212 protein-coding genes, 7 tRNA genes and 1 riboswitch (2 of these 220 only partly in view) are annotated in these 227,875 nt (G+C 70.2%); of the genes, 164 read left to right on the top strand and 55 right to left on the bottom strand.

All coding sequences use genetic code 11. The features are described 5' to 3' along the window. The 5 genes from OG246_RS23795 to OG246_RS23815 all read left to right on the top strand — a co-directional run. Nucleotides 1–123 carry the 3' portion of a glycine betaine/L-proline ABC transporter ATP-binding protein gene (locus tag OG246_RS23795; protein WP_266467127.1) on the top strand. Its footprint begins 954 nt before the window's first position, so 123 of the gene's 1,077 nt are visible here — the last part of the coding sequence; its start codon lies beyond the left edge, outside the window; its stop codon occupies nucleotides 121–123. Continuing rightward, on the top strand, nucleotides 116–2,725 hold the full coding sequence (locus OG246_RS23800) for an ABC transporter permease/substrate binding protein (protein WP_266467131.1): 2,610 nt from the start codon (nucleotides 116–118) through the stop codon (nucleotides 2,723–2,725). Before OG246_RS23795 ends, OG246_RS23800 begins: the two co-directional genes overlap by 8 nt. Nucleotides 2,726–2,879: 154 nt before the next feature. Continuing rightward, complete coding sequence (locus OG246_RS23805) at nucleotides 2,880–3,851, top strand: hypothetical protein (protein ID WP_266467134.1); 972 nt, start codon at nucleotides 2,880–2,882, stop codon at nucleotides 3,849–3,851. Nucleotides 3,852–4,004: 153 nt separating this feature from the next. Further along, complete coding sequence (locus OG246_RS23810; protein WP_266467137.1) at nucleotides 4,005–4,583, top strand: XRE family transcriptional regulator; 579 nt, start codon at nucleotides 4,005–4,007, stop codon at nucleotides 4,581–4,583. Further along, complete coding sequence (locus OG246_RS23815) at nucleotides 4,570–5,307, top strand: helical backbone metal receptor (RefSeq protein ID WP_266467139.1); 738 nt, start codon at nucleotides 4,570–4,572, stop codon at nucleotides 5,305–5,307. Before OG246_RS23810 ends, OG246_RS23815 begins: the two co-directional genes overlap by 14 nt. Here the strand turns inward: OG246_RS23815 and OG246_RS23820 are convergent. Then, on the bottom strand, nucleotides 5,234–6,394 hold the full coding sequence (locus OG246_RS23820; protein ID WP_266467143.1) for a TDT family transporter: 1,161 nt from the start codon (nucleotides 6,392–6,394) through the stop codon (nucleotides 5,234–5,236). The genes OG246_RS23815 and OG246_RS23820 overlap by 74 nt on opposite strands. A gap of 70 nt (nucleotides 6,395–6,464) precedes the next feature. Here OG246_RS23820 and OG246_RS23825 point away from each other — a divergent pair, with 70 nt between their 5' ends. Beyond that, entirely contained in the window at nucleotides 6,465–7,382 is a 918-nt protein-coding gene (locus OG246_RS23825) for a LysR family transcriptional regulator (RefSeq protein WP_266467145.1), read from the top strand. A 269-nt stretch (nucleotides 7,383–7,651) separates the two neighbouring features. Beyond that, nucleotides 7,652–8,614: a phosphotransferase family protein gene (locus OG246_RS23830; RefSeq protein WP_266467148.1), complete on the top strand. Its 963-nt coding sequence runs from the start codon at nucleotides 7,652–7,654 to the stop codon at nucleotides 8,612–8,614. Here OG246_RS23830 and OG246_RS23835 read toward each other — a convergent pair. Further along, the gene (locus tag OG246_RS23835; protein WP_266467150.1) at nucleotides 8,583–9,263 is read right to left on the bottom strand and encodes a gamma-glutamyl-gamma-aminobutyrate hydrolase family protein; all 681 of its coding nucleotides are present in this window, start codon (nucleotides 9,261–9,263) and stop codon (nucleotides 8,583–8,585) included. The two genes, OG246_RS23830 and OG246_RS23835, sit on opposite strands and share 32 nt — an antisense overlap. A 49-nt stretch (nucleotides 9,264–9,312) precedes the next feature. Then, a complete protein-coding gene (locus tag OG246_RS23840; RefSeq protein WP_266467153.1) occupies nucleotides 9,313–10,080 on the bottom strand; it encodes a FadR/GntR family transcriptional regulator in 768 nt (255 codons plus the stop codon). A gap of 77 nt (nucleotides 10,081–10,157) precedes the next feature. On the opposite strand from OG246_RS23840, the gene OG246_RS23845 reads away from it, so the two are divergent. The 4 genes from OG246_RS23845 to OG246_RS23860 are packed head-to-tail and all read left to right on the top strand — an operon-like array spanning nucleotide 10,158 to nucleotide 14,627. Continuing rightward, on the top strand, nucleotides 10,158–11,522 hold the full coding sequence (locus OG246_RS23845) for a glutamine synthetase family protein (protein WP_266467156.1): 1,365 nt from the start codon (nucleotides 10,158–10,160) through the stop codon (nucleotides 11,520–11,522). Nucleotides 11,523–11,530: 8 nt separating this feature from the next. Beyond that, nucleotides 11,531–12,910, top strand: a complete 1,380-nt coding sequence (locus tag OG246_RS23850; protein WP_266467160.1) for an aldehyde dehydrogenase — start codon at nucleotides 11,531–11,533, stop codon at nucleotides 12,908–12,910. Beyond that, the gene (locus OG246_RS23855) at nucleotides 12,907–13,698 is read left to right on the top strand and encodes a 3-oxoacyl-ACP reductase (RefSeq protein WP_266467163.1); all 792 of its coding nucleotides are present in this window, start codon (nucleotides 12,907–12,909) and stop codon (nucleotides 13,696–13,698) included. The genes OG246_RS23850 and OG246_RS23855 overlap by 4 nt, the downstream gene beginning before the upstream one ends. Nucleotides 13,699–13,718: 20 nt before the next feature. Then, nucleotides 13,719–14,627 (top strand): DUF2510 domain-containing protein, encoded by a 909-nt coding sequence (locus OG246_RS23860; protein WP_266467166.1) that lies wholly within the window; start codon nucleotides 13,719–13,721, stop codon nucleotides 14,625–14,627. Between the two features lie 12 nt (nucleotides 14,628–14,639). Here OG246_RS23860 and OG246_RS23865 read toward each other — a convergent pair whose 3' ends face one another. Next, nucleotides 14,640–15,842: an amino acid deaminase/aldolase gene (locus tag OG246_RS23865; RefSeq protein WP_266467169.1), complete on the bottom strand. Its 1,203-nt coding sequence runs from the start codon at nucleotides 15,840–15,842 to the stop codon at nucleotides 14,640–14,642. Between the two features lie 1,127 nt (nucleotides 15,843–16,969). On the opposite strand from OG246_RS23865, the gene OG246_RS23870 reads away from it, so the two are divergent. Together OG246_RS23870 and mycP are read left to right on the top strand one after the other, a co-directional pair. Beyond that, a complete protein-coding gene (locus OG246_RS23870; protein WP_266467172.1) occupies nucleotides 16,970–17,980 on the top strand; it encodes a hypothetical protein in 1,011 nt (336 codons plus the stop codon). Further along, entirely contained in the window at nucleotides 17,977–19,170 is a 1,194-nt protein-coding gene (gene mycP, locus OG246_RS23875) for a type VII secretion-associated serine protease mycosin (protein ID WP_266467177.1), read from the top strand. The genes OG246_RS23870 and mycP overlap by 4 nt, the downstream gene beginning before the upstream one ends. A 31-nt stretch (nucleotides 19,171–19,201) precedes the next feature. Here mycP and OG246_RS23880 read toward each other — a convergent pair whose 3' ends face one another. Continuing rightward, nucleotides 19,202–20,188, bottom strand: a complete 987-nt coding sequence (locus tag OG246_RS23880; RefSeq protein WP_266467182.1) for a serine hydrolase — start codon at nucleotides 20,186–20,188, stop codon at nucleotides 19,202–19,204. Between the two features lie 149 nt (nucleotides 20,189–20,337). Between OG246_RS23880 and OG246_RS23885 the strand changes: the two genes are divergently transcribed. Beyond that, nucleotides 20,338–21,069, top strand: a complete 732-nt coding sequence (locus OG246_RS23885; protein ID WP_266467186.1) for an SseB family protein — start codon at nucleotides 20,338–20,340, stop codon at nucleotides 21,067–21,069. A gap of 6 nt (nucleotides 21,070–21,075) precedes the next feature. On the opposite strand, the gene OG246_RS23890 is transcribed toward OG246_RS23885, so the two are convergent. Continuing rightward, nucleotides 21,076–21,432: a DUF1844 domain-containing protein gene (locus OG246_RS23890; RefSeq protein WP_266467197.1), complete on the bottom strand. Its 357-nt coding sequence runs from the start codon at nucleotides 21,430–21,432 to the stop codon at nucleotides 21,076–21,078. 369 nt (nucleotides 21,433–21,801) lie between these two features. Between OG246_RS23890 and infC the strand changes: the two genes are divergently transcribed. The 10 genes from infC to OG246_RS23940 all read left to right on the top strand — a co-directional run bounded on the left by infC (nucleotide 21,802) and on the right by OG246_RS23940 (nucleotide 33,212). Continuing rightward, nucleotides 21,802–22,503, top strand: a complete 702-nt coding sequence (infC, locus tag OG246_RS23895; RefSeq protein WP_266470847.1) for a translation initiation factor IF-3 — start codon at nucleotides 21,802–21,804, stop codon at nucleotides 22,501–22,503. Nucleotides 22,504–22,655: 152 nt separating this feature from the next. Next, on the top strand, nucleotides 22,656–22,850 hold the full coding sequence (rpmI, locus tag OG246_RS23900) for a 50S ribosomal protein L35 (RefSeq protein ID WP_019065473.1): 195 nt from the start codon (nucleotides 22,656–22,658) through the stop codon (nucleotides 22,848–22,850). A gap of 110 nt (nucleotides 22,851–22,960) precedes the next feature. Beyond that, on the top strand, nucleotides 22,961–23,347 hold the full coding sequence (gene rplT, locus OG246_RS23905) for a 50S ribosomal protein L20 (RefSeq protein WP_266467200.1): 387 nt from the start codon (nucleotides 22,961–22,963) through the stop codon (nucleotides 23,345–23,347). Between the two features lie 155 nt (nucleotides 23,348–23,502). Beyond that, nucleotides 23,503–24,360: an RNA methyltransferase gene (locus OG246_RS23910; RefSeq protein ID WP_266467203.1), complete on the top strand. Its 858-nt coding sequence runs from the start codon at nucleotides 23,503–23,505 to the stop codon at nucleotides 24,358–24,360. A gap of 50 nt (nucleotides 24,361–24,410) precedes the next feature. Next, on the top strand, nucleotides 24,411–25,634 hold the full coding sequence (locus OG246_RS23915) for an ATP-binding protein (RefSeq protein WP_266467207.1): 1,224 nt from the start codon (nucleotides 24,411–24,413) through the stop codon (nucleotides 25,632–25,634). A 146-nt stretch (nucleotides 25,635–25,780) separates the two neighbouring features. After that, complete coding sequence (gene pheS, locus OG246_RS23920; RefSeq protein ID WP_266467211.1) at nucleotides 25,781–26,905, top strand: phenylalanine--tRNA ligase subunit alpha; 1,125 nt, start codon at nucleotides 25,781–25,783, stop codon at nucleotides 26,903–26,905. Then, nucleotides 26,905–29,418 carry a phenylalanine--tRNA ligase subunit beta gene (pheT, locus tag OG246_RS23925; RefSeq protein ID WP_266467214.1) on the top strand — a complete coding sequence of 838 codons (2,514 nt, stop codon included), beginning with the start codon at nucleotides 26,905–26,907 and terminating at the stop codon, nucleotides 29,416–29,418. The genes pheS and pheT overlap by 1 nt, the downstream gene beginning before the upstream one ends. A gap of 473 nt (nucleotides 29,419–29,891) precedes the next feature. Continuing rightward, nucleotides 29,892–30,887 carry a PP2C family protein-serine/threonine phosphatase gene (locus tag OG246_RS23930; RefSeq protein ID WP_266470849.1) on the top strand — a complete coding sequence of 332 codons (996 nt, stop codon included), beginning with the start codon at nucleotides 29,892–29,894 and terminating at the stop codon, nucleotides 30,885–30,887. Nucleotides 30,888–31,227: 340 nt separating this feature from the next. After that, nucleotides 31,228–32,568, top strand: a complete 1,341-nt coding sequence (locus OG246_RS23935; protein WP_266467219.1) for a transcriptional regulator — start codon at nucleotides 31,228–31,230, stop codon at nucleotides 32,566–32,568. A gap of 98 nt (nucleotides 32,569–32,666) precedes the next feature. Further along, a complete protein-coding gene (locus tag OG246_RS23940; RefSeq protein ID WP_266467221.1) occupies nucleotides 32,667–33,212 on the top strand; it encodes an NUDIX hydrolase in 546 nt (181 codons plus the stop codon). Nucleotides 33,213–33,239: 27 nt separating this feature from the next. On the opposite strand, the gene OG246_RS23945 is transcribed toward OG246_RS23940, so the two are convergent. Next, nucleotides 33,240–33,497, bottom strand: a complete 258-nt coding sequence (locus tag OG246_RS23945) for a hypothetical protein (RefSeq protein WP_266467224.1) — start codon at nucleotides 33,495–33,497, stop codon at nucleotides 33,240–33,242. Between the two features lie 189 nt (nucleotides 33,498–33,686). Beyond that, nucleotides 33,687–34,547 carry a 3-hydroxybutyryl-CoA dehydrogenase gene (locus OG246_RS23950; RefSeq protein ID WP_266467228.1) on the bottom strand — a complete coding sequence of 287 codons (861 nt, stop codon included), beginning with the start codon at nucleotides 34,545–34,547 and terminating at the stop codon, nucleotides 33,687–33,689. 168 nt (nucleotides 34,548–34,715) lie between these two features. Here OG246_RS23950 and OG246_RS23955 point away from each other — a divergent pair, with 168 nt between their 5' ends. Then, a complete protein-coding gene (locus OG246_RS23955) occupies nucleotides 34,716–35,924 on the top strand; it encodes a glycoside hydrolase family 10 protein (RefSeq protein ID WP_266467232.1) in 1,209 nt (402 codons plus the stop codon). A gap of 16 nt (nucleotides 35,925–35,940) precedes the next feature. Beyond that, nucleotides 35,941–36,552 carry an SMI1/KNR4 family protein gene (locus tag OG246_RS23960; protein ID WP_266467236.1) on the top strand — a complete coding sequence of 204 codons (612 nt, stop codon included), beginning with the start codon at nucleotides 35,941–35,943 and terminating at the stop codon, nucleotides 36,550–36,552. A gap of 1 nt (nucleotide 36,553) precedes the next feature. Here OG246_RS23960 and OG246_RS23965 read toward each other — a convergent pair whose 3' ends face one another. Together OG246_RS23965 and OG246_RS23970 are read right to left on the bottom strand one after the other, a co-directional pair. Further along, nucleotides 36,554–36,748: a DUF1918 domain-containing protein gene (locus tag OG246_RS23965; RefSeq protein ID WP_266467240.1), complete on the bottom strand. Its 195-nt coding sequence runs from the start codon at nucleotides 36,746–36,748 to the stop codon at nucleotides 36,554–36,556. Between the two features lie 92 nt (nucleotides 36,749–36,840). Next, complete coding sequence (locus tag OG246_RS23970) at nucleotides 36,841–37,809, bottom strand: DMT family transporter (RefSeq protein ID WP_266467243.1); 969 nt, start codon at nucleotides 37,807–37,809, stop codon at nucleotides 36,841–36,843. Between OG246_RS23970 and OG246_RS23975 the strand changes: the two genes are divergently transcribed. From OG246_RS23975 to OG246_RS23985, 3 genes are all read left to right on the top strand, one after another. Further along, nucleotides 37,808–39,244, top strand: coding sequence for a PLP-dependent aminotransferase family protein (locus OG246_RS23975; protein WP_266467247.1), 1,437 nt, complete (start codon nucleotides 37,808–37,810; stop codon nucleotides 39,242–39,244). The genes OG246_RS23970 and OG246_RS23975 overlap by 2 nt on opposite strands. Before the next feature lie 214 nt (nucleotides 39,245–39,458). Then, nucleotides 39,459–39,896, top strand: coding sequence for a GNAT family N-acetyltransferase (locus OG246_RS23980; protein ID WP_266467251.1), 438 nt, complete (start codon nucleotides 39,459–39,461; stop codon nucleotides 39,894–39,896). A gap of 62 nt (nucleotides 39,897–39,958) precedes the next feature. Beyond that, nucleotides 39,959–40,552 carry a histidine phosphatase family protein gene (locus tag OG246_RS23985; protein ID WP_266467253.1) on the top strand — a complete coding sequence of 198 codons (594 nt, stop codon included), beginning with the start codon at nucleotides 39,959–39,961 and terminating at the stop codon, nucleotides 40,550–40,552. Here OG246_RS23985 and OG246_RS23990 read toward each other — a convergent pair. Then, complete coding sequence (locus OG246_RS23990; RefSeq protein WP_266467265.1) at nucleotides 40,528–40,986, bottom strand: DUF6314 family protein; 459 nt, start codon at nucleotides 40,984–40,986, stop codon at nucleotides 40,528–40,530. The two genes, OG246_RS23985 and OG246_RS23990, sit on opposite strands and share 25 nt — an antisense overlap. 137 nt (nucleotides 40,987–41,123) lie before the next feature. Here OG246_RS23990 and OG246_RS23995 point away from each other — a divergent pair, with 137 nt between their 5' ends. Then, nucleotides 41,124–43,598 (top strand): alpha-L-arabinofuranosidase C-terminal domain-containing protein, encoded by a 2,475-nt coding sequence (locus OG246_RS23995; protein WP_266467271.1) that lies wholly within the window; start codon nucleotides 41,124–41,126, stop codon nucleotides 43,596–43,598. Nucleotides 43,599–43,617: 19 nt separating this feature from the next. Here OG246_RS23995 and OG246_RS24000 read toward each other — a convergent pair whose 3' ends face one another. Beyond that, nucleotides 43,618–44,400: a LysR substrate-binding domain-containing protein gene (locus OG246_RS24000; protein WP_266467275.1), complete on the bottom strand. Its 783-nt coding sequence runs from the start codon at nucleotides 44,398–44,400 to the stop codon at nucleotides 43,618–43,620. A gap of 114 nt (nucleotides 44,401–44,514) precedes the next feature. On the opposite strand from OG246_RS24000, the gene OG246_RS24005 reads away from it, so the two are divergent. Then, the gene (locus OG246_RS24005; RefSeq protein ID WP_266467278.1) at nucleotides 44,515–44,907 is read left to right on the top strand and encodes a DUF5997 family protein; all 393 of its coding nucleotides are present in this window, start codon (nucleotides 44,515–44,517) and stop codon (nucleotides 44,905–44,907) included. Between the two features lie 6 nt (nucleotides 44,908–44,913). Here OG246_RS24005 and OG246_RS24010 read toward each other — a convergent pair whose 3' ends face one another. Both OG246_RS24010 and OG246_RS24015 read right to left on the bottom strand, forming a co-directional pair. Continuing rightward, nucleotides 44,914–45,552 carry a trans-aconitate 2-methyltransferase gene (locus OG246_RS24010; RefSeq protein ID WP_266467282.1) on the bottom strand — a complete coding sequence of 213 codons (639 nt, stop codon included), beginning with the start codon at nucleotides 45,550–45,552 and terminating at the stop codon, nucleotides 44,914–44,916. Between the two features lie 60 nt (nucleotides 45,553–45,612). Then, the gene (locus tag OG246_RS24015; protein ID WP_266467286.1) at nucleotides 45,613–46,353 is read right to left on the bottom strand and encodes a VOC family protein; all 741 of its coding nucleotides are present in this window, start codon (nucleotides 46,351–46,353) and stop codon (nucleotides 45,613–45,615) included. Between the two features lie 92 nt (nucleotides 46,354–46,445). Here OG246_RS24015 and argC point away from each other — a divergent pair, with 92 nt between their 5' ends. From argC to OG246_RS24040, 5 genes are all read left to right on the top strand, one after another. After that, nucleotides 46,446–47,474: an N-acetyl-gamma-glutamyl-phosphate reductase gene (argC, locus tag OG246_RS24020; protein WP_266467290.1), complete on the top strand. Its 1,029-nt coding sequence runs from the start codon at nucleotides 46,446–46,448 to the stop codon at nucleotides 47,472–47,474. Nucleotides 47,475–47,562: 88 nt separating this feature from the next. Beyond that, nucleotides 47,563–48,714 carry a bifunctional glutamate N-acetyltransferase/amino-acid acetyltransferase ArgJ gene (gene argJ, locus OG246_RS24025; protein ID WP_266467294.1) on the top strand — a complete coding sequence of 384 codons (1,152 nt, stop codon included), beginning with the start codon at nucleotides 47,563–47,565 and terminating at the stop codon, nucleotides 48,712–48,714. Continuing rightward, on the top strand, nucleotides 48,711–49,622 hold the full coding sequence (argB, locus tag OG246_RS24030) for an acetylglutamate kinase (protein WP_266467297.1): 912 nt from the start codon (nucleotides 48,711–48,713) through the stop codon (nucleotides 49,620–49,622). The genes argJ and argB overlap by 4 nt, the downstream gene beginning before the upstream one ends. Then, nucleotides 49,619–50,818 (top strand): acetylornithine transaminase, encoded by a 1,200-nt coding sequence (locus tag OG246_RS24035; protein WP_266467300.1) that lies wholly within the window; start codon nucleotides 49,619–49,621, stop codon nucleotides 50,816–50,818. The genes argB and OG246_RS24035 overlap by 4 nt, the downstream gene beginning before the upstream one ends. 7 nt (nucleotides 50,819–50,825) lie before the next feature. Continuing rightward, nucleotides 50,826–51,362 (top strand): arginine repressor, encoded by a 537-nt coding sequence (locus OG246_RS24040; protein ID WP_266467304.1) that lies wholly within the window; start codon nucleotides 50,826–50,828, stop codon nucleotides 51,360–51,362. A gap of 111 nt (nucleotides 51,363–51,473) precedes the next feature. Here the strand turns inward: OG246_RS24040 and OG246_RS24045 are convergent, their stop codons facing one another. The 7 genes from OG246_RS24045 to OG246_RS24075 form a co-directional block, all read right to left on the bottom strand. Continuing rightward, entirely contained in the window at nucleotides 51,474–52,211 is a 738-nt protein-coding gene (locus OG246_RS24045; protein ID WP_266470857.1) for an FAD:protein FMN transferase, read from the bottom strand. 43 nt (nucleotides 52,212–52,254) lie between these two features. Continuing rightward, nucleotides 52,255–53,064: an FMN-binding protein gene (locus OG246_RS24050; RefSeq protein WP_266467307.1), complete on the bottom strand. Its 810-nt coding sequence runs from the start codon at nucleotides 53,062–53,064 to the stop codon at nucleotides 52,255–52,257. Between the two features lie 19 nt (nucleotides 53,065–53,083). Continuing rightward, entirely contained in the window at nucleotides 53,084–54,421 is a 1,338-nt protein-coding gene (locus OG246_RS24055) for a ferredoxin reductase family protein (RefSeq protein WP_266470864.1), read from the bottom strand. Nucleotides 54,422–54,667: 246 nt separating this feature from the next. After that, nucleotides 54,668–55,366 (bottom strand): L,D-transpeptidase, encoded by a 699-nt coding sequence (locus OG246_RS24060; protein WP_266467311.1) that lies wholly within the window; start codon nucleotides 55,364–55,366, stop codon nucleotides 54,668–54,670. A 158-nt stretch (nucleotides 55,367–55,524) separates the two neighbouring features. After that, nucleotides 55,525–57,156 carry a heme peroxidase family protein gene (locus OG246_RS24065; RefSeq protein WP_266467314.1) on the bottom strand — a complete coding sequence of 544 codons (1,632 nt, stop codon included), beginning with the start codon at nucleotides 57,154–57,156 and terminating at the stop codon, nucleotides 55,525–55,527. Between the two features lie 247 nt (nucleotides 57,157–57,403). Continuing rightward, entirely contained in the window at nucleotides 57,404–57,991 is a 588-nt protein-coding gene (locus OG246_RS24070) for a pyridoxamine 5'-phosphate oxidase family protein (protein ID WP_266467317.1), read from the bottom strand. Between the two features lie 101 nt (nucleotides 57,992–58,092). Then, nucleotides 58,093–58,932: a hypothetical protein gene (locus OG246_RS24075; protein ID WP_266467320.1), complete on the bottom strand. Its 840-nt coding sequence runs from the start codon at nucleotides 58,930–58,932 to the stop codon at nucleotides 58,093–58,095. Between the two features lie 278 nt (nucleotides 58,933–59,210). On the opposite strand from OG246_RS24075, the gene OG246_RS24080 reads away from it, so the two are divergent. The 12 genes from OG246_RS24080 (at nucleotide 59,211) to OG246_RS24135 (ending at nucleotide 71,630) form a co-directional block, all read left to right on the top strand. Then, complete coding sequence (locus tag OG246_RS24080) at nucleotides 59,211–60,404, top strand: argininosuccinate synthase (RefSeq protein WP_266467323.1); 1,194 nt, start codon at nucleotides 59,211–59,213, stop codon at nucleotides 60,402–60,404. Nucleotides 60,405–60,515: 111 nt separating this feature from the next. Further along, entirely contained in the window at nucleotides 60,516–61,949 is a 1,434-nt protein-coding gene (gene argH, locus OG246_RS24085) for an argininosuccinate lyase (RefSeq protein ID WP_266467326.1), read from the top strand. A 152-nt stretch (nucleotides 61,950–62,101) separates the two neighbouring features. Continuing rightward, nucleotides 62,102–63,073: an aldo/keto reductase gene (locus OG246_RS24090; protein ID WP_266467329.1), complete on the top strand. Its 972-nt coding sequence runs from the start codon at nucleotides 62,102–62,104 to the stop codon at nucleotides 63,071–63,073. 80 nt (nucleotides 63,074–63,153) lie between these two features. Further along, complete coding sequence (locus OG246_RS24095) at nucleotides 63,154–63,705, top strand: TetR/AcrR family transcriptional regulator (RefSeq protein WP_266467332.1); 552 nt, start codon at nucleotides 63,154–63,156, stop codon at nucleotides 63,703–63,705. Further along, nucleotides 63,702–65,234 carry an MFS transporter gene (locus tag OG246_RS24100; protein ID WP_266467335.1) on the top strand — a complete coding sequence of 511 codons (1,533 nt, stop codon included), beginning with the start codon at nucleotides 63,702–63,704 and terminating at the stop codon, nucleotides 65,232–65,234. Before OG246_RS24095 ends, OG246_RS24100 begins: the two co-directional genes overlap by 4 nt. A gap of 166 nt (nucleotides 65,235–65,400) precedes the next feature. After that, complete coding sequence (locus OG246_RS24105) at nucleotides 65,401–65,631, top strand: hypothetical protein (protein ID WP_266467338.1); 231 nt, start codon at nucleotides 65,401–65,403, stop codon at nucleotides 65,629–65,631. Further along, on the top strand, nucleotides 65,628–66,629 hold the full coding sequence (locus OG246_RS24110) for a MoxR family ATPase (protein WP_266467341.1): 1,002 nt from the start codon (nucleotides 65,628–65,630) through the stop codon (nucleotides 66,627–66,629). Before OG246_RS24105 ends, OG246_RS24110 begins: the two co-directional genes overlap by 4 nt. Next, nucleotides 66,626–67,576, top strand: coding sequence for a DUF58 domain-containing protein (locus OG246_RS24115; protein WP_266467344.1), 951 nt, complete (start codon nucleotides 66,626–66,628; stop codon nucleotides 67,574–67,576). Before OG246_RS24110 ends, OG246_RS24115 begins: the two co-directional genes overlap by 4 nt. A gap of 28 nt (nucleotides 67,577–67,604) precedes the next feature. Next, on the top strand, nucleotides 67,605–68,555 hold the full coding sequence (locus OG246_RS24120; RefSeq protein WP_266467347.1) for a VWA domain-containing protein: 951 nt from the start codon (nucleotides 67,605–67,607) through the stop codon (nucleotides 68,553–68,555). Between the two features lie 317 nt (nucleotides 68,556–68,872). Continuing rightward, nucleotides 68,873–69,715, top strand: a complete 843-nt coding sequence (locus OG246_RS24125; RefSeq protein ID WP_266467350.1) for a S1C family serine protease — start codon at nucleotides 68,873–68,875, stop codon at nucleotides 69,713–69,715. Beyond that, on the top strand, nucleotides 69,712–70,380 hold the full coding sequence (locus OG246_RS24130) for a response regulator transcription factor (protein ID WP_266467353.1): 669 nt from the start codon (nucleotides 69,712–69,714) through the stop codon (nucleotides 70,378–70,380). The genes OG246_RS24125 and OG246_RS24130 overlap by 4 nt, the downstream gene beginning before the upstream one ends. Beyond that, the gene (locus OG246_RS24135) at nucleotides 70,377–71,630 is read left to right on the top strand and encodes a cell wall metabolism sensor histidine kinase WalK (RefSeq protein ID WP_266467356.1); all 1,254 of its coding nucleotides are present in this window, start codon (nucleotides 70,377–70,379) and stop codon (nucleotides 71,628–71,630) included. The genes OG246_RS24130 and OG246_RS24135 overlap by 4 nt, the downstream gene beginning before the upstream one ends. A gap of 103 nt (nucleotides 71,631–71,733) precedes the next feature. Here the strand turns inward: OG246_RS24135 and OG246_RS24140 are convergent, their stop codons facing one another. Beyond that, nucleotides 71,734–72,405: a 1-acyl-sn-glycerol-3-phosphate acyltransferase gene (locus OG246_RS24140; RefSeq protein ID WP_266467359.1), complete on the bottom strand. Its 672-nt coding sequence runs from the start codon at nucleotides 72,403–72,405 to the stop codon at nucleotides 71,734–71,736. A 388-nt stretch (nucleotides 72,406–72,793) separates the two neighbouring features. Between OG246_RS24140 and OG246_RS24145 the strand changes: the two genes are divergently transcribed. The 3 genes from OG246_RS24145 (at nucleotide 72,794) to OG246_RS24155 (ending at nucleotide 75,088) form a co-directional block, all read left to right on the top strand. Continuing rightward, the gene (locus OG246_RS24145) at nucleotides 72,794–73,957 is read left to right on the top strand and encodes a glycerophosphodiester phosphodiesterase (RefSeq protein WP_266467362.1); all 1,164 of its coding nucleotides are present in this window, start codon (nucleotides 72,794–72,796) and stop codon (nucleotides 73,955–73,957) included. A 74-nt stretch (nucleotides 73,958–74,031) separates the two neighbouring features. Continuing rightward, on the top strand, nucleotides 74,032–74,538 hold the full coding sequence (locus tag OG246_RS24150; protein WP_266467365.1) for a sigma-70 family RNA polymerase sigma factor: 507 nt from the start codon (nucleotides 74,032–74,034) through the stop codon (nucleotides 74,536–74,538). 46 nt (nucleotides 74,539–74,584) lie between these two features. Then, nucleotides 74,585–75,088 carry a GNAT family N-acetyltransferase gene (locus OG246_RS24155; protein WP_266467369.1) on the top strand — a complete coding sequence of 168 codons (504 nt, stop codon included), beginning with the start codon at nucleotides 74,585–74,587 and terminating at the stop codon, nucleotides 75,086–75,088. 127 nt (nucleotides 75,089–75,215) lie between these two features. Here OG246_RS24155 and OG246_RS24160 read toward each other — a convergent pair whose 3' ends face one another. Together OG246_RS24160 and OG246_RS24165 are read right to left on the bottom strand one after the other, a co-directional pair. Continuing rightward, complete coding sequence (locus OG246_RS24160; RefSeq protein WP_266467372.1) at nucleotides 75,216–75,659, bottom strand: hypothetical protein; 444 nt, start codon at nucleotides 75,657–75,659, stop codon at nucleotides 75,216–75,218. Between the two features lies 1 nt (nucleotide 75,660). Next, nucleotides 75,661–76,020, bottom strand: a complete 360-nt coding sequence (locus OG246_RS24165; protein ID WP_266467374.1) for a hypothetical protein — start codon at nucleotides 76,018–76,020, stop codon at nucleotides 75,661–75,663. A gap of 69 nt (nucleotides 76,021–76,089) precedes the next feature. Here OG246_RS24165 and OG246_RS24170 point away from each other — a divergent pair, with 69 nt between their 5' ends. The 11 genes from OG246_RS24170 to OG246_RS24220 all read left to right on the top strand — a co-directional run bounded on the left by OG246_RS24170 (nucleotide 76,090) and on the right by OG246_RS24220 (nucleotide 90,542). After that, nucleotides 76,090–76,737, top strand: a complete 648-nt coding sequence (locus OG246_RS24170; protein WP_266467378.1) for an HAD family hydrolase — start codon at nucleotides 76,090–76,092, stop codon at nucleotides 76,735–76,737. Nucleotides 76,738–77,108: 371 nt separating this feature from the next. Then, entirely contained in the window at nucleotides 77,109–78,143 is a 1,035-nt protein-coding gene (locus tag OG246_RS24175; RefSeq protein ID WP_266467382.1) for a methionine ABC transporter ATP-binding protein, read from the top strand. Continuing rightward, a complete protein-coding gene (locus OG246_RS24180) occupies nucleotides 78,140–78,877 on the top strand; it encodes a methionine ABC transporter permease (RefSeq protein ID WP_266467385.1) in 738 nt (245 codons plus the stop codon). Before OG246_RS24175 ends, OG246_RS24180 begins: the two co-directional genes overlap by 4 nt. Before the next feature lie 77 nt (nucleotides 78,878–78,954). Next, a complete protein-coding gene (locus OG246_RS24185; RefSeq protein WP_266467389.1) occupies nucleotides 78,955–79,782 on the top strand; it encodes a MetQ/NlpA family ABC transporter substrate-binding protein in 828 nt (275 codons plus the stop codon). Nucleotides 79,783–79,813: 31 nt separating this feature from the next. Further along, on the top strand, nucleotides 79,814–80,641 hold the full coding sequence (locus OG246_RS24190; RefSeq protein WP_266467393.1) for a MetQ/NlpA family ABC transporter substrate-binding protein: 828 nt from the start codon (nucleotides 79,814–79,816) through the stop codon (nucleotides 80,639–80,641). Between the two features lie 147 nt (nucleotides 80,642–80,788). Further along, entirely contained in the window at nucleotides 80,789–81,424 is a 636-nt protein-coding gene (locus OG246_RS24195; protein ID WP_266467397.1) for a GNAT family N-acetyltransferase, read from the top strand. A gap of 139 nt (nucleotides 81,425–81,563) precedes the next feature. Then, a complete protein-coding gene (cbiE, locus tag OG246_RS24200; RefSeq protein WP_266467400.1) occupies nucleotides 81,564–82,775 on the top strand; it encodes a precorrin-6y C5,15-methyltransferase (decarboxylating) subunit CbiE in 1,212 nt (403 codons plus the stop codon). A gap of 345 nt (nucleotides 82,776–83,120) precedes the next feature. Then, entirely contained in the window at nucleotides 83,121–87,032 is a 3,912-nt protein-coding gene (cobT, locus tag OG246_RS24205) for a nicotinate-nucleotide--dimethylbenzimidazole phosphoribosyltransferase (protein ID WP_266467403.1), read from the top strand. 232 nt (nucleotides 87,033–87,264) lie between these two features. Next, nucleotides 87,265–88,500: a uroporphyrinogen-III C-methyltransferase gene (cobA, locus tag OG246_RS24210; protein ID WP_266467406.1), complete on the top strand. Its 1,236-nt coding sequence runs from the start codon at nucleotides 87,265–87,267 to the stop codon at nucleotides 88,498–88,500. A gap of 87 nt (nucleotides 88,501–88,587) precedes the next feature. Continuing rightward, the gene (locus tag OG246_RS24215; RefSeq protein WP_266467409.1) at nucleotides 88,588–89,415 is read left to right on the top strand and encodes an RNA methyltransferase; all 828 of its coding nucleotides are present in this window, start codon (nucleotides 88,588–88,590) and stop codon (nucleotides 89,413–89,415) included. A 35-nt stretch (nucleotides 89,416–89,450) separates the two neighbouring features. After that, nucleotides 89,451–90,542 (top strand): IS630 family transposase, encoded by a 1,092-nt coding sequence (locus OG246_RS24220; RefSeq protein ID WP_266457682.1) that lies wholly within the window; start codon nucleotides 89,451–89,453, stop codon nucleotides 90,540–90,542. 14 nt (nucleotides 90,543–90,556) lie between these two features. On the opposite strand, the gene OG246_RS24225 is transcribed toward OG246_RS24220, so the two are convergent. Next, nucleotides 90,557–91,867, bottom strand: a complete 1,311-nt coding sequence (locus OG246_RS24225) for a serine/threonine-protein kinase (RefSeq protein ID WP_266470881.1) — start codon at nucleotides 91,865–91,867, stop codon at nucleotides 90,557–90,559. A gap of 196 nt (nucleotides 91,868–92,063) precedes the next feature. Between OG246_RS24225 and OG246_RS24230 the strand changes: the two genes are divergently transcribed. The 4 genes from OG246_RS24230 (at nucleotide 92,064) to OG246_RS24245 (ending at nucleotide 94,330) form a co-directional block, all read left to right on the top strand. Further along, on the top strand, nucleotides 92,064–92,303 hold the full coding sequence (locus OG246_RS24230) for a hypothetical protein (protein ID WP_266467412.1): 240 nt from the start codon (nucleotides 92,064–92,066) through the stop codon (nucleotides 92,301–92,303). Nucleotides 92,304–92,547: 244 nt separating this feature from the next. Then, complete coding sequence (locus OG246_RS24235) at nucleotides 92,548–92,757, top strand: hypothetical protein (RefSeq protein ID WP_266467415.1); 210 nt, start codon at nucleotides 92,548–92,550, stop codon at nucleotides 92,755–92,757. Nucleotides 92,758–93,027: 270 nt separating this feature from the next. Beyond that, complete coding sequence (locus OG246_RS24240; protein WP_266467418.1) at nucleotides 93,028–93,963, top strand: phosphotransferase family protein; 936 nt, start codon at nucleotides 93,028–93,030, stop codon at nucleotides 93,961–93,963. A 73-nt stretch (nucleotides 93,964–94,036) separates the two neighbouring features. After that, nucleotides 94,037–94,330 (top strand): zf-TFIIB domain-containing protein, encoded by a 294-nt coding sequence (locus OG246_RS24245; protein ID WP_266467420.1) that lies wholly within the window; start codon nucleotides 94,037–94,039, stop codon nucleotides 94,328–94,330. An 88-nt stretch (nucleotides 94,331–94,418) separates the two neighbouring features. Here the strand turns inward: OG246_RS24245 and OG246_RS24250 are convergent. From OG246_RS24250 to OG246_RS24270, 5 genes are all read right to left on the bottom strand, one after another. Then, a tRNA-Val gene (locus tag OG246_RS24250) sits at nucleotides 94,419–94,493 on the bottom strand. A gap of 40 nt (nucleotides 94,494–94,533) precedes the next feature. Next, nucleotides 94,534–94,605: transfer RNA gene (locus OG246_RS24255), tRNA-Val, on the bottom strand. Nucleotides 94,606–94,639: 34 nt separating this feature from the next. Continuing rightward, a tRNA-Val gene (locus OG246_RS24260) sits at nucleotides 94,640–94,711 on the bottom strand. Nucleotide 94,712: 1 nt separating this feature from the next. Beyond that, nucleotides 94,713–94,786: transfer RNA gene (locus OG246_RS24265), tRNA-Cys, on the bottom strand. Between the two features lie 39 nt (nucleotides 94,787–94,825). Continuing rightward, nucleotides 94,826–94,898: transfer RNA gene (locus OG246_RS24270), tRNA-Gly, on the bottom strand. A 157-nt stretch (nucleotides 94,899–95,055) separates the two neighbouring features. Here OG246_RS24270 and OG246_RS24275 point away from each other — a divergent pair. From OG246_RS24275 to OG246_RS24285, 3 genes are all read left to right on the top strand, one after another. Further along, nucleotides 95,056–96,093 carry a chorismate-binding protein gene (locus OG246_RS24275; protein WP_266467423.1) on the top strand — a complete coding sequence of 346 codons (1,038 nt, stop codon included), beginning with the start codon at nucleotides 95,056–95,058 and terminating at the stop codon, nucleotides 96,091–96,093. Between the two features lie 116 nt (nucleotides 96,094–96,209). Beyond that, complete coding sequence (locus OG246_RS24280; RefSeq protein ID WP_266467426.1) at nucleotides 96,210–97,031, top strand: aminotransferase class IV; 822 nt, start codon at nucleotides 96,210–96,212, stop codon at nucleotides 97,029–97,031. Between the two features lie 61 nt (nucleotides 97,032–97,092). After that, complete coding sequence (locus OG246_RS24285; RefSeq protein WP_266467429.1) at nucleotides 97,093–97,914, top strand: GNAT family N-acetyltransferase; 822 nt, start codon at nucleotides 97,093–97,095, stop codon at nucleotides 97,912–97,914. Nucleotides 97,915–97,954: 40 nt separating this feature from the next. Here OG246_RS24285 and OG246_RS24290 read toward each other — a convergent pair whose 3' ends face one another. Then, nucleotides 97,955–98,476 carry a DsbA family protein gene (locus tag OG246_RS24290; protein WP_266467433.1) on the bottom strand — a complete coding sequence of 174 codons (522 nt, stop codon included), beginning with the start codon at nucleotides 98,474–98,476 and terminating at the stop codon, nucleotides 97,955–97,957. Between the two features lie 208 nt (nucleotides 98,477–98,684). Here OG246_RS24290 and OG246_RS24295 point away from each other — a divergent pair, with 208 nt between their 5' ends. Together OG246_RS24295 and OG246_RS24300 are read left to right on the top strand one after the other, a co-directional pair. Next, complete coding sequence (locus tag OG246_RS24295; RefSeq protein ID WP_266467436.1) at nucleotides 98,685–99,128, top strand: hypothetical protein; 444 nt, start codon at nucleotides 98,685–98,687, stop codon at nucleotides 99,126–99,128. Nucleotides 99,129–99,284: 156 nt separating this feature from the next. Next, nucleotides 99,285–99,437 carry a hypothetical protein gene (locus OG246_RS24300; RefSeq protein WP_266467439.1) on the top strand — a complete coding sequence of 51 codons (153 nt, stop codon included), beginning with the start codon at nucleotides 99,285–99,287 and terminating at the stop codon, nucleotides 99,435–99,437. A gap of 136 nt (nucleotides 99,438–99,573) precedes the next feature. On the opposite strand, the gene OG246_RS24305 is transcribed toward OG246_RS24300, so the two are convergent. Together OG246_RS24305 and OG246_RS24310 are read right to left on the bottom strand one after the other, a co-directional pair. Continuing rightward, a complete protein-coding gene (locus OG246_RS24305; RefSeq protein WP_266467442.1) occupies nucleotides 99,574–100,134 on the bottom strand; it encodes a CGNR zinc finger domain-containing protein in 561 nt (186 codons plus the stop codon). Nucleotides 100,135–100,406: 272 nt separating this feature from the next. Further along, nucleotides 100,407–100,820: an SsgA family sporulation/cell division regulator gene (locus tag OG246_RS24310; protein ID WP_003959770.1), complete on the bottom strand. Its 414-nt coding sequence runs from the start codon at nucleotides 100,818–100,820 to the stop codon at nucleotides 100,407–100,409. Between the two features lie 191 nt (nucleotides 100,821–101,011). On the opposite strand from OG246_RS24310, the gene OG246_RS24315 reads away from it, so the two are divergent. The 7 genes from OG246_RS24315 (at nucleotide 101,012) to OG246_RS24345 (ending at nucleotide 108,882) form a co-directional block, all read left to right on the top strand. Continuing rightward, the gene (locus tag OG246_RS24315) at nucleotides 101,012–101,446 is read left to right on the top strand and encodes a TIGR02611 family protein (RefSeq protein ID WP_266467445.1); all 435 of its coding nucleotides are present in this window, start codon (nucleotides 101,012–101,014) and stop codon (nucleotides 101,444–101,446) included. Between the two features lie 81 nt (nucleotides 101,447–101,527). Then, nucleotides 101,528–101,602 (top strand) — tRNA-Val (locus OG246_RS24320). 709 nt (nucleotides 101,603–102,311) lie between these two features. Further along, nucleotides 102,312–103,598: an ABC transporter substrate-binding protein gene (locus tag OG246_RS24325; RefSeq protein ID WP_266467448.1), complete on the top strand. Its 1,287-nt coding sequence runs from the start codon at nucleotides 102,312–102,314 to the stop codon at nucleotides 103,596–103,598. 11 nt (nucleotides 103,599–103,609) lie between these two features. Next, nucleotides 103,610–104,566, top strand: a complete 957-nt coding sequence (locus OG246_RS24330) for a carbohydrate ABC transporter permease (protein WP_266467451.1) — start codon at nucleotides 103,610–103,612, stop codon at nucleotides 104,564–104,566. Then, the gene (locus OG246_RS24335; protein WP_266467454.1) at nucleotides 104,563–105,462 is read left to right on the top strand and encodes a carbohydrate ABC transporter permease; all 900 of its coding nucleotides are present in this window, start codon (nucleotides 104,563–104,565) and stop codon (nucleotides 105,460–105,462) included. The genes OG246_RS24330 and OG246_RS24335 overlap by 4 nt, the downstream gene beginning before the upstream one ends. Then, a complete protein-coding gene (locus OG246_RS24340) occupies nucleotides 105,462–106,067 on the top strand; it encodes a hypothetical protein (protein WP_266467457.1) in 606 nt (201 codons plus the stop codon). Before OG246_RS24335 ends, OG246_RS24340 begins: the two co-directional genes overlap by 1 nt. A 79-nt stretch (nucleotides 106,068–106,146) precedes the next feature. Then, nucleotides 106,147–108,882, top strand: coding sequence for a Tat pathway signal sequence domain protein (locus OG246_RS24345; protein ID WP_266467460.1), 2,736 nt, complete (start codon nucleotides 106,147–106,149; stop codon nucleotides 108,880–108,882). Nucleotides 108,883–108,930: 48 nt separating this feature from the next. Here the strand turns inward: OG246_RS24345 and OG246_RS24350 are convergent, their stop codons facing one another. Then, nucleotides 108,931–111,339 (bottom strand): SCO7613 C-terminal domain-containing membrane protein, encoded by a 2,409-nt coding sequence (locus OG246_RS24350; protein WP_266467463.1) that lies wholly within the window; start codon nucleotides 111,337–111,339, stop codon nucleotides 108,931–108,933. Nucleotides 111,340–111,426: 87 nt separating this feature from the next. Here OG246_RS24350 and OG246_RS24355 point away from each other — a divergent pair, with 87 nt between their 5' ends. After that, nucleotides 111,427–111,873, top strand: a complete 447-nt coding sequence (locus OG246_RS24355) for an SRPBCC family protein (RefSeq protein WP_266467466.1) — start codon at nucleotides 111,427–111,429, stop codon at nucleotides 111,871–111,873. A gap of 39 nt (nucleotides 111,874–111,912) precedes the next feature. Continuing rightward, nucleotides 111,913–111,984, top strand: a tRNA-Val gene (locus OG246_RS24360). Nucleotides 111,985–112,047: 63 nt separating this feature from the next. Here OG246_RS24360 and OG246_RS24365 read toward each other — a convergent pair. After that, on the bottom strand, nucleotides 112,048–112,773 hold the full coding sequence (locus OG246_RS24365; protein WP_266467469.1) for a 3'-5' exonuclease: 726 nt from the start codon (nucleotides 112,771–112,773) through the stop codon (nucleotides 112,048–112,050). Nucleotides 112,774–112,943: 170 nt separating this feature from the next. Here OG246_RS24365 and OG246_RS24370 point away from each other — a divergent pair, with 170 nt between their 5' ends. From OG246_RS24370 to thrS, 3 genes are all read left to right on the top strand, one after another. Further along, on the top strand, nucleotides 112,944–113,510 hold the full coding sequence (locus OG246_RS24370) for a DUF4365 domain-containing protein (protein ID WP_266467472.1): 567 nt from the start codon (nucleotides 112,944–112,946) through the stop codon (nucleotides 113,508–113,510). Next, on the top strand, nucleotides 113,507–114,724 hold the full coding sequence (locus OG246_RS24375; protein WP_266467475.1) for a hypothetical protein: 1,218 nt from the start codon (nucleotides 113,507–113,509) through the stop codon (nucleotides 114,722–114,724). Before OG246_RS24370 ends, OG246_RS24375 begins: the two co-directional genes overlap by 4 nt. A gap of 101 nt (nucleotides 114,725–114,825) precedes the next feature. Next, nucleotides 114,826–116,805 carry a threonine--tRNA ligase gene (gene thrS / locus OG246_RS24380; protein ID WP_266467477.1) on the top strand — a complete coding sequence of 660 codons (1,980 nt, stop codon included), beginning with the start codon at nucleotides 114,826–114,828 and terminating at the stop codon, nucleotides 116,803–116,805. 27 nt (nucleotides 116,806–116,832) lie between these two features. On the opposite strand, the gene OG246_RS24385 is transcribed toward thrS, so the two are convergent. Next, nucleotides 116,833–117,495, bottom strand: coding sequence for a potassium channel family protein (locus OG246_RS24385; RefSeq protein ID WP_266467480.1), 663 nt, complete (start codon nucleotides 117,493–117,495; stop codon nucleotides 116,833–116,835). 67 nt (nucleotides 117,496–117,562) lie between these two features. Between OG246_RS24385 and OG246_RS24390 the strand changes: the two genes are divergently transcribed. Next, the gene (locus tag OG246_RS24390; protein ID WP_266467483.1) at nucleotides 117,563–118,123 is read left to right on the top strand and encodes an HIT domain-containing protein; all 561 of its coding nucleotides are present in this window, start codon (nucleotides 117,563–117,565) and stop codon (nucleotides 118,121–118,123) included. A gap of 117 nt (nucleotides 118,124–118,240) precedes the next feature. Here the strand turns inward: OG246_RS24390 and OG246_RS24395 are convergent, their stop codons facing one another. Further along, entirely contained in the window at nucleotides 118,241–119,896 is a 1,656-nt protein-coding gene (locus OG246_RS24395) for a hypothetical protein (protein WP_266467487.1), read from the bottom strand. A 189-nt stretch (nucleotides 119,897–120,085) separates the two neighbouring features. Next, nucleotides 120,086–122,284: an elongation factor G-like protein EF-G2 gene (locus tag OG246_RS24400; protein ID WP_266470885.1), complete on the bottom strand. Its 2,199-nt coding sequence runs from the start codon at nucleotides 122,282–122,284 to the stop codon at nucleotides 120,086–120,088. 245 nt (nucleotides 122,285–122,529) lie between these two features. Here OG246_RS24400 and pgsA point away from each other — a divergent pair, with 245 nt between their 5' ends. From pgsA to OG246_RS24475, 15 genes are all read left to right on the top strand, one after another. Further along, complete coding sequence (pgsA, locus tag OG246_RS24405; protein WP_266470887.1) at nucleotides 122,530–123,264, top strand: phosphatidylinositol phosphate synthase; 735 nt, start codon at nucleotides 122,530–122,532, stop codon at nucleotides 123,262–123,264. Continuing rightward, a complete protein-coding gene (locus OG246_RS24410; protein ID WP_266467490.1) occupies nucleotides 123,261–124,220 on the top strand; it encodes a phosphatidylinositol mannoside acyltransferase in 960 nt (319 codons plus the stop codon). The genes pgsA and OG246_RS24410 overlap by 4 nt, the downstream gene beginning before the upstream one ends. After that, nucleotides 124,217–125,377 (top strand): glycosyltransferase family 4 protein, encoded by a 1,161-nt coding sequence (locus OG246_RS24415; RefSeq protein ID WP_266467493.1) that lies wholly within the window; start codon nucleotides 124,217–124,219, stop codon nucleotides 125,375–125,377. Before OG246_RS24410 ends, OG246_RS24415 begins: the two co-directional genes overlap by 4 nt. Nucleotides 125,378–125,525: 148 nt before the next feature. Next, on the top strand, nucleotides 125,526–126,071 hold the full coding sequence (locus OG246_RS24420) for a hypothetical protein (RefSeq protein ID WP_266467497.1): 546 nt from the start codon (nucleotides 125,526–125,528) through the stop codon (nucleotides 126,069–126,071). A 142-nt stretch (nucleotides 126,072–126,213) separates the two neighbouring features. Then, complete coding sequence (gene pdxS, locus OG246_RS24425) at nucleotides 126,214–127,128, top strand: pyridoxal 5'-phosphate synthase lyase subunit PdxS (protein ID WP_266467500.1); 915 nt, start codon at nucleotides 126,214–126,216, stop codon at nucleotides 127,126–127,128. A gap of 6 nt (nucleotides 127,129–127,134) precedes the next feature. Next, complete coding sequence (gene pdxT / locus OG246_RS24430; RefSeq protein ID WP_266467502.1) at nucleotides 127,135–127,740, top strand: pyridoxal 5'-phosphate synthase glutaminase subunit PdxT; 606 nt, start codon at nucleotides 127,135–127,137, stop codon at nucleotides 127,738–127,740. 48 nt (nucleotides 127,741–127,788) lie between these two features. Continuing rightward, a complete protein-coding gene (locus OG246_RS24435; RefSeq protein ID WP_266467504.1) occupies nucleotides 127,789–128,541 on the top strand; it encodes a YebC/PmpR family DNA-binding transcriptional regulator in 753 nt (250 codons plus the stop codon). A gap of 195 nt (nucleotides 128,542–128,736) precedes the next feature. Beyond that, a complete protein-coding gene (gene ruvC / locus OG246_RS24440; protein ID WP_266467507.1) occupies nucleotides 128,737–129,354 on the top strand; it encodes a crossover junction endodeoxyribonuclease RuvC in 618 nt (205 codons plus the stop codon). Further along, on the top strand, nucleotides 129,351–129,959 hold the full coding sequence (ruvA, locus tag OG246_RS24445) for a Holliday junction branch migration protein RuvA (protein WP_266467510.1): 609 nt from the start codon (nucleotides 129,351–129,353) through the stop codon (nucleotides 129,957–129,959). The genes ruvC and ruvA overlap by 4 nt, the downstream gene beginning before the upstream one ends. A 40-nt stretch (nucleotides 129,960–129,999) precedes the next feature. Continuing rightward, nucleotides 130,000–131,070 (top strand): Holliday junction branch migration DNA helicase RuvB, encoded by a 1,071-nt coding sequence (gene ruvB, locus OG246_RS24450; RefSeq protein WP_266467513.1) that lies wholly within the window; start codon nucleotides 130,000–130,002, stop codon nucleotides 131,068–131,070. A 163-nt stretch (nucleotides 131,071–131,233) separates the two neighbouring features. Then, complete coding sequence (gene yajC, locus OG246_RS24455; RefSeq protein ID WP_266467517.1) at nucleotides 131,234–131,782, top strand: preprotein translocase subunit YajC; 549 nt, start codon at nucleotides 131,234–131,236, stop codon at nucleotides 131,780–131,782. 141 nt (nucleotides 131,783–131,923) lie between these two features. Continuing rightward, nucleotides 131,924–133,690, top strand: a complete 1,767-nt coding sequence (gene secD, locus OG246_RS24460) for a protein translocase subunit SecD (protein WP_266467522.1) — start codon at nucleotides 131,924–131,926, stop codon at nucleotides 133,688–133,690. Between the two features lies 1 nt (nucleotide 133,691). After that, nucleotides 133,692–134,807, top strand: coding sequence for a protein translocase subunit SecF (secF, locus tag OG246_RS24465; RefSeq protein ID WP_266467525.1), 1,116 nt, complete (start codon nucleotides 133,692–133,694; stop codon nucleotides 134,805–134,807). Beyond that, nucleotides 134,804–135,343 (top strand): adenine phosphoribosyltransferase, encoded by a 540-nt coding sequence (locus OG246_RS24470; RefSeq protein WP_266467529.1) that lies wholly within the window; start codon nucleotides 134,804–134,806, stop codon nucleotides 135,341–135,343. Before secF ends, OG246_RS24470 begins: the two co-directional genes overlap by 4 nt. Nucleotides 135,344–135,563: 220 nt before the next feature. After that, on the top strand, nucleotides 135,564–138,095 hold the full coding sequence (locus OG246_RS24475; protein ID WP_266467532.1) for a bifunctional (p)ppGpp synthetase/guanosine-3',5'-bis(diphosphate) 3'-pyrophosphohydrolase: 2,532 nt from the start codon (nucleotides 135,564–135,566) through the stop codon (nucleotides 138,093–138,095). A gap of 100 nt (nucleotides 138,096–138,195) precedes the next feature. Here OG246_RS24475 and OG246_RS24480 read toward each other — a convergent pair whose 3' ends face one another. Both OG246_RS24480 and OG246_RS24485 read right to left on the bottom strand, forming a co-directional pair. Next, nucleotides 138,196–139,425: a DUF349 domain-containing protein gene (locus OG246_RS24480; protein WP_266467535.1), complete on the bottom strand. Its 1,230-nt coding sequence runs from the start codon at nucleotides 139,423–139,425 to the stop codon at nucleotides 138,196–138,198. Nucleotides 139,426–139,560: 135 nt separating this feature from the next. Further along, nucleotides 139,561–140,400 (bottom strand): peptidylprolyl isomerase, encoded by an 840-nt coding sequence (locus OG246_RS24485; RefSeq protein ID WP_266467538.1) that lies wholly within the window; start codon nucleotides 140,398–140,400, stop codon nucleotides 139,561–139,563. A gap of 187 nt (nucleotides 140,401–140,587) precedes the next feature. Here OG246_RS24485 and OG246_RS24490 point away from each other — a divergent pair, with 187 nt between their 5' ends. After that, entirely contained in the window at nucleotides 140,588–141,295 is a 708-nt protein-coding gene (locus OG246_RS24490; RefSeq protein ID WP_266467540.1) for an MBL fold metallo-hydrolase, read from the top strand. A gap of 13 nt (nucleotides 141,296–141,308) precedes the next feature. Beyond that, entirely contained in the window at nucleotides 141,309–142,571 is a 1,263-nt protein-coding gene (gene hisS / locus OG246_RS24495; protein ID WP_266467543.1) for a histidine--tRNA ligase, read from the top strand. Nucleotides 142,572–142,718: 147 nt separating this feature from the next. Here hisS and OG246_RS24500 read toward each other — a convergent pair whose 3' ends face one another. From OG246_RS24500 to OG246_RS24515, 4 genes are read right to left on the bottom strand one after another with little or no spacing between them, the layout of a single operon-like run. Further along, entirely contained in the window at nucleotides 142,719–143,342 is a 624-nt protein-coding gene (locus OG246_RS24500; protein ID WP_266467545.1) for a response regulator transcription factor, read from the bottom strand. Beyond that, nucleotides 143,339–144,625 (bottom strand): sensor histidine kinase, encoded by a 1,287-nt coding sequence (locus tag OG246_RS24505; RefSeq protein ID WP_266467548.1) that lies wholly within the window; start codon nucleotides 144,623–144,625, stop codon nucleotides 143,339–143,341. The genes OG246_RS24500 and OG246_RS24505 overlap by 4 nt, the downstream gene beginning before the upstream one ends. After that, nucleotides 144,622–145,467 (bottom strand): ABC transporter permease, encoded by an 846-nt coding sequence (locus OG246_RS24510; protein WP_266467551.1) that lies wholly within the window; start codon nucleotides 145,465–145,467, stop codon nucleotides 144,622–144,624. The genes OG246_RS24505 and OG246_RS24510 overlap by 4 nt, the downstream gene beginning before the upstream one ends. After that, complete coding sequence (locus tag OG246_RS24515) at nucleotides 145,464–146,330, bottom strand: ABC transporter ATP-binding protein (protein WP_266467554.1); 867 nt, start codon at nucleotides 146,328–146,330, stop codon at nucleotides 145,464–145,466. Before OG246_RS24515 ends, OG246_RS24510 begins: the two co-directional genes overlap by 4 nt. 139 nt (nucleotides 146,331–146,469) lie before the next feature. Here OG246_RS24515 and OG246_RS24520 point away from each other — a divergent pair, with 139 nt between their 5' ends. The 3 genes from OG246_RS24520 (at nucleotide 146,470) to rpsD (ending at nucleotide 149,439) form a co-directional block, all read left to right on the top strand. Next, nucleotides 146,470–147,111 (top strand): vitamin K epoxide reductase family protein, encoded by a 642-nt coding sequence (locus tag OG246_RS24520; protein ID WP_266467558.1) that lies wholly within the window; start codon nucleotides 146,470–146,472, stop codon nucleotides 147,109–147,111. Nucleotides 147,112–147,155: 44 nt separating this feature from the next. Further along, entirely contained in the window at nucleotides 147,156–148,511 is a 1,356-nt protein-coding gene (locus OG246_RS24525; RefSeq protein ID WP_266467561.1) for a replication-associated recombination protein A, read from the top strand. Between the two features lie 313 nt (nucleotides 148,512–148,824). Further along, entirely contained in the window at nucleotides 148,825–149,439 is a 615-nt protein-coding gene (rpsD, locus tag OG246_RS24530; RefSeq protein WP_043683972.1) for a 30S ribosomal protein S4, read from the top strand. A 33-nt stretch (nucleotides 149,440–149,472) separates the two neighbouring features. Here the strand turns inward: rpsD and OG246_RS24535 are convergent, their stop codons facing one another. Then, nucleotides 149,473–151,632: an AAA family ATPase gene (locus tag OG246_RS24535; RefSeq protein ID WP_266467572.1), complete on the bottom strand. Its 2,160-nt coding sequence runs from the start codon at nucleotides 151,630–151,632 to the stop codon at nucleotides 149,473–149,475. 161 nt (nucleotides 151,633–151,793) lie between these two features. On the opposite strand from OG246_RS24535, the gene OG246_RS24540 reads away from it, so the two are divergent. The 13 genes from OG246_RS24540 to nusB all read left to right on the top strand — a co-directional run bounded on the left by OG246_RS24540 (nucleotide 151,794) and on the right by nusB (nucleotide 164,874). Then, on the top strand, nucleotides 151,794–152,237 hold the full coding sequence (locus tag OG246_RS24540; protein ID WP_266467576.1) for a DUF948 domain-containing protein: 444 nt from the start codon (nucleotides 151,794–151,796) through the stop codon (nucleotides 152,235–152,237). A gap of 7 nt (nucleotides 152,238–152,244) precedes the next feature. Further along, nucleotides 152,245–152,583: a DUF6167 family protein gene (locus tag OG246_RS24545; RefSeq protein ID WP_266467579.1), complete on the top strand. Its 339-nt coding sequence runs from the start codon at nucleotides 152,245–152,247 to the stop codon at nucleotides 152,581–152,583. Then, nucleotides 152,583–155,255, top strand: coding sequence for an alanine--tRNA ligase (alaS, locus tag OG246_RS24550; RefSeq protein WP_266467582.1), 2,673 nt, complete (start codon nucleotides 152,583–152,585; stop codon nucleotides 155,253–155,255). Before OG246_RS24545 ends, alaS begins: the two co-directional genes overlap by 1 nt. An 11-nt stretch (nucleotides 155,256–155,266) precedes the next feature. Further along, nucleotides 155,267–155,731 carry a Holliday junction resolvase RuvX gene (ruvX, locus tag OG246_RS24555; RefSeq protein ID WP_266467585.1) on the top strand — a complete coding sequence of 155 codons (465 nt, stop codon included), beginning with the start codon at nucleotides 155,267–155,269 and terminating at the stop codon, nucleotides 155,729–155,731. A 125-nt stretch (nucleotides 155,732–155,856) separates the two neighbouring features. Next, nucleotides 155,857–157,719, top strand: coding sequence for an endolytic transglycosylase MltG (gene mltG, locus OG246_RS24560; protein WP_266467588.1), 1,863 nt, complete (start codon nucleotides 155,857–155,859; stop codon nucleotides 157,717–157,719). Then, nucleotides 157,716–158,552: a shikimate dehydrogenase gene (locus OG246_RS24565; RefSeq protein ID WP_266467593.1), complete on the top strand. Its 837-nt coding sequence runs from the start codon at nucleotides 157,716–157,718 to the stop codon at nucleotides 158,550–158,552. The genes mltG and OG246_RS24565 overlap by 4 nt, the downstream gene beginning before the upstream one ends. A gap of 175 nt (nucleotides 158,553–158,727) precedes the next feature. Further along, complete coding sequence (gene aroC, locus OG246_RS24570; protein WP_266467596.1) at nucleotides 158,728–159,912, top strand: chorismate synthase; 1,185 nt, start codon at nucleotides 158,728–158,730, stop codon at nucleotides 159,910–159,912. Nucleotides 159,913–159,941: 29 nt separating this feature from the next. Next, entirely contained in the window at nucleotides 159,942–160,424 is a 483-nt protein-coding gene (locus OG246_RS24575) for a shikimate kinase (protein WP_266470890.1), read from the top strand. Then, a complete protein-coding gene (aroB, locus tag OG246_RS24580; protein ID WP_266467600.1) occupies nucleotides 160,421–161,512 on the top strand; it encodes a 3-dehydroquinate synthase in 1,092 nt (363 codons plus the stop codon). The genes OG246_RS24575 and aroB overlap by 4 nt, the downstream gene beginning before the upstream one ends. A 253-nt stretch (nucleotides 161,513–161,765) precedes the next feature. Further along, entirely contained in the window at nucleotides 161,766–162,632 is an 867-nt protein-coding gene (locus OG246_RS24585) for a Pro-rich N-terminal domain-containing protein (protein WP_266467603.1), read from the top strand. Between the two features lie 72 nt (nucleotides 162,633–162,704). Continuing rightward, complete coding sequence (locus OG246_RS24590; RefSeq protein ID WP_266467605.1) at nucleotides 162,705–163,811, top strand: aminopeptidase P family protein; 1,107 nt, start codon at nucleotides 162,705–162,707, stop codon at nucleotides 163,809–163,811. Between the two features lie 59 nt (nucleotides 163,812–163,870). Then, on the top strand, nucleotides 163,871–164,437 hold the full coding sequence (gene efp / locus OG246_RS24595) for an elongation factor P (RefSeq protein ID WP_266467608.1): 567 nt from the start codon (nucleotides 163,871–163,873) through the stop codon (nucleotides 164,435–164,437). 2 nt (nucleotides 164,438–164,439) lie between these two features. Then, nucleotides 164,440–164,874: a transcription antitermination factor NusB gene (gene nusB / locus OG246_RS24600; RefSeq protein WP_266467610.1), complete on the top strand. Its 435-nt coding sequence runs from the start codon at nucleotides 164,440–164,442 to the stop codon at nucleotides 164,872–164,874. A gap of 195 nt (nucleotides 164,875–165,069) precedes the next feature. Here nusB and bldD read toward each other — a convergent pair whose 3' ends face one another. After that, complete coding sequence (gene bldD, locus OG246_RS24605) at nucleotides 165,070–165,570, bottom strand: transcriptional regulator BldD (protein ID WP_067366005.1); 501 nt, start codon at nucleotides 165,568–165,570, stop codon at nucleotides 165,070–165,072. 254 nt (nucleotides 165,571–165,824) lie between these two features. Between bldD and pyrR the strand changes: the two genes are divergently transcribed. The 14 genes from pyrR (at nucleotide 165,825) to OG246_RS24675 (ending at nucleotide 182,396) form a co-directional block, all read left to right on the top strand. Continuing rightward, nucleotides 165,825–166,415 carry a bifunctional pyr operon transcriptional regulator/uracil phosphoribosyltransferase PyrR gene (gene pyrR, locus OG246_RS24610; protein WP_266467615.1) on the top strand — a complete coding sequence of 197 codons (591 nt, stop codon included), beginning with the start codon at nucleotides 165,825–165,827 and terminating at the stop codon, nucleotides 166,413–166,415. Between the two features lie 86 nt (nucleotides 166,416–166,501). Beyond that, nucleotides 166,502–167,479, top strand: a complete 978-nt coding sequence (locus OG246_RS24615) for an aspartate carbamoyltransferase catalytic subunit (RefSeq protein WP_266467618.1) — start codon at nucleotides 166,502–166,504, stop codon at nucleotides 167,477–167,479. A gap of 5 nt (nucleotides 167,480–167,484) precedes the next feature. Then, complete coding sequence (locus tag OG246_RS24620) at nucleotides 167,485–168,771, top strand: dihydroorotase (protein ID WP_266467622.1); 1,287 nt, start codon at nucleotides 167,485–167,487, stop codon at nucleotides 168,769–168,771. Nucleotides 168,772–168,779: 8 nt separating this feature from the next. Beyond that, nucleotides 168,780–169,334: a hypothetical protein gene (locus tag OG246_RS24625; protein WP_266470892.1), complete on the top strand. Its 555-nt coding sequence runs from the start codon at nucleotides 168,780–168,782 to the stop codon at nucleotides 169,332–169,334. Beyond that, a complete protein-coding gene (gene carA / locus OG246_RS24630; RefSeq protein WP_266467625.1) occupies nucleotides 169,331–170,473 on the top strand; it encodes a glutamine-hydrolyzing carbamoyl-phosphate synthase small subunit in 1,143 nt (380 codons plus the stop codon). Before OG246_RS24625 ends, carA begins: the two co-directional genes overlap by 4 nt. Further along, on the top strand, nucleotides 170,466–173,774 hold the full coding sequence (gene carB, locus OG246_RS24635) for a carbamoyl-phosphate synthase large subunit (protein WP_266467628.1): 3,309 nt from the start codon (nucleotides 170,466–170,468) through the stop codon (nucleotides 173,772–173,774). The genes carA and carB overlap by 8 nt, the downstream gene beginning before the upstream one ends. A 67-nt stretch (nucleotides 173,775–173,841) precedes the next feature. After that, nucleotides 173,842–174,948, top strand: a complete 1,107-nt coding sequence (locus OG246_RS24640; RefSeq protein WP_266467631.1) for a quinone-dependent dihydroorotate dehydrogenase — start codon at nucleotides 173,842–173,844, stop codon at nucleotides 174,946–174,948. Next, on the top strand, nucleotides 174,945–175,787 hold the full coding sequence (gene pyrF / locus OG246_RS24645) for an orotidine-5'-phosphate decarboxylase (protein ID WP_266467634.1): 843 nt from the start codon (nucleotides 174,945–174,947) through the stop codon (nucleotides 175,785–175,787). The genes OG246_RS24640 and pyrF overlap by 4 nt, the downstream gene beginning before the upstream one ends. A gap of 322 nt (nucleotides 175,788–176,109) precedes the next feature. Next, nucleotides 176,110–176,433: an integration host factor gene (locus tag OG246_RS24650; protein WP_266467637.1), complete on the top strand. Its 324-nt coding sequence runs from the start codon at nucleotides 176,110–176,112 to the stop codon at nucleotides 176,431–176,433. A 37-nt stretch (nucleotides 176,434–176,470) separates the two neighbouring features. Then, nucleotides 176,471–177,028 (top strand): guanylate kinase, encoded by a 558-nt coding sequence (gene gmk / locus OG246_RS24655; protein ID WP_266467640.1) that lies wholly within the window; start codon nucleotides 176,471–176,473, stop codon nucleotides 177,026–177,028. Between the two features lie 36 nt (nucleotides 177,029–177,064). Continuing rightward, nucleotides 177,065–177,337 carry a DNA-directed RNA polymerase subunit omega gene (gene rpoZ, locus OG246_RS24660; protein ID WP_003982715.1) on the top strand — a complete coding sequence of 91 codons (273 nt, stop codon included), beginning with the start codon at nucleotides 177,065–177,067 and terminating at the stop codon, nucleotides 177,335–177,337. Nucleotides 177,338–177,436: 99 nt separating this feature from the next. Continuing rightward, nucleotides 177,437–178,639, top strand: a complete 1,203-nt coding sequence (gene coaBC / locus OG246_RS24665) for a bifunctional phosphopantothenoylcysteine decarboxylase/phosphopantothenate--cysteine ligase CoaBC (RefSeq protein WP_266467643.1) — start codon at nucleotides 177,437–177,439, stop codon at nucleotides 178,637–178,639. A 290-nt stretch (nucleotides 178,640–178,929) separates the two neighbouring features. Further along, complete coding sequence (gene metK / locus OG246_RS24670) at nucleotides 178,930–180,138, top strand: methionine adenosyltransferase (RefSeq protein ID WP_266467645.1); 1,209 nt, start codon at nucleotides 178,930–178,932, stop codon at nucleotides 180,136–180,138. A gap of 110 nt (nucleotides 180,139–180,248) precedes the next feature. Next, complete coding sequence (locus OG246_RS24675) at nucleotides 180,249–182,396, top strand: primosomal protein N' (protein ID WP_266467647.1); 2,148 nt, start codon at nucleotides 180,249–180,251, stop codon at nucleotides 182,394–182,396. A gap of 69 nt (nucleotides 182,397–182,465) precedes the next feature. On the opposite strand, the gene OG246_RS24680 is transcribed toward OG246_RS24675, so the two are convergent. Next, complete coding sequence (locus tag OG246_RS24680; RefSeq protein ID WP_266467650.1) at nucleotides 182,466–183,014, bottom strand: hypothetical protein; 549 nt, start codon at nucleotides 183,012–183,014, stop codon at nucleotides 182,466–182,468. A 315-nt stretch (nucleotides 183,015–183,329) separates the two neighbouring features. Between OG246_RS24680 and fmt the strand changes: the two genes are divergently transcribed. After that, nucleotides 183,330–184,262, top strand: a complete 933-nt coding sequence (gene fmt / locus OG246_RS24685; protein ID WP_266467653.1) for a methionyl-tRNA formyltransferase — start codon at nucleotides 183,330–183,332, stop codon at nucleotides 184,260–184,262. Nucleotides 184,263–184,420: 158 nt separating this feature from the next. Beyond that, nucleotides 184,421–185,845, top strand: a complete 1,425-nt coding sequence (locus OG246_RS24690) for an RsmB/NOP family class I SAM-dependent RNA methyltransferase (RefSeq protein ID WP_266467656.1) — start codon at nucleotides 184,421–184,423, stop codon at nucleotides 185,843–185,845. A 42-nt stretch (nucleotides 185,846–185,887) separates the two neighbouring features. On the opposite strand, the gene OG246_RS24695 is transcribed toward OG246_RS24690, so the two are convergent. Next, nucleotides 185,888–188,059 carry an MMPL family transporter gene (locus OG246_RS24695; RefSeq protein ID WP_266467659.1) on the bottom strand — a complete coding sequence of 724 codons (2,172 nt, stop codon included), beginning with the start codon at nucleotides 188,057–188,059 and terminating at the stop codon, nucleotides 185,888–185,890. A 134-nt stretch (nucleotides 188,060–188,193) separates the two neighbouring features. On the opposite strand from OG246_RS24695, the gene rpe reads away from it, so the two are divergent. The 8 genes from rpe (at nucleotide 188,194) to OG246_RS24735 (ending at nucleotide 195,343) form a co-directional block, all read left to right on the top strand. Next, nucleotides 188,194–188,880, top strand: a complete 687-nt coding sequence (gene rpe, locus OG246_RS24700) for a ribulose-phosphate 3-epimerase (RefSeq protein WP_266467661.1) — start codon at nucleotides 188,194–188,196, stop codon at nucleotides 188,878–188,880. 78 nt (nucleotides 188,881–188,958) lie between these two features. Beyond that, nucleotides 188,959–190,002, top strand: a complete 1,044-nt coding sequence (locus OG246_RS24705; RefSeq protein ID WP_266467664.1) for a sugar-binding transcriptional regulator — start codon at nucleotides 188,959–188,961, stop codon at nucleotides 190,000–190,002. A 115-nt stretch (nucleotides 190,003–190,117) separates the two neighbouring features. Beyond that, a complete protein-coding gene (locus OG246_RS24710; RefSeq protein ID WP_266467667.1) occupies nucleotides 190,118–190,546 on the top strand; it encodes a ribonuclease domain-containing protein in 429 nt (142 codons plus the stop codon). Then, nucleotides 190,543–190,968 (top strand): barstar family protein, encoded by a 426-nt coding sequence (locus tag OG246_RS24715; RefSeq protein WP_266467669.1) that lies wholly within the window; start codon nucleotides 190,543–190,545, stop codon nucleotides 190,966–190,968. Before OG246_RS24710 ends, OG246_RS24715 begins: the two co-directional genes overlap by 4 nt. Nucleotides 190,969–191,137: 169 nt before the next feature. Then, nucleotides 191,138–192,580: a GuaB1 family IMP dehydrogenase-related protein gene (locus tag OG246_RS24720; protein ID WP_266467672.1), complete on the top strand. Its 1,443-nt coding sequence runs from the start codon at nucleotides 191,138–191,140 to the stop codon at nucleotides 192,578–192,580. A 120-nt stretch (nucleotides 192,581–192,700) separates the two neighbouring features. Next, on the top strand, nucleotides 192,701–193,096 hold the full coding sequence (locus tag OG246_RS24725) for a hypothetical protein (protein ID WP_266467675.1): 396 nt from the start codon (nucleotides 192,701–192,703) through the stop codon (nucleotides 193,094–193,096). 317 nt (nucleotides 193,097–193,413) lie between these two features. Continuing rightward, nucleotides 193,414–194,880: an amino acid permease gene (locus OG246_RS24730; protein ID WP_266467683.1), complete on the top strand. Its 1,467-nt coding sequence runs from the start codon at nucleotides 193,414–193,416 to the stop codon at nucleotides 194,878–194,880. Nucleotides 194,881–194,890: 10 nt separating this feature from the next. Beyond that, nucleotides 194,891–195,343, top strand: a complete 453-nt coding sequence (locus OG246_RS24735) for an Lrp/AsnC family transcriptional regulator (RefSeq protein WP_266467686.1) — start codon at nucleotides 194,891–194,893, stop codon at nucleotides 195,341–195,343. Nucleotides 195,344–195,432: 89 nt separating this feature from the next. Here OG246_RS24735 and OG246_RS24740 read toward each other — a convergent pair whose 3' ends face one another. After that, nucleotides 195,433–196,173 (bottom strand): GntR family transcriptional regulator, encoded by a 741-nt coding sequence (locus OG246_RS24740; protein ID WP_266467689.1) that lies wholly within the window; start codon nucleotides 196,171–196,173, stop codon nucleotides 195,433–195,435. 211 nt (nucleotides 196,174–196,384) lie between these two features. Between OG246_RS24740 and OG246_RS24745 the strand changes: the two genes are divergently transcribed. The 7 genes from OG246_RS24745 to OG246_RS24775 all read left to right on the top strand — a co-directional run bounded on the left by OG246_RS24745 (nucleotide 196,385) and on the right by OG246_RS24775 (nucleotide 204,753). Beyond that, nucleotides 196,385–197,539 (top strand): ABC transporter substrate-binding protein, encoded by a 1,155-nt coding sequence (locus OG246_RS24745; protein ID WP_266467692.1) that lies wholly within the window; start codon nucleotides 196,385–196,387, stop codon nucleotides 197,537–197,539. After that, nucleotides 197,536–198,432, top strand: a complete 897-nt coding sequence (locus OG246_RS24750; protein WP_266467695.1) for an ABC transporter permease subunit — start codon at nucleotides 197,536–197,538, stop codon at nucleotides 198,430–198,432. Before OG246_RS24745 ends, OG246_RS24750 begins: the two co-directional genes overlap by 4 nt. Then, on the top strand, nucleotides 198,420–199,244 hold the full coding sequence (locus OG246_RS24755) for an ABC transporter permease (protein WP_266467698.1): 825 nt from the start codon (nucleotides 198,420–198,422) through the stop codon (nucleotides 199,242–199,244). The genes OG246_RS24750 and OG246_RS24755 overlap by 13 nt, the downstream gene beginning before the upstream one ends. A 4-nt stretch (nucleotides 199,245–199,248) precedes the next feature. After that, nucleotides 199,249–200,340: an ABC transporter ATP-binding protein gene (locus OG246_RS24760; RefSeq protein WP_266467701.1), complete on the top strand. Its 1,092-nt coding sequence runs from the start codon at nucleotides 199,249–199,251 to the stop codon at nucleotides 200,338–200,340. 51 nt (nucleotides 200,341–200,391) lie between these two features. After that, nucleotides 200,392–201,867, top strand: coding sequence for an HAD-IA family hydrolase (locus OG246_RS24765; RefSeq protein WP_266467704.1), 1,476 nt, complete (start codon nucleotides 200,392–200,394; stop codon nucleotides 201,865–201,867). Between the two features lie 352 nt (nucleotides 201,868–202,219). Continuing rightward, nucleotides 202,220–203,008, top strand: coding sequence for a carbon-nitrogen hydrolase family protein (locus OG246_RS24770; RefSeq protein ID WP_266467707.1), 789 nt, complete (start codon nucleotides 202,220–202,222; stop codon nucleotides 203,006–203,008). A gap of 50 nt (nucleotides 203,009–203,058) precedes the next feature. Further along, nucleotides 203,059–204,753 carry an NAD(P)/FAD-dependent oxidoreductase gene (locus OG246_RS24775; RefSeq protein ID WP_266467710.1) on the top strand — a complete coding sequence of 565 codons (1,695 nt, stop codon included), beginning with the start codon at nucleotides 203,059–203,061 and terminating at the stop codon, nucleotides 204,751–204,753. Between the two features lie 45 nt (nucleotides 204,754–204,798). Here OG246_RS24775 and OG246_RS24780 read toward each other — a convergent pair whose 3' ends face one another. After that, a complete protein-coding gene (locus OG246_RS24780) occupies nucleotides 204,799–205,473 on the bottom strand; it encodes a DUF5995 family protein (protein ID WP_266467713.1) in 675 nt (224 codons plus the stop codon). 173 nt (nucleotides 205,474–205,646) lie between these two features. Between OG246_RS24780 and OG246_RS24785 the strand changes: the two genes are divergently transcribed. Next, the gene (locus OG246_RS24785) at nucleotides 205,647–206,771 is read left to right on the top strand and encodes a glycoside hydrolase family 6 protein (RefSeq protein WP_266470894.1); all 1,125 of its coding nucleotides are present in this window, start codon (nucleotides 205,647–205,649) and stop codon (nucleotides 206,769–206,771) included. On the opposite strand, the gene OG246_RS24790 is transcribed toward OG246_RS24785, so the two are convergent. Beyond that, a complete protein-coding gene (locus OG246_RS24790; protein ID WP_266467715.1) occupies nucleotides 206,753–208,180 on the bottom strand; it encodes a uracil-xanthine permease family protein in 1,428 nt (475 codons plus the stop codon). The two genes, OG246_RS24785 and OG246_RS24790, sit on opposite strands and share 19 nt — an antisense overlap. A 121-nt stretch (nucleotides 208,181–208,301) precedes the next feature. On the opposite strand from OG246_RS24790, the gene OG246_RS24795 reads away from it, so the two are divergent. After that, nucleotides 208,302–209,567 carry an alginate lyase family protein gene (locus OG246_RS24795; protein ID WP_266467718.1) on the top strand — a complete coding sequence of 422 codons (1,266 nt, stop codon included), beginning with the start codon at nucleotides 208,302–208,304 and terminating at the stop codon, nucleotides 209,565–209,567. 117 nt (nucleotides 209,568–209,684) lie between these two features. Continuing rightward, a complete protein-coding gene (locus tag OG246_RS24800) occupies nucleotides 209,685–210,146 on the top strand; it encodes a thioesterase family protein (protein ID WP_266467720.1) in 462 nt (153 codons plus the stop codon). On the opposite strand, the gene OG246_RS24805 is transcribed toward OG246_RS24800, so the two are convergent. Then, on the bottom strand, nucleotides 210,106–211,320 hold the full coding sequence (locus OG246_RS24805) for an MFS transporter (protein WP_266467723.1): 1,215 nt from the start codon (nucleotides 211,318–211,320) through the stop codon (nucleotides 210,106–210,108). The two genes, OG246_RS24800 and OG246_RS24805, sit on opposite strands and share 41 nt — an antisense overlap. Before the next feature lie 139 nt (nucleotides 211,321–211,459). On the opposite strand from OG246_RS24805, the gene OG246_RS24810 reads away from it, so the two are divergent. The 10 genes from OG246_RS24810 (at nucleotide 211,460) to OG246_RS24855 (ending at nucleotide 220,659) form a co-directional block, all read left to right on the top strand. Next, nucleotides 211,460–212,650: an ROK family transcriptional regulator gene (locus OG246_RS24810; protein WP_266467726.1), complete on the top strand. Its 1,191-nt coding sequence runs from the start codon at nucleotides 211,460–211,462 to the stop codon at nucleotides 212,648–212,650. 341 nt (nucleotides 212,651–212,991) lie between these two features. Next, nucleotides 212,992–213,122, top strand: a riboswitch (FMN riboswitch). Nucleotides 213,123–213,274: 152 nt separating this feature from the next. Then, a complete protein-coding gene (locus OG246_RS24815; protein ID WP_266467729.1) occupies nucleotides 213,275–213,877 on the top strand; it encodes a riboflavin synthase in 603 nt (200 codons plus the stop codon). Continuing rightward, nucleotides 213,874–214,518, top strand: coding sequence for a nicotinamide mononucleotide transporter family protein (locus OG246_RS24820; protein ID WP_266467732.1), 645 nt, complete (start codon nucleotides 213,874–213,876; stop codon nucleotides 214,516–214,518). The genes OG246_RS24815 and OG246_RS24820 overlap by 4 nt, the downstream gene beginning before the upstream one ends. Next, the gene (locus tag OG246_RS24825) at nucleotides 214,515–215,813 is read left to right on the top strand and encodes a bifunctional 3,4-dihydroxy-2-butanone-4-phosphate synthase/GTP cyclohydrolase II (protein ID WP_266467735.1); all 1,299 of its coding nucleotides are present in this window, start codon (nucleotides 214,515–214,517) and stop codon (nucleotides 215,811–215,813) included. Before OG246_RS24820 ends, OG246_RS24825 begins: the two co-directional genes overlap by 4 nt. Nucleotides 215,814–215,868: 55 nt before the next feature. Continuing rightward, a complete protein-coding gene (ribH, locus tag OG246_RS24830; protein ID WP_266467742.1) occupies nucleotides 215,869–216,354 on the top strand; it encodes a 6,7-dimethyl-8-ribityllumazine synthase in 486 nt (161 codons plus the stop codon). 34 nt (nucleotides 216,355–216,388) lie between these two features. Next, a complete protein-coding gene (locus OG246_RS24835; RefSeq protein WP_018534786.1) occupies nucleotides 216,389–216,661 on the top strand; it encodes a phosphoribosyl-ATP diphosphatase in 273 nt (90 codons plus the stop codon). A 51-nt stretch (nucleotides 216,662–216,712) separates the two neighbouring features. After that, nucleotides 216,713–217,570, top strand: a complete 858-nt coding sequence (gene hisG / locus OG246_RS24840) for an ATP phosphoribosyltransferase (protein ID WP_266467747.1) — start codon at nucleotides 216,713–216,715, stop codon at nucleotides 217,568–217,570. 14 nt (nucleotides 217,571–217,584) lie between these two features. Continuing rightward, a complete protein-coding gene (locus tag OG246_RS24845; RefSeq protein WP_266467749.1) occupies nucleotides 217,585–218,040 on the top strand; it encodes a PH domain-containing protein in 456 nt (151 codons plus the stop codon). A 199-nt stretch (nucleotides 218,041–218,239) separates the two neighbouring features. Further along, a complete protein-coding gene (locus tag OG246_RS24850) occupies nucleotides 218,240–219,565 on the top strand; it encodes a hemolysin family protein (RefSeq protein ID WP_266467752.1) in 1,326 nt (441 codons plus the stop codon). Then, a complete protein-coding gene (locus tag OG246_RS24855) occupies nucleotides 219,562–220,659 on the top strand; it encodes a hemolysin family protein (RefSeq protein ID WP_266467755.1) in 1,098 nt (365 codons plus the stop codon). Before OG246_RS24850 ends, OG246_RS24855 begins: the two co-directional genes overlap by 4 nt. A 189-nt stretch (nucleotides 220,660–220,848) precedes the next feature. Here the strand turns inward: OG246_RS24855 and OG246_RS24860 are convergent, their stop codons facing one another. Beyond that, a complete protein-coding gene (locus tag OG246_RS24860) occupies nucleotides 220,849–222,711 on the bottom strand; it encodes an AAA family ATPase (protein WP_266467758.1) in 1,863 nt (620 codons plus the stop codon). A 434-nt stretch (nucleotides 222,712–223,145) separates the two neighbouring features. Then, nucleotides 223,146–223,766: a uridine kinase gene (locus OG246_RS24865; RefSeq protein WP_266470896.1), complete on the bottom strand. Its 621-nt coding sequence runs from the start codon at nucleotides 223,764–223,766 to the stop codon at nucleotides 223,146–223,148. A gap of 235 nt (nucleotides 223,767–224,001) precedes the next feature. Here OG246_RS24865 and OG246_RS24870 point away from each other — a divergent pair, with 235 nt between their 5' ends. Continuing rightward, on the top strand, nucleotides 224,002–225,381 hold the full coding sequence (locus OG246_RS24870) for a peptidase C39 family protein (RefSeq protein ID WP_266467761.1): 1,380 nt from the start codon (nucleotides 224,002–224,004) through the stop codon (nucleotides 225,379–225,381). Between the two features lie 45 nt (nucleotides 225,382–225,426). Here OG246_RS24870 and OG246_RS24875 read toward each other — a convergent pair whose 3' ends face one another. Beyond that, complete coding sequence (locus OG246_RS24875; RefSeq protein WP_266467764.1) at nucleotides 225,427–226,908, bottom strand: M1 family metallopeptidase; 1,482 nt, start codon at nucleotides 226,906–226,908, stop codon at nucleotides 225,427–225,429. Between the two features lie 211 nt (nucleotides 226,909–227,119). On the opposite strand from OG246_RS24875, the gene OG246_RS24880 reads away from it, so the two are divergent. Beyond that, a complete protein-coding gene (locus tag OG246_RS24880; RefSeq protein WP_266467766.1) occupies nucleotides 227,120–227,266 on the top strand; it encodes an SCO1431 family membrane protein in 147 nt (48 codons plus the stop codon). Between the two features lie 107 nt (nucleotides 227,267–227,373). Then, nucleotides 227,374–227,875 carry the 5' portion of a TetR/AcrR family transcriptional regulator gene (locus OG246_RS24885; protein ID WP_266467769.1) on the top strand. 164 nt of this gene lie beyond the right edge of the window, so the window shows 502 of its 666 coding nt (coding positions 1–502); it begins with the start codon at nucleotides 227,374–227,376; its stop codon lies beyond the right edge, outside the window.

The raw sequence follows: 227,875 nt of genomic DNA on the forward strand, positions 1-227,875 counted from the left end.
GACGAGGCCAACCGAGTCATCGGTGTCGTGCAGCGCCAGCGACTGCTCGGCTTCCTCGGCGACGAGGCAGCCGACCCCGCGCCCTGCGACAACCCGGACGGGAAGGTGGCCGTCCATGCCTAGGATTCCGTTCGGTGACTGGGTCAACGACACCGTCGACTGGCTCCTCAACCACATGGCGTGGTTCTTCGACTTCCTCAAGACCGTGTTCGACGGTGCCTACGACGGCGTCAACGCCGTCCTCCAGGCCCCGCAGCCGCTCCTCCTCGCGGGCATCTTCGCCGTGATCGCGTTCTGGCTGCGCGGTACGTCCGCCGGTGTCCTCACCTTCGTGGGATTCGCCTTCATCGACTCCCTCGAACTGTGGGAGGACGCGATGGTGACCCTCTCGCTCGTCCTCGTGGCGACACTGATCGCGCTCGTCATCTCGGTGCCCGTGGGCATCTGGGCGGCACGCTCCGACAGGGTCAGCAGCGTCGTGCGCCCCGTGCTCGACTTCATGCAGACACTGCCCGCGATGATCTATCTCATCCCGGCCATCCTGTTCTTCGGCACCGGCGCCCCCGCGGGCATGGTCGCCACCCTGATCTTCGCGCTGGCCCCCGGCGTCCGTATGACCGAGCTGGGCATCCGGCAGGTCGACAAGGACCTCGTCGAGGCCGCCGACGCGTTCGGCACCACCCCCCGCAACACACTGCTGCGCATCCAGCTGCCGCTGGCCCTGCCCAGCGTCATGGCGGGCGTCAACCAGGTCATCATGCTGGGCCTGTCCATGGCCGCCATCGCCGGCATGGTCGGCACCGGCGGCCTCGGCGGCGACGTGAACCAGGCCATCGGCCAGCTGAACGTCGGCCTCGGCTCCGAGGCGGGCGTCGCCATCGTCATCCTCGCGATCTACCTCGACCGGATGACCAGCGCCCTGGGCACCCAGGTCTCGCCGCTGGGCCGCCGCGCCGCCGCCAGGCTGCGCGCCGCGCAGGGCCTGAAGATCTGGACCTACCGCCCCCGCCCCGCCGTGGCCGTGGTCGGCGTCGTCGTGCTCGCGCTGGTCGCGGGCGGCATGGGCATCTTCGGCGGCACGGACTCGACGTCCACCGCCGCCGACGGCAAGAACGTCGGCCAGGGCAAGAAGATCAGCATCGGCTACATCCCGTGGGACGAGGGCGTCGCCTCCACCTTCCTGTGGCAGGAGATCCTGGAGCAGCGCGGCTACGAGGTCGAGACGAAGCAGCTCGACGCGGGCCCCCTCTACACCTCGCTCGCCCAGGGCGACATCGACTTCGAGACGGACTCCTGGCTGCCGACCACGCACGCGGAGTACTGGAAGAAGTACGGCAAGGACCTCGACGACCTGGGCTCCTGGTACGGCCCCACCTCGCTCGAGCTGAGCGTGCCCTCGTACATGAAGGACATCAACTCCCTGGCGGACCTCAAGGGCAAAGCCGACGAGTTCGGCGGCAAGATCACCGGCATCGAGTCCAGCGCCGGAATGATGAGCCTGCTCAAGACCAAGGTGCTCAAGGAGTACGGGCTCGACAAGGAATACAAGGTCGTCGACAGCTCCACGCCCGCCATGCTGGCCGAGCTGAAGCGCGCGTACGCCAAGAAGGAGCCCGTCGTCGTCACGCTCTGGTCGCCGCACTGGGCGTACAGCGACTACGACCTGAAGAAGCTGAAGGACCCGAAGGCCGCCTGGGGCTCCGGTGACGGCGTGCACACGCTCTCCCGGAAGGGCTTCGCCGAGGAGAACCCGGTCGTCGGCGAGTGGCTCAAGAACTTCAAGATGACCGAGCAGCAGCTCACCAGCCTCGAGTCGGAGATCAACAAGGCCGGCCAGGGCAAGCAGCAGGACGCCGTGCGCGCCTGGCTGAAGAAGAACCCCGGGGTCGTCGACAAGCTGGCCCCGGTGAAGACCGCCACGGCCAGTGCCGAGACCAAGCGCGCGCTGGACGTCGCCTGGTTCCCCTGGGACGAGGACGTCGCCGTCACCTACCTGTGGAAGAACGTCCTGGCCCGGCGCGGCTACACGATGAACATGAAGCAGATGGACGTCGGCCCCGTCTACACGGGCCTTGCCTCCGGTGACCTCGACCTCAACTTCGACGCCTGGCTGCCGTACGCCCAGTCCAACTACTGGGATCAGCACAAGAACGACCTGAGAGACCTCGGTACCTGGTACGAACCGACCTCACTGGAGATCGCCGTCCCGTCGTACGTGAAGGACGTCAAGTCCCTCGCGGATCTCAAGGGCAAGGGCGACACCTTCGGCGGGAAGATCATCGGCATCGAACCGGGCACCGGCGAGATGAACCTGCTCAAGACGAAGGTGCTGCCCGGCTACGGCCTGGACAAGGAGTACAAGGTCGTCGACGGCTCCACGCCCGCGATGCTGGCCGAGCTGAAGCGCGCGTACGCCAAGAAGGAGCCCGTCGCCGTCGTCCTGTGGTCCCCGCACTGGGCCTACAGCGAGTACGAGCTCACCAAGCTCGCGGACGACAAGAAGCTGTTCGGCGAGGGCAACACGATCCGGACCATCTCCAGCAAGGACTTCCCGGAGCAGTACCCGCAGCTCACCGAGTGGATCAAGAATTTCAAGATGAGCGAAGCCGAGCTCGGCAGCCTGGAGGCCGAGATCAAGGACCAGGGCCAGGGGCATGAGGAGGACGCCGTGGCCGCGTGGCTGAAGGAGCACCCGGACATGGTGGAGCGGATGACTCCGCAGTAGTCCGCAAGTTCGCAGGTGGTTCGGCGAGGGGTGGCCCTTCGTCGCACGGGTCCCGTGTCCCGTGTGGCGAAGGCCACCCCTCGCGGAGTTCCCCGGGCCCGCGACTCCTCCGTACGCTCGGCTCTCCCCTTCCCCGTGTTTCTGTGAGACCCCCGTGCGATCTCTCCTCCGCTCCGGCCATCTCGTCGCCCTCCTCGTGGTGCTGGTGACGGCCGTGCCGCCGGGCGCGAGCGCGGAGCCCGCGTCCGCCGCCACGGCGAGGCTCGCCTCGCTCGTCGGGGACGTACGGGAGGCCGACGGCTACGCGTACGACCTGCGGGACGACACCGGCCGCACCATGGACACCGCGCAGATCATCCGGACGCCGGACGGCACATATCTCGCCGTCTACCACTCGACCCTCGCCGACGGCCGCTTCCACTCGGCCGTCGCCACCTCCACGGACCTGCGCACCTGGACCCGCCGCCACGACTTCGGCGCGGGCACCAGCCAGCCCACGCTCGCCGCCGACGGCGCCGGTGGCTACGTACTGGCGTACGAGAAGGATCCGGACAACCACATAGCGGTACGCGGTTACGTCGATCTCGAAGCCCTGCTGGCCGGGAAGGCCGCCCGCGCCTACGACGCGCCGCGCACTCTCTCGCGCTGCGCCGAGGGCACGCCGGACATCACCTCCGTGCACGACGGCACGGTCGAACTCACCGGGCACTACCGGGCGCGGTGCGACACCGACCGTCAACTCCGGGCCACACTCAGGGACTTCACGACCTGGCACGCCGAGCCCGACCAGCGCCTCGACCGGGCGCTGGAGGCCTGGGGGACCAGCGGCAACATAGGCGACCGCTCGTCCCTCGAACTCGGTGGCGGCGAGCTGGTCTTGATAGAGGGGCAGCGGAGGCGCGAGGACTTCGGGAGCTGGCGGACGTACGCCTACGATCCGGCGACCGGACGGGCCGACCGGCTGACCCTGCGCACCCACGGCGCAAGCCAGGCCTTCGCCAATCCTTCCGCGACCCTGCTCACCGACCCGGAGGGGCATCCGGCCCTGCTGGTCAGCGTTTTCGTCCCGAGCGAGGGCGCGGCGCCCGGGGAAGCGGGCCAGCTCCTCTATTGGCGCGAACTGTAACCCTGACCCTCCTTCCATGTGTCGGCGATGTGACGGGTGCGTGAAACGGTTTGCCGAACATGCGTAGGGTGCAAACAACTCATCAGAAGTAGTGGCCCGAAGCAGTAGCCGTAGTAGCGGCGGACCGACGATTCAAGGGAGGGAGCCGGAGCGATGGGCGACCACAAAGAACAGCCCCTTCGGGTGGGCGCGGCAGTACGGCGGCGCCGCCGTGCACTGGATCTCACCCTCGCCGTCGTGGCCGAGCGCAGCGGCCTGTCGGTCCCCTTTCTCAGCCAGGTCGAGAACGAGCGGGCCCGGCCCAGCAAGAGCTCCCTGGAGAGGGTCGCCGACGCGCTCGGCACCACCGCCGTCGAGCTGCTCGCCGCGGCCGACCCGGCGTGCAGCGTCGACGTCGTGCGCGCCGACAGCGCCGAGTACGCCCCCGAGGCGCGAGTGCGCCCCCTGGTGCGCGGTCACCACCAGCTGCACGCCACCGAGTTCACCGGCGACCACGACGAGGGGCGCGAACTCCAGCTCCGCAACGACAAGTTGATGTACGTCGTCGACGGCGCCGTCGAGGTCGAGGCGGAGGGCCGCGCCCATCGCCTCGGGCGCGGCGACACGATGTATCTGACGGGCGGCGTGCGGCACCGGTGGCGGGCGACCGTGCCGGACACCCGGGTGATCGTGGTCGAGGTCGCCGACCACATCGACGCGGTGGAGGACCGCCACAACGTTGGCAGGCGCTGACGCCCCTCGCGTGGTGTCGCTGGTGCCCTCGCTCACCGAGGCCGTGGCCCTCTCCCTGCCCGGAGCCCTGGTCGGCGCCACGGACTGGTGCAGCCATCCGGCGGACCTCGACGTCGTCCGGATCGGCGGCACCAAGAACCCCGACGTCGAGGGCATCGTGCGGCTCGCCCCCGACCTGGTCGTCGCCAACGAGGAGGAGAACCGCGCCCCCGACCTGACCGCCCTGCGCGCGGCGGGCATCGAGGTCCTGGTCACCGAGGTACGGGACGTGCCGGGGGCCTTCCGCGAACTGGAGCGGGTGCTGCGGGCGTGCGGGGCTTCGGCCCGGCCGCGCTGGCTGGACGAGGCGGAGGAGGCGTGGGCGGAGCCGGTGGTTCCCGACCGTCGTACGACCGCGATCGTGCCCATCTGGCGGCGGCCCTGGATGGTGCTCGGCCGGGACACCTTCGCCGGGGACGTACTGGCCCGACTGGGCGTCGACAACCTGTACGCGCACCACGAGGACCGCTATCCGCGCATCCCGCTGCCCGAGCTCAGGGCAGCGGGCCCCGACCTCGTGGTCCTGCCCGACGAGCCGTACCGCTTCACCGCCGAGGACGGACCCGAGGCGTTCGAGGGAGTGCCCTGCGCGCTCGTCGACGGACGTCTGCTCACCTGGTACGGGCCCTCGTTGGCGCAGGCGCCGCGGCTGCTGGCCGAGGCGCTGCGAGCAGCTCGCCGCTGACCAGGCCGCGGGCGGTGCGGACGGCGGCCACCGACCAGGCGGCCACGAGCAGGACGTACAGCGCGATGGCGAGCCCGTCGAAGGCGACGAGGCCGGTGTGCCGGGCCAGCCCCTCCGCGCCGGTGACACAGGTCCCCACCGGGAAGGTGAACGCCCACCACGTCATCGAGAAGCCCATGCCCCGGCGGCGGGCGCGCAGCACCATCGCGGTGGCGAGGGCGAGCCAGAGCAGCGCGAAGCCCATAACGGGGACGCCGTAGAGGACGGCGAGAGTGCCGAAACCCTGGTCGTACGGTGCGGGCACCACGCCGGGCGCGAAGTCCGCGAACTTGCCGACCGCGGTCGTGGACTGCCCCAGCGGGCCCAGCAGGAGGAACAGGGCCGGAGTGAGGGCGAGCGGGAGCGGGCCGCCGGTGACGAGCCTGGCGAAGATCATCGGCAGCATCAGCGAGGTGGCCAGCAGGCTCAGCCCGAACATCGCGAAGCAGCCGAGGAGCAGCGTCTCCTGCGCCTGCCCTGCCGGGAGATGGGGGACGAGCAGGGGGCCGAGGGCCGCGGACACCATCGGGGCCACGACGGGGAGCAGCCATACCGGGCTCGCCTGACCGGGCTCGATACGGTGCCGGACCACCATGAGGTACGGGACGGCCACCGCGCAGGTGAGACCGACGACCGTACCGGCGCTGAACAGGACGGCGTCCAGCGCGACGGCCGCCTCCGTGCCGATCCAGTCCTGGCCCACGACCAGGGCGCCGCCGCCCACGGCAAGGAGGGCCATCGACAGGCAGCCGTAGAACGGGGCCGTCGCCGGGTCGAGGAGGCCGGCGCGGGCCTGGTCGCTGTGGTGCGTCCAGTGCAGGGTCCGGGCGGCGAGCAGGACCACGAGCATTGCGAGCGACAGCGCCCAGACGGCGGCGCACAGGGTCCGCAGGCCCGGCACGGCACCGGGGAGTCCGGCGCCCGCCGTGGCCACGATCGCGGTGCCCATCACCGAGGCGTACCAGTTCGGGCCGAGGTGCCGGAGGGTGGTGGCGCGTGGGGTTCCGGCCTTGGGGAACGGCGTGACGTGCTGGACTGCGGTGACCATGTGTCCACCGTCCCGCCGCTGTGCGATCCCCACCAGGGAGCACCGTTCTATGAGGGCATAAGCTGGGTTTATGAGTGGCAGTGCTGAGGAGCGGACGGGAATCGCGCACCGGGTGCCGGACCTGGGGGCGATGGAGTTGTTGCTCGGGGTGGCCCGGCTGGGGAGTCTCGGGCGGGCCGCGCGCGAACTGGGAATCACACAGCCCGCGGCCAGCGGCCGGATCCGCTCGATGGAACGCCAACTCGGCGTGGCCCTCGTCGACCGCTCACCGCGCGGGTCTCGCCTCACGGACGCGGGGGCGCTCGTCACGGACTGGGCGCGGCGGGTGGTGGAGGCGGCCGAGGCGTTCGATGCGGGGGCGCAGGCGCTGCGGGACCGTCGTGACTCGCGGCTGCGGGTCGCGGCGAGCATGACGATCGCCGAGTACCTCCTGCCGGGGTGGCTCATCGCGCTCCGCGCGCAGCGGCCGGACACGGCGGTGTCCCTTCTCGCCGGGAACTCGGCGGCCGTCGCCGAACGCCTTCTCGCCGGCGAGGCCGACGTCGGCTTCGTCGAGGGGCTGTCCGTGCCGGCCGGCCTCGACTCCGCGGTCATCGCCCATGACCGGCTGATCGTGGTGACGGCGCCGAGTCATCCGTGGGCGCGTCGTCGGTCGCCTCTGTCCGCAGCGGAGTTGGCGTCCACGCCGCTCATCCTCCGTGAGGAGGGGTCGGGCACCCGGCAGGTCCTCGACACGGCCCTCGGCGGCCTTGCCCGGCCGCTCATCGAGCTGTCCTCCACGACGGCGGTCAAGGCCTCGGTCGTCAGCGGTGCGGGGCCTGCGGTCCTCAGCGAACTGGCCCTCGGCGAGGAGCTCTCCGCTCACCGGCTGGTGAGCATTCCGCTGTCCGACGTCCAACTGCGGCGGTCCCTGCGGGCGGTGTGGCCTACGGGGCATCGGCCTACGGGGCCGGCGCGGGATCTGTTGTCGCTTACGCGGGGGGTGTGAGGGGGGTGGTTTTTCGCCCCCTCCGCCCCTACCCATTCCCGTCACTTGGGGGCTCCGCCCCCAAACCCCCGCTCCTCAAACGCCGGAGGGGCTGAATCTTTCCCCGGCCGGGGCTAGAGATCTTTTAGCCCGTCCGGCGTTTGAGGACGAGGCCGTTCAGGCCGATAGCGGGGGTCTGGGGGCGGCAGCCCCCAGGTACGGGACGGGTAGGGGCGGAGGGGCGAAAAACCGCTGGCGCAACCCGATTCGCCCCCCGCACCATGCGGGACATGACCCCGACCGCCCCGCCCGCCGCAGGCGTCCGCACCCCGTGGGGAGACCTACCCCACCCCGTCCGCGAGGCAGTCGCGCAGGTGCTCGGCGCCAAGGTGACCAAGGCCGTCACCCAGCACGGCGGCTTCTCACCCGGCGTAGCCGCCCGCGTCACCACGGCGAACGGCCACCGCGCGTTCGTGAAGGCGGTCAGCGCCGACACGAACCCCCACAGCCCCGCACTCCACCGCAGGGAGGCGAGAAACGCCGCCGCGCTGCCACCCGGCACCCCCGCCCCCCGCCTCCTCGGGAGCTACGACGACGGCACCTGGGTAGCCCTGGTCTTCGAGGACGTGGAGGGACGCCAGCCACACGTCCCTTGGCGTGAGCCCGAGTTGAGGCTGGTCCTCGACGCAGTGGGCGAGCTGAGCCGCAGCCTCACCCCGTCACCGGTGGACGCACCACCGGTGACGGAAGCGATGGCGGACTCCTTCCGCGGCTGGCAGCACATGACCGACGAGGGCGACACCGGCGAAGGCCTCGACCCGTGGACCGCGGGCCATCTGCGCGAGCTGGCCGAACTCTCCGCCCCCTGGGGCGACTTCGCCGCGGGCGACACCCTCGCGCACAGCGATCTCCGCGCGGACAACCTGCTCCTCACGGAAGACCGGCGCGTGGTCTTCGTCGACTGGCCGCACGCCATGAGGGCCGCGCCCTGGTTCGACCTGCTGGTGATGCTGCCGTGCGTCCGTGCCCAGGGCGGCCCGGACCCGGAGGAGTTGTTCACCGCCCACCCGCTGGGCAGGGACGCCGACCCGGCCGGCGTCACGGCCACCCTTGCGGGCCTCGCCGGCTTCTTCGTCCAGCACTCCCGGCAGCCGCCGCCCCCGGGCCTGCCGACCCTGCGCCCCTTCCAGCGCGCCCAGGGCGACGCGGCCCTGGAATGGCTCAGGAAGCGGCTTGGACCAACGCCCGCATGACCCGCAGGTCCTCACCCATCTCCGGATGCCACTGCACGCCCAACACCCAGGCGGGCCCGGGAAGTTCGATGGCCTCCACCGTGCCGTCCAGGGCGTGTGCCGAGGGCAGCAGGCCGGCGCCGAGACGGTCCACCGCCTGGTGGTGATAGGTCGGTACGGCGGTCGGTTCCGGCGCGACACCGGCGTACAGACTCCCGGGCACCGGGGTCACGTCATGGCGCCCGAACACCCCGATGTCCTTCACATGCCCGTCGAGGTGCTGGACGAGCGTGCCGCCGAGGGCGACGTTCAGGAGCTGCATGCCCCGGCAGATGCCGAGGAGCGGGGTGCCGGAGGCCAACGCGGCATGGATCAGGGCGAGTTCCCAGGCGTCGCGCTCCGGCGCGGGCGGCCCGGTGCGCGGGGAGCGCTCGGCGGCGTAGCGCGCGGGATCGACGTCCGGCCCGCCCGCGACGACCACCGCGTCGAGGCGGGCGACGGCCTCCGACGCGTACGCCGGATCGTCCGGCGGCAGCATCACGGCGAGCCCGCCGGCCTGCTGCACGAGCCGCGGATAGCCGACCGGCAGCAACGCCGCCTCCAGCTCCCAGACGCCCCAGCGCGCCTTGGACTCCAGATAGGTACTCACACCGATCAACGGCCTGTCCACGCCGCCTCCTTCGAGCTCAATGGAACGTCCCGATACCTTTCCCGCGGCCTCACGTCAGGAACCCCCGCAGCAGCGCCGCCGTCCCCGCGCAGTGCTCCCGCATCATCTCCCGCGCCCCGTCCGCGTCCCCGTCGAGCACCGCCTCGACCAGCGCGATGTGCTGCCGCTGGGAGTGCTCCAGGTTGCGTACGAGGAGCGGGATGCAGTCGAGGAGGTCGTTCACGGAGGCGCGTACGGCCGCGTACTGGGCGGTGAGCGAGGGGGAGCCGCACAGTTCGGCGAGGGTGAGGTGGAGCATGGTGTCCAGGCGGCGGTAGTCGGCCAGCGGAGCGTCGTGCGTGCGGGCGAGCGCCTCGCGCAGCCGGTCGGCCTGCTCGTCGTCGAGGCCGTGGGCCGCGCACAGGCCCGCCGCACCCACCTCGAGGACCTCACGGAAGCGCAGTACGTCCTCGATGTCGACCTCGGCGAACCGACGCCGCAGCTCGTGCTCGCCGGGCGCGTCGGCCCTCGGCAGCACGAACGTGCCGCCGTACCGGCCGCGCCGCGACTCCACCAGACCCTGGTCCTGCAGCACCTTCAACACCTCGCGCAGCGTCACCCGGCTGATCCCGAGCCGCTCCGCCAACTCCCGCTCGGCGGGCAGCCGTTCGCCGCCCGGCACCAGACCGAGCCGGACCACCTGGAGGATCTGCTCCAGCGCCTCCTCGAAACCGTTGCCCGCCCGCACCGGCCGCAGCACCGGCGTGAGCCGGTCGTCCAGGCCCGCCGGACCGCCGCCCACGCCGCCCGGAGCGCCCTCAGGACCCGCCTGCGTCATCTGGTCGTGCCCCCTTCCCAAGCAATGGTTCTCAGCAATACCTTATGACTCTCGGCTGACCCAAGGAGGCTTTTCCGGTGGCAGACCGCACACCCCCGCTCACCGTCGAGGAGTTGCACGCCCTCGTCGCGGGCGGCGAGATCGACACCGTCGTCCTGGCCTTCCCCGACATGCAGGGCCGGCTCCAGGGCAAGCGGTTCGCCGCGCGCTTCTTCCTCGACGAGGTCCTCGAACACGGTACGGAGGGCTGCAACTACCTCCTCGCCGTCGACACCGAGATGAACACGGTCGACGGGTACGAGATGTCCTCCTGGGAGCGGGGATACGGCGACTTCGCCATGCACCCCGACCTGAGCACGCTGCGCCGGGTGCCCTGGAACGAGGGTACGGCCCTGCTCATCGCCGACCTCGCCTGGAACGACGGCTCCCCGGTGGTGGCCGCGCCCCGCCAGATCCTGCGCCGCCAGCTCGACCGCCTCGCCGAGCTCGGCCTCACCGCACAGGTCGGCACGGAACTCGAGTTCATCGTCTTCAAGGACACCTACGAGCAGGCCTGGGACGCCCACTACCGGGACCTCACGCCAGCGAACCAGTACAACATCGACTACTCGGTACTGGGGACGGGACGGATCGAGCCGCTCCTGCGCCGCATCCGCAACGACATGCAGGCCGCGGGCCTCGTCGTCGAGTCCGCCAAGGGCGAGTGCAACCCCGGCCAGCACGAGATCGCCTTCAAGTACGACGAGGCCCTCGTGACCTGCGACCAGCACGCCATCTACAAGACCGGCGCCAAGGAGATTGCCTCCCAGGAGGGCGTCTCGCTCACCTTCATGGCGAAGTACAACGAGCGCGAGGGCAACTCCTGCCACATCCACCTCTCGCTCGCCGACAAGGACGGCAGCAACGTCATGGCCGGGGACGGCCCCGGGGGCATGTCGGAGATCATGCGGCACTTCCTCGCCGGGCAGCTCGCCGCGCTCCGCGACTTCTCGCTCCTCTACGCCCCGAACATCAACTCCTACAAGCGGTTCCAGCCGGGCTCCTTCGCCCCGACCGCCGTCGCCTGGGGCTATGACAACCGCACCTGCGCCCTCCGCGTCGTCGGCCACGGCCGCTCGATGCGCTTCGAGAACCGGCTCCCCGGCGGTGACGTCAACCCGCACCTGGCCGTCGCCGGACTCGTCGCGGCCGGTCTGTACGGGATCGAGCAGAAGCTGGAGCTGCCTGAGGCGTGCGCGGGCAACGCGTACACCGCCGGGTACGAGCACGTCCCGACCACCCTGCGCGAGGCCGCCGAGCTCTGGGAGAACAGCCCCGTCGCCCGGGCCGCCTTCGGCGACGAGGTGGTCGCGCACTACCGCAACATGGCGCGCGTCGAGCTGAACGCCTTCGACGCCGCGGTGACCGACTGGGAGCTGCGCCGCTCCTTCGAACGTCTGTGAGGCCGAAGTTGTCGCACCTGTACGAACTGGACGTCCTCAACCCGGCGACCGAGGAGGTCATCGCCACCGTCCCGGGCGCCGGCCCGGAGGACGTCGACGCCGCCGTCGTACGGGCGGGAAAGGCGCAGGCCAGGTGGGCCGCCCTCGCACCCGGGGAGCGCGCCCGGCTGCTGCGGCGCTTCGCCGTCGTTGTCGACGAACACCTGGAAGAACTCGCCCGGTTGGAGGTCCGCGAGGCCGGACACGTGATCGGCAACGCCCGCTGGGAAGTGGGCAACGTCCGTGATCTGCTCGACTACGCGGCCGGGGGAGTGGAGCGCCTCACCGGCCGCCAGATCCCCGTCCACGGCGGCCTGGACATCACGATCCTCGAACCGCTCGGCGTCGTCGGGATCATCGCCCCCTGGAACTTCCCCCTGCCGATCGCCGCGTGGGGCACCGCTCCGGCGCTCGCGGCCGGGAACGCGGTCATCCTCAAGCCGGCCGAGACGACACCACTCACCGCCCTGCGCCTGGCCGAACTCGCCCTGGAGGCCGGTCTTCCCGAGGACCTCTTCCAGGTGCTCCCGGGTGCGGGTCCCGTCGCGGGCAACGCGCTCGTCGAGCACCCCGGCGTCGCGAAGATCGTCTTCACCGGCTCGACGGCCGTCGGCAAACAGGTGTTGGCGAAGGGCTCGGCCCTCCTCAAGCGCGTCACCCTCGAACTCGGCGGCAAGAGCCCGAACATCGTCTTCGCCGACGCCGACATCGAGGCCGCCGCCGCTGCGGCTCCCATGGCCTTCCTCGACAACTCCGGCCAGGACTGCTGCGCCCGCACCCGCATCCTCGTCCAGCGCTCCGCGTACGACCGCTTCCTCGAACTCCTCGCCCCCGCCGTCGAGTCCGTCGTCGTCGGCGACCCTTCCGACGAGCGGACCCAGATGGGCCCGCTGATCTCCAGGGTCCAGCTGGAACGCGTGCGTTCGTACGTCGCCGCCGACGCGCCAGGTATCCACGGCAAGGCCCCCGAGGGCCCGGGCTTCTGGTTCCCGCCCACCGTCCTCACCGACGTCGAGCCCCACGCGCGCGTGGCCGTCGAGGAGGTCTTCGGCCCGGTCGCCGTCGTCCTGCCCTTCGAGGACGAGGCGGACGCGATCCGGCTCGCCAACGCCACCGAGTACGGCCTTTCCGGCTCCATCTGGACCCGTGACGTGGGCCGCGCCCTGCGCGTCTCGGGGGCCGTCCGCGCCGGGAACCTGTCCGTCAACTCCCATTCCAGCGTCCGCTACTGGACCCCCTTCGGCGGCTTCAAGCAGTCGGGGATCGGCCGCGAGCTCGGCCCGGACGCCCTCACCGCCTTCACCGAAACCAAGAACGTCTTCATCAGTACGGAGGGCCCCGCACAGTGACCGCATCGACCCCGGACATCATCTGCCGCCGCCTCGTCGGCCGTACCGCCGTCATCACCGGCGCCGGCAGCGGCATCGGCCTGGCCACCGCGCGCCGGCTCGCCTCCGAGGGTGCCCATGTCGTCTGCGGCGACATCGACGAGACGGGCGGCAAGGCGGCCGCCGAGGAGGTCGGCGGGATCTTCGTCAAGGTCGACGTCACCGACCCCGAGCAGGTCGAGGCGCTCTTCAAAACGGCGTACGACACCTACGGCTCCGTCGACATCGCCTTCAACAACGCGGGCATCTCACCGCCCGACGACGACTCCATCCTGGACACCGGCCTGGAGGCCTGGAAGCGCGTCCAGGACGTCAACCTGACCTCCGTCTACCTGTGCTGCAAGGCCGCGATCCCGTACATGCGGCGCCAGGGCAAGGGCTCCATCATCAACACGGCGTCCTTCGTGGCTCGGATGGGCGCGGCGACCTCGCAGATCTCGTACACGGCCTCCAAGGGCGGTGTGCTGGCCATGTCCCGTGAACTGGGCGTGCAGTTCGCGAGGGAGGGCATCCGGGTCAACGCCCTGTGCCCCGGACCGGTCAACACCCCGCTGCTGCGCGAGCTGTTCGCCAAGGACCCCGAGCGGGCCGCACGCCGCCTCGTGCACATCCCCGTCGGCCGGTTCGCGGAGGCGGACGAGATCGCCGCGGCGGTCGCCTTCCTCGCCAGCGACGACTCCTCGTTCGTCAACGCCAGCGACTTCCTGGTGGACGGCGGAATCTCGGGCGCGTACGTCACGCCGCTGTAGCGGGGTTCTAGAGTGCCGGGATGAACAGCACGCCTCCGCCCGGCTGGTACCGCGACCCGTCGTACCCGCACGTCGAGCGCTGGTGGGACGGGACCGCGTGGACCGACCACCGGCGCGAGCCCGAGATACCCCAACAGCCCTCGGCGCGGCCGGAGTTCCCACAAGCGAACTCCGGCCGCGCCAAGGCCGTCGCCCTCGTCGTCGCCGGAGCCGTCCTGGTCACCTCGATCGTCACCGGCGCCGTGATCCTCGCCCGGAGCGACGACACCGTCGACGCGGCGGTGAACACCACGCCGACCACCCCGGCCCCCTCGGTGACCACCTCCGAGCCACCGTCCGACGAACCGGACGCCGACGATCCGGCGGTCGTCGTGGACGAACTCAACGGCATCACGCTCCCGTTGCCCGACGGCTGGGCGAGACCGGAGAACGTCGTCGAGGACGATGTCGTGATGACGACTCCGGGCACGTACGACTGCCCCGGCGACCCCGGTCTGTGCCGCCGCGGCCGGGTCGTCTCGCGCACGGTCACCGGGAACGACGAGAAGTCCCCGGAGGTCCTCGCCAAGCAGGACATCGAGGACGCGGCGGACAGCGCGTACGACCGTGACCTCGTCAACCGGCGCCCCTACAACGGCATCGACTCGCATCAGCAGGTGAAGGCGGGCCCGGTCGCCGTCGCCGGGCGTGCCGGGTACCTCGTGCGCTGGCTGGTCAAGACCGAGGCGGGGCCCGGGGGTTACGTCCAGTCGCTGGCGTTTCCGTCCAGCACGGGTTCCCAGGCGCTGGTCATCGTCCGGTTCGCCTTCGACGCGGGCGAGGACGGGCCGCCACTTTCCGACATGGAGAGGATCACCAAGGGGATCCGGCCGGTGGGCGACGCGGACACCGGTGGGGGTGTGGGCAGCAGCATCGGCGCGTCCCAGTAGGCGCCGCGGGCGTCAGAGGAAGGTGTGCCCCTCCCCGCGGTACGTCGGGACGGCCGCCGTCACCGAGTCGCCGGCCACCAGATGGAGCGTGTCGAACCGCTCGCACAGCTCCCCGGCCTTGGCGTGCCGGAACCACACCTTGTCGCCGATGAGCAGATCGTCCGCGGGGGCGCCGATCAGCGGGGTCTGCACCTCGCCCGGACCCTCCTGGGGGTCGTACTTCAGCCCTTCCGGGAGGTAGGGCACGGGCAGCCGGTCGGGACCCGGGGCGCCCGACGCCGGATAGCCGCCGCCCAGCACCGTCACGATCCCGACGCCCGGCCGGCGGACGACGGGCTGGGCGAACAGCGCGGCCGGACGCCCGCTGAACGAGGTGTAGTTGTCGAAGAGCCGCGGCACGTACAGTCCCGACCCCGCGGCGATCTCCGTGACCGCGTCCTCGGCCGCCGTGTGCTGCACGCTGCCGGTGCCGCCGCCGTTCACGAACTCCAGGTCCGGCTCCACGGCCCGTACGGCCCGGACGACTTCGGCGCGCCGCTGGACGAGCTCCTTGCGGGCGGTGGCCTGCATCAGGCGGACGGCACGCGAACGGAAGGGCCGCCCGTCGACCGCGTCCCCGACACCGGCGATGTGACCTTCGTACGCCATGATCCCCACGAGCTTGAACCCGGGCCGCCGGGTCACCGCGCGGGCCATCTCGGCGAGTTGGGCGGGGGAGCGGAGCGGTGAGCGCAGGGCGCCGACCCGGACCCGCCCGCCGAGCAACTGGAGGGAGGTGTCCAACTCCAGGCAGACGCGCACGACTTCGGTGCCGCCCTGGCGTGCCTCGTCGATGAAGTGGAGCTGGGCCGGGTCGTCGACCATCACGGTCACGGCGGCGGCGAGCTTGGGGTCGGAGGCCAGCTCGGCGAAGCCCTTGGTGTCGGCGGACGGGTAGGCGAGCAGGATGTCGTCGAAGCCGGAGCGGGCCAGCCAGATCGACTCGGCGAGGGTGAAGGACATGATTCCGGCGAAGCCGTCCCGGGCCAGAACGCGTTCGAGCAGGGCGCGGCAGCGGACGGATTTGCTGGCGACACGGACCGGCTTGCCGCCGGCCCTGCGGACGAGATCGTCCGCGTTCGCGTCGAAGGCCTCCAGATCCACGATCGCGACAGGGGCGTCGAGGTGAGTGGTGGCCCGGTCGTAGCGGGCCCGGTCTGCGGCGCGGGCAGTCATGACCGAAGCCTGCCAGACAGGATTACCGCAGGGTAGGGGGACGATCCGGGCAGATGCCCCGGGCCTGCGGACTGGTTCCCGCCAAGCCTGCGTCAACCCGTAGAGTGACGCGCACGCAGGGAGGAACGACCTTGCCCGGGCGGGGTGCGCCCGGGGTGACGGCCCCCCGGCGCGGGTATGCGTGCCCGTGGCGGGCGACCCGAACGGACGCCCTCCCCGCCCGCGACAGCTGCAAGGTCCCGGAAGAGCTCCGAGGCGAGCCGACGGCCCGGGTACGAGGAAACGGGGGGTGCATGAGCACGGAAGCGCGCCGCGCCTCAATTCCCCCACGCCCACCGGCCCCACCCCGCCCGGCAACCCCGCCCCACCCGAACCAGCCACCTTCCCCGGACGACTCGCAAACCCCGCCCCAGCCACCGAGGCCGGGCCATGTGCCGCCCCCGGCTCAGGCGCCGGCGGCCGGACAGCTGCCGTCGCCGGATCAGTCGTCGTCTTCGGACTGGCTGCGAACTCCGGCCCAGTCTTCGTCCCAGGGACGGCATTCGACGCCGGATCAGTTTTCGACGCCGGGACGGCCGTCGTCGCCCCAGCCCTCGTCGCCGAGCAGGCCCTCGTCCGCCCAGCCCTCGTCGGGCCGCCCCTCCATGCCGGAACGGGACCCTGCGCCGGGCGCGGTTCCTCCGTCAGGCGGGACCGCCGAGACCGGCGAGGCCCTGCCGCCGTCCCGTACTCAGAGCCCGGTATCGGGACGGCCCCCGATGCCCGGGCGCCGTCCCGTGCCCCCGCGGCCGGGCGAAGCCCCGTCGCGGCCGTCCAGCCCGCAGGTGCCTCCGGCGGGCGGCGTCTCGTCGGCTCGGCCGCCCCGACCGATGGGCCCGCCCCCGGCGGGGAACGGCGTCGGGTCGGCCCCGCCCCAGCGCGGATCACAGCCCCGAGAGGGCGACCACGGCCCCCGGTCGTCGGGCGCCGGGCGCGCTCCCCGCGTACCGTCGCCGCCCCGCTCGTTCGACTTCTTCGATTTCTCCAACGATGCGGAGGCGCAGACTCCGGACGCGACGCGTGCCCCGGCACAGTCGCCCGGTGAGGCCCCGCGCCGCGAGGAGGAGACCCCGCGCTTCCCCGGCCCGGTGCCCCCGCCCCCGCCGGCGGCCTCCGCACGGTTCCCCGACGCGCCCCCGGCGCCCGGCGACCGGCGTACCACCGTGCCCGCGGAGAGCGCCGCGGAGACGACCAGGCGGCTGCGGCCCATCCCGGCCGAGGCACCCGCACCGCCCCCGGCCCCCGCACCCCCGTCGGAAACCCCTGGCGTGGAGCGCCCGTTCGTGTCCTTCGGCCGGCCGGAGACGTACGACGACTCCGTGCGCGTACGCCGCCGCAGCGGACGCACCCGGCCCAGGACCCTGGCAGCCGCGGCCTGCGTCGTGCTGGGGCTCGGCCTCATCGGCGGCGCGGTGACCGGGAGTTGGCTGACCGGGGACAGCTCGGCCGGCACCGACGCGCGGAGCGAGTTCGCGGCGGCCGGGGAGCTCTGGCACAGCGTGCCCGTGGACCAGCTCTTCCCGCCCACCGTGCAGGGCGAGGGCGCGGGACCCGGCGGCGCCGACCGCACCTGGACACGGGTGGCCGTCGCCCCGGACACCGGCTGCGCGAACGCCTTCGACCCCCTCCTGCGCAAGGCCCTCGCACCGGTGGGCTGCCTGCGGCTGCTGCGCGCCACGTACACGGACGCGACCCGGAGCCTTGTCACCACCGTCGGCCTGCTGTTCACCAAGGCGGACGCCACAGCGATGACCTCCCTCAAGGCCCGCTTCCAGAAAGAGGGCCTGGACCGCCGCACCGACCTGATGCCCCGCCCGTACGCCGCCGAGGGCACCGTCGCGGCCGGCTTCGGCGACGAGCAGCGCGCCTCCTGGACGGTGTCGGTCCTCACCGACGCCCCCGTCGTCGTCTACGCCGTCTCCGGCTTCGCCGACGGCCGTGCCGTCACCGACCCGCAGCCCGCCCAGGACGCCATGAAGTCCGGCGCGACCACGGCCCCGGCGCAGGCCGGCCTCGGCCACGACGCCCAGGGCCTCGCCGACCGCGTCGAGCGCGGCTTCCGCAAGACCGTCACCTCGGCCACGGAGAAGCCGTCATGACCCGCAGGACCGTCATGACCCGCAGGACCGGCGTCCTGAGCGTCCTGCTGGCAGCCTCCCTCGCCCTGATCCCCTCCACCGCCGCGCACGCCGACGGCATACGCGCCCAGCAGTGGGCCCTCGACGCCATGCACACCCAGGAGGCCTGGCGGACCACCAAGGGTGCGGGGATCACGGTCGCCGTCCTCGACACCGGCGTCGACGACCAGCACCCGGACCTGGAGGGCAACGTCCTCACCGGCAAGGACATGGTCGGCTTCGGAGCGACCCGCGGCGACCGGGCGTGGGCCCGGCACGGGACCGCCATGGCGGGGATCATCGCCGGCCACGGACACGGCTACGAAGACGCCGACGGCGTCATGGGCATAGCCCCCGAGGCCAAGATCCTCCCCGTCCGGGTCATCCTCGAAGACGGCGACTCCTCCCGTACGAAGGCCCGCAACACCCGCGGCAACGCCCTCGCCGAGGGCATCCGCTGGGCCGCCGACCACGGCGCCGACGTCATCAACCTCTCCCTGGGCGACGACTCGGCGTCCGCCCACCCCGAACCCGCCGAGGACGAAGCCGTCCAGTACGCCCTGAAGAAGGGCGCCGTAGTCGTCGCCTCGGCCGGCAACGGCGGCGAGAAGGGCGACCACATCTCCTACCCGGCGGCCTACCCGGGCGTGATCGCCGCGACCGCCGTCGACGACAACGGCACCCGCGCCTCGTTCTCCACCCGCCGCTGGTACGCCACCGTCAGCGCCCCCGGCGTCGACGTCGTCATCGCGGACCCGGACGAGCAGTACTACGAAGGCTGGGGCACGAGCGCCGCCTCCGCGTTCGTCTCCGGCGCGGTCGCCCTCATCAAGGCGGCCCACCCGGGCCTGTCCCCGGCCCAGATCAAGCAGCTCCTGGAGGACACGGCCCGCAACTCTCCCACCGGCGGCCGCGACGACTCCCGCGGCTACGGCTTCGTCGACCCCGCAGCGGCCATCAAAGAGGGCGGCAAGATCGAGCCCGAGGGGCTGCAGGCGGCGTACGGCCAGGAGTACTTCGGATCGGGCCCGGACACCCCCGAGGACGACACGGACACCGTCGGCTGGGCGGGCCCGCTCGCCGGCGGCCTCGGCGTGGTCCTGCTGGCCGCGGCGGTCGTCCTGTGGCGGGGCCGCAGGGGCCCACGCGAACACGAACACGACGGCTTCTGACAAGCCGCCGTACGAACTACCGCCGTACGAACTAGTCGGTGGCCGTGGCCGCGGCTGTGACCTTGTCGGCGGTCGTGTCCTGGAAGGCCGAAACCGCCGCCTTCGCCGCCCCCTCGACCAGCGTGATCCCCGTCGTCTTGGTCGTGGTGCCCTTCGACAGCACGGCGATCAGGTAGTCGTGGCCGTCGACGGTGACCCGCCCGATGCTGTTGATGTCCCACAGCCCGGTCGTGCTGCGCGGCAGCCACCCGTTCTTCAGGGCCCACTCGGAACCGTCCGCCGCGGCCGACACACCCCATTGCTGATCGACGGCTATCTCACTCATGAGCCCCTGAAGGTACGTCCGCGAGGTCTCGCTGAGCTTCGAGTCGTCCCCGAACACCTGCTGCAACAGGGTCAGTTGATCGGCCGCCGTGGTCTGCGTCAGCCCCCACAGCTCGCCGTCGCCGCCCGCCGTCTCCGTCAGCCCGAAGCTCTTGTTCGCGGTGTCGAGGCCGTCCGACTGCCCGATCGCGTTCCACAGGGCGGTCGCGGCCGTGTTGTCGCTGTTCTCGATCATCAGGGTGGCGTTCGCCTTCTGCGACGCCGTCAACTCCCGGTCCCCGTCCTGCGCCTGGAGCAGCAGCGTGGCCAGGATGTCGACCTTGACGATGCTCGCCGTGTCGAAGGCCCCCTCGCCGTACGAGGCGCTCTCGTCGGAGTCGACGTCGAGGACCGCCACCGACATCTTGGCGCCGTCCTGGACCGTGACGGACTTCATCGCCTCGGCGAGCAGCGCGTCGCGGTCGATCGCTGGCGCTGTGACGGGTTCCACCGTTGCCTCCTCGCTGACGCTCGGCGACGCCGAGGGCGCAGAGGACGACGCTACGAGGTCCGGGCCGTCGTCCGCCTGGGCCTTCACATATACGGCCCCGGCCGCCGTACCGCACACGAGGACGACGGAGGCCACCGCGGCGTACACGAGGGGCCTGCGCCCGGACGGGCGGGCACGGCGTCGGCTTGCTCTGTGACGGTCCATCCCGCGATGCTGGGCGCCCGGCCTGTGTCCGTGGTTAGACGCTTGTGAAATGTGCGTCATGGATGGATGAGAATCCCATGAGTCCCGTCAAGTCAAGGTTTCCGGGGCCGCACAAGCCCAGCAGCATCCCCCCGATAGGGTCGGGGACCGTGGCGAACAAGAACATTCCAGACTCCGGCTTCTCCGACGACGACGGCTCCGCCGATCCCCGGCTGAGCGCGGCGCTCACCGCCTGGGCCGAGGACCGCACCGCGGTCGGGCCGGTCCTGGAGGCGCTCAAGGGCGCCCGGCTGCTCGTGCCCGTCGTCGCCGTCCTCGGTGAGGTCGAGGAGGACGCGAACGGGCTGCGCCACGAGAAGACCAGCGACATGGCCGTGCCGACCCTGAAGGCCGGCAACCGCACCGCACTGCCCGCCTTCACGTCCACCGAGTCACTGGCCCGCTGGGATCCCGAGGCCCGCCCCGTCGCCGTACCCCTGCACCAGGCCCTGCAGGCCGCCGCGCACGAGAAGGCCGACACCGTCGTCCTCGACCTGGCGGGTCCGGTGCCGTACGAACTGACAGGACCCGCGCTGCTCGCGCTCGCCGAAGGGCGTACGAACACGGATCCCCTCGCCGACCCGGCCGTGACCGGAGCCGTACGCGCGGCCGTCGCCGCCGAGTCCGTCGTGCTCAGCGCACATCTCGGCCCGGGGCAGGCGGACGGCACGCTGGCCCTCGTACTGGACCCGTCCGCGGTCCCGGCCGAGGCCGCCCGCGCGATCGCCGAACGGCTGGCGGCCGACGAGACACTCAGGGCCCGCCTGGTGCGCGGCCTCGACCTGGCAATCCTGCCGGCCGGGGCGACGCCGCCCGGCGAGCCCTTCTACGTACGACGGTAAGAGGGGTCAGCCGTAGACCGGGCCCGTGTACTTCTCGCCGGGGCCCTGGCCCGGCTCGTCGGGGACGATCGACGCCTCGCGGAACGCCAGCTGGAGCGACTTGAGGCCGTCGCGCAGCGGGGCCGCGTGGAAGGAGCTGATCTCGGTCGTGCTCGCGTCGAGCAGGCCGGCCAGCGCGTGCACCAGCTTGCGGGCCTCGTCGAGGTCCTTGTGCTTGTCTCCCTCCTCGGTCAGACCGAGCTTCACTGCGGCGGCGCTCATCAGGTTGACGGCGACGGTTACGATCACCTCGACCGCGGGGACCTCGGCGATGTCGCGGGTCATGGCGTCGTAGTCGGGCGTCTGGGGAGGGGTGTCACTCATGCCCCACACGATAGGTGCCTGGCGGATACCGTCCCCAATGGGCCTCGGTTAGCCCTTCCCGGTCCAAGCTGCTAACCTTGTGTAACGACCGGTCGGACGCGCCAAGAAACATGTAGCGTGCTCGGCCCACAAGTGGAGGCTCCGATCTCCCACCTGACTGTCCTCCGGGACGGCGGGTCACCCGGTCAGGCGGTCACCATCGTTCCGTACGGACGATGGAGTCGCCCGAAGTGCGCCCCGCGGATCACCGCGGCGGTGCTCCGGTAATCCATGGAGCCCCGCCTGTGTCCCGTCCGGGGCATTTTTCATGCCCCGCGTCGGTTGGTCCAAATGTCATCAGAGACATACACGGCTGTCCGCCAGACCGCCGTGTGGTGCTACCGAGGAGGATCCATCAGCACCGAGCCCCGCATCAACGACCGGATTCGCGTTCCCGAGGTGCGACTTGTCGGTCCCAGCGGCGAGCAGGTCGGGATTGTTCCGCTTGCCAAGGCCCTGGAGCTTGCGCAGGAGTACGACCTCGACCTGGTCGAGGTGGCGGCGAGCGCTCGTCCGCCCGTCTGCAAGCTCATGGACTACGGGAAGTTCAAGTACGAGTCGGCCATGAAGGCCCGTGAGGCGCGCAAGAACCAGGCGCACACGGTCATCAAGGAAATGAAGCTCCGGCCGAAGATCGACCCGCACGACTACGACACCAAAAAGGGTCACGTCGTCCGGTTCCTTAAGCAGGGCGACAAGGTCAAGATCACGATCATGTTCCGTGGTCGCGAGCAGTCCCGGCCGGAACTCGGCTACCGACTGCTGCAGCGTCTGGCAACGGACGTCGAGGACCTCGGGTTCATCGAGTCGAACCCGAAGCAGGACGGCCGAAACATGATCATGGTTCTCGGTCCGCACAAGAAGAAGACCGAGGCGATGGCCGAGGCCCGCGAGGCCCAGGCGGCTCGCAAGGCGGAAGCGAAGGCCAACCCGGGCAAGTCGCAGAACCACACCGGCGACGACATCCCCGAGGTGGACGACGTCGACGCCGAGACAGCCGAGGCTCCGGCCGAGGCTTCCGCCGAGGTCTAGATCCCAGGGCGAAGGCCCGGGGAGCCCAGGACGAGAGTCCGGGGCGTCCAGGGACACCAGTCCAGGGATGTCAACCGATACATATGACGTTCCACCGTGCCCGGTTTCACGACCGGGCACCGGAACGCCACTGACGAGGAGAGAACGGCGCTATGCCGAAGAACAAGTCGCACAGCGGTGCCAGCAAGCGCTTCAAGATCACCGGCTCCGGCAAGGTGCTCCGTGAGCGCGCCGGCAAGCGCCACCTGCTCGAGCACAAGTCGTCCCGAGTGACGCGTCGCCTCACCGGCAACGCCGAGATGGCCCCGGGCGACGCCAAGAAGATCAAGAAGCTTCTCGGCAAGTGACGTACCGGCGCCTGATCATTCGATCGCCGCGCGCCGTACGCCAGGACCGGGACCCCATCGATTTCGGGCCGTGTGAGTCCAACCACGGCCCCGCTACAAGGAGTTAACAAGTGGCACGCGTCAAGCGGGCAGTCAACGCCCACAAGAAGCGCCGGGCGATCCTCGAGGCCGCCAAGGGCTACCGCGGTCAGCGTTCGCGCCTGTACCGCAAGGCCAAGGAGCAGGTCACCCACTCCCTGGTCTACAACTACAACGACCGCAAGAAGCGCAAGGGCGACTTCCGTCGGCTGTGGATCCAGCGCATCAACGCCGCTGCCCGCGCCAACGGCATCACCTACAACCGCTTCATCCAGGGTCTGAACGCGGCCAACATCGAGGTCGACCGCAAGATCCTCGCGGAGCTGGCCGTCAACGACGCCAACGCGTTCGCCGCGCTCGTCGAGGTCGCCCAGAAGGCGCTGCCGTCGGACGTCAACGCGCCCAAGGCTGCCGCCTGAGCCGTGCGTCAAGCCGGTCAACCGGACCCGTAGGCCCCCGGCCTACGGGTCCGGTTGCGTCTGTCGCCGTACGTTGTCCTCCGTCTGCCGGTGGTGGTGGGTTGCTCGCGCAGTTCCCCGCGCCCCTGAGGTCCCCCTCCCCAAAGGTGAGTCGCATGGTTGCCGCCCCTGAACTGATCTCCCCCAAGTCGCCCCGCGTCTCCGCCGCCCGGCGGCTCGGCAGGCGGAACTTCCGCGGCAAGGAGCAGCTGTTCCTCGCGGAGGGGCCGCAGGCCGTGCGGGAGGCGGCGGCGCACCGCCCCGGCGGGACCGCCACCCTCGTCGAGCTGTTCGCGACGGTCGAGGCAGGGGAGCGGTACGCCGACATCGTCGGGGACGCCCTGGACGCCGGCGCACGGGTGCACTTCGCCGCCGAGGACGTGATCGCCGACATCTCGACGACCGTCACACCGCAGGGCCTTGTCGGCATCTGCCGCTTCCTGGACACCCCCTTCGAGGAGATCCTCGGGGCGCGGCCCAAGCTCGTCGCCGTACTCGCGCATGTACGCGACCCCGGGAACGCCGGCACCGTGCTGCGGTGCGCCGATGCCGCGGGTGCCGAGGCCGTCGTACTCACCGACGCGTCCGTGGATCTCTACAACCCCAAGGCCGTACGGGCCTCGGTGGGCTCCTTGTTCCATCTGCCCGTCGCCGTCGGTGTGCCCGTCGAGCGGGCCGTGCAGGGGCTCAAGGACGCCGGTGTGCGGATCCTGGCCGCGGACGGCGCCGGGGAGGACGACCTCGACGACGAGCTGGACAAGGGGACGATGGGCGGGCCGACCGCCTGGGTGTTCGGGAACGAGGCGTGGGGGCTTCCGGAGGAGACGCGCGCGCTGGCGGATGCCGTCGTGCGCGTACCCATCCACGGAAAGGCCGAAAGCTTGAACCTCGCCACCGCCGCAGCCGTATGTCTCTACGCGTCCGCGCGTGCACAGCGCGCCTCCGGAGGGTGCCGTTCCGTCACCCAGAGCTAGTAGGGTGACCTGCTCGGGGCCCACTGCCGGACGAGAGGTGGGGTACGGGGATGAGTGTCGGCACGAGCGGTGCGCAGAAGGCGCCGCGAGCACGGGACGTGCGCGGTACGCCCGCGTCCCGGCGCGGTGACGCCGCCGAACTCGGAGCCGACCGGGAAGCCGAACCGGGAGCCGAACTGGCAGCAGGCCCCGGAGCCGGTCTCGGCATCGACCCCGACGACCTCCCCGACGGACTGGTCGTGGCCGACGAGCGCGGCCGCGTGATCTGCTTCAACGCCGCCGCCGCCCGCATCGCGGCCGTGTCCGCCGCCGACGCCCTCGGACGCCCGCTGGAGTGGGCCCTCCCGTTGGAGGATCTGGAGGGCCGCAGGTGGTGGCAGCTGACCGACCCGTACGGCGGTCTCGCCATCCGTGTCGGACAGCCCGAGCGGAATCTGCTGCTTCCCGGCGGGCGCGAGGTGCTCGTCTCCGCGAGGTACGTGCGCACGCACCCCACCGGGCCCATCCGCCGTGTCGTCGTCTCCCTGCGGGACACCGAGGCCCGCCGCCGCACCGAGCGCAGCCACGCCGAGCTGATCGCCACCGTCGCCCATGAACTGCGCTCGCCGCTCACCTCCGTCAAGGGCTTCACGGCCACCCTGCTGGCCAAGTGGGAACGCTTCACCGACGACCAGAAGAAGCTCATGCTGGAGACCGTCGACGCCGACGCCGACCGGGTCACCCGGCTCATCGCCGAGCTGCTCGACATCTCACGGATCGACTCCGGCCGGCTCGAAGTGCGCCGCCAGCCCGTCGACATGGGCGCCGCCGTCGGCCGCCACATCCAGGCCTACGTCGCCTCCGGCCAGTCGGCAGACCGATTCCTGGTGCGCATCGAGCATCCGCTGCCCGCCCTGTGGGCCGACCCTGACAAGGTCGACCAGGTGCTCAGCAACCTGATCGAAAATGCGGTGCGCCACGGCGAGGGAACCGTCACCATCGAGGTCACGCCCTCGGCGTCCCCGCGCGAGCGGGAGGACCGGGAAGAGGCGGCGAACGCCGCGACGTCGGTCACCGTGAGCGACGAGGGCACCGGCATCCCGGAGGAGTCCATGAACCGCGTCTTCACCCGCTTCTGGCGGGGCAGCAAGCGCGGCGGGACGGGCCTCGGGCTCTACATCGTCAAGGGCATCGTCGAGGCCCACGGCGGCACCATCACGGTCGGCCGCGCCCCCGGCGGCGGCGCCGAGTTCCGATTTACGTTGCCCGTGGGCACCCCGGCGTATCTGCTCTGACGCCGAAGAGGCCCCACGGGCGCATTCACCCACCTCACCCCCGTTAGACTCGGCCTTTGGCACCTTTGCGTCCCCGTTTCAGGGACAAGGCGTCCCCCGAGTCGGGACGGGGACCATCCGCCAGCCAACCGGAAGCACGGGAAGAGATGTCGGCACCGAATAAGTCGTACGACCCAGTAGAGGTCGAGGCCTTGAAACCGGAAGAGATCGAGCGCATGCGGGACGAGGCGCTCGCCGCCTTCGCGGCCGCCGGTGACCTCGACGCGCTCCAGGAGGCCAAGGTCGCCCACACCGGCGGCACCTCCCCGCTGGCCCTCGCCAACCGCGAGATCGGCGCCCTGCCCCCGCACGCCAAGGCCGCCGCCGGCAAGCTCGTCGGCCAGGCCCGCGGCGCGGTGAACAAGGCCCTCGCCACCCGCCAGGCCGAGCTGGAGGCCGACCGCGACGCCCGTGTGCTGGTCGAGGAGGCGGTGGACGTCACACTGCCGTACGACCGCGTACCGGCCGGCGCCCGGCACCCGCTGACCACGCTTTCGGAGCGCATCGAGGACGTCTTCGTGGCCATGGGCTACGAGGTCGCCGAGGGCCCCGAGGTCGAGGCCGAGTGGTTCAACTTCGACGCCCTGAACATCGGCCCGGACCACCCGGCGCGCGGTATGCAGGACACCTTCTTCGTGCAGGGCCCCAAGGGCCACGAAGAGGAGTCGAACATCGTCCTGCGGACCCACACCTCGCCGGTGCAGATCCGCTCGATGCTCGACCGCGAGCCGCCCGTCTACGTGATCTGCCCGGGCCGCGTCTACCGCTCCGACGAGCTGGACGCCACGCACACCCCCGTCTTCATGCAGGTCGAGCTCCTCGCCATCGACGAGGGCCTGACCATGGCCGACCTCAAGGGCACCCTCGACCACATGGTCCAGGCGCTCTTCGGATCGGACATGAAGACCCGGCTGCGCCCGAACTTCTTCCCGTTCACCGAGCCGTCCGCCGAGATGGACATGGTGTGCTACGTCTGCCGCGGCGAGTCCGTCGGCAACCCCGACCGGCCCTGCCGCACCTGCTCCTCCGAGGGCTGGATCGAGCTCGGCGGCTGCGGGATGGTCAACCCCCGCGTGCTGGTCGCCGCGGGCGTCGACCCCGAGAAGTACAGCGGATTCGCCTTCGGGTTCGGCATCGAACGGATGCTGATGTTCCGCCACAACGTCGATGACATGCGAGACATGGTCGAGGGTGACGTCCGGTTCACCCGGCCGTTCGGGATGGAGATCTGATGCGGGTCCCGCTTTCTTGGCTGCGGGAGTACGTCGACCTGCCGGCGACGGAGACCGGGCGCGACGTCCAGGCCAAGCTCATTTCGGCAGGCCTCGAGGTCGAGACCGTCGAGCAGCTCGGCGCGGGCCTCAAGGGCCCCCTCGTCGTCGGCCAGGTACTGACCATCGAGGAGCTGGAGGGCTTCAAGAAGCCCATCCGCTTCTGCACCGTCGACGTCGGCCAGGCCAACGGCACGGGTGAGCCGCAGGAGATCGTCTGCGGCGCCCGCAACTTCGCCGTCGGCGACAAGGTCGTCGTGGTCCTCCCGGGCGCGGTGCTGCCCGGCGACTTCGCGATCGCCGCGCGCAAGACGTACGGCAAGACCTCGCACGGCATGATCTGCTCCGGCGAAGAGCTGGGCATGGGCGACGACGGTTCGCACGGCATCATCGTGCTGCCGCCCGAGCACGAGGTCGGCACCGACGCCATCGAGCTCCTTGAGCTCGTCGACGAGGTCCTCGACATCGCCGTCACCGCCAACCGCGGCGACTGCCTGTCGATGCGCGGCATCGCCCGCGAGATGGCCATCGCGTACGGGCTGCCGCTGCGCGACCCGGCGCTCCTGGACGTCCCCGCCCCGAACGCGTTCGGCTACCCGGTACAGGTCTCCGAGCCGACCGGCTGCGACCGCTTCACGGCGCGCACCGTCACGGGCCTCTCCAACGAGGCGCGCTCCCCGATCTGGCTGCAGCGCAGGCTGCAGAAGGCCGGGATGCGCCCCATCTCGCTCGCCGTCGACGTCACGAACTACGTGATGCTGGAGGTCGGCCAGCCCCTGCACGCGTACGACCGCTCCCTCATCCAGGGCACGATCGGCGTACGCCGGGCGGAGCAGGGCGAGAAGCTCACCACGCTCGACGGCGCGAAGCGTGTCCTCGACGCCGAGGACCTGGTGATCACCGACGACCGCGGTCCCATCGGTCTCGCGGGCGTGATGGGAGGCGCCAACACGGAGATCGCCGACCATGACGACGCCGAGCGTGCCACCAACGATGTCGTGATCGAGGCCGCGCACTTCGACCCGGTCTCCATCGCCCGCACCGCCCGCCGTCACAAGCTGGGCTCCGAGGCGTCCAAGCGCTTCGAGCGCGGCGTCGACCCCGAGGCCGCGTCCGCCGCCGCCCAGCGCACCGTCGACCTCCTGGTCCTCCTCGCGGGCGGCACCGCCGACGCGGGAGTCACCGAGGTCATCGCCCCGTCCGCGCCGCACACCATCACCACTCCGGCGAACCACCCGGACAAGGTGGCCGGTGTCGACTACGGCCGCGAGACCGTCGTACGCCGTCTCCAGCAGGTCGGCTGCGACGTCTACGGGCAGGACGAGCTGATCGTCACCGTGCCGTCCTGGCGGCCCGACCTCGCGGCGCCGAACGACCTCGCGGAGGAGGTCATCCGTCTCGAGGGCTACGAGAACCTGCCCTCCACGCTGCCCAGGCCCCCCGCGGGCCGCGGCCTGACCGAGCGCCAGCGGCTGCACCGCCGTGTCGGCCGTGCCCTGGCCGGGGCCGGTTATGTCGAGGCGCTGAGCTACCCGTTCGTCAGCGAGGGCGTCTTCGACCAGCTCGGCCTTGCGGCGGACGACCCGAACCGCCGGGTGGTCAAGTTGGTCAACCCGCTCTCCGATGAGGAGCCCGCGCTGCGTACGTCGCTGCTGCCGGGGCTGCTCGGTGCGCTGCGCCGCAACGACGGCCGGGGCTCGCACGACCTCGCGCTGTTCGAGACCGGCCTGGTCTTCCACCCGCGTGAGGAACAGCGTGTCGCCGTGCGGCTGCCCGTCGACCGCCGTCCCACCGACGAGGAGATCGCGGCGCTGACCGCCGTCCTTCCCGTCCAGCCCCGGCACGTGGGTGTGGTGCTCGCCGGTGCCCGTGAGCAGGCCGGCTGGTGGGGCAAGGGCCGCCCGGCCGACTGGGCCGACGCGGTCCAGGCTGCGCGGACCGTCGCCGGTGAGGCGGGCGTCGAACTGATCGTCCGCCAGGGCCAGTACGGACCCTGGCACCCGGGCCGCTGCGCCGAGCTCGCCGTGCTGATCGACGGGGAGGAGCAGATCGTCGGGCACGCGGGCGAGCTGCACCCGCGTGTGCTGAAGGCGCTGAACCTGCCCGCACGCACCAGCGCGATGGAGCTCAACCTCGACCGCCTGGAGCAGGCCGGCACCGGTGCCCTGCAGGCCCCGCGGATCTCCGGATTCCCGGTCGCCACGCAGGACGTCGCCCTGGTCGTCGACGAGTCGGTCCACCACGCGGACGTCGAGGCGGCGCTGCGCGAGGGCGCGGGTCAACTCCTCGAGTCCATCCGGCTGTTCGACGTCTACGAGAACAGCGAGCAGCTCGGCGAGGGCAAGAAGTCCCTGGCGTACGCGCTGCGGTTCCGTGCCGCCGATCGCACGCTGACCGTCGACGAGGCCTCCGAGGCTCGCGACGCGGCGGTGGCCCTCGCGGGTGAGCGGACCGGGGCGGTGTTGCGGAGCTAGCTCCGCCGGGCCCATCAGTACCGGGGAACTGCGCGTCTTCTGTCGGCCGCGGCACGTACGTGGCTGATCGCGCAGTTCCCCGCGCCCCTTTCAGGGGCGCTTTTCCCCTGCGCTCACCTGCATAAATGCATGTGTCCGAAGACTCCTCACTCATTCGGGTGACAAGTCCGGGCGATCTGGCCCGATCGGGGCATGCGGTCGACAGAATCGGACCGGCCTCGCGGAGGCCGTCTGCGCTGTCAGGGCCTATTGGGGGGCCAATCGGCATGATCCGTATCAAGGCTGGTGGGGCACCCTGCAGGGCAACGCCCCGTACGCATGCGCGGGTGCTGGCCCGGGCGGTGCGCGGAGCAAGAGGGCGGCCGGTGCGGAGGCGTGGCCTCCGGATCGGTCTGGGCCGGGCGGTCCGGCGGGCCGACCGGAAGCCGCTGCGGCGGGCGCTGAGCCTGGGGCTGCCCACCGTCTGGGGCGCGATGGCGATCACGTACAAGCTGGCCTGTCCGCTCGCGCAGCAGAACGGGTTCGGTGCCCGGATGGCCACCTGCGCCGTCTTCTTCGCGGTCGGTACGGGGCTGATACTCCACGTCAGGAAGGCGCTGCTGCGGGAGCTCCGGCAGATCCGGGAGGTCGCGGGCGCCGCCCAGAGCGTGCTGCTGCGGCCGCTGCCCCCGCGGATCGACGGGCTGAACGTCGCCGCGGCACAGCTCTCCGCGGACCGCGGCGCGAGCGTCGGCGGTGATCTGTACGAGGTGATCGCCACCGAGCACGGTGTACGGGTTGTCATGGGCGACGTCCGCGGGCACGGTATCGGCGCCATCGGAACCGTCGCCGCCGTCCTCGGCAGCTTTCGTGAGGCCGTGCACGACGAGCCCGAACTCGGCTGCGTCCTGAGGAGACTTGAGCGGGCGCTGGCCCGGCATCTGCGTGAGCGGGCCCGTGCCGAGCACCCCTCGTCCGGCCTGGACCCAGACAGCCCGGTCGCCGAGGAGTTCGTCACCCTGCTGCTCCTGGAGATCCGCCGCGACGGCGAGGTGTACGCCCTGAACTGCGGTCATCCGTGGCCGTATCTGCTGCGCAGCCATGTCGAGCCTGCCGGTGTGCGCGGTCATGTGGTGCGGCTGGCGTTCGGTGAACCCCTGCCCCCGCTCGGGCCGTTCCCGCTCCCGGCCGAACTTCCCGTCGTGCGCTGCGGTCAACTGCTGCCGGGCGAGGGGCTCTTCCTGCACACCGACGGAGTCGAGGACGCGCGCGACGCACAGGGCCGCTTCTTCCCGCTGCCGGCGGCGCTCACCGACGCCGTCCAAGCCCAGCCGGTCTCGCCCCAGTCGGTCCTGAACTCGGTGTTCTCCCAGGTCCTGAGCCACACGGGCGGGATGCCGGCGGACGACATAGCGCTGCTGGTACTGCGCAACGACCGCAAACGGTTACCCGCGCAGCTGTCCCACCCGGTGGCCCATCAAGTGACGTGAGCGCAGGGTTTTCAGGGGCGCGGGGAACTGCGCGACAAGCCCCCACGCGCCCGCAGCCGATGAAGCACCCGCAGTGACCCGGCGAAACCAACGGAGTGTCGCCGTCCGCCCCGCCACGGAGTGTCGGGCAGGCAGCTGGGCGGACGGCGCGGGTGCGGGCCGCCGCACTGTACGAGGGGGAGCCGGCGGCCCGGCCGGCCTCTTGCGAGGCATTTCAGTCAACCGGCCGGAAACGCTCTGCGACAGCGCGCGTACTGCCCGGATACGAGCACTCCGTTCACACCCCGTGTGAAACAGGACGCACTACTCTGACGGCACCGAGTCACCCGGGGGGCCTCACATGCAGCCCAACACTCTGCTCGACGCGATTCTCGACGAGGCCGGCATCTCCCATGCGGGGCTCGCCGCTCACGTCAATCAGGCGGGACGAGCGCGCGGTCTTGCGCTCAGGTACGAACACACCGCCGTGGCGCGGTGGTTGAAGGGGCAGCGCCCGCGCGGACAGGTGCCCGACCTGATCTGTGAGGTGCTCGCCGGGAGACTCCACCGGCCCGTCACGCTCGACGACATCGGTCTCGGCGTACCCGGTGAACCGTCGACCCCGCACGGCACCACGCTCTCCGGTTTCGTCGAGCGGGCCACCGCGCTGTGGCGCTCCGATGAACAGCAGCGCCCGCACATCCTCGGCGCGCCGGCCGTCACCGGAACACCGGCCGTGATGCCCGTGTGGGAGTGGGAGAACCCGCCCGAGGACGTGGACGTCTCACGCGGCGGACGCCACCAGGTGAGCATGGCCGACATCGAGATGCTCCGCGCGGCCCGCGCCCACTACGAGCAGATGTACCGCAAGGCGGGCGGCATCGCGACCCGCACCCGGATCGTCGGCTTCCTCAACTCCGAGACGGCGCCGCTGCTGCGCGGCAGCTACACCGACGCCACCGGACGCCAACTCCACCGTGCGACCGGCGGGTTGGTGGCCATCGCGGGTATCTGTGCCTACGACTCCGACGCGCACGGACTCGCCCAGCGCTACTTCCACCAGGCACTGCGCCTGGCAAAGGCCAGCGGGGACAGAGGACTTGGCGCGTACGTCATAGCCCTCCTGGTCAACCAGTCGCTGTTCATGCGTGAGCACCGGCAGGCCGTCGCCTTCGCCGAGGCCGCGCTGCGCGCCGCCGGGCGGCAGATCACTCCGGCGCTCGCCTCCGACCTCTACGCGATGCAGGCCAAGGCGTACGCGCACCTCGGCGACGGCAGCAGCGCACTGTCGTGCATCCGGCGTGCCGAGCAGGCCGCCGACCGCATCCGGCGCGGTTACGAGCCCGACGAGACCGGCTATGTCCAACCGGGCCTGGTCAACGTACAGGTGGCGGAGGCACTGCTCAGTCTCGGCGACCTGATGGCGGCGGACGAGCACGCGGTGGCCGCCGTCGACAATCCGGCCCACGACCGGGGACGGGTGCACCGGCTCGCCGTGCTCAGCCAGATCGAACTGCGCCAGGGCAACGCCGACAAGGCGGTCGCCACCGCACTTCAAATGGCCGAACAGGCACGGGGGATGGAGTCCCAGCGGCTGCGTGACAGACTTCGCGCGGTACGCGAACACCTGGTGGCCAGTGGGTGCGCGGGCACCTCCGAGGCTGCCGAACTCATCGACGGCGCACTGCGCGTACCGCTGTAGAACACCGAACCCGTCCAGCACTGTGCGCCGCTGTGCGCCTGCTGTCAGGAGGCTCCTACTGCCATATTGCCATCTACTCGGCGGAAGGTGGCAGAACCGTGCAGTGGACGAAACAGAACGAACAAACTGTGTACGCAAATCGCTGGTTCACCGTCAATCTCGCAGATGTGGAGCTGCCGGACGGCCGGCACCTGGATCACTTCCTGATACGGCTGAGGCCCGTGGCCGTGGCCACCGTGGTGAACGCGGCCAACGAGGTGCTGCTCCTGTGGCGGCACCGCTTCATCACCGACAGCTGGGGATGGGAGCTCGCGGCGGGCGTCGTCGAGGACGGCGAGGACATCGCCGTCGCGGCGGCCCGCGAACTGGAGGAGGAGACCGGCTGGCGACCAGGACCCCTGCGCCATCTGATGAGCGTCGAGCCCTCCAACGGGCTCACCGACGCCCGGCACCACATCTTCTGGGCCGATGAAGGCGCGTACATCGGACACCCCGTGGACGACTTCGAGTCCGACCGTCGGGAATGGGTTCCCCTCAAGCTCGTCCCCGACATGGTCGCCCGCGGCGAGGTCCCGGCCGCCAACATGGCTGCCGCACTGCTCCTTCTGCACCATCTCAGGCTCGGGCAGGACGCGTTGCCCTGATCCACCCCCCACGCGGCGTCCAGGGACCTAGTGGCCCAGAGCCTGCCAGACCGCCACGGCCACCGCGCCCACGGCCGCGACAGCCGCGAGGGTGGGCAGGGGCCAGCGGGTGTGTTCGAGGGCGACGACCCGTGCGCTCAGGTCGTCGAGATCCTTGGCGGTCTGGTCGTCGCGCTGAGTGAGCAGTGCCAGTCCGCCCTCGATGCGGGTGAGGCCCACTTCGATGGACCGGCGTAACTCTGCGAGTTCCCTTGGTGCCACGGGATGCTCGGGGTCGGCGGTCACGAGTCCGCTCCTTTCCGTAGTCGTCTCGTCTTTTACATGCGCACGGAAAGTCAACTCGCCTGGTGGGCGCAAGGGGAGCGTGTGCGAGGGGCATATGCGGGCCCGGCGCGCACACGGTGTGTGAATGGCGCGGGCCCGGCACCCCCATGGGTGCCGGGCCCGCGTGAGCCTGCGTTTTACCGTGCGTAATCAGGCGTAGGTGTAGAAGCCCGAGCCCGACTTCCGGCCCAGGCGGCCCGCGTCCACCATGCGCTGGAGCAGCGGGGGAGCGGCGTACAGCGGCTCCTTGTACTCCTCGTACATCGAATACGCGACCGAGGCCACCGTGTCGAGGCCGATCAGGTCGGACAGCTTGAGCGGGCCCATCGGGTGGGCGCAGCCCAGCTCCATGCCGTTGTCGATGTCCTCGCGGCTCGCGATGCCCGACTCGAACATCCGGATCGCGGACAGGAGATAGGGGATCAGCAGCGCGTTGACCACGAAGCCCGAGCGGTCCTGGGCGCGGATCGCATGCTTGCCGAGGATCTTCTCGACGAGCGCCTGAGCCCGGCTGAGGGTGCCCTCGGACGTGGTGAGCGCCGGGATCAGCTCGACGAGCTTCTGCACCGGGGCCGGGTTGAAGAAGTGGATGCCGATGACCTGGTCGGGACGCGAGGTGGCGACGGCCAGCCTGACCAGCGGGATCGAGGAGGTGTTGGAGGCGAGGATCGCGTCCTGCCGGGTCACCACCTGGTCGAGGACCTGGAAGATCTCCGTCTTCACCTGCTCGTTCTCGACGACGGCCTCGATCACCAGGTCGCGGTCCGCGAACTCACCGAGGTCCGTGGTGAAGCTGAGCCGCGCCAGGGTCGCGTCCCGCTCCTCCTCGGAGATCTTCCCGCGCTCGGCCGCCTTGGAGAGGGAGTTGAAGAGCCGGGTACGGCCGAACTCCAGGGCTTCGCCGGTGGTCTCGGCCACCTTGACGTCGAGACCGGCGCGGGCGCACACCTCGGCAATGCCCGCTCCCATCTGTCCGCAGCCCACCACTCCGACGCGTTCGATGTCGGTCACATCGTCCCTTTCCGCTGATCATCGGCCTTGGCAGGTTCCCCGTTGTGCGGTGCCTGCTCCGATCGTGCACGTTACTCCCAAGTATCGATGATCGATCGTGCGGGTCGGGCATGCTGTGCGAGGAGACGATCCGTGACCGGACGGATCCGTTGTGTAGGGGGTGTGGAGATGGGGCGACTGTCACGTCGCGCGTTCGCCTTGGCAGCGGCGGCGACGCTGTCGGGATTCGCGACCGCCGGAGACGCCGCGGCCGACACGAACAGGCCTCGTGCGGCGGGGGAGATGCGCGGGATGTGGCTGGCGACGGTCTCCAACCGCGACTGGCCCTCGCGCACCGGGCTCACCGCGGCACAGCAGCGCACCGAACTCCTCGCCCATCTCGACACGGCCGTACGCCGCGGCCTCAACGCCGTGATGTTCCAGGTGCGCCCCACGGCCGACGCGCTGTGGCCGTCGTCGTACGAGCCGTGGTCCCAGTACCTCTCCGGAGTCCAGGGCAGGAACCCCGGCTGGGACCCGCTGGGCACGGCGGTCACGGAGGCGCACGCGCGCGGCCTGGAACTGCACGCCTGGTTCAACCCGTACCGGATCGCCAACCACACCGACCCGACGAGGCTCGTGGCGAACCACCCGGCCCGCGAGCATCCCGGCTGGGTCGTCCCGTACGGCGGGAAGCTCTACTACAACCCCGGACTGCCGCAGGTCCGCGCCTTCGTCCAGGACGCGATGCTCGACGCGCTGCGCAAGTACGCGATCGATGCCGTGCACTGGGACGACTACTTCTACCCGTATCCGGTCGCCGGGCAGGTCTTCGACGACGACGCGGCGTACGGGGCGTACGGCGCGGGCTTCCCCGACCGGGCGGCCTGGCGGCGCGACAACATCGACAGGCTGGTCCTTGAGACGGCTGCCCGCATCAAGCAGATCCGGCCGACGGCGCGCTTCGGGATCAGCCCCTTCGGGGTGTGGCGCAACGCCGCGACCGATCCGCTCGGTTCGCCGACTCAGGCGGGCGTGGAGACGTACGACGATCTGCACGCGGACACCAGGAAGTGGGTCCGGGAGCACTGGATCGACTACATCTGCCCGCAGTTGTACTGGAACATCGGCCTCGCTGCCGCCGACTACGCGAAGCTGGTGCCCTGGTGGGCGAAGACGGCCGAGGGTACTGGCGTGGGGCTGTACGTGGGGGAGGCGCTGTACAAGGCCGGTGATTCGGCCCAGCCGGCCGCCTGGCAGGATCCGGCGGAGCTGTCCCGGCATCTGACGCTGGCCGCGCGGTATCCGGAGGTGAAGGGGCACGTCTTCTTCGCCGCCAAGGAGGTCGGGGCGGACCGGATCGGTGCGATGGCCCGGGTGGTTGCTGATCACTACTGAAGCGGGGGGATCACCCATGGGTGGCATACGGTCGCGCGAGGCGGAGAACGTGCGGCAGGCGTGGGGCCGTGTCACGCGATGGCTTGAGCGGAACGCTCCGAAGAACGCGGCGGCCCTGTGCGGACCCGCGACACCGAAGATGATCGTCGATGCCGAAGCGCGTCTCGGCGTGAGCTTCCCGCAGGAAATGTGGACGTGGCTGCTGACGAACAACGGCGTGCGTATGGCCGACGGGGAAGACAGTAGATTCGCCGCCCCTGGCAGCAGCTTCCTGTCCTCTGGGTGGCACTTGCTGTCCGTGGAGCAGATCGTGAACGTCCATGAATGGCGTACGGGAATAGCGGCAATGGAGCCGTCACAGCATCCGGATCGCGAAACCCTGGCATGGCGCCACGACTGGGTCCCCTTCGCGGTGGAGACGGACTGGCTCTACGGCCGGTTCATCGACACCAGCACAGGCATGCTGGGGAAGTGGAGCGACGGGGACCTGACCCGATTCGAGACGCACGCTTCACTGGCGGAGTACTTTCACTCCCTCGCCGACGACATGCGTCAGCGCGCGACGGCCCAGGACGGCCGCCTCGTCTGGGGAACCCGCACAAGACGGCCGGCGGAACCCTTGCGCTGAGTCAGTGGGCTGCGTCCTTGTGGCGGATTTCGGAGTCCGGGCCCGGTGAGCACACTGCCTCGTGCCCGTCCTGGAAGCGGACGCGGTACGGGGGAGTGCCCTCCGTACCCAGTACTTCGACGATCTCTGAGATCTTGTCCTGCTGCCCGACGACCCTGCCGTGCTGCACCAGCTGGTCGCCCTCGACTGCATGCATCTGAACGGCCTCCTCGTCATCTGCGGGAGTAGCGGTCCGTGGTCGCAAGTCTACGACTGGTGGCGCCGGTTGGCCCGGCCCTTGCCCGTCCGTCAGTCCCGGGCTCGCTGGGTGACCGCGATGCATACCAGTACGGCGGCGGCCGTCAGGGGCGCGGCCGGTGTGAGGTGCTCACCCAGGAGCAGTACCGACCACACCAGTGTGAGCAGCGGCTGCGCCAGCTGCAACTGGCTGGCCTTCGGGATCCCGATCGCCGCCATGCCGCGGTACCAGACGACCAGACCGAGGAACTGCGATCCTGCCGCCACCCACAGCAGCCCTGTCACGCTGTGCGCGCTCAGGTGCACCGGCTCGTACGACAGCGCGACCAGTGCACCCGGCACCGTGAGGGGCAGACACAGGACCAGTGCCCAGCCGACGACCTGCCAGCCGGGCATGACCCTGGAGAGTCGTCCGCCCTCGGTGTAGCCCGCCGCGCAGATCAGCAGTGCGCCGAAGAGATAGGCGTCCGCGCTGGTCAGAGCGCCACCGCTCTGCAGCACGGTGAACGCGATCACCGCGGCCGCGCCCGCGACCGCCGCCACCCAGAACGTCCGCGAGGGCCGTGCCCCCGTGCGCAGCGCCGAGAACAGCGCGGTGGTGAGCGGCAGCAGACCGACGACCACGGCCGCGTGGGCGGTGGTGGAGGTCTGCAGGGCGAGCGTCGTCAGCAGTGGGAAGCCGAGCACGACGCCCGCGGCAACGACGGCGAGGCCCGTCCAGTGGCGCCTGACCGGCGGGGGCACGCGCAGCGCCAGCAGACAGCCGCCCGCGATGACCGCGGCCAGGACGCTGCGCACGGCCACCAGGGACCAGGGGCCGAAGCCCTCCAAGCCCCAGGCGGTGGCGGGGAACGTGAGCGAGAAGGCGGTGACGCCGAGGGCGGCCTGGAGGGTGCCGGAGCGGTGGGAGGGCGCGGAGGCGACCGCTTCCGAAGTGGCGGGGAGCGCGCCTGCGGTGGTCCGGGCAGACGTGCGAACTGCTATCCGGGTATTGGCGGTAGCGCTATCCTTAACTCTCATGAATGAGAGTAGCAGTGTGGGCGGGCTGGCGAATCAGCTGCGGCGGGAGCTGAACCGATACTCTCCTGGTGGAAAGCTGCCGTCGAGTCGGGCACTTGTCGAACGGTTTCGGGTGAGCCCGGTGACTGTGTCGCGGGCGCTGGCGCAGCTCTCGGCCGAGGGGCTGGTCGTCACCCGGCCCGGGGCCGGCGCGTTCCGGGCACAGCCGCGTGCCGCTGCCGAGCCCGCCGGGGACACCTCCTGGCAGGAGGTCGCGCTCAGCGCGGACGCCGCAACCGAACTCGTGCCGCGCACGGTGGACGCCTCCGGAGTCATGGTCTCGCTCGCCGCTCCGCCGCCCGGTGTCATCGAGTTCAACGGCGGCTATCTGCACCCGTCGCTGCAGCCCGAGCGGGCGATGGGCGCGGCCCTGTCCAGGGCGGGCCGCCGTCCCGGCGTCTGGGGCCGGCCGCCCGTGGAGGGACTCGCGGAGCTGCGGGAGTGGTTCGCGCGGGGGATCGGCGGTGCGGTCACCGCCGCCGAGGTGCTCGTCACGGCGGGCGGTCAGTCCGCGCTCACCACCGCCCTGCGCGCGCTCGCGCCGCCCGGGGCACCGGTGCTCGTCGAATCGCCCACGTACCCGGGCATGTTGGCGATCGCCCGCGCGGCCGGACTGCGGCCCGTGCCGGTGCCGGTGGACGCCGACGGGGTGAAACCCGCCCTGCTCGCGGACGCCTTCAAGGCCACCGGTGCCCGTGTCTTCGTCTGCCAGCCGCTGTTCCAGAACCCGACCGGCGCCGTGCTCGCGCCCGAGCGGCGCGGTGAGGTGCTGCGGATCGCGAGGGAGGCGGGTGCGTTCGTCGTGGAGGACGACTTCGTACGACGTCTCGTGCACGAGGACGCGGGCCCGCTGCCGCGTCCGCTGGCCGCCGAGGACCCGGACGGGGTCGTCGTGCACGTCGGCTCGCTGACCAAGGCGACCTCGCCGAGCTTCCGGGTGGGTGCGCTGGCCGCGCGGGGCCCTGTCCTGGAGCGGCTGCGCGCCATCCAGGTCGTCGACACCTTCTTCGTGCCGCGCCCGCTCCAGGAGGCCGCGCTCGAACTCGTGGGCTCGCCCGCATGGCCCCGCCATCTGCGTGCCGTCGCCGCCGAGTTGAAGACCCGCCGGGACACGATGACCACCGCACTGCGGCTGAACCTCCCCGAACTCTCCCTGCCCCACATCCCGTCCGGCGGCTACCACCTGTGGCTGCGCCTACCGGACGGCACGGACGATTCCGCCCTCGTCGCCGGCGCCCTCCGCGCGGGCGTGGCCGTCACCCCGGGCCGCCCCTACTTCAGCGCCGAACCTCCCGCCGCCCACCTGCGGTTGAGCTTCGCGGCGGTGGCGGGCACGGAGGAGATCACGGAGGGGGTACGGAGACTGCGGGCGGCTTGCGACGAGGTGTTGGGCTGAGATCTTTCAGCCCGTCCGGCGTTCGAGGACGAGACCCGGCCATCCCGATCTCCCACCCACCCACGGGGGCATTTCAGCCTGTCCGGCGTTTGAGGACGAGCCCTTCGGGCGATACGGGGGTCTGGGGGCGGAGCCCCCAGGTACGGGACGGGAAGGGGCGGAGGGGGCGAAAAACCGCTCGACCCCCGGCACCCTGACCTGCAACTCTCCCCGCATGACCGATACGCAAAGCCTCCCCGAGGGCTACGAGATCTCCGCCGACACCGCCCGCATCGACGTGGACAGCGTCCACCGCTGGCTCTCCACCGACGCGTACTGGGCCACCGGACGCTCGCGAGAGAAGCAGGAGCGTGCGATCGCCGGATCGCTCAACTTCGGCGTGTACGACGGGACTTCGGGGGAGCAGGTCGCATACGCCCGCGTGGTCACCGACGAGGCGACCTTCGCTTGGCTCTGTGACGTCTACGTGGCCCCGTCGGTCCGCGGCAAGGGACTGGGCACCGCCCTGGTCGCCGCCGTACGCGACCACCTCGAACCACTCGGTCTGCGCCGGATCCTGCTCGCCACGGCGGACGCGCACGGTGTCTACGAGAAGCTCGGATTCAAGGTCCTTCAGAGGCCGGACCAGTGGATGGCGCTCATGCTGCAGTGAGCCCGCGTGTACCCTCCGTAACCCCTCTTGACCTGCGGAGTTCCGCGTTCCACGATCACCGCATGCATCTTCGGGTCACGTTCGTCGCCGCCGCGCGCAGCTCCTCGCTGCTCGCTGAACGCTTCGAGGACGACCGGCCGCTGGACCAGGCCGGCTGGGAGGAAGTGCAGCGCGCCGCCCCGGAGCTGGTGCCGCTGGCGGCGGCCGAACTGCGCTACTGCTCACCGACGCCGCGCAGCCGGGCCACCGGGGACGCCCTCGGATACGCGCCGCTCGTCCAGCTCGCGCTGCGCGACTGCGACATGGGCCGCTGGCGCGGCCTCACGCTCGGCGAGGCGATGGCCCGAGAGCCCGAGGCCGTCGACAGCTGGCTCGCCGACCCGCGGTCCACGCCCCACGACGGCGAATCGCTGATGACCTTCATCGCCCGCGTCGGGAACTGGCTCGACACCCGGCCCGCCGACGACGGCGGCCGTATCGTCGCGGTGGCCGAACCGTCCGTGGTCCGGGCCGCCCTGGTCTACACCCTGAAGGCGCCGCCCTCGACGTACTGGAACGTGGACGTCCGCCCGTTGTCGACGATCACTGTGACGGGCCGTGCGGGGCGCTGGAACCTGCGCTTCGAGGGGGCCTACTCCCAGCCCTCGCGTGCGTAGTCCGTGGTGAGGGCGAGGTCCTTCGCGGGGCCCGCCACGCGCCACACGGACCGCCAGTGGTGCTCGTCGAGAGCGGTGAACTCGCCGCGGTAGAGGTCCGCCGAGCAGGGGTGGTCGGCGAGGCAGTACCCGGAGGTCAGGTCCAGGTCGTGGAAGGGGCGGCCGTCGGAGAACCGTACGGCCGCGGTGCCCGCGCGGTCTCCCGACAGGAAGCGCAGCGTCCGCTCTGCCGGCCTGGGCGTGCCCTGCCATACGAAGGTCCCGGATTCGTGGTGCAGGAGACCCGTGTCCGCCGGGTTCTCCAGCGGTCCGAAAACCGTCGTCCCCACGAAGTGCCCCTCCGCACCGCTCGCCAGATCCCGCACCGCGCGCTCCACCCGCCAGCTCCCGGCCAGGTGCGCCAGCACGTCGGCCACTGGCCAGAACTCACCCATCCCGTCCCGCTTTCCGTCACATCCGATGCTGCGCAACCCATTGACGCGCTCTGACCCCCTCCCTATCTTGCCGTTCGAAGTGCTGATCAATGTCCGGCATTTCGAACAATTCAAGACTACAGAGCCGCGGAGTATCCATGTCACGCACCCGCACCCGCTGGAGACTCGGACTCACGGCCACCGCCCTCCTGGTGGCCTCCGTCGTCGTCCCGGCGCCCGCGAACGCCGAGGACGTCACCGACTACGCGATCACCGTGGATCCGGCCGCCAAGGGCGCCAAGATCGACGACACCATGTACGGCGTCTTCTTCGAGGACATCAACCGTGCCGCGGACGGCGGTCTGTACGCGGAGCTCGTGCAGAACCGTTCGTTCGAGTACAGCACCGCCGACAACCGCTCCTACACGCCACTCACGTCCTGGGGCACCTCAGGCACCGCGCAGGCCCTGAGCGACGACGGGCGCCTCAACGCCCGCAACCGCACCTATCTCGCCCTCGACGGCGGCTCGTCCGTCACCAACTCCGGTTACAACACCGGGATCTCGGTCGAGAGCGGCAAGGCGTACGACTTCTCGGTCTGGGCCCGCGCGGATGCGGCGGCGCCCCTGACCGTGACGCTGCACGACGCCGACGGCACGCTCGCCGAGGCCCGCCGGGTCACCGCGCGCGGCGGCTGGGCCAAGTACCGGGCGAAGTTCACCGCGACCCGCAGCAGCACCACGGGCCGCCTCACCGTCGCGGCCGAGGGCCCGGTCGCGCTCGACATGATCTCGCTGCTGCCCCGGGACACCTACAAGAGGCACGGTCTGCGCGAGGATCTCGCCCAGAAGATCGCCGCGCTCCACCCGGGCTTCGTGCGCTTTCCGGGCGGCTGCCTGGTCAACACCGGGAGCATGGCGGGATATGACGAGGCGTCGGGCTACGAGCGCAAACGCTCGTACCAGTGGAAGGACACCATCGGCCCCGTCGAGCAGCGCGCGACGAACTCCAACTTCTGGGGCTACAACCAGAGTTACGGACTGGGCTACTACGAGTACTTCCAGTTCTCCGAGGACATCGGCGCGATGCCGCTGCCCGTCGTGCCCGCCCTCGTCACCGGCTGCGGCCAGAACAAGGCCACCGACGACGACGCCCTGCTCAAGCGGCACATCCAGGACACCCTCGATCTGATCGAGTTCGCGAACGGGCCCGTGACGAGCGAATGGGGCAGTAAGCGGGCGGCGATGGGCCACCCGAAGCCCTTCCACCTCACCCACCTCGAAGTCGGCAACGAGGAGAACCTGCCGAGCGAGTTCTTCGCCCGCTTCACGGAGTTCCGCACCGCCATCGAGGCCGAGTACCCGGATGTCACCGTCATCTCCAACTCCGGCCCGGACGACTCCGGTTCGACCTTCGACACCGCCTGGCAGCTCAACCGGGACGCGAACGTCGACATGGTCGACGAGCACTACTACAACAGCCCGCAGTGGTTCCTGCAGAACAACGACCGCTACGACTCCTACGACAGGAACGGCCCCAAGGTCTTCCTCGGCGAGTACGCGTCGCTCGGCAACACCTTCAAGAACGCCCTCTCCGAAGCCGCGTTCATGACCGGCCTCGAACGCAACGCGGACGTCGTGAAACTCGCCTCGTACGCCCCGCTGCTCGCCAACGAGGACTATGTCCAGTGGCGCCCGGACCTCATCTGGTTCAACAACCACGCCTCATGGGGATCGGCCGACTACGAGGTGCAGAAGCTCTTCATGAGCAACGTCGGCGACCGGGTGGTGCCCTCGACAGCCACCGGAACACCCTCGGTGAGCGGCCCCATCTCCGGCGCCGTCGGCCTATCGACCTGGGCGACCACGGCGGCGTACGACGATGTGAAGGTGACCGGCGCGGACGGGACCGCGCTGCTCGCCGACGACTTCAGCGGTGACGCGTCCCGGTGGACCCACACCGGCACCGGGAGCTGGAGCGTCCAGGACGGTCAGTACGTGCAGAGCGACGAGGCCGCGACCAACACCATGGTCCAGGCGGGCGACCCGGCCTGGCACGACTACGACCTGCACGTGAAGGCCACCAAGAAGTCCGGCAAGGAGGGCTTCCTCGTCGCCTTCGGCGTCAAGGACACCGGGAACTACTACTGGTGGAACCTCGGCGGCTGGAACAACACGACCTCGGCGGTCGAACAGGCCGTGGACGGCGGCAAGTCGACGCTCATCTCCAAGGCGGGGTCCATCGAGACGGGCCGCGCCTACGACATCGACATCAAGGTGAGAGGCCGTCAGGTGACGCTTCTGCTGGACGGCCAGGAGTGGGGGAGCTTCACCGACGACAAGCCCGCCGAGCCGTTCCGCCAGGTCGTCACCCGGGACGCGAAGACCGGCGACCTGATCGTCAAGGTCGTCAACGCCCAGGCGGCGGACGCCCGTACGGCGATCGACCTGGGCGGGGCGAAGGTGGGCCGCAAAGCTGCGGTGACCACGCTCCAGGCCGCACCCGACGCGGTGAACACCGAGACGAGCACGGCGGTCGCCCCGGTGAAGTCCACCTTCGAAGGGGTCGCCGACAGGTTCACGTACACCTTCCCGGCGAACTCCGTGACGTTCCTGAGGATCAGGAAGGGGTGACCGGTAAGGAACGAGCGGGCTAGGAACGGCCGCGGCGGGGTTTGCCGCGTTTGGTTCCCTTGGCGCCCCCGGAGCCGCCGCTCCGGGGGTTCCTGCCCGTCGACTTGCCGGCCGCGGGCTTCCGCCGTCCACCGCCGCTCGTCTCGGGGCGCTTGGCCTTGGCCTTCGGCTCGGCCGGGGCCGGTGCGGGGGCGCGTCCCCGGGTGCTGTTGACGGTTCGCCCGCGGACGATCCCGATGAAGTCCTCCACCAGGTCGGTGGTCTTCTCCTCCGGCCACGACAGCGCGACGCGTGACTCCGGGGCGTCCGTGACCGGGCGGTAGGTGAGGTCCTTGCGGTGGTGCAGGCGGGCCAGCGACTGGGGGACGACGAGGACACCGATGCCGGCCGCCACCAGGTCGACAGCGTCCTCCGTGGTGGCGGGGCGCTCGATCGCGGGCTGTCCCGGCAGGCGCTCCCAGCCGAGGGTGTCGTCGAGGGGATGCAGCACGATGTCGTCGGCGAGATCGTCCGTGGACACCTGGTCGACCGCCGCCACGACATGGTCCTTGGGGACCACGACCACGGTCGTCTCGGTGTAGAGGGGGATCGCGCTGAGGTCCGTACGGTCGACCGGCAGGCGCACGAAACCGGCGTCGGCGCCGCCGCCCCGCAGCACGTCGAAGGCCTCCGCGACGGACACCGCGACGAGCGTCAGGGGAACGTCGGGTAGTCGCTCGTTCCAGATCCGCACCCACTTCGCGGGCGTCACCCCCGGAACGTACGCGAGCTTGAACGACGGGGATGCCTCGGAGCCAGTCACCCGGCCAGGCTACCGGCCGTGCAGGCGCGCGGCGCACGCGGAGCCGGTGGTCACAGGGGGCGCACGGGGCAGTGCTGGTCGGCGCCGGCCCATACGCTCGTTACCCTTGACACCATGACGTCGCAGCAGAACACCCAGACCATGAAGCCCGCGACAGCGGCGAAGAAGCTGGGTGTGTACCTCGAAGCCACGCCCGCCGAGTTCCAGGAGGGCGTTGTTTCGCGTGCCGAGCTGGCCGCGCTGCAGGCCGAACCGCCCCAGTGGCTGCTGGAACTGCGGAGCAGCGGTCCGCACCCCCGGCCGGTGGTCGCCGCCAAGCTTGGCGTCTCCATCGCAGGGCTCGCGCGGGGCGGAGTCACCGAGGCCCTCACCACGGAGCAGATCGAGGCGCTGAAGGCGGAGGGTCCCGAGTGGCTGCTGCGGGAGCGCGCCACCCAGGCCGAGGTCCGCAAGGAAGCGGCTCGCATCAAGGAGAAGAAGGCCGACGAGGCCGCCCAGCGCTCCTGATCTCCCTCAGAGCGGCGTCGGGGGCTCGGCCACACCGACGATGAAGTCCCCAAGCGGCCTGACGTCGGCCGACCAGCCCAGCGCGGTGAGCTCTGCGGAGAGCGCCGCGGGCTCGTGGTAGATCTTCACGATCCGGTACTCGCTGCCGTCGTCGAGGCTGCGGACCTCCGAGGAGACGTCCTCGAGGGCTGCCCCGGCAAGGCCCTCGTCGATGAAGACGGCTCTGCCGTCCGGGGCCAGCGCGGCGGCGACGGTCGCCCAGAAGTCCCCGAAGCGGGACGCCGGGACATGGCTGAGCCAGAAGGCGAAGAACACGGTGTCGTAGCGGCGCTCCGGCCGCCAGGTGAACACGTCGGCCTGCACGAACTCCACCTTCGGGGACCCGGCACGCTCACGCGCGATGCCCAGCACCTCCGGCGCCGAGTCGACAGCGGTCACCGAGCGAGCCCGCGAGGCCAGCGACCCGGTCCACTGCCCCGTACCGCAGGCCAGCTCCAGCACGTCCCCGGCAACGGGGAGGCCGTCGAGCGCGGCCACCAGTTCCCGCAGGTCCGCCCGCTCGGCGTAGATCCGGTCGTACTCGAAGGCGCGGGCCCGGTAGTAGGCAATCTGCTCCGCCAGAAGGGCATCGTCAGAAGTTGTCATGAGCCCGACGGTAGTTGCGGTACCGCCGGTCTGTCCGGAAACCCGCGCTGTGAGTTCACGTCAGGACCGGGCGAGGACGCAGAACTCGTGGCCCTCCGGGTCGGCCAGGCAGGTCCACGGGACGTCGCCCTGGCCGACGTCGAGGTCGGTGGCGCCGAGGGCCCGCAGCCGGGCCACCTCCGCCGCCTTGTCGTCACCGGGGTCCGGCACCAGGTCGAGATGAACGCGGTCCGGCACGGTCTTCACATCGGGCTTGCGGAGGAACTCGAGATACGGCCCGACACCCTCGGCGGAGCGGAACGATGCATGATCGTCGGTCACCTCGTGCAGGGTCCAGCCGATCGCCTCGCCCCAGAACCGGGCCATGACCCGCGGATCCACGCAGTCGACCACCACCGCGGCGATCGGCCCGGTGTCCCGGTAGACCTCCCGAGGCTCAAGGACGCAGAACTCGTTGCCCTCCGGGTCGGCGAGGACCGTCCACGGCACATCGCCCTGGCCCACGTCGGCGGGCGTCGCACCGAGTGACCGGAGGCGCGTGACCAGCTCCGCCTGATGGGCCGCGGAGGTGGTGGCGAGATCGAGGTGCACGCGGTTCTTCGTTGCCGTCTTTGGTTCCGGGACGGCGATGACGTCGATGCAGACGCCGACCGGGTCCAGCCAGTCGAAGCCGACGGGTTTGACGGCGGTCACGCCGGGCTCCTCGTCGATGACACCCCAGCCGAGCGCCTCCGCCCAGAACCGCCCGACCGCCGAGTCATCAAGAGCCTTTATGTTCACCAGGGCAGGTCGCAGTGTCATGACGGCGATCCTATGCACCCGGCCAGGCAGGCAACTGGATTGCATAAACGTGCGGCGAAACGTATAGTCATGCCATCCAAGAGGAGGGTTCCATGGCGGTACGTGCGGCAGTGGCAGGGGCGAGTGGGTACGCGGGCGGGGAACTGCTGCGGCTGCTCCTGGTGCACCCCGAGATCGAGATCGGCGCTCTGACCGGCAACTCCAACGCCGGCCAGCGCCTGGGCGCGCTCCAGCCGCATCTGCTGCCGCTCGCCGGCCGCGTCCTTGAGGAGACCACCCCAGAGGTCCTCGCCGGCCACGACGTCGTGTTCCTCGCGCTGCCCCACGGGCAGTCCGCCGCCGTCGCCGAGCAGCTGGGCCCGGATGTCCTGGTCGTCGACATGGGCGCCGACTTCCGGCTGAAGGACCCGGCCGACTGGGAGAAGTTCTACGGCTCCGCGCACGCCGGGACCTGGCCGTACGGCCTTCCCGAACTGCCGGGTGCCCGCGCCGCGCTGGAGGGGTCCAAGCGCATCGCGGTACCCGGTTGCTACCCCACGGCCACCTCGCTGGCGCTCTTCCCGGCGTACGCGGCGGGCCTCGCGGAGAACGAGGCCGTGATCGTCGCCGCCTCCGGGACCTCGGGTGCCGGCAAGGCGCCCAAGGCGCACCTCCTCGGCAGCGAGGTCATGGGCTCCATGTCCCCGTACGGCGTCGGCGGCGGCCACCGGCACACCCCCGAGATCATCCAGAACCTCGGCGCCGCCGCGGGCGAGTCCGTCACCGTCTCCTTCACGCCGACCCTCGCCCCGATGCCCCGCGGCATCCTCGCCACCTGCAGCGCCAAGGCGAAGCCCGGCGTCACCGCCGAGTCCGTACGGGCCGTATACGAGAAGGCGTACGCGGACGAGCCGTTCGTACACCTGCTCCCCGAGGGGCAGTGGCCCGCGACGGCGTCTGTCTACGGTTCCAACGCCGTTCAGGTGCAGGTCGCCCTCGACGCCGCCGCGCACCGCATCATCGCGATCAGCGCCATCGACAACCTGACCAAGGGCACCGCGGGCGGTGCCGTCCAGAGCATGAACATCGCCCTCGGGCTTCCCGAGGACATGGGTCTTTCCACGATCGGAGTCGCACCGTGAGCGACGCACGTGCAGCCACCGGGCCGCAGACAACGATGAAAGCCGCACCTCTGCGCTGCACGGGCGGAGAAGCGAACAAGGAGATGCAGTGAGTGTCACGGCAGCAAAGGGATTCCAGGCTGCGGGCATCGCAGCCGGGATCAAGGAGAACGGCAACCCCGACCTGGCCCTCGTGGTCAACAAGGGGCCCCGTCCGGCCGCCGCGGGCGTCTTCACCTCCAACCGCGTGAAGGCCGCGCCGGTGCTGTGGTCCGAGCAGGTCCTCAAGGGCGGCCGGGTGACCGCCGTGGTCCTCAACTCCGGTGGCGCCAACGCCTGTACGGGGCCGAAGGGCTTCCAGGACACGCACGCGACCGCCGAGAAGGTGGCCGACACCCTCGGGCTCAACGCGGCCGAGGTCGCCGTCGCCTCGACCGGCCTCATCGGCATCCTGCTCCCGATGGACAAGCTGCTCACGGGAGTTGAGACGGCGGCCGCGTCCCTCAGCGAGCACGGCGGTGAGAAGGCCGCCATCGCCATCAAGACCACCGACAGCGTCCACAAGACCTCCGTGGTCACCGGCGACGGCTGGACCGTCGGCGGCATGGCGAAAGGCGCCGGCATGCTCGCCCCCGGCCTCGCCACCATGCTCGTGGTCCTGACGACGGACGCCGACGTCGAGAGCGACGTACTGGACAAGGCGCTGCGGGCGGCCACGAAGGTCACCTTCGACCGCGTCGACTCCGACGGCTGCATGTCGACCAACGACACCGTGCTGCTGCTGGCCTCCGGTGCGTCCGAAGTCACCCCGGACCAGCAGGAGTTCGCGGAGGCCGTACGGAAGGTCTGCGACGACCTCGGGCAGCAGCTCATCCGGGACGCCGAGGGCGCCAGCAAGGACATCAAGGTCGAGGTCGTGAACGCCGCGACCGAGGACGACGCCGTCGAGGTGGGCCGCTCCATCGCCCGCAACAACCTCCTCAAGTGCGCGATCCACGGCGAGGACCCCAACTGGGGCCGGGTGCTCTCCGCCATCGGCACCACCCAAGCCGCCTTCGAGCCGGACCAGTTGAACGTCGCCATCAACGGCGTCTGGGTCTGCAAGAACGGCGGCGTCGGCGAGGACCGTGAGCTCGTCGACATGCGCTACCGCGAGGTCCACATCGTCGCCGACCTCGCCGCAGGCAGTGAGACCGCCACGATCTGGACCAATGACCTCACCGCGGACTACGTCCACGAGAACAGCGCGTACTCGTCATGAGCACTACTCGTAAGCACACCGCGCTGCCCAAGGCGCAGATCCTCATCGAGGCGCTGCCCTGGCTGACCCGGCACCAAGGCAAGACCGTCGTCGTCAAGTTCGGCGGCAACGCCATGATCGACGAGGAGCTGAAGTCCGCCTTCGCGCAGGACATCGTCTTCCTGCACCACGCAGGCCTCAAGCCCGTCGTCGTGCACGGCGGCGGCCCGCAGATCAGCGCCGCCCTCGACCGGCACGGCATCGTCAGCGAGTTCAAGGCGGGCCTGCGGGTCACCACCGAGGAGGCCATGGACGTCGTACGCATGGTCCTTGCCGGACAGGTGCAGCGTGAACTGGTCGGGCTGCTCAACCAGCACGGGCCGCTCGCCGTCGGAATGACCGGCGAGGACGCGCACACCATCACCGCCACCAAGCACCAGCCCGAGATCGACGGCGAGTTGATCGACATCGGGCGGGTCGGCGAGATCACCGCAATCGACACGGGTGCCATCGAGGCGCTGCTCTCCGACGGCCGTATCCCGGTCGTCTCCTCGATCGCCCGCTCCCAGGACGACGGACATGTCTACAACGTCAATGCTGATACGGCGGCTGCGGCACTCGCTGCGGCGCTGGGTGCCGAAACCCTGATGGTCCTCACCGACGTCGAGGGTCTCTACGAGGACTGGCCCAACAGCGACGAGGTGATCAGCCGCCTCACCGCCTCCCAACTGGAGAAGCTGCTGCCCGAGCTGGCCAGCGGCATGGTGCCGAAGATGGAGGGCTGTCTGCACGCCGTGCGCAACGGCGTCACCACCGCCCGGGTCATCGACGGCCGGGTCCAGCACTCGATCCTGCTGGAGATCTTCACCGACGAGGGGATCGGCACGATGGTCGTGCCCGATCAGGAGGAAGAGGGGGACGCCGCATGACCGCCAACGAAGAGCTCACCCAGCGCTGGCAGGGCTCACTCATGGACAACTACGGCACTCCGCGCCTGCCCCTCGTCCGCGGTGCGGGCACCAGGCTCTGGGACGCCGACGGCAAGGAGTACCTCGACTTCGTCGGCGGCATCGCGGTCAACGCGCTCGGACACGCCCACCCGGCGATCGTCGAGGCGGTCAGCAAGCAGATCGGCTCGCTCGGCCATGTCTCGAACCTCTTCGTCGCCGAGCCGCCCGTCGCGCTCGCCGAACGGCTGCTCCAGCTCTTCGGGCGGGACGGCCGGGTGTACTTCTGCAACTCGGGTGCCGAGGCCAACGAGGGCGCCTTCAAGATCGGGCGGCTGACCGGCCGCAAGCACATGGTGGCCACCCAGGGTGCCTTCCACGGCCGGACCATGGGCGCGCTCGCCCTCACCGGCCAGCCCGGCAAGCGGGAGCCGTTCCTGCCGCTGCCCGGTGACGTCACGCATGTCCCGTACGGCGACGCGCAGGCGCTGGCCGAAGCGGTCACCGAGGACACCGCACTGGTGATCATCGAGCCGATTCAGGGCGAGAACGGCGTGGTCGTACCCCCGCCCGGCTATCTGAAGGCCGCCCGCGCGATCACCGCCGCGACCGGCGCGCTCCTCGTCCTGGACGAGGTGCAGACCGGAATCGGCCGCACCGGATCCTGGTTCGCGTACCAGGCGCACGAGGGTGTCCTGCCCGACGTCGTCACACTCGCGAAGGGTCTCGGTGGCGGGCTGCCGCTCGGTGCGACCGTCGCCTTCGGCCGGGCCGCCGAGCTGCTGAAGCCGGGCCACCACGGCACGACCTTCGGCGGCAACCCGGTCGTCTGCGCCGCCGGGCTCGCCGTACTCGACACGATCGCGTCCGAGGGACTCCTCGAGAACGTGAAGCGCACGAGCGAGAAACTGCGGGACGGAATCGAGTCACTCGGACATCCGTTGATCGACCATGTCCGGGGTGCGGGCCTGCTCCTGGGTATCGTGCTCACCGAGCCGCTCGCACCGCAGGTGCAACAGGCGGCTCAGGACGCCGGTCTCCTGGTCAACGCGCCCGCCCCCGATGTCGTACGGCTGATGCCGCCGCTGAACCTCGGCGATGACGAAGTGGACGCGTTTCTCCAGGCTCTCCCTGGTGTCCTCGACGTGGTCAACGGGGAAGGACGATCCGGGGAATGAGACGACGATGAGTCAGGCGCAGGACCACGAGCACGCAGGGCCTGCCGTACCGCAGACCCGCACCGCACGCCACCGCCGGATCGTGGACATCCTCAACCGGCAACCGGTGCGCTCTCAGAGCCAGTTGGCGAAGCTTCTCGCCGACGACGGGCTGAACGTCACTCAGGCGACACTCTCCCGGGACCTGGACGAGCTGAACGCGGTCAAGATCCGCAACAACGACGGCGACCTGATCTATGCGGTGCCGAGCGAGGGGGGATTCCGTACCCCCCGTGCGCCGCTGGGGGAGTCGGCGAAGGAGGAGCGGATGCGCCGGCTGTCCGCGGAGCTGCTGATCTCCGCGGAGGCTTCGGCGAACCTCGTGGTGCTGCGGACCCCTCCGGGGGCCGCGCAGTTTCTTGCCTCGGCGATCGATCAGGCCGAGCTGCAGGACATTCTCGGGACGATCGCCGGGGACGACACGTTGCTGCTGATCAGTCGGGAGCCTGCGGGGGGCCAGGCGTTGGCGGATCACTTGTTGCGGTTGGCTCAGAACACTCACTGACGTGTACGACGTTGGAGGCGCGCCCCGGATCGGGGTGCGCCTCTGGCGTTTTCGGGTGCGGGCTGCTTGTGGTTGCTCGCGCAGTTCCTCGCGCCCCTGAAGGGGCTTCACTTACCCCAGCCGTTGAGCTAGGCCCCCCGTACACCGGACCTCGTCGCCCGCCGTGATGAGCAGGGCCTCTACGTCGGGGAGGGACTCCAGCCAGTCCAGGGCCTGGCGGGAGCCCATCGCGAAGGCCGCTGTCGCCCAGGCGTCCGCCCAGGTCAGGTAGGGGCCCACCACCGTCACGGCGACGAGGTCGGTGACCGCGGACTTGCCGGTGCGCGGGTCGACGATGTGGGCGCCGCGTTCGGCGGTGCCGGAGGTGGCGACGGCGAGTTCGTCGGCGCCGGCCGCGGAGACCACGGCGGCGAGGGAACCTGGGCGGAGCGGATCCGCCACGCCGACCCGCCACGGCCGCTGCGGGCCCGGCACGCCGCACAACTGGACGTCGCCGCCGCCGTTCACGCTGACGCCGCTCGCCCCGGCCGCGGCGAGATGCCGGGCCACGCGCTCGGTCGACCAGCCCTTCACCAGACCCGTCGGGTCCAGCCGTCCTTCGTACGTCGTGCTGAACCACCCCTCGCTCAGCCGCTCCGCCTCGGCGCACAGGTCGAGCACCTCGGCGACCTCCGGATCGCACTCGGCGACCGTCAGCTCGCCGCGTGCGAGACGCGAGATCTGGCTGTCCTCGCGGTAGGTGCTGAACACCTCGTTCACCCGGTGGAGTTGGGCGACCGCCTCCTCCAAGGCGGCCTGGACGACGGCCGGTTCGCCGCCGCGCACGTCGAACGAGAAGACGGTGCCCATGACCTCCTCCACGTGGCGCAGCGCGGGAGGGGCCTCCGCAGGGTCAGGCACCGGCCTTGTCCAGAGCGGACTGGAGGGACTTCTTGTAGCCGGCGCTGGTGTAGGTGGCTCCGGAGACGGCGTCGATGTCGGCGCTTTGGGTGGCTGCGGCCGCTTGGTTGAGCTTCGGTATGGCATTGCCGGTCACCTCCGTGCTCTGTCCCCCGCTGGGTGCCTGGATGGCCTCGGCCTTGGAGATCGTGGTGCCGTTCAGGGTGAGGCGGACCTGGACGGGCCCGTACTGGGTCTGGACGACGTCCCCGTCGACGGTCTGGCCCTCCGGGGCGGCGGCCGAGGGTGACGCGGGCGCCTGGGACGGCGACGCGGACGACTCCGCCGGGGCCGGGGCGCTCTCGGCGGCCTGGTCGAGGGCGGACTGGAGGGACTTCTTGTAGCCGGCGCTGGTGTACGTGGCTCCGGACACGGCGTCGATGTCGGCGGTGCCCGCGGCGACGGCCGCCTGGTTGAGTTTCGGTACGGCGTTCTCGGTGACCGTGGTGCTCTGGCCGCCGCTGGGCGCCTGGACCGCCTCGGCCTTGGTGATCTTGTCGCCGCTGAGGGTGAGACGGACCTGGACAGGCCCGTACTGGGTGTCGGCCACGCTTCCGGTGACCGTACGGGCGCCGGAAGCCGCCTGCTCCGAGCCGCCGCCCTGCGGCGACTCCTGCCCGGCCGCCGGCGGCTGGGCCGCTCCGCCCTGCGCCGAAGCGGAGGCCGGATCGGACCCCGGCTTCAGAGACAGCAGCAGGACGATCCCGGACACGGTGGCGGCGGTTGCGAGCATGACACGCCTGAGGGGATGGCTCTTCTTCATCGCTCCTGACTCCCGTCGCTCACATCTCGAACGACTCGTGATGGATGCGGCGGGCGGGGACTCCCGCGCCGCGCAGTGCTTCGTACACCTGCTGAGCGAAGCCGGGCGGCCCGCACATGAAGACGTCATGGCTCTCGATGTCCGGCAGCTTCCGGCGCAGGCTGTCCGCCGAGATGTCCGGGCGTTCCCCGTCGGGGCTGTTCACCGCGTACATGAGCCGGGCCCCGCGCTCCTTGGAGATGACCGCCAGCTCGTCCCAGAGGGCCAGGTCCTGGGTGCTGTTCGCCCGGTAGAGCAGCGTGAGGTCGCCGGAGGCGCCGGGCAGCGTCTCGAACAGCGCCCGCATCGGCGTGATGCCGACGCCGCCGGCCACCAGCAAAACCTTTCCGCGGCTGCGCTTGGAGGCCGTCAGCGCGCCGTACGGCCCCTCGGCCCAGACCCGGGTGCCCGGCTCCAGCTCGCGCAGCGCGGCGCTGTGGTCGCCGATCGCCTTCACGGTGATGCGCAGCATGTTGGGGCGGGGCGCTGCGGACAGCGAGTACGGGTGGGAGCTGAGCCGCATCCCCGGCGCCAGGAAGCGCCAGCGGAAGAACTGTCCGGCCTCGGCACCCATCCGGTGCAGCTTCCGGCCGCTGATCAGCACCGACACGATCCCCGGCGCCTCCTCGATGACCGCCTCGACCCGCATCCGGTGCCGCATGTTCAGCCGGATCGGCGCGATCACCCGGTACCAGAGCACCAGCGCGGTCACCGTTCCGTACAGCCCGTACCAGGCTGTCGTCGCGGCGGGCTGGACGGCGAAGTCGTTGCCGGTGGTCAGCTGGTGCCAGAACGACAGATACACGGCGGCGTAGGTGAGCAGATGGATGTGGTACCAGGTGTCGTACGGAATCCTGCGGCGCACCGGGCCCATGGAGAGCAGGCCGATGACGAGCAACAGCCCCGCGCCGATCGCGGCTTTGCCCATGTCGGGCAGCTGGTTGATCGAGTCGATGGTCTGCTGGACTATGTCGGCGAAGGTCCGGCCGGACTGGAGTGCGTAGCCGTACATCGTCAGGACGAGATGGGCGAGGACCAGACAGAGGGTGTAGCGACCGCTCATCGCATGCCAGCGGGCCACCCGGTCGGAGCCCACCCGGCGCTCCAGTGCGGGCACCCGGGCCATCTGAAGCACCACGAGCGCCATCAGGTACCCGGCCAACAGGCCTGTGATCCGGCCCGCGTTGATCATCCGGCTGGTGTGGTCCGCGATGGACGGGGTGTTGCTCCACCACAGCCAGATGACCCCGGCCGCGCCTGCCCAGACGGCGAGCAGCAGCGGGACGGCAGGGGAGCGGCGCGGGCGGATACGGCGCATGGTCTGGCGCCGCGCGGCGCGGCCACCGGCGATCGTGGACACGGTTCCTCCGTGGTCGTCCGTGGGGACGGGGCAGGGGGTGGGTCCCCCTTGGCCCAGAGGTACGTGGCGCGACGTCGGAGTGTTCAACGGGCAGCTGAGTCCAGTGCGGCCTGGAGAAACAGGCGGCACTTCAGGGGCGCGGGGAACTGCGCGACCAGCCACAGCGGCCCCACAGGCAACAACGGTCCCCGACCGAAACGGCGCCTAGTAGCGAGTGATAACGGTCGCCCCGCGCTCCGTGCCGATCGCGATGTGCGGCCTCCGCGCCGGATCGGCCCACTTCACGATCCGCCGCATCGCGTCCCCGGGCACCGACACACAACCGGCAGTCGCCCCACGCCCGTTGACGTGCAAGAAGATGCCGGCGCCGCGCCCCCGCACCGGCCGCTCGTAGTTGAACCCGATGACGAGGGCGTACGCGTACTGCGTGGGGTACGAGATCAGGTGCTCGGACTCCGAGGCACGGCAGTCGGCGGCACGGGGCTCGGTCCACCGGTTGTAGGCGCGGGAGTTGTTGTCCTGGCACCACCAGGACTTCTGGTGAACCCTGCGGTACGGGGTCCTGGTCCCGCCGGGCGCGGCCTTGATCCCGAACGCGTACGGGAGGTCGTAAAGACCGGTGGGGGTCGTGTTCGTCCCCTGCCGACGCGAGCCTCCCTCGACCAGCCCCTTGGCACCGAAGCGCGCGGCCACGGAACCGGCCTTCACCCACCGCCCGTCGCGCCGGTCCCACCAGGTGACGGTCCCCTTCGTCGAGGACGTACGCGAGGCCTGGGCGGTGATGAGCTGGGTGCCGCCGCCGGTGTCCGCCATCCGTTCGGGAAGGGGAGGCGGGCCGCTCGGGGCCACGGCCAGGCTGAGGAGGGACGCGGACACGAGGAGGACGGCGGCACCGGGACGCATGGACCGGACGCTACGGGGAGGCAGTGGCCGGGGCAGCCCGGGTGGGCCGTCCAGGCGCCGACCGTCGGTGTGTTCCCCGGTGCCGTCGCCGGTGTTCCCGTGGTTTCCGGGCTGCCCGCCGGGGCGCCCGGAAACCACGGTGTCCACAGGGTCCGGGCTCACGGACCCAGCGGGTTGAGGAGTTCGGCCTTGCTTTCGAACGCGTACAGCAGGAGGTCGGTCATGTCGAACTTCCCGTCGGCCTTCCGCTGCGCGTCGGGCGTGAGGAACGGACGCCAGAAGGGGTCACGGACGATGGAGTGGTGACTGCCTTCGATGGCGCGGTGGAAGACCTCGGCGACGATGCGTCCGCCGACGCCGGTCAGTTTGCCGCCGCCGTTCACCTCGGCCTCGCGGAGGATGTAGAACCACAGCGGGCAGTCCTTGACGAGCTTCTTCTTGAGCGCGTCGGAGAGCTGGGCTCCGTCGCGGTTGTCGAAGTCGGAGGCGAGCAACGGCTTCACCTTGAGCCGCGAGGCCATCTGCTGACCCGTGGCGAGACTCACCATGTTGGCCCGGGTCAGGTTCCGGAACGCCAGGTTCAACTCGATGGCGTCGCTGGGCCCTTGCGGGCGTGCGCCGAACGAGCCGAGAGGCAGTTTCGCCAGCGGGTCGACCAGCAGGGTGTCGATGCGCTTGGTGAGGTTGAACTCGCCGGCGGTCACGGCGAGGTCGGCGCGACCTCCCTTGGGGAAGTCGAACAGGCGCCGGAAGTCGGCGATCCAGTTGGTGGGAAGGCGCTCGAAGCCGCCCGACTCGGGGTCGTTGATGTCGCCGCCCGGGGAGAGGTTGCCGCTCGTGCCGGTGAAGCGGAACAGCAGCTCGAGCGTGGCTACGGTGAGGCCGCCCGTGCGGAAGATCCTGTTCCACTCGTACTCGTCGCGCACCATGCTGTGGCCGAGACGGTAGGCGGCCACGGAGAACTCGATCGGCATCGTCGGGCGGTCCTGATCCCCCGGCGAGGGCTCGAAGTGCTTGCGGCCCTTGCCGAAGACCTCGTCGATGACGGACCCGTCGACGATCCGCGGCAGGAAGTCGTGGACCAGCATCCACTGGTAGTGCTTGACGACCGCCTCGCGCGCCGACTCGAAGAGCACCGCGCTGGACACGCCCTTGTCGGCGAGCTCGGTCACGAACCGGTTGTGGAAGCGGATGAAGGCGCTGTGGATCTGGGCGACGACGAGGTTCTCGTCGTTGCGCGGATCCGGGATCAGCGGCCGGCGTCGCTCGGACGGCAGCGAGCCCGCTCCGACCCGGGGCAGGTCGAAGCCGGCCAGCGGGTCCTTGGTGATGTCGTTGGCGCCCGGGATGCCCTGGGTCGTGCCGGACTTCAGGCGGATCCCGTCGTCCTCGTAGAAGCGGCGGTCGAAGCGGTTGTCCGGTCCGAGGCCGTAGAGACTGTCGAGGTCCAGCGCGGGCGACCTGCCCTGGAGCAGCTGCTGGACGGTGACGTCCTCCTCCAGGCGCACCGCGGTGGCGTCCAGGGTCAGGTCGTGGTCCACGAACTGGCCGAGATAGGTGAAGCCCGCCGGTACCCCGGGGCTGGAGTTCGGCTGGCCGCCCGGGCCGGGCGGGTCCGTGGTCATCTTCTGGGCGAGTTCCGTGCGCTGGGCCCGGTTGAGCAGCTGCTCGGGCTTCGCCTTCGGTCCTAACCGGGAGAACTGGAACTTGCGCAGCGCCGCGACGCTCGACGCCGCCTGCGCCTCGGCCGGTTCGTCGGTCCCCGGGTCGGCGAGGAGTCCCTCACCCACGACGAAGAACGAGTTCCGGACATGACGTTTGCTCTGAGGTTCGCTTGCGGCTCGGAACATGGATCCCCCATCCGTTCCTGGTGTTTCCGCCCGGTGGGCGGTTTTTGCCGAGCGTAGGGGCTGCGCACGGCGGAAGGGAGAATTCCGTCAAATGGAACAACTGTCCTGTCAACCAAGAAGATCGGCATAACGCCCGCACCTCGACATTACGTACTCGAGTGGCGCAAGGTCCTCAAGTGGTGCGGGCTCAGGCCGGGGTGGGAGGCAGCGGCAGGGGCAGCCCGGGCAGGCCGTCCATGCTTGTCGCGATGTGCTCCTTCTTCCCGAAGTACGCGTCGAGTGAGGCGTCGTCCTCGCGCGCGAAGCGCTTGGCGTGCAGATCGCGGTCCTCGTCGTACGACATGAAGGGCACCGCGTACCCGCAGGTGTCCCGGACGAGTTCGGCCGTCACGACGATGATCGCGCGCAGGCCGTGCGGGGTCGGGTCGATGTCCGGGAAGTGGGCGAGCAGTTCGCTGAAGCGCGGGTCGTCCCGGAAGACGGGCTCGCCGTGGCCGTGCACACGGACGATGTTCGGCGGCCCCTGGAAGGCGCACCACATGAGGGTGATCCGGCCGTTCTCCCGCAGATGGGCGATCGTCTCGGCATTGCTCCCGGCGAAGTCCAGGTATGCCACGGTCAGTTCGTCGATCACCACGAAGGAGCCGGTGAGCCCCTTGGGTGAGAGGTTGACCGTGCCGTCCCCCGACAGGGGCGCGGTCGCGGTGAAGAAGAGGGGCTGCGCCTCGATGAACGTACGCAGTCGGCCGTCTATGCGCTCATAAGTCTTTCCCATGTCTAACGATTATTGACCAAGTTCCTTACTTTGTCTAAGGAACTGCGGGGTTCCGTGGCCGCCCCGGTCGGCGCTGCGGGACGGGGCGGCCACGGAGTCTTTTACTTGTTGAGGGTGCAGGTGGCCAGCGTGCCCAGGCCCTGGGGCTTGGCCGCGGTGCGGCCGATGGAGATGGCGATGCGGTCGATGGTGGCGACGCGCTTGTCGGCCAGCGGGCCGAGGATCGCGTTCTGGACGAAGTTGGGTCCGCCCTGGCCGACCGTGTTCACCAGCCGCGTGTTGGCCTCGTTGATCTGCGTGTTCAGCAGCGCCAGGTTGCGGTCGACCTCGGCCTTGGCGGAGGCGGGGATCGCGGGCAGGCGCGAGGCGACGTCCGGGCAGCTGATCGTGCCGGCGGCACCGGAGCCGGCCGCGGGTGCGGCGGTGTTCGCCGGTGCGCTCGCGGGGGTACTGGCCTGCGGCGCGCTCGGCGTCGCGGCGGCACCGCCCCCGGCCGCGTTCAGCGCGCACGGCGCGAGCGAGTCCAGGCCCACCGGCTTGGCCGCGGTGCGCCCGATCGCCGTCGCGATGCGGTTGATGGTGGCGACGCGCTTGTCCTTGAGGGGGCCGAGGATCGCGTTCTGGACGAAGTTGGCGCCGCCCTGGCCGACCGTGTCGACCAGTCTCTTGTTGGCCTCCGCGATCTGGGTGTTGAGCAGCGCGAGGTTGCGGTCGACCTCGGCCTTCGCGGAGGCGGGGATCGCGGGCAGGCTCGGCGCGACGGCCGGGCAGTTCACCGTGCCCGGGGATGCGGCCTTCGTAGTGGCGTTCTGGCCGCTGCTCTTGGACGTCTCCCCGGCCAAGGCCGAGCCGGCGATCACCGCAGCGGACAGCACCATCGCGGAGGCGCCACCGATCACGACGACGCGGCGCTTGTTGTACTTCGGAAGAGCCCTGGACATGCGGAAGCCTCACTCGGGTCAGGGGCGGGGAGCCGCCCGGCGGTCGGCCGGGCGGAGTGCCTCTCGGTGTACGAACGCGGCGCCTGCGTCGGGGAGAGATACGGGTAAGCGGTTTCCCTTGTTCAAAGTGCATTCAAAGAAACCTCGGATTCGTCTGAGATCGCGTCCCGTGTTCGGTATCTCGGCCATGAGGGGCGCTGAGCCTCGCCGAGATTGACGAATCATGCAGAGTTCTGCATACTCATGCATGTCAGCGAATGCACTGTAAGGAGAAACCCGTGGCCGAGCGCGTCGTACTCGCCTACTCAGGCGGTCTGGACACGTCCGTCGCCATCGGCTGGATCGCCGAGGAGACGGGCGCCGAGGTCATCGCCGTCGCTGTCGATGTCGGCCAGGGCGGCGAGGACCTGGACGTCATCCGCAAGCGCGCGCTCGCCTGCGGTGCCGTCGAGGCCGAGGTCGCGGACGCCAAGGACGAGTTCGCCGAGGAGTACTGCCTCCCCGCGATCAAGGCCAACGCCCTTTACATGGACCGCTACCCGCTGGTCTCCGCCCTCTCCCGGCCGACGATCGTCAAGCACCTCGTCGCCGCCGCCCAGAAGCACGGCGCCACCACGGTCGCGCACGGCTGCACCGGCAAGGGCAACGACCAGGTCCGCTTCGAGGCCGGCATCGTCGCCCTCGCCCCCGACCTCCAGTGCATCGCCCCGGTCCGCGACTACGCGATGACCCGCGACAAGGCGATCGCCTTCTGCGAGGCGAAGAACCTCCCCATCGCCACCTCCAAGAAGTCCCCGTACTCCATCGACCAGAACGTCTTCGGGCGCGCCGTCGAGACGGGCTTCCTGGAGGACATCTGGAACGCGCCGATCGAGGACATCTACGAGTACACCTCGAACCCGGCCGAGGCCCGCGAGGCCGACGAGGTCGTCATCTCCTTCAAGGAGGGCGTCCCGGTCGCCATCGACGGCAAGCCCGTCACCGTCCTCCAGGCCATTCAGCAGCTCAATGAGCGCGCGGGCGCCCAGGGCATCGGCCGGATCGACATGGTCGAGGACCGCCTTGTCGGCATCAAGTCCCGTGAGGTGTACGAGGCTCCGGGCGCGATCGCCCTGATCACCGCCCACCAGGAGCTGGAGAATGTCACCGTCGAGCGCGAACTCGCCCGCTACAAGCGGCAGGTCGAGCAGCGCTGGGGCGAACTCGTCTACGACGGCCAGTGGTTCTCCCCGCTCAAGCGCGCCCTCGACGGCTTCATCACCGAGGCCAACCAGCACGTCAACGGCGACATCCGGATGACTCTGCACGGCGGCCGTGCCGTCGTCACCGGCCGGCGCTCGGACACCTCGCTCTACGAGTTCAACCTCGCCACGTACGACACGGGCGACAGCTTCGACCAGGCCGCGGCCAAGGGCTTCATCGACATCTACAGCCTGTCGTCGAAGATCGCCGCGAAGCGGGACCAGGCGTAGGTCTCGCCTGTATCCGCAGGTGCAGGTCTCGTCCGTACTAGCCTGACGACCGCCTCCTCACCCCTTGGTGCGGAGGCGGTGGCACATCAACAGCTTTGAGGAGCAACGCAAGTGAGCAGCAACAGCGGAGACGTACGGCTCTGGGGCGGCCGTTTCGCCGACGGTCCCGCCGAGGCCCTGGCCAAGCTGTCCGCGTCCGTCCATTTCGACTGGCGCCTCGCGCCGTACGACATCGCCGGATCGCGTGCCCACGCGCGCGTGCTGCACAAGGCGGGCCTGCTCACCGAGGACGAGCTGACGCGCATGCTCGCGGGCCTCGACCGGCTCGAAGCGGATGTGGCATCAGGCGTCCTGGTCGGCACCATCGCCGACGAGGACGTTCATACGGCCCTGGAGCGCGGCCTGTTGGAGCGCATCGGCCCCGACCTCGGCGGCAAGCTCCGCGCGGGCCGCTCCCGCAACGACCAGGTCGCGACCCTCTTCCGGATGTACCTGCGCGACCACGCCCGCGTCATCGGCGGTCTGATCGCCGACCTTCAGGACGCCCTGGTCGGCCTGGCCGAGGCCCACCCGGACGTCGCGATGCCCGGCCGCACGCACCTCCAGCACGCCCAGCCGGTGCTCTTCGCGCACCATGTCCTCGCGCACGCCCAGTCGCTTTCCCGGGACGCCGAACGGCTGCGCCAGTGGGACGAGCGCACGGCGGTCTCCCCGTACGGCTCGGGCGCCCTGGCCGGTTCCTCGCTGGGCCTCGACCCGGAGGCGGTGGCGAAGGACCTGGGCTTCGAGCACGGCAGCGTGGGCAACTCCATCGACGGAACGGCCTCCCGCGACTTCGTCGCCGAGTTCGCCTTCATCACCGCGATGATCGGTGTGAACCTGTCCCGGATCGCCGAGGAGATCATCATCTGGAACACGAAGGAGTTCTCCTTCGTCACCCTCCACGACGCGTTCTCCACCGGCTCCTCGATCATGCCGCAGAAGAAGAATCCGGACATCGCCGAGCTGGCGCGCGGCAAGAGCGGCCGCCTCATCGGCAATCTGACCGGCCTGATGGCGACCCTCAAGGCCCTCCCGCTCGCGTACAACCGCGACCTCCAGGAGGACAAGGAGCCGGTCTTCGACTCCTGCGACCAGCTCGAGGTCCTGCTCCCCGCCTTCACCGGCATGATGGCGACCCTGACCATCAACCGCGAGCGCATGGAGGAACTGGCCCCGGCCGGCTTCTCGCTCGCCACCGACATCGCCGAGTGGCTGGTGAAGCAGGGCGTACCGTTCCGCGTCGCCCACGAGGTCGCCGGCGAGTGCGTGAAGGTCGCCGAGGCCGACGGCATCGAACTGGACGGCCTGACCGACGAGCAGTTCGCGAAGATCTCCGCGCACCTGACCCCCGAGGTGCGCTCCGTCCTCAACGTCCACGGCGCGCTCGCGTCCCGTGACGGCCGGGGAGGCACGGCGCCGAGCGCGGTCGCGATCCAGCTGGCAGAGGTGAAGACGGACGTGGCGGCCCAGCACGAGTGGGCCACGGCTAAGAACAAGCGGTGACTGTCAGGGGCGCGGGGAACTGCGCGACAAGCCACATGGCTCCCGCACCCGCCAAAGCACCGCAGGAAGCGAGTTCGTAGGCGGACCCAAAGGTCATCGCGGGTTACGTTGGGTCGGACAGCCGTACCGGAGCCGACCCAACGGAGCCCGCGATGCCCTTCGCCCGACTGGCCACAGCAACGACCCCGACGTGCCACATCGGACTCGGCCTCGCCGCGGTGGGCCGCCCGGGCTACATCAACCTCGGCCGGGACCACGACCTCGGAGAGAACCGCAGCGTCGAGACCCTGCGCGCCCGTACCCACGAACTCCTCGACGCCGCCTACTTCCAGGGCGTCCGCTACTTCGACGCGGCCCGCTCCTACGGCCGCTCCGAGGAGTTTCTCGCCGACTGGCTGCACAGCCGGCCCGACATCGACGACGTCGTGATCGGCAGCAAGTGGGGCTACACCTACACCGCCAGCTGGTCCACCGACGCCGAGAAACACGAGGTCAAGGACCACAGCGTCCAGGCCTACGACCGCCAGCGCAGCGAAACCGCCGAGCTGCTCGGCGACCGCCTCGACCTCTACCAGATCCACTCGGTGACCCCGGACAGCCCGGCCCTCACCGACAAGGAGCTCCACGCCAAGCTGGCCGACGCGGCCGCCCAGGGGCTCTCGATCGGCTTCTCCACCAGCGGGCCCGCCCAGGCCGACGCGATCCGTGCCGCGCTCGCCGTGACAGTGGACGGCGAGCCGCTCTTCCGTACCGTCCAGGCCACCTACAACGCGCTGGAGACCTCGGCCGCACCCGCCCTCGCCGAAGCCCACGACGCCGGACTCACCGTGATCGTCAAGGAGGGCATGGCCAACGGACGCCTCGCGGCCGAGCACGCCCCGGGCGTTCTGCGGGACATCGCCGGGGAGGCCGGACTCGGCGCCGACGCGGTCGCCCTCGCTCTCGTCCTGCGGCAGCCCTGGGCCGGAGTCGTCCTCTCCGGCGCGGCCACCGTCAACCAGCTCGCCTCGAACCTGCACGCGGCGGTCGTGGACCTCGACGACGATCAGCTGGCCAAGCTCGACGCGCTGGCGGAGGAGCCGGCCGCCTACTGGGAGCGGCGCGGGCAGCTGCCCTGGCACTGAGCACCTTGATCGGCCCTGAAAGGTGAGACCCGCGCGCTTCTGGTGAGACAGTCATGTCTCATATGGGTTATGGTTGTCTCATGGCTGTCGACCGTGAACATGTGCTGCGCAGCGCAGCCGCCCTGCTCACCCGGAAATCCACCGCCACCATGGACGAGGTTGCCAAGGCGGCCGGGATCAGCCGGGCCACGCTGCACCGCCAGTTCGCGGGGCGGGACGCGCTCGTCCGGGCGCTCGAAGAACTCGGCATCCGGGAGTGCGACGCGGCCCTCGACGGGGCCCGGCTCGACGAGGGCAGTGCGAGCGAAGCCGTGCGACGGCTGGTGGCGGAGATCGAACCCGTCGCCGCACTGCTCGCCTTCCTCTACACCGAGAACCAGCTCTTCGAGGGCGACGCACAGCACGTGGGCTGGGCCCACCTCGACCAGCGCATCGGCGATCTGTTCCGGCGCGGCCAGGAGAGCGGCGAGTTCCGTATCGACCTCAGCCCGGCCTGGCTCACCGAGGCGCTCTACGGCCTGATGGCCTCGGGCGCCTGGGCCGTGATGGACGGCCGCGTGGCCGCCAAGGACTTCCATTTCATGACCGTCGAGCTGTTGCTCGGTGGTGCCCTAAGGAGAGAGGAATCATGACCAGCACGCTGCAGCCGGTATCCGTGGCGGAGGTGGAGAAGCGCCCGGGCCGTTGGCTGGCGCTCTCCGTCCTCGTCCTGGCCGTGCTGCTGGTGGCCGTCGACGCGACCGTCCTCGGCCTCGCCACCCCGTACATCAGCGAGGACCTGAAGCCGTCCGGGACGCAGCTCCTGTGGATCGGTGACGTCTACTCCTTCGTGATCGCGGGCCTGCTCGTCTCCATGGGCAGCCTGGGCGACCGCATCGGCCGCAAGAAGCTGCTGCTGATCGGCGCCACGGCGTTCGGCGCGATATCCGTGCTCAACGCCTACGCGACGACGCCCGAAATGATGATCGTGGCGCGGGCGTTGCTCGGTGTCGCGGGCGCGACCCTGATGCCCGCCACGCTCGCCCTCATCCGCAACCTCTTCCACGACCCGCGCGAGCGCAGCCTCGCCATCGGCATCTGGGGCGCGACCGCCTCCGCCGGTGCGGCCCTGGGCCCCGTGGTCGGCGGCTTCCTGCTCGAACACTTCTGGTGGGGCTCGGTCTTCCTGATCAACCTGCCCGTGATGGCCGTCCTCGTCCTCGTCGGCATCAAGCTGCTGCCGGAGTCGCGCAACCCGAACCCCGGCCCGTGGGACCTGACCAGCGTCGGCCTCTCACTCATCGGCATGATCGGCATCGTGTACGCGGTGAAGGAGGCCGCCACGCACGGCATCGAGTGGCAGGCGGTCACCGTGGGCCTGCTCGGATCGGGCGCCCTCTACTGGTTCGTACGACGCCAACTCACGCTTCCCTCGCCACTGTTGGACATGCGGCTGTTCCGCCACCGCGGCTTCTCCGGAGCCGTGCTCGCCGACCTCTTCACCATCCTCGGACTGTCCGGGCTGGTCTTCTTCCTCTCGCAGTACCTGCAACTCGTGCAGGGCCGGGGCCCGTTCGAGGCCGGACTCGCCGAACTGCCCGCCGCCATCGGCGCGGTGGCGGCGGGCCTCATCGCGGGTACGGTCGCGCGGCGGTTCTCGGTGCGTGCCGTGGTCTCCGGCGGTCTCGCCGCGGTCGGCCTGGCGCTCGCAGCGCTCACCCTGCTGGACCAGTCCACCGGCTACCCGCTGCTCGGCACCGCGCTGCTGGTCGTCGGCATCGGCGCGGGGTTCTCCTTCACCGTCACCGCCGACGTGATCCTCTCCAGCGTGCCCAAGGAGCAGGCGGGCGCCGCGTCCGCGGTCTCCGAGACGGCGTACGAACTCGGTGCCGCCCTGGGCATCGCGCTCCTCGGCTCGATCGTGACCGGTGTGTACGCGGGCTTCACCGGCCCCGCCGGCACACCGGCCGAGGCCCACGAGTCGCTCGGCGGCGCCGCCGAGTCGGCGGCCGGGCTGCCCGCGGACACCGCGGCGGCCCTGATGGACTCGGCCCGCACCGCGTTCGTCGACGGGCTCACGCTCGCCGCGGGCATCGGAGCGGGGGTGCTGCTCGTCACGGCGGTGGCGGCGTGGTTCCTGCTGCGGGGGCAGAAGCTGGAGGAGGGCATCGAGCACCCATAAGGCACCGAGCACCTGTAAGGCACCGAGCAACCTGTAAGGCGCCGAACACCTGCAAGGCACCGAGCACCCGTAAGCGGACGCGGGCTTTAAGCCCGCTTTCGCATTCACCTGATGGTCTTGGCTCCGTACCGGACGTCGTCCCACACGGCCGAAGGAGCCACTGACCATGACACGTCGTACCCGTAACACCGTTGTCGCCGCCGCCGTTCTGGCCGCTTTGGGCCTGGCCGGAGGCGGCGTCGCGATCGCCTCCGACGGTGGCGAGGCCTCCGGCGGACAGACCCGCTTCGTCGTCGAGGAGGACACCCCGGGCAGCGGGGCCGCCGACCGCGAGGACTGCCCCGAGAAGAACGGAACCGGCGGCGCCACTCCGTCGGACGCCGCCGAGGCGCTGTGACCACCCCCGAACGGGGAAGCGAGGACAAGCTTCTCGAAGAAGCCCTCTTCGAGGTCAAGCGAGTGATCGTCGGTCAGGACCGCATGGTGGAGCGGATGTTCACCGCTGTCCTGGCCCGCGGCCACTGCCTGCTGCAAGGCGTGCCCGGCGTCGCCAAGACGCTCGCCGCGAAGACACTCGCGCAGGTCGCGGGCGGACGGTTCGCCCGGCTGCAGTTCACCCCCGACCTCGTCCCCTCCGACATCACCGGCACCCGCGTCTACCGCCCGTCCCAGGAGACGTTCAGCGTCGAACCGGGCCCGGTCGTCGCCAACTTCGTGCTCGCCGACGAGATCAACCGCGCCCCCGCCAAGGTGCAGTCCGCGCTGCTCGAGGTGATGGGCGAGCAGCAGGTGACCATCGGCGGCACCACCATCCCCGTCCCCCAGCCGTTCCTCGTACTCGCCACCCAGAACCCCATCGAGTCCGAGGGCGTCTACCAACTCCCCGAAGCCCAGCGCGACCGCTTCCTGCTCAAGGTCGACATCACCACACCCAGCGAGTCCGAGGAGCTCGCGATCCTCTACCGGATGAGCGTCGACCCGCCCCGGGCGCGCCCCGTCCTCACCCCCGACCGGCTGATCGCGCTCCAGCGCTCCGCCGACGAGGTGTTCGTGCACCACGCGGTCGCCGAGTACGTCGTACGCCTGGTCTGCGCGACCCGTGAACTCGCGGGCCCCGACCGCCGGTTGGCGCACGGCGCGGGTCCCCGGGCCACGCTCGGCCTGGTGGCGGCGGCACGCGCGCTCGCCCTGCTGCGAGGACGTGCCTACGTCCTCCCCGAGGACGTGCACGACCTGGCCCACGAGGTCGTCGCCCACCGCCTCGTACTGTCCTTCGACGCGATCGCCGACGGTGTCACCGGGGCCGAGATCGTCGACGAGGTACTGGCGGCGGTGGAGCAGCCGCGGATCAGCCCGCGCCAGGCCGCCTCGCGCCCGGAGGGGGAAGCGGCATGAGCGGCAGTCCGCAAAGAGGCGGCGCCCCCGCGAACGCCGGTTCCCCGACCCTCCGCGAACTCACCCCCGAACAGGCCCTGAGACACCTGGAGTTGCTGTTCACCCGCCGCCCCGACGGCATCCTCCAGGGCGACCACCCGGGGCTGTTCCCCGGCCCCGGCAGCGAGCCGTCCGAGACCCGCCCGTACGTCATCGGCGACGACGTACGCCGGATGGACTGGAACGCCACCGCGCGCACCACCGTCCCGCATGTCCGGCTCACCCTCGCCGACCGCGAGCTCACCACCTGGATCGTCCTCGACGCCTCCGCGAGCATGGACTTCGGCACCGCCCGGATGGAGAAGCGCGACCTGGCCGTCGGTGCCGCCGCGTCCGTCGCCTTCCTCACCGAGCGGGCGGGCAACCGGCTCGGCGCACAGATCACGGGGCCGCAGGGCATCGTCCGGATCCCGCCCCGCACCGGCCGCCACCACCTGCTCACCATCCTGCGCGCCGCACTCGACCGCCCCCGGGTGGCGCCGGGGACAGCCGACACCACCCTCGCCGATGCCCTGCACTCGCTGCGCGCCCTGCCCGTCGGCGGTCTGGTCGCCGTGGTCTCCGACTTCCTGGAGGTCGGCTGGGAGCAGCCGCTGCGGACCGTCGCACACCGCCAGCAAGTACTCGCCGTCGAAACGGTCGACCCGCGCGAACTGGAGCTGCCCGACGTCGGACTGCTCACCGTCGTCGACCCGGAGACCGGCCGCAGACGTGAAATCCCCACCCACTCACGGAAGTTGCGCGAGCGGTACGCCGAAGCCGCGCTGGAGCAACGGGCGTTGATCAAGGCGACGATCCGTCGTGCGGGCGCGGCCCACCTCCGGCTGCGGACCGACCGGGACTGGGTGCGTGACGTCGTACGCCATGTCGAGAGCCGCCGGCGCCGTGCGGGAGGCGGCGCCGCGTGAACCGTATATCCGTACGACTGGAGGCGTCATGGGCCTGAACTCGCCCGGCTGGCTGCTGCTCCTGGTGCCGCTCGCCGGACTGATCGGCGCCTACCTGCTGGTGCAGCGCAGGCGCGGGCGGTACGCCGTCAGGTTCACCAACCTCGACCTGCTGGACAAGGTGGCGCCGAGGCGACCCGGCCGGCGGCGGCACATTCCCGCGGCCGCCTTCTGCGCGACGATGGCGCTGCTGGTGCTCGGGTTCGCCCGGCCCACCACCGAGGTGCGGGTGCCGCGTGAACGGGCCACCGTCGTCGTGGCGTTCGACGTGTCCGCCTCCATGCAGGCCACCGACGTCGAGCCGACCCGGTTCGAGGCCGCCCAACAGGCCGCGCTCGCCTTCGTCGACCGGCTTCCCGAGCGCTTCAACGCGGGCCTCGTCCAGTTCAGCGGCTCCGCGACGGTCGCGGTCCCGCCCACCACCGACCGCGAGTTGCTGCGCTCGGCCATCGAAGGGCTCACCACGCGGCAGGGCACGGCGATCGGCGACGCCGTCGTGGCCGCCCGTGACGCCGTGCGCGCCCTCGACCGGCAGGCCGAGACCGAGCCACCGCCCGCCCACATCGTGCTTCTGTCGGACGGCTCCAACACCCAGGGCCGCTCGGTCGAATCGGCCGCCGAGGAGGTGGCCGCCGACGAGATCCCGGTCTCGACCATCGCGTACGGCACCGAGGACGGGACGGTCGACCTGCCGTCGGGCGACAGCATGCGCGTCCCCGTCGACGGGCCGGCCCTGGAGAACCTGGCGTCCCGCACCGGTGGCGACTTCCACGAAGCCGCCACGGGGGAGGAACTCCAGGCGGTGTACGAGGACATCGGCAGCTCCGTCGGTTACCGCACCGAGGAGCGCGAGGTCTGGCAGTGGTTCGTCGCGGCGGGGCTCGTCACCGCGCTAGCCGCCGCTGCGACCTCACTGCTCTGGTTCTCCAGGCTTCCGTGACCGGCAGCTCCGGCCACCTCCGGTTTCCCGACCAGGGAGGAACGACCGTGTCCGACGACCGATATCCCGCCCACGTAGACCACGTAGACCACGTAGACCACACAGCCCACTCGGACCGTCCCGACCCGTCCCGCCCGCCGGGCCCGCCCCGGCCATCCGGCCCTGCGGGGCCGACAGAGCCCACGGGACCCGGGGCGTCCGCCCGGCAGCCCGGCCCGGCATCCGACGGCTCCGATTCCGGCCCCTACCCCGGACTCGGCGAGCCCCGCGGCCCGTCGTTCCTGCCCGGGCGGCCCCCACCGCCCTTCGCCACGCCCATGCCGTCGCCGCAGACATACGCGTCGCCTGCGTACGCCACACCCCCGCCCCCGGAACAACGCGCCCCGCGCAAACCCCGCCCCGTCCTGGCCGCGATCGTCGCCGCCGTCCTCGCGGGAGGCGCGGCGGGCTACGCGGCCGGGGCGCTGGGAGACTCCGACGACTCCTCCTCCAGCACCGCCGCGCAGGGCACGAACGGGCTCGAAGCCGTCGCCGCTCGCGTTCTGCCCAGTGTCGTGTCCATCGAGACGGACGCAGGCCAGGGTTCCGGCTTCGTCTTCGACGAGCGGGGCCGCATCCTCACCAACGCCCATGTGGTGTCCGGCAGTTCGCAAGTCACGGTAGAGCTCCAGGACGGCCGCAGGCTGCGCGCCGACGTGATCGGGGACGATCCCGCCCACGACGTAGCCGTCCTCGAACCCGAGACGGCACGAGGACTGGAGGCCGCCGAGCTGGCCACCGGCGCCCAGCCCGGAGTCGGCGACACTGTCCTGGCCATCGGTTCCCCGCTCGGCCTCAGCGGCACCGTCACCTCCGGCATCGTGAGCGCCCTGGACCGCACGGTGACACTGGGGGAGCAGGGCGAGCAGCGGCGCGCCCTGCAGACCGACGCGTCGATCAACCCGGGCAACTCCGGCGGCCCCCTGGTCGATGCCGACGGCCGGGTCATCGGCATCAATACGGCCATCGCGACGTTGGACCAACAGGGGGGCGGCGGCTCCATCGGCATCGGTTTCGCCATTCCCGTGACGGACGCGATGGACGCCGCGCGGGCGATCATCGACGGCGGCTGGCCGCGGCCGGGAACGGCCGACGACGGAGGGCGGGTGCTGGGCCCATGAGACTGCTCGTGGTCGAGGACGAGGAGGACCTGGTCGTCGCGCTCAGGCTCGGCCTGGTCAGGGCGGGCTACGCGGTCGACGTGGCCCCGGACGTCGACACGGCCACCGAGAAACTGGCCGTCAACGACTACGACTTGGTCCTCCTGGACCTCAATCTGCCCGACGGGGACGGCTTCTCGGTCTGCCGGGCCGTCCGGGCCACCCCCGGCGGGCCCCGCATCCTGATGCTCACCGCCCGCGACCGCCTCGCCGACCGCGTGCGCGGCCTCGACGAGGGCGCCGACGACTACCTGGTGAAACCCTTCGCGCTGCCCGAACTCCTCGCCCGCATAAGGGCGTTGCTGCGCCGCGAGGACGGCGGCACCTCGGTCGTCGAGGTGGGCGAACTCCGCCTGGACACCGCACGCTTCGAGGCGTTCAGGGGCGAACGCCCGCTCCAGCTCACGCCGAAGGAGTTCGGGGTCCTGCACTATCTGATGACCCGCCCCGGACGCGTCGTGCCCACCGAGGAACTGCTTGAACATGTGTGGGACGAGCACGCCGACCCGTTCACCAACACCGTGCGGGTCACGGTCGGTTCACTGCGCCGGAAGATCACCGGGGGCGAGGAGCCGCTGATCGAGACGGTGATCCGGCAGGGCTACCGGCTCAAGGAGACGCCGTGAGAGTCCCGTTCCGCAGGCTTCGCCCGCCGACTGTGAAACTCCCGTTCCGGCTGCCCGCCTTCACCCACACCATCCGCTTCCGTCTCACGGTCCTCTACTCCGGCCTGCTGTTCGTGCTCACCGCGCTCGTCCTCGGCGGGACGTATCTCGCGGTCGAGCGCAGCGGCGAGGCGCACCCCGTCACCAAACAGTTCACGGCCTCGAAGTACGTCGACAACGTATACGTCGGGGAGATCGAGGCGGTGAAGGTCCAGGAGGTCGAGGCGGCCGTCAACTACGAGACACTCGCCAACCTCCGCCGTTTCTCACTCGCCGTGCTCGGCGGCCTCGCCGTCACCAGCCTCGCGATCGGCTGGGTGCTCTCCGGCCGGGCCCTGCGCCCCGTCCGCTCCATCTCCCGTACGGCGGCCGAGATCCAGGCCACGGACCTGTCGCAGCGCATCCGCCTGGACGGCCCGAAGGACGAACTCCGCGACCTCGCCGACACGGTGGACTCGATGCTCGACCGGCTCGACGAGGCCTTCCGCGCCCAGCGCCAGCTCATCGACGACGCCTCGCACGAGCTGCGCAGCCCGCTCGCGATCATCCGCGCCAACCTGGACGCCGTACTCACCGCCGAGGAGTCCGACGAGCAGGAGCGCCGGGCCGCGGCCCGCAGCGTGGACCGGGCCACCACCCGGATGACCCGCCTCGTGGAGGACCTCCTTGCCACCGCCCGCCGCAGCGCGCCAGCGCTCGCCGACGCCGACGTCGACCTGGCAGCCGCGGCCACCGAGGCGTGCGAGGAGTTCGCGTCGCTCGCGGCCGAACGCGGGCTCGTCCTGCGCCGCCGGCTGACCACGGGCCTGACCGTCATCGGCGACCACGACGCGCTGCGCCGGGCCGTCGGCAACCTGCTCTCCAACGCCGTACGGCTGGCTCCGCCCGGCACCCGTATCACCGTGTCGGCCGGCCGGGCGGAGAGCTGGCTGTGGATATCCGTACGGGACGAGGGCCCGGGCATCCTCGACGACGACCAGGCCCGCGTCTTCGACCGATTCTGGCGAGCGAAGGGCAACACCGGCGGCCGCGACCGCCACGCCGGCCTCGGCCTTGCGATAGTGCGCCAGATAGTGGAGTCCCACGCGGGCCAGATCCGCCTGTTCTCCCGAGTGGGCGAGGGCTCCACGTTCGTACTCTGGTTCCCAGCACCAGGAGCCGACCAAGCCAACGGCGGTCCACCCGAGGACCAGCCCCCTGAACTCAGCTGATCCGGAGCGCCCCGTCAGGGGCGCGGGGAACTGCGCGACCAGCCACGTACGGCCGGCAGTGAACGAACAACCCGCAGGGGGCCCGGCGAAATCAGCGGAGCGCCTAGGCGGCTTTCGCCTTTGTGGCGTACATGTCCACGTACTCCTGCCCCGACAACCGCATGACCTCGGTCATCACGGAGTCGGTAACGGCCCGCAGGACATACCGGTCGCGGTCCATCCCCTCGTACCGCGAGAACTCCATGGCTTCGCCGAAGCGGACAGTGACCCGGCCGGGCCGGGGAAACCCCGCCCCGCCGGGCTGGATCTTGTCCGTGCCGATGATGGCGAACGGGACGATGGGCGCGCCGGTCATCATCGCCAGCCGGGCGATGCCCGTACGGCCCCGGTAGAGCCGGCCGTCGGGGGAGCGGGTGCCCTCCGGGTAGATGCTGAAGACCTTGCCCTCCTCCAGCACCCGGCGGCCCGTCATCAGCGCCGCGACACCGCCGCGCCCGCCGTCCCGGTCGACCGGGATCATGCCGCAGCCGGTGAAGAACCAGGCCATCAGACGGCCCTTGATGCCCTTGCCGGTGACGTACTCGTCCTTGCCGATGAAGAAGACCTGACGGTCGCAGAACAGCGGCATGATCATCGAGTCGATGAACGTGAGATGGTTGCCGGCCAGGATCACCGGACCTTCGCCCGGGATGTTCTCCGCACCCTCCACCCGTGGGCGGAACATCAGGCGCATGATCGGTCCGAGCACTGCCTTGATGAGCGCGAAGCGGGACAACGGGCCCTCCGGTGTCAAGGGATTCGGTATGAGTCTGTGCAGGTGAGGACGATACTCGCGGCTCCCGGGTGATTGCACATCGGGTTCACCGAGTGGATACGCACTGTTGACGCACGTTTACCTGCGGTGGCGTGCCGGTGAGCGGCTGTCACACGGGCGAGACGATGTGACGGATCTCGCGTGCCGCACCCGAGGACCGTTCGGCGCGCCGCTGCTGTGCGCGTACCCCGCATGGCGGCACCGATGCCGACGGACCGTCACTTTGCTTATTCCGTACGACACGCAGGGGCACCCACGTGTTCCGCCACAGGTCTCCCTCCCGTCACGCAAGGGAACTTACGATCGACCCGATTTGAACTGGCGCGGGGGCACTACAGCGGGAGTAGTCATGGGAGCGCAGGAGTCGAACGGACAGGAACGGGGCACCGCGCGGCGGACGCTGCTCGGAGCCGCGGTGCTCGGGGCGGGCGGAGCGGTCCTCGGAGCGCCCGGCGTGGCCCGCGCGGACGCGCAGAAGTCGGGCGGCGGCTACCAGAGCCTGCCGAAGCCGACGATCATCGGACACCGTGGGGCGAGCGGCTACCGGCCGGAGCACACCTTCGGCTCGTATCAGCTGGCCCTCGACCTCGGCGCGGACGTCGTCGAGGCGGGCGACCTGGTGCCCACCAAGGACGGTCACCTCGTCTGCCGTCACGAGCCGGAGATCGGCGGCACCACGGATGTTGCGGACCACCCCGAGTTCGCCAGCCGCAAGACCACGAAGAGCCTTGACGGGGTCGCCACCACCGGCTGGTTCACGGAGGACTTCACGCTCGCCGAGCTGAAGACCCTGCGGGCGATCGAGCGCATCCCCGCCAACCGTCCGCACAACACCCTCTACAACGGACGCTGGGAGATCCCCACGTTCGAAGAGGTGCTCAAGTGGCAGGACGAGCAGACCCGCAAGCGCGGCAAGCAGGTCTGGATCTACCCGGAGCTCAAGCACCCCACCTACTTCCGGGCGCTCGGCCTCGGCACCGAGGAGAAGCTCGCCAAGGCACTGCGCAAGGCGGGCAAGGACAAGAAGAACTCGCCGGTCATCATCCAGTCCTTCGAACCGACCAGCATCCAGCGCATGAACAAGCTGGTCGGCAACCCGCTCGCGGTCCTGCTCTCCGCCGCGAACACCCGGCCCTGGGACTTCGTCGCGACCGGCGACCCGCGCACCGTCGCCGACCTGGTCACACCCAAGGGCCTCAAGGAGATCGCCTCCTATGCCCAGGGCATCGGCCCGACGCTCGACCTGATCATCCCGAAGGACGCGAGCGGCAACTTCACGACGCCGACCACGCTGGTCAAGGACGCGCATGCGCAGGGCCTGATCCTGCACCCGTACACCATGCGCAACGAGAACCCCTTCCTGCCGCCGGCCTACCGCAAGGGCACCGACGCGGACGCCTACGGAGACGTCTTCGGCGTCTTCAAGGTCTACTTCGCCACGGGCATCGACGGCGTCTTCACCGACAACGCCGACACCGGGGTGCTCGCCCGCGCGGACTTCGTCAACGGATGACCCCGCCACCCCGGTTGGGGTGACAGACGGCCGCCCCGGCAACCATCCGCCGGGGCGGCCGCGTCGTGCCGCATATGACACACGACATGGTTGCCACGCTGCGCCCACTGCTCGCCGCCGAGGCCTCGGCCGAGGCATATGCGTCCGGCGCCGAACAGGGCGACCTGGAACAGGCCGTCTGGCTGCGCCTCCTGGAGCGACTCGACACGGATGGCCCACCGGTCGACCCGCAGGGCTGGCTGCGCCGCGCCGTCCGCTCCGAGGCCCGCCGCAGCCGCCGCCGGGCCCGCGTCGAACAGCCGTACGCCGCCGATCCCGTCGACGACCGCGGGACCGGCCCCGAGCAGCAGGCGATGACCGCCGCCCGCCATCGCGCGCTGCACGATGCGGTACGACGCCTGCCCGGCCGCTGTCCCAGCCTGCTGGCGGCACTGCTGTCCCCGAAGGACCTCACCTACCGGGAGATCGCGGGGGAGTTGGGTATCTCACAGGGCAGTCTGGGCCCGGAACGTTCCCGATGTCTGGGATGTCTCCGTCGATTGCTGACGCCGGAGGTTGCGGCCGGGGAACCGCGGGGATAGGAGTGAGGGACGACCGGTGGAACAGGTGAGCGGGAGGCGTGCACACATGGGCATGAGCGTGACCATCTCGGCGGCGACCGCACAGGATGCCGAGCAGATCCTCAAGCTGCAGTACCTCTGCTACCAGAGCGAGGCGGAGCTGTACGGCGACTACGGCATCGAGCCGCTGACCCAGCCGCTCGACTCCCTCAGGGCGGAGTTGGCCGACGGCACGGTCCTGGTGGCCAGGCTCGGGGACGAGGTGGTGGCCTCGGTCCGCGGCGCCGTGGACGCGGAGGGCACGGCCCGTATCAACAAGCTCATCGTCCACCCGCGTATGCAGCGCCATGGGCTGGGCGGACGCCTGCTCGCCGCGATCGAGGCCAGGCTCGGCGCGGACGGCGAGGCCAAGTCCTTCGAGCTCTTCACCGGCCACCGCAGCGACCGCAACCTGGGGCTCTACCGCAAGCACGGTTACGCCCAGGTCTCCACGGAGCGTGTGGATGAGCGGCTGACGCTGGTGACCCTGGCTAAGGGCGCCCACGCGGGCGCGTTCGCGGCCAGCGCGTAGGCGCTCCGCTGGTAGGCCGTGCGTTGTCTGCGGGGCCGTCGTGGCTGGTCGCGCAGTTCCCCGCGCCCCTTCGGGGCGCAGCCGAATCGGGCCGGCCGGCCGTCACCGCGTGGCCGGCGCCCAGCAGCTACTGACCGGCCGTACGGGCAGCCTTGCGCAGCCAGTACATCGCCGACAGGGGCAGCAGCACCGGGATGAACAGATAGCCCATCCCGTAGTCCGACCACACCGTGGCGTCGGGGAAGGCGGACGGCTCCACCAGCGTCCAGGTCCCGACGATCAGTACGCCCGCGAGCTCGGCGGCGCAGCACACCAGCGCCGCCCTGCGGGCCCTCTCGCCGCCGCGTACGAGCGAGTACGTGATGAAGCCGTAGACGAGCCCCGCGACCGCGGAGAGCGAGTAGGCGAGCGGGGCCTTGTCGAACTCCGTCGAGATCTGCACGGCGCTGCGCGAGACGGCGCCGACGACCATCACGCCGTACAGCCAGACCAGCAGCATGCCGGGACCGCTGATGAGCCGTGTCCGCTTCTTCTCCTGAGGTACGGTCCCGTTCTCCTCCGCGGCCGTCATCTCAGCCTCCCCAGATGTCGTAGAGCCGCACCTCGAGCACGGCGAGGACGATGCCGCCGGCGGCCACGGTGATCGATCCCCAGCGGGTGCGCTCGGTCAGCGACATGAGGCCCGCGGCCGGGATGCACGCGAAGGCGCCGACCAGATACGCCACGAAGATCGTCGTACCCTGCTCCGGCTTCTCGCCGCGCGCCAGCTGCACGATGCCGACCACCAACTGGATCACGGCCAGCAGCGACACCACGGCCATGCCGATGAAGTGCCAGTCCTTGGTGGGCTGATCCCGGTAGGCGGCCCAGCCGCACCAGGCGGCGAGCGCGAGCGCGGCGACGGCGGTCGCGACCGTCAGGGCATCAAGCATGCCGTGACCCTATTACGGGCCGAAAGACCCGATGCGTTCGCCCCCGGGGTGCCCCGTAGGGTCGAAGGCATGAAGATCCACGCTGAAGCCCTCCTCTTCGACAACGACGGAACGCTCGTCTCCTCCCTCGAGTCCGTGAACCGCTGCTGGACCTGCTGGTACGAGGAGTACGGCATCACCGCCGAGGACTTCGCCCGGATCGAACTGCACGGCCGCCCCGCCGCCGAGATAGCCGCCGACCTGCTGCCCGCCGACATCGTCCCCGAGGCCCTCGCGCGCATCGAACAGCTGGAGGTCGACGACGTACCGGGCGGGGTTCTGCTGCTTCCCGGGACGGCCGAGTTCCTCGACTCGCTCCCCGCCGAGCGCTGGGCCGTCGTCACCTCCGCCACCCGGCGCCTGGGTGAGGCACGGCTCGCCGAGGCCGGCATCCGCCCCAAGACGCTGATCACCGCCGACGACGTCACCCGCGGCAAGCCCGACCCCGAGCCCTACCTCCTCGCCGCCCGTGAACTGGGCGTCGACCCGGCCCGCTGCGTGGTCTTCGAGGACGCCCCCGCGGGCCTGCAGGCGGGCCGCGCCGCCGGAATGACCACCGTGGCGTTGGCCACAACCCACCAGTCCCACGAGCTGGACGCCGACCTCGTGGTCGACAACCTCTCCGCCCTGTCCGCGCTGGTCACGGCGCACGGAGTGGAGATCTCCGTCCGGGGCTGAAGACCGTCCACCGCTGTCCGGTATACGGACAGCGGTGGTGGGTCCCTCCTGTGTGTCTGCTTTACTTGATCCCATGACCACGACGAGCAGCCGCATCCTTGCGACCGAGGCGAGCATGACGCCCGGTGCTCGTTGTATGTGTCGAATGTGCGCCTTCTAGAGGGCCCCCGCACCACCCCGAGCCTCGCGCCCCGAAGCGAGCCGGCGCGCCCTGTCCGTCCCCGGACGTGACGGGCGCAGCCCCGCGCACACGATTCTTCTTCACACCCCGGCTGCCATCGCCACCGCGAGAACCGTGCCGCGTTCCCGACCGAATGCACCCGTGCCCGGCGCACACCCACGCCCTGCACTCGACAGTGACGGAAACCCCAGTGATCACGACCACGGACCTCACCAAGGTCTACCGCTCGCGCGGCCGTGAGGTCACCGCCCTCGACGGCGTCGATCTGCACGTCCGCGAAGGCGAGGTGTACGGCGTCATCGGCCAGTCCGGCGCCGGCAAGTCCTCGCTCATCCGCTGCATCAACCTCCTGGAGCGTCCCACCTCCGGCACGGTCACCGTCGCCGGACAGGACCTCACCGCGCTCGCCGGGCAGGGCTCCCGGGCCGGCCGGGAACTCCGCAAGGCGCGCAGCCACATCGGAATGGTCTTCCAGCACTTCAACCTGCTGTCCTCGCGCACGGTCCAGGACAACGTCGAGCTGCCGCTCGAAATCCTCGGGGTCTCGGGGCAGCAGCGCTCCCGCAAGGCGCTCGAACTGCTCGACCTGGTCGGCCTCTCGGACAAGGCGAAGGCCTACCCGGCACAGCTCTCCGGCGGCCAGAAGCAGCGCGTCGGGATCGCCCGCGCCCTCGCCGGCGACCCGCAGGTGCTGCTCTCCGACGAGGCGACCAGCGCTCTCGACCCCGAGACCACCCGCTCCATCCTCCAGCTGCTGCGCGACCTGAACCGGCAGCTGGGCCTCACCGTCCTGCTCATCACTCACGAGATGGACGTCGTCAAGACCATCTGCGACTCGGCCGCCCTCATGGAGAACGGCAGGATCGTCGAGTCCGGCACGGTCGGCGAGCTGCTCGCGACGCCCGGCTCCGAGCTGGCCGCCGCGCTCTTCCCGGTCAGCGGTGACCCGTCCGGCGACGACCGCACGGTCATCGACGTCACCTTCCACGGCGAGGCCGCGACCCAGCCCGTCATCTCGCAGCTCTCCCGCACCTACAACATCGACATCTCGATCCTCGGCGCTGCGATGGACACCGTCGCGGGCAAGCAGGTCGGCCGGATGCGCATCGAACTGCCCGGCCGCTACGAGGAGAACGTCGTGCCGATCGGGTTCCTGCGCGAACAGGGGCTGCAGATCGACATCCAGGGCCAGGCGCCCGTACTGCTGAAGGATGGTGCCAAGTGACCTGGTCGGAGATGCAGCCGCTGCTGTCCCAGGCGTGTTGGGACACGTTCTACATGGTGGGCTGGTCCACGCTCATCGCCGTCGTCGGCGGTCTTCCGCTCGGCATCCTGCTCGTCCTCACCGACCGCGGCGGACTCCTCCAGAACGTCCTGGCCAACAGGATCATCGGGCAGATCGTGAACATCGCCCGCTCGATGCCGTTCATCATCCTGATGGTCGCGCTGATGAGCTTCACGCGCTGGCTCACCGGGTCGACGATCGGCCGCGAGGCCGCCATCGTGCCGCTCGCGATCGGGGCGATCCCCTTCTTCGCGCGCCTTGTCGAGACGGCTGTCCGCGAAGTGGACGGCGGGCTCGTCGAGGCCGTGCAGTCGATGGGCGGCAACACCTGGACCGTCGTCCGCAAGGTCCTCGTACCGGAGTCCCTGCCGTCGCTGATCTCCTCCGCGACCACCACAATCGTCGCGCTGATCGGCTACTCGGCGATGGCCGGCACCGTCGGCGCCGGCGGCCTCGGCGACATCGCGATCCGGTACGGCTACCAGCGCTTCGAGACCGAGCTGATGTGGATCACCGTAGGGATCCTCGCCGTGGTCATCTCGGTCATCCAGTTCGCCGGCGACTACGCCGCGCGTGGGCTGCACCGGCGCGGCGGCCAGTCCGGGGCCGCGCCGCGGCTGAGGCTGCTGAAGGCCAAGGAACCCGCGACTGCGGACGTCGGCAAGGTCGCCTGAGTACTTCTTCACCCACCCGCAGATTTCCCCGTACACCCATCACGGGGCAGCTACACCCACATGGAAAGGCACTTTTCGTGCGTAACGCCACAAAGTTCACGACCGCCGTCCTCGCAGCCGGAGCCCTCACCCTCGGCCTCACCGCCTGCGGCTCGGACAAGGACTCCGCCTCCGACACCAGCGGACCGCTGATCGTCGCCGCCAGCCCCGTCCCGCACGCCGAGATCCTCAACTACGTCAAGGACAACCTGGCGAAGGACGCGGGCCTCGACCTGGAGGTCAAGGAGTTCACGGACTACGTGACGCCGAACACGGCGACCGAGGACGGGTCCGTGGGCGCCAACTACTTCCAGAACCAGCCGTACCTCGACGACTTCAACAAGAAGAACGGCACCCACATCGTGCCCGTCGTCACGGTGCACCTGGAGCCGCTCGGCCTGTACTCCAGCAAGGTCAAGAGCGCCGACGACCTGAAGAGCGGCGCGACGATCGCCGTCCCGAACGACAGCGTCAACGAGGCGCGCGCGCTGAAGCTGCTCGCCGCCAACGGGATCATCACGCTCAAGGACGGCGTGGGCAACGAAGCGACCCCCTCGGACATCACCAAGAACCCGAAGGACCTCAAGTTCAAGGAGCTGGAGGCGGCCCAGACCCCTCGCTCCCTGGAGGACGTCGACGCCGCGGTCATCAACGGCAACTACGCCATCGAGGCCGACCTCTCGCCCGCCAAGGACGCCCTCGTCCTGGAGTCCGCGACGGACAACCCGTACGGCAACTTCCTCGCCGTCAAGGAGGGCAACGAGGACGACCCGCGCGTCAAGAAGCTCGCGAAGCTCCTCACCTCGCCCGAGGTCAAGAAGTTCATCGAGGACAAGTACGAGGGTTCCGTCATCGCGTCGTTCTGACGTCGCGACCGGTTTCAGAGGGGTCAACACCATGCGCAAGCACGTCATATCCGCGGTGTCCGCCGCGATTGCCCTCGGCCTCGGACTGACCGCCTGCGGTTCGGGCTCGGACTCCGGCAGTGGTGACGACGACGCCCTGGTCGTCGGCGCCACCGCCGTACCCGCCGGCGAGGTCCTGTCGTACATCAAGCAGGATCTCGCCGAGAAGGCGGGCCTCGACCTGGAGATCAGGGAGTTCACCGACTACGTCCTGCCGAACACCGCGCTCCAGGAGGGCTCGCTCGACGCGAACCTCTACCAGAACCAGCCCTTCCTGGACGACTTCAACAAGTCCAAGGGCACGGACCTGGTGTCGGTCGTCAAGCCGTACCTGCCTCCCATGGGCGTGTACTCGAAGAAGGTCAAGGACGTCACCGAGCTCGCCGACGGAGCCACCGTCGCCGTACCCAACGACGTCACCAACGAGGGACGCGCCCTCAAGCTCCTGGCCTCCAAGGGCGTCATCACGCTCAAGGAGGGTGCCGGCACGACTGCGTCCCCCGAGGACATCACGGCCAACCCCAAGCACCTGAAGTTCAAGGAGCTGGAGCCCGCCCAACTGCCGCGCTCTCTCGACGACGTGGCCGCGGCGGTCATCAACAACAACTACGCCCAGGACGCGGGGCTCAGCCCCGCGACCGACGCGATCCTCCTGGAGTCCGCGAAGGACAACCCCTACGCGAACCTCCTGGCGGTGAAGAAGGGCAACGAGGACGACCCGCGCGTGCAGAAGCTCGCGAAGCTCCTCACCTCGACTGAGGTCAAGAAGTTCATCGAGGACAAGTACAAGGGCTCGGTCCTGCCCGTCACTTCCGGCTGACGGTTCTCGTCACCGCACGGGGTCCACTTCATCACCTGGAGTGGACCCCGTGGTGCGTCACGGTGGTTTCATGCTGCATGCTGGGCAGTTCAGCAGGCCCGGTGGCTTCCCCAGGGCCTGAGGTTCCCGAAGGTTACGGAGCGGCGCATGACAAGCACCTTCCCCGACATCTCCATCAGCACGGAGCGGTTGGTACTGCGTGCGCTCGAGGACGAGGACGTCTCCGCCCTGGCCGAGATGATGAACGACGAGATGGTGGCGGCCTGGACGGCGGTGCCCCAGCCCTTCTCCGAGGACGGCGCCCGCTCCTGGATCACCGACTACGCGCCCGCCGAACGAGAGGCGGGCCGCGGACTCGACCTCGCCGTCACCGAGTTCCTCACCCAGCGCCTGGTCGGCATCATCCAGCTCGCCAAGACGAACTGGCATGTGCGGTCCACCGAACTGTCGTACATCATCGCCCCCTGGGCCCGCGGCGAGGGCTACGCCTCCGAGGCCTCGCTCGCCACCGCCCAGTGGCTGTTCCGCGACCAGAAGTTCGAGCGCATCGAACTGCGCACGGCGGCCGACAACACCGCCTCGCAGCAGGTCGCCCAGAAGATCGGCTGCATCAGCGAGGGTGTCCTGCGGGGCGCCTGCATAGCGCGCACCCGTACCGAGGACGGCGGCTGGACGGACGTGCGCACCGACTACATCGTGTGGAGCCTGCTGCCGGAGGACATCGAGGGCGTGGGCGACCAGTTCGCCGACAGTGGTTTCACGTCGTTCTCCGACTGGAACTGAATCCCCGGGACCGCTCCCACTCTCCGGAGCCCGTCGGAGCCCTTCGGGGCGCTGCCGGGCGGCACCAGGTACCCTCACGGAGCCTGCCTGCGGGCCTGCCCCTGACGACCTGCGAAAACCTTTCTGGAGACTGACAACGATGGCCGACCGGGTCACGGTGATCGGCTGGGACGGCTCGCCGCTGACCGCCGCGGCGCGCGCAGCTCTCGGCGCCGCCACGCTGGTGGCAGGCACGGCCCATCACCTCGCACTCCCCGAGGTGCCCAAGGCCGCCGAACGCATCCGCCTCGGCAGCGTCGCCCTCGCCGCCCGCCGGATCGCCAACCACCGTGGCAGCGCCGTCGTCCTCGCCGACGGGGACCCGGGCTTCTTCGGCGTCGTACGCACCCTGCGGGGACCCGAGTTCGGCCTGGAGGTCGAAGTCGTCCCCGCCGTCTCCTCGGTGGCCACCGCGTTCGCCCGCGCCGGAATGGCCTGGGACGACGCGGAGGTGGTCGTCGCACATCCCCGCACCCTGCGACGCGCGGTGAACGTATGCCGCGCCCACACAAAGGTCGCCGTCCTCACCTCGCCCGGTGCAGGCCCCGCCGAGCTCGGCCTCCTCATGGACGGAGTGCACCGCACCTTCGTCATCTGCGAGGAACTCGGCACCGCACGCGAACAGGTCACGATCCTCACCTCCGACAAGGCCGCCGACCACACCTGGCGGGACCCCAACGTCGTCATCGTCATCGGCGGCTTCGTGGCCGCGGTCGAGGGCGGCGGCTGGATCGCCGGACGCGAGCCGGGCGCCGGACCGCGCGGCTGGGCGCTGCCCGCGAAGGCGTACGGCGGCGCACTCGGCGAAGGCGAAACGGATCTGCTGCGCGCCGCCCAACTCGCCCGCCTGGGCCCGCGCGTCGGAGACCTCGTCTGGGACATCGGCTCCGGAAGCGGCGCCTTCGCCACCGAGGCGGCACGCACCGGCGCCGCCGTCATCGCCGTCGACCGGAACCCCGGCTCCTGCGCCCGCACCGAGGACTCCGCCCGCCGCTTCGGCGTCCAGATGCAGATCGTGCCCGGGGCCGCGCCGCACATCCTGGAGGACCTTCCCGAACCCGATGTCGTACGTGTCGGGGGCGGCGGAGCCGCGGTGGTCTCGGCGGTCGCCGACCGTCGTCCACGAGTCATCGTCACGCACGCCTCGACCCGCGACGCGGCCGAACTCATCGGCAGAGGCCTGACGGAGCACGGCTACCAGGTCGAGTGCGCGCTCATCCAGTCCGTCGAACTCGACACAAGGGCATGGACGGAGACGGAACGGAGCGTCGCGTTCCTGCTCACAGGCCGTCTACCCGATCGCGCCCCGTGATCCTGTTGTCGTACTGCGCGCGGTAGGCTGGCCGATCGTTGTACCGCTCTCGGGGGATCAGCCTTTCGTAGGCCAATGTCCGGAAAACGCGCCCGTTTTGAGGTGTGTGTGGTACGGCAGAACCGGAGGACGCGCAACGTGGCGCAGTCCACAGCGGGCCCTCGCGGATCGACGTGACGTGAGGGCGGGACGACCGGGACAATGCCAGTTAATGGCTTTGTCGTCTTTCTTGGCCGGTCGTTCGTGCCGCTGGGCACGCGCGCTCGTTCTTCACCATGGGGCGGTCGGTGCGCCGTTCCGGGCGAGCTGGACTTGGAAGCACTAACCGATGGGCGAGGGGTACGCATGACTGACACCGGCCAGGTCCCGGGCGAGGGACTGCCGGAGAACGCAGGCATGGTGGATCAGCCGGGCGTCCTCGCGCCGGGTGCCTACACCTTCCTCGACCCCTCCGAGAACCCCGCCGATGACGACGACCTGCTCCTGATGCCGGGCGCGCCGGGAGCACAGGGCGCGTGGGGCAACGAGGTGCCGCCGCCGGCCCCGATGCCGTTCGTTCACGAGTCGGGTCCGCATGAGCAGGGGCCGCACGAGACGGGTCCACATGAACCCGTGGCGTACGAGCCGGGTGCGCATGAACCCGGTGCTCTCGAGTCGGCTCTGCACGAGACGGTTCCGCACGAGTCGGCTCCGCACGAGTCGGGATCGGACGAACCCGGTCCGCACGAGACGGCCGGGCGGGACAGCGGCTCGGTCGACCTCGGTGCCGTCCGTGTGCCGGACCCCGCGCCCGTCCTGCAGCCGACGCCGCCCCGCCGCCCGCTGCACCTCGGCCCCCCGACCCCGGACGGCTCCGCGAGCCCGGTGCGCTCACTCGCCGACCGCGGCCCCGCGGGTGCGCCGGTGAGCCCCGCTGCCGGCGCTCCGTTCACCGCCCCCGCAACTCCCGTACGGCACCAGGGTCCGCCGACGGCCGGGCCCGAGTACCTCGATGTCCCGCAGCTCTCCGAGATCCCGCCGCAGGGCGCCGTGCCGTGGGGGGTTCCACCGTCGGGACCGGAGCAGGTGGCTGCAGAAACGGTCGTCCCGGAGCCGGTGCAGGAGCCGCAGCAGAGTGCGGAGGAGTCGCAGGGCCTGGAGCCCGCTCCGGTCCTGGGAACCGAGCATGCTGCTCATGACCAGGCGCAGGAGCAGGCACAGGAACAGTCTCAGGACGTAGCTGAGGCTCAGGTGCTTGCGGAGGCCGCCCAGCTCCCGGGCCTCGCTCTGGCTTCCCAGGACCAGGACGCCCCTGTGGCCCAGGCGCTCGCGCACGCTCCCGAGTCCCCGGACGCCTTCGCCCTCCCGGCGGACGAAGCCGCGCAGGCTCCCGAGGCCGCGTCCTCCTCGGACGGACCGCTGAACCCGCATCTTCCGCAGACCGTGGATGAGACCCCGTTCCTGGCGGCCTCGACGGTCCTGGACACACCGCACGCCCCGGAACAGCCGGAAGACGCCGAGCCCGCCGCTGAGGCGTACGCACCCGCGCACCTCGCCGTGCAGGCGCCGGCCCCGTCGGAGGGTGAGCACTTCGCACCCGAGCCGCACGCCGTTGTCGAGCAGAGCCCCGCACCTGAGCAGAACGCCGCTTTCGAGCAGAGCCCCACACCCGAGCCGAACCCGCGCAGAGCGCTCGCGACCCCGCCGCAGATCACCGACCCGGCGCCTCAGTTCCCGGCCCAGGCAGCCCAGTTCGGGGCCCCCGCTGTCCACATCGCGGACCCCGCCGCCCAGTTCGCGGACGCCCCGCACGGTCCCGACCACGCGCTGACGCAGCTCCAGCCCCAGGCGCACGTGCAGGTGGCCCCCGGGTTCCCCGCGCCCGCGCACACCGCGTTCGCCGAGGTGGACGCCACCGAAGCGCTGCAGGGTGTCCAGGTAGGTGCCGAACCGCTGCAAGGCGTCCCGGCAGGCGTCGGCGCCCACGCGCAGGCCTCGCACGCAGCCGTGGGCCAGGCCCATGGCGAACACTTCCCGGCTTCCGGCGACGGAGGTGGAGCGGGAGCAGGCCCGTCCGAACTGCCGGACGCCCCTCATGAGCCCCATGCGGACCAGTCCCTCGGCCAGTTCGTGCCCGTGGAGGGCACGGTGCCGACGACCCCGCACCTCGCCCCGACCCCGCCGCACGCCATGACCGTGCCGCCATTCCCCTCGGAGGAGCAGCCCACGGCCGACGAGCCCGCGGAGCAGCCGATCCTGGTGGCGCCCGCCCCCGTCCAGGAGACGGCCGAGGCGCCCGCCGGGGAAACCTCGCAGACTCCCGCCGCCGAAACGGAGCTGGTCGCCCCCGTACCAGCGCCCCGCGAGGCAGAGGTGGTGGAGGCGGCGGCCGAGGCAGCGCCCGAGGTCGAGGCACCCCCCGTACCGGAGCCCCTCCCGGCGGCCCCGGAGACCGTAGTCGCACAGCAAGCGGACGACCTGGACACCCAGGGCGCCGACCAGGAAGAGAGCACGGCCGCAGTGGAAGACGTACGAGAGTCCACCGGCCCGGCGGCACCCGGCTACAACGACGCGGAACGCGAGGCCGTCCTGCGCGTGATGCGCGAGCGCCGCGACATCCGCAACGGCTTCCGCAGCGACCCGATCCCGCACGACGTACTGCTCCGCGTCCTGGAGGCGGCCCACACGGCACCGTCCGTGGGCCACTCCCAGCCCTGGGACTTCGTCGTCATCCGCTCCGCCGACACCCGGCGTTCGATGCACGAACTCGCGGCCCGCCAGCGCGAGGCGTACGCGAAGTCGCTGCCCAAGGGCCGCGCGAAGCAGTTCAAGGAACTCAAGATCGAGGCCATCCTCGACACCCCGGTGAACATCGTCGTCACCGCCGACCCGACCCGCGGCGGCCGCCACACCCTGGGCCGTCACACGCAGCCGCAGATGGCCCCGTACTCCTCCGCGCTCGCGGTCGAGAACCTCTGGCTCGCCGCCCGCGCCGAGGGCCTCGGCGTCGGCTGGGTCAGCTTCTTCGACGAGCGCGAGATGGTCCGCGCGCTGGGCCTCCCCGAGCACCTGGAGGTCGTGGCGTACCTCTGCGTCGGCTATGTCGACGAGTTCCCGGACGAGCCCGAGCTGATGCAGGCGGGCTGGTCCAAGCGCCGCCCGCTGTCGTGGGTCGTCCACGAGGAGACGTACGGCCGTCGCGCGCTGCCCGGTGAGGAGCCGCACGACCTGCTCGCCGAGACGATCTCCAACATCCGTCCGCTGGACGCCAAGGCGCTCGGCGAGGCCTGGGAACGCCAGAAGCGGATGACCAAGCCCGCCGGCGCGCTAGGCATGCTGGAGATCATCTCCGCGCAGCTCTCGGGCCTGTCCCGGATGTGCCCGCCGCCGATCCCGGAGCCCGCCGCAGTCGCGATCTTCGCCGGCGACCACGGTGTGCACGCCCAGGGCGTCACCCACTGGCCGCAGGAGGTCACCGCCCAGATGGTGGCCAACTTCCTCGGCGGCGGCGCGGTCTGCAACGCCTTCGCCAACCAGGTGGGCGCCGAGGTCTGCGTCATCGACGTGGGCGTCGCCTCCGACCTCCCGGCCACCCCGGGCCTGCTGCCGCGCAAGATCCGCCTGGGCACCGCCGACATGACGACCGGTCCCGCGATGACCCGCGAGGAGGTCATCGCGGCCATCGAGGTGGGCATCGAGACGGCCCGCGACCTCGTGGCGGCAGGCAACAAGGCCCTGCTGACCGGCGAGATGGGAATCGCCAACACCACCGCGTCGGCGGCCCTCATCTCGGTCTTCACGGACACCGACCCGTCCGAGGTGACGGGCCGCGGCACAGGCATCAACGACGAGACACTCGCCCGCAAGACCGAGGTCGTGCGCCGAGCCATCGACCTCCACCAGCCCGACCCCGCCGACCCCATCGGCGTCATGGCGGCCATCGGCGGCCTCGAACACGCGGCCATGGTCGGCCTCCTGCTCGGCGGCGCGTCCCTCCGTACGCCGGTCATCCTGGACGGCGTCAGCGCCGGCGCCGCCGCCCTCGTGGCCCGCGCCATCGCTCCGGAGGTCCTCGCCGCCTGCATCGCAGGCCACCGCAGCGCGGAGCCGGGCCACGTGGCCGCCCTGAACAAGCTGGGCCTGCGCCCCCTGGTCGACCTGGACCTCCGCCTGGGCGAGGGCACGGGCGCACTGCTGGCACTGCCGGTGGTACAGAGCGCGGCGAGGGCGATGCACGAGGTGGCGACGTTCGATTCGGCAGGGGTAACCGAAAAGTAGACGTGAGGGCTGTGGGCAGGCGTTCCGCAGGGCGGAACGGGTGGGCACAGCCTGCCCACCGGGCCGCACTGTGGGGGGTCCGGGGGCGCAGCCCCCGGTTTCGGGAAGGGGCGGGCTTGGGGAAAGAACCCCCACCCCACCCCAGCCCCCCACGCCCCCGCACCATAAAATCCGCACGTCAGGGGCCACTCCAGGCACCAACGCCCCACCCCGCCCGAGGAGCCGCACAGCCATGGCCGAACACCCCGCCTACCCCGTAGGCCTCCGCCTCACCGGCCGCCGCGTAGTGGTCCTCGGCGGCGGCCAGGTAGCCCAACGCCGCCTCCCGGCGCTCATCGCCGCAGGCGCGGACATCCACCTCGTATCACCGCAGGCCACCCCCTCCGTGGAAGCGATGGCCGACGCAGGCGAGATCACCTGGACGAGACGCCCGTACGAGAACGGCGACCTGGCGAACACTTGGTACGCCCTGATCGCCACCAGCGACCACGAGGCGAACGCCGAAGCCTCCGCCGAGGCGGAGCGCCACCGTGTCTGGTGCGTCCGCTCGGACGACGCCGACGCGGCCACGGCGTGGACCCCGGCCACGGGCCACAGCGAGGGCGTCACCGTGGCGGTCCTCACGACGGATGCCCGCGGCCGCGACCCCCGCCACACCGCCGCGATCCGCGACGCGGTGGTCGAGGGCCTGCGCGACGGCACCCTGGTGGCCCCCCACCACCGCACCCGCACCCCCGGCGTCGCCCTGGTCGGCGGCGGCCCCGGCGACCCGGACCTGATCACGGTCCGCGGCCGCCGCCTCCTCGCCGAGGCCGACGTGGTCATCGCCGACCGCCTCGGCCCGCGCGACCTGCTCGCCGAACTGCCCCCGCACGTCGAGGTGATCGACGCGGCGAAGATCCCGTACGGCCGTTTCATGGCCCAGGAGGCCATCAACAACGCGCTGATCGAGCACGCCAAGCAGGGCAAGTCGGTCGTACGGCTGAAGGGCGGCGACCCGTTCGTCTACGGCCGTGGCATGGAGGAGGTCCAGGCGCTCGCCGAGGCCGGCATCCCGTGCACGGTCGTTCCCGGCATCTCCAGCTCGATCTCGGTCCCGGGCGCCGCGGGCATCCCGGTCACGCACCGCGGGGTCGCCCACGAGTTCACAGTGGTCAGCGGCCATGTGGCCCCCGACGACGAACGCTCACTCGTCGACTGGCAGTCCCTCGCAAAGCTGCGCGGCACCCTGGTCGTGCTCATGGGCGTCGACAAGATCGGCCGGATCGCCGAAACCCTGATGGCGCACGGAAAGCCGGGCGACACCCCGGTCGCCCTGGTCCAGGAGGGCACGACGGCGGCCCAGCGCCGCGTCGACGCGACCCTGGCCACGGTCGCCGAGACCGTACGCACCGAGGACGTGAAGCCCCCGGCGGTCATCGTCATCGGCGAGGTCGTGAACGTGGGCCCCGGGAACCCCAAGCAGTAACCCCCGGGAACCCCATGCAGTAACCCCCGGTAACGCAACCTCTTCCCAGCCGTTGGCACCGCACCCAGGACAAGGCAGTATCACCCTGTGGCCGATCTCATCACCGTTGAGGACCCCGCCGACCCGCGTCTGCGCGACTACACGGGCCTGACCGACGTGGAACTGCGCCGCAAGCGCGAACCCGCCGAGGGCCTGTTCATCGCCGAGGGCGAGAAGGTCATCAGACGGGCCAAGGACGCCGGGTACGAGATGCGCTCGATGCTGCTCTCGGCCAAGTGGGTCGACGTCATGCGCGACGTCATCGACGAACTCCCGGCCCCGGTGTACGCGGTCAGCCCCGAGCTCGCCGAACAGGTCACCGGCTACCACGTGCACCGCGGCGCGCTCGCCTCCATGCAGCGCAAGCCATTGCCGACGGCGGACGAACTCCTGCAGTCCACCCGCCGCGTGGTCGTTATGGAGTCGGTCAACGACCACACCAACATCGGCGCGATCTTCCGCTCCGCCGCGGCGCTCGGCATGGACGCCGTGCTGCTCTCCCCGGACTGCGCCGACCCGCTCTACCGCCGCAGCGTGAAGGTCTCCATGGGCGCCGTCTTCGCCGTCCCGTACGCCCGGCTCGACTCCTGGCCCAAGGGCCTGGAGTCGGTCCGCGAGGCCGGCTTCAACCTGCTTGCCCTCACCCCCGACGAGAAGGCGAAGTCCCTCGACGAGGCGGCCCCGCACCGCATGGACCGCGTCGCGCTGATGCTCGGCGCGGAGGGCGACGGCCTGTCCACCAAGGCCCTGATGGCGGCGGACGAGTGGGTCCGCATCCCGATGGCCCACGGCGTCGACTCACTCAACGTGGGCGCGGCGGCCTCGGTCGCCTTCTACGCGGTGGCGACGGGCCGCCCGCAGCCCCTAGTCTTCTGAGTCAGGACTTCTATTCAGATGTATAGGCTTGTTCCATGGCACGGACGGGGCGGCCGAAGGCCGAGTTGACGCTGTCGGACGAGGAACGGGCCGCACTCGAGGGGTGGGTGCGGCGACATTCCACGCCGCAGGCATGGGCATTGCGGTGTCGGATCATCCTGGCCTGTGCCGCGGGTGCGTCGAACAAGGACGTGGCTGCTGAACTCGGCTCCACACCTCATGCGGTGGGCCGCTGGCGGGCCCGGTTCGTGCAGTACCGGATCGCTGGTCTTGGAGACATGCCGCGTCCGGGCGGTCCCAGGACGGTGACGGACGAGCAGGTCGCCGCGGTGATCGCCAGGACACTGGAGTCCACTCCAAAGAACGCGACGCACTGGTCGACGCGGGCGATGGCGAAAGAGATGGGTCTTTCGCAGTCGTCGGTGTCACGGATCTGGCGGGCCTTCGGCCTGCAGCCGCACCGGTCGGAGACCTTCAAGCTGTCGACCGATCCGTATTTCGTCGACAAGGTCCACGATGTCGTCGGCCTCTACCTGGACCCGCCCGAGCGGGCCCTGGTGTTCTGTGTCGACGAGAAGTCGCAGATCCAGGCGCTGGACCGGTCCCAGCCCGTCCTGCCGATGATGCCCGGGGTTCCCGAGCGGGCAACGCACGACTACGTCCGGGCCGGCACCACCACCCTGTTCGCGGCCCTTGAGGTCGCCACCGGCAAAGTGATCGGCTCCCTGCACCGCAGACACCGTGCCGAGGAGTTCAAGAAGTTCCTGACCAAGCTCGACAAAGAGGTGCCTGCCGGCCTGGATGTCCACCTCATCTGCGACAACTACGCCACCCACAAAACCCCCGCCATCAAGAAGTGGCTGCTGGCCCATCCCCGCTTCCACCTGCACTTCACGCCGACCGGATCGTCCTGGCTGAACCTCGTCGAGCGCTGGTTCGCCGAACTGACCAACAAACAGATACGGCGAGGCGTCCACAGGACCGTCCAAGCGCTGGAGAAGGACATCCGCACCTGGATCGCCGCCTGGAACACCGATCCGAAGCCCTACGTCTGGACGAAGACCGCGGACGAGATCCTCGAACGCCTCGCCAGTTATCTGAATAGAATTCCTGACTCAGAAGACTAGTACTCCTGCTGGAGTCAGCCCCAGTACCGCTCGGCCATCGGATCCCCGTGAAGGGGCTCGTAGGACTGCGACTGCTGTACGACCTCGCGTACGCCACCGTCGTGACCGAGGCTTTGCGCCGGCCCCTGACACCCCTGCGCCGCCGCGATCCCCAGCGCCACCAGCAGCGTCACCACGACGAACACGAAGAGCCGCTGACGCAGCAGCCGCGGGTTGGCGGGCCGCCGACCGGTTCCGGTGGTCCGGGGCCCGGGCCGCCCGGTGCCGCTGCGGGGCGCGGGCCTGCTGCCGGTGCGGCCGGTGTTCCGCGGGGGAGCGGGGCGCGCCCCCGACCGTGCGCCGCCGCCGTTCGTCCCGCCCGTACGCGGCGAGGGAGTGCCCTGCGGACGCCGCTGGGTGCGCTGCTCGGTGTACCTCTCGGTGTACTGCTCGGCGAGCCGCCCCGTCGGCCGGTCGGGATCGGTACGCGGCGCGGGCGGACGGGCTTCGGCCAGCCCCTGTGCCTCGCGGGCGGCGATCTCCTTGAGCCGCAGCGACAGTTGGAGCGTGCTGGGCCGCTCCTCCGGGTCCTTCGCGAGGCAAGCCCGCACGAGGGGTGCCAGCGCGTCCGGAACGCCGTGCAGTTGGGGCTCCTCGTGCACCACCCGGTAGAGCATCACTTCGGAACTGCCGTGCCCGAAGGGGGAGTCCTGGGTCGCCGCGTACGCGAGGGTGGCGCCTAGCGCGAACACGTCCGTGGCCGGAGTGACGGTGGCCCCGCGCACCTGCTCGGGCGCGAGGAAGCCCGGCGACCCGACAGCCGTACCGACATGCGTGAGCGTGCTCGCCCCCGTCGCCCAGGCGATCCCGAAGTCGATGATCCGCGGCCCCTTCGGGGACAGCAGGATGTTGGAGGGCTTGAGATCCCGGTGTACGACACCGGCCTCGTGCACCGCGACGAGCCCCTCGGAGAGGGCGGCACCGACGGAGGCCACATCGGCGGCGGTCAGCGGCCCTTCCTCGGCGACCTTGTCGTGCAGGGAGGGCCCGGGAACGTACTGCGTGGCGAACCACGGCCGGTCCGCCTCCAGATCCGCCGCGACAAGCCGCGCCGTGCACCCGCCGCGAATCCGCCGCGCCGCAGAGACCTCGCGCGCGAACCGCGACCGGAACTCCTGATCCTCCGCCAGATCCGGCCGGATCACCTTCAGCGCGACCCGCTGCCCACGCCGGTCGGAGCCCAGGTAGACCACGCCCATACCACCCGCGCCGAGCCGTCTGTGAAGCCTGAACGAGCCGACGACACGCGGGTCCTCGCGCCTCAGGCGCATCATCGCCATGTCCATCCCCGCTGCCCGGTCCGTTTGACGAGCCACAGCTTACGTTTACGCGGCCGGTGGCGCGCAGAGGCCGCGCCCTCTCGGCCCGATCGATTGTCAGTGCCGGGTGGGAAACTTGAAAGGTGGTCAGGGAGCGTGTGAACAGTGCGGCTTTGGACCGACTGTGATCCCAACCACCCGTCGCAGAAGGGGGATTGAACCCGTGAAGGGTGACCGAGTGGAGATAGTCGTGGACGCCGGGGACACGACACGTACATACGAGGTGGTGGCCAGCAGGGCAGGCCGCAGGGTGGAGACGGCGGTACGCCGAGGTGTCGTAGAAGTGAGCGAAGTCACCCGAAGCGGATCAGTGGTCCGCACCGCCCGCTTCATGGCGACCCGGGTCCTGGCGCTGGTGGAGCAGCCGGTACCCAGGGAGGACAGCTCGGAACAGCCGGGATAGCAGGCACAGACCGGGCACCCCCTCCGGGAAGACCCTGAGACCTAGGACCTCGTCTCCACCCAGGGGAGTACTCCGCAGGTCATCGGTCATCCTCCGGGAGGCCCGCCAATCGGTACGAGGGCATGACGACCCATCGGCGCCGCGCACCTAGATTTGAGGTCAAGCGGCGGGTGCAGCACTCGTCCCCCGAGGTCAGACACCCGCCGCTGCCAACCACAACAGAAGCTCGGTCAGGAGAGGGACCATGGCCCACACGGCACCGCGGACGGCGATCCGCACGCAAGGACGCAAGGCATACGCCGCGGCGTTCGGCACCCGCCGCCAGGGTCAGCGCCACCCATTGGTGGCGACAGCAATGGTCCTCCCCCTGGCGGCCCTGCTCGTAGTCGTCTTCGGCGGCTGGGAAGCAGTGGTCACACAAGCGTCGTCCGTGGGCGTGATGCTGGGGCGCTGAGCGGCGCCCCAGGCCCGGAAGAGCGGTCCGGGCGGGGACATCCGGCCATGAAACCCCGTGGGGACGGGGGTGCGGCGGACGGCAAAAAATGCCCGCGCAGCTGGGGAGCTGCGCGGGCGTTTTTGTGCCGTCTTTTGCGCCTAAACCGGCGCCGCTTTCGCGGACCAAATTGCTCGCCGTAGTGGTTCCTCAATTGATGGTTGCGGTTCAGGGCCCTTCGGTGCGTGCGTACGCTCGTGAGGAACCGATCGCATCCCAGGGGGATCCCGCGTGACCGCAGATGTGCTGACCGCGCTGACCGCCAAGGTGCGGGTCGCGGCCCACGCGGAGGGGGTGTGCGCGCATCCCGACACGGTGCTCGCCGACAGGCAGGACGGCACCGTCGTCCGGCACGGTGACACCGTCGCCAAGGCGCACGCACCCGGTACGGACCCGGCGGAGCTCCTCCGTCGCCTGGCGGTCGCCGCGCACCCCGCCCTCACCGGTACCCTCCTCGCCCCGCTGCGCCCGGTCCCCGTCGACCTGCACGGACGCCTGGTGACCTTCTGGCCGTACGGCACGCCCGTCGACCCGGAGAATCCCGAGGCGGCCCCGTGGGAGGCCGCCGCCACCCTGCTGGCCCGGCTGCACCGGGCGCCCGTGCCGGGCGGGCTGCCGCCCATGCGAGGCCCCGCCAAGGCGGCCCGCGCGATCGACCGGCTCCGGGCGGCGGGCCCGCACACGGCCGCAGCCCCGGTCCTGCGTGCCTGGGCAGCCCTCCCGGCCTGGGCCCGCGCGGAAGCCCCCATGCCGGCCACGGCGACCCTCTGTCACGGCGACCTCCACCTCGGCCAGCTCGTACGCCACCCCGCGACGACCGGCCGCTGGCTCCTCATCGACGTCGACGACCTGGGCGTGGGCGTCCCGGCCTGGGACCTGGCCCGCCCGGCCGCCTGGTACGCCTGCGGCCTGCTCCCGCCCGACGACTGGACCCGCTTCCTGACCGCCTACCGGCACGCGGGCGGTCCGGCCGTCCCCGCCCACGGCGACCCCTGGCCCGCCCTGGACGTCGCGGCCCGCGCCCTCACCGTGCAGACGGCCGCCCTGGCGATCGCCAAGTCCGCCGCGGAGGGCCGCCCGTTGGACGAGGTGGAGCAGGCCGTGATCGACGCCTGCGACCGAATGAGCGGCGCCCCGCCCGAGTTGGCGCACGATTTCGCCAAGTAGGGTGCAACCGACCGAAGCCGGGCAGAGTCTGTCCTGGCGGAAGCAGTACCGACGGCGAGGAGTTGAGCCGAGCATGCAGTGTCCGAAGTGCCATGCGCCGATGCACACGTACAACCGCAACGGCGTCCAGATCGAGCAGTGCAGCGGTTGCCGCGGGATATTTCTCGACTACGGCGAGCTGGAGTCGCTGACCCGCATGGAGTCGCAGTGGTCGCAGCCCGCGCCGCCGCCCCCGGCCGCCCCGTACCAGGGCGCACCCGCACCCGCCTGGGGCGCCCCGCAGCACGGCGGTCACGGAGGCCACGGCGGACACTACGGCGGCCACCACCGTCAGAAGAGCTTCGGCCGCATGCTCTTCTCGTCCTGACATTCCCGAAGTCCCGGGACTCCATGGGTCCCGGGACCCCCGGACACGACGAAGCCCCCGACCGTACGAGACGGCCGGGGGCTTCGGCTGGTGCGCGATACTGGGATTGAACCAGTGACCTCTTCCGTGTCAGGGAAGCGCTCTCCCGCTGAGCTAATCGCGCAGGTCACGCGGCCTGAGCCACGCCTACTGCTGGTGCTGCGTGCGCGATACTGGGATTGAACCAGTGACCTCTTCCGTGTCAGGGAAGCGCTCTCCCGCTGAGCTAATCGCGCGGGGATCCTTACGGACCGAGTCCTTGCGGACCAGTGGACGATACTGGGATTGAACCAGTGACCTCTTCCGTGTCAGGGAAGCGCTCTCCCGCTGAGCTAATCGTCCTTGGAGGTGGAGACGGGATTTGAACCCGTGTAGACGGCTTTGCAGGCCGTTGCCTCGCCTCTCGGCCACTCCACCAGGAGTGCGGGGGTTCGGGAAGATCCCCCACTTCCTGCGAGCGGACGACCAGGTTCGAACTGGCGACCTCAACCTTGGCAAGGTTGCGCTCTACCAACTGAGCTACGTCCGCTTGTCGTTTCCGATCGGCTCACGCGTCCCGGCGACGTGTTGAACTCTAGCGGATTCCGGGGCCAGCACAAAAACGCGTTTGTGCAGCGTGCTGCGGTACGTCCACTCCAAGGACACGGTCGGGGCACCCGCAGGTCACCCGCCCTAGACTCGACTGCGTGCTCGACCTCCCTCCCCTCGCCCGCTTCGGTGGACTCGTCGCGACCGGTCTCCTCGATGTGACCTGCGACCCCTCCGCCCTGGACTCCACCGGCTTCTGGGCGGTCTCCGCCGACTTCGAGGGACGCCTCGTCTGCGCCCGCTTCCGCGACATACGCAAGGAACCCGTACCCGCACCGGTCCCCGGACAGTGGCAGGGACCCGCGACCGGCGACTGGACGTCATCACTCGACCACGCCGCGTACACCGCAGGCGTACGCCGCATCCGCGCGCACATAGCAGCCGGCGAGGTCTACCAGGCCAACCTCTGCCGCATCCTGTCCGCACCCATCGCCCCCGACGCCGATGTCGACGCCCTCACCGCCCTCCTCGCCCGCGGCAACCCGGCACCGTACGCCGGAACGATCCGCCTGCCCGCCCACGGCGTCGAAACAGCCACAGCCTCCCCCGAACTCTTCCTGCGCCGCGACGGCCGGACCGTCGAATCCGGCCCCATCAAGGGCACCGGACGCACCGAGGCCGACCTCCTGGACAAGGACTACGCCGAGAACGTGATGATCGTGGACCTGGTCCGCAACGACCTCGGCAAGGTCTGCGCCATCGGCAGTGTGACCGTCCCCGACCTGTGCGCGGTCGAGAAACACCCGGGGCTGGTCCACCTCGTCTCCACCGTCCACGGCGAACTCCGCGAGGACGCGGGCTGGCCCGAACTCCTCGCCGCCGCCTTCCCGCCCGGCTCCGTCACCGGCGCCCCCAAGACCAGCGCCCTGCACATCATCGACGCCCTGGAGACGGCACCCCGCGGCCCCTACTGCGGAGCCATCGGCTGGGTCGACGCCGACCACCACACCGCGGAACTCGCCGTCGGCATCCGCACCTTCTGGACCGACCGGCAGGCAGGAATGCTGCGGTTCGGCACCGGCGCCGGCATCACCTGGGGCTCCGACCCCGACGGAGAATGGCGCGAGACCGAACTCAAGGCCGCCAGACTGCTCGCGGTAGCGTCGGGGGTGTACGAGGCAGGTGGGGGACCCTGACGTGCTGTGTCCACCCGGGGCGCCGCATCCGACAGCGGCTCCGCCGCGGGCCGGATCCCCGGCCGGACCATCACGTCGAACGACGGACCCGGCACTTACGCGCGAGGTGAAATTCAGTGAAGCTCTGGCTCGACGGCGGGCTGCAGGACATCGAGGCCGCCCGCGTCTCCGTATTCGACCACGGACTCACCGTGGGCGACGGCATCTTCGAGACCGTGAAGGCGGTCGACGGGCGGCCGTTCGCGCTGACCCGCCACCTCGACCGGCTGGCCCGCTCGGCGCGCGGCCTCGGGCTGCCCGAGCCCGACCTCGACGAGGTGCGCCGCGCCTGCGCCGCCGTCCTGGACGCCAACCCGATGCCGCTCGGCCGGCTGCGGATCACGTACACCGGCGGCCACGGCCCGCTCGGCTCCGACCGCGGTGAACACGGCCCGACCCTGGTCGTCGCCCTCGGCGCGTCCGGCCGGCGCCCCGACTCCACCGCCGTGATCACCGTCCCCTGGACCCGCAACGAGCGCGGCGCCCTGACGGGCCTCAAGACCACCTCGTACGCCGAGAACGTCGTCGCCCTGGCCCGCGCGCGCGAACACGGCGCGTCCGAGGCGTTGTTCGCCAACACGGTGGGGCAACTGTGCGAGGGCACGGGGTCCAACGTCTTCGTCGTCCTCGACGGTGAGATCCACACTCCGCCGGTCGCCTCCGGCTGCCTCGCCGGCATCACCTGCGCGCTCGCCGTCGAGTGGACCGGCGCCAAGGAGACCGATCTGCCGCTGGACGTCCTGGAATCCGCCGAGGAGGTCTTCCTGACCTCCACGCTGCGGGATGTGCAGGCCGTGCACCGGGTCGACTCCCGCGAACTCCCGGGTGCGCCGGGCCCCGTGACCGCCAAGGCGATGCGGGTCTTCGACGAGCGGGCTGGGAACGACCTCGACCCATAAAGCCGATAAAGCCGAATTAATTCGGCTGACCTGGGACTGCGCAGCGGGTAGAACACCTTTGATGACCACCACTCTGCGGCCGACCGAGCCGCTCCAGCATGCCGCCGACGGGACGCGTTCGCGCCGCTACCAAGTGTGTGTGAACAGCCGTCCGGTGGGCGAGATACACCTCGCGACGCATGCCGTGTTCGGGCCGTCCGTCGCCCAGATCCGCCGGCTGCGCATCGAGGAGCCGGACCGGCGGCGGGGGCGGGGCACAGTGGCCGCGCTCGCCGCGGAGGAGGTGGCGCGCGGCTGGGGTTGTGAGCGGATCGAGACGGCGGTTCCCGCGGACTCCGCGGCCGGGCTCCGGCTCACCAACGCGCTCGGTTTCGTCACGCGCAACCGCAGCATGGAGAAGGCACTCGGTGAGACCCCGCCCGAACTGCCCGCAGGGAGCCGCGGCCGCCCCATGACGCAGGCCGAGTACCAGGCCTGGGACCGGCAGGGCAGGGAGCATTACGCGCAGTCGTGGATCAGCCGTGGAGTGCCGGAGGCGGAGGCGTACGCCAAGTCGCAGCGGGACCACGATCATTTGCTGCCACAAGGGCTCGCCACCGAGAACGTGCTCCTCAGCGTCCTGGAACACGAAGGCAGCCGGGTCGGGGATCTTTGGCTGGGAGAGCGCGACGGAAGCGCCTTCGTCTACAACGTCGAGGCTCACGCGGCGCATCGTGGCAAAGGGCACGGCCGTACGCTCATGCTCCTGGCCGAGGCCCAGGCGGCGGCCGCCGGGAGGAGCCGCATCGCTCTCAATGTCTTCGCGGGCAATACCCCGGCCGAGCGCCTCTACGAGTCGCTCGGCTACGAGACGACGATGTACCACCTCTACAAGAACCTGTAGTACGGGGTGGTGAGCGGCGGTACGAGGCCCGTTGCGGGAGTTACGCCTCCTGCTCGGCCAGCAGCCGGTCCGCGATCTCCTCGATGCGTTCACGCAGGCCTTCCTGGCTCTTGCTGCCGTCGAGGAGTTCACCGTCGATGACGTACGTCGGGGTGCCTGTCACGCCGATGGCCTTGCCCTCGGCCTGGTCGGCGTCGACGATCAGGATGTGCCGGCCGTCGATCAGGGCCGTGTCGAACTCCTCGGCGTCCAGGCCGAGTTCACGGGCGGCCTCGATCAGGAAGGGCTCTCCCTTGCGGTTCAGGTCCTCGACGCGGCCGAGCACCGCTTCGATGTACGGCCATGCCTGCCCCTGCTCCGCCGCCTCCTCCGCGGCCTGCGCGGCGGCGAAGGCGTGCTTGTGCTTCTCCAGCGGGAAGTGCCGCAGCCGCAGCTCCAGACGGTCGCCGTAGCGGGCACGCAGCGCACGCAGGTCGTCGAGGGCGGTGCGGCAGTCGGCGCACTCGAGTTCGCACCAGACGTCCAGGACGGCGGCCGGACGTGCGGATGAGGAGTCGTTCATGGACACCAGTCTCCCAGCCCCGGCGCGGGCGACCCAACCGGGACCGACGACGTGCGCCGTCTCCGTGGGCCGACCGGGACCTGGGGAGGACGCCGACCCCGATTTGTCCCTGAGGTCCGCCCAGGGCATGGCATACCGGGCGTCGGGCGGTGCAGGATGGAAGGGACGAACCGACCCTGCCCGACCCAAGCCCTGCCTGGAGGACCGGATGATTGCCGAGACCGTCTGTTCCGCCGTCTCCGCGGCCGGCCTGGGTATCGCCGCGGTCACGGCCTACCGCAAGCGGTTCCTCGCGGCCGCGCGCATCGCCGCCTATTCGCTCGTGCCGGTGGGCCTGGTGATGACCGGGGTCGTCGGCTGGCTGGCCGACACCGCGTTCAGTCCGACCGTGTGGGCGGGCTTCGTCGTGCTCGGCGGTGCCTGGCTGCTGTTCATGACCACGAGGGCCGTGGAGCGGCGCGGCGGCGGGACCCGCAAGGAACGCAAGGCGGCACGGACCGCACAGCGCGAGGCGGTGGCCCCCGCGGCGTCGGCGCCCTCACTGGGCCCGGCCGTCCGCCCCGCCGCCCGGCCGGCGGCGGCACCTCGTGCCACCGGCTCCGGGGAAGACTTCAGCGACATCGAGGCCATCCTGAAGAAGCACGGCATATGACCGGGATATGACCGACTGAAACGACACAGAGACCTCACGGAGCGCGCCTAACCGATCACGTTCGAGCGCCCTCGTCACGGGATCCGGCGAACTCCCGTATTTTCTGGGCGTGTTGATCGCCCAAGAGGTGTCCGCTGCGCCATCATCGCCCGCGAGATGCTGGACACAACACAGAGCGACACCGCCGCCCCGTCACAGGAGCGGCGTGGTTGTCTCTTCGCGCTCTCCCAGCCACCGCTGATGATCTTCCTAGCGGTGATCGGCTGTCTCCTGCTCATGGCTTCGCTGCACGACCTGCTGCTGCTCTGAGCCGTACACGGAGCCCCTGGCGTCACCCGCTGAGGGCTCCGTCAACCCGCCATTCCTTGCGCCGGGCCGAAGTCGAACGGGCACGCCCGCGTCCCCGCCGACGACTCCCGCGACGCCTCGGGAGCCGATACGCCCGTCAGCCCGCAGCTTCCTTGCGGCGTGCGCGGTACGCGGCCACGTGGAGGCGGTTTCCGCAGGTGCGGCTGTCGCAGTAGCGGCGGGACCGGTTGCGGGACAGGTCGACGAAGGCGCGCCGGCAGTCGGGGGCCTCGCAGCGGCGGAGCCTCTCCTGCTCCCCGGCCACCACGAAGAAGGCCAGCGCCATCCCGCAGTCGGCGGCGAGATGGTCGGCGACCGAGGCGCCCGGCGCGAAGTAGTGCACGTGCCAGTCGTAGCCGTCGTGATCGGTGAGCCGGGGCGTGGTGCCCGCGGTGGCGACCAGCTCGTTGATCAGAGCGGCGGCGATCCGCGGATCACCGGTGGCGAAGACCCCGGCGAACTTGGCGCGAACCTTGTGCACGGCCGCGAGATCGTACTCGGACAGCTCGCCGACATCGCTGATCTCGTGCTTTCGTACGAAATCGGCGAGGGAGGCGATATCCGCGAGCCCGTCGTCCGTCGTGTGGTCCTCCGGCGCGGTGTTCACCAGATCCACCACGGCGTCGAGGGCACACCGCGTGTCGTGGGTGATCAGCACGATTAGCTCCCTGGCCTGGGGGTCGGGCTGGCGCTCGCCCGATGCTGGCCGATGGTAGTGGCTTCGCGGCGCGGGGGAGCGGGGCCTGTCTCGCCGGGGCATGGCCACGGGCGCCGGTGCGCGGTACCTGGGAGCTGTCTTGCCGGGCGCGCGCACCGGCGCCGCCCCCGCGGAACTTCCGCGGTGACGGCGCCGGTGTACGCCCTATTCGGTTGTCTAGGCCCGAGCCGTCTCCCCGAGTGGACGGCGCCGGGCGGCTCTGAGGTGACTCGTCAGCTCTCGGCCAGGATGTGTGAGAGCTCCGTGTCGAGATCGAAGTGCCGGTGTTCCGTGCCTGGGGGCACGGCGGCGTCCGTTCGCTTCAGGAACGACTCGAGGGCCCGCGCCGGGGCCTCGAGCAGGGCTTCGCCCTCCGGGGAGCTCAGGGCGATGCATACGACGCCCTGACCGTGGCTCCGGGACGGCCAGACTCGGACGTCGCCGGTACCGGTGGGCCGGTGCAGGCCCTCGGCCAGGAGGTCGCGGGCGAACACCCACTCGACGGTTTCCTCGGCTCCGGTGTGGAAGGTGGCGTGCACGGCGTAGGGATCGGCCGTGTCATACCGCAGTCCTGCGGGAACAGGCAGTGAGGACTCGCTCGACACAACGAGGCGCAGGTGCAGCTCGCAGCTGACCGTGGTGTTCATAAGCGCCAGGGCCTTTCGCTCAGTGTGCGCTCGGGGATTCGCACGTCGGCGAAATCGACATGCCACCTACGGTGCCGTTGTAAACCCCTCTGAGTGTTTTGCGTGCCTTTACGTAACTCATCCGGCCGAGAGCTCGTTCGCCGGATAGGACCATTCCGGTGACTGGTTTCTCTCGGGTAGGGTTTGGCCGTATGAATACGGGGAGTGACGAGCCGGGCGAGATCGCCACGGCTGATGACGGAACGAAGGCCGAGCGAGCGCTTGGTTCGCGGGCACCGCATTTCATCAAGGCGCGTCGCGCGCTGCACCTGCCCTGGCAGGTGGGCGTTTTCATCGTGGGTCTCGCGGTGGTCGGCGCGGGCGTGGTCATGCTTCCGCTGCCGGGGCCCGGCTGGCTGGTGATCTTCGGCGGCATGGCGATCTGGGCGACCGAGTTCGTCTGGGCGCAGCTCGTGCTCCGCTGGACGAAGCGCAAGGTCACCGAGGCGACGCAGCGTGCTCTCGACCCCAAGGTGCGTCGACGCAACATCATCCTCACGTCGATCGGGCTCGTGATCATCGTGGGCCTCGGTGCCGTCTACGTCTGGAAGTTCGGCTTCGAGATGCCCTGGAACATCAAGGAGTGACGGTGTGCTCCCGGGGCCTGTGATGGCCCCTCGGCAGGTCGGAGCCACCCCCTGACATGGGGTAATGTTCTCCCTGCGCCCGGGCGATTAGCTCAGCGGGAGAGCGCTTCGTTCACACCGAAGAGGTCACTGGTTCGATCCCAGTATCGCCCACCACCGCGTTAGGCGGCCCAGCTCCACGGAAGACGTGGACCGGGTCGCCTTCGTCGTTTCCGCCCGGCTGAGCGGCCGTGGTGCTGCCTGCCGGTACGAGGGGCGGCGGCCGAGAAGGGGCGCCGGAATCGACGGTGGCCGCGATACGCGCAGGGCGCGCCTTGCCGCCCTTGATCTCGGCGGTCACTGGGCTGTCGTGAGCTGTGGCCGACCGGGCCGCACGCCCGCCGGCAGCGGCCCGACACCGCGTGCCACTCCACGGTCGGACCGACCTCTGATCAGCCCATACCGAGTTCGGGCCACCCTCTGATCGCGCAGCCCTCCCGGTCGATCCACGGCGGCCGAGCCACCCTCAGGCCCAGCCCGGCCCCGCCCCGCCATGCTCCCGAGAGTCACCGCCCGTCACCCCTCAAGCTCGGTTCCCCCACCCCGCCCAACCCCCCAACCCCCGTCTGTTTTCAGCCCCACTCGCAACTCGCCCGACCCCCCGAATCCCGTTCGGCGGGTCGGTCGCACCCACCCGACCTGCACACTCGCGGACGCGACCCGGGGTCAACTCCCAGTTCGCGCCGCCGCGCAGGCGGACCGCCGCACATCAATTCCTGTCCGAATCATTGACGTGCCCGAAAGCCCTCCGTACCTTGTGCCAGCAAGCGCTTACTTGAAACGATTCATGCGGCAGGCGGCGGTGACGTCGCGGGGAGGCCCGACTGTGGGAAACAACGGGAGTGTTGAGAGGCGTACGGTCCTCAAGGCGGCCGGAGCTTCGCTGGCCACGCTGGGACTGGCGGCGGCGACGGGGTGCGGTGGGGGGAGCGGTTCCGGGGACGGGACCGTCACGATCCGGTACGCCTGGTGGGGTGCCGACGAGCGGGCGAAGCGGATCAACCAGTCCATCGCGCTCTTCGAGAAGAAGTACCCGAAGATCAAGGTGAAGACGGACTTCCAGGACTACGTGGCCTTTTGGGAGAAGTTCCAGACCCAGGCCGCTGGTGGAAATCCGCCGGACGTATTCCAGAACGCGGTGGGATTTCTTCGGAAGTACGACAAGAGAAGTGTGCTGCTCGACCTCAAGCCCCAAGTGGAAGCGGGCAATTTGAGCCTGGAGAACTTCCGGGCCGGAGTCGAAAAGGTCGGCGAGGTCGACGGAAAGATTCTCGGAGTACCCGTCGGATCCAACACCATGTCACTTGTCATCGACGAGAAGGTATTTGAGAAGGCCGGCATCAAGGCCGAACAGGGCTGGACGTGGGACGAGTATTTCGCCGCACTCAAGAAGATCCATGACTCGCAGAAGGTGGCGGGTGACACCGGCTACTTCGGCATCATGTATCTCTACGACCTCTACCTCCGGCAGAACGGGAAGGCCTTCTTCACCGCGGACGGACTCGGCTTCGACGAGGCCGATCTGACGGAGTGGTGGACGGACGCGTACAACCGCGTCAAGGCCGGGATCATCACCGACCCGAAGCGGGTCGAGCAGGACAAGCCGAAGTCCTCGCTCTCGGCCGCCCACGGCGCCTCCGAGTTCACCTGGGACAACTTCACGGTGCGTTACACCGCGGAGGGCGACAGCACGTACGGCCTCGCGCCGATCCCCACGACCGACGGCAAGCAGACCGGTCAGTACCTCGCCTCGCTCATGCTGAGCGCCTCCGCGCGCACCCAGCACCCCAAGGAAGTCGCCCAGTTCATCAACTTCATGGTCCACGACCCCGAGGTCGGCAAGATCATGGGTTACGACCGCGGCATCCTCGCCACCACCGAGCAGTTCGAGGCGTTCACGCCGGCCGACGCCCCCAGCAAGGCGATCGCGCAGTACGAGGAGGATGTCGCCGCGGCCGGAGTCCTCGGCACCATCACCCCGCACCCGGCCGGCGCGGACACCGCAGAGGCGGCCTTCCTGCGTATCGCCGGTGACATGTCGCAGGGCACGACCAAGGTCGCCGACGCGGTGAAGCAGTTCTTCTCCGAGGCGAAGACCGCCCTCGCCGCCTGATGGGAACCGCAGTGACGCTCGTCAAGGACTCTCCGCCCGACGCCCAGGAGATACACCCCGCGGCCCCCGCCGACCGAAAGCGGCGGGGGCGCCGGGAGAATCTCGCCGGCTATCTCTTCATGTCCCCCTGGATCGCGGGCTTCCTGCTGCTGACCGCGGGGCCGATGGCCGCCTCGTTCTACTTCGCGTTCACCGATTACAACCTCTTCAATTCACCGCGGTGGATCGGCTTCGACAACTTCACCAAGATGTTCGAGGACCCCCGGTGGCAGAAGTCGGTCGAGGTGACGGCCAAGTACGTCGTCATCGGCACGCCGCTGAAGCTGCTCCTCGCGCTGGGAGTCGCCCTGCTGCTCGCGCAGAGCAGGCGCGGCCAGGCCTTCTACCGGGCCGCCTTCTACGCCCCTTCGCTGATCGGAGCGAGCGTCTCCGTCGGCTTCGTGTGGCGCGCGCTCTTCTCGGACGACGCCATCGTCGACCGTACGCAGTCGTTCTTCGGCTTCCACACCGGCGGCTGGGTCGGCGATCCGGACTGGGTGCTCTACAGCCTGGTCGCGCTCACCGTGTGGCAGTTCGGGGCGCCCATGGTGATCTTCCTGGCCGGGCTCAAGCAGGTGCCGAAGGAGCTGTACGAGGCTGCCGAGGTGGACGGCGCCGGGCCGCTGCGGCGGTTCTGGAACATCACGCTGCCGATGATCTCGCCGGTGCTCTTCTTCAACGTGCTCCTGGAGACCATCCACTCCTTCCAGATCTTCGGCTCGGCGTACGTCGTCTCCAACGCCACCTGCGGACCGGCCGACGCCACGCTCGTCTACACCTGCTACCTGTACCAAAAGGGTTTCAGGGAGTCCCAGATGGGCTTCGCCTCCGCGATGGCCTGGATGCTGCTGCTCGCCGTGGCGCTGGTGACGGCCGTCCTCTTCTGGTCGCAGAAGCGGTGGGTGCACTACGAGGAGGACGCCCGATGAGCACCACCCTGCGCAAGCCCGTGGAACTCGGCCCGGCGGTGGCCGGACGGCCCCCCAGCGGCCGCAAGCGCTCCGGTTCCCTCGCCTGGCACCTCGGCGCCCTGGCCGTCCTCGCCGTCGTCCTCTACCCCGTCATCTGGGTCATCGGCGCCTCGTTCAAGCCCAGCCGCGAGATCATCGGCAGCCTCGACCTGTTCCCGACCAGCCCCATCCTCGGCAACTTCAAGGGGCTCGCCGACGGCATCGCGGACATCTCGATCGCCACCTTCTTCCAGAACTCCCTCTTCTACGCGCTCGGTTCCGTCGTCGGCATCGTCATCTCCTGCTCGTTGACGGCGTACGCCTTCGCCAAGATCAGGTTCGCCGGGCGGAACCTGATGTTCTCGATCATGATCGGCACGCTTCTGCTGCCGTACCACGTGCTGCTCATTCCGCAGTACGTGATGTTCCAGAAGATGGAGCTGATCAACACCTATGTGCCGCTGCTGATCGGCAAGTACCTGGCCACCGAGGCGTTCTTCGTCTTCCTGATGGTGCAGTTCATGCGGAACCTGCCGCGTGAGCTGGACGAGGCGGCCCGGCTCGACGGGTGCGGGCATCTGCGGATCTACTGGTCGATCGTGCTGCCGCTGTGCCGGCCCGCGCTCATCACCAGCGCGATCTTCACCTTCATCAACGCCTGGAACGACTTCATGGGCCCGCTGATCTACCTCAACGAACCCAGCAAGTACACCGTCTCGCTGGGGATGATGATGTTCCGCGACCAGGAGGGTGTCGCCAACTACGGCGGCATGATCGCGATGTCGCTGGTCGCGCTGCTGCCTGTGCTGCTGTTCTTCCTCGCCTTCCAGCGGTACCTGATCGACGGTATGGCGACGTCGGGGCTGAAGGGCTGATGGCCGGCAGCCAGGCACGCGCCAAGGAACGCAGGAAACCTCGGGAGTCCGCGTTCGCCGAGCGGTTCGCCGTCTTCGCCGAGTGTCTGCTCACCGGGGTTTGGATCGCGGTGGCCTCGCTGCCGCTGGTCACCTACCCCGCCGCGTTCGCCGCGGGTGCGCGGCATCTGCGGCGGCGTACGGCCCATGAGGCCGGTGGCTGGCGGGAGTTCACGGCCGACTTCCGGGCGGCCGTCCGGGGCGGCTGGATCGCCGGGGTCGCCGGCTGGGCCGCGGCCGCCGCGGTCTGGGTGGACGTCCAGGCCGTGCGCGCCGGGATCCCCGGTGGCCCGCTGGTCGGGGCCGTCGGACTCTTCGCGCTGATCGGACTCGCCGTCGCCGGGCTGCGCGCGGCGGCGGCCTGGGAACCCGGGGCGTCCTGGCGCGTGCTGCTCGCGGACGCCGGGCGTCGTACGGTCCTCGACCCGGCCGGGTCGTTCCTGCTCGTCGGCGGACTGGTCGTGGTGGCCTGTTCCGCCTGGCTCATCGCACCACTGGCGGTCCCCGTCCTGGGGGCCGTCGCGGCGGCGGCCGTCGCCGTCGAGGAGCGCCACCGCCTCCGGTGAGCCCTTCGCAGGTCGGCGCCCTGGGCGTCGTACCTCTGTCTGTCATGCCCCTGACTTCCCCGCACGGAAAGGAAAGGCCATGTCTCCCATTCCCCGCAGGTCTCTGCTCAAGGCGGCCGCCGTCGCCGGAGCCGCCGCGCAGTTCAGCTGGGCGCTGGGAAGTGCGAACGCCCAGGCCGCGCCGAGAGCGGAGGCCGCCGACGCGGACCCCGTCACCCTGGACTGGCTGGAGGACGGCGGCCTCGGCGCCGCCCCCGGCTCCACCGTCGGCGTGCCCTGGCCGAAGGGCGCGTACGCACAGGACCAGACCTTCGCGCTCACGGACGCCGACGGCAAGGCCGTGCCCGTGCAGTCCTGGCCGATCGCGTACTGGCCGGACGGCTCCCTCAAGTGGACCGCCCACGCGGTCAGTTCAGGATCGGGGAAGCTCAGCCTCGCCGCGGGCGAGCCGGCCGCCCCCGACAAGTCGGTCACCGTCGACAAGAGCGGCGGCACCATCGACATATCGACCGGGGTCATCACGGCGAAGATCGGCAAGAGCGGCTCCACGCTCGTCAAGTCCGTCACCCGCGGGACCACCGAGATCGCCAAGAACGGCCGACTCGTGCTCATCCGCCAGCCCGAGATCGAGGACGAGGACCAGGGCGCGGAGAAGTTCGAACGCTTCGAGAGCGCCATCTCCGAGGTCGAGGTCGAACAGGAGGGCCCGGTCCGTGCCGTCGTCCGCATCGACGGCAAGCACCGCAAGGGCAGCCGGAGTTGGCTCCCCTTCTCGGTCCGACTGTACTTCTACGCGGGCGCCGAGTCGTTCCGCATGGTGCACACCATCACCTTCGACGGGACGCAGGAGCCCGGCAAGGCGAGCGGCGACTTCATCCGCGGCCTCGGTGTCCGCTTCACCGTGCCGATGCGCGACGCCTCGTACGACCGGCACATCCGCATCGGCGGTGACGGCACCGGTCTGCTGCGGGAAGCGGTGAAGGGCATCACCGGGCTGCGGCGCGATCCGGGCGCGGCGGTCCAGGCGGCCCAGTTCGCGGGGGAGAAGCTGCCCGATCCGTCGACCTGGGACCAGCGGGTCACCACCCGGCTCCAGTACATCCCCGAGTGGGGCGACTACACGCTCTCGCAGCTCTCCGCCGACGGCTTCGGCCTGCGCAAGCGCACGAAGAAGGGGTACGGCTGGATCCCCGCGGGCGGTGGCAAGCGAGCGTCCGGTTTCGGATACGTCGGCGGGCCCAGCGGCGGATTCTCCTTCGGCCTGCGGGACTTCTGGGAGAAGCATCCGGCGCAGCTCGACATCCGCGACGCCCACACCGACGAGGCCGAGGTCACCCTCTGGCTCTGGTCGCCCGAGGCGCAACCCATGGACCTGCGCTTCTACCACGACGGCATGGGCCAGGACACGTTCGCCGAGCAGCTCGAAGGCCTCAACATCACCTACGAGGACTACGAGCCGGGCTTCGGCACCCCGTACGGCATCGCCCGCACCTCCGAACTCCTCTTCTGGGCCAACGAGTCGACGCCCACGCCTGAGTCGCTCGCCGAACAGGTAGAAGCAGTACGGGTGTTGCCGCAACTCGCCGCCCCGCCCGCGCATCTCGTCAAGGCCAAGGTGTTCGGCGGCCTCTTCTCCGAGCCCGACCGCTCCACCACCGCCAAGGCGAAGATCGAGGACCACCTCGACTTCCTCTTCACCTATTACAAGGATCAGGTGGAGATGCGCCGTTGGTACGGCTTCTGGGACTACGGCGACATCATGCACTCGTACGACCCGGTCAGGCACCAGTGGCGGTACGACGTCGGCGGCTACGCCTGGGACAACTCCGAGCTCTCGCCCGACCTCTGGCTCTGGTTCGCCTATCTCCGCTCCGGCCGCGCGGACATCTTCCGCTTCGCCGAGGCGATGACCCGGCACACCGGCGAGGTCGACGTCTACCACCTGGGCCAATGGGCGGGCCTGGGCACCCGGCACGGCATACAGCACTACGCCGACAGCGCCAAACAGCAGCGCATCGCCAACACCACGTACCGGCGCTACTACTACTTCCTCACCGCCGATGAACGCGTCGGCGACCTCATGCACGCCAACGTCGACTCCGACGAGACCTTCCTCGTCCTCGACCCGATCCGCAAGATCCGCACCGAGCCGTACACGCCCGACCGGCACGCTCTGTCGATCGGCTTCGGCACGGACTGGAGCGGGCTCGTGTCGGCGTGGCTGACGGAGTGGGAGCGCAAGGGCCCCAAGTGGGAGAAGGCCAAGGCGCGGGTGCTGTCGACGATGGAGACGATCGCCGCCCAGCCCAACGGGTTCGTGCAGGGCAGCGGGCTGTACGACCTCGACACGGGGAAGTTCGCGATCGCCGCCGCGCCCGTGGTGGGCGTCTCGCACCTGTCCGCGGTGTTCGGACTCAACGAGCTGTGCGCCGAGCTCATCGACCTGGTGGAGGTGCCCAAGTTCAAGGACGCGTACCTCGACTACTGCCGCTACTTCAACGCGACGAAGGCCGAACAAGCTGCCCGGTACGGCTCCAACTTCGGCACCCTGCTGCTGTTCCAGGGCCACTCACGTCTCGACGCCTACGCGGCCGTCCAGACCGGCGACGCGAAACTCGCCACGCGCGCGTGGGACAAGTTCTACAACTCCGACGGCTACAAGGAGTCCGCGCCCTGGAGCACGGAGAAGCTGAGCGGCCCGGTCACGCTGGTGCCGGGCAGCGAAGCCAACTGGGTCTACACGAACGACACCGCGCTGTACGGCCTCGCCGCCATCGAGAACCTGGCACTTCTCGGCGACAGGATGCCTTCGTGACGGCCGCCTGAGCGGTCGCGGGGACGTGCCTCACTTCCCCGCGACCGCTCAGTCCATCCTTCCCAGCACCTCCCGCACCCGCCGCGCATCCCGGATCCGCTGCTCGTACGTCGCGCCCAGCGCGAGCAGCAGCAGACCGGCGAGTGCGGGAGGCGCCCAGCGGGGGAGCGCGCCGGCCACCTGCGCGATGTACGGGGCGAGTTCGTGCAGCGCGTCAAGGGTGAGCACCGTGCCGCCCAGCACCAGCGGCGCCTGGAGGCGGTGCCGGGCGCCCACGAGGGTGACGGCGAGTGCTGCGGCGCCGAGCAGCAGCGGGCGCAGCCAGTGCGCGTCGCCCCATGCCGCGAAGAGGCTCGGCAGGAGCGTGACGGAGATGCCCGGGCCGTACGCCGTCCACGACGAGACCTGCGTGTCCTTTCGGCGCCTGAGTACCCCGACGAGGAGTGCCGGGACGGTCACCGGAAGGGTGTACGCCTCCGGGGAACCGATGTCCCAGGACGCCAGGCGGACCCAGGTGGCCAGCACGAACAGCACGGCGGCCGCGTAGCCGACGGGGCGCCGGTCCTCCCGTACGGCCGTGCCCGCGGCGATCACTCCGCAGAGGGCCAGGACCAGGGCCAACATCGGCGGATCGGTGACCGCGAGCCCGACGGCGAGCAGCGCGGCGGCGGCTCCCGTCACCTCGACGGACAAGGCCGTCGGGGAGGCGTCGAGGCGGGCCGCGAGCAGTGCGGCGGCGACGGGCACCACGAGGACGAGCAGCGCGGTGTGCTGCGGCTGCCAGCCGAGGGACGCTCCGACGGCGCAGGTCAGGGCAGTCGCGTGGACGAGGGCGGCCGGTGCCGCGATCGGGCCGAGGTGCGGTCGCCACGCGGCGGCCGCGAACAGGACGGTCAGCGTGGCCAGCACGCTCAGAGTCGCCGGCTCGGAAGCCAGGGCGAGGAAGGCGAGGCTGAGGGCGGTGAGGAGGGAGAGGACGAGCGATGCCAAGGCGGGCGCGGGAAGCGCCGGCGTCGGGGCCCTCGAAGCCCGAAATGCGTACGCCACGAGAGCCGCAGCCACCAGGGCCTGCGCGAACAGGCCTGCCGCATAGGGGAGTTCAAGGGTCGCGGGGAGGACGATCGCCGTCGCCCAGGCCAGCGTCAGCGCGCCGGTCAGGGCCCGGGGGCGCCAGGTCGTGCCGCGGACGGCCACCACGAGAACGGCGGCGACGAGGGCGAGTACGAGAGGTGCCGTGGCCGCGTTCGGGGGCCAGGGATTGCCGGTCGTCACCGCGTCGCGGGCATTCGCCGGGGAACCGGACCACGCGCTCCGGACCCAGTCGACCGGGCCCAGCAGGGCGACGGTGACCGCGGGCAGCGCCCACACCACCGCGAGGGCCTGTACGCAGCCGGACGCCCCGGCGAGACCGTGCCGCACCGGCTCGGGGAGGCGGATGCGCACCGCCGCCAACAGGGCGACACCGCACACCAGATAGCCCGGAACCGTCCAGACATCGGGCAGCGACGGGCGCAGGACGCCACCGACCGCGGCCACCGCGATCAGGCCGCCGGTCAGCGCGATGCCGGTGCCGACGCGCGGCCTCGGGGCCTGCCAGGCCGCCGTCAGCGCGATCGCCGCGGCGAAGAGGAGGAGCGCCGCCGCACGGGCGGCGGCGCTCGTGCCGGAGGCCGTCAGAGACAGCCAGCCGGCGGCAAAGGTGCCCCAGCCGCCCATGACGTACGCGCCCACGGTGGAGACGATTCGTACGGACTTCACGGGCGTCCGGAGCGCGAGGGCCGTGTCGAACGCGGCCGTCAGCAGCAGCGCGGCCGTCACGGTGTGGGCGCCCGCGTCGGCCGCACCCGCCCAGAGGAGCAGCGGCAGCTGAGCCGTCGCGGTCGCGACCGGCAGGGGCAGCCGCAGCGGGCTGCTCAAGGGCGCCCGGTCACCGGGCGACGTGCGCAGTGCGCCGAGCATGAGCCCGTACGCCGCCCACACCACGGCCAGTACCGCCGACGCCACGGCCGCGTACCCGAGGCCGTCCGAGTCCGGGAACGCGACCTCGTACAGCGCGTAGGCGTCAAGGACCGTCAGTGCGAGACCCAGCCCCGCCACCGACTCGGCGGTCGAGCGCAGGCTCCGCCCGAGCAGCGGCACGGGCGCGCCGAGCGCGGCCACTGTCACCGCACCCAGCACAAGGGCCCGTCCGGCGATCCCTAGGTGACCCCAGCTGACCAGCGTGAACGCGATCGCGGCGACGGTCAGCAGGATGCCGCCGAGGATCAGGAGCACGTTCTGGACGCTGGGAGCCGTGGTCTCGGGTCGGCGAACGGCGGGCCGGGGTGCGGGTACCGGGTACAGCGCGTGGAGCAGCCACGCGCGGCGGGCCAGCAACTGGGCCCGGCGTGCGTCGAGTTGCCGCAGCTCGGTGTCGAGGAACCGCAACTCCTCGGCCGGTGGCGGGATGTGGGTCATGCTGAGGAGTGTGGTCCCGGTCACGTTCTCCGGCATGAGTGCGCGTACTCAGGCGGTACTCAACTCCCTTGCGGGCACACTCCGTGCATGGACTGGAGCCATTACCGTTTCCGCAGCGTGTGGGACCTCCCCGCGCCGCCCACCGACGTGTACGTCGTCCTCGAGCAGGCCGAGGAGTACCCGCGCTGGTGGCCACAGGTGCGCGAGGTGACCCGCGTCGACGAGCGCAGCGGCGTCATCCGGATCCGCTCCACCCTGCCGTACGACATGACCTTCACCGGGCGTGAGGTGCGCCGCGACCCGGAGGGCGGCGTCCTGGAGATCTCGATGTCCGGCGACATCGACGGCTGGGCACGCTGGACGCTGACCGCCGACGGGCGGGGCACCCGGGCCCAGTACGACCAGGAGGCCGTGCTGAACAAGCGCCTGCTGCGGCGGTTCGCGGTGCCGGGGCGGCCCGTCTTCCGCGCCAATCACGCGCTGATGATGCGGGCGGGGCGGCGCGGACTCAGGGCATACCTGGAAGCGGTTTGAACGACACCCGCCGAGACCTGTATTGTTCGGTGCGTTCCCGGGCGATTAGCTCAGTGGGAGAGCGCTTCGTTCACACCGAAGAGGTCACTGGTTCGAACCCAGTATCGCCCACCCGGAGAAGGCCGGTCCGTCGCAGACGGACCGGTTTTTCTGTGTTCCTCTCCCTGCGGGCGCTCAGGCGGCCGCCTGCAGGTCCGGACGCAGCGGCCACGCCGGATCCACCGCCTCCTCCGAGCCACTGCGCGCGAACCACGCCTGCAGTCCACGCGCCTGTGCCGCGTGCCACACGGCCTGGAGCGTGTGCAGTTCGGCCGGGGAGAGCCGCTCCAGGCGGGCCGGGAAACGGCGCCCTACCGCCCGTACGACATCCATCGAGGCCAGCGCGTCGGCCGCCGCGTCGTGCGCGCCCTCCAGCACCACGCCGTAGTGCGCGCAGAGGTCGGTGAGCGTGCGGCGGCCCTTGCGATAGCGGTCCAGGTGCTTGTCGAGGACCCGGGGATCGAGCACGCGCAGCGGCTTCGTCTCGAACCAGTGGTCGAGCGTCGAAGCGCGATGACGGCGCAACTCCCGGTCCAGAAGCGTCAGATCGAAGGGAGCGTTCATCACCACGAGCGGGCGGCCCGCCGTGGCCTGTTCGGCCAGTTCCCTGGCTATCTCGTCCATCACAGGCGACGGCCAGCGGCCGTTGCGCTGCAGATGCTCATCCGTCAGTCCGTGAATCGCCGTCGCCCCCTCGGGCACCGGCACTCCCGGGTTCACCAGCCACCGGGTCACCCGCGGGCGGCTGCCCGGGGCGTCCTGGACGACGACAGCGGCCGACACTATCCGGTCGGTCTCGACGTCCACGCCCGTGGTCTCCGTGTCGAACGCGGCCAAGGGGCCCTCGTACCAGCACGTCATACGTACACAACTCCTCGTTCACCCACGGCAGCTGACGCGCCGTCTTCTGCCACTTTGGTGATACCCGGGCTGTTTGCGCCGTACGCCGGAAGGAGACAACAGAGGTACGGGTCTTCGCAGTTCAGCGGCCCGTCGCGGGGATACACCTGGTTTGGAAGGCTGTTGGACTCATGGCACTCGCGCAGCCCGAACGGGGCGGGCTGCTGCCCCAGCGCACAGCACCCCATAGAGGCTCACTCGCCACCACCGCCTGCATGGAGACACTGCAGGTGGGTTACTTGCACGCCGTCGCGGCGGCGGCGGGCTGCTCGCTGTCCCAGCCCTTTCCCGACAACGGCATCGACTGGCACGTCAGCCACAGCGCCCCCGGGCACACGGTCGACGACGAAGTCACCATCAAGGTGCAGCTCAAGTGCACGTACCAGATTCCGCCGAACCCGCCGGGCCCCGCCTTCTCCTTCACGCTCGACAACGCCCACCTGGAGAAGCTGGCCCGCACCCCGGTCTCGGTGCACAAAATACTGGTCGTGATGCTCGTGCCCAGATCGCAGGACGAGTGGCTGCGCGCCAGCCACGACCGCCTCGACCTGCGGCACTGCTGCTACTGGATCAACCTCGCCGGACAGGCCGTCACCGGCCGGCGCAGGACCACCGTCCGGATACCGACCGCGCGCATCTTCGACGACCGTGCGCTCTGCGAGATCATGACGCGGGTCGGGACGGGAGGAAAACCGTGACGCACCGCCCCATCGACGAAGTCCTACGCCCAGTGCGGCCGCACCCGGTCGAGGCCCTCTGGAACGAGCCGCCCGAGCCCGGCCAGGTCGACCCCGTCGTGCTCAGCGCGCTGCTCCACCGGCACGGCTGGCAGCGCCGCGGCGGAGCACCGGGACGGTACGGCCGGTGGACCCCACCCGGGCCCGGCGGCGGCGGTACGAGCCTGCTCGTACCGGAAAGCCGGGCCTTCCCCGACAGCGACGACCTGCTCGGCGAGGCACTTGTCGCGCTCTCCCGCAGCGCCTCGCCTTCCGCGCGCGACGTTCTGGTCGCGCTCGCCGTGCCCAGCGACGAGATCCGCTGGTGGCGCGACGTCCCGACCGGACCCGTGGGCGCCGCGCCCTGGACCGTCGAGGAACAACTGCGCGCCGCCGCCCGCCAGATGCTGCTGGCCGGGGCACTGGCCACGCGCGCGCGTGCGGGCTACTACGGAGCCCGCCACCGCAGGCCCGCCGTCGCCTCCCTGGAGAGCGTGCTCGTCGGCGCCGAGCCCGGCGGACGCCAGCTCACCGCCTTCGTGCCCGTCGCCACCGGGCGCCCCCTCGCCGTACGCCTGCACCAGGCGCTGTACGCCGCCCGCGAGGCCATCGACTACCAGCGGGCCACCGGCGGCATGGAAGCCTTCGACGCCGCCGTCGAGGCCGGTGTCAGCCGCGAACTCCTGGAAGCCCTGGTGGCCCTCGTCCGCGGCACCGAGGGCGCACGGATCGCCGTGGAGTGGGCGCCCGCCGCCGGTGTACCCGAGGGCTGCGCGGCGCCCCCCGAGCCCGTCGAGTTCTCGCCCGGAGACCTGCCCGTCCTGCGTGAGGCCGGGGCCCGCTTCCTGCGCGAGGAGCCGTCCGTGCCGGTGCGCCTCACCGGCGCTGTCGTGCGCATGCGCAGGTCGGGGCCGCGCGGCGAGGGCACCGTACGACTACGGGTCATCGCAGGAGCGGAGGTCCCGCACGTCCGGATGACGCTCGACGAGGAGTCGTACCGGATCGCGGGCCACGCCCATCTGGTCGGGCTGCCCGTGCGGGTGCACGGGCGGCTGGAGAGCCGGGGCGGTTTCCGCCGGCTCACGGACGCCTCCGGGGTCGCACCCGTACAGGTCGACGAGGCCGAGCGGGACCGCCTGATGAAGTCGCTCCAGGAGAACCTGGACTTCTTCGAGGAAGCGTGCAGCGGGGACTGACCGGAACCGTTTCGCGTAGGGGCCCCACGTCTCGGTACGATCGCTCTCGTATTACGTACGCAATAGAAGATGCGCGCGTGCCCTTCAGGTAGGAGAGACCGGTGTCAGACGTCCGTGTGATCATCCAACGCGATTCCGAGCGGGAAGAGCGAGTGGTGACGACGGGCACTACGGCCGCCGACCTCTTCGACGGCCAGCGCACCATCGTCGCGGCCCGCGTCGGCGGCGAACTCAAGGACCTCGCGTACGCCGTGCAGGACGGCGAGGAGGTCGAGCCCGTCGAGATCTCCTCCGAGGACGGTCTCAACATCCTGCGCCACTCCACCGCGCACGTCATGGCGCAGGCCGTGCAGGAGCTCTTCCCCGAGGCCAAGCTGGGCATCGGCCCGCCGGTCAAGGACGGCTTCTACTACGACTTCGATGTCGCCGAGCCGTTCACGCCGGAGGACGTCAAGCGCGTCGAGAAGAAGATGCAGGAGATCCAGAAGCGCGGGCAGAAGTTCTCGCGCCGGATCACCACCGACGACGCCGCCCGCGAGGAGCTGGCCGACGAGCCGTACAAGCTGGAGCTCATCGGCCTCAAGGGCAACGCCGCGCAGGCCGCCGAGGGCGCCGACGCGGAGGTCGGCGGCGGCGAGCTGACGATCTACGACAACCTCGATGCCAAGACCGGCGAGCTGTGCTGGAAGGACCTCTGCCGCGGTCCCCACCTGCCCACCACCCGGAACATCCCGGCGTTCAAGCTGATGCGCTCGGCCGCCGCGTACTGGCGGGGCAGCGAGAAGAACCCGCAGCTCCAGCGCATCTACGGCACCGCCTGGCCGTCGAAGGAAGAGCTGAAGGCGTACCTCGACTTCCTCGTCGAGGCCGAGAAGCGCGACCACCGCAAGCTCGGCGCCGAGCTGGACCTCTTCTCCATCCCGGAGGAGCTGGGCTCCGGCCTCGCGGTCTTCCACCCCAAGGGCGGCATCGTCCGCCGGGAGATGGAGACCTACTCGCGCAAGCGCCACGAGGACGCGGAGTACGAGTTCGTCAACACCCCGCACATCTCGAAGGAACAGCTCTTCGTGACCTCGGGGCACCTGCCGAACTACGCGGACGCCATGTTCCCGCCGCTGGAGTTCGACGGGCAGAACTACCGCCTGAAGGCGATGAACTGCCCCATGCACAACCTGATCTTCAAGGCACGCGGCCGCTCTTACCGCGAACTGCCGCTGCGGCTCTTCGAGTTCGGCACGGTGTACCGCTACGAGAAGTCGGGCGTCGTGCACGGCCTGACCCGCGCCCGCGGCTTCACGCAGGACGACTCGCACATCTACTGCACCAAGGAGCAGATGGCGAGCGAGCTGGACTCCCTGCTCACCTTCGTCCTCGACCTGCTGCGCGACTACGGCCTGAACGACTTCGAGCTGGAGCTCTCCACCCGCGACGACTCCCCGAAGTTCATCGGTGAGGAAGCGGAGTGGGAGGAGGCCACCAACGCGCTGCGCGAGGCGGCCGAGAAGCAGGGCCTCCCGCTGGTTCCCGACCCGGGCGGCGCCGCGTACTACGGCCCGAAGATCTCCGTACAGGCCAAGGACGCCATCGGCCGCTCCTGGCAGATGTCCACCATCCAGGTCGACTTCCAGCAGCCCAAGCGGTTCAACCTGGAGTACACGGCGGCGGACGGCTCCAAGCAGCAGCCGGTCATGATCCACCGCGCGCTGTTCGGCTCGATCGAGCGCTTCTTCGCGGTGCTCCTGGAGCACTACGCGGGCGCGTTCCCGGCCTGGCTGGCGCCCGTCCAGGCGATCGGCATCCCGATCGGCGACGCACACGTGCCGTACCTGGCGGACTTCGCCAAGAAGGCCAAGGCGGCCGGACTCCGCGTCGAGGTCGACGGATCCTCGGACCGCATGCAGAAGAAGATCCGCAACGCGCAGAAGCAGAAGGTGCCCTTCATGGTCATCGCGGGCGACGAGGACATGACGGCCGGCGCCGTCTCCTTCCGCTACCGCGACGGCTCGCAGGAGAACGGCATCCCGGTCGACGAGGCGATCGCCAAGATCGTGAAGGTCGTGGAGGAGCGCGCACAGGTCTGATGCGCGCATGAAAGGCCCCCGAGGAGCTCAGCTTCCCGGGGGCTTTTCGCTGTCCTCGCCCTCCCGCGAGAACACCTGCAGCAGCCAGGACGAGAACGACCCCGTCACCGCCCCGAGAAGCGCGAGACCGCCCGCCATGATCCCGGCCGCGATCGTCCGCCCCATCGGCGTCACCGGTACCACGTCCCCGTACCCGACCGTCGCGAGCGTGGCGCAGGTCCACCACACGGCGTCCCCGAAGGTACGGATCGTCGCGTCCGGCGCCGCGTGCTCCTGCTGATAGACGGCAAGGGCGCCCGCGAAACCGAGCAGCAGCGCGGACAGACCCGCGTACACGATCACGCGCGCGTAAAGGGCGAGACGGGGTTGCCCGCGCCTCCGCTGCACAGCCTCGTACACCCTGACCACACGCAGCGGGCGCAGCAGGGGCAGGATCAGCACCAGCGTGTCCAGCCAGTGCGTGCGTACGAAGCGGGGTCCCTGTCGGCTCAGCCGCCAGCGCACGGCATAGTCGACGGCGAACACCGCCCAGGCGGCGAACAGCACCGCGAGGCAGGTGTCCAGCCATGCCGTGGGCAGCCCGTGACCCAGGACACGGACCGCGTACGCGGCCAGGAACAGCAGCGAGGCCAGCGCGAGTGGGATCTCGGTGCGCCGGTCCCAGTGGGTCTTTCGGCTGTCGTCGTCCATCGCCCCAGCTTGGCCGTGCACCCTTTTGTTCGGCACCCGCCGACACGCCGCGAACGGGCGACGCAATATGCTGCACCACATGACGAGTGAGCCGGAGCAGCAGATCGGAGTGGGAACCCAGGACGCGTTCCAGCGCCTGTGGACGCCCCATCGGATGGCTTACATCCAGGGTGAGAACAAGCCCACCGGCCCGGGGGCCGACGACGGCTGTCCCTTCTGCTCCATCCCCGCCAAATCCGACGAGGACGGGCTCATCGTCAGGCGCGGCGAGCAGGTGTACGCGGTGCTCAACCTCTACCCGTACAACGGCGGCCACCTCATGGTCGTGCCCTACCGCCATGTAGCGGACTACACCGACCTGACCGACCCGGAGACCGCCGAACTGGGCGAGCTGACCAAGCAGGCGATGACCGCCCTCCGTACGGCCTCAGGCGCACACGGCTTCAACATCGGCATGAACCAGGGCACAGTGGCAGGCGCCGGCATCGCCGCCCACCTCCACCAGCACATCGTCCCCCGCTGGGGCGGCGACACGAACTTCATGCCGGTGGTGGCCCACACCAAGGTCCTCCCCCAGCTCTTGGCAGACACCCGCACGATGCTGGCGGACGCCTGGCCGACGGCGTAGGCGCTCTCTGCGACCCGGGGTGGCCCGCGCCCCTTCAGGGGCGCGGGGAACTGCGCGACCAGCCCACGACAACCGGAACTTACAGACGGCCCTTTGCGCGCTGACCCGCCGGAGGCGTTACGCGTCGTAGACGTCAGCCTTCCGCGGCATCGGATCCTGCACCGCAGTACTCAGGAACGACGACCGGTTCCCGAACTGCTCCGTGTCGACACCGTTCTCCTCAAGCACCTTCATCGCAGCGGAGTGCACCACCCGAAGCACAGGCGCCGCCGCCCGCAACGCATCGTCGGCCATGAAGCGATGCCGCCACGGCTGATCGGCCCATGAGTGCCGCAGCCCGAACGGCTCCGGAAGCTCCAGCGTGCCGCCGAGCCAGTTGAGCAGCGGCGGATACCAGGTGAAGGGGGCACGGGCGGCAAGCCGCACGACCTCGTCGGTGGTGACCAGCGGCAGCTTCACCTTGCGGGTCTCCCAGAACTTGACGGCCTTGGCGACCTCTTTCGTCGGGGCCTCCGGCTTGCTGGTGAACAGCGGGTTCACCGGCCCCAGCGCATGCCCGGTGACCTCGATACGCAGCGTCTCGTGCAGCACGGTCACGGTGATCAGCATGGTGATGACCAACTGGCCGTCCCAGAGCGTCCATTGGACCCCGAGATAGTGCCGGTCACCGCTGCCGAACTGCTGCTTGTTGCAGATGTCCTGTATGGCGTGGGTCTTGATCGTGTACGCGTCCACATCCGTACCGCCCGGCCGGGACACCGCCTTGGCGTTCTCGCCGATCGGCGTGACGATCCAGTGCTTGATCGTCGGCTTGGTGAAGCCACCGGTGTTGAGCGGCCCGCGCTCCAGCATGCGGAGCTGGTCGTGGATGGACCGGATGACGTCCCAGCTGCGGAACGGGTGGATCTCCTTGGTCGCGTCGCGCGCCACCAGTTCCTCGGCGAGCTGCCAGCTGCCCCAGCGGGTGCCCATACCGAGAATGCCCTTGGGCCCGGCGTAGAACACGGAGTTGGACTGCTGCTCGGCGCTGAGCCGGGCCAGCTCCTGACGCAGCCGCTCGGCCGCGGACTCACCGGGGCTGCCGGGCACCGCCTCGGGGATCTTGGCACCGATGGCGCCGCCGGACAGCAGGCTGCCCCAGCGCTCACGCAGGTCCTTGGCGGTGCGCTCGCAGATCTGCTTGGCCCAGAGCCAGCCGACGACCGGGAGGACGATCGACGCACGCGCGTACCAGGCCCAGAAGCCGGTGAACGGCATCTTGAGCAGGAAGAGCACGGCGAGGGCCCCGACCGCGACCAGGAGCGTGGTGGCGAGGGCGGAGGCCCGCTTGTCATCACGCTTGGCGATGGTGGACCGGATCTGGAAGACCAGTAGCCATATCAGCAGCCCGGGCAGGAAGAGCACACCGCAGAGCACCATCACGGCCGACAGCCAGTTGTCGCGCTCCCTGCGGATGCGGTTCGCCGCGAGGCAGTGCTCCACGACGACCTGCGGTTCGGTGCCGAAGGACTGGATGAGCGGCTTGCGGCCGACGCCCAGCATGCGGTCCTGCACCGCGCGCGCGAAGGCCTCGCCCAGGTTCGGCGAGAACAGCTTGATCCGTGGGGGCTTGACGGTGGACTTGTGCCATTCGTTGTCGGCCTTGAGGATCTCCTCGACCGGGCTGTCCCGGTACGACGCCGAGGCGAGAGCGTACGTCGCGGCCGTCTGTCCCTCGGACCCCGAGAGCGGCACCTGCGCCCCAGGAGTGAAATCGAATCCGTCGAACGCCACTTCCGCCCCCCATTGCCGCTGTTCCGCTGCTGCGGCCTTTCCCGACTTCCGTGCTCCGCACACCTGTTGATCAGGTCATCGTCTTGATCAGGTTCTCAGAGTATCGGCCGGGACCGACATTCGTCGGCGGACGGCCGAAGCCGTCCGCCGACGCGAAGGGAAACGGGACCACTCCGGGGAGAGCCCCAACTACGAGGCGTCCCGTGCCTGTTCACGGATCCTCTCGGCGATCTGAGGCGGCATCGGCTCGTGCCGCGCGTAACTGCGGCTGAAGCGCGCGGTGCCGTGCGAGAGCGAGCGCAGATCGACGGCGTACCGCCCGATCTCGATCTCCGGCACCTCGGCCCGTACGAGCGTCCGCCCGCCCCTCGCCTGCTCGGTCCCGACGACCCGCCCGCGCCGCCCCGACAGGTCGCTCATCACGGCGCCCACATAGTCGTCGCCGACCATCACGGTCACCTCGGCCACCGGTTCCAGGAGATGGATCCTGGCGTCGGCGGCGGCCTCGCGCAGGGCGAGCGCGCCCGCGGTCTGGAACGCGGCATCGGAGGAGTCCACGGAGTGTGCCTTGCCGTCGAGCAGGGTGATCCGGATGTCGTTGAGGGGATGGCCGGCGGCCACACCCCTGGCGGCCTGTGCGCGTACGCCCTTCTCGACGGAGGGGATGAACTGCCGTGGCACGGCGCCGCCGACGACCTTGTCCACGAACTCGATGCCCGAGCCGTTCGGCAGCGGTTCGACCTCGATCTCGCAGATCGCGTACTGGCCGTGCCCGCCGGACTGCTTCACATGGCGGCCGCGGCCCGCGGCCTTGTCGGCGAACGTCTCGCGCAGGGAGACCTTGTACGGGATCACGTCGACCTGGACGCCGTAGCGGCTCCGCAGCCGCTCAAGGGCGACGTCCGCGTGGGCCTCGCCCAGGCACCACAGGACGACCTGGTGGGTGTTCGGGTTCTGCTCCAGGCGCATGGTGGGGTCCTCGGCCACCAGCCGTCCCAGGCCTTGGGAGAGCTTGTCCTCGTCGGCCTTGCTGTGTGCCTGGATGGCGAGCGGCAGCAGCGGGTCGGGCATCTGCCAGGGCTCCATCAGCAGCGGGTCGTCCTTGGCGGAGAGGGTGTCGCCGGTCTCGGCCCGGTTCAGCTTCGCCACGCACGCCAGGTCGCCCGCGATGCAGTGCGTGAGGGCCCGCTGCTGCTTGCCGAACGGCGCGGACAGGGCGCCGACGCGTTCGTCGACGTCATGGTCCTCGTGACCCCGGTCGGTCAGCCCGTGCCCGGAGACGTGCACCGTCTCGTCGGGTCGCAGGGTGCCCGAGAAGACCCGGACGAGCGAGACACGGCCCACGTAGGGGTCGGACGCGGTCTTCACGACCTCCGCGACCAGCGGCCCGTCCGGGTCGCAGGCGCTGACCTGGCGTGCTCGGCCGTCCGGAGTGGTGACCGTGGGTGCCTCGCGCTCCAGCGGGGTGGGAAAACCGCCCGTGACGAGTTCGAGGAGTTCGACCGTGCCGAGGCCCTGACGGGCGCCGTCGGCGGCGGGCGCGGCGGCGAGCACCGGGAAGAACGTTCCGCGTGCCACGGCCCGCTCCAGGTCCTGCACAAGCGTCTTGAGGTCGATCTCCTCGCCGCCGAGATAGCGGTCCATGAGAGTCTCGTCCTCGCTCTCGGCGATGATCCCCTCGATCAGCCGGTTGCGCGCCTCCTCGATGAGCGGCAGCTGCTCGGCTCCCGGCTCGGCCTCCTTGCGCTCCCCGGAGGAGTAGTCGAACAGGCGCTGCGAGAGCAGCCCGATCAGCCCGGTGACGGGCGCGTGCCCGTCCGGTCCCTGCTCGCCGTGGAGCGGCAGGTACAGGGGTAGTACGGCGTCGGGGTCGTCGGCGCCGAAGGCCTCCGCGCAGATGCGTGTCATCTCGTCGAAGTCGGCCCGCGCGGATTCGAGATGGGTGACCACGATGGCCCTCGGCATGCCGACGGCCGCGCACTCCTCCCACACCATCCGGGTCGAGCCGTCCACTCCGTCCGAGGCCGAGACGACGAAAAGGGCCGCGTCCGCCGCTCGCAGACCGGCCCTCAGTTCCCCGACGAAGTCGGCGTATCCGGGAGTGTCCAGAATATTGATCTTGTATCCGTCCCAGTCGACGGGTACCAGGGAGAGCTGCACCGAGCGCTGTTGCCGGTGCTCGATCTCGTCGTAGTCGGAGACGGTGCCGCCGTCCTCCACGCGGCCCGCCCGGTTCACCGCTCCCGCCGTCAGCGCGAGAGCCTCCACCAGAGTCGTCTTGCCCGATCCGCTGTGGCCGACCAGCACCACATTCCGTACGGACGCGGGGTGGTCGGCCGCCGTAGCCCTGCCGGCGGCTCCGGGGTGTGCGTTCGCCTTGTCGCCCATGGCCTTGCCTCCCGTACACGGTGAGGTCACTGTGGGCGCGGACATGCGGAAGCCTCCCCCAGACTCCGTCCGGGGGCACCCCCAGCGGTGGCGGCTCCGGTGACGCCCGCGGTGCCTTCGAGCTTTCCACTCGCGTCACGGTGCGTCCATACAGCGGACGCGATCGCGCCATGACACCGGTGTGATCGCGCCGGGACACGGGGGCGCGGGTGCCCGACCGTCGCACAAGCGCGCGCGTGGCTACGATGGGCCAGCCGGTGGCCAACAGGGGCCGCGCGGCCACACCGACCATCGGGAAGGCCATGCTGAACAAGTACGCGCGTGCATTCTTCACGCGTGTCCTCACGCCGTTCGCCGCGTTTCTCATCCGCCGGGGGGTAAGCCCCGACACCGTCACCCTCCTGGGTACGGCCGGAGTGGTGGCGGGCGCGCTGGTCTTCTACCCCCGGGGAGAGTTCTTCTGGGGCACGATCGTCATCACGCTCTTCGTGTTCTCGGATCTCGTCGACGGCAACATGGCGCGCCAGCTCGGCCGCACCAGCCGCTGGGGCGCCTTCCTGGACTCGACGCTCGACCGGGTCGCCGACAGCGCGGTCTTCGGCGGCTTCGCGCTCTGGTACGCGGGCAGCGGCGACAACAACGTTCTGTGCGCCGTCTCGATCTTCTGCCTGGCCAGCGGCCAGGTGGTCTCGTACACGAAGGCCCGCGGCGAGTCGATCGGTCTGCCGGTCGCGGTCAACGGACTGATCGAGCGTGCCGAGCGTCTGGTGATCTCCCTGGTCGCGGCGGGCCTCGCCGGCATGCACAAGTTCGGGATTCCCGGCATCGACGTACTGCTGCCCATCGCGCTGTGGATCGTCGCCGTCGGCAGCCTCGTCACGCTGATCCAGCGGGTCGTGACGGTGCGCAGGGAGTCCGCGGAGGCGGACGCCGCGGCGGACGCCGAGGCGTCGGCCCAGAGCAGCGGGACCACGAAGTGAGCAGTCTCAAGGACCGGCTGACGGACGGGGCGTACGCGCTCGGCTGGAGCACCGTCAAGAAGCTCCCCGAGCCGGTCGCCGTCCGGCTGGGCCGGACCATCGCCGACATCGCCTGGAAGAAGCGCGGCAAGGGCGTACGGCGTCTCGAGAGCAACTACGCGCGCGTGGTGCCCGACGCGACCCCGGAGCGGCTCGCCGAGCTCTCCAGGGCGGGCATGCGCTCGTATCTGCGCTACTGGATGGAGTCCTTCCGGCTTCCGGCGTGGAGCAAGGAGCGCGTGAAGACCGGCTTCGAGGTGAAGGACGAGCACTACCTCACCGACGGGATCGCCTCCGACAAGGGCGTGATCCTCGCGCTGCCGCACATGGGCAACTGGGATCTCGCGGGCGCCTGGGTCACCACCAAGCTCGAGACCCCCTTCACGACGGTCGCCGAGCGGCTCAAGCCCGAGTCGCTGTACGACCGTTTCGTCGCCTACCGCGAGGGCCTCGGCATGGAGGTCCTGCCGCACAGCGGCGGCACCGCGTTCGGCATGCTGGCCCGGCGGCTGCGGGACGGCGGCCTGGTCTGCCTGGTCGCCGAGCGGGATCTGTCCGCGTCCGGCGTCGAGGTCCAGTTCTTCGGCGAGGCGACCCGGATGCCGGCCGGACCGGCGCTGCTGGCCCAGCAGACCGGCGCCCTGCTCCTTCCGGTGACACTCTGGTACGACGATTCGCCCGTGATGCAGGGCCGCATCCATCCTCCCGTCGAGGTACCCGGGACAGGCACCCGGGCCGAAAAGACGTCTGCCATGACACAGGCGCTGGCCGACGCCTTCGCCACGGGGATCGCCGAACACCCGGAGGACTGGCACATGCTTCAGCGCTTGTGGCTCAAGGACCTCGATCCTGAGAGGGATCCCCAGCAGGGTCCCGACCAGGGTCCCCCGAAGGATCCCGAGAAGAGGACCCCGTGAGGATCGGCATCGTCTGCCCGTACTCCTGGGACGTGCCAGGCGGCGTCCAGTTCCACATCCGTGACCTGGCCGAACACCTCATCCGCCTCGGACACGAGGTGTCCGTCCTCGCTCCTGCGGACGACGAGACACCCCTGCCGCCGTACGTCGTCTCGGCCGGCCGCGCGGTTCCGGTGCCGTACAACGGCTCGGTTGCCCGCCTGAACTTCGGCTTCCTGTCGGCGGCCCGGGTGCGGCGCTGGCTGCACGACGGCACCTTCGACGTGATCCACATCCACGAACCGGCCTCGCCGTCGCTGGGTCTGCTGGCGTGCTGGGCCGCGCAGGGCCCGATCGTCGCCACCTTCCACACCTCGAACCCGCGCTCCCGGGCGATGATCGCCGCGTACCCGATCCTCCAGCCCGCCCTGGAGAAGATCCGCGCGCGGATCGCGGTGAGCGAGTACGCGCGCCGCACCCTCGTGGAGCACCTGGGCGGCGATGCCGTCGTCATCCCCAACGGCGTCGATGTCGACTTCTTCGCCCGCGCCAAGCCCAAGTCCGAGTGGCAGGGCGAGACCCTCGGCTTCATCGGCCGTATCGACGAGCCCCGCAAGGGCCTGCCGGTCCTCATGAAGGCCCTGCCGAAGATCCTGGCGGAGCGCCCGCGGACCCGGCTCCTGGTGGCGGGGCGCGGCGACGAGAAGGAGGCCGTCGAGGACCTGCCGGAGGAGATGCGCTCGCGCGTCGAGTTCCTCGGCATGGTCAGCGACGAGGACAAGGCACGCTTCCTGCGCAGTGTCGACGTGTACGTGGCGCCCAACACCGGCGGCGAGAGCTTCGGGATCATCCTGGTGGAGGCCCTGTCGGCGGGCGCGCCGGTGCTCGCCTCCGATCTCGACGCGTTCGCGCAGGTGCTGGACCACGGCGCGGCGGGTGAGCTGTTCGCCAACGAGGACGCCGACGCGCTGGCCGCCTCCGCCGTACGGCTCCTCGGTGACCCCGGGCGTCGCGCGGAGCTGCGCGAGCGGGGGAGCGCGCATGTACGGCGGTTCGACTGGTCGACCGTCGGGGCGGACATCCTGTCCGTGTACGAGACCGTGACGGACGGGGCGGCGGCGGTGGCCACCGATGAACGGACGGGGCTGCGGGCGCGGTTCGGGATGGCGCGGGACTGAGGACAAGTCAGTCCACCTCTGCAACCGGCGGCCCTGACGGTGAGGTCGGTTCCAGGCGGGGAGGGCCACCGCTCGACCGGACGCGGCGCTCTCCGCCGGGCACGGGACCTCGAAGAGCGGTGGTCTCGCACGGGTAGCCTTGCCGCCCGTGACCCCAACCCTCATCTGGATCCTCGTCGGCCTTGCCGCGATCGGCCTCTACCTGAGCTGGACCGCGGGGCGGCTCGACCGGCTGCACGCCCGTATCGACGCCGCCCGGGCCGCCCTCGACGCCCAACTGCTGCGCCGTGCCTCGGTCGCCCAGGAGCTGGCCACGTCCGGGGTGCTCGATCCGGCCGCGTCGATCGTGCTGTACGAGGCGGCGCACGCGGCCCGGCAGGCCGAGGAGGAGCAGCGTGAGGTGGCCGAGAGCGACCTGAGCCAGGCGCTGCGGGCCGTGTTCGGAGAGGTGCAGCAGGTCGAGGCGGTGCGGGCCGCGCCCGGGGGCGAGGAGGCCGCCGGGGAGCTGGCTCAGGCGGTGCGGCGGGTGCCGATGGCCAGGCGCTTCCACAACGACGCCGTACGGGCCGCCCGGGCGCTCCGTGAGCACCGTGCGGTCCGCTGGTTCCGGCTGGCCGGGCACGCGCCGTTCCCGCTGGCCTTCGAGATGGACGACGAGCCGCCGGTGGCGCTGGCGGACCGTCCGACCAGCTGATTTCCCTGCTTCGCACCGGCTTTTGCCCAGCGCGGGCGAAGGAAAATGAGCCACCGCCTCCCCATTGGCCCTTGCTGTGGCCTGGTCCACTCGCGTTTCCTCGGTGATGCAGAAGCCCTCTTTCACCGAGTGAGGTCAACCCGTGTCCAGCACGCTCTCCAACTCCGCACAGAACCCCGAGACCGGCACCGCGCGCGTGAAGCGCGGTATGGCCGAGCAGCTCAAGGGGGGCGTGATCATGGATGTGGTCAACGCCGAGCAGGCGAAGATCGCCGAGGACGCGGGCGCCGTGGCCGTCATGGCCCTGGAGCGCGTCCCCGCCGACATCCGCAAGGACGGCGGTGTGGCGCGCATGTCGGACCCGACGATGATCGAGGAGATCATCGAGGCGGTCTCGATCCCGGTCATGGCCAAGTCCCGTATCGGCCACTTCGTCGAGGCCCAGGTGCTCCAGTCCCTCGGCGTCGACTACATCGACGAGTCCGAGGTCCTCACCCCGGCCGACGAGGTCAACCACTCCGACAAGTGGGCGTTCACGACCCCCTTCGTCTGTGGTGCCACCAACCTGGGCGAGGCCCTGCGCCGCATAGCCGAGGGCGCGGCCATGATCCGCTCCAAGGGCGAGGCCGGCACCGGCAACGTCGTCGAGGCCGTCCGCCACCTGCGCCAGATCAAGAACGAGATCGCCAAGCTGCGCGGCTTCGACAACAACGAGCTGTACGCCGCCGCCAAGGAGCTGCGCGCCCCGTACGAGATCGTGCGCGAGGTCGCCGAGCTCGGCAAGCTGCCGGTCGTGCTGTTCTCCGCCGGTGGTGTCGCGACCCCCGCCGACGCAGCGCTGATGCGCCAGCTCGGCGCCGAGGGCGTCTTCGTCGGCTCCGGCATCTTCAAGTCCGGCGACCCGGCCAAGCGCGCCGCCGCCATCGTGAAGGCCACCACCTTCTACGACGACCCGAAGATCATCGCGGACGCGTCCCGCAACCTGGGCGAGGCCATGGTCGGCATCAACTGCGACACCCTCCCCGAGGCCGAGCGCTACGCGAACCGTGGCTGGTAGTCACCCATGAGCACTCCTGTCATAGGCGTTCTGGCTCTCCAGGGCGACGTACGGGAGCACCTGATCGCCCTGGCCGCGGCCGACGCCGTGGCCAGGCCGGTGAGGCGTCCCGAGGAGCTCGCCGAGGTCGAGGGTCTTGTCATCCCCGGCGGTGAGTCCACCACCATCTCCAAGCTGGCCGTCCTGTTCGGCCTGATGGAACCCCTGCGCGCGCGCGTGCGGGACGGCATGCCCGTCTACGGCACCTGCGCCGGCATGATCATGCTCGCCGACAAGATCCTCGACCCGCGCTCGGGCCAGGAGACCGTCGGCGGCATCGACATGATCGTGCGCCGCAACGCTTTCGGACGTCAGAACGAGTCCTTCGAGGCGGCGGTCGACGTCCAGGGCGTAGAGGGCGATCCTGTAGAGGGCGTCTTCATCCGTGCCCCCTGGGTCGAGTCCGTGGGCGCCGAGACCGAGGTGCTGGCCGAGCACGAGGGCCACATCGTCGCCGTACGTCAGGGCAACGCGCTCGCCACGTCGTTCCACCCGGAACTGACCGGCGACCACCGGGTGCACGGCCTGTTCGTCGACATGGTGCGCGCGAACCGGACACCGGAGTCCTTGTAGGATCTCTGGCGTTCCTAAAGAGTTGGGTTACGCGAAGGAGACAGGCAGATGTCCGGCCACTCTAAATGGGCTACGACGAAGCACAAGAAGGCCGTGATCGACGCCAAACGCGGCAAGCTCTTCGCGAAGATGATCAAGAACATCGAAGTCGCGGCCCGCACGGGCGGCGCCGATGTGTCCGGTAACCCGACGCTGTTCGACGCCATCCAGAAGGCCAAGAAGAGCTCGGTCCCGAACAAGAACATCGACTCCGCGGTCAAGCGCGGTGCCGGTCTCGAAGCCGGTGGCGCCGACTACGAGACGATCATGTACGAGGGTTACGGCCCGAGCGGTGTCGCGGTGCTCATCGAGTGCCTCACCGACAACCGCAACCGTGCCGCCTCTGACGTCCGCGTCGCCATGACCCGCAACGGCGGAAACATGGCCGACCCGGGCTCCGTCTCGTACCTCTTCAACCGCAAGGGCGTCGTGATCGTCCCCAAGGGCGAGCTGGCCGAGGACGACGTCCTGGGTGCCGTGCTCGACGCGGGCGCCGAGGAGGTCAACGACCTCGGTGACTCCTTCGAGGTCATCTCCGAGGCCACCGACATGGTCGCGGTGCGCACCGCGCTCCAGGAGGCCGGCATCGACTACGACTCGGCCGAGGCCAACTTCGTCCCGACCATGCAGGTCGAGCTCGACGAAGAGGGCGCCCGGAAGATCTTCAAGCTGATCGACGCCCTTGAGGACAGCGACGACGTGCAGAACGTCTTCGCCAACTTCGACGTGAGCGATGACGTCATGGCGAAGGTCGACGTCTGAGCCGCGAGGTTTCCTTTTGGCGGGCTGGTGGGACACGTCCTACCGGCCCGCTGTCGTTGTCGGTGGCAGCGGATAGCCTGGCGACGACAGATGATGATCGCCGTCCACGGACCGCAACCATCAATTGAGCAACCACGACGGTGATCAGCCACCTCCGCGAGAGCGGCGGCGGTTTAGCCGCAAAAGGGGGGCTGGGTGCGGGTATTGGGCGTTGACCCCGGGTTGACCCGGTGCGGTGTCGGTGTGGTCGAAGGCGTCGCGGGCCGGCCCCTCACCATGCGCGGCGTCGGCGTCGTACGTACCCCGGCGGACGCCGAGTTGGGCTTGCGCCTCGTCGCCATCGAGCAGGGCATCGAGCAGTGGCTCGACGAGTACAAGCCCGAATTCGTCGCCGTGGAGCGGGTGTTCAGCCAGCACAACGTCAGCACGGTGATGGGCACGGCTCAGGCCAGCGCGGTCGCCATGCTCTGCGCGGCCCGGCGCGGCATCCCCGTCGCCCTGCACACCCCGAGCGAGGTCAAGGCCGCCGTCACCGGCCAGGGCCGCGCGGACAAGGCCCAGGTCGGGGCGATGGTCACCCGCCTGCTCCGTCTCGACGCGCCCCCCAAACCCGCCGACGCGGCGGACGCCCTGGCCCTCGCCATCTGCCACATCTGGCGCGCGCCCGCCCAGAACCGGCTCCAACAGGCCGTCGAGCAGAACCGGCTCCAGCAGGCCGCCGCCCTGCACGCGTCGAAACAAGCGTCGACGCAGGCGTCGACGCTGGCGCCACGCTCCGCATCGCACCCCGCATCGAAAGGCCGTACCGCATGATCGCCTTCGTCAGCGGCCCGGTCGCCGCCCTCGCCCCCGACTCCGCGGTGGTCGAGGTCGGCGGCATCGGCATCGCCGTCCAGTGCACGCCCAACACGCTCTCCGGGCTCCGCATGGGGCAGCGGGCCAAGCTCGCCACCTCCCTCGTCGTACGCGAGGACTCACTGACCCTGTACGGCTTCGTCGACGACGACGAGCGGGGGACCTTCGAGCTCCTCCAGACCGCGAGCGGCGTCGGCCCCCGGCTCGCCCAGGCGATGCTCGCCGTGCACACGCCGGACGCTCTGCGCCGCGCGGTGGCCTCCGGTGACGAGAAGGCGCTGATGGCCGTCCCGGGCATCGGCAAGAAGGGCGCCCAGAAGCTCCTTCTGGAGTTCAAGGACCGGCTCGGCGCGCCCCTCGGCACCGGCACCGGAATCGGCGCCCCGGTCAGCACCGGCTGGCGCGACCAGCTGCACGCCGCGCTGATCGGCCTCGGGTACGCGACGCGCGAGGCCGAAGAGGCGGTCTCCGCGGTCGCTCCGCAGGCCGAGGCCGCCGAGGGCACACCCCAGGTGGGCCCGCTGCTGAAGGCCGCCCTGCAGACCCTGAACCGCGCCCGCTGAACCACCGGCGGCCCCACCACCACACCGCGAGGCACACGCAATGAACTGGGACGACACGACCGACGAGACCGCCGCCGAGCGGCTGGTGGGCTCTGTCGCCGACCGCGAGGACCAGGCCGTCGAGGCCGCGCTGCGCCCCAAGGACCTGGACGAGTTCATCGGCCAGGAGAAGGTCCGCGAGCAGCTCGACCTCGTCCTCCGTGCCGCACGCGCGCGTGGCGCCACCGCCGACCATGTGCTCCTCTCGGGCGCCCCAGGACTCGGCAAGACCACCCTCTCGATGATCATCGCGGCCGAGATGGAAGCGCCCATCCGCATCACCAGCGGCCCCGCCATCCAGCACGCCGGAGACCTCGCCGCGATCCTCTCCTCGCTCCAGGAGGGCGAGGTGCTGTTCCTCGACGAGATCCACCGCATGTCCCGGCCCGCCGAGGAGATGCTCTACATGGCGATGGAGGACTTCCGCGTCGACGTCATCGTCGGCAAGGGCCCCGGTGCCACCGCCATCCCGCTCGAACTGCCGCCGTTCACCCTGGTCGGCGCCACCACGCGCGCGGGCCTGCTGCCGCCCCCGCTGCGCGACCGCTTCGGCTTCACCGCGCACATGGAGTTCTACGAGCCCGCCGAGCTGGAGCGGGTCATCCACCGTTCGGCGAACCTGCTCGACGTCGAGATCGACACCGTAGGGGCCGCCGAGATCGCGGGCCGCTCCAGGGGCACCCCCCGTATCGCCAACCGCCTGCTGCGTCGCGTACGCGACTACGCGCAGGTCAAGGCCGACGGCTTCATCACGAAGGACATCGCCTCGGCGGCCCTGGCCGTGTACGAGGTGGACGCGCGCGGTCTCGACCGCCTGGACCGCGGCGTGCTCGAAGCCCTGCTCAAGCTCTTCGGCGGCGGCCCGGTCGGCCTCTCCACGCTCGCGGTCGCGGTGGGGGAGGAGCGTGAGACCGTGGAGGAGGTCGCCGAGCCCTTCCTCGTACGGGAGGGCCTGCTCGCCCGTACTCCCCGTGGCCGGGTGGCGACACCGGCCGCGTGGGCGCATCTCGGCCTCACCCCGCCCCGCCAGTCAACCGGCGGAAAGGGACAAGGGGACCTGTTCGGGGCGTGACGGCGCCGGTACTGCCCCGGCAGGAACCCCGGTGCCATGCTGAGCGTTGTTCCTTGAGTGCGGACTCGCTTAGACTCCGCCGATGCCGCCCTTGTCGGCGGTGCACATACCCCCATCCAACAGGCCGCTCACCATCGCGGTCGACTGAAGGAAGTTCCGACCCGTGAGTCTCGTGACCCTCCTCCCGTTCATCGTGCTCATCGGGGCGATGTTCCTGATGACCCGCTCGGCCAAGCGCAAGCAGAACGCGGCCGCGCAGATGCGCAATGACATGCAGCCCGGCACCGGCGTCCGCACGATCGGGGGCTTGTACGCAACGGTGAAGGAGGTCAACGAGGAGACGGTCCTCCTTGACGCGGCCCCGGGCGTCGACCTCGTCTTCGCCAAGAACTCGATCGGCGCCGTCCTGTCCGACGACGAGTACAACCGCATCGTCCACGGCATCGAGCACGACCTGAAGTCCGACGGCACCGTCGTCCCGGACGACGCTTCCTCCCTCACCGAGACCGACGAGCCCGCCGCCGACGCCTCTTCCGACGCTTCCGACGACAAGCCCATCGACCTCGGCAAGAAGGACGCCGCGGACGAGCCCGCCGACGCGAAGGCCGACGAGCCCGCCGACGCGAAGGCCGACGAGCCCGCCGAGGCCAAGGCCGACGAAGCCGACGAAGCAGAGCCGAAGAAGACCGACGGCGAGTCCGACGCGAAGTAGGCACACCCCCAGGCCGCGGCGCGACCCGCTCGCGCCTCGCGGCCGAGGGGATGTGTGGTCCTCGCACGGAATCGCGACACCATGTCATGGCCGCACGCGCGCTCACCCGGCGTGAGGCGGCCCGAGAGGGAGTACGAGAAGGTGGCAGCACCGAAGAAGGGCCGGAGCGCGAGCGCCCAGAGCAGGCCGGGGCGCTCGCTGGCCCTCATCCTGATCGCCATCGTGGCGCTCACCGGGGGGATGTTCCTCTCCGGGCACACCACTCCGCGTCTCGGTATCGACCTCGCCGGCGGCACGAGCATCACGCTCACGGCGAAGAACGAACCGGGCCAGCCCAACGCGATCAACAAGACCAACATGGACACCGCGGTCGACATCATGAACCGTCGTGTCAACGGTCTTGGCGTCTCCGAGGCAGAGGTCCAGACCCAGGGCGACAAGAACATCATCGTCAACATCCCCAAGGGTACGAACTCCGAGCAGGCCCGGGAGCAGGTCGGTACCACCGCCAAGCTCTACTTCCGTCCGGTCCTGGCCACCGAGGTCTCCGGCACCGACGCGTCGGCCAGCCCGTCGCCGAGCACCTCCAGCAGTGCGTCGAGCAGTCCTTCCAGCAGCGCCTCCGAGGAAGCCACCGACAAGGCGACCTCCGCCACTCCGTCGGCCACCGCCACCTCCCAGGGCCGTGCTGTCACCGACGCCCTGAAGGCGGACACCACGCCGTCGGCGACCAGCTCGGCCAGCGCCTCGGCCGAAGCCAGCGCCTCGCCGTCCGCGAGTGCCAGCGTCGACGCCGCGACCGCCAAGCTCCAGGCCGAGTACACCGCGCTCGACTGCACCGACAAGGCGGCCCGCGCCACGGCAGGCGACGGTGCCAAGCCCACCGACTCCACCGTGGCCTGCGGTCAGAACGCCTCCGGCCAGTGGCAGAAGTACGTGCTCGGCCCGGCCGCGGTGTCCGGCACGGACATCAAGTCGGCCGCGGCGGTCTTCAGCACGCAGGATGCCTCGGGCTGGAAGGTCACCATGGACTTCACGTCCGGTGGCTCCAAGAAGTTCGCCGAGATCACGGGCACGCTCGCGCAGAACACCACCCCGCAGAACCAGTTCGCCATCGTCCTGGACGGCGAGGTCGTCTCCGACCCGTACGTCAGCCAGGCGCTCACCGGCGGCAGCGCGGAGATCTCCGGCAGCTTCGACCAGACCGAGGCGCAGGACCTGGCCAACATGCTGAAGTACGGCGCCCTGCCGCTCACCTTCACCGAGTCGAGCGTCACCACGGTGACCGCCGCACTCGGTGGCGAGCAGCTGCACGCCGGTCTGATCGCGGGCGCGATCGGCCTGGCCCTGGTCGTCATCTACCTGGTGGTCTACTACCGGGGCCTGTCGCTCATCGCCATCGCCTCGCTGCTGGTCTCCGCCGTCCTCACGTACGTGATCATGTCGCTGCTCGGTCCCGCCATCGGGTTCGCCCTGAACCTGCCGGCGGTCTGTGGTGCGATCGTCGCGATCGGCATCACGGCGGACTCGTTCATCGTGTTCTTCGAACGCATCCGGGACGAGATCCGCGAAGGGCGCTCGCTGCGTCCGGCCGTCGAGCGTGCCTGGCCACGTGCCCGGCGCACCATCCTGGTCTCCGACTTCGTGTCGTTCCTCGCCGCCGCGGTGCTCTTCATCGTCACGGTCGGCAAGGTCCAGGGCTTCGCGTTCACGCTCGGTCTGACGACGTTGCTCGACGTGGTCGTCGTCTTCTTCTTCACCAAGCCCCTGATGACGATCCTGGCCCGCAAGCAGTTCTTCGCAAGCGGTCACACCTGGTCCGGCCTCGACCCGAAGCGACTGGGCGCCAAGCCGCCACTGCGCCGCACCCGTCGTCCCTCCGCCCCCGTCGACACGAAGGAGGCGTGAGATGTCGAAGCTCGGCACCCTTGGCGCCCGGCTCCACCGCGGCGAGATCGGCTACGACTTCGTCGGCAAGCGCTTCATCTGGTACAGCATCTCGATCCTGATCACCATCACGGCCATCCTCGGCCTGACGGTCGGCGGCCTGAACATGGGTATCGAGTTCCGGGGCGGAGCCGTCTTCACCACCGAGAAGACCAGCGTCTCGGTCAGCCAGGCCGAGACGTACGCGGAAGAGGCCTCCGGTCACGACGCGGTCGTCCAGAAGCTCGGCAACGGCGGTCTGCGCATCCAGATCGCCGGCATCGACACCGGCAAGTCCGACGAGATCAAGACCGTTCTCGCCAAGGACCTGAACGTCGACTCGGAGAAGATCGCCGCCGATCTGGTCGGCCCCAGCTGGGGTGAGGACATCGCCAACAAGGCCTGGCAGGGCCTGGTGATCTTCATGATCCTCGTCGTGATCTATCTGGCGATCGCCTTCGAGTGGCGTATGGCCGTGGCCGCGCTCGTCGCCCTGATCCACGACATCACCATCACGGTCGGCATCTATGCGCTGGTCGGCTTCGAGGTCACCTCGGGCACCGTGATCGGTCTGCTCACGATCCTCGGTTACTCGCTCTACGACACGGTCGTCGTCTTCGACAGCCTCAAGGAGCAGACGAAGGACATCACCAAGCAGACCCGCTGGACCTACAGCGATGTCGCCGACCGCTCGATCAACGGCACGCTGGTCCGCTCCATCAACACCACGGTGGTCGCCCTTCTGCCGGTCGCGGCCCTGCTGTTCATCGGCGGCGGCGTTCTCGGCGCGGGCATGCTCAACGACATCTCGCTGTCGCTGTTCGTCGGCCTCGCGGCCGGTGCGTACTCCTCGATCTTCATCGCCACGCCGCTCGTCGCCGACCTCAAGGAGCGCGAGCCGCAGATGAAGGCCCTCAGGAAGCGCGTACTCGCCAAGCGGGCCCAGGCCGCGGCGAAGGGCGAGTCCGTGGAGGAGCCGGTCGTCGAGGAGCAGTTCGAGGACGACGACGAGGACGCCACCCCGGCGGTCGTCGGCCCGCGCAACCAGCCCGCGTCCCGCAACCGGGGCCGTGGCCGTCCTTCGGGGAAGCGCCGATGACGGGCATCGAGGAGCTGCTGCTCAGCCGTATCCGGGACGTTCCCGACTACCCGGAGCCGGGCGTGATGTTCAAGGACATCACCCCGCTCCTGGCGGACCCGGCGGCGTTCACGGCGCTCACCGACGCGCTGGCCGACATCGCCGTTCGCACCGGGGCCACGAAGATCGTCGGCCTGGAGGCCCGCGGCTTCATCCTCGGTGCTCCCGTCGCCGTCCGCGCCGGGCTCGGCTTCATCCCCGTACGCAAGGCGGGCAAGCTCCCCGGAGCGACCCTGAGCCAGACGTACGACCTGGAGTACGGCTCCGCCGAGATCGAGGTGCACGCCGAGGACCTGTCCGCGGGCGACCGCGTCCTGGTCGTCGACGACGTCCTCGCCACCGGCGGCACCGCCGAGGCCTCGCTCCAGCTCATCCGCAGGGCGGGCGCCGAGGTCGCGGGCGTCGCCGTCCTGATGGAGCTGGGCTTCCTGGGCGGCCGCAGCCGTCTGGAGCCGTCCCTGGCGGGCGCACCGCTGGAGGCGCTTCTCCAGGTCTGAGCCCCACCCCACGGGGAAAGGCTCAGGATGGCCTCAGGAAAGGCCTGAGACACCCGTAGGACACCGCGGAGGCGGGCCCGGAGGAATCCGGCGCCCGCCTCTTGTGTTTCTTCTGTACGAAGCGGTCTCACCGGCCGAAAGAGAGTCCGAAGCCCAGGATCGCTACCATGGGGTCTCCGGAGCCTGACCGGGGGACCCGGAACGCGCACGAGGAGCCCTCTTGCCAGACGAGGCCCAGCCACTCATCGCCGCCAAGCCCGAATCGAACTCGGGCCCCGTGGCCACGCCCGCCAAGGACGCCCCCGGCGGGCCGGTCGAGCACGCCCAGTCCGCGCCGGACGACAAGGCGGCAGAGCAGCCACGCCCCAAGCCGGCTCCTCCCGAGCCCGAGCGCCCGGTGAGCACCCCGGTGGTCCGTGCGGCGGCCGCGGGCCAGCCCGCCCGCACCGGCGGCGGCTCCTCCAACCGCGTACGCGCCCGCCTCGCGCGTCTCGGCGTGCAGCGCTCCAACCCGTACAACCCGGTCCTGGAACCGCTGCTGCGGATAGTGCGCAGCAACGACCCGAAGATCGAGACGGCCACGCTCCGCCAGGTCGAGAAGGCCTACCAGGTCGCCGAGCGCTGGCACCGCGGCCAGAAGCGCAAGAGCGGCGACCCGTACATCACGCACCCGCTCGCCGTCACCACGATCCTCGCCGAACTCGGCATGGACCCGGCCACGTTGATGGCGGGCCTGCTGCACGACACCGTCGAGGACACCGAGTACGGCCTGGACACGCTCAAGCGCGACTTCGGCGACCAGGTCGCCCTCCTCGTCGACGGCGTCACCAAGCTCGACAAGGTCAAGTTCGGCGAGGCCGCGCAGGCCGAGACCGTGCGCAAGATGGTCGTCGCCATGGCCAAGGACCCCCGCGTCCTGGTCATCAAGCTCGCCGACCGCCTGCACAACATGCGCACCATGCGCTATCTCAAGCGCGAGAAGCAGGAGAAGAAGGCGCGCGAGACCCTCGAGATCTACGCGCCGCTCGCCCACCGGCTGGGCATGAACACCATCAAGTGGGAACTGGAGGACCTCGCCTTCGCGATCCTCTACCCCAAGATGTACGACGAGATCGTGCGCCTGGTCGCCGAGCGCGCCCCCAAGCGCGACGAGTACCTCGCCATAGTGACCGACGAGGTCCAGTCCGACCTGCGCGCGGCCCGCATCAAGGCGACGGTCACCGGCCGCCCGAAGCACTACTACAGCGTCTACCAGAAGATGATCGTCCGCGGCCGTGACTTCGCGGAGATCTACGACCTGGTGGGTATCCGCGTACTGGTCGACACGGTTCGCGACTGCTACGCCGCCCTCGGCACGGTGCACGCGCGATGGAACCCGGTCCCCGGCCGGTTCAAGGACTACATCGCGATGCCCAAGTTCAACATGTACCAATCGCTGCACACGACGGTGATCGGCCCCAACGGCAAGCCCGTTGAGCTGCAGATCCGTACGTTCGACATGCACCGTCGTGCCGAGTACGGCATCGCCGCGCACTGGAAGTACAAGCAGGAGCCCTCCGCCGGCGCCTCCAAGGTGCGCACGGACGCGCCCAGGTCCAACGCCAAGGACAAGGACGGCGTCAACGACATGGCGTGGCTGCGCCAGTTGCTCGACTGGCAGAAGGAGACCGAGGACCCCAGCGAGTTCCTCGAGTCCCTGCGCTTCGACCTGTCCCGCAACGAGGTCTTCGTCTTCACGCCGAAGGGCGACGTGATAGCGCTTCCGGCGGGTGCGACCCCGGTGGACTTCGCGTACGCGGTCCACACGGAGGTCGGCCACCGGACCATAGGCGCACGGGTCAACGGACGCCTGGTCCCGCTCGAATCCACCCTGGACAACGGCGACTTGGTGGAGGTCTTCACCTCGAAGGCGGCCGGCGCGGGCCCGTCCCGCGACTGGCTGGGTTTCGTCAAGTCGCCGCGCGCCCGCAACAAGATCCGCGCCTGGTTCTCCAAGGAGCGCCGCGACGAGGCGATCGAGCAGGGCAAGGACGCCATCGCCCGCGCGATGCGCAAGCAGAACCTGCCCATCCAGCGCATCCTCACCGGCGACTCCCTGGTCACGCTCGCGCACGAGATGCGCTACCCCGACATCTCGTCCCTGTACGCGGCGATCGGCGAGGGCCATGTCGCCGCCCAGAGCGTCGTCCAGAAGCTGGTGCAGGCTCTCGGCGGCGAGGAGGCGGCCACCGAGGAGATCGACGAGAGCGTTCCGTCCCCGCACGGTCGCGGCCGCAAACGCCGCTCCAACGCCGACCCCGGTGTGGTCGTCAAGGGCGTCGAGGACGTGTGGGTCAAGCTCGCCCGCTGTTGTACTCCGGTACCGGGTGACCCCATCATCGGCTTCGTCACCCGCGGCAGCGGCGTATCCGTGCACCGCAACGACTGCGTCAACATCGAGTCGCTGTCCCGCGAACCCGAGCGCATCCTCGAGGTCGAGTGGGCGCCCACCCAGTCCTCGGTCTTCCTGGTCGCCATCCAGGTCGAGGCGCTGGACCGCTCCCGACTCCTCTCGGACGTCACGCGCGTCCTGTCGGACCAGCACGTCAACATCCTGTCGGCGGCCGTCCAGACGTCCCGTGACCGGGTCGCCACGTCCCGCTTCACCTTCGAGATGGGCGACCCCAAGCACCTGGGCCACGTCCTGAAGGCGGTCAGGGGCGTGGAGGGCGTGTACGACGTGTACCGCGTCACCTCGGCCCGCAGGCCGTAACCGGGCACCACACATCGGGCACTACGTAGAGGGGCTCCCGTACGCAACGTACGGGAGCCCCTCTACGTAGAAGCGGAAAACCAGCCGCCCCGGACCTGCCTCAGCCGCCGAACTCCTGCAGACCCTTCAGAGCCTGGTCGAGCAGCGCCTGACGGCCGTCCAGCTCCTTCTGGAGCTTGTCCGCCTTGGACGTGTTGCCGGTCGAGCGAGCTGCCTCGATCTGGGCCTGCAACTTGTCCACGGCTGCCTGAAGCTGACCGGTCAGACCCTCGGCACGAGCCCGTGCCTCCGGGTTCGTCCGGCGCCACTCGGTCTCCTCGGACTCCTGGAGTGCCCGCTCCACCGCGTGCATCCGGCCCTCGACCTTGGGGCGGGCGTCGCGCGGCACGTGGCCGATGGCCTCCCAGCGCTCGTTGATGGAGCGGAAGGCGGCGCGGGCCGCCTTCAGGTCCTGCACCGGGACGAGCTTCTCGGCCTCCTCGGCCAGCTCCTCCTTGAGCTTCAGGTTCTCCGTCTGCTCGGCGTCCCGCTCGGCGAAGACCGAGCTGCGGGCGGCGAAGAAGACGTCCTGGGCGCCGCGGAAGCGGTTCCACAGATCGTCCTCGTGCTCGCGCTGGGCACGGCCCGCGGCCTTCCAGTCCGCCATCAGCTCGCGGTAGCGCGCCGCCGTCGGACCCCAGTCCGTCGAGGCCGACAGCGCCTCGGCCTCCGTGACCAGCTTTTCCTTGGCCTTGCGGGCGTCCTCGCGCTGCGCGTCCAAGGAGGCGAAGTGCGCCTTGCGACGCTTGGAGAACGCCGAGCGCGCGTGGGAGAAGCGGTGCCACAGCTCGTCGTCCGACTTGCGGTCGAGCCGCGGCAGCCCCTTCCAGGTGTCCACAAGGGCGCGCAGCCGTTCACCGGCGGCTCGCCACTGGTCGCTCTGCGCCAGCTCCTCGGCCTCGACGACCAGCGCCTCCTTGGCATGCCGCGACTCGTCGGACTGCTTCGCCCGCTGGGCCTTGCGCTCCTCACGGCGCGCGTCGACCGTCTCGACGAGCTTGTCCAGCCGCTGCCGCAGCGCGTGCAGGTCACCGACCGCGTGGTGTGCGTCCACCTGCTCGCGCAGGTGATCGACGGCGGTCTGCGCGTCCTTCGCCGACAGGTCGGTGGTCTTCACGCGCTTCTCGAGGAGGCCGATCTCGACAACCAGGCCTTCGTACTTGCGCTCGAAGTAGGCCAGCGCCTCATCAGGAGAGCCGGCCTGCCAGGAACCGACAACCTGCTCGCCGTCGGCCGTACGCACGTACACGGTCCCCGTCTCGTCGACGCGGCCCCACGGGTCGCTGCTCACAGCGCCTCCTCCACATGATGCCTGCGAGAGGCGTCAGCGCCCCCGGGCATCGTCCACAGTTTCGTCACGGCCAACATAGGCGACCGGCGGGGCGGCTGTCCGCATCCCGCGCGACCGAAATTTCGCAGCTGGCGGTCAGGATTTCGTCACGGTCATCTTGTTGATCACGACGGTCGCGTTGGGTGCTCCGTCGCCCGCGCCGGTGTTCTCGCCGGCTTTGGCGATCTTCTCCAGGACCGTCATTCCGGACTTGGAAATAGTTCCGAACGGTGTGTAGTTGGCCGGCAGCTGACTGTCCTGGTACACGAGGAAGAACTGGCTGCCGCCGGTGTCACGGCCCTTGTCCGTCGTGGCGTCGTACGTGTTGGCCATCGCCACCGTGCCCGCCGGGTACACGCCTCCCGTCAGGGTTTTGTCCTTCAGGTTCTCGTCCGGGATCGTGTAGCCGGGGGTGCCGGAGCCGGTGCCCGTCGGGTCACCGCACTGCAGCACGTAGATGCCGTTCGTGGTGAGCCGGTGGCACTTCGTGTGGTCGAAGAAGCCCTTGGCCGCGAGGAAGTTGAACGAGTTCACGGTGTGCGGCGCCGCGGCCGTCTTCAGCGCGATGTCTATCTCGCCGCAGGTCGTCGCCATCTTCATCGTGTAGTCCGCGGACTTGTCGATGGTGATCGCCGGCTCCTTCTTCCAGGTCAGCGTCTTCACCTCGCCCGCGGCCGCCTTCTCGCACGGGTCAGGCGCCGCGCTCGTCGGCGAGGCGCTCGGGGTCACGTCAGCGCTCGCGTTGGCCTTGCTGTCGTCGTTCTTGAACACCCCGGTCGCGTACGACACGATGCTGCCCACCACGATGACGCCGAGAACCGAGGCGATGATGGCGTTCCGTGCACGTGTCTTGCGCCGTGCGGCCGTTCGCCGCTGCTGCTGTCGCAAGAACTTCTCCCGGGCGAGCTGACGCCGCCGCTGCTCCTGGGTGACCACCGGGTTTTCTCCTCATGCGTCTCGTACGTCAAGTGGGACGCGTGCGTCTTGTGAGCCGACCGCCTGCGTGTGCCCCGTACCGTATATGGGTTCGCTGAGGAATCGGCAGCGCCGGTAGGCTCTGATCCACAGCCGCCCGCCCCGTACGACGCCGTATGACCTCGTACGCCACAAACGAAGGACGATCGTGCTCATTGCCGGGTTCCCCGCAGGGGCCTGGGGGACCAACTGTTATCTGGTCGCCCCCGGCGCGGGTGAGGAGTGCGTGATCATCGACCCCGGCCATCAGGCCACCCAGGGAGTCGAGGACGCGATCAGGAAGCATCGGCTCAAGCCCGTCGCGGTCATCCTCACCCACGGCCACATCGACCATGTCGCCTCGGTCGTCCCGGTGTGCGGAGCGCATGACGTACCGGCCTGGATCCACCCCGAGGACCGGTACATGATGAGCGACCCGGAGAAGGCGCTCGGCCGTTCCATCGGGATGCCGCTGATGGGCGAGCTGACCGTGGGGGAGCCGGACGACGTCCGTGAGCTGACCGACGGCGCGCGGCTGGAACTGGCCGGCCTGGAGCTGTCCGTCGCGCACGCGCCCGGCCATACCAAGGGGTCGGTGGCCTTCCAGATGCCCGAGAACACGGAGATTCCTTCCGTTTTCTTCTCCGGGGATCTGCTCTTCGCCGGCTCCATCGGACGCACCGACATGCCCGGCGGCTCGCACGCCGAGATGCTCGACTCGCTGGCCCGCGTGTGCCTGCCGCTCGACGACTCGACCGTAGTGCTGTCCGGCCACGGCCCCCAGACGACCATCGGCCAGGAGCGCGCCACCAACCCGTATCTGCGGGAAGTGGCCGCCGGCCTCGGGAGCACGGACGCTCCCCGACGAGGATTGTGACGAGAGACTTCCCGTGAGCACCTTCAAGGCCCCCAAGGGCACGTACGACCTGATCCCGCCGGAGAGCGCGAAGTACCTCGCGGTCCGCGAGGCGATCGCGGCGCCGCTCCGGAACTCCGGCTACGGCTACATCGAGACGCCCGGCTTCGAGAACGTCGAGCTGTTCGCGCGCGGGGTCGGCGAGTCCACCGACATCGTGACCAAAGAGATGTACGCCTTCGAGACCAAGGGCGGTGACCAGCTGGCGCTGCGCCCGGAGGGCACCGCGTCCGTGCTGCGCGCCGCGCTCGAGGCCAACCTGCACAAGGCGGGCAACCTTCCCGTCAAGCTCTGGTACTCGGGCTCCTACTACCGCTACGAGCGCCCCCAGAAGGGCCGCTACAGGCACTTCTCGCAGGTGGGCGCCGAGGCGATCGGCGCGGAGGACCCGGCGCTCGACGCCGAGCTGATCATCCTGGCCGACCAGGCGTACCGCTCGCTCGGGCTGCGCGACTTCCGCATCCTGCTCAACTCCCTCGGGGACAAGGAGTGCCGTCCCGTCTACCGGGCCGCCCTTCAGGACTTCCTGCGCGGGCTCAACCTGGACGAGGAGACGCTCCGCCGTGCCGAGATCAACCCGCTGCGGGTCCTCGACGACAAGCGCGACGACGTCCAGAAGCAGCTGGTGGGTGCGCCGCTGCTGCGTGACTACCTGTGTGACGCGTGCAAGGCGTACCACGAGGAGGTGCGCGAGCTGATCACGGCCGCGGGCGTCTCCTTCGAGGACGACCCGAGGCTCGTGCGCGGGCTGGACTACTACACCCGGACCACCTTCGAGTTCGTCCACGACGGTCTCGGTTCCCAGTCCGCGGTCGGCGGCGGCGGCCGGTACGACGGCCTCTCCGAGATGATCGGCGGGCCCGCGCTGCCGTCCGTGGGGTGGGCCCTCGGCGTCGACCGTACGGTCCTCGCCCTGGAGGCCGAAGGTGTGTCCCTCGAACTCCCGGCGTCCACCAGTGTGTTCGCGGTGCCGCTGGGGGAGGAGGCCCGGCGTGTGCTCTTCGGCGTGGTCACCGAGCTGCGCAGGGCGGGGGTCGCGGCGGACTTCTCCTACGGGGCGAAGGGGCTCAAGGGCGCGATGAAGAACGCGAACCGGTCGGGGGCGCGTTACACGATCGTCGCCGGTGAGCGGGATCTCGCCGAAGGCGTTGTGCAGTTGAAGGACATGGAGTCGGGGGAGCAGGTCGCGGTGGCGGTCGGCGAGCTCGTGGCGGAGCTGGGGTCGAGGCTGGGCTGAGGGGTTTCTCGTCCTCAAACGCCGGACGGGGCTAAAGATCTTTTAGCCCGTCCGGCGTTTGAGGACGAGGCCGTTCAGGCCGATGGCGGGGGTCTGGGGGCGGCAGCCCCCAGGTGCGGGACGGGAAGGGGCGGAGGGGCGAAAACCTCACTCCAGCAACCCGAACCGCATCGCACTCGTCACCGCCGCCGTCCGGTCATCCACCCCCAACTTCCCGAAGACCCGCAGCAGATGGGTCTTCACGGTGGACTCCCCGATGAACAACCGCCGCCCGATCTCCGCGTTGGTGCACCCTTCGGCGACCAGCCGAAGGACAGCCGCCTCGCGCTCGGACAGCCGAGGCCGCTCCGGCTTTGTACGGAGCTGGTCGACGAGCCGCGCGGCCACGGACGGCGCGAGCACCGTCTCCCCACGAGCCGCCGCCCGAACCGCGTCCGCGAGCTCACCGCGCGGCAGATCCTTGAGCAGATACCCCGCAGCCCCGGCCTCCACGGCCCGCAGGATGTCCCGGTCCGTCTCGTACGTCGTCAGCACGACGACCCGGCACGGCAATCCGGCCGCGGTCATCCGGACGATCGAGTCGACACCCCCGCCACCCGGCATACGCAGGTCCATGAGCACGATGTCGGGCCGGAGTTCGGCGGCCAGCGCCTCCGCCTGAGGCCCGCTGGACGCGTCGGCGATCACCTCGAGGTCGGGCTCGGCGCTGAGCATCGCGCGCAGCCCTTCGCGTACGACGGGATGGTCGTCGGCGAGGACGATCCGGATCACGAGCCACTCCTTGGGACGGGCAGGCGGACGGTGACGGTGGTACCGGCGCCGGGCGAACTGCGCACCTGCGCCGTGCCGTCCACCTCGGCGGCCCGGGAGCGCAGGCCCGCCAGACCGTAGCCGCCGACCGGCGCGGCGGGGTCGAAACCGGGGCCGTCGTCGCGCACGGACACGGTGAGGGCCCCGGCGGCGTACGCCAGGGCGATGCTGACGGCAGCCGAACCGCCCGCGTGCTTACGGGCGTTGGTCAGCGCCTCCTGGCAGGAGCGCAGGACGACCACCTCGGCCGCGGCGGGGACCGCGCGCACGGGACCGGTCACCTCGACGGTCGCGTCCTGGCGGGCGGCGAGGCGGCGCAGCGCGTCGGGCAGCGAGGCGCCGTCGAGGTCGGCCGGTGTGCCTCCGGCGACCAGGGCCCGCGCCTCGGCGAGGTTCTGCCGGGCGGTCTCGGCCATCAGGGCCAAGTGGCGGCGGGCCTGCGGCAGATCGCGGTCGAGCTCTGCCTCGACGGCCTGGACGAGCATCAGCAGGCTGGTGAAGCCCTGCGCGAGGGTGTCGTGGATCTCCCGGGAGAACCGCTCGCGCTCCGCGAGCGCGCCGTGCGCGGCGGAGAGCCGGGAGATCTCATGACGGCCGGCGTCCAACTCGGCGATCAGCGAGGCCCGTTCGCGGCTCTGGTCGATGATGCGGATGATCCAGCTGCCCAGGGTCGCCGAGAAGACGAGGGTGACCACGGCGAAGACGGAGTTGAAGAAGACGGCATGGTCGCTGGGCCACCACAGCAGTGCCCAGCCCACTACCGGCGCGATGTTGATGACCGTCACGGCGGTGAGGGCCCAGCGCAGGCGCAGCGCCATGAAGCACTGGGGCACCAGCGCGAACGTCATCAGGCGGGTCTCGCCGACCAGTACGCCGGGCGGGAGGAGGAGCACGATCGCGCCCGCGATGTAGCCGAGGGCGTGCCTCTCGTCCGGGAGCTCGGAAGTGAGGATGGGGCGCCCGACCGCCACGTACCAGGGAACCAGCAGCAGAAGCAGCCCCGCGGCGGCGACGCGGACGTGCCACCCCGGATAGTTCGTGCCGAGCACGAACACCAGGGTGGCCACCCACACGATCGCGAAGTACGTGTCCCACAGCAGGAACGAGCGGTCCCAGGTGTCCGACTCCCGCGGCCCGCTCGACTCCCGCTGCCCGTTCGTTTCCCGCGGCACCGCCGGTTCCAGCGGCTCGTCCGGCACCGACCCCGGAGCGTCGAGAGGCCTGCCCGGGACACCGGTACTCATCCGTCGCGCCGGTTCTTCCACCGGAAGGTCAGCAGACACAGCAGCAATCCTCCGACGCACCACGCCCCGAGCACCAGGGCGATCCGCCCGAACTCCCAACTGCCCGCCTGTTCGAGGACGCTCGCCGACTCCGGCAGGAACACACCGCGCAGCCCCTGGCACATCCACTTCAGCGGGAACAGCGCGCCGATGTTCAGCATCCAGTCCGGGATCGTGTCGATCGCGATGTACACCCCGGAGATGAACTGCAGTACCAGGAAGGGCAGTACGACCACGGAGGTGGCGCTCCTGCCGGACTTCGGGACCGAGCTGATCGCGATGCCGAGCAGGGCGCACGCCGTGAGCCCCAGAACGAAGACCCAGGCGAAGTCGAACCACTTGCCGATGTCGGAGGGCAGATCGACGTCGTACAGCGTGGTGCCGACCAGGAGCAGCACCGCCGTCTCCAGCACGCCGGTCACGAGAACCAGCCAGATCTTGCCGAGGAAGTACGCGGCCGGTGGCATCGGCGTGCCGCGCAGCCGCCGCAGCACCTTCTCGTCCCGTTCGATCGCGATCGAGATGCCGAGGGACTGGAAGCTGGTGGACATGATCCCCGCGGCCATCATCGCGGGGACGTACAGCTGCGAGGCGGTGATGCCCGCGCCCGCCACGTCGTCGCTGAAGATCGACGCGAACAGGAAGAGGAAGACGACCGGGAAGGCGAAGGTGAACACCACCTGCTCGCGCTGGCGGAAGAACTGCTTGAGTTCCAGGGCGCCTTGGTGGAGCCCGAGCCCCCAGGCCCCGGGAAGCCGCCCGGCAACGGCCTCTCCACGTGTGCGTACGGCGGTCGTGGTCATCGTCCGTCCTCCTGTCCGGTCAGTCGCAGATAGACGTCCTCCAAGGTGGGACGGAGCACGCGAAGCCCCGGAATCTCGCCGTCGAAGCGGCGGGTCAGCTCCGCGACCGTACGGGTCGGTGTGTCTGTGTGCTCGGTGCGCGGCGTGCCGTCGGACTCCGCCCACTCCACGGTGGCCCCGGTGCCGTAGCGCTCCCGCAGCGCGGCGGGCTCGCCCTCGGCGACGACCTGACCCTTCGCGATGACCGCGAGCCGGTGCGCGAGCGCCTCCGCCTCCTCCAGGTAGTGCGTGGTCAGCAGGATCGTCGTGCCCTCGTCGGCCAGTTTCCGGATCAGCTCCCAGAACTGCCGCCGGGCCGCCGGGTCGAAGCCGGTGGTCGGCTCGTCCAGGAGCAGCAGGTCGGGGTCCCCGATCACGCCGAGCGCCACGTCGAGCCGCCTGCGCTGGCCGCCCGAGAGCGCCTTGATGCGGCTGCCGGCCTTCTCCTCCAGACCGACCAGACCGATGACTTCCCCGGGATCGCGGGGCTTGGGGTAATAGCGGGCGAAATGCCGCACGGTCTCGCGCACCGTCAACTCGGCGGGCGCGGATTCGTCCTGCCACACGATGCCGACGCGCGAGCGCCACGCGCGCGTGGCCTTCGCCGGGTCGGTGCCGAGTACGGAGACCTCGCCCGCGTCCCGGCCGCGGTTGCCCTGGAGGATCTCCACGGTCGTGCTCTTGCCAGCCCCGTTGGGTCCCAGCAGGCCGAACACCTCGCCCTGCCGGATGCCGAGATCGATGCCGTCGACGGCGGTCACGTCGCCGTACCGCTTGCGCAGGCCCCGTACGTCCACCGCGAGTTGGTCCGTGTGAGTCGTCATGCCGACGAGCCTCTCGCCGAACCGGACCCTCCGGGACGACCGTGCGTACTTCCTTATGTCCATCGAACGGTGGACACGCGGGCGCGTGCGGCACAATGTCCGTGCCCGCAGGCCCCTTCGAAGCTACGGAAACGGCGTGATGAGCAAGACGACAGTCAAGGACGTCTCCTCCGACCGGGAAGACCGCACCGCCGCCGCTCCGCGGACGGTCGGCGGCAGTCGTGCGCTCGCCCTGCTGCTGGTGATCACCGGTGCGGCCGGCCTTCTTGCCGCGTGGGTCATCACGATCGACAAGTTCAAGCTGCTCGAGAACCCGAACTTCGTGCCCGGGTGCAGCCTGAACCCGGTCGTCTCCTGCGGCAACATCATGAAGAGCGACCAGGCCTCGGCCTTCGGGTTCCCCAACCCGATGCTCGGTCTCGCGACGTACGCCATCGTGATCGGCGTCGGCATGAGCCTGCTCGCCCGCGCGACCTTCCCGCGCTGGTACTGGCTGACCTTCAACTTCGGCACGCTCTTCGGCGTCGGATTCTGCACCTGGCTGCAGTTCCAGTCGCTGTACCGCATCAACTCGCTCTGCCTGTGGTGCTGCCTGGCATGGGTCGCGACGATCATCATGTTCTGGTACGTGACCTCGTCCAACATCCGCAACGGATTCCTGCCGGCGCCGAGCTGGCTGAAGAGCTTCTTCGGCGAGTTCACCTGGGTCCTGCCGGTGCTGCACATCGGGATCATCGGGATGCTGATCCTGACGCGCTGGTGGGACTTCTGGATGAGCTGACAGCGCCGAGGGGAATGTCAGTGGCGTGACATAGGGTTTTGCACGTGGAGCCCGACCTATTCACCGCCGCGGCGGAAGAGCGCCAGGAGAGGGACCCGTCCAGCAGTCCGCTGGCGGTCCGGATGCGCCCGCGCGTCCTCGACGAGGTCGTGGGCCAGCAGCATCTGCTGAAGCCGGGCTCACCCCTGCGCAGACTGGTCGAAGAGAGCGGCAAAGGCCCGGCCGGGCCCTCGTCAGTGATCCTCTGGGGCCCTCCTGGCACCGGCAAGACGACCCTGGCCTATGTGGTCTCCAAGGCCACGAACAAGCGCTTCGTCGAACTCTCCGCGATCACCGCGGGCGTCAAGGAAGTGCGCGCCGTCATCGAAAGCGCGCGCCGCGCCACCGGCGGCTTCGGCAAGGAGACCGTCCTCTTCCTCGACGAGATCCACCGCTTCAGCAAGGCCCAGCAGGACTCCCTCCTCCCGGCCGTCGAGAACCGCTGGGTGACGCTGATCGCCGCGACCACCGAGAACCCTTACTTCTCGATCATCTCGCCCTTGCTCTCCCGCTCCCTCCTCCTCACCCTCGAACCGCTCAGCGACGACGACCTGCGCGGCCTCCTCAAGCGCGCGCTCTCCGACGAACGCGGCCTCAAAGACGCCGTCACCCTCCCCGAGGACGCCGCGGAACACCTGCTGCGGATCGCCGGCGGTGACGCCCGCCGCGCGCTCACCGCCCTGGAAGCCGCCGCCGGGGCCGCGCTCGACAAGGGCGAGCCGGAGATCACCCTCCAGACCCTGGAGGAGACGGTCGACCGGGCCGCCGTGAAGTACGACCGCGACGGCGACCAGCACTACGACGTGGCGAGCGCGCTCATCAAGTCCATCCGCGGCTCGGATGTGGACGCCGCCCTGCACTACCTGGCCCGGATGATCGAGGCCGGTGAGGACCCCCGCTTCATCGCCCGCCGCCTGATGATCTCCGCCAGCGAGGACATCGGCCTGGCCGATCCGAACGCACTGCCCATAGCCGTCGCGGCCGCCCAGGCCGTCGCCATGATCGGCTTCCCCGAGGCCGCCCTCACCCTCAGCCACGCCACCATCGCCCTCGCCCTGGCCCCGAAGTCCAACGCCGCGACCATGGCGATCGGCGCCGCCATGGAGGACGTACGCAAGGGGCACGCGGGCCCCGTACCGATGCATCTGCGCGACGGGCACTACAAGGGCGCCGCCAAGCTCGGGCACGCGCAGGGGTACGTGTACCCGCACGACCTGCCCGAGGGCATCGCTTCCCAGCAGTACGCCCCGGAGGAGCTCAAGGACCGGGAGTACTACACGCCGACCCGCCACGGCGCCGAGGCGCGCTACGCGGACGCGGTGGAATGGACCAGGAAGCACCTGGGTCGAGGGCGGGCCTGAGCACCCTGTAGAATTCTCGAAGCGCTGCGTCCCGTGTCCGGCTCCGGTCGGCACCACCAGAACGGGACATCCAGCCGGAGCCCCCGCCTCCACGGGGGGATTCCAGGAGCGTCGCGCACCGTCGAAGGTGTCGCGGGCAGCCCACCACCCTCCCGTTATCGGGAAACGGTCGGTGGGCCACTCGCGTGCTGCACGTATGTGCCCAGTCCAGGGAGCGGCTGCCCAGCAGGTCCACACGGGCCCGCAGGGTTTCCCAGACTGCGGATGCGACCTCCCTTAACTCTGGTGAGCCGAAACCCAGGAAAGAGAAGAAGTGGCGAATCAGTCCCGCCCCAAGGTCAAGAAGTCGCGTGCCCTCGGCATCGCGCTGACCCCGAAGGCCGTCAAGTACTTCGAGGCCCGCCCCTACCCGCCGGGCGAGCACGGCCGTGGCCGTAAGCAGAACTCGGACTACAAGGTCCGTCTGCTCGAGAAGCAGCGTCTGCGCGCGCAGTACGACGTGTCCGAGCGCCAGCTCGTCCGCGCCTACGAGCGTGCCTCCAAGGTCCAGGGCAAGACCGGTGAGGCCCTGATCATCGAGCTCGAGCGCCGTCTCGACGCGCTGGTCCTGCGTTCGGGCATCGCCCGCACGATCTACCAGGCCCGCCAGATGGTCGTCCACGGCCACATCGAGGTCAACGGTGGCAAGGTCGACAAGCCGTCGTTCCGCGTCAAGCCCGACGACGTCGTCATGGTCCGCGAGCGCAGCCGCAGCAAGACGCTGTTCGAGGTCTCCCGCGCCGGTGGGTTCGCCCCCGACGGCGAGACCCCGCGCTACCTCCAGGTGAACCTCGGCGCCCTGGCGTTCCGCCTGGACCGCGAGCCGAACCGCAAGGAGATCCCGGTGATCTGCGACGAGCAGCTCGTCGTCGAGTACTACGCCCGCTGATCTTTCTCCAGCGGACGTAGCACCACCTGCGCGTCAGCCCGTCGTCTCCCCGCCCTTCGAGGTGGGCGAGACGGCGGGCTTCCGCATGTTCGGGGGCAGCCCGCGCGGCGCCGGCACCGCACCGAGCGGCCGGGCCCCGGCCCGCCCCAGTGCCCGCGCCACCGTCGCCTCCTGCCCGAGGCCCGCCCCTTCCCGTACGCACTCCTCGTACCGCTCGTCACCCAGCTGCTCCCGGGCACTCGCCTCGCACCGCTCGTGCGGGGCGTTGTAGTACGCCGAGCCGAACAGCGGCAGACCCACCGACGGCCACATCCGGGACGCCGCCCCCTGCAGCAGCGCGGCCTCCGCCGGATCGCCCTCCTTCGCGGTGATGAGCGCGAGCAGCTCGATCGCGAGGACCGTGCCGAGCAGATCGTTGAAGGCATGGCCGATGCCGATGCCCTCCTCCAGGAGATGCCGGGCCCGCGCCTGGTCGCCCCCGGCCTGGGCCCCGTACGCCAGGACGTACAAGGCGTACGCCAGTGCCCAGCGCTCCCCGTGGTCCTCACACACCCGGCGGACGTCCTCGCACAGCTTCACCGCACCCGGCAGATCCCCCTGGAACGCCAGGGCCATCGCCAGCTCGACCTGGCCCATCAGCACATTGCTGTTGAGCTCGCCGATCCGGTGGTAGCGGTCCAGTGCCGAGCGCAGCAGGGTTTCGGCGCGCGGCATGTCGTCCGTGACCAGGGCAAGGCAGCCGGTGCGGTGCTCGGCGTACGCCACTGCCGTGGGGTTGCCGGTACGGTCCGCCTCCTCGCGGCACTCCTGGAGCGCGGTCAGGGCGGGCACCATGTCGCCCTGCAGAACTGCCACATAGCCCAGCACCCACAGCGCCTTGAGCCGCGACTGATCACGGTCGCTGTCGAGTTCGACGCCGCGCTCCAGCCAGTGCCGCCCCTCCGAGAGCCGGCCGCAGCCGACCCAGTAGAACCAGAGGGTGCCCGCGAGGTACTGGCCCAGATGCGCCTCACCCGGCTCGGTCAGGCAGTGCTCGAGTGCGCCGCGCAGATTCGGCAGCTCCGTCTCGACGCGTGCGGCGACCTCGCCCTGCCGCGGCGAGAACCAGTCCAGCTCGCACCAGGTGGCCAGGCCCATGTACCAGTCGCGGTGGCGACGCCGCAGCCGTGGCGCATCGCCCGTGGCCTCCAGCCAGTCGGCGCCGTACGCCCGGACCGTGTCCAGCATCCGGTAGCGCACGCCCGCCGCCGTCTCCTCGCGGGACAGCACGGACTGGGCGAGCAGCTCGCCCAGCACGTCGAGTACGTCGTCGGTGTGCAGCCCTTCGCCGCTGCACACGTACTCGACGGCTTCCAGGTCGAACTGCCCCGCGAAGACCGACAGGCGTGACCACAGCAGCCGTTCCTCGCGTGTGCACAGTTCATGGCTCCAGCCGATCGCCGTACGCAGGGTCTGATGCCGTGGCAGCGCGTCGCGCCCGCCGCCCGTCAGCAACCGGAAGCGGTCCTCCAGGCGGGACAGCAACTGCGCGGGGGAGAGGGCGCTCAGCCGCCCCGCCGCCAGCTCGACGGCGAGCGGGATCCCGTCGAGGCGCCGGCACAGCTCCCGTACGTCGGACCGGTTGCCGTCGTCCAGCGCGAACCCGGGTACCCGCGCCGCCGCCCGGTTCTCGAACAGCTCCGCCGCCTCCGGCTCGGCCAGCGGCGCCAGCGGGAACAGCAACTCGCCCTCGACGTCCAGCGGCCTGCGCCCCACGGCCAGTACCCGCAGCCCCGGCGCACACCTCAGCAGCTCGGCCACCAGCGAGGCGCACACGTCCACCAGGTGCTCGAACCCGTCGAGGACCAGCAGGAGTTGGCGCTCGGCGAGATGGTCGGCAAGGACCTGGCGTGGCGGTTTCGACGTGTGATCCGTCAGGCTGAGGGCCTCGACCACCGCGTGCTCGACGAGTTCCGGCTCACGCACCGCGGAGAGTTCCACGCGCCAAGCCCCGTCGCGTACGTCGGCGCGTGCCGCGGCACGCGCCGCGAACCGTGACTTGCCGACGCCTCCCATGCCCGTCACGGTCACCAGGCGGGCCGTCTCCAGGGCCTCTGCGAGCCGCGCCAGTTCGGTCGAGCGGCCCACGAACGCGTTGAGTTCCAGGGGCAGATTGCCGAGCGGTGAACGGTCGGAGCGCTGAGAGCCTCGCATGGAACACGGAGCGTACTGACCCGTAAGCGGTCCGTACAATCGCTTCGCGCAACTCTGGCGCCGGGCGGCGGTAATGCGGTACGGACCGGCGGCCCCGGCGCGATAGGCTCGGGAAACTGAATTTTTGGTTTCCGATGTTCAATGCACGTATCAGGGAGCGGGTGCACACAGTGTCCGGTGGAGAGGTGGCCGGGATCCTGGTGGCCGTCTTCTGGGCGATCCTGGTCTCCTTTCTCGCCGTCGCGCTGGCGAGGCTGGCCCAGACGCTCAGGGCGACCACCAAGCTCGTGGCGGACGTGACCGACCAGGCCGTCCCGCTGCTGGCCGACGCCTCCTCGGCGGTGCGCTCCGCACAGACCCAGATCGACCGCGTCGACGCCATCGCCTCGGACGTCCAGGAGGTCACGTCGAACGCGTCGGCGCTGTCCACCACGGTCGCCTCCACCTTCGGCGGCCCCCTGGTCAAGGTCGCGGCGTTCGGCTACGGCGTGCGCCGGGCCATCGGAGGCCGCCGTGAGAACGAGCCCCCCAAGGCGTCCCGACGTACCGTGATCGTGGGCCGCACCGTCCCGTCCGCACGACGGGGAAAGCGGAAGAAGGACTGACGCAGCGATGTTCCGCCGTACGTTCTGGTTCACCGCGGGCGCAGCCGCCGGTGTGTGGGCCACCACCAAAGTCAATCGCAAGCTCAAGCAGCTGACCCCCGAAAGCCTCGCGGCGCAGGCCGCGAACAAGGCGATCGACGCGGGCCACCGGCTCAAGGACTTCGCGCTCGACGTCCGCGACGGAATGGTCCAGCGGGAGGCCGAACTCGACGAGGTGCTCGGCCTGAACGCACCCGTCGACCACGAACTCCCGGGCCAGCGACGCCACGCCGCGATCGAGAACCGCAACAACCCGAAGTACGTCGAGAGGTCGACGTACTCGTACAACCGGAATGAGGACCACTGATGGAGTCGGCCGAGATTCGCCGCCGCTGGTTGAGCTTCTACGAGGAGCGCGGTCACACCGTCGTCCCCTCGGCGTCGCTCATCGCGGACGACCCGACTCTGCTCCTGGTCCCCGCGGGCATGGTCCCCTTCAAGCCGTACTTCCTCGGTGAGGTCAAGCCGCCGTGGTCGCGCGCCACCAGCGTGCAGAAGTGCGTACGCACCCCGGACATCGAAGAGGTCGGCAAGACCACCCGGCACGGCACGTTCTTCCAGATGTGCGGCAACTTCTCCTTCGGCGACTACTTCAAGGAAGGCGCCATCACCTACGCCTGGGAGCTGCTCACCCTGCCCCAGGACAAGGGTGGTTACGGGCTCGACCCCGAGCGCCTGTGGATCACGGTCTACCTCGACGACGACGAGGCCGAGCAGATCTGGCGCGAGAAGATCGGCGTCCCCGCCGAGCGCATTCAGCGACTCGGCAAGAAGGACAACTACTGGTCCATGGGCGTACCCGGCCCCTGCGGCCCGTGTTCCGAGATCAACTACGACCGCGGTCCGGAGTTCGGCGTCGAGGGCGGCCCGGCCGTCAACGACGAGCGGTACGTGGAGATCTGGAACCTGGTCTTCATGCAGTACGAGCGCGGCGAGGGCACCTCGAAGGAGGACTTCGAGATCCTCGGCGACCTGCCGAGCAAGAACATCGACACCGGCCTCGGCCTCGAGCGACTCGCCATGATTCTGCAGGACGTGCAGAACCTGTACGAGATCGACACCTCCATGGCCGTCATCAGGAAGGCCACCGAGCTGACGGGCGTCGAGTACGGCGCCGGTCACGACTCCGACGTCTCCCTGCGCGTGGTCACCGACCACATGCGTACGTCCGTGATGCTCATCGGCGACGGTGTCTCGCCCGGCAACGAGGGGCGTGGCTATGTGCTGCGGCGCATCATGCGCCGCGCCATCCGCAACATGCGGCTGCTCGGAGCCAGTGGCCCGGTCGTGCAGGACCTCGTCGACGTCGTGATCGAGATGATGGGCCAGCAGTACCCGGAGCTGGTCTCCGACCGCAAGCGCATCGAGACCGTGGCCCTCGCCGAGGAGGCCGCCTTCGTCAAGACGCTGAGGGCCGGCACGAACATCCTCGACACCGCCGTCACCGAGACCAAGGCCGCCGGCGGCAAGGTGCTGCCCGGCGACAAGGCCTTCCTGCTCCACGACACCTGGGGCTTCCCGATCGACCTCACCCTCGAAATGGCCGCCGAACAGGGCCTTTCGGTGGACGAGGACGGCTTCCGCCGCCTGATGAAGGAGCAGCGGGACAAGGCCAAGGCCGACGCCCGGTCCAAGAAGACCGGCCATGCCGACCTCGGTGCCTACCGCCAGATCGCCGACGCTGCCGGTGAGACCGACTTCATCGGATACGACCGCACCGAGGGCGAGTCGACGATCGTCGGCATCCTGGTCGACGGTGCCTCGTCGCCCGCCGCCACCGAGGGCGACGAGGTCGAGATCGTCCTGGACCGCACGCCGTTCTACGCCGAGGGCGGCGGACAGATCGGCGACACCGGCCGCATCAGGCTCGACACCGGTGCCGTCATCGAGGTCCGCGACTGCCAGAAGCCGGTCCCGGGCGTGTACGTCCACAAGGGCGTCGTCCAGGTCGGCGAGGTCACGGTCGGCGCCAAGGCCCAGGCCTCCATCGACGCCCGCCGCCGCAAGGCCATCGCCCGCGCCCACTCGGCCACGCACCTCACGCACCAGGCCCTGCGTGACGCCCTCGGCCCGACGGCCGCCCAGGCCGGTTCCGAGAACCAGCCCGGCCGTTTCCGCTTCGACTTCGGCTCCCCGTCCGCCGTACCGCACACGGTGATGACCGATGTCGAGCAGCAGATCAACGAGGTGCTCGCCCGCGACCTGGACGTGCACGCCGAGGTCCTGAGCCTCGACGAGGCCAAGAAGCAGGGCGCCATCGCCGAGTTCGGCGAGAAGTACGGCGAGCGGGTCCGCGTCGTCACCATCGGCGACTTCTCCAAGGAGCTGTGCGGCGGCACGCACGTCCACAACACCGCCCAGCTCGGCCTGGTCAAGCTGCTCGGCGAGTCGTCCATCGGCTCCGGCGTGCGTCGCATCGAAGCCCTGGTCGGCGTGGACGCGTACAACTTCCTCGCCCGCGAGCACACGGTCGTCGCCCAGCTCCAGGAGCTGGTCAAGGGCCGTCCCGAGGAGCTTCCGGAGAAGATCTCCGCCATGCTCGGCAAGCTGAAGGACGCCGAGAAGGAGATCGAGAAGTTCCGCGCGGAGAAGGTCCTCCAGGCCGCCGGCGGTCTCGTCGACTCCGCCAAGGACGTACACGGTGTCGCCCTCGTCACCGGCCAGGTCCCGGACGGCACCTCCGCCGACGACCTGCGCAAGCTGGTCCTCGACGTGCGCGGCCGCATCCAGGGCGGACGGGCCGCCGTGGTCGCCCTCTTCACAACCGCCAACGGCAAGCCGCTCACGGTCATCGCCACCAACGAGGCCGCCCGCGAGCGCGGACTCAAGGCTGGCGATCTGGTCCGTACGGCCGCCAAGACCCTCGGCGGCGGCGGTGGCGGCAAGCCGGACGTCGCCCAGGGCGGCGGCCAGAACCCGGCCGCCATCGGTGAGGCCGTAGACGCGGTCGAGCGGCTCGTCGCCGAGACGGCCAAGTAGGGCCTGTGGACATGCGCAGAGGACGTCGTCTCGCGATCGACGTCGGGGACGCCCGTATCGGGGTCGCCTCGTGCGACCCCGACGGGATCCTCGCGACTCCGGTCGAGACGGTCCCGGGGCGCGATGTCCCCGCCGCACAGCGCCGGTTGAAGCAACTCGTCGAGGAGTACGAACCCATCGAGGTGATCGTCGGCCTCCCTCGCTCCCTCAAGGGGGGCGAGGGCCCGGCCGCGGTCAAGGTCCGCGCCTTCGCCCAGGACCTCGCCCAGGGGATCGCGCCCATCGAGGTGCGGCTGGTGGACGAGCGGATGACCACGGTGACGGCCAGTCAGGGCCTGCGCGCCTCGGGTGTGAAGTCCAAGAAGGGCCGGTCCGTCATCGATCAGGCGGCCGCTGTGATTATCCTTCAGCAGGCCCTGGAGTCCGAACGGGTGTCGGGTAAATCTCCGGGCGAGGGCGTCGAAGTGGTCATCTGATCGCGATACGGTAACGTTCCGCGCGATGCGGCGGTGTTCGAACAGCCGCCGCACAGCAGAAGAGGCGGAACGGAGGCGGTGCCACAAGCGCCGTGTGGCCGCCGCCTCGCGGCTCTAGGGGATCAATGACTGAGTATGGCCGGGGCCCAGGCTCCGAACCGTGGCATCCGGAGGACCCGTTGTTCGGGGACGACGGATGGGGAGGACAGGCCGACGACGGCCAGTCCCCCTACGGCGGCCAGCCGCAGCACTATCCGCAGCAGCCGCAACAACAGCAGCACCAGCAGTACGGCGACTGGGCCACCGGTCAGCAGGGTGCGTACGGTCAGGAGCAGCAGCAGTATCAAGGCCAGGGTCACCAGCAGTTCCCTGGCCAGAGCCAGCAGCCCTACGGCGACCAGGCGCAGCAGCAGTACAACGGTCAAGGTCAGCAGCAGTACGGCGGTCAGGGCCAGCAGCAGTACAACGCTCAAGGCCAGCAGCAGTACGGCGGCCAGGGCCAGCAGCACTACACCGGTCAAGGGCAGCAGCCCTACGTCGACCAGGGGCAGCAGTACGGCGGGCAGGGCCAGCAGCAGTACGACAACAGCGGCTGGGGCAACGGGGCGAACCAGCAGGTCCCCTATGCCGCCGACCCGGCCGACCCCTACGGGGGCCAGCCCGTCGCGTACGGCGGCGAGCAGCCCGACCAGTACGGGACCCCCGACGCCTATCCGCCCCCCGAGCCGCCGGCCCGCCGTCGTGCCGAGCCCGAGCCGAAGACCGACTGGGATCCCGGACCCGACCAGGGCGAGCACGCCTTCTTCGCCGGGGGCGGTGACGATGACGACGACTCGGACGACGACGATCCGAAGGGCCGCGGCGGACGCGGTGACAAGAAGGGGCGCGGCGGCAAGGGCGGCAAGAAACGCCGCAGCGGGTGTGCCTGTCTGGTGGTCGTGCTGGTCTTCGGAGGCGGACTCGGCGGAGTCGGCTATTTCGGGTACCAGTTCTATCAGAATCGTTTCGGCGCGGCGCCCGACTATGCCGGGGACGGCACCAGTACGACCGTGAACGTCACCATTCCCAAGGGCTCCGGCGGGTATGCGATCGGGCAGGCATTGAAGAATGCCGGTGTCGTCAAGAGCGTCGACGCTTTTGTCGCCGCGCAGTCGCAGAATCCCAAGGGGAATTCCATCCAGGCGGGTGTCTACACGCTCAAGAAGGAAATGTCCGGGGAAAGCGCTGTCGCAATGATGCTCAGCCCCAGCAGCCGCGACAACCTGATCATTGCCGAAGGCAAGCGCAACGCCGAGATCTACGCGATGATCGACAAACGCCTCGAAATCAAGTCGGGCACGACCGAGGGAGTCGCCGACAAGGAATGGGAGACCCTCGGTCTTCCGGACTGGGCGAACACGGACAAGGACATCAAGGACCCGCTGGAAGGATTCCTCTACCCCTCCAGCTACGCGGTCTCCAAGGGCATGAAGCCCAAGGACGTCCTGAAGCAGATGGTCGACCTCGCCAACGAGAAGTACACCGACTTCGGCCTCCAGTCGAAGGCCAAGGCGCTGGACCTGGAAAACCCGCTGCAGCTCCTCACGGTGGCGAGCCTCGTCCAGAAGGAAGGCAAGTACAAGCACGACTTCGAAAAGGTCGCGACGGTCGTCTACAACCGACTGAAGCCGAACAACACCGAGACCTACGGCCTGCTCGACTTCGACTCGACGGTCAATTACCTCAAGGGCGAATCCAAGTTGGCCACCGGTTCGGTCGACGAACTGCGGACGATCGACGACCCGTACAACACGTACAAGATCAAGGGCCTGCCTCCCGGGCCCATCAGTAATCCCGGCGCAGAGGCGATCGAGGCCGCACTCAAGCCCGCCAAGGGAAACTGGTACTACTTCGTGTCGGTCAGTGCGGACAAGACGCTCTTCGCCGAGACGAACGAAGAGCAGAACGCGAACCGTGAGAAGTATCTCGAGGAACTGAAGGATCAATGAGCGGTACCGACAGCCAGCGCCGAGCCGCCGTTCTCGGTTCCCCGATCGCCCACTCCCTCTCCCCGGTGCTGCACCGCGCCGCGTATGAGGAACTCGGCCTCGGCGACTGGTCGTACGACCGTTTCGACGTGGACGAAGAGGCGTTGCCCGGGTTCTTCGGGCAACTGGGACCGGAGTGGGCGGGGCTGTCGCTGACCATGCCGCTCAAGCGGGCCGTCATTCCGCTGCTCGACGAGGTCAGCGAGACGGCGGCCTCCGTCGAGGCGGTCAACACGGTCGTGTTCACCGCGGACGGTCGGCGCGTCGGCGACAACACCGACATCCCCGGGATGGTCGCCGCCCTGCGCGAACGGGGCATCGAGCAGGTCGACTCCGCCGCGATCCTCGGGGCCGGCGCCACGGCGTCGTCCGCGCTGGCCGCGCTCGCACGGATCTGCACCGGCGAGGTCGTCGCGTACGTCCGGAGCGCGGAGCGTGCCGCCGAGATGCGGGAGTGGGGCGAGCGGCTCGACGTGGAGGTGCGGATTCAGGACTGGGCGGAGGCCGCGCAGGCGCTGCACGCGCCGCTCGTGATCGCCACGACCCCGGCGGGCACGACGGACGCGCTGGCCACGGCCATTCCCGAGCGGCCCGCCACCCTGTTCGACGTGCTGTACGACCCGTGGCCGACCGAACTCGCGGCACGCTGGTCCGCCTACGCCGGGTCCGTGGTCAGCGGGCTCGACCTGCTGGTGCACCAGGCGGTGCTCCAGGTCGAGCAGATGACCGGCCGCACCCCCGCGCCGCTCGACGCCATGCGGAAGGCCGGCGAACACGCCCTCGCCGCCCACTGACGCGTCCTGACCCGCCGGAGTCCGTCCGCCTGATGGACCCGTGGCCGGTTCTCATACGTGGACGTGGGAGGATCGGAGGTGGCGGGCCAGGGCCGCGCACCCGGTCGCGCCGTCGCCGTACGCGAGGACGCGCGTACGCAGCAGCAGTACCAGGGCGCGAGCATGAGGAGCACCGTTGAGCAGGTTGCGCTGGCTGACCGCGGGGGAGTCCCACGGACCCGCACTTGTCGCGACGCTGGAGGGACTTCCCGCCGGCGTGCCGATCACCACGGACATGGTGGCGGACCACCTGGCCCGGCGGCGGCTCGGCTATGGACGCGGTGCCCGGATGAAATTCGAGCGCGACGAGGTCACCTTCCTGGGCGGCGTACGCCACGGGCTCACCCTCGGTTCACCGATTGCGATCATGGTCGGCAACACCGAGTGGCCCAAGTGGGAGCAGGTCATGGCCGCCGACCCGGTCGATCCCGCGATCCTCGCCGATGTGGCCCGCAACGCGCCGCTGACCCGGCCCCGGCCCGGTCACGCGGACCTCGCGGGCATGCAGAAGTACGGCTTCGACGAGGCCCGGCCGATCCTGGAGCGTGCCTCCGCCCGCGAAACCGCGGCGCGTGTGGCGCTGGGCGCGGTGGCCCGCTCCTACCTGAAGGAGACGGCCGGGATCGAGATCGTCTCGCACGTCGTCGAGCTGGCCGCGGCGAAGGCTCCGTACGGCCTCTACCCCAAGCCCTCGGACGTCGAGAAGCTCGACGCCGACCCGGTGCGCTGCCTGGACGCCGACGCGTCGAAGGCGATGGTCGCGGAGATCGACCAGGCTCACAAGGACGGTGACACGCTCGGTGGCGTGGTCGAGGTACTGGCGTACGGCGTGCCCGTGGGGCTTGGCTCGCACGTGCACTGGGACCGGCGCCTCGACGCCCGGCTGGCGGCCGCGCTCATGGGCATCCAGGCCATCAAGGGCGTCGAGGTCGGCGACGGCTTCGAGCTGGCCCGGGTGCCGGGCTCGCAGGCGCACGACGAGATCGTCCACACCGAGGACGGCATCCGGCGCACCTCCGGTCGCTCCGGCGGTACCGAGGGCGGTCTGACCACCGGTGAACTGCTGCGCGTACGCGCCGCGATGAAGCCCATCGCGACCGTGCCCCGCGCGCTGGCGACCATCGATGTGGCGACCGGCGAGGCCGCCAAGGCGCATCACCAGCGTTCCGACGTGTGCGCGGTCCCGGCGGCCGGGATCGTCGCCGAGGCGATGGTGGCGCTGGTCCTGGCGGACGCGGTGGCGGAGAAGTTCGCCGGCGACAGCGTCCCCGAGACCCGCCGCAATGTGCGGGGCTACCTCGAGAACCTGGTCGTGCGGTGACCCCTCCGCGGATCGTCCTCGTCGGCCCGATGGGTGTCGGCAAGTCCACGGTGGGCGCGCTGGTCGCCGAGCGGCTCGGCTGCGCCTACCGGGACACCGACGAGGACATCGTGGGCGCCGAGGGCCGCACCATCGCCGACATCTTCGTCGACGAGGGTGAGCCGGTCTTCCGCGCGATCGAGAAGCGGGCGGTGCACCGGGCGCTGGCCGAGCACGACGGTGTCCTGGCGCTCGGCGGTGGCGCGATCCTCGACGAGGAGACGCGCGCCCTGCTCGCCGGACACGAGGTCGTGTACCTCTCGATGGACGTCGAGGAGGCGGTCAAGCGCACCGGCCTGAACGCGGCGAGGCCGCTGCTGGCCGTCAACCCGCGCCGGCAGTGGCGCGACCTGATGGAAGCGCGCCGCCACCTCTACACCGAAGTCGCCCGGGCGGTCGTGGCCACCGACGACCGCACCCCCGAAGAGGTCGCCCAAGCGGTCCTCGACGCACTGGAGTTGAAGGAAGCATGAGCGAGGCAGTGACCCGTATCCAGGTCGGCGGCACCGCGGGCACCGACCCCTACGAGGTGCTGGTCGGCCGTCAACTCCTCGGTGAGCTCGGCGGGTTGATCGGTGACAAGGCGCAGCGCGTCGCGGTCATCCACCCCGAGGCGCTCGCCGACACCGGTGAGGCGCTCTGCGCCGACCTGGGCGGGCAGGGCTACGAGGCCGTCGCCATCCAGGTGCCGAACGCCGAGGAGGCCAAGACGGCCGAGGTCGCCGCGTACTGCTGGAAGGCGCTCGGCCAGTCCGGTTTCACCCGCAGCGACGTCATCGTGGGCGTCGGCGGCGGCGCCACCACCGACCTGGCCGGGTTCGTGGCGGCGACCTGGCTGCGCGGGGTGCGCTGGATCGTCGTCCCCACCACCGTCCTTGCGATGGTGGACGCGGCGGTCGGCGGCAAGACCGGCATCAACACCGCGGAGGGCAAGAACCTCGTCGGCTCCTTCCACCCGCCGGCCGGTGTGCTCTGCGACCTGGCCGCCCTCGACTCGCTGCCGGTCAACGACTTCGTGTCCGGGCTCGCGGAGATCATCAAGGCCGGTTTCATCGCCGACCCGGTGATCCTCGAACTCATCGAGGAGGACCCCGAGGCGGCCCGTACGCCCGCGGGACCGCACACCGCCGAGCTCATCGAGCGCTCCATCAAGGTCAAGGCCGAGGTCGTCTCCGGCGACCTCAAGGAGTCCGGGCTGCGGGAGATCCTCAACTACGGGCACACCCTCGCGCACGCGATCGAGAAGAACGAGCGCTACAAGTGGCGGCACGGCGCGGCCGTCGCCGTCGGCATGCACTTCGCCGCCGAACTCGGCCGTCTCGCGGGCCGGCTGGACGACGAGACCGCCGACCGTCACCGCACGATCCTGGAATCCGTCGGCCTCCCGCTGAGCTACCGCTACGACCAGTGGCCCAAGCTCCTGGAGAACATGAAGGTCGACAAGAAGTCCCGCGGCAACCTGCTGCGCTTCATCGTCCTCGACGGGCTCGCCAAGCCGACCGTCCTGGAGGGGCCCGACCCGGCCGTCCTCCTCGCCGCGTACGGCGAAGTCGGGGAGTAGACGCGGATCGGCTGCCCACGGCGACGTGACTTAAGAACGTAACGTCCAACGGGCCCGCACTTGGCCCGATTTGCCCCCGGCCGACGGGCACTTCACACCCTCCCCGGCCGTTCACACAACGGCGGCCGGGGAAGGTACCGTTCGGTTGGGGGCACCTCCCACGCCCATAAGGCTGTGGGAGAGAGCGGGACCGAGGCCCCGTTCGCGTCCCGGAGGCCAACGAGCCAAGAGACACGAGACGGAGTGGCACCGGATGCAGCACGCAGTGGGGGCTCCGCTGCCGCCGCCCCACCAGCCGGGGCAGGGACCGGGCGCCGGCTGGTCGCCGGCCGGACCGCAGCCCGGGCACCCGGGTCCCCTACCACCGCCCCCGCCCGCCCCCGGTTTCGCGGGACCCCCTCCGGGACACGCGACGCCCCACTCGCACGTACCGCAGCACGCGCACCCGCAGCACGCCCCCGTGCCGCCCACGCCGGACACCACCGGCCATGTGCAGCTGCCCCCGGGCGGACCCGTGGCCAGGCCGAGCGCGCCGCCCGCCGCGGGCCAGGCCGACCCCACGTCCACCACGCTCGCCGTGCTGCTCATCGGCCCCGCGGGCGCCGGGAAGACCAGCGTCGCCAAGTACTGGGCGGACCACCGCCGGGTACCCACCGCTCACATCAGCCTCGACGACGTACGCGAATGGGTGCGCTCGGGCTTCGCCGACCCGCAGTCGGGGTGGAACGACCATTCGGAGGCGCAGTACCGCCTGGCCCGCCGCACCTGCGGATTCGCCGCGCGGAACTTCCTGGCCAACGGCATCTCCTGCATCCTCGACGACGCCGTGTTCCCCGACCGGCCGGTCGTCGGCCTTGGCGGCTGGAAGCGGCACGTCGGGCCGGGGCTGCTGCCCGTCGTCCTGCTGCCCGGCCTGGAGATAGTCCTGGAGCGCAACGCCGAGCGCTCCGGAAACCGCCGCCTCACCGACGAGGAAGTCGCCCGTATCCACGGCCGGATGGCCGGCTGGTACGGCTCGGGGCTCCCCATCATCGACAACTCGCAGCTCGACGTACCGACCACGGCCCGCGTCCTGGACGACGTACTCGCGCGGTCGATCGCCAGCCCGCCCCAGTGGTAGTCCGGACCGGCCCGACGCCCGTCCAGCCCCGCTGAACCGGCGCCATCCGGCCACCGCTCGTACGCTCGATTCATGTCAGAGGTGTACGCGGCCCGCCGAGAGCGGCTCCGGGAGCGTTGTACGGCCGGCGGCAGCGCGACAGCGCTCGTCACCCGCCCCGCCAACGTGAGGTATCTCGCCGGCGCGGCCCCGCGCGGCGCCGTCCTCCTGCTCGGCAGGGGTGAGGATCTGCTGCTCTGCGGCGGCCCGCCGAGCGGCGAGGCCGATGAGGGGCGTCCGGACGAGGCGCTGCGGTTGCAGGCCCTGCCCGGCCCCGGCGGTGATCCGGCCGTCGCCGCGGCCGATGTGGCCTTCGCCCAGGGCGCCGAGTCCCTCGCGGTCGAGGAACACCACCTGACCGTGACCCGGCACCGTGCGATCCGTTCGGTGGCGCCGCGGCTGCGCCTCGCCGACCTGGGCGGTGCGGTGGAGCAGCTGCGGGTGATCAAGGACGAGGAGGAGATCTCCTGTCTGCGGATCGGCGCCGAGATCGCCGACCAGGCGCTGGGCGAACTCCTCGAATCGATCCTCGTCGGCCGTACCGAGCGCCATCTCGCGCTCGAGCTGGAGCGGCGCCTCGTCGACCACGGCGCGGACGGCCCGGCCTTCGCGACCTCGGTCGGCACCGGGCCGAACTCGGGACGCCGTGGCCACCGGCCCACCGACCGGCGGGTCGAAGAAGGAGATTTCCTTTCCGTCTGCCTCGGCGCGACCTACCGTGGCTACCGCTGTGAGATCGGCCGTACGTTCGTCATCGGGACCTCTCCGGCCGACTGGCAGATCGAGCTGTACGACCTCGTCTTCGCCGCCCAGCGCGCCGGACGGGAGGCGCTGGCACCCGGCGCCGCCTACCGTGACGTGGACCGCGCGGCCCGCCAGGTACTCGACTCCGCGGGGTACACGGAAGGCCTTCCTCCGCTGACCGGGCACGGCGTGGGGCTCGAAATCGACGAGGACCCGCAGCTGGCCCCCGCGGCCATGGGTAAACTGGACGCTTGCGTGCCGGTCACCGTCGAACCGGGGGTCCACCTCCCGGGCCGGGGCGGTGTCCGGATCGATGACACGCTCGTCGTACGCCCCGAGGCGGACGGCGGACCCGAGCTACTCACCATTACGACCAAGGAACTGCTCGCGCTCTAGCCTGTGAGCTGCGCGCGAGCCCCGGGGTCGTCCACGTCAGTCCAGGAGATTCCGCAACCGTGGCTTCCACGAACGACCTCAAGAACGGCCTGGTGCTCAAGCTCGACGGAGGCCAGCTCTGGTCCGTCGTCGAGTTCCAGCACGTCAAGCCCGGCAAGGGCCCGGCCTTCGTGCGCACCAAGCTGAAGAACGTGCTCTCCGGCAAGGTCGTCGACAAGACGTTCAACGCCGGCGTCAAGGTCGAGACGGCCACGATCGACAAGCGTGACATGCAGTTCTCGTACATGGACGGCGAGTACTTCGTCTTCATGGACATGGACACGTACGACCAGCTGATGGTCGACCGCAAGTCCGTCGGCGATGCCGCCAACTTCCTGATCGAGGGCTTCACCGCCACCGTCGCGCAGCACGAGGGCTCGGTGCTGTTCGTCGAGCTGCCGGCCGCCGTCGAGCTCGTGATCCAGGAGACCGAGCCCGGCGTCCAGGGCGACCGCTCCACCGGTGGCACCAAGCCCGCCATCCTGGAGACCGGCCACCAGATCAACGTCCCGCTCTTCATCACCACCGGTGAGAAGATCAAGGTCGACACCCGCACGAGCGACTACCTCGGCCGGGTGAACAGCTAACCGTGGCTGCCCGCAACACGGCCCGCAAGCGCGCCTTCCAGATCCTCTTCGAGGGCGACCAGCGCGATGTGGACGTCCTGACGGTCCTCGCGGACTGGATCCGGCATTCCCGGACCGACACCCGGCAGCCGCCGGTGAGCGAATACACGATGCAGTTGGTCGAGGGGTACGCCACCAAGGTGCGCCGGATCGACGACCTGATCGCGCAGTACGCCGTCGGCTGGACGCTGGACAGGATGCCGGTCGTGGACCGCAACATCCTGCGCCTCGGTGCCTACGAGCTGATCTGGGTCGATGAGACCCCGGACGCCGTGGTGCTCGACGAGGCGGTGCAGTTGGCGAAGGAGTTCTCCACGGACGACTCGCCCGCGTTCGTGAACGGCCTCCTCGGCCGGTTCAAGGACCTGAAGCCGTCGCTCCGCCGGGACGAGTCCTAGGACGAGCCCCCGGACGTACACAACGGCGACCGAAAGCCACGAAAACGCCGGAGGGCCCGCAGCATGCCTGCTGCGGGCCCTCCGGCGTTCCGGTACCCGGGAGGCCCCGGAGGGCCGCAGAAAGCCGCCGGGGTGGCCGGAACGATGTGTTCCGGCCACCCCGGCGGCACGTTTCTGCTGAAGTGCTGGTTGGGATCAGCCCTCGTCGTGGGAGACCGCACGGCGCGCGTCGGCGTCCAGGACGCCCCAGCTGATCAGCTGCTCGGTGAGGACCGAGGGCGACTGGTCGTAGATGACGGCGAGGGTGCGCAGGTCGTCCTGGCGGATCGACAGCACCTTGCCGTTGTAGTCACCGCGCTGCGACTGGATCGTCGCCGCGTAGCGCTGCAGGGGGCCCGCCTTCTCGGCCGGCACGTGGGCCAGCCGCTCAAGGTCCAGGACCAGCTTCGGCGGCGGCTCGGCGGCCCCGCCCGGAGTGGTGCCCGGCAGCAGCTCCTGCACCGGAACCCCGTAGAAGTCCGCGAGCTCGGCAAGGCGCTGCACGGTGACGGCGCGGTCGCCGCGCTCGTACGAACCGACCACGACCGCCTTCCAGCGTCCCTGGGACTTCTCCTCGACGCCGTGGAGGGAAAGGCCCTGCTGGGTGCGGATGGCCCGGAGCTTGGCCCCGAGCTGTTTGGCGTATTCGCTGGACATATAGCTCCCCGGACGCTGTATCAACGTGCGGCTCGGCCGCGCGGCTGGTGACTCTGGTGACTCACTGTGAGGTTACGCAGCGTTACTCTCCCCCGTCAAGCCGAATGGTCCGGACCGACCCTTTGGTGGGAGTCGCCGGCGGTGGCTTGAAGGGGGGTGATCAGGCGCGTTGCCGGGCTGGTAGCGTGGATGGCGCAATTCCGACGTCCTTTAATGATCCGTCCCGTGAGGCGGAGAAGGAGGTCCGTTTTCATATGGACACCGAGCATGACAAGCAGCAATACGAAGCCGATGCGCGGCCGGTTCTCGAAGGCCCCGACATCGCGCGGGTGTTGACCCGCATCGCCCACGAGATCGTCGAGCGCGCCAAGGGCGCCGACGACGTGGTGCTTCTCGGCATCCCGACCCGGGGCGTCTTCCTCGCCCGGCGGCTCGCCGTGAAGCTGGCGGAGATCACCGGCCGCAAGATCCCGGTCGGCTCCCTCGACATCACCATGTACCGCGACGACCTGCGCATGCACCCACCGCGTGCGCTGGCCCGCACCGAGATTCCCGGTGACGGCATCGACGGCCGCCTGGTCGTCCTCGTCGACGACGTGCTCTTCTCCGGCCGAACCATCCGCGCGGCGCTCGACGCGCTGAACGACATCGGCCGCCCGCGCGCCGTGCAGCTCGCGGTCCTCGTCGACCGCGGTCACCGCGAACTGCCCATCCGCGCCGACTACGTCGGCAAGAACCTCCCCACGTCGTTGCGGGAGACGGTCAAGGTCCAGCTCGCCGAGGAGGACGGTCGCGACACCGTGCTGCTCGGCGCGAAGCGGACCTCCACGGGCGAGCAGCAGTAGCACTCAGCCGTACGCCCCTGAGTGCGTGTCTGCGCGCTCGCGTGCCCGAATTCTCCCGACCTGAACTGCCTTACGGAGCCTGAAAGATGCAGCGTCATCTCATCTCGGCCGCCGACCTCACCCGCGACGACGCCGTCCTGATCCTCGACACCGCCGAGGAGATGGCCCGGGTCGCCGACCGGCCGATCAAAAAGCTGCCGACCCTGCGCGGCCGCACCGTGGTCAACCTCTTCTTCGAGGACTCGACGCGTACCCGGATCTCCTTCGAGGCAGCCGAGAAGCGCCTCTCCGCGGACGTCATCAACTTCACCGCCAAGGGATCGAGCGTGTCCAAGGGCGAGTCCCTGAAGGACACCGCCCAGACCCTCGAAGCCATGGGCGTCGACGCCGTCGTCATCCGGCACGGCGCCTCCGGAGCCCCGTACCGGCTCGCGACCTCCGGCTGGATCGACGCGGCCGTCATCAACGCCGGTGACGGCACCCACCAGCACCCCACCCAGGCCCTGCTCGACGCCTTCACCATGCGGCGCCGGCTCGTCGGCCGGGACGCGGGGATAGGGCAGGACCTGGCCGGCAAGCGGATCACGCTCGTCGGCGACATCCTGCACAGCCGCGTCGCCCGCTCCAATGTCGACCTGCTGCACACGCTCGGCGCCGAGGTCACCCTCGTCGCCCCGCCCACCTTGGTGCCGGTCGGCGTCGAGGCCTGGCCCTGCGAGGTCTCGTACGACCTCGACAGCACGCTCTCCAAGTCCGATGCCGTGATGCTGCTGCGCGTGCAGCGGGAGCGGATGAACGCGGCGTTCTTCCCGACCGAGCGCGAGTACTCGCGGCGCTACGGCCTGGACGGTGCCCGCATGGCGCGGATGCCCGAGCACGCCATCGTGATGCACCCCGGCCCCATGGTCCGCGGCATGGAGATCACCGCCGAGGTCGCCGACTCCGACCGCTGCACCGTCCTTGAGCAGGTCACCAACGGCGTCTCGATCCGGATGGCCGTCCTCTATCTGCTCCTTGGCGGGAACGAGCCCGCCGTCACCCACACCCGTACCGAGGAGAAGTAAGAACCATGAGCAAGATCCTTATCCGTGGTGCGCGGGTGCTCGGCGGCGAGCCGCAGGACGTACTCATCGACGGCCCGGTCATCGAGGCGGTCGGTACGGGGCTTTCGGACGAAGGCGCGGAGGTCGTCGAGGCCGAGGGCAAGGTGCTGCTGCCCGGGCTGGTCGACCTGCACACCCATCTGCGTGAGCCGGGCCGTGAGGACTCCGAGACCGTCCTGACCGGCACGCGGGCGGCGGCGAGCGGCGGCTACACCTCCGTGTTCGCCATGGCCAACACCTTCCCCGTCGCCGACACCGCCGGTGTCGTCGAGCAGGTCTACCGGCTCGGCCAGGAGCACGGCTACTGCGATGTGCAGCCCATCGGCGCCGTCACCGTCGGCCTGGAGGGCAAGAAGCTCGCCGAGCTGGGCGCCATGTACGAGTCCGCGGCCGGCGTCACGGTCTTCTCGGACGACGGCAAGTGCGTGGACGACGCGGTGATCATGCGCCGGGCGCTGGAGTACGTGAAGGCCTTCGGCGGGGTCGTCGCCCAGCACGCGCAGGAGCCGCGGCTGACCGAGGGCGCCCAGATGAACGAGGGTGTCGTCTCCGCCGAGCTGGGGCTCGGGGGATGGCCTGCGGTGGCCGAGGAGTCGATCATCGCCCGGGACGTCCTGCTCGCCGAGCACGTCGGGTCCCGCGTCCACATCTGCCACCTCTCGACCGCCGGCTCCGTCGAGATCGTCCGCTGGGCCAAATCCCGCGGCATCGACGTCACCGCCGAGGTGACCCCGCACCACCTGCTCCTCACCGACGAGCTGGCGCGCACCTACAACCCGGTCTACAAGGTCAACCCGCCGCTGCGCACCGAGCGTGACGTGCTGGCCCTGCGCGAGGCACTCGCAGACGGCACGATCGACATCGTCGCCACCGACCACGCCCCGCACCCGCATGAGGACAAGGACTGCGAGTGGGCCGCGGCCGCCATGGGCATGGTGGGGCTCGAGACCGCGCTGTCCGTCGTCCAGCAGACGATGGTCGAGACCGGCCTGCTCGACTGGGCAGGCGTCGCGGACCGCATGTCGGCCAAGCCCGCCGAGATCGGCCAGGCCAAGGGCCACGGCCGTCCCGTCTCGGCAGGTGAGCCCGCCAACCTCACGCTGGTCGACACCGAATACCGTGGGGCCGTGGACCCCGCGGGCTTCGCCTCGCGCAGCCGCAACACTCCCTACGAGGGCCGTGAGCTGCCGGGCCGTGTCACGCACACCTGGCTCCGGGGCAAGGCCACCCTCGTGGACGGGAAGCTCGCGTGACACCTCAGATGATGATCGCCGCCGAACAGAAGTCGGCGGAAGTGACCGACTGGGCCGCGCGTATCGGCTGGCTCGTCGGCCTCGCGCTCTTCGTCGCGCTTCTCTACTGGCTGATGCGCGAGGGCTGGAAGTGGCGCGGCACCCTCCAGGGCGACCTGCCGGAGCTGCCCACCGCGCCGTCCGAGCCCGGTCCGGTGAGACTTGAGCTGACCGGTCGCTACCACGGCTCCACCACCGCCGGGCAGTGGCTGGACCGCATCGTGGCGCACGGCCTGGGCACCCGCAGCAGGGTCGAGCTGACGCTGACGGACGCGGGCCTCGACGTCGTACGCCCCGGTGCGGCCGACTTCTTCGTCCCGGCGGCGCAGCTCCGCGAAGCCCGGCTCGACAAGGGCATCGCGGGCAAGGTCCTCACCGAGGGCGGACTGCTCGTCGTCACCTGGGCGCACGGCGACAGGCTGATCGACTCGGGCTTCCGCTCCGACCGGGCGGCCGAGCACGGCGTATGGGTCCAGACCCTGAACGACATGATCAAGACGACGGAAACGGAAGGCGCACGATGACGACCTCCACCCGGGGAACCGCGAAGGTTCCCGCCGTACTCGTCCTGGAGGACGGCCGGATCTTCCGCGGCCGTGCCTACGGGGCCGTGGGGGAGACCTTCGGCGAAGCGGTGTTCTCCACCGGCATGACCGGCTACCAGGAGACCCTCACCGACCCGTCGTACCACCGCCAGGTCGTCGTGATGACCTCCCCGCACGTCGGCAACACCGGCGTCAACGACGAGGACCCCGAGTCGAAGCGGATCTGGGTCGCCGGTTATGTCGTACGGGATCCCGCGCGCGTGCCCTCCAACTGGCGCTCCCGGCGCTCGCTGGACGAGGAACTGCGCAACCAGGGTGTCGTCGGCATCAGCGGCATCGACACCCGTGCCCTGACCCGGCACCTGCGCGAGCGCGGCGCCATGCGCGTCGGCATCTTCTCCGGCAACGCGCTGCCCGACGAGGGCACCATGCTCGCCGAGGTGCGCCAGGCGCCCGAGATGAAGGGCGCGAACCTCGCCGCCGAGGTCGCCACCAAGGAATCGTACGTCGTCCCCGCGATCGGTACGAAGAAGTACACCGTCGCCGCCGTCGACCTGGGCATCAAGGGCATGACCCCGCACCGCATGGCCGAGCGTGGCATCGAGGTGCATGTGCTGCCCGCGACGGCCAGTGCCGAGGACGTGTACGCGGTGAACCCGGACGGGGTGTTCTTCTCGAACGGTCCCGGTGACCCGGCCACCGCCGACGGCCCGGTCGCCGTCATGCAGGAAGTGCTCGCGCGAAAGACGCCGCTCTTCGGCATCTGCTTCGGCAACCAGATCCTCGGCCGCGCGCTCGGCTTCGGCACGTACAAGCTGAAGTACGGCCACCGCGGCATCAACCAGCCGGTACAGGACCGTACGACCGGCAAGGTCGAGGTCACCGCACACAACCACGGCTTCGCCGTCGACGCCCCGCTCGACAAGGTGTCCGACACCCCCTACGGCCGCGCCGAGGTCTCCCACGTCTGCCTGAACGACCAGGTCGTCGAGGGGCTTCAGCTGCTCGACCAGCCGGCCTTCAGCGTCCAGTACCACCCCGAGGCGGCGGCGGGCCCGCACGACGCGGCCTACCTGTTCGACCGCTTCGTAGAGCTCATGGAGGGCCAGCGTGCCTAAGCGCACCGATATCCAGTCCGTCCTGGTCATCGGCTCCGGCCCGATCGTCATCGGCCAGGCCGCCGAGTTCGACTACTCCGGCACCCAGGCGTGCCGCATCCTGCGCGCCGAGGGCCTGCGGGTCATCCTGGTCAACTCCAACCCGGCGACGATCATGACCGACCCGGAGATCGCCGACGCCACGTACGTCGAGCCGATCACCCCGGAGTTCGTCGAGAAGATCATCGCCAAGGAGCGGCCGGACGCCCTGCTGCCCACCCTCGGTGGCCAGACGGCCCTGAACACCGCCATCTCCATGCACGAGCAGGGTGTCCTGGAGAAGTACGGTGTCGAGCTGATCGGCGCCAATGTCGAGGCGATCAACAAGGGCGAGGACCGCGACCTCTTCAAGGGTGTCGTCGAGGCCGTCCGCGAGAAGATCGGGCACGGTGAATCCGCCCGGTCCGTGATCTGCCACACCATGGACGACGTCATCAAGGGCGTCGAGACCCTCGGCGGCTACCCCGTCGTCGTCCGGCCCTCCTTCACCATGGGCGGCGCCGGCTCCGGCTTCGCCCACGACGAGGACGAACTGCGCCGCATCGCCGGCCAGGGCCTCACGCTCTCCCCGACCACCGAGGTGCTCCTGGAGGAGTCCATCCTCGGCTGGAAGGAGTACGAGCTCGAGCTGATGCGCGACAAGAACGACAACGTCGTGGTGGTCTGCTCCATCGAGAACTTCGACCCGATGGGCGTGCACACCGGCGACTCGATCACCGTCGCGCCGTCGATGACGCTGACCGACCGCGAGTACCAGCGCCTGCGCGACATCGGCATCGCGATCATTCGTGAGGTCGGCGTCGACACCGGCGGCTGCAACATCCAGTTCGCGGTGAACCCGGACGACGGCCGGATCATCGTCATCGAGATGAACCCGCGCGTGTCGCGTTCCTCCGCCCTCGCCTCCAAGGCGACCGGCTTCCCGATCGCCAAGATCGCGGCCAAGCTCGCCGTCGGCTACACGCTCGACGAGATCCCGAACGACATCACGGAGAAGACCCCGGCGTCCTTCGAGCCGACGCTCGACTACGTGGTCGTCAAGGCCCCGCGCTTCGCCTTCGAGAAGTTCCCGTCCGCCGACTCGACGCTCACCACGACCATGAAGTCGGTCGGGGAGGCGATGGCGATCGGCCGCAACTTCACCGAGGCGCTGCAGAAGGCGCTGCGGTCGCTGGAGAAGAAGGGCAGCCAGTTCACCTTCGTGGGCGAGCCCGGCGACAAGGCCGAGCTGCTGGCGGAGGCCGTACGGCCGACCGACGGGCGCATCAACTCCGTCATGCAGGCCATCCGCGCGGGCGCCACTCCCGAGGAGGTCTTCGAGTCGACGAAGATCGACCCGTGGTTCGTGGACCAGCTCTTCCTGATCAAGGAGACCGCGGACGACCTGGCCGCCGCCGACAAGCTGGATCCCTCGCTGCTGGCCGAGGCCAAGCGGCACGGCTTCTCCGACGTCCAGATCGGTGAGATCCGCGGCCTGCGCGAGGATGTCGTCCGCGAGGTGCGGCACGCGCTCGGTATCCGCCCGGTCTACAAGACGGTCGACACCTGCGCCGCCGAGTTCGCGGCCAACACGCCGTACTTCTACTCCTCGTACGACGAGGAGACCGAGGTCGCCCCGCGCGAGAAGCCCGCGGTCATCATCCTGGGCTCAGGACCCAACCGCATCGGCCAGGGCATCGAGTTCGACTACTCGTGCGTCCACGCCTCCTTCGCGCTGAGCGACGCGGGCTACGAGACCGTGATGGTCAACTGCAACCCGGAGACGGTCTCGACCGACTACGACACCTCCGACCGCCTGTACTTCGAGCCGCTGACGCTCGAAGACGTGCTGGAGATCGTCCACGCTGAGACGCTGGCAGGACCGGTCGCGGGTGTCATCGTGCAGCTCGGCGGCCAGACCCCGCTGGGCCTCTCACAGGCGCTCAAGGACAACGGCGTGCCGATCGTGGGCACTTCGCCCGAGGCCATCCACGCCGCCGAGGACCGCGGTGCCTTCGGGCGGGTCCTGGAGGAGGCCGGACTGCCGGCTCCCAAGCACGGCACCGCCACCACCTTCGCCGGGGCCAAGGCCATCGCCGACGAGATCGGCTACCCGGTCCTGGTCCGGCCGTCGTATGTCCTCGGCGGACGCGGTATGGAGATCGTGTACGACGAGACGCGGCTGTCCTCCTACATCGCCGAGTCGACCGAGATCAGCCCTTCGCGGCCGGTGCTGGTCGACCGGTTCCTCGACGACGCGATCGAGATCGATGTCGACGCCCTGTACGACGGCGAGGAGTTGTACCTCGGCGGCGTCATGGAGCACATCGAGGAGGCCGGTATCCACTCCGGCGACTCGGCGTGCGCGCTGCCGCCGATCACGCTCGGCGGGTTCGACATCAAGCGGCTGCGGGCGTCAACTGAGGCCATTGCCAAGGGTGTTGGCGTACGCGGACTCATCAACATCCAGTTCGCGATGGCCGGGGACATCCTGTACGTTCTCGAGGCCAACCCGCGTGCCTCGCGCACCGTCCCCTTCACCTCGAAGGCGACCGCGGTACCCCTCGCCAAGGCCGCCGCCCGCATCTCGCTCGGCGCGACCGTCGCCGAACTGCGGGCGGAGGGGCTGCTCCCCGCCAACGGCGACGGCGGCACGCTGCCGCTCGACGCGCCGATCTCCGTCAAGGAGGCCGTCATGCCGTGGTCGCGCTTCCGCGACATCCACGGGCGCGGCGTCGACACCGTCCTCGGCCCGGAGATGCGCTCCACCGGTGAAGTCATGGGCATCGACTCGGTGTTCGGCACGGCGTACGCCAAGTCGCAGGCGGGCGCGTACGGTCCGCTGCCGACCAAGGGTCGCGCCTTCATCTCCGTCGCCAACCGCGACAAGCGCTCGATGATCTTCCCGGCGCGTGAACTCGTCGCCCACGGCTTCGAGTTGCTCGCCACCTCCGGCACGGCCGAGGTGCTCAAGCGCAACGGCCTCAACGCCACCGTCGTGCGCAAGCAGAGCGAGGGCGAGGGCCCGAACGGCGAGAAGACCATCGTCCAGCTCATCCACGACGGCCAGGTCGACCTCATCGTCAACACCCCGTACGGCACCGGCGGCCGCCTCGACGGCTACGAGATCCGAACGGCGGCCGTGGCACGGTCCGTTCCGTGCCTGACGACGGTCCAGGCGCTCGCCGCAGCCGTCCAGGGCATCGACGCACTCAACCGCGGTGACGTGGGCGTGCGTTCACTGCAGGAACACGCCGAGCATCTGACCGCGGCCCGCGACTAGCAGCCCTGAGGGGGACACCGGAAACGGTGTCCCCCTCTTCATGAGGCTCTTGATGAGGACACTGATCATGTACAAGATTTTCTTCCGGCTCGTCTTCCAGCGCATGGACCCCGAGCAGGCCCACCACCTGGCCTTCCGCTGGATCCGTCTCGCCGCCCGCATCCCCGTGCTCCGCACCTTCGTCGCGGCCGCGCTCGCGCCCCGACACGAGGAACTGCGTACGGAGGCGTTCGGACTGCGGATGCACGGTCCCTTCGGGCTCGCCGCCGGCTTCGACAAGAACGCCGTCGCGATCGACGGGATGTCGATGCTCGGCTTCGACCACATCGAGATCGGCACGGTCACCGGGGAGCCCCAGCCGGGCAACCCCAAGAAGCGGCTGTTCCGCCTTGTGCCGGACCGCGCGCTGATCAACCGTATGGGGTTCAACAACGAGGGCTCCGCGGCCGTCTCCGAGCGCCTGGCGGCCCGTACGCCGGTCTTCAGGACCGTCGTCGGCGTCAACATCGGCAAGACCAAGGTCGTCCCGGAGGCGGAGGCCGTCGGCGACTACGTGAAGTCGACCGAGCGGCTGGCCCGCCACGCCGACTACCTCGTCGTCAACGTGAGCTCGCCGAACACCCCAGGGCTGCGCAACCTCCAGGCCACGGAGGCGCTGCGACCGCTCCTGAGCGCCGTCCGCGAGGCCGCCGACCGCGCGGTCACCGACCGGCGCGTCCCGCTCCTCGTCAAGATCGCGCCCGACCTCGCCGACGACGACATCGACGCGGTCGCCGACCTCGCCGTCGAACTCGGCCTGGACGGGATCATCGCCACGAACACCACCATCGCGCGCGAGGGACTCGGTTTGAAGTCCCAACCCTCCCTGGTCAAGGAGACCGGCGGACTCTCCGGAGCGCCGCTGAAAGCGCGCTCCCTGGAGGTGCTGCGCCGCCTCTACGCGCGCGTGGGCGACCGGATCACCCTCGTGGGCGTCGGCGGCATCGAGAACGCCGAGGACGCCTGGCAGCGCATCCTGGCCGGCGCCACCCTGGTCCAGGGCTACAGCGCCTTCATCTACGAGGGCCCCTTCTGGGGCCGCGCCATCCACAAGGGGCTCGCCGCCCGCCTCCGCATGAGCCCGTACGCCACCCTCGCCGACGCGGTCGGCGCCGACGTGAGGAAGTCCGCATGAGCCTGGAACCCTTCGGCGCACGTCTTCGCCGCGCCATGGACGACCGCGGCCCGCTGTGCGTCGGCATCGACCCGCACGCCTCGCTGCTCGCCGACTGGGGGCTCGAGGACGACATCGCGGGCCTGGAGCGCTTCAGCCGCACCGTCGTCGAGGCACTGGCCGACCGGGTCGCCGTCCTGAAGCCGCAGAGCGCGTTCTTCGAGCGCTTCGGGTCGCGCGGCATCGCCGTCCTGGAGAAGTCGGTCGAGGAGGCGCGGGCGGCCGGTGCGCTGGTCGTGATGGACGCCAAGCGCGGCGACATCGGCTCGACCATGGCCGCGTACGCGGAGACCTTCCTGCGCAAGGACGCGCCGCTGTTCTCGGACGCGCTGACCGTGTCGCCGTACCTGGGCTACGGCTCACTGAAGCCCGCGGTCGAGCTGGCCCGCGAGAGCGGCGCCGGCCTCTTCGTCCTCGCGCTCACCTCCAACCCGGAGGGCGGCGAGGTGCAGCACGCGGTCCGCGCGGACGGCCGGGACGTCGGAGCGACCATGCTGGCCCATCTCGCCGCCGAGAACGCGGGGGAGTCGCCCCTGGGCTCCTTCGGGGCGGTGGTGGGCGCCACGCTGGGCGATCTCTCCTCGTACGACCTGGACATCAACGGACCGATCCTCGCGCCCGGAATCGGCGCACAGGGGGCCACCGCGGCCGATCTCGCCGGCGTCTTCGGCGCGGCGGTGCGCAATGTCGTCCCGAACGTCAGCCGGGGTGTTCTGCGTCACGGTCCCGATGTCGTCGCGCTGCGGGAGGTCGCGGAGGGCTTCGCGGAGGAGATCAGGGCCGCTGTGACGGCTGCCTGAGTCCGCCGACGGGCCTTTGGCAGTCCTCCGACGAGTGTCCTCGGAGGGCTCCGAGTCCGCTCCGAGTCTGAATACATCCTCAAATCCGGGGCAATATGTCGGAAATGTCTAGGTCCAGGGAGGCTGACCAGGACTTTTCCGCTGTTCTCGCTGACTCTGGCGCACTTGCCCGCTAGTCTCCGTCGAGTGGGGGCACCTCCCACGCTTTTTAAGGCAGTGGGGGAGAACGGGCAAGCGTGTTGCTCGTAGCTACCCAGGTGTGGGGCGACTAGGTTCCTCACCGGTCCGTATCCGACAGTTCGACATCCGAGGTGACGTAGGCGTGGCTCTTCCGCCCCTTACCCCTGAACAGCGCTCAGCCGCGCTCGAAAAGGCCGCCGCGGCTCGCCGGGAGCGGGCCGAGGTCAAGAATCGACTCAAGCACTCCGGCGCCTCCCTTCACGAGGTCATCAAGCAGGGACAGGAGAACGACGTCATCGGCAAGATGAAGGTCTCCGCTCTCCTGGAGTCCCTGCCGGGCGTGGGCAAGGTCCGCGCCAAGCAGATCATGGAGCGACTCGGGATCTCCGAGAGCCGTCGTGTACGCGGCCTCGGCTCGAACCAGATCGCCTCCTTGGAGCGTGAGTTCGGCGGCTCCGGCGCCTGAGTCCTGGGCATACCGGGATTGCTGGAATAATCGCTGCATGAGTGAACGTCCGCGGCTGACCGTGCTCTCCGGCCCCTCAGGGGTCGGCAAGAGCACGGTCGTCGCTCATATGCGCAAGGAACACCCCGAGGTCTGGCTCTCGGTGTCGGCGACGACCCGCAGGCCGCGCCCCGGTGAGAAGCATGGAGTCCACTACTTCTTCGTCAGTGACGAGGAGATGGACAAGCTGATCGCCAACGGTGAGCTGCTCGAGTGGGCCGAATTCGCCGGCAACCGCTACGGGACGCCGCGTACGGCCGTCCTGGAGCACCTGGAGGCAGGTGTGCCGGTTCTCCTGGAGATCGACCTCCAGGGCGCCCGGCAGGTCCGCGAGTCCATGCCGGAGGCCCTGCTCGTGTTCCTGGCCCCTCCCTCCTGGGAGGAGCTGGTGCGCAGGCTCACCGGCCGGGGCACCGAGCCGCCCGAGGTGATCGAGCGCCGTCTGGAGGCCGCCAAGATCGAACTGGCGGCCGAGACCGAGTTCGATGTCACCCTTGTCAACACCTCCGTCGAGGATGTAGCACGTGAGCTGCTAGCCTTGATGGAAGTTGTTTGATCTTTCAGGTCTTTTTCCCTTTTCGGAAGGCAGAGCGTGTCCTCTTCCATCACCGCTCCCGAGGGCATCATCAACCCTCCGATCGACGAGCTCCTCGAGGCCACCGACTCGAAGTACAGCCTGGTGATCTACGCGGCCAAGCGTGCCCGTCAGATCAACGCGTACTACTCGCAGCTCGGTGAGGGTCTCCTCGAGTACGTCGGTCCCCTGGTGGACACCCACGTCCACGAGAAGCCGCTTTCTATCGCCCTGCGCGAGATCAACGCGGGCCTGCTGACGTCCGAGGCCGTTGAGGGCCCCGCTCAGTAGTCATTGTCTCTAGCGTTTCTTCATCCCAGGCCCGGCAGCGCGACTGTCGGGCCTGTGGTGTGTCATGGGGTTGAACGTTTTCGAGAGTGGGGAGGCCCGGTGGACAAGCCCAAGGTCGTACTGGGGGTCAGTGGCGGCATCGCCGCGTACAAGGCCTGTGAGCTGCTGCGTCGGCTGACCGAGTCCGGTCATGACGTACGCGTCGTACCGACCCGGTCCGCCCTGCACTTCGTCGGCGCCGCCACCTGGTCCGCGCTCTCCGGCCACCCCGTCTCCACCGAGGTCTGGTCGGACGTCCACGAGGTGCCCCACGTCCGCATCGGGCAGCACGCCGCCCTCGTCGTCGTGGCCCCGGCGACGGCCGACATGCTCGCCAAGGCGGCCCACGGCATCGCCGACGACCTCCTCACGAACACCCTGCTCACCGCCCGCTGTCCGGTCGTCTTCGCGCCCGCCATGCACACCGAGATGTGGGAGCACCCGGCCACGCAGGAGAACGTGGCGACGCTGCGCCGCAGGGGTGCCGTCGTCATCGAGCCCGCCGTCGGGCGGCTGACCGGCGTCGACACCGGCAAGGGGCGGCTGCCCGAGCCCTCGGAGATCTACGAGGTGTGCCGCCGGGTGCTCGCGCGTGGCGTGGCCGAGCCGGATCTCGCCGGCCGTCATGTCGTCGTCAGCGCGGGCGGCACGCGCGAGCCGCTCGACCCCGTCCGCTTCCTCGGCAACCGCTCCTCCGGCAAGCAGGGGTACGCCCTTGCCCGTACGGCGGCCGCGCGGGGCGCCCGGGTCACGCTGGTCGCCGCCAACACCGGACTGCCGGACCCGGCCGGTGTGGACGTCGTACAGGTCGGAACCGCACTTCAGCTGCGCGAGGCGGTACTGAAGGCGGCCCCGGATGCCGACGCGGTGGTCATGGCGGCGGCCGTGGCGGACTTCCGCCCTGCGGCGTACGCCGCAGGAAAGATCAAGAAGAAGGACGGCCAGGAGCCGGAGCCGATCGTGCTCGTCCGGAACCCGGACATCCTCGCCGAGATCTCGGCGGAGCGGTCCCGTCCCGGCCAGGTGGTGGTCGGTTTCGCCGCCGAGACGGACGACGTACTGGCCAACGGACGTACGAAACTCGAGCGCAAGGGCTGCGACCTGCTCGTGGTGAACGAGGTGGGGGAGCGCAAGACCTTCGGCGCCGAGGAGAACGAGGCCGTGGTGCTCGGGGCCGACGGCAGCGAGACCCCGGTGCCCTACGGGCCGAAGGAGGCGCTGGCGGACACCGTGTGGGATCTGGTGGTGCCCCGTCTCCGCTGAAAGTCGTATCCGCTGAAAGTCTCAGTCACGTGAAATCTCAGCCAATGGGGAACGTCCCAATTGCCTCAACAGGCCCCTCATGACGCGCAAAAACGGGCGTGGCGACCCTGGCGGAGACCGAGCGTCATAGCGGAGAATGCCCGTGCCGCAGGTCACAGCGCTTCCGAGAAGCGAGACAGGTGGGCCTGTAGGCGAGTGCGACCGATAAACTGTTCTCGGACGATGCCGGGCGCAGCCCCCGACCGTCCGCCAATGATCAGCCAGCAGCCGCTGCAACCTCAGGGAGCGTTGTGTCCCGTCGTCTGTTCACCTCGGAGTCTGTGACCGAGGGTCACCCCGACAAGATCGCTGACCAGATCAGCGACACCATTCTCGACGCGCTTCTGCGCGAGGACCCGCATTCCCGGGTCGCCGTGGAGACGCTGATCACGACCGGCCTGGTGCACGTGGCCGGAGAGGTCACCACCAAGGCGTACGCGCCGATCGCGCAGCTTGTGCGTGACAAGATCCTCGAGATCGGTTACGACTCCTCGAAGAAGGGCTTCGACGGCGCGTCCTGTGGCGTTTCGGTGTCCATCGGCTCGCAGTCGCCCGACATCGCGCAGGGCGTCGACACGGCGTACGAGAAGCGTGTCGAGGGCGACGAGGACGAGCTCGACAAGCAGGGCGCGGGCGACCAGGGCCTGATGTTCGGCTACGCCACGGACGAGACGCCGGCGCTGATGCCGCTCCCGATCCACCTCGCGCACCGCCTCGCGCGCCGCCTCTCCGAGGTCCGCAAGAACGGCACCATCCCGTACCTGCGCCCCGACGGCAAGACCCAGGTCACCATCGAGTACGACGGCGACAAGGCGGTCCGCCTGGACACCGTCGTCGTCTCCTCGCAGCACGCCTCGGACATCGACCTGGACTCGCTCCTGGCCCCCGACATCCGCGAGTTCGTGGTGGAGCCCGAGCTGAAGGCCCTCCTCGACGACGGCATCAAGCTGGAGACCGAGGGCTACCGCCTCCTGGTGAACCCGACCGGCCGCTTCGAGATCGGCGGCCCGATGGGCGACGCCGGCCTGACCGGCCGCAAGATCATCATCGACACATACGGCGGCATGGCCCGCCACGGCGGCGGCGCCTTCTCGGGCAAGGACCCGTCCAAGGTCGACCGCTCCGCCGCGTACGCCATGCGCTGGGTCGCGAAGAACGTCGTCGCCGCGGGCCTCGCCACCCGCTGCGAGGTCCAGGTCGCCTACGCCATCGGCAAGGCCGAGCCCGTCGGCCTCTTCGTCGAGACCTTCGGCACCGCCAAGGTCGACGCCGAGAAGATCGAGACCGCCATCACCGAGGTCTTCGACCTCCGCCCGGCGGCCATCATCCGCGACCTCGACCTGCTCCGCCCGATCTACTCCCAGACCGCCGCGTACGGTCACTTCGGGCGCGAGCTGCCCGACTTCACGTGGGAGCGGACGGACCGCGTCGAGGCGCTGCGCAAGGCTGTTGGCCTGTAGAGCTGGTTGTGCGGCGAGGCCCGGTGCCCCTTGGGGGTGCCGGGCCTCGGTGTTTCACCGCCGGTCCCGGGCGCCCGGCGCTGTCAGTGGGGTCTGGTAGGAATGTTGCTGTGAGCAGCGCGAATGGGGACGGCGAGGGTGGTGCGGAGGGTGCGCCGCCCGAGCAGCTTGCGCTGATTCGGGAGAGTGTGCGGAAGGCCGCGGCGCCCAAGGCGAAGCCACGGACATGGCGGGGGGCCGCGCTGGCGAAGGAGTTGCCGGTCGCGCGGGTGCTGGTCGACAAGGGTGTGCTGCATCTCGACCGGTACTTCGACTACGCCGTGCCCGAGGAGCTCGATGCGCAGGCGCAGCCCGGTGTGCGGGTGCGGGTGAGGTTCGGGGCCGGGCGGCATCGGGTGCGTGAGGGGCGCCGTGAGGGCGGGGGGCTGATCGACGGGTTCCTCATCGAGCGGCTTCCCGAGTCGGACTACTCCGGGCCGTTGGCCGCGCTGGCTCAAGTCGTCTCGCCCGAGCCGGTGTTGAGCGAGGAGTTGCTGGGGCTCACGCGCGCTGTCGCCGACCGGTACGCGGGCAGCCTCGCCGATGTGCTGCAGTTGGCCGTTCCGCCGCGCAATGCCCGGGCGGAGGGCAAGGATTCGCCCGCGCCGCTTCCGGTTCCTGCGGTGCCTGAGGTGGGGTCCTGGGCGCGGTACGGGCGGGGGGCGGCCTTTCTGGAGTCGCTCGCGGCGGGTGGGGCACCGAGAGCTGTGTGGAACGCCTTGCCGGGGCCGGGCTGGGCCGAGGAGTTGGCCCGGGCCGTGGCGGCGACGCTCGCCTCCGGGCGGGGTGCGCTCGTGGTCGTACCGGACGGGCGGGCCGTCTCACGCGTGGACGCCGCGCTGACCTCGCTGCTGGGGGCGGGACGGCATGCCGTGCTCACCGCGGAGGCCGGGCCGGAGAAGCGGTATCGGGAGTGGCTTGCCGTGCGGCGTGGGTCCGTACGGGCCGTCGTGGGGACCCGGGCCGCCATGTTCGCGCCCGTGCGAGATCTGGGGCTCGTCGTCATCTGGGACGACGGGGACGGCAGCCACAGTGAGCCGCACGCGCCGCAGCCGCATGCGCGGGAGGTGCTCCTGCTGCGGGCCGCGCATGACAAGTGCGCCTTCCTGCTGGGGAGTTGGGGTTGCACGGTGGAGGCGGCGCAGCTCGTCGAGAGTGGTTGGGCGTTGCCGTTGGTCGCGGAGCGGGAGCAGGTGCGGGGGGTCGCGCCCTTGGTGCGGACCGTGGGGGACGGGGACCTCGCGCGGGACGAGGCTGCCCGGGCCGCGCGGTTGCCGACGCTTGCCTGGCAGGTGGTGAGGGAGGGGTTGCGGCACGGTCCTGTGCTGGTGCAGGTGCCTCGGCGGGGGTACGTGCCGCGGATGGCCTGTGCGCAGTGCCGGGCGGCCGCGCGGTGTCGGCACTGTGCGGGGCCGTTGGAGGCGCAGGACGCGGGGGCGCTGCGGTGTACGTGGTGCGGGCGGGACGAGGCCGCCTGGCACTGCCCCGAGTGCGGTGGGTTCCGGCTGCGGGCACAGATCGTGGGGGCCCGGCGGACCGCGGAGGAGCTGGGGCGGGCGTTTCCCGCCGTGCCCGTGCGGACGTCGGGGCGGGAGCAGGTGCTCGACACGGTGCCGGGGGCGCCCGCGCTCGTCGTGAGCACCCCGGGGGCCGAGCCCGTCGCCGACGGCGGGTACGCGGCCGCGCTGCTGCTCGACGGCTGGGCGATGCTCGGCCGGCCCGATCTGCGGGCCGGTGAGGAGGCGCTGCGGCGCTGGATCGGCGCGGCCTCGCTGGTGCGTCCGCAGGGCGCCGGAGGGACCGTGGTCGTCGTCGCCGAGCCGACGTTGCGGCCCGTGCAGGCGCTCGTACGGTGGGATCCCGTCGGGCATGCCGTACGCGAACTCGCCGAGCGCGCCGAGCTCGGGTTTCCGCCGGTGTCGCGGATGGCGGCCGTGTCCGGTACGCCGGAGGCGCTGGCGGGGTTTCTCGCCGCGGCCGAACTTCCCCGTGATGCCGAGGTGTTGGGGCCCGTGCCGATGCATGTCACGGAGGCCGGGCGTCCTCGGCGGACCGGAGGGCCGCCTCCCGGTGAGCACTGGGAGCGGGCCCTCGTCCGGGTGCCTCCCGGGAGCGGGGCCGCCCTTGCGGCAGCGTTGAAGGCCGCGCAGGCGGCGCGGATGGCTCGTGGGGGCAGCGAGCCCGTACGGATTCGGATCGATCCGCCGGACATCGGGTGAGACGTGCTGGGGGTGAGCGTGGAGCTGCCTCCCGGGACTGGCGGCGCCGGGAGGCAGAGGTGGGTCGGGTCAGCCGTTGCGCGGCCCCGGGAATGCGGTGGGCCTCACCTCGTCGCGGAGGGTGGGGCTGCCCGCCGTCGGCTGGGTGGGCATGGAGCGTGCGGCGGGGACCGTCGGTACCGGCACCGTGGGGATGCCGGTGTTGACGGCGACGGTCTGGCTGCCCACCGGCTCCGTGGCGCGCTCCGCCTCCGCGGCGGCCTGGGCGGTGGCACGGCGGGCGCCGTAACGGCGGTGCACCGCCTGCTTGGTGACCCCGAGGGCGGAGCCCACCGCGTCCCACGAGAAACCCAGTGAGCGGTCGAAGTCCACGGCTGCCGTGACCAGGGTCTCGACGCTGTCCCGCAGCTCCTGGGCGAGGCGGACGGTCGGGGCGGGGGCGCGTCCGTAGACGACGAAGCCCGCGGAGGGGCCCGAGCGGCGCGGGCGGTAGACGTTGCCCAGCTGGGCGGTGAGCGTGCGCAGTGCGTCCACCTGCCGGCGGACCCGCTCGATGTCCCGCACCAGCAAGTGCAGGCTGGCCCGAGCCTGGGCGTCGTGGGTTGCGTGGTCGGCCATGAACAAGCCTCTCGAACCGGCGTTGAAAAGGATCGGGCCGCGATTGCGGCCCGTTGTGGTCAACTCTTTCTTGACCAACGCGTTTAAGGGTGAGTGGTCACGCTGCGGGGGCGTAAGGGCATATGCACGGGGCGCGTCGTGGGGCGTACGCCCCCGGTGGAGTGTTGACGCGAGGCGGGGGTTTTTGCGTCGTGGGGCGCCCCCGCGCCCCCAACCCCCCGCCCCGCATAGACTGGTGCGCTGCCCCGTACCCCGCCGCTCCCGGCGTGCGCGCGGGGTCTGAAGCGCTCCCGTCCGAGAGGTCAACCGCCACCCATGAAGCTCGTCTTCGCAGGTACCCCCGAGGTCGCCGTTCCCGCTCTGGACGCCCTGATCGCCTCCGGGCGACACGAGGTGGCCGCGGTCGTCACGCGGCCCGACGCGCCGGCCGGGCGGGGGCGACACCTCGTCGCGAGCCCGGTCGCGCAGCGGGCGGAGGAGGCCGGGATCGAGGTGCTGAAGCCGGTGAAGCCGCGGGACGAGGAGTTCCTGGCGCGGCTGCGGGAGATCGCGCCCGACTGCTGTCCCGTGGTCGCGTACGGCGCGCTGCTGCCCCGGGTCGCGCTGGACATCCCCGCCCACGGGTGGGTCAACCTGCACTTCTCGCTGCTGCCCGCCTGGCGCGGAGCGGCGCCCGTGCAGCACTCGATCATGGCGGGGGACGAGATCACGGGTGCCTCCACCTTCCTCATCGAGGAGGGGCTCGACTCCGGACCCGTCTACGGGACCGTCACCGAGGAAATCCGCCCCACCGACACCAGCGGGGATCTGCTCACCCGGCTCGCCTTCGCCGGTTCCGGGCTGCTCTCCGCGACCATGGACGGGATCGAGGACGGCAGTCTGAAGGCCGTGCCGCAGCCCGCCGACGGTGTCACCCTGGCCCCGAAGATCACCGTCGAGGACGCCCACGTCGACTGGTCCGCCCCGGCACTGCGCGTCGACCGGGTGGTGCGCGGGTGCACCCCGGCGCCCGGTTCCTGGACCGTCTTCAGGGGCGAGCGGCTCAAGCTCATCCACGTCGCCCCGGCGACCGACCGCACCGACCTCACCCCGGGCGAGCTGGGCGTGGGCAAGAACAACGTGCACGTGGGGACCGGTTCGCACGCCGTCGAGCTGCTGTGGGTCCAGGCCCAGGGCAAGAAGCCGATGCGCGCCGCGGACTGGGCGCGCGGCGTGCGCATCACCTCCGGGGAGCGGCTCGGGGCCTGACCCGGCTCGGGCCGCACCATTGAGTCTGGCCCCACCATTGAGGCGGACCGCACCATCGAGTCGGGCCGGACACGGCCCGCGACACCGTCGAGCCCGAGGTCGGCCCCGCGGCGTACGCTGATAGACGCACCTTTTCCCGGATCCGGAGCACCTTTTTCGTGAGTGAGCAGTCCCGTCGGCCGAGCAAGCCCGGCAAGCCCTACCGCCGCCCCCAGAAGGACCCCGTCCGCATGCTCGCCTTCGAGGCGCTGCGGGCCGTGGACGAGCGGGACGCGTACGCGAACCTCGTGCTGCCCCCGCTGCTGCGGAAGGCGCGCGAGAAGGGCGACTTCGACGGACGGGACGCGGCCCTTGCGACCGAGCTGGTGTACGGGACGCTGCGCAGGCAGGGGACGTACGACGCGGTCATCGCCGCGTGTGTCGACCGGCCGCTGCGCGAGGTCGACCCGCCGGTGCTCGATGTGCTGAGCCTGGGTGTCCATCAGCTGCTCGGCACCCGCATCCCGACGCACGCCGCCGTCTCCGCCTCCGTCGAGCTCGCCCGTGTGGTGCTCGGCGACGGGCGGGCCAAGTTCGTCAACGCCGTACTGCGGAAGGTCTCGCAGCACGATCTCGAGGCATGGATCGAGAAGGTCGCGCCCCCGTACGACGACGACCCCGAGGAGAATCTCGCCGTCGTGCACTCGCACCCGCGCTGGGTCGTCTCGGCGCTCTGGGACGCGCTGGGCGGCGGCCGTGCAGGGATCGAGGATCTGCTCGAAGCCGACAACGAGCGGCCCGAGGTGACCCTCGTAGCCCGGCCCGGCCGGTCCACCGCCGGTGAACTCCTCGACGTGCTCGGCGAGGAGTCCGCGCTGCCGGGCCGCTGGTCGCCCTACGCCGTGCGGCTCAGCGAGGGCGGCGAACCCGGTGCCATCGACGCCGTACGGGAAGGCCGGGCCGGCGTTCAGGACGAGGGCAGCCAGCTTGTCGCGATCGCTCTGGCGAACGCGCCGCTCGACGGGCCCGACAAGGCATGGCTGGACGGGTGCGCCGGTCCCGGTGGCAAGGCCGCCATGCTGGCCGGGCTCGCCGCCGAGCGCGGTGCTCTGCTGCTCGCCTCCGAGAAGCTGCCGCACCGGGCGGGTCTTGTGGCGAAGGCGCTCGCCGGGAACCCCGGGCCGTACCAGGTCATCGCCGCCGACGGCACCCGTCCGCCGTGGCGGTCCGGCACCTTCGACCGAGTGCTCATGGACGTGCCCTGCACCGGGCTCGGCGCCCTGCGCCGCCGTCCCGAGGCCCGCTGGCGGCGCCGTCCCCAGGACCTGGAGGGCTTCGCGCCGCTCCAGCGCGGGCTGCTGCGCACGGCGCTCGACTCCGTGCGCGTCGGCGGCGTCGTCGGCTACGCGACCTGCTCTCCGCACCTCGCCGAGACCCGCGCCGTGGTCGACGACGTGGTCAAGCAGCACGCCGCCGAGCTCATCGACGCCCGCCCCCTCCTGCCCGGCGTACCGGCCCTGGGCGACGGCCCCGACGTACAGCTGTGGCCGCATCTGCACGGGACGGACGCCATGTATCTGGCGCTCATCCGCAGGACCGGATGACCTGGAGCTGGGGCCTGTCCAGCCTGATCCGCCGGACAGGCTCTAGTCCGGCCGCGAGGCCGGTTCCGGAGCCTGCGACGGAGCCACCGCGGGCGGCGGTTCTCCGCCGTCCTCGTGTGCCAGTCGGTGCGGCCACCAGATCTTCGGTCCCACATCCAGGAACAGGGCCGTGACCAGCACCGAACGCACGATGAACGTGTCGAGCAGGACGCCGAGCGCCACCGTGAAGCCGAGCTCCGCGAAGGCCACCATCGGCAGTGTGGCCAGCGCGGCGAAGGTGCCCGCGAGGACCAGGCCGGCCGAGGTGATGACTGCGCCGGTCGCGGTCAGGCCTGTCACCACGCCCTTGCGGGTGCCCTGGTGGCCAGCCTCCTCGCGGATGCGCGTGGTCAGGAAGATGTTGTAGTCGATGCCCAGGGCGACCAGGAAGACGAAGACGAAGAGTGGGAAGTCCGTGGACTCGCCCGCGTAGTCGAAGGCGTACCGGAACGCCAGGGCGCTGATGCCGAGCGCTGCCGCGAAGGACAGCACCACTGTCCCGATGAGTATCAGCGGCGCGATCAGGGCGCGCAGCAGCCCGCCCAGGATCAGCAGGACCACGACCAGCACCAGCGGGATGATCAGGATGTTGTCGTGGGTCGTCGCCTTGTCCATGTCGAGCAGGGACGCGGTGCCGCCGCCCACCTGGGCGTCGGCGTCGGGGACCGCGTGGACGGCGTCCCGGACCCGCTCCACCGTCTGTTTCGCGGCCTCGCTGTCCGCGGGGGCCGTCATGGTCGCCTCGAACAGGACCTTGCCCTCGAACTCGGGTTTCGTCCCGGGTGGCAGGCCCAGCGAGTCCGGTACGACACCGGAGGTGGCCGCGACCGCCTGGCCGACCTCCTCGGCCTGGGCGCGGTTGCTGACGATGACGAGCGGATCGCCGCTGCCCGCGGGGAAGTAGCGCGCGGACACCTCCTGGCCGACGATCGAGTCGGGTTTGCCGGTGAAGGCGTCGGCGTTGCTGATGCCCTCGGCGCGCAGCTGGATCAGGCCCAGCGAGAGCAGCGCGAGCGCCGCCGCCGTGACGCCCCAGATCATCCGCGGGCGGCGGGCGATACGGCCGCCCATGCGTGCCCAGAGGCCGCGCTCGGTCGGGTCGGCGGAACCGAAGTGCGGGATCACCGGCCAGAAGATCCAGCGGCCGAAGATCACAAGGAGAGCCGGGAACAGCGTGATCATCGCGGCCAGCGCGACCGCGACGCCGATGGCTGCGACCGGGCCGAGGCCGCGCGTCGAGTTCATCTCGGCGGCCAGCAGCACCAGCATGCTCAGGACGACGGTGGCGCCGGAGGCCAGTACCGCCGGGCCGGCGCGGTGCAGGGCCAGCGCCATGGCCTCGTGTCGGTCCTCGTGGCGGCGCAGTTCCTCCCGGTAGCGGGCGACCAGGAGCAGGGCATAGTCGGTCCCCGCGCCGAAGACGAGCACCGTGAGGATGCCCGCGCTCTGGCCGTTGACCGTCAGGCCCGCGTGCTCGGCGAGGAAGTAGATCAGCGCCTGCGCGGTGAGCAGTGCGGCGATCACACCGATCAGGGGGACGATGATCAGGGTGGGGCTGCGATAGGTGACCAGCAGCATGATGATGACGACGCCCAGCGCCGAGAGCAGCAGTGTGGAGTCGATGCCCTCGAAGGCCTCGGAGAAGTCCGCGGACGTACCGCCCGGGCCCGTGATGTGCACGGCGAGCCCCTCGCCGCCCTTGCCGGTCACCTCACGGATCGAGTCGACGGCGGGCGAGATCTCCTCCCAGCCCTTCTCGTCCATCGTGATGGGGACGAGGATCTGGGCGGCGCGCGGGTCGGTGGCCCGGTCGTAGACCGGTCCCCGGGTCTCCGAACCGCGGATGCCGTGCGCGGTCAGCTGCTTGATCTGGGCCGCATCCTCGGTGATCTGACTACGGTCCTGTGCCGTGAGGCCCCCGTCGCGGGCGTACACGACGACCGCGGGGATCTGTTCCGGCCTGAAGTCCTCGGAGATCTGGAGAACTTGGGTGGATTCGGCGGAGCCGGGCAGCCAGGAGGCCGCGTCGTTGTCCTGGGCGTCGGTGAGTTTCTGGGCGAACGGTGCCGTGAGAACCAGCAGCACGAGCCACAGTCCCACCACCGCCCACTTGCTGCGCTTACCGCAGACAAGCCAGGCGATACCGCGCCGTTGCTTCCCCTGTGGGTCCGTCATGGCCACCCCCGTAGCCGTTCTTGGAGCCGGTGGGCCGCCCAGCATGGCATGTTGCGCCGTGGCACAACATCCGCAGAACGGCCTAGGTCTGGACCGAGGATCGCAACCGGCCTGGGGCATGGCAGTCTTGGGGCATGGCCGTGCAGATCAACCCCAGCATCCTGTCCGCCGACTTCGCCCGTCTTGCCGAGGAGGCAAAGGCGGTGGAAGGGGCCGACTGGCTCCACGTCGACGTCATGGACAACCATTTCGTACCGAACCTCACGCTTGGTGTGCCGGTCGTAGAGTCCCTGGCCCGTGCGACGGACACGCCGCTGGACTGCCACCTGATGATCGAGGACGCCGATCGGTGGGCGCCCCAGTACGTAGAAGCGGGTGCTGGTTCCGTCACCTTCCATGTGGAGGCGGCCGCCGCGCCGGTGCGGCTCGCCCGCGAAATCCGGGCCAAGGGTGCCCGTGCCTCCATGGCGCTCAAGCCCGCGACCCCGATCGAGCCGTACGAGGATCTGCTTCCCGAGCTCGACATGCTGCTGATCATGACGGTCGAGCCCGGATTCGGCGGCCAGGCCTTCCTCGACATCATGCTCCCGAAGATCCGGCGCACTCGCGAGTTGATCAGCAAGCACGGTCTTGAACTCTGGCTTCAGGTCGACGGCGGAGTTTCGGCGTCGACGATCGAGCGGTGCGCGGAGGCGGGAGCCGACGTTTTCGTCGCCGGATCGGCGGTGTACGGGGCATCCGACCCGGCCCAGGCGGTACGTGCATTGCGCACGCAGGCCCAGGACGCGACGGCCCAGGCGTCATGGGCGTGCAACCACTGACCGAAGGGAACGTGAACGCCGCCCATCTGGGCTGATCAAGTACGCCGAATCTGCGAGGATGAACGGCGAATCCAGAGTGTGAACAGCAGTGAGGAGATCGCCGTGTCGGGTATGTCGGCGGGCCGGTCAGCCATGCGGATGGGACCCGCAGAGCTGGTGCAGGCGGCGGCCATGGCCCGCCGCTTCTACCTCGAGGGCAAATCCAAGATCCAGATCGCCGAGGAGTTCGGCGTCAGCCGCTTCAAGGTGGCCCGGGTCCTGGAAACCGCTCTCGAACGGGATCTCGTAAGGATCGAGATCCGCGTCCCCGCAGAACTGGACGCGGAGCGCTCGGACGCGCTGCGCGCCCGGTACGGACTGAGGCACGCGGTCGTGGTGGAGTCCCCGGCCGAGGCCCAGGAGTCGCCGGACCCCGAGAACCTCGGCGAGGTCGCCGCGGACCTGCTCGGTGAGCTGGTCAACGAGGGCGATGTGCTCGGCCTCGCCTGGGGCCGCTCCACCATCCACATGGCGGCGGCGCTCGACCGGCTCCCGCCGTGCACGGTGGTGCAGCTGACGGGGGTGTACGACGCCGGGACCGCCGAACGCGGTTCGGTGGAGGCCGTACGGCGTGCGGCCCAGGTGTCGGGTGGCGACGCCCACCCGATCTACGCGCCGATGCTGCTGCCCGACGCGGCCACCGCGGCCGCGCTGCGCAACCAGACCGGGATCGCCCGCGCCTTCGAGTACTTCGACAAGGTGACGGTCGCCTGCGTGTCCATCGGCTCCTGGGAGGCGGGCATCTCCACGGTGCACGACATGCTCACCGAGGAGGAGCGCGCCCACTACGCCACCCTCGGTGTCGCCGCGGAGATGTCCGCGCACCTCTTCGACACCGAGGGCCGCCGGGTCGGGCGTGACCTGGGCGAGCGCTGCATCACCGTCGAGGCGGACCGGCTGCGCCGCATCCCCGAGGTCGTCGCGATCGCGGGCGGTCAGCGCAAGGGCGCCGCCATCGACGCGGTGCTGCGGTCCGGGCTCGTCACCAGCCTGGTGACGGACACTTCTGCCGCGGACTATCTGATGACGGCGGGGACGACACCGCGTCCTGCGCTGAACCGGGCGGATCCGGACGGGCCCTGAGGGGCGGGTCGGGCGGATCCCGCGGGTCCCGAGGGGCCGGATCGGACGGATCTCGACGGCTTCGGAGAGTTCGTACGACGCGCCGCGCGGGGGCGGCCGTGGCAGCATCGACGTCATGTTGCCGCGGTTCGTCCCCCGTTTGCTTGCCGGGCTGGTTCTCTGCCTCGGTGTGCTGCTCACGGGCTGCGCGTCCACCGACAGCGGTACGTCGCCCACCGTCACCAGTACCGTCCTCGCGGATGTGCCGACCCCGTCCTGGGCCGGGGACCTGCCCACGGTCGCCGCGTCCCGGCTTCCCGCTGAGGCCCGCGCCACCCTCGCGCTCATCGACGCGGGCGGCCCCTTCCCGTACGCCAAGGACGGTGCCGTCTTCGGCAACTTCGAGCGGGAGCTGCCGCAGCACCAGCGTGGCTACTACCACGAATACACGGTCAAAACCCCCGGCGAGGGTGATCGGGGAGCCCGTCGCATTGTCACCGGGCAGGGCGGCGAGATCTACTACACCGATGATCACTACAAGTCGTTCAGGGCGGTGCTGAGATGACGCACGACCCGCTCGCGCCGGTGCTCGAAGGAAGCGCGTCCGCCGGTGTCCTCTCCTGGCCCGCCCAGCTGCCCGTGGAGTCCGCGCTCGAAGCCGCGCGCAAGGCGGGCTGGGAGACCGCGGTCCTGGACCTCGCGGGCGTCACGGACAAGGCCGGGCTCATGACGGCGTGCGCCACCGCGCTGCGCCTGCCGGACTGGTTCGGCGCCAACTGGGACGCCCTCGCCGACTGCCTCGGCGACCTCGAATGGTGGCCCGCCCAACAAGGCCGGCTGATCCTCGTACAGGGCTGGCAGGAGTACGCGGCTCTCTCGCCCGCGGACTGGCGCCTCCTTCAAGAGATCTTCGCCGACGCTGCGGCGCACTGGCGGGGTACGGGCACCCCGCTGGCCGTGGTGATGGTGCTGGCCGAGTCCCGCTAGCGGGCGGTCATCGGCGCGGTGTCGGAGGATGCCACAAGCCGTGAGCACGCCTGTCTGGAGGATCGGCCCGGGCAGTGCATACACGGCGACATGGGACAATGAAGTACGTGCTCTTCCCCCTGGCTGACCTGTCCGGGGGCCACCTCTGATCGACCGGGATGTGCAGCACGTGCGTTTCCTCAATGACATCCAGCCCCCGTACGACCTGACGTACGACGACGTGTTCATGGTGCCCAGCCGCTCCGCGGTCGGCTCGCGTCAGGGTGTGGACCTTGCTTCCCCTGACGGCTCGGGCACCACGATCCCGCTGGTCGTCGCCAACATGACGGCGATCGCGGGCCGCCGGATGGCCGAGACCGTCGCCCGCCGCGGCGGGCTCGTGGTCATCCCGCAGGACATCCCGATCGAGGTCATCACCGAGGTCGTCTCCTGGGTCAAGGGGCGCCACCTGGTGCTCGACACCCCGATCATCCTCGCCCCCCACCAGACGGTCGCCGACGCGCTGGCGCTGCTGCCCAAGCGCGCGCACAACGCGGGCGTCGTCGTGGACGAGGACGGCCGCCCCGTCGGCGTGGTCACCGACGCCGACCTCACCGGCGTAGACCGCTTCACGCAGCTGTCCGAGGTCATGTCCAAGGACCTGCTGCTCCTCGACGCGGACATCGAGCCGCGCGAGGCCTTCAACAAGCTGGACCACGCCAACCGTCGCTACGCCCCCGCCGTCGACAAGGACGGCAGGCTCGCGGGCATCCTGACCCGCAAGGGCGCCCTGCGCGCCACGCTGTACACGCCGGCCACCGACGCGAACGGCCGGCTGCGCATCGCCGCCGCCGTCGGCATCAACGGCGATGTCGCGGGCAAGGCCAAGCAGCTCCTCGATGCGGGCGTCGACACGCTCGTCATCGACACGGCGCACGGCCACCAGGAGTCGATGATCAGCGCCATCAGGACGGTGCGCGCGCTCGACCCGCAGGTGCCGATCGCGGCGGGCAACATCGTCGCCGCGGAAGGCGTCCGCGACCTGATCGAGGCGGGCGCGGACATCATCAAGGTCGGTGTCGGCCCCGGCGCCATGTGCACCACCCGCATGATGACCGGCGTCGGCCGGCCGCAGTTCTCGGCGGTGAAGGAGTGCGCCGCCGAGGCGAAGAAGTACGGCAAGCACGTGTGGGCCGACGGTGGTGTACGGCACCCGCGCGACGTCGCGATGGCGCTGGCCGCGGGCGCGTCCAACGTCATGATCGGCTCGTGGTTCGCGGGTACGTACGAGTCCCCGGGCGACCTTCAGCAGGACGCGAACGGGCGCCTGTACAAGGAGTCGTTCGGTATGGCGTCCGCCCGCGCGGTCAAGAACCGCACGAGCGAGGAGTCGGCGTACGACCGTGCCCGCAAGGCCCTGTTCGAGGAGGGCATCTCCACCTCGCGGATGTTCCTCGACCCGTCCCGTCCGGGCGTCGAGGACCTGATCGACTCGATCATCGCGGGCGTCCGCTCCTCCTGCACCTACGCGGGCGCCAACTCGCTCGAGGAGTTCGCCGAGAAGGCGATCGTGGGCATCCAGAGCGCGGCCGGCTACGCCGAGGGCAAGCCGCTGCACGCCAGCTGGAGCTGACGGCGGCTTTCCCCGTTCTCGTACGGCCCCCGTGGTGTGACCACGGGGGCCGTCGGCGTGCGGCTGCCCTGTTCGTCAGGCCATCTTGACGTCAAGCTCGCTTGACGCGACGCTGAGGGCATGACGACACCACAGAGCATCGAGCCGCAGCACACCCTGCTGACCGCCGTGGCCCGCCTCGACGAGCTGCGCGTGCGGGAGTCGCTCGCCGGGGCCGGGAGCGACGCCGAGGCGCTCGACCGGGCCGGGCTTCTCGAAGCCCTCGCGCTGAGCGAGGTGGTGGCCCGCAAGGCGGCATACGGGCGTCAGCTCACCGTCCGTGCGGCCCGCGAGGCGGGCGCCTCCTGGTCCCAGATCGGCGCGGCGCTCGGCACCAGCAAGCAGGCCGCCTGGGAGGCGCACACCCGCTGGATCGACGCGCAGGCGGAGGCGTTCGGGCGGCCCGGGCAGATGGGCTTCGACGAGGACGACGTGGCGCGGGCGCGGGCCGTCGCGGGGGCTCCGGAGGGGGGCTGACGCGAGCCGTCGCAGGAGGGTCGGAGGAGGGCTGCCCCCGGCTCTCTCCCACCGGCTCGCCAAGCCGCGTACGGCTGCTGAAAGAGGCTCTGCGCAACCATCGAAAGGCCCCGCGCAACGATCATGCGCCGAGCCCCGATGAACGCAACGATCTTGCGGAGACGCGCAAGGTTGCTGCATTACGCCCGCGAAGCCCGGACTCATAGGGTCAATCGCTGTACTTAGTGTGGCGGGGACTCCGCTCGGCGGGTCCCTGCTGTCAGGGGTGCCGCCGGTCTCCGCCTTTTCCGACCGGCAGCGATGAAGGAGCCACCCGCGTGCTCGACCAAGGCGCACCCCCGCAGTCCCGCACCTCGCCCGCCCCGCCGTCCCCGGGCATCGGCGCGCGCCTCATGCGCCGCAAGCCCGTGGAACGTCTGGTCGCCGAGGGTGGCCAGGGCGAGGGAGGCTCGCTCCGGCGCTCCCTCGGACTGTGGCAGCTGACGATGATCAGCATCGGCGCCACCCTCGGCACCGGCATCTTCGTCGTCCTCGGCGAGGCCGTCCCGAAGGCCGGCCCCGCAGTCACCCTCTCCTTCGTGATCGCCGGCCTCACGGCGCTGTTCTCCGCCCTCTCGTACGCCGAGCTGGCGGGCACCATCCCGGTCGCCGGGTCCTCGTACTCGTACGCGTACGCAACGATGGGCGAGCTGATCGCCTGGATCTGCGGCTGGTGTCTGGTCCTGGAGTACGGCGTCTCGGTCGCTGCCGTGGCCGTCGGCTGGGGCGAGTACCTCAACGAGCTGCTCGACGGGACCATCGGCGTCACCATCCCCGACGCGCTCTCCGCGCCGCCCGGCGACGGGGGCATCTTCAACCTGCCCGCGCTGATCGTCGTGCTGCTCGCGATGGCGTTCCTGCTCGGCGGCGCCCGTGAGTCGGCCCGCGCCAACACGATCATGGTCGTGGTGAAGATCGCCGCGCTGCTGCTGTTCTGCGCGATCGGCATCCAGGGCTTCCGCTCCGGCAACTACGAGAGCTTCATGCCGCTCGGCATGGCGGGTGTCAGCGCCGCCGGGGCCACACTCTTCTTCTCGTACATCGGCTTCGACGCCGCCTCCACGGCCGGCGAGGAGGCGACGAACGCGCAGCGCGACCTGCCGCGCGCCATCATGCTCTCGCTGATCATCGTCACGGCGCTGTACGTCCTCGTCGCGGCCGTCGCTGTCGGCGCGATGCCCTGGCAGCGGTTCACCGACTCGGAGGCGGCGCTCTCCGGGATCATGAAGGACGTCACGGGCGACGCCTTCTGGGGCACGCTGCTTGCCGCCGGTGCCGTCATCGCCATCGCCAGCGTCGTCCTGACCGTGCTCTACGGCCAGACCCGCATCCTCTTCGCCATGTCCCGCGACGGGCTCGTGCCCAAGGTGTTCTCGCGCGTTCACCCGAAGAGCGGTGTGCCCCGTGCCAACACCCTCATCGTGTCGGTGTTCTGCGGAGTGCTCGCCGCCGCGATCCCGCTCGGCCAGCTCGCCGACGCCACCAGCATCGGCACGCTCTTCGCCTTCGCGCTGGTCAACATCGCGGTCGTGGTGCTGCGCCGGACCCGTCCCGAGATGCCCCGAACGTTCCGGGTGCCGCTGTCGCCGGTGCTGCCCGCCCTCGGCTTCGCCTTCTGCGTCTGGATGATGGGCAGCCTCGACACCGTCACCTGGGTGGTCTTCGGGGTCTGGATGGCCGTGGGGCTCGTGTTCTACTTCAGTTACGGCTACCGCCGGTCCCGTATCGCCACCGTAGAGAAGTGAACCACCCGCAGTGCTGAACGATCTCGACGAACGCATCGTGCACGCCCTCGCCGAGGATGCGCGGCGCTCCTATGCCGACATCGGGCAAGAGGTCGGCCTGTCCGCGCCCGCGGTGAAGCGGCGCGTGGACCGGCTGCGGTCCAGTGGGGCCATCACCGGGTTCACCGTGCGGGTGGACCCGGCGGCGCTCGGGTGGGAGACCGAGGGGTTCGTCGAGATCTACTGCCGACGGAACACCTCGCCGGAGACCATTCAGCGGGGGCTGGAGCGGTATCAGGAGGTGGTGGCCGCGTCTACCGTCACCGGGGACGCGGATGCGGTTGTGCAGGTTTTCGCCTCCGACATGCGGCACTTCGAGCGGGTGCTGGAGCGGATTGCGGGGGAGTCGTTCGTGGAGCGGACGAAGTCCGTGCTGGTGCTTTCGCCGTTGCTGCGACGGTTTTCTTCGGGGTCGCCCACGTAGTTGCTCCGCTGCGGGTGCGTGGGGGCTGGTCGCGCAGTTCCCCGCGCCCCTGACGGGGCGCTCCTGCTTGGGGCGTTTCCAAGTTGCCGTTACTCCGCTGTTTTTCTTGCCAGCGCGTTGTTTCCTATCGAGTTGTGGACGCTGAAGCTCACCGCGTCCGAGCGGTAGCGGTCGTCGGACCATTCCACCGGGCGTCCTTCGCGGGTTGTGGTGACTCGGCGGACTCGTAGGAGAGGGCTGGTGCGGCGGACGTCGAGGAGGTCGGCGTCCTGGGCGCCTGCCGCCACCGCGTCGATCACGTGCTCTCCGTAGGCGAAGACCAGGCCCGAGTCCTCGAAGAGGCGTTGGGTGACGGAGGGGCAGTCGGGCTCGATGGCCTCGACGGCGGGGGAGATCCAGTCGGCGTACACGGTGCGCTCCAGGAGGACCGGCTCGCCGTCCAGGCCGCGGACGCGCAGCACGTGCAACACCGTGGTGTTCTCGCGCAGTTGGAGTCGCACGGCGTCCTCCGCCGTCGCCGGGCGGCGCTCCTGTGTCACCACATGGCCGGTGGCCTCCCGCCCCATCGCGCGCGCCCACTGGGCGAAGCTGCGCAGCTCGGCGAAGCTCTGGCTGCGGCGGCCGGCCAGGACCACGCGGCGGGCGCCCTGGCGTGAGCCGATGAGCCCCTCGGCGGTCAGGGACGCGACGGCCTGGCGGACCGTGCCGCGCGAGACGGCGTACTGCGCCGCGAGTTCGGTCTCCGCCGGGAGCAGGCTGCCGACGGTGTACTCCTCGCGGTCGATCGCCCGCCGCAGCTCCTCGGCGATCTCCTCGTGTCGCGCCGGCATGCTTCCCCTCTGATTCGGTGACTGTGCACAGAGTGATCACCTTAGTCGAGGCGTGGAGGTGACACGTGTGGGCAGGGATTGTCCGGGGAATCAGGGGTCAGGGTTTCGCCAGTGTTTACGAACACGACATCGAGGGCGGGCCTACTGAGGCCAACTTGTTCAGACAAGTTTCCGGCTTCATCACACCCTCGTGCGTACTCCTGGAGAGACCGTGACCGTGTTCCTGCCGAGGACCGCCGTCCTCACCGGCGGCCTCGCCGTCGCCGCCGCGCTGGCCCTGAGCGCCTGTGGCGCGGCCCCCGAAGAGTCCACCACCGCCGACGGCAAGAGCGCGGCCACCGCGACCTCGGCCGCGGACTTCGGCGGTCTCGACGCCCTGGTGACGGCGGCGAAGAAGGAGGGCACGCTGCAGGCGATCGCCCTGCCCCGCGACTGGGCCAACTACGGTGCCCTGATAGACGGCTTCGAGAAGAAGTACGGCATCAAGATCAAGGTCGAGAACCCCGACGGTTCCAGCCAGGACGAGATCAACGCCGTCACCTCCCGCAAGGGCCAGGACCGCGCCCCCGACGTCCTCGACCTCGGCAGCTCCTTCGCGCTGAGCGCCGCCCAGCAGGGGCTGCTCGCGCCCTACAAGGTGGCGACCTTCGCCGACATCCCCGAGGGGCAGAAGGACGCGCAGGGCCGCTGGACCAACGACTACGGCGGCTACATCTCCATCGGCTGCGACGCCAAGCGCGTCAAGACCTGCCCGACCACCTTCAAGGACCTGCTGAAGCCGGAGTACAAGGGGCAGGTCGCCCTCAACGGCAACCCCACCAAGTCCGGCTCGGCCTTCGGCGGCGTCTACGCGGCGGCCCTCGCCAACGGCGGCTCCTTCGACGACATCCAGCCCGGCCTCGACTTCTTCGCCGAGCTGAAGAAGAACGGCAACTACACGCCGGTCGAGTCGACCCCGGCCACCGTCGAGAAGGGCGAGACGCCGATCAGCATCGACTGGGACTACCTGAACGCCGGGTACGCCGAGGAGTTCACGTCCAAGGGCGTCGACTGGAAGGTTACGGTCCCGGAGGACGGCAAGTTCTCCCAGTACTACTCCCAGGCCATCAACAAGGACGCCCCGCACCCGGCGGCCGCCCGGCTGTGGCAGGAGTACCTCTACAGCGCCGAGGGCCAGAACCTCTGGCTCGCCGGGTTCGCCCGCCCGGCCCTGATGACCGCCATGGAGAAGGCCGGCACGCTCGACAAGACCGCCGCCGCCAAGCTTCCCGAGGTCTCCGGCACGCCGAGCTTCCCGACCGAGGACCAGCAGAGCAAGGCCAAGGAAGTCCTGGCCCAGGGCTGGGGCAAGGCCGTCTCCGGATGACCGCGACTCTCGCCAAGGCCGACGTGGTGCCCGCCGCTTCCCAAAAGCGCGGGCGCCGCGTCGCCGGCTGGCTCCCCGTCGTCCCGCTGCTCGTCGTCGTGGCGATCGCCTTCGGGATCCCCGCTCTCGCCATGCTGAACGGCGCCTTCACCGTCAAGGACCAGACGACCGGCGCCACTTCGTACAGCACGGCCAATCTGACCGACTCGCTGCAGGGCGCCTACTTCACCGCCCTGGTCGGCAGCGTCAAGCTGTCCGCCGTCTCCGCGGGTATCGCGACCGTCCTCGGACTGCCGCTCGCCCAGGCCGTGGTGACCTCCCGCTTCCGCGCGCTGCGCGAGGCCGTGCTCACCGCGTCCGGCGTCCTCGCCAACTTCGGCGGCGTCCCGCTGGCCTTCGCGTTCGTCGCCACACTCGGCAACGCGGGTGTCCTGACCCGGCACTTCGGCCTGAGCGACAAGGGCTGGAACCTCTACAGCTTCTGGGGTCTGGTCATCGTCTACTTGTACTTCCTGATCCCGCTGATGGTCCTCACCATCACACCCGCCCTCGACGGACTGCGCTCCCAGTGGCGCGAGGCCGCGCAGAACAACGGGGCCACTTCCACGCAGTACTGGCGGCACGTGGCCCTTCCCGTCCTCGCGCCCTCGCTGCTCGGCGGCTTCGTGCTCCTCTTCGGCAGCGCGTTCGCCGCGTACGCCACCGCCGCCGCGATGGTGGGCAGCGCGGTTCCGCTGGTCACCCTGCAGATCGCCGACGCCATCTCCGGCAACGTCCTGGTCGGCCAGGAGAACGTGGCGCTCGCGCTCAGCCTCGACATGGTCCTGATCGCGGGCGTGGTGATGGCCGTGTACCTGCCCCTGCAACGACGGAGCGCGCGATGGCTCGCCTGAACCTCTGGCGGTGGGCCGTCCTGGCCCTCGCCGCGCTGTACTTCCTGGTGCCGCTGGGCGCGTCCGTGATCTTCACCGTGGACGTGCCGGGGCAGGGAATCACCTTCGACGCGTACAGCGAGATCGTCTCCACCGAGGGCTTCACCTCCAGCCTGCTGCTCTCGCTGGAACTGGCCCTCGCCACCATCGCCGTGGTGCTGCTCCTGATGGTGCCCGCGATGGTCGCGCTGCGGCTCGGCGCGCCCCGGCTGCGGCCGGTCGTCGAGGTGGTGTGCTCGCTGCCGCTGGTCGTCCCGCCGATCGCGTTCGTCGCCGGGATCTCCACCGTCCTCAAGTGGGGCCCCGAACACCTCTCCCGTACGCCGCTGTTCCAGACCTTCGTGGCGATCCAGAACCCGAGCTTCCCGTTCGTGCTCGTCCTCGCGTACGTCGTGATGGCGCTGCCGTTCGTGTACCGGGCGCTGGACGCGGGGCTGCGCGCCGTCGACGTACGCACCCTCGTCGAGGCCGCCCGCAGCTGCGGCGCGCCCTGGCCGCAGGCGCTGGTCCGGGTCGTGCTGCCCAATCTGCGCGGGGCGCTGCTCAACGCCTCCTTCCTCACACTGGCGCTGGTCCTCGGCGAGTTCACGGTCGCGCAGCTGCTCGGCTTCCAGCCCTTCGCCGTGTGGATCTACAGCGTCGGCGGCTCGCAGGCGCAGCTGTCCGTCGCCGTGTCCGTACTCAGCCTGCTCGTCACGTGGGCGCTGCTCCTCTCGCTCGCCGTGTTCGGCGGCCGCTCCTCCAAAGCATCCGCTTCGGCCTCCCGGGGATGAACCCATGACTGTCACCACGCTTCAGAAAACATCCGAGAAGTCCGAGAAGGCCGCCACCGTCGAATTCCGGGGCCTGCGCCGCGAGTTCGGCTCGACCGTCGCCCTCGACGGGCTCGACCTCACCGTGCAGCCCGGCGAACTCCTCGCCCTGCTCGGCCCGTCCGGCTGCGGCAAGACCACCGCGCTGCGCATGCTCGCCGGGTTCGAACACCCCGACTCCGGCGAGGTGCTGGTCGACGGCGAGGACGTCACCCGCGTTCCCGCGCACCGCCGCGACGCCGGGATGGTCTTCCAGTCGTACAGCCTCTTCCCGCACCTGAGCGCCCTGGACAACGTGGCCTTCGGACTGCGGATGCGCAAGGTCCGTACGGCCGAACGGCGGGCCCGAGCCGCCGAGTTGCTCGACCTCGTCGGACTCGCCGACAAGGGGGAGAGCTTCCCGCACCAGCTCTCCGGAGGCCAGCAGCAGCGCATCGCGCTGGCCCGCGCACTCGCCCTGCGCCCGCGCGTACTGCTGCTCGACGAGCCGCTCTCCGCCCTCGACGCCAAGGTGCGGCTCAGCCTTCGTGACGAGATCCGCCGGCTTCAGCAGGAACTCGGCATCACCACACTGTTCGTGACGCACGATCAGGAAGAGGCGTTGTCCATGGCGGACCGCGTCGCCGTGATGCGGGCCGGGCAGCTCGAACAGTGCGCCGCACCTGCCGAGTTGTACGGTCGGCCCGCCACCGCGTTCGTCGCCGAGTTCGTCGGCACGATGAGCCGCCTTCCGGGGCGGCTGGACGCAGGCGCGGTCCACGTGCTCGGGCAGCGGCTGCCCGTCGACGGGGAGGCACCCGCCGTGGCGGAGGGGGATGTGGTGGATGTGCTCGTCCGGCCCGAGGCGGTACGGGTACGGGCCGACGACACGGGTGACGCCCGGGTTGTCGCCACCGCCTTCCTCGGGGCGGCCATCCGGGTCACCGTGCGGCTCGCCGACGCCACCGAGGTCAAGGCCGATCTGCCGACGCACGAAGCCGCGTCGCTCGGATCGGGTGCCGCGGTGACGGTGAGTCTGCCGGAGCGGCCGGTACTGGTCGCCGCGCGCACCAACTGAACCACCCCCGGTCGGGCCCACTCGGGCCCCTGTTGAGTGAAAGAGAGTTCCGTGACCCACCGCACCACCCCCCAACCCATCCTCCAGGCCGTCCTGTTCGACATGGACGGCACGCTCGTGGACACCGAGCGGCTGTGGTGGGAGGCGGTGGAGCAGGTGGCGGACGGACTCGGGCGCCGGCTGACGAAGGCCGATCAGCCGGAGGTCCTCGGGCGCCCGGTCGAGTACACCGCGGCGTGGCTGGGCGGCATCACGGGGGCCCCTGTCGAGGGGATCGCCGCCGAACTGCACCGGGAGTTCGCCGACCGCGTCCGCACCGGCATCGTGCCCCGGCCCGGCGCGCTCGAACTGCTCGACTCGCTGGCCCGTGCGGGCGTACCCACCGCCCTGGTGACCGCGTCGCCGCGCGCCGTCGCCGACACCGTCCTCCAAGCCCTCGGCGCCGGACGCCTCACCGTCTCCGTCACCGCCGACGACACCGAGCGCACGAAGCCCGCCCCCGACCCCTACCTCGCCGCCTGCCGTGCCCTCGGTGTCGACCCCGCCGCGTGCGTGGCCGTCGAGGACACCCAGACGGGCGTCAGCTCAGCCGAGGCGGCGGGCTGCGCCGTGCTCGCCGTGCCCTCGCTCGCACCGATCGCCCCCGCCCCCGGCCGCACCGTCCTCGCCAGCCTGGAGGAGGTGACCCCGGCGCGGCTGCGGGCCATGGTCGCGCCCCGTGAGCTGCGGGTGATGAGCTGGAACCTCTGGTACGGCGGTACGAAGGTCGACGACCACCGGGAGAAGCAGCTCAAGGTCATCGCCGAGACGGGGGTGGATGTGGTCGCACTCCAGGAGACGTACGGCACGGCGGCGCAGGAGCTCGCCGGTGCGCTCGGGTGGCACCACCACCGGGGTGGCGACAACCTCGGCATCATCAGCCGGTACCCGATCGTTTCTCGTCTCGGGGACCCGGACGTCGGCTTCTACGGGGGGACCGGGGTGCGGATCCAGCTCGACGGCGGGCAGCAGGTTGCCGTCTGGAGCGCCCATCTCGACTACACGCCGTACGGGCCGTACGAGGCGTGCTTCGACGGGCTCCCGGCGGCGGATCTGATCGCTCACGAGGGTGTGCGGCTTGCCCAAATGCGGGAGATCCTCCGCGGGATTGCGGACTCTTCGGATGCCGGTACGCCTGTTCTGCTGCTGGGGGACTTCAACGCTCCCTCGCACCTGGACTGGCCCGATGTCGAGTGGCCCGTCACGAAGGCTGCGGAGGAGGCGGGGCTGCGTGATTCGTACCGTGAGGTCCACCCGGACCCTGTCCGTGACCCTGGCCACACATGGTCCCCGGTCCATGCCGAGCACGAGGACGGCAGTGGGCGGTCTGAGCCCCAGGACCGGATCGACTATGTGTTGTACCGGGGGCTGCGGGTGCTCGACTCCCGTGTCTTCGTCTGCGGCAGCCCGAGGGCGTGGCCCGACGTCGCGGGCAACGACTGGCCTTCGGACCATGCGGCGGTGATCACGACGTTCGGGCTGAGGTAAGGCGTTTTTCGCCCCCTCCGCCCCTACCCGTCCCGTTCCTGGGGGCTGCGCCCCCAGACCCCCGCTTCGGCCTGGACGGCCTCGTCCTCAAACGCCGGACGGGCTAGGGGTTAGCCCCTCCGGCGTTTGAGGAGCGGGGTCTGCGGCGGAGCCCCAGGAACAAGGGACGGGTAGGGGCGGAGGGGCCGAAAAACTCGCCGCCCACCGCCCGCGCAACGAATCGCTGCCAGGCCCCCCACCCACGCAACGGATCGCCCACGGCCGCGCAACGGCTCCTCCTTGTCCCCCCGCCCCCCGCGCCCGTACCGTCTAACAGGCCCCCCAAACCCCTCCGTACCGGCAAGGAACACGCATGCGCACAGCCCTGCTCCAGAGCTCCGGCCGCCCCGGCTCGGTCGTCGAGAACCTCAGGGTTCTCGATGAGGCCGCGGGCCGTGCCGCGGCGGCGGGCGCAGGGCTGCTGGTGGCGCCGGAGATGTTCCTGACCGGGTACGCGATCGGCGACGACATCGCGCACCTCGCGGAGCCCGCGGACGGCGACTCCGCGGACGCGATCGCGGAGATCGCCACCCGCCACGGAGTGGCCGTGGCCTACGGCTACCCCGAGCGCGCCGGAGACGCGGTCTTCAACTCCGCGCAGTTGATCTCCGCCGACGGCACCCGTCTCGCGAACTACCGCAAGACCCACCTTTTCGGCTGCTTCGAGCAGGACCACTTCACCCCGGGCGAGCAGCCGGTGGTGCAGGCCGAGCTCGGCGGACTGCGCGTCGGGATCATGATCTGCTACGACGTGGAGTTCCCGGAGAACGTCCGGGCGCACGCCCTCGCGGGCACCGACCTGCTGCTGGTGCCGACGGCGCAGATGCACCCGTTCCAGTTCGTCGCCGAGTCGGTCGTGCCGGTGCGCGCCTTCGAGAACCAGATGTACGTCGCGTACGTCAACCGCACCGGCCAGGAAGGGGAGTTCGACTTCGTCGGGCTCTCGACACTGGCCGGGCCCGACGGGGTCGCCCGAGCCCGGGCGGGCCGTGGCGAGCAGCTGGTCCTCGCGGACGCCGACCCCGCCTTCCTGGCGGCCTCGCGCGAGGCGAACCCGTATCTGAAGGACCGCCGCCCCGGCCTCTACGGGTCCCTCGTCTGAAGTCTGCCCCTCGCCTTCCCCCAAGCTTTTCTGCAAGGAGTCCGTACCCCATGACGTCCACCGTGCCCACCGCCGTCCAGCACGCCGACGTGCAGCAGCCGCCGATCACCATGTTCGGCCCGGACTTCCCGTACGCGTACGACGACTTCCTCGCGCACCCCGCGGGCCTCGGCCAGATACCCGCGACCGAGCACGGCACCGAGGTCGCGGTCATCGGCGGCGGCCTCTCCGGCATCGTGGCGGCCTATGAGCTGATGAAGATGGGGCTCAAGCCCGTCGTCTACGAGGCCGACCAGATCGGCGGACGGCTGCGCACGGTGGGCTTCGACGGCTGCGACCCCTCGCTCACCGCCGAGATGGGCGCCATGCGCTTCCCGCCCTCCTCCACGGCCCTGCAGCACTACATCGACCTGGTGGGCCTGGAGACCCGGCCGTTCCCCAACCCCCTCGCGGAGTGCACGCCTTCGACGGTCGTCGACCTCAAGGGCGAGTCGCACTACGCCGAGACGGTGGACGACCTGCCGCAGGTCTACCGCGATGTCGCGACCGCCTGGAACGCCTGCCTCGAAGAGGGCGCCGACTTCTCCGACATGAACCAGGCCATGCGCGAGCGCGATGTCCCGCGCATCCGCGAGATCTGGTCCCAGCTGGTCGAGAAGCTCGACAACCAGACCTTCTACGGCTTCCTCTGCGACTCGGACGCCTTCAAGTCCTTCCGGCACCGCGAGATCTTCGGCCAGGTCGGCTTCGGCACGGGCGGCTGGGACACCGACTTCCCGAACTCCATCCTCGAAATCCTGCGCGTCGTCTACACGGAGGCCGACGACCACCACCGCGGCATCGTCGGCGGCTCCCAGCAGCTGCCGCTGCGACTGTGGGAGCGTGAGCCGGAGAAGATCGTGCACTGGGCGTACGGCACGTCGCTGGCCACGCTGCACGACGGCACCCCGCGTCCGGCCGTGACTCGGCTGAACCGCACGTCCGGCAACCGGATCACCGTGACGGACGCGAACGGCGACATCCGCACCTACCGGGCGGCGATCTTCACCGCCCAGTCCTGGCTGCTGCTCTCGAAGATCGCCTGCGACGACTCGCTCTTCCCGATCGACCACTGGACGGCGATGGAGCGCACGCACTACATGGAGTCGAGCAAGCTCTTCGTGCCGGTCGACCGGCCGTTCTGGCTGGACAAGGACGAGGAGACCGGGCGCGACGTGATGTCGATGACCCTCACCGACCGTATGACGCGCGGGACTTACCTCCTGGACGACGGTCCGGACAAGCCCGCGGTCATCTGCCTCTCGTACACCTGGTGCGACGACAGCCTGAAGTGGCTGCCGCTGTCCGCGAACGAGCGGATGGAGGTCATGCTGAAGTCGCTCGGCGAGATCTACCCGAAGGTCGACATCAGGAAGCACGTCATCGGCAACCCGGTGACCGTGTCCTGGGAGAACGAGCCCTACTTCATGGGCGCGTTCAAGGCGAACCTGCCCGGCCACTACCGCTACCAGCGGCGCCTGTTCACGCACTTCATGCAGGACTCGCTGCCCGAGGACAAGCGGAGCATCTTCCTCGCCGGTGACGACATCTCCTGGACCGCCGGCTGGGCCGAGGGTGCCGTGCAGACCGCCCTGAACGCCGTTTGGGGCGTCATGCACCAGCTGGGCGGCGGGACCGACCCGACCAACCCCGGTCCTGGCGACGTCTACGACGAGATCGCGCCGGTGGAGCTTCCGGAGGACTGATGCCGGAGGACTGATGCCAGAGGTCGGGCGCCCGGCGCCGGGCGATCAGTCCGGCATCGGTGTGAGCAGCATCCGCCCGGCGAAGCCCACCGCGGCGTCGAGGCGGTCGCCGAACTCCTCGGCGAGCTCGGGGAGTCCGCGCAGCGCCCACAGGGCCCGGGCGGCCGACCAGGTGGCGTCGCGCGCCCGGTCCAGGCTCCACGAGCCGAGCAGGTGGGTCAGCGGATCGGCGATCTGAAGGAGATCGGGCCCCGGCATCAGTTCTTCGCGGATGCGCTCCTCCAGCGAAACGAGGAGATCGCCCACGCGGTCGAACTCGTCCTCCAGCTCGGCCGGTTCGCAGCCGAGCGTACGACAGGCGTCCACGACCGCGAGCGCCAGATCGTGCCCGACGTGCGCATTGATGCCCGCGAGCGCGAACTGCAGCGGGCGTACCCCGGGATGGCGCCGGAACTGCAGCAACGGCCGCCAGCAGGCGGGCGCCCGCCCCTCCTCGGCCACCCTCAGATAGCGCTCCGCGAAGCGGACGTCCAGCGTGATCGCGGCCTCCGGATCCGGGAACTCCCCGGCGTCCAGGCGCCGGTCGAGCTCCTCGGTGACGGCGAGGTAGACACGGTTGAACACCGCGACCCCGTCCCGCTCCGGGAGGGTCGCGTCCAGGGTGCGCATACGGGAGACGACCGCGTCTACGGGAGTGGTGAAGTGTTCCAACAGCGCCATGGAGGCAGCGTCCCAGTCCTAGGCTGACCGCAGTGCCGCCGGGCCGGACGCTTCCCCAGAACGGGGGAACACGTCTGTGGCGGGAGTGGGGGGAGCAGTACGTGTCAGGCTTACGTGCCCAGCGCGCGGCCGTACGAAGGGCCGAGCGCAGGCGTGCCGCCCGGCGCGGTGCCATGGTCGCGGCGGCCTCGGTCGTGGTCGCGGTCGGCAGCGTCACAGGGATGATGTCCGCGCTCGGCGACGGGCGCCCCTCCGACGACGCCAAACCCCTGGTGACCCGCGCTCCCAGTCTCCTGCCGCTGCCCGCCGTACCGACTCCGTCACCCACCCCGACCTCGGCCTCACCGGCCCCGTCGAAGTCCGCCGCCTCGGCGAAACCGAAACCGAGCCCGAAGCCGTCCGCAACCAAGAAGAGGACGGAGACCCTGGCCGCCTCCGCCGGGCTCTACCGCCACCCCGAGTCCCAGGTCCTCGACTGGGTCGCGGCACACCCCGGCGACTCCCGGCGCTCGGTCATCGAGTCCCGGATAGCCGACCGCCCGGCCGCGGTCTGGTTCGCCGACTTCACGCCGTCCACCATCACCGCGCGGGTCAGAGCGGTCACCTCGGGCGGCGCCGCGCAGGGCCGGGTCCCGGTCGTCGTGGCGTACGCGATCCCGGGGCGCGACTGCGGCGGCGCGTCGGAGGGCGGGGCCCCCGACCTCGACGCGTACGACGGCTGGATCGACAACTTCGCTGCCGGGCTCGGCTCCAGCGAGGTCATCGTCATCCTGGAGCCCGACTCACTCGCCCAGGCGAGCTGCCTCTCCGCCGGCCAACGCGCCGACCGCTCCGCCTCCTTGGCCCGCGCCGGCCGCGTCCTCAAGGCCGCGCACCCCAGGGCCCGCGTCTACTACGACGCCGGCCACTCCGACTGGAACCCGGCCGCCACCCAGGCCGCGCTCCTCAAAAAGGCGGGCGCCGCCTCGGCCGCCTCCTCCGACGGCGTCTTCACCAACGTGTCCAATTTCCACCGTACGAGCGCGGAGATCGCGTACGCCCGGGAGGTGCTGTCCGCTCTCGGCGGCCCGGCGAGTCTGGGCGCCGTCATCGACACCAGCCGGAACGGCAACGGCGCCCCGGCCGACGGCGAGTGGTGCGATCCGTCGGGCCGGAGGATCGGACAGGCGCCGACCCTGAGCACCGGAGAGGCACGGATCGACGCCTACCTGTGGGTGAAGCTGCCCGGCGAGTCGGACGGCTGCAAGGGCACGCCGGGGACCTTCTCGCCCTCGTACGCCTACGACTTGGCGACCTGAGAGCCCTTGCCGGAGTCCTGGTCGGAGTCCTTGTCCGAGTCCTTGTCGTAGGACGAGGTGCCCTCGTCGAGCAGCGGCTCCTGCGTCTTGAGGTGGGCCGGAGCCATCGCCCGCAGCGCGTGATACCCGGTGATCACGACGACCGTGCCGAGCGCGATCCCGCTCAGCGAGAAGGTGTCCGTGAACGTCATGGTCACGTTGCCGACGCCGATGATGATGCCCGCGGCGGCCGGCACCAGGTTCAGCGGATTGCGCAGGTCCACCCGGGCGTTGAGCCAGATCTGGGCGCCGAGCAGGCCGATCATGCCGTACAGGATGACGGTGATGCCGCCGAGGACGCCGCCCGGGATCGCCGCGACGATCGCGCCGAACCTGGGGCAGAGGCCGAAGAGGAGGGCGAAGCCCGCGGCGGCCCAGTAGGCGGCCGTCGAGTAGACGCGGGTCGCGGCCATCACGCCGATGTTCTCGGAGTACGTGGTGTTGGGCGGGCCGCCGACCGCCGTGGAGAGCATCGACGCGACGCCGTCCGCGGAGATCGCGGTGCCCAGCTTGTCGTCCAGCGGGTTGCCGGTCATCTCGCCGACGGCCTTCACATGGCCCGCGTTCTCGGCGACAAGGGCGATGACGACGGGCAGCGCGACGAGGATCGCCGACCACTGGAAGGACGGGCCGTGGAAGGAGGGCAGGCCGATCCAGTCCGCCTTGCCCACGCCCGAGAGGTCCAGGCGCCAGTGGTCGGTGAGCTTGCCGCTCGCGTCCACCGAGTGGATCCGGCCGAAGATCCGGTCGAAGGCCCAGGAGATCCCGTACCCGAAGATCAGGCCCAGGAAGATCGCGATCCGTGACCAGAAACCACGCAGGCAGACGACGGCCAGACCGGTGAACGCCATCACGAGGAGCGCCGTCCACTGGTCCTGCGGCCAGTACGTGGACGCGGTCACCGGCGCCAGGTTGAAGCCGATCAGCATGACGACCGCGCCGGTCACGATCGGGGGCATCGCGGCGTGGATGATGCGCGCCCCGAACCGCTGCACCGCGAGACCCACCAGGAACAGCGCGACGCCCACGACGAAGACCGCGCCCGTCACCGTCGCGCTGGTGCCGCCCTGCGCGCGGATCACCGCGGCGACGCCGACGAAGGAGAGCGAGCAGCCGAGGTAGCTGGGCACGCGGCCGCGGGTGGCGAGCAGGAAGATGACCGTCGCGACGCCGGACATCATGATCGCGAGGTTAGGGTCCAGGCCCATCAGGACGGGTGCGACGAAGGACGCCCCGAACATGGCCACCACATGCTGGGCGCCGAGCCCGAAGGTGCGCGGCCAGGAGAGGCGTTCATCGGGGCGGACGACCGCTCCGGGGGCGGGCGTTCGCCCGTCGCCGTGCAGTTTCCAGCGCACGCCGAGGTCCATGGTGAGGGATCGCTTTCTCTGTACGTGAATCGGTCCGGACCATTGTCAGGGGTAACCAGCGGCCCTACGCTCGCACGGTCCTACTCGTGAACTACGTTCATATGTATGATCGGAGTGTCTGATGAGTGCAAGACCTCGACTGGGCGTGGTGCTCGCGGCCGTGGTCACCTTGGCAGCCGTCGTCGTCCCCTCCGCCGCGGCTCATGCCGCGCCGAAGGTCCCGAAGACCGCGGTCCTCGACGGCGCCCGGCTGCAGCAGACCAAGGTCCGTCTCGACCGCGGCGATCCCCAACTCAATCGCACGCTCGGGTACTTGACAGCCCGCGCCGACAAGTGGCTGGACCAGGGCCCCTGGACGGTCGTCGACAAGCCGAGACCCGCCCCCAGTGGCGACGTCCACGACTACCTCAGCCAGGCCCCCTACTGGTGGCCCTCCCAGCCCAAGACCGCCGACAATCCCTGGGGTTGCCCCTACGTCCAGCGCGACGGCCAGCGCAATCCCGAGGTCGACACCGGCACCGACCGCCAGGACGTCGAGAAAGTCTTCGACTCGACGTACGACCTCTCGCTCGCCTGGTACTACACGGGCAAGAAGAAGTACGCCGAGAAGGCCGCCTCCGTCCTGCGCACCTGGTTCCTCGACCCCGGCACCCGGATGAACCCCAACCTGAACCACGGGCAGTTCATCCCCTGCAAGTACGACGGCCGGGCCATCGGCATCATCGACTTCTCGCAGTCCTATACGAGCGTCCTGGACGCCATAGCGATCCTGAACACGGGCGCCCCCGGCTGGTCGAGGACCGACCGCTCCGAAATGCTCGCCTGGAACACCGACTTCCGCGACTGGCTGGCCGACGGCGCCTTCGGCAAGGAGGAGGGCGCCGCCAAGAACAACCACGGCACCTTCTACGACATGCTGCTCGCCGGCCTGGCGTACGCGACCGGCGACAGGGATCTCGCACGGCGGACCGTCCTGGACGCGCGCGCCAAGCGGATCGACCCGCAGATCGCCGCCGACGGCAGTCAGCCCCAGGAGCTGGCGCGCACCCGCAGCTGGCACTACTCGACCTTCGACCTGGTCGCCTACACCCGGCTCGCGGCCATCGGACGGCACGTCGGCGTGAATCTTTGGTCCTACGAAGGACCGGACGGCCAGAGCCTGTTCAAGGCGGTCGACTATCTGCTGCCCGCCGCGACCGGGGCCCAGCCGTGGCCGTACCCGGAGCTGGAGTTCTACCGGTTCGCGGCCAGCGATGTCGTGCACGCGGCGGCCGACGCCGGAGACAAGGCGGCGCGAGCCGCGGTTCCGAAGCTGGAAACGCCCCCGGGCGGCGACCTGTGGGCGTTGCGGCCGGCCGCGGAGCAGTTGGACTCGATAGCGGGCTGAGTACTCGGCTCCGGGGAGCTGGTCACTCAGCCCCGGGGGCTTCTGAGCGTTTGCTTAGGATGGGGGTGTTGTTTTCAGCCATGCGTTCCCGTCCCGTACGCCTCAGGAGCCCCGCCCGTGACCGCCGAAGCCCCGATCGCCCCTGCCATTGCGTACGGGCGGCTCATACCCGTCACCGTCCACTTCGACGACCTCGACGCGCTCGGACTGCTCCACAACGCCCGCTATCCGGTGCTGGTCGAGCGCGCCTGGACGGCGCTGTGGAACGAGCGGGGCTTCGGCGGCTACGAGGGCGACTGGGAGGCCGCGGGCGACTTCTGCAACGCGGTCAAGGAGCTGCGGATCAGCTACGAGGCCCCGGTGAACCGTCCCGGCGCGTACGCAGTCCACCTCTGGCTGGAGCGGCTCGGGACGACCGGACTGACGTACGGCTTCCGCTTCTGCTCGGACGATGGCGCGCTGACGTACGCGCACGGCACGCGGGTGCTTGTCCGGCTGGACGCCGGGACGCTGCGCCCGGCGCCCTGGAGTGACCCGTTCAGGGCCGTGGGTCGGGAACTGCTGCGCTCGGCGGGCTGACCACCTTCGGCCGGTCCCGGTCGCCGGCGCGCAGCACACCCGCGAAGGCGGCGAGCCCGGCGGCCAGCACGGTCACCAGACCGAACGACACCATCAGGCTCGTCGCCTGCGCCAGCGAGCCGATCACGCTCGGCGCGACCAGACCCGAGGTGTACGTGATGGTGGCGACGCCCGCGATGGCCTGGCTGGGGTTGGGGCCGCTGCGGCCCGCCGCCGCGAAGCAGAGCGGGACCACGACCGCGATGCCGAGGCCGAGGAGCGCGAACCCGCTCATCGCGACCGCGGGGTGATCCGCGACGACGATCAGCAGCCCACCCAGTACGGCCAGGACACCACCCGCCCGTACGGTGCGTACCGCGCCGAAGCGGTTCACCACCGCGTCGCCCACGAGCCGGGCCACCGCCATGGTCAGCATGAAGCCGGTCGTCGACGCCGCCGCCAGACCGGCCGAGCTGCCCAGTTCGTCCTGCAGATAGACCGCCGACCAGTCCAGGCTCGCGCCCTCGGCGAAGACCGCGCAGAACCCGACCGCGCCGATCAGCAGCGCCGACCGCGGCGGCAGAGCGAACCGGGGCGGTGCCTCCTCGTCCTCGGTGGGCTGCAGGTCGAGCACCCAGCGGCAGGCCACCACTCCGAGGACGGTGAGGGTTGCCGCCGCCAGCGCGTGGTGCACGCGCGCGTCCGAGCCCAGGTGGGCGGCGAGTGTGCCGCCTGCCGAGCCGATCAGGGCGCCCGCGCTCCACATGCCGTGCAGGCTGGACATGATCGACTTGTCGAGCCCGCGCTCGATTTCGACGCCCAGTGCGTTCATGGCGACATCGGCCATGCCGGCCGTGGCGCCGAAGGTGAACATCGCCAGGCACAGACCGAGCAGGTTCGGCGCCTGCGACGGAAGAATCAGGGCGAGCGTCCACAGTGCCATCAGGCCGCGCAGGGCAGCGCGGGAACCGAAGCGGTGGCTGATCCGGCCGGCCAGCGGCATCGAGACGGACGCGCCGAGCGCCGTGAAGGCGAGCGCGAACCCCAGCTGGCCGGTGCTGAGCCCCGCATGGTCCTGGATCCACGGCACGCGGGTCGCGAAGGACCCGGTGACCGCGCCGTGCACCGCGAACACGGCGGCCACGGCGTACCGTGCGCGCTTCAACTCGCGCATGTCGTAGACCACTTCACTCATCGTGCCGCTGCCCCTCCTGGACGTCCTCCCCGCACTGCCGTCGTAAACTATCAGGCACCCTGCCTGATAAATAGAGAATTTACGGCCGGGGAACCGGACCGGGGGCTCCGTGCCCCCACTGATCTGGAAGGATCCCGGCATGCCCGCATCTCCGAGCACCGCCCGGGCCATCAACGACCGCCTCGCCCTGCGCCTCATGCAGCAGGAGGGCCCTTTGACGGCAGGGCAGTTGAAGCAGCTCACCGGACTGTCCCGGCCCAGCGTCGCCGACCTCGTCGAGCGCCTCGCCGCCGCCGGGCTGATCGCGGTGGTGGGGGAGTCGGGGTCGCAGCGGCGCGGTCCGAACGCGCGGTTGTACGGGATCGTCGCCGACCGGGCGCACCTGGCGGCCCTCGACGTCCGCACCGAGGGCGTCTCCGTGGTCGTCTCCGACCTGCTCGGCACCGAACTCGCGCGGGCCTCGGTGCCCATCACGGACGACGCGGGCACCGGGCCGGCCGTCGAGCAGGCGGTGGCGCTGGTGGAGCGCGTGGCCAAGGAGGCCGGAGCCGAGCGGCTGCACACCGTCGGCATCGGCGCCCCCGGCCTCATCGACCCCTCCACCGGCGAGCTCCGCGACTCCTCCGGCCTTCCCGAGTGGCACCGCCGCCTGGTCGCCGCCCTTCAGGAGCGCCTTCCCACCGCCCGCGTCCTGGTCGAGAACGAGACGAATCTCGCCGCCCTCGCCGAACAGCGCGACGGCGCCGCCGGCGACCGCGACACCTTCGTGCTGCTGTGGCTCGGCCACGGCACCGGCGCGGCCGTCGTCCTTGACGGCGCCCTCCGGCGCGGTGCCTCCGGCGGCACCGGCGAGATCGGCTTCCTGCCGGTGCCGGGTACCGCGACCCTGCCGTCGGCGACGGACTGCGAGGGCGGCTTCCACTCGCTCGCCGGGGCGGCGGCGATCGCGGGGCTCGCTGCGCAGTACGGCCTCGTGGCGGAGGAGGTGCCGCACGAGCCGTACGCGGCGGCGCTGGTGAGGAAGGCGGTCGGTGCGCACGCGGAGGAGCCCGCCGGACGTTTCCTCGATGTCCTCGCCGACCGCCTCGCCATCGGTGCCGCCTCCGTCGTCGCCGTGCTGGACCCCGGCTGCGTGGTCCTGGGCGGTGAGGTCGGGCAGGCCGGTGGGGACGTACTCGCCGCGCTGGTCGCGGAGCGGCTCGTAGGGATGTCTCCGTTGCCCGTGGAGGTGCGCGCGAGCGTGCTGGGCGGGGGCGCGGTGCTGCGCGGCGCGCTGCTCACGGCGCGCGACGGCGCACAGGACGAACTGTTCGCGCCGCCTGTTCGGTAGACCGCGGCGGAGGCCGGGCTTGGAGGCCCGGCGGCGGGGCAAGGGCCTCCGTCACCGCCGCCGGGCCGATCGGGGGGCGGGTGCGGCAATTCGTGACAGCCCCGCCGATGCTCGCGGAGCCATGATCGCGACCCTAGGAGGACTAGACCAGTGCGGTCAATAGGTATGGACCAATATCGGTCGCGGATGATGGCACGGAGGCCCAAGCGGGCGCCCTGACGCCGGAGTTGACCGGAGGTGCGACCCCGCAGAAGTCCACTCATCCGGCCTGTGAGCCAGCCCACAGACATTCGCCCGCATGGGCGTCGATCAGGCGTGGCACACTGGCCATGTACCAGAAGCAGCGCACTCCGGGGTCGGTGAAAGTCCGAACCGGCGGTTACAGTCCGCGACCCGGTCGCTTCCAGCGGCCGGTTGACCAGGTGAAATTCCTGGACCGACGGTTAAAGTCCGGATGGGAGGCAGTGCGCGGCGGGCGGGCATTCGTGCGCGCTGCCGTTTGTTTCGACTTGTCCTGACGGGACGAGTCTCATTCGGCATCGTCCCGGTGTCGCAGTCCGTTTCATTCTGTCGTCATCGACAGGCCCCGGAGTCCGTGCCCTATGAGGCAGGAGGACCCGGGAAGTGTTCACCGGAATCGTCGAAGAGCTGGGTGAGATCACCGCCGTCGAGAATCTCGGCGACGCCTCACGCTTCCGACTTCGTGGCCCTGTAGTCACCGAAGGTGCGCAGCACGGCGACTCCATTGCCGTCAACGGCGTCTGTCTCACGGTCGTCGAACACGAGGGCGACGAGTTCACCGCCGACGTCATGGCGGAAACCCTGGACCGCTCCAGCCTCGGCGCCCTGACCGTCGGCTCCCGCGTCAACCTAGAGCGCCCCACCGCGGTGGGCGCACGCCTGGGCGGGCACATCGTGCAGGGCCATGTCGACGGTACGGGCGCGGTCATCGAGCGCAGGCCGTCCGAGAACTGGGAGATCGTGAAGGTCTCGCTCCCGGCGGACCTCTCCCGGTATGTGGTCGAGAAGGGCTCCATCACCGTCGACGGCATCAGCCTGACCGTCGTCGAGGCGGGCTCCGACTACTTCACCGTCAGCCTCATCCCCACCACCCTCGCGCTGACCACGCTCGGCCTCAAGCAGCCCGGCGACCCGGTCAACCTCGAGGTCGACATCATCGCCAAGTACGTCGAGCGCCTCCTCGGCACCAAGGAGGCGGCGCGGTGAACTGGCTCAACTCCGAGGCCTTCACGCTCTTCGACCAGCACATCAAGTGGTCGGACATGATCGGCAACACGATCGGTCTGGTCGCCCTCGCGCTCGGCTGGCGGCGCTCGATCTGGACCTGGCCCGTCCAGTTCCTGTCCGGTGTCATCCTCCTCGCGGCCTTCGCCACGGCCCACCTGTCCGGCAGCGCCGGCAAGCAGGTCGTCGTCATGGTCGTCGCCGCGTGGGGCTGGTGGCAGTGGAACCGCGGCAAGGGGCAGGCGCAGGACGGCTCCATCGCCGTACGGTTCGCCACCTGGCGCGAACGCGGCGCGCTGCTCGGCGCGGCCGCCGTGGGCACCCTCGCGGTCGGCCTCCTGTTCAAGGCGTACCCGACCCTCTCCTGGGACCCTTGGCCAGATGCCTACATCTTCGTCGGCACCATCGTCGCCATGTACGCGCAGGCGCGCGGCATGGTCGAGTTCTGGTTCGCCTGGCTGCTGGTCGACCTGGTGGGCGTCCCGCTCAACTTCGCCAACGGCTTCGCCTTCTCCGGTTTCGTCTACGTCGTCTACGGCGCGCTCGTCCTGTGGGGCATGCGCGACTGGTGGCTGCGCTCCCGCAAGGCCGGGCAGCCCGTCCTGGAAGGAGCCCCGGCATGACTACAGCGCCGGTTTGGTACAGCACGGGCCACGATCAAGACGCCTCGGATTTCGCGCTCGATCCGGTCGAGAAGGCCATCGCGGACATCGCCGCGGGCCGCCCGGTCGTGGTCGTCGACGACGAGGACCGGGAGAACGAGGGCGACCTCGTCATCGCCGCCGAGAAGGCGACCCCCGAGATCGTCGCCTTCATGATGAGCGAGTGCCGCGGACTGATCTGCGCCCCCATGGAGGGCGAGGAACTGGACCGGCTCCGGCTCCCGCAGATGGTCGACGACAACACCGAGTCGATGAAGACCGCGTTCACGGTGTCCGTGGACGCCTCGGCCGCTCACGGTGTGACCACCGGCATCTCGGCATCCGACCGTGCCACCACGCTGCAGCTCCTCGCGGACGGCAGCGCCCGGGCGGACGACTTCGTCCGCCCCGGCCATATCTTCCCGCTGCGTGCCAGGCCCGGCGGCGTCCTGGTCCGCAACGGCCACACCGAGGCCGCAGTCGACCTGGCCCGCCTCGCCGGCCTCCGCCCGGCCGGCGCGATCGTCGAGATCGCGGGGGAGGACGGCCGCATGCTCCGCCTCCCCGAGCTGATCCCCTTCGCCCGCAAGCACGGCCTGACGATCATCTCCATCGAGGACCTGATCGCCTACCGCCGCACCGCCGAGCCCACGGTCCGCCGCGAGGCCAAGACACAACTGCCCACCTCCTTCGGCGAGTTCACGGCGTACGGCTACCGCTCCACCGCCGACGGAGTCGAGCACGTCGCCCTGGTCCACGGCGAGATCGGCGACGGCGAGGACGTCCTCGTCCGCGTCCACTCCGAGTGCCTCACCGGCGACGTCTTCCACTCGCTGCGCTGCGACTGCGGCCCCCAGCTCCAGACCTCCATGGAGCGCATCCAGGCCGAGGGCCGGGGCATCGTGGTCTACCTCCGCGGTCACGAGGGGCGCGGCATCGGTCTGCTGTCCAAGCTGCGCGCGTACGAGCTTCAGGAGCGCGGCCGGGACACCCTCGACGCCAACCTGGAGCTGGGCCTGCCCGCGGACGCCCGGGACTACGGCGCGAGCGCGCAGATCCTCGACGATCTCGGGGTGGCGAGCGTCCGCCTGATGACCAACAACCCCGACAAGACCGACGCGCTCGTCCGGCACGGGCTCAAGGTCACGAGCCGGGAGCCGATGCCCGTACAGGCGGGCGAGCACAACCTCCGCTACCTGCGCACCAAGCGGGACCGGATGGGACACGACCTGCCCTGGCTCGACACGACCACAGTGTCGGCCTGCGGCAACCAGTAACAACCGTAATTTCGGCAGCACAGCACAGCACAGCACAGCAGCAATGAGGAGAGACGTGAGCGGCAAGGGTGCACCTGAACTGTCCGTACGCAACTGCGGCGACCTGCGCGTCGCGGTCATCGCGGCACAGTGGCACGAAAAGGTGATGGACGGCCTCGTCGACGGCGCGCTGCGCGCCCTGCACGAGCTGGGAATCGACGAGCCGACCCTCCTTCGGGTTCCCGGCAGCTTCGAGCTCCCGGTCGTCGCGAAGGTCCTCGCGGGCCGCGGATACGACGCCATCGTCGCGCTGGGCGTCGTCATCCGCGGGGGTACACCCCACTTCGAGTACGTGTGCCAGGGCGTCACCCAGGGCCTCACCCAGGTCTCCATCGACACCGGTGTCCCCATCGGCTTCGGCGTGCTGACCTGCGACACCGAGGAGCAGGCCCTCGACCGCGCGGGCATCGAGGGCTCCAACGAGGACAAGGGACACGAGGCGGTGACGGCCGCCGTGGCTACCGCGGCCACCCTCCGCTCAGTATCTGAACCCTGGCGCTGAGGGATGCGGGTAAGCGCGTAGGGTGAGGACCACCATGTCCAATAAGACGTTCGAGGAGCTCTTCACCGAGCTCCAGCAGAAGGCCGCCACCGGCGATCCCGCCACTTCGCGCACCGCCGAGCTGGTCGGCAAGGGCGTCCATGCCATCGGCAAGAAGGTCGTCGAAGAGGCCGCCGAAGTATGGATGGCCGCCGAGTACGAGGGCAAGGAAGCCGCCGCCGAGGAGATCTCGCAGCTGCTCTACCACGTTCAGGTGATGATGGTCGCGCGTGGGATCTCCCTCGACGACGTGTACGCCCACCTCTGAGCCGTAGCCCCGCACCCCCGCACGTACGAACTAACAAAGGAAGCCGACCTCATGCTGCGCATCGCCGTCCCCAACAAGGGTTCCCTGTCAGGACCTGCGGCGGAGATGCTGCATGAGGCCGGCTACCAGCAGCGCCGGGAGTCCAAGGAGCTGCGGATCGTCGACCCGGAGAACGAGGTCGAGTTCTTCTACCTCCGCCCCCGCGACATCGCGATCTACGTCTCCTCCGGCCGCCTCGACATCGGCATCACCGGCCGCGACCTGCTGATCGACTCGGGCGCCAACGCCGAGCCGATCCTCCCGCTCGGCTTCGCCCGCTCCACCTTCCGCTTCGCCGCCAAGCCCGGCACGGCGGCCGGTATCGCGGACCTGGCCGGCAAGACCGTGGCCACCTCCTACGAGGGCATCGTCGCCAAGCACCTCGCCGACCACGGCGTCGACGCCTCCGTCGTACACCTCGACGGCGCCGTCGAGACCGCCATCGAGCTGGGTGTCGCCGAGGTCATCGCGGACGTCGTCGAGACCGGCACCTCGCTGCGCAACGCGGGGCTCGAGGTGTTCGGCGACCCGATCATGAAGTCCGAGGCCGTCGTCATCCGCCGCGTCGGAGCCGACGCCACCGAGGACGCCGAGCCCAAGGTGCAGCAGTTCCTGCGCCGACTCCAAGGCGTCCTGGTGGCACGGACGTACGTGATGATGGACTACGACTGCCGCGCCGAGCACCTGGAGAAGGCCGTCGCGCTCACCCCCGGCCTGGAGTCGCCGACCATCTCGCCGCTGCACAACGAGGGCTGGGTCGCCGTCCGCGCGATGGTCCCGTCCAAGGAGGCGCAGCGGATCATGGACGATCTGTACGAGCTCGGCGCGCGGGCCATCCTGACCACGGCCATCCACGCCTGCCGGCTCTGAGGGACCTCGAGACCATGTCCGAACTTCCCGCCCTGCCCGTCACTTTCCGGCCGTCCCGAACCCGGGCCGTCCTGGTCAGTACCGGTGTGGCGATCCTTGTGGTTCTCACCACGGTCGTGATGCTCCTGGAGCAGCTCGGCCCGGGCGAGAAACTCAGCTTCATCCTCACAGGGGCCCTGATCTTCGGGGTGCTCCTGATGCTGGCCCGGCCCAAGGTCGTCGCCGACGAGACGGGCGTCACCGTCGTCAACATCGCCAGCAGCAGGCGCCTGGCCTGGGCGGAGATCCTCCAGGTCAACCTGCGCCCGGGCGACCCCTGGGTGTTCCTCAACCTCAGTGACGGCACCAGCCTGCCCGCGCTCGGCATCCAGCCGGGCATCGCCAAACAGCGCGCGATCGAGGACGCCCGCGCCCTTCGAGCCCTCGCCGAAGCCCGCTCCACGGGTCACCCCGAGGAACATCAGGCCTGACTCTCAGCCTTCCACCCTGCCGCTCGGGCCCATGTCTTGATTAATCTGTTGGCGGAGGCGTTTTCATCGCGCCTCCGCCACTGATGTGCCACCCGGTATTCAGAGGCCCCCAGCTACCCGAGGAGTGACTCCCTCCAGCGATGGACGGATCGTCCTGTAGTACCTGCGCCGCCCCCTTCCGACATATCGAGGCGGCGGCATGATCATCCCCTTGCTGCTCCTTGGGGCGGCATTCCTGCTCATTCTCGCCAACGGATTCTTCGTCGCGGCGGAGTTCGGCCTGGTCACGGTCGAGAAGCCCGACGCCGAGAAGGCGGCCGCCGAGGGCGACCGACGGGCTGCGACAGTCGTCAACTCGCTCAAGGAGCTGTCCTTCCAGCTCTCCGGCACCCAGCTCGGTATCACCATCACCTCACTCGTCGTCGGCATGCTCGCCGAACCGGCGCTCGCCGAACTGCTGCACGGACCGTTCACCGCGACCGGCCTGCCCGAGGGCGCCGTGCCAGGCGTCGCCGTGGTCGTCGGCATGCTGCTGGCCGCGGCCGTGCAGATGGTCATCGGCGAACTCGTGCCCAAGAACTGGGCCGTGTCCAAGCCCCTCCAGGTCGCCCGCTTCGTCGCGGGCCCGCAGCACATGTTCTCCCGCACGTTCCGGCCGGTGATCGCCGCGCTCAACGCGGTGGCCAACCGGCTCGTCCGGGCCCTGGGCGTCGAGCCCGCCGAGGAGCTGGCCTCCGCCCGCACCCCCGGCGAACTCATCTCCCTGGCCCGGCACTCGGCGCAGGCCGGCGCCCTGGAACAGGACACCGCGGATCTCTTCGTACGCACCATGTCGCTGGCCGATCTGACCGCGCAGCACGTCATGACGCCGCGCGTGAAGGTCAGCGCCCTGCAGTCCTCGGCGACCGCCGAGGACGTCGTCAACCTCACCCGGGCCACCGGCCTGTCCCGCTTCCCCGTCTACCGGGAGCGGATCGACGAGATCGTCGGCATGGTCCACCTCAAGGACGCCCTCGCGGTGCCCTCACGCGACCGGCTGCGCACCCCCGTCGGCCGGATCGCCCAGGCGCCGCTGCTCGTCCCGGAGACGCTGCCGGTGCGGCCGCTCCTGGAGCAGCTGCGCAGCGAGCAGCCGATCGCCGTGGTCGTCGACGAGTACGGCGGCACGGCGGGCGTCGTCACCCTGGAGGACATCGTCGAGGAGCTCGTCGGCGAGGTCCGCGACGAGCACGACGGACAGGATCTGCCCGAACTCGCGGCGGCGCCGCCCGAGGACGGGAAGCCCGCGTGGGAGGCCGACGGCAGCTGCCGGGTCGACGTCCTGAAGCGCATAGGCCTCGACGTGCCCGAGGGCCCGTACGAGACCGTGGCGGGCCTCGTCGCCGATCTGCTCGGCCGTATCCCGGCCGCCGGTGACAAGGCGGAACTCCCGGGCTGGCGGCTGCTGGTGCGCCAGGTCGGGCACTACCGCGCCGAACGCGTACGGCTCGTGCGAACCGCGCCTGTCGCGGAGGCCGTCCGATGAGCGTGCTCCAACTCCTCTTCGCCGCCCTGCTGGTGCTCGCCAACGGCTTCTTCGTCGGCGCCGAGTTCGCGCTCGTCTCCGTACGGCGCAGCCAGATCGAACCGCTGGGGACCGCGCGGGCGCGACAGGTGCTGTACGGCCTGGAGCGACTGCCCCAGATGATGGCAGCGGCCCAGTTCGGCATCACCGTCTGCTCGTTGACGCTCGGCGCGGTCGCCGAGCCGACCGTCGCGCAGCTCCTTGAGCCGCTCTTCGAGGCGGTCCACATGCCGCACGGGATGATCCACCCCCTCGGGTACGTCATCGCGCTCGCCTCGGTCGTCTTCTTCCACCTGGTCATCGGCGAGATGGTGCCGAAGAACCTGGCGATGGCCGCGCCCGAGAAGACGGCGCTGTGGCTCAGCCCGGGCCTGGTCGCGTTCGCGCGGCTGTGCCGGCCGGTCACCGTGGGCCTCGGGGCCTGCGCGCGGATGATCCTCAAGCTGTTCCGCGTGGAGCCCAGGGACGAGGTCGAGGCGGTCTTCACAAGTGAGCAGCTCAACCGCCTCGTCGAGGACTCCGGCCAGGCCGGCCTTCTCGACCCCGAGGAGCAGGAGCGCCTCGAGGACGCCCTGGAACTGGGCTCCCGCCCGGTCACGGACGTCCTCCTCGACTCCGGCTCCCTGGTGACCGTGGGCCCCTCGGTCACCCCGGGCCAGGTCGTCGCGCTCACCGCCCGCACCGGGTACTCCCGTTTCCCGGTGGTCGCCGAGAACGGCGCCTTCATGGGCTATCTGCACGTGAAGGACGTACTGGACCTGGAGGAATCGGACCGGGCGGTACCCCAGCAGAACTGGCACGCCATGACGACCCTGCGGGCCGAACTCCCCCTGGACGACGCCCTCACCGTGATGCGCCGCGCCGCGACGCACCTCGCCCAGGTCGCCGACGCGTCCGGCAAGGTCGTGGGCCTAGTCGCGCTGGAGGACGTACTGGAACTCCTGGTCGGCGAGGTACGCGACCCGGCGCACCGGGAGGTCCCGGCAGCGCCGGTACGTGTCTCGGAACCACGAGCGAGCGAGGCCCCGGAGGAGGCACAGGCACTGGCGAGCTGAGCACCGGGTTTCTTCGCCCCCGCCGCCCAAAAGATTGCGCAGTTCCCCGCGCCCCTTCAGGGGCGCGGGGAACTGCGCGACAAGCCCCCACGGCCCCGCAGTAAACAAACAACCCAGGGGGGTCTGGGGCGCAGCCCCAGAAGGATGGGACGGGTAGGGGCGGCGGGGGCGAAAAACTGCAGCCCCCGCTCACAGGGCCGAAGGATCCTGTGGTCCTCTCCCCGAGAGGACCTCCCCGTACGCCTGCATCAGATCCGGCAGCCGCAGTGTCGACAAGTCGTCGCGGGACAGCACGCCCGGGTAACCCGAGAGCCGCAGATCCCGATACGCGCAGCTCTTCTCGTACAGCGTCCGCAGGAACCGCCCGTTGCCGAGCTCGTCGATCCACCCCTGGTCGACGACGTGCCCGGCGATCGAGCGCAGCTCGTCCAACGCCTCCTCGTCCCAGACGTCGCCGTTCTCGGCGGCCAGCACCTCGCCGATGGAGGTGAGTTCGAGCGGGCGGTAGGAGGGGAAGTCGACGCGGGTGGTGAAGCGGGAGGAGAGACCGGGGTTGGCGGTAAGGAGGCGGTCCATGCCCTCCGGGTAGCCGGCCAGTATGACGACCAGGTGGTCGCGGTTGTCCTCGGCCCGCTTCAGGAGCACCTGCAGCGCCTCGTCGCCGTACGCGTCGCCCTTGCCGTAGCCGGAGTTGGACAGCGAGTACGCCTCGTCCACGAAGAGCACACCGCCGATGGCCGAGTCGATCAGCTCATTCGCCTTCACGGCCGTCTGGCCGAGGTACTCGCCGACCAGGTCCGCCCGCTGGGCCTCCACCAGGTGGTCGCCGCCGAGCAGCCCGAGAGCGTAGAAAACCCGGCCGAGAATGCGGGCCACGGTGGTCTTGCCGGTGCCCGAGGGACCGGAGAAGACGAAGTGCCGCTTGGGCGGCTGGACCGGGAGGCCCTGCCCGGCGCGCAGCCTTGCCATGTTCAACTGCGCGGACAGCGCCTTCACTTGGCGCTTCACGGGCTCCAGGCCCACCATGCGCTCCAGCTCGGCGAGCGCCTCGTCGAGTAACGAGGGGTCGGTCGGCCCCGGCGGCAGCGGCTGCACCGGCACCACGGCCTTCTCGCGCACCGCGTCGGCCTCCGGTGGCAGCGCGCCCGGCGGCACAAGCCCTGGCTCAGAGAGCTTCAGGTCCCGCCCCTCGGTGCCGAACAGCGGGTCGATGCCGTCGGGCCCCTCCATCATGTCCTGGCCGACTCCGGCGAGCGTGATCGCCGCGAGGTCGCTGACCTCGTCGTATCCGTCGCCCTCGGAGATCGCCGCGAGCCGCGCCGAGGTGTCCATGAAGGCGGGGTCGACCCGGTGCACCGCCCGGTACAGGGGCAGCGCGGCGGCGGACCGCCCGGTGCCCTCGTGCGCCCGCGCCAGCCAGTACCGCAGCTCCTTGCGCTGCGGCTGCTCGCTGCGACAGCGCATGAGGGCGGAGGAGAGGAGCGGCTCGGCCTGCCCGAACATCTCCAGGCGCACCCGGGCCATGCCGCCGAAGAGGCCGGCCTCGATGCCCAGCATCGGATCGTGGATCAGCGGATCCGTGTGCCGGACCAACTGCTCCCAGTCCTTGACCAGATACGCGCGGCAGGCGTGCAGGAAGCGCACCTGAGGGTCGGTGTCCACGGGCGGCAGACCCGCCAACGCCCGGTCCAGCTCGGGGACATGGCGTCCGTCCAGCCAGTGCGAGGCGTGCGCGAGCAGCAGATCGCGCGGGCTCTCGAGGACCGGCTGCACCCACCAGCCCAGCCAGTACCAGGAGTTGAGGGTGCGGCGGTGGCGGGTGCGCTGCTCCCCGAAGCGCTCCCGGTGCCGGAACATCCTGAGCAGCGCGGTCGTCGTGTCCACCCGCAGCGCGTGCAGTCCGAGCCAGCCGTCCGCCATACCCGGGTCCATCCGCACCGCGGTACGGAATTCCTCCTCCGCCTGCGGGTAGGCGCCCATCGTGTAGGCGTCCACCCCCCGCAGCCAGGCGAGGTCGGCCGGGGCCTCCGGGCCCTGCGTGCCGAAGTCCATCACGTCCCCCCACAAACCGTGCCCCCGATGGTCCTCCGCCGGGCAGGTGCCCGTCGGCAGCCTTGGTCGAACCGCTGTGCCGCGGACGGGAGTTGCGCCGGTGCGCAGAGCAGCCGTCCGAATATCGCACCGAGAGGCATCGTACCTGCGAGGGAGTGCCCATCCGAAGGGTGCCGCACGCCTCGTTCGACGAGGTGGGAGCAGATGGGGCGCACTCGGCTTGGTGACCGAGGGTGAGCGAATCGCGCCTCGGAGCGTCCGGAAAAGGGTCCGGGGCAGAACGAAGCCCCCGATCACGGGGGAACAACCGGGGGCTTCGCGTCTGCGGGGCGGCCTCGAACGGCCGCACATTCAGAACGTAAGACCTGTACGGCCCCCGGGTCAAGCCGAGTTGAGGCACTGAAGGAACTTCTCAGACATGGGTCTTCACAAGTTCAGCACACTGCGGATGGTCCGTCACTGTGAGTGATGTCGGGGTTGGGTCCAGGGGTCTCAGTGGGCCCGGGAAGCACCTCATATCCCTCGGAACACTGCCGCGCCAGAAGATCGGCGAACGGCCTCGAGGGGTCCTCGGCGAAGTGCCGGCGCTCGGCGGAGACCCATCCGTGCCAGAACTCGCCCTGCGCCTCGCCGTCCCGCCGCCGCCCACGCGTCCATGCCTCGCCGTGCGGCAACTCCATCCACAGCAGCCGCGCCAGATACGGGCGCAGCGCGCGGCGGCCCGCGCCGACACCCTCCAGGATGATCAGAGGCGCGGGCGGCAGCTCGCGGACCGGTCCGAAGCTCCGGGCGGTCCAGTCGTACGGGGCATAGCGCGCCGTCTCGCCGTGCCGCAGCGGCTCGATGACCTCGCGCAGCAGCCGCCCGTCCCAGGCGAAGAGCTCCTCGTGCGTCGCGATGTCGTCGAGATGCAGTACGGGTGCGTCGCCCAGTTCCGTGGCCAGCCGCCCGGCGAAGGTGGTCTTTCCGGAGCCCGCGTGGCCGTCGACGCCGATCAGGCGGACCGGGCCGCAGGAGGGCGGCAGCCGGCGCAGGTGTGAGGCGAGGTCTTGGATGGGGGATCCCGGGAGGGTGCGTTATTGGCGTATTTCTGATCAAAACTCTATACCGGGCGGCTGCCCCGCGTCCGGGGCCACCGCGTTCCGCGGCCAGCCACTGGTCCCTACCAATATTGGTCGGCGCCGCGAGGCCAAAAGTGCTGGCAGAAGCCGGGGGCGGCATTCATAGTTGGCGCACACCCGCGCACTGTGCTTGCCCGTTTCGGACCGGACACCCGGGGGTCACTCATCCATGCCCAGAGCTGAACAGCCGTCCCGAAGAACCGTCCTGACCGCGGCGGTGGCCGCGGCCGCGGCGGGATCCGCGAGTCCGGCGGCAGCCGCGGACCCGCCCGCGCGCCCGGCGAAGGCCCGGTCGAAGGCGCCCTCGAAGGCGCCGTCCGGTCTCGTGGACAACCGCGCCTGGATCTCGTACACCGACTGGCGCGGCGGCACCGCGAAAGGCACGCGGGCCGTGGCCGGGCTCCGTCCCGGTCTGGTGATCGCGGCCCCGACCGGCACCAGGACGTACACCGACCCGCACACCAACAGGACCGCCATCTGGGAGTACGCGACCTGGACCTCCCCTCTCCACGATCTCGCGGTCCCCTCCACCGAGGCCGTCGCCTCCTGGAACGCGGACACCCCGGCCGGGACCTGGCTCCAGGTCGAACTGACGGGCACCTACTCGGACGGCACCGACACTCCCTGGTACGTGCTGGGTCGCTGGGCGGCCGGCGACCAGGACATCAGGCGGACCTCTGTCGACGGCCAGAGCGACGGCAGGAGCAGTATCTGGACCGACACGTTCTCCATCGACGACGCGGCCTCGGGCCTGCGCCTGGTCTCGTACCGGCTACGGCTGACCTTGTACCGCGCCCCGGGCACCAAGGTCACGCCCACGGTGTGGCGGCTCGGCGCGATGGGCTCCGACATCCCGGACCGCTTCACCGTCCCGGCCTCCACGCCCGGCCTCGCCCAGGAGCTGAAGGTCCCGCGCTACTCGCAGGAGACCCACGCGGGCCAGTACCCCCAGTACGACAGCGGCGGTGAGGCCTGGTGCAGCCCCACCTCCTCGCAGATGATCGTCGAGTACTGGGGCCGCAAGCCGACGGCGGAGCAACTGGCCTGGGTCGACCCGGACTTCACGGACCCGCAGGTGTGCCACGCGGCCCGGTACACGTACGACTACCAGTACGGCGGCTGCGGCAACTGGCCCTTCAACGCCGCGTACGCGTCGACGTACAAGGACCTCCAGGGCGTGGTGACCCGGCTCGGCTCGCTCACCGAGCTGGAGACGCTGATCGCCGCCGGCATCCCGGCCATAACGTCGCAGTCGTTCCTCAAGTCCGAGCTGACCGGGGCGGGTTACGGCACCTCGGGCCATCTGATGACCGTCATCGGATTCACCGCCGACGGTGATGTGATCGCCAACGATCCGGCGTCGGCCGATGACGCGGCGGTGCGCCGCGTCTACCCGCGGCGCGAGTTCGAGAACATCTGGCTGCGCACGAAGCGGTACAACGCCGCCGGGAACGTCGCGTCCGGCACCGGCGGCGTCTGCTACCTGTACTTCCCGGCGCAACCGTCGGTGCGACAGCTCGCGGCGCTCGCGGCGGTCGGGGTCCGCTGAGGAGACGGGCGGCCCCTCACCCCAGTGAAGGGGTCGCCCGTCGGTTCAGCTCTGGACCGGATTGACCACCCAGTCGGGGTGACCCGGCATCGGCGGCGTCTTCGCGCCGTAGAGCCACGGGTGCAGGAAACCGTCGAGATCCTCGCCCGCGACCTTGGACGCCAGGTCGACGAAGTCCTGCGTACTCGCGCTCTTTCCGCGGTACTTGGTGACCCAGGCCCGCTCGATCTTCCCGAAGGTCTCCTGGCCGACCTGCTCGCGCAGCGCGTACAGGACGAGCGTCGAACCGTCGTACCGCATCCGCTTGAAGAGGTTCGGCTCGGTCGGTTCGGCCGGGGCCCCGTAGTCGTGGCGCCACTGGTCGTGGTTCTCGTACGCGGTCTTCATGGTCCCCTCGAAGCTGACGCCGCCGTGCGTCTCGGAGTACAGCCGCTCGTAGAACCGTGCGTGGCCCTCGCTCAGCCACAGGTCGGACCAGGTCTTCATGCCCACGCTGTCGCCGGTCCACTGGTGGGTGAGCTCATGCACCAGGTTCCGCTCTGCGCTGACCTGGTCGCCGAGCAGGTCGGCCTTCGGGATCAGGGAGAGCGTCTGGGTCTCCAGGGCGACGCCGAGGTCGGTGTCGCCGACGAGGAGGCCGTACCGGTTGAAGGGGTAGGGGCCGAGCCGCTCCTCCAGCCAGGTGATGTGGTCGGCGGTGAGCTTGCGGTACTGCTCGGTCGGCGCCACCAGGTCGGCCGGGACCGCATCGCGGATCGGCAGCCCGTGCGGGCCCGTGCTGTCGACGAAGGTGAACCTGCCGATCGCCAGCTGGGCGAGCTGCGCCGCCACCGGCTGTTCGGAGTCGTACGTCCACCGCACGCGCCCGTCGGCCTGCTCGGTGCGGTCGGTGAGCCTGCCGTTGGCCACGGCGGAGAGGCCGGCCGGTGTGGTGATGCGGAAGGTGATCGGCGCGCGCCTGCTCGGGTGGTCGTTCGACGGGAAGATCATCTTGGCGCCGTTGGGCTGCGGATAGAGCACCGTGCCATCGGGGGTCGGGATCCAGCCGTAGTCCTCGATGGCGTCGTCGCGGTGGCGCATCTGGGTGGGGTCGGCGGTGTAGGTGACCTTGACCGTGAAGGCTTTGCCCCGGGCGAGGGCGCTCGCGGGGGTGATCACCAGCTCGTCGCCGTCGCGCACGGTGGCGGCCGGCCGCCCGTTCACGGTCACCTCGTGCAGGGTGTTGCCCGCGAAGTCCAGGTTGAAGCGGGACAGGGCCTGCGTCGCGGTCGCCTTGATCGTCGTCGACGCCTCGAAGGGTGTCTTCGGGGCCTGCCAGTCGAAGTCGAGGGTGTAGCGGCTCACCTCGTAGCCGCCGTTGCCGTCGAGCGGGAAGATCGGGTCGCCGAGCCCTGCCGCACCGGGAGAAGCGGCGCCGGAGCTCGTGGAAGCGGCCTGCGAGACCGGACCCGTCAAGGCGGCCGCCACCGTGATCGCGGTCGCGAGGGCGAGACGGGCGCTGCGGCGGGGCGTCCGGAACGTGTCCATCGAGGGCCTTTCGGTCGGCTGGCTGTCGTGTGATGAGACGCACACTCTGCGGGGACCGTTGTGGGAAAGGGAGCCATTCGAAGCTGATCGAAGTGTTCGGGGTGACCAAGGTCTCTACCACTGGAACCCGTTCCGGTGGCAAGGTGGTCGGGTCGGTGGGGAGCCGACGGAGGCGGGGGAGTCCACCGCACCACTACGTCAGCGAGATGCCATGACCGCGAGCTCCGCCACCGCCACCCGTGTCCGCGCCCGCACGGGCGGCCCCAAGGACGACGGACCCAAGATCCTCGAGCACGTCGCGGGCTGGACCTTCGTGGTCGTCCTGGCCATGCTCGTCACGCAGCTGGGCCTGCTGTGAGCTGAACCCCCGGTGGGCGCCCGCAGCCGACGAGAGTCGAACGAGCAGGTGGCGTCCGTCTGCCATACTTCGGAGGTTCCGTCGGCAGCCGGAGACCAGGATCGAAATTGAATAGTAGTCAGCAGCGTGGCGTCGAGCGTCCTAGAGCGCGCGGTACCGACCGCTCACTGGCGCGCCGCGCCGAACTCATCGCCATCGGGCGCAAGTTGTTCGCCGACACGTCGTACGACGCGCTGTCGATGGACGACATCGCGCGACAGGCGCATGTCGCCAAGGGGCTGATCTACTACTACTTCAAGTCCAAGCGCGGCTACTACCTCGCGATCATCGAGGACTCGGTCACCGAGCTGGTCTCCCGGGCGGCGAGCGGCCTCGAACTCCCCCCGGCGGAGCGTGTGCACCGCACCATCGACGGCTATCTGCGCTACGCCGAGCACAACCAGTCCGCGTACCGCACGATCATCAGCGGCGGCGTCGGCTTCGACGCCGAGGTGCACGCCATCCGGGACGGCGTGCGCGAGGTCATCGTCGAGACCATCGCCGAAGGGGCGTACGGGCGGCGCGAGATCGCGCCGCTGCCGCGGATGGCCCTGCTCGGCTGGCTCTGCA

The organism is Streptomyces sp. NBC_00620, assembly GCF_026341825.1.
Lineage (GTDB): Bacteria > Actinomycetota > Actinomycetes > Streptomycetales > Streptomycetaceae > Streptomyces.

Excerpts from the sequence above, each read along its gene's own strand:
- OG246_RS23800 (WP_266467131.1), top strand. The coding sequence starts at position 116 with ATGCCTAGGATTCCGTTCGGTGACTGGGTCAACGACACCGTCGACTGG.
- OG246_RS23810 (WP_266467137.1), top strand. The coding sequence starts at position 4,005 with ATGGGCGACCACAAAGAACAGCCCCTTCGGGTGGGCGCGGCAGTACGG.
- OG246_RS23820 (WP_266467143.1), bottom strand. The coding sequence starts at position 6,394 with ATGGTCACCGCAGTCCAGCACGTCACGCCGTTCCCCAAGGCCGGAACC.
- OG246_RS23825 (WP_266467145.1), top strand. The coding sequence starts at position 6,465 with ATGAGTGGCAGTGCTGAGGAGCGGACGGGAATCGCGCACCGGGTGCCG.
- OG246_RS23830 (WP_266467148.1), top strand. The coding sequence starts at position 7,652 with ATGACCCCGACCGCCCCGCCCGCCGCAGGCGTCCGCACCCCGTGGGGA.
- OG246_RS23840 (WP_266467153.1), bottom strand. The coding sequence starts at position 10,080 with ATGACGCAGGCGGGTCCTGAGGGCGCTCCGGGCGGCGTGGGCGGCGGT.
- OG246_RS23860 (WP_266467166.1), top strand. The coding sequence starts at position 13,719 with ATGAACAGCACGCCTCCGCCCGGCTGGTACCGCGACCCGTCGTACCCG.
- OG246_RS23865 (WP_266467169.1), bottom strand. The coding sequence starts at position 15,842 with ATGACTGCCCGCGCCGCAGACCGGGCCCGCTACGACCGGGCCACCACT.
- mycP (WP_266467177.1), top strand. The coding sequence starts at position 17,977 with ATGACCCGCAGGACCGTCATGACCCGCAGGACCGGCGTCCTGAGCGTC.
- OG246_RS23880 (WP_266467182.1), bottom strand. The coding sequence starts at position 20,188 with ATGGACCGTCACAGAGCAAGCCGACGCCGTGCCCGCCCGTCCGGGCGC.
- OG246_RS23890 (WP_266467197.1), bottom strand. The coding sequence starts at position 21,432 with ATGAGTGACACCCCTCCCCAGACGCCCGACTACGACGCCATGACCCGC.
- rpmI (WP_019065473.1), top strand. The coding sequence starts at position 22,656 with ATGCCGAAGAACAAGTCGCACAGCGGTGCCAGCAAGCGCTTCAAGATC.
- OG246_RS23910 (WP_266467203.1), top strand. The coding sequence starts at position 23,503 with ATGGTTGCCGCCCCTGAACTGATCTCCCCCAAGTCGCCCCGCGTCTCC.
- OG246_RS23915 (WP_266467207.1), top strand. The coding sequence starts at position 24,411 with ATGAGTGTCGGCACGAGCGGTGCGCAGAAGGCGCCGCGAGCACGGGAC.
- pheS (WP_266467211.1), top strand. The coding sequence starts at position 25,781 with ATGTCGGCACCGAATAAGTCGTACGACCCAGTAGAGGTCGAGGCCTTG.
- pheT (WP_266467214.1), top strand. The coding sequence starts at position 26,905 with ATGCGGGTCCCGCTTTCTTGGCTGCGGGAGTACGTCGACCTGCCGGCG.
- OG246_RS23930 (WP_266470849.1), top strand. The coding sequence starts at position 29,892 with ATGGCGATCACGTACAAGCTGGCCTGTCCGCTCGCGCAGCAGAACGGG.
- OG246_RS23935 (WP_266467219.1), top strand. The coding sequence starts at position 31,228 with ATGCAGCCCAACACTCTGCTCGACGCGATTCTCGACGAGGCCGGCATC.
- OG246_RS23955 (WP_266467232.1), top strand. The coding sequence starts at position 34,716 with ATGGGGCGACTGTCACGTCGCGCGTTCGCCTTGGCAGCGGCGGCGACG.
- OG246_RS23960 (WP_266467236.1), top strand. The coding sequence starts at position 35,941 with ATGGGTGGCATACGGTCGCGCGAGGCGGAGAACGTGCGGCAGGCGTGG.
- OG246_RS23965 (WP_266467240.1), bottom strand. The coding sequence starts at position 36,748 with ATGCATGCAGTCGAGGGCGACCAGCTGGTGCAGCACGGCAGGGTCGTC.
- OG246_RS23975 (WP_266467247.1), top strand. The coding sequence starts at position 37,808 with ATGAATGAGAGTAGCAGTGTGGGCGGGCTGGCGAATCAGCTGCGGCGG.
- OG246_RS23970 (WP_266467243.1), bottom strand. The coding sequence starts at position 37,809 with ATGAGAGTTAAGGATAGCGCTACCGCCAATACCCGGATAGCAGTTCGC.
- OG246_RS23980 (WP_266467251.1), top strand. The coding sequence starts at position 39,459 with ATGACCGATACGCAAAGCCTCCCCGAGGGCTACGAGATCTCCGCCGAC.
- OG246_RS23985 (WP_266467253.1), top strand. The coding sequence starts at position 39,959 with ATGCATCTTCGGGTCACGTTCGTCGCCGCCGCGCGCAGCTCCTCGCTG.
- OG246_RS23990 (WP_266467265.1), bottom strand. The coding sequence starts at position 40,986 with ATGGGTGAGTTCTGGCCAGTGGCCGACGTGCTGGCGCACCTGGCCGGG.
- OG246_RS23995 (WP_266467271.1), top strand. The coding sequence starts at position 41,124 with ATGTCACGCACCCGCACCCGCTGGAGACTCGGACTCACGGCCACCGCC.
- OG246_RS24005 (WP_266467278.1), top strand. The coding sequence starts at position 44,515 with ATGACGTCGCAGCAGAACACCCAGACCATGAAGCCCGCGACAGCGGCG.
- OG246_RS24010 (WP_266467282.1), bottom strand. The coding sequence starts at position 45,552 with ATGACAACTTCTGACGATGCCCTTCTGGCGGAGCAGATTGCCTACTAC.
- OG246_RS24015 (WP_266467286.1), bottom strand. The coding sequence starts at position 46,353 with ATGACACTGCGACCTGCCCTGGTGAACATAAAGGCTCTTGATGACTCG.
- argC (WP_266467290.1), top strand. The coding sequence starts at position 46,446 with ATGGCGGTACGTGCGGCAGTGGCAGGGGCGAGTGGGTACGCGGGCGGG.
- argB (WP_266467297.1), top strand. The coding sequence starts at position 48,711 with ATGAGCACTACTCGTAAGCACACCGCGCTGCCCAAGGCGCAGATCCTC.
- OG246_RS24035 (WP_266467300.1), top strand. The coding sequence starts at position 49,619 with ATGACCGCCAACGAAGAGCTCACCCAGCGCTGGCAGGGCTCACTCATG.
- OG246_RS24040 (WP_266467304.1), top strand. The coding sequence starts at position 50,826 with ATGAGTCAGGCGCAGGACCACGAGCACGCAGGGCCTGCCGTACCGCAG.
- OG246_RS24045 (WP_266470857.1), bottom strand. The coding sequence starts at position 52,211 with ATGGGCACCGTCTTCTCGTTCGACGTGCGCGGCGGCGAACCGGCCGTC.
- OG246_RS24050 (WP_266467307.1), bottom strand. The coding sequence starts at position 53,064 with ATGAAGAAGAGCCATCCCCTCAGGCGTGTCATGCTCGCAACCGCCGCC.
- OG246_RS24055 (WP_266470864.1), bottom strand. The coding sequence starts at position 54,421 with ATGCGCCGTATCCGCCCGCGCCGCTCCCCTGCCGTCCCGCTGCTGCTC.
- OG246_RS24060 (WP_266467311.1), bottom strand. The coding sequence starts at position 55,366 with ATGCGTCCCGGTGCCGCCGTCCTCCTCGTGTCCGCGTCCCTCCTCAGC.
- OG246_RS24070 (WP_266467317.1), bottom strand. The coding sequence starts at position 57,991 with ATGGGAAAGACTTATGAGCGCATAGACGGCCGACTGCGTACGTTCATC.
- OG246_RS24075 (WP_266467320.1), bottom strand. The coding sequence starts at position 58,932 with ATGTCCAGGGCTCTTCCGAAGTACAACAAGCGCCGCGTCGTCGTGATC.
- OG246_RS24090 (WP_266467329.1), top strand. The coding sequence starts at position 62,102 with ATGCCCTTCGCCCGACTGGCCACAGCAACGACCCCGACGTGCCACATC.
- OG246_RS24095 (WP_266467332.1), top strand. The coding sequence starts at position 63,154 with ATGGCTGTCGACCGTGAACATGTGCTGCGCAGCGCAGCCGCCCTGCTC.
- OG246_RS24100 (WP_266467335.1), top strand. The coding sequence starts at position 63,702 with ATGACCAGCACGCTGCAGCCGGTATCCGTGGCGGAGGTGGAGAAGCGC.
- OG246_RS24105 (WP_266467338.1), top strand. The coding sequence starts at position 65,401 with ATGACACGTCGTACCCGTAACACCGTTGTCGCCGCCGCCGTTCTGGCC.
- OG246_RS24115 (WP_266467344.1), top strand. The coding sequence starts at position 66,626 with ATGAGCGGCAGTCCGCAAAGAGGCGGCGCCCCCGCGAACGCCGGTTCC.
- OG246_RS24120 (WP_266467347.1), top strand. The coding sequence starts at position 67,605 with ATGGGCCTGAACTCGCCCGGCTGGCTGCTGCTCCTGGTGCCGCTCGCC.
- OG246_RS24125 (WP_266467350.1), top strand. The coding sequence starts at position 68,873 with ATGCCGTCGCCGCAGACATACGCGTCGCCTGCGTACGCCACACCCCCG.
- OG246_RS24130 (WP_266467353.1), top strand. The coding sequence starts at position 69,712 with ATGAGACTGCTCGTGGTCGAGGACGAGGAGGACCTGGTCGTCGCGCTC.
- OG246_RS24145 (WP_266467362.1), top strand. The coding sequence starts at position 72,794 with ATGGGAGCGCAGGAGTCGAACGGACAGGAACGGGGCACCGCGCGGCGG.
- OG246_RS24150 (WP_266467365.1), top strand. The coding sequence starts at position 74,032 with ATGACACACGACATGGTTGCCACGCTGCGCCCACTGCTCGCCGCCGAG.
- OG246_RS24155 (WP_266467369.1), top strand. The coding sequence starts at position 74,585 with ATGGGCATGAGCGTGACCATCTCGGCGGCGACCGCACAGGATGCCGAG.
- OG246_RS24160 (WP_266467372.1), bottom strand. The coding sequence starts at position 75,659 with ATGACGGCCGCGGAGGAGAACGGGACCGTACCTCAGGAGAAGAAGCGG.
- OG246_RS24165 (WP_266467374.1), bottom strand. The coding sequence starts at position 76,020 with ATGCTTGATGCCCTGACGGTCGCGACCGCCGTCGCCGCGCTCGCGCTC.
- OG246_RS24170 (WP_266467378.1), top strand. The coding sequence starts at position 76,090 with ATGAAGATCCACGCTGAAGCCCTCCTCTTCGACAACGACGGAACGCTC.
- OG246_RS24190 (WP_266467393.1), top strand. The coding sequence starts at position 79,814 with ATGCGCAAGCACGTCATATCCGCGGTGTCCGCCGCGATTGCCCTCGGC.
- OG246_RS24195 (WP_266467397.1), top strand. The coding sequence starts at position 80,789 with ATGACAAGCACCTTCCCCGACATCTCCATCAGCACGGAGCGGTTGGTA.
- cbiE (WP_266467400.1), top strand. The coding sequence starts at position 81,564 with ATGGCCGACCGGGTCACGGTGATCGGCTGGGACGGCTCGCCGCTGACC.
- cobT (WP_266467403.1), top strand. The coding sequence starts at position 83,121 with ATGACTGACACCGGCCAGGTCCCGGGCGAGGGACTGCCGGAGAACGCA.
- cobA (WP_266467406.1), top strand. The coding sequence starts at position 87,265 with ATGGCCGAACACCCCGCCTACCCCGTAGGCCTCCGCCTCACCGGCCGC.
- OG246_RS24220 (WP_266457682.1), top strand. The coding sequence starts at position 89,451 with ATGGCACGGACGGGGCGGCCGAAGGCCGAGTTGACGCTGTCGGACGAG.
- OG246_RS24225 (WP_266470881.1), bottom strand. The coding sequence starts at position 91,867 with ATGGACATGGCGATGATGCGCCTGAGGCGCGAGGACCCGCGTGTCGTC.
- OG246_RS24235 (WP_266467415.1), top strand. The coding sequence starts at position 92,548 with ATGGCCCACACGGCACCGCGGACGGCGATCCGCACGCAAGGACGCAAG.
- OG246_RS24245 (WP_266467420.1), top strand. The coding sequence starts at position 94,037 with ATGCAGTGTCCGAAGTGCCATGCGCCGATGCACACGTACAACCGCAAC.
- OG246_RS24285 (WP_266467429.1), top strand. The coding sequence starts at position 97,093 with ATGACCACCACTCTGCGGCCGACCGAGCCGCTCCAGCATGCCGCCGAC.
- OG246_RS24290 (WP_266467433.1), bottom strand. The coding sequence starts at position 98,476 with ATGAACGACTCCTCATCCGCACGTCCGGCCGCCGTCCTGGACGTCTGG.
- OG246_RS24295 (WP_266467436.1), top strand. The coding sequence starts at position 98,685 with ATGATTGCCGAGACCGTCTGTTCCGCCGTCTCCGCGGCCGGCCTGGGT.
- OG246_RS24300 (WP_266467439.1), top strand. The coding sequence starts at position 99,285 with ATGCTGGACACAACACAGAGCGACACCGCCGCCCCGTCACAGGAGCGG.
- OG246_RS24310 (WP_003959770.1), bottom strand. The coding sequence starts at position 100,820 with ATGAACACCACGGTCAGCTGCGAGCTGCACCTGCGCCTCGTTGTGTCG.
- OG246_RS24315 (WP_266467445.1), top strand. The coding sequence starts at position 101,012 with ATGAATACGGGGAGTGACGAGCCGGGCGAGATCGCCACGGCTGATGAC.
- OG246_RS24335 (WP_266467454.1), top strand. The coding sequence starts at position 104,563 with ATGAGCACCACCCTGCGCAAGCCCGTGGAACTCGGCCCGGCGGTGGCC.
- OG246_RS24340 (WP_266467457.1), top strand. The coding sequence starts at position 105,462 with ATGGCCGGCAGCCAGGCACGCGCCAAGGAACGCAGGAAACCTCGGGAG.
- OG246_RS24345 (WP_266467460.1), top strand. The coding sequence starts at position 106,147 with ATGTCTCCCATTCCCCGCAGGTCTCTGCTCAAGGCGGCCGCCGTCGCC.
- OG246_RS24350 (WP_266467463.1), bottom strand. The coding sequence starts at position 111,339 with ATGACCCACATCCCGCCACCGGCCGAGGAGTTGCGGTTCCTCGACACC.
- OG246_RS24355 (WP_266467466.1), top strand. The coding sequence starts at position 111,427 with ATGGACTGGAGCCATTACCGTTTCCGCAGCGTGTGGGACCTCCCCGCG.
- OG246_RS24365 (WP_266467469.1), bottom strand. The coding sequence starts at position 112,773 with ATGACGTGCTGGTACGAGGGCCCCTTGGCCGCGTTCGACACGGAGACC.
- OG246_RS24370 (WP_266467472.1), top strand. The coding sequence starts at position 112,944 with ATGGCACTCGCGCAGCCCGAACGGGGCGGGCTGCTGCCCCAGCGCACA.
- OG246_RS24385 (WP_266467480.1), bottom strand. The coding sequence starts at position 117,495 with ATGGACGACGACAGCCGAAAGACCCACTGGGACCGGCGCACCGAGATC.
- OG246_RS24390 (WP_266467483.1), top strand. The coding sequence starts at position 117,563 with ATGCTGCACCACATGACGAGTGAGCCGGAGCAGCAGATCGGAGTGGGA.
- OG246_RS24400 (WP_266470885.1), bottom strand. The coding sequence starts at position 122,284 with ATGGGCGACAAGGCGAACGCACACCCCGGAGCCGCCGGCAGGGCTACG.
- pgsA (WP_266470887.1), top strand. The coding sequence starts at position 122,530 with ATGGGCCAGCCGGTGGCCAACAGGGGCCGCGCGGCCACACCGACCATC.
- pdxT (WP_266467502.1), top strand. The coding sequence starts at position 127,135 with ATGAGCACTCCTGTCATAGGCGTTCTGGCTCTCCAGGGCGACGTACGG.
- OG246_RS24435 (WP_266467504.1), top strand. The coding sequence starts at position 127,789 with ATGTCCGGCCACTCTAAATGGGCTACGACGAAGCACAAGAAGGCCGTG.
- ruvA (WP_266467510.1), top strand. The coding sequence starts at position 129,351 with ATGATCGCCTTCGTCAGCGGCCCGGTCGCCGCCCTCGCCCCCGACTCC.
- ruvB (WP_266467513.1), top strand. The coding sequence starts at position 130,000 with ATGAACTGGGACGACACGACCGACGAGACCGCCGCCGAGCGGCTGGTG.
- secF (WP_266467525.1), top strand. The coding sequence starts at position 133,692 with ATGTCGAAGCTCGGCACCCTTGGCGCCCGGCTCCACCGCGGCGAGATC.
- OG246_RS24470 (WP_266467529.1), top strand. The coding sequence starts at position 134,804 with ATGACGGGCATCGAGGAGCTGCTGCTCAGCCGTATCCGGGACGTTCCC.
- OG246_RS24505 (WP_266467548.1), bottom strand. The coding sequence starts at position 144,625 with ATGAGTACCGGTGTCCCGGGCAGGCCTCTCGACGCTCCGGGGTCGGTG.
- OG246_RS24510 (WP_266467551.1), bottom strand. The coding sequence starts at position 145,467 with ATGACCACGACCGCCGTACGCACACGTGGAGAGGCCGTTGCCGGGCGG.
- OG246_RS24515 (WP_266467554.1), bottom strand. The coding sequence starts at position 146,330 with ATGACGACTCACACGGACCAACTCGCGGTGGACGTACGGGGCCTGCGC.
- OG246_RS24520 (WP_266467558.1), top strand. The coding sequence starts at position 146,470 with ATGAGCAAGACGACAGTCAAGGACGTCTCCTCCGACCGGGAAGACCGC.
- OG246_RS24535 (WP_266467572.1), bottom strand. The coding sequence starts at position 151,632 with ATGCGAGGCTCTCAGCGCTCCGACCGTTCACCGCTCGGCAATCTGCCC.
- OG246_RS24545 (WP_266467579.1), top strand. The coding sequence starts at position 152,245 with ATGTTCCGCCGTACGTTCTGGTTCACCGCGGGCGCAGCCGCCGGTGTG.
- alaS (WP_266467582.1), top strand. The coding sequence starts at position 152,583 with ATGGAGTCGGCCGAGATTCGCCGCCGCTGGTTGAGCTTCTACGAGGAG.
- ruvX (WP_266467585.1), top strand. The coding sequence starts at position 155,267 with ATGCGCAGAGGACGTCGTCTCGCGATCGACGTCGGGGACGCCCGTATC.
- mltG (WP_266467588.1), top strand. The coding sequence starts at position 155,857 with ATGACTGAGTATGGCCGGGGCCCAGGCTCCGAACCGTGGCATCCGGAG.
- OG246_RS24565 (WP_266467593.1), top strand. The coding sequence starts at position 157,716 with ATGAGCGGTACCGACAGCCAGCGCCGAGCCGCCGTTCTCGGTTCCCCG.
- OG246_RS24575 (WP_266470890.1), top strand. The coding sequence starts at position 159,942 with ATGGGTGTCGGCAAGTCCACGGTGGGCGCGCTGGTCGCCGAGCGGCTC.
- aroB (WP_266467600.1), top strand. The coding sequence starts at position 160,421 with ATGAGCGAGGCAGTGACCCGTATCCAGGTCGGCGGCACCGCGGGCACC.
- OG246_RS24585 (WP_266467603.1), top strand. The coding sequence starts at position 161,766 with ATGCAGCACGCAGTGGGGGCTCCGCTGCCGCCGCCCCACCAGCCGGGG.
- OG246_RS24590 (WP_266467605.1), top strand. The coding sequence starts at position 162,705 with ATGTCAGAGGTGTACGCGGCCCGCCGAGAGCGGCTCCGGGAGCGTTGT.
- bldD (WP_067366005.1), bottom strand. The coding sequence starts at position 165,570 with ATGTCCAGCGAATACGCCAAACAGCTCGGGGCCAAGCTCCGGGCCATC.
- pyrR (WP_266467615.1), top strand. The coding sequence starts at position 165,825 with ATGGACACCGAGCATGACAAGCAGCAATACGAAGCCGATGCGCGGCCG.
- OG246_RS24615 (WP_266467618.1), top strand. The coding sequence starts at position 166,502 with ATGCAGCGTCATCTCATCTCGGCCGCCGACCTCACCCGCGACGACGCC.
- OG246_RS24620 (WP_266467622.1), top strand. The coding sequence starts at position 167,485 with ATGAGCAAGATCCTTATCCGTGGTGCGCGGGTGCTCGGCGGCGAGCCG.
- OG246_RS24625 (WP_266470892.1), top strand. The coding sequence starts at position 168,780 with ATGATGATCGCCGCCGAACAGAAGTCGGCGGAAGTGACCGACTGGGCC.
- carA (WP_266467625.1), top strand. The coding sequence starts at position 169,331 with ATGACGACCTCCACCCGGGGAACCGCGAAGGTTCCCGCCGTACTCGTC.
- OG246_RS24640 (WP_266467631.1), top strand. The coding sequence starts at position 173,842 with ATGTACAAGATTTTCTTCCGGCTCGTCTTCCAGCGCATGGACCCCGAG.
- pyrF (WP_266467634.1), top strand. The coding sequence starts at position 174,945 with ATGAGCCTGGAACCCTTCGGCGCACGTCTTCGCCGCGCCATGGACGAC.
- gmk (WP_266467640.1), top strand. The coding sequence starts at position 176,471 with ATGAGTGAACGTCCGCGGCTGACCGTGCTCTCCGGCCCCTCAGGGGTC.
- OG246_RS24680 (WP_266467650.1), bottom strand. The coding sequence starts at position 183,014 with ATGGCCGACCACGCAACCCACGACGCCCAGGCTCGGGCCAGCCTGCAC.
- fmt (WP_266467653.1), top strand. The coding sequence starts at position 183,330 with ATGAAGCTCGTCTTCGCAGGTACCCCCGAGGTCGCCGTTCCCGCTCTG.
- OG246_RS24695 (WP_266467659.1), bottom strand. The coding sequence starts at position 188,059 with ATGACGGACCCACAGGGGAAGCAACGGCGCGGTATCGCCTGGCTTGTC.
- rpe (WP_266467661.1), top strand. The coding sequence starts at position 188,194 with ATGGCCGTGCAGATCAACCCCAGCATCCTGTCCGCCGACTTCGCCCGT.
- OG246_RS24710 (WP_266467667.1), top strand. The coding sequence starts at position 190,118 with ATGTTGCCGCGGTTCGTCCCCCGTTTGCTTGCCGGGCTGGTTCTCTGC.
- OG246_RS24715 (WP_266467669.1), top strand. The coding sequence starts at position 190,543 with ATGACGCACGACCCGCTCGCGCCGGTGCTCGAAGGAAGCGCGTCCGCC.
- OG246_RS24725 (WP_266467675.1), top strand. The coding sequence starts at position 192,701 with ATGACGACACCACAGAGCATCGAGCCGCAGCACACCCTGCTGACCGCC.
- OG246_RS24740 (WP_266467689.1), bottom strand. The coding sequence starts at position 196,173 with ATGCCGGCGCGACACGAGGAGATCGCCGAGGAGCTGCGGCGGGCGATC.
- OG246_RS24750 (WP_266467695.1), top strand. The coding sequence starts at position 197,536 with ATGACCGCGACTCTCGCCAAGGCCGACGTGGTGCCCGCCGCTTCCCAA.
- OG246_RS24755 (WP_266467698.1), top strand. The coding sequence starts at position 198,420 with ATGGCTCGCCTGAACCTCTGGCGGTGGGCCGTCCTGGCCCTCGCCGCG.
- OG246_RS24760 (WP_266467701.1), top strand. The coding sequence starts at position 199,249 with ATGACTGTCACCACGCTTCAGAAAACATCCGAGAAGTCCGAGAAGGCC.
- OG246_RS24770 (WP_266467707.1), top strand. The coding sequence starts at position 202,220 with ATGCGCACAGCCCTGCTCCAGAGCTCCGGCCGCCCCGGCTCGGTCGTC.
- OG246_RS24775 (WP_266467710.1), top strand. The coding sequence starts at position 203,059 with ATGACGTCCACCGTGCCCACCGCCGTCCAGCACGCCGACGTGCAGCAG.
- OG246_RS24780 (WP_266467713.1), bottom strand. The coding sequence starts at position 205,473 with ATGGCGCTGTTGGAACACTTCACCACTCCCGTAGACGCGGTCGTCTCC.
- OG246_RS24785 (WP_266470894.1), top strand. The coding sequence starts at position 205,647 with ATGGTCGCGGCGGCCTCGGTCGTGGTCGCGGTCGGCAGCGTCACAGGG.
- OG246_RS24790 (WP_266467715.1), bottom strand. The coding sequence starts at position 208,180 with ATGGACCTCGGCGTGCGCTGGAAACTGCACGGCGACGGGCGAACGCCC.
- OG246_RS24795 (WP_266467718.1), top strand. The coding sequence starts at position 208,302 with ATGAGTGCAAGACCTCGACTGGGCGTGGTGCTCGCGGCCGTGGTCACC.
- OG246_RS24805 (WP_266467723.1), bottom strand. The coding sequence starts at position 211,320 with ATGAGTGAAGTGGTCTACGACATGCGCGAGTTGAAGCGCGCACGGTAC.
- OG246_RS24810 (WP_266467726.1), top strand. The coding sequence starts at position 211,460 with ATGCCCGCATCTCCGAGCACCGCCCGGGCCATCAACGACCGCCTCGCC.
- OG246_RS24825 (WP_266467735.1), top strand. The coding sequence starts at position 214,515 with ATGACTACAGCGCCGGTTTGGTACAGCACGGGCCACGATCAAGACGCC.
- OG246_RS24835 (WP_018534786.1), top strand. The coding sequence starts at position 216,389 with ATGTCCAATAAGACGTTCGAGGAGCTCTTCACCGAGCTCCAGCAGAAG.
- hisG (WP_266467747.1), top strand. The coding sequence starts at position 216,713 with ATGCTGCGCATCGCCGTCCCCAACAAGGGTTCCCTGTCAGGACCTGCG.
- OG246_RS24845 (WP_266467749.1), top strand. The coding sequence starts at position 217,585 with ATGTCCGAACTTCCCGCCCTGCCCGTCACTTTCCGGCCGTCCCGAACC.
- OG246_RS24850 (WP_266467752.1), top strand. The coding sequence starts at position 218,240 with ATGATCATCCCCTTGCTGCTCCTTGGGGCGGCATTCCTGCTCATTCTC.
- OG246_RS24855 (WP_266467755.1), top strand. The coding sequence starts at position 219,562 with ATGAGCGTGCTCCAACTCCTCTTCGCCGCCCTGCTGGTGCTCGCCAAC.
- OG246_RS24860 (WP_266467758.1), bottom strand. The coding sequence starts at position 222,711 with ATGGACTTCGGCACGCAGGGCCCGGAGGCCCCGGCCGACCTCGCCTGG.
- OG246_RS24870 (WP_266467761.1), top strand. The coding sequence starts at position 224,002 with ATGCCCAGAGCTGAACAGCCGTCCCGAAGAACCGTCCTGACCGCGGCG.
- OG246_RS24875 (WP_266467764.1), bottom strand. The coding sequence starts at position 226,908 with ATGGACACGTTCCGGACGCCCCGCCGCAGCGCCCGTCTCGCCCTCGCG.
- OG246_RS24880 (WP_266467766.1), top strand. The coding sequence starts at position 227,120 with ATGACCGCGAGCTCCGCCACCGCCACCCGTGTCCGCGCCCGCACGGGC.